The organism is Euzebyella saccharophila (assembly GCF_014855495.1).
GTDB lineage: Bacteria > Bacteroidota > Bacteroidia > Flavobacteriales > Flavobacteriaceae > Euzebyella > Euzebyella saccharophila.
Map to the genome: position 1 here is coordinate 1 of NZ_JACYFJ010000001.1, position 230,686 is coordinate 230,686.

181 protein-coding genes and 3 tRNA genes (1 of these 184 cut by a window edge) are annotated in these 230,686 nt (G+C 40.2%); 79 read left to right on the forward strand and 105 right to left on the reverse strand.

Annotation, left to right across the window (positions count from 1 at the left end; translation table 11 throughout):
• Positions 1-138 precede the first annotated feature (138 nt).
• The 3 genes from IL355_RS00005 to IL355_RS00015 all read right to left on the reverse strand — a co-directional run bounded on the left by IL355_RS00005 (position 139) and on the right by IL355_RS00015 (position 2,527).
• Complete coding sequence (locus IL355_RS00005) at positions 139-435, reverse strand: thioredoxin family protein (protein WP_187456110.1); 297 nt, start codon at positions 433-435, stop codon at positions 139-141.
• A 92-nt stretch (positions 436-527) separates the two neighbouring features.
• Entirely contained in the window at positions 528-1,757 is a 1,230-nt protein-coding gene (locus IL355_RS00010) for a metallophosphoesterase (RefSeq protein WP_192461299.1), read from the reverse strand.
• A gap of 47 nt (positions 1,758-1,804) precedes the next feature.
• Positions 1,805-2,527: a copper homeostasis protein CutC gene (locus IL355_RS00015; protein WP_192460179.1), complete on the reverse strand. Its 723-nt coding sequence runs from the start codon at positions 2,525-2,527 to the stop codon at positions 1,805-1,807.
• Positions 2,528-2,564: 37 nt separating this feature from the next.
• On the opposite strand from IL355_RS00015, the gene IL355_RS00020 reads away from it, so the two are divergent.
• The 7 genes from IL355_RS00020 (at position 2,565) to tsf (ending at position 10,315) form a co-directional block, all read left to right on the forward strand.
• A complete protein-coding gene (locus IL355_RS00020) occupies positions 2,565-3,551 on the forward strand; it encodes an isoaspartyl peptidase/L-asparaginase family protein (protein ID WP_192460180.1) in 987 nt (328 codons plus the stop codon).
• 123 nt (positions 3,552-3,674) lie between these two features.
• Positions 3,675-6,509, forward strand: a complete 2,835-nt coding sequence (polA, locus tag IL355_RS00025; protein ID WP_192460181.1) for a DNA polymerase I — start codon at positions 3,675-3,677, stop codon at positions 6,507-6,509.
• A gap of 123 nt (positions 6,510-6,632) precedes the next feature.
• Positions 6,633-6,968, forward strand: coding sequence for a T9SS type A sorting domain-containing protein (locus IL355_RS00030; protein ID WP_192460182.1), 336 nt, complete (start codon positions 6,633-6,635; stop codon positions 6,966-6,968).
• 204 nt (positions 6,969-7,172) lie between these two features.
• Positions 7,173-7,628, forward strand: a complete 456-nt coding sequence (rplM, locus tag IL355_RS00035; RefSeq protein WP_192460183.1) for a 50S ribosomal protein L13 — start codon at positions 7,173-7,175, stop codon at positions 7,626-7,628.
• Positions 7,628-8,014: a 30S ribosomal protein S9 gene (gene rpsI / locus IL355_RS00040; RefSeq protein WP_187456116.1), complete on the forward strand. Its 387-nt coding sequence runs from the start codon at positions 7,628-7,630 to the stop codon at positions 8,012-8,014. The genes rplM and rpsI overlap by 1 nt, the downstream gene beginning before the upstream one ends.
• A gap of 256 nt (positions 8,015-8,270) precedes the next feature.
• A complete protein-coding gene (rpsB, locus tag IL355_RS00045) occupies positions 8,271-9,389 on the forward strand; it encodes a 30S ribosomal protein S2 (protein ID WP_192460184.1) in 1,119 nt (372 codons plus the stop codon).
• A 101-nt stretch (positions 9,390-9,490) separates the two neighbouring features.
• Positions 9,491-10,315 carry a translation elongation factor Ts gene (gene tsf, locus IL355_RS00050; protein ID WP_192460185.1) on the forward strand — a complete coding sequence of 275 codons (825 nt, stop codon included), beginning with the start codon at positions 9,491-9,493 and terminating at the stop codon, positions 10,313-10,315.
• A gap of 87 nt (positions 10,316-10,402) precedes the next feature.
• Here the strand turns inward: tsf and IL355_RS00055 are convergent, their stop codons facing one another.
• Complete coding sequence (locus tag IL355_RS00055; protein WP_192460186.1) at positions 10,403-12,274, reverse strand: M61 family metallopeptidase; 1,872 nt, start codon at positions 12,272-12,274, stop codon at positions 10,403-10,405.
• Positions 12,275-12,446: 172 nt separating this feature from the next.
• Here IL355_RS00055 and pyrH point away from each other — a divergent pair, with 172 nt between their 5' ends.
• The 6 genes from pyrH to IL355_RS00085 all read left to right on the forward strand — a co-directional run bounded on the left by pyrH (position 12,447) and on the right by IL355_RS00085 (position 19,919).
• Positions 12,447-13,154, forward strand: coding sequence for a UMP kinase (gene pyrH / locus IL355_RS00060; protein ID WP_187456120.1), 708 nt, complete (start codon positions 12,447-12,449; stop codon positions 13,152-13,154).
• Between the two features lie 32 nt (positions 13,155-13,186).
• The gene (gene frr / locus IL355_RS00065; protein WP_192460187.1) at positions 13,187-13,741 is read left to right on the forward strand and encodes a ribosome recycling factor; all 555 of its coding nucleotides are present in this window, start codon (positions 13,187-13,189) and stop codon (positions 13,739-13,741) included.
• 160 nt (positions 13,742-13,901) lie between these two features.
• Positions 13,902-16,289, forward strand: a complete 2,388-nt coding sequence (locus IL355_RS00070; RefSeq protein ID WP_192460188.1) for an efflux RND transporter permease subunit — start codon at positions 13,902-13,904, stop codon at positions 16,287-16,289.
• Positions 16,290-16,380: 91 nt separating this feature from the next.
• A complete protein-coding gene (asnS, locus tag IL355_RS00075; RefSeq protein ID WP_192460189.1) occupies positions 16,381-17,814 on the forward strand; it encodes an asparagine--tRNA ligase in 1,434 nt (477 codons plus the stop codon).
• A 42-nt stretch (positions 17,815-17,856) separates the two neighbouring features.
• Positions 17,857-19,314: an RNA polymerase factor sigma-54 gene (rpoN, locus tag IL355_RS00080; protein ID WP_192460190.1), complete on the forward strand. Its 1,458-nt coding sequence runs from the start codon at positions 17,857-17,859 to the stop codon at positions 19,312-19,314.
• Positions 19,314-19,919 (forward strand): hypothetical protein, encoded by a 606-nt coding sequence (locus IL355_RS00085; protein WP_192460191.1) that lies wholly within the window; start codon positions 19,314-19,316, stop codon positions 19,917-19,919. The genes rpoN and IL355_RS00085 overlap by 1 nt, the downstream gene beginning before the upstream one ends.
• A 6-nt stretch (positions 19,920-19,925) precedes the next feature.
• Here IL355_RS00085 and IL355_RS00090 read toward each other — a convergent pair whose 3' ends face one another.
• From IL355_RS00090 to IL355_RS00125, 8 genes are all read right to left on the reverse strand, one after another.
• The gene (locus IL355_RS00090) at positions 19,926-20,615 is read right to left on the reverse strand and encodes a porin family protein (protein WP_192460192.1); all 690 of its coding nucleotides are present in this window, start codon (positions 20,613-20,615) and stop codon (positions 19,926-19,928) included.
• A gap of 76 nt (positions 20,616-20,691) precedes the next feature.
• Positions 20,692-21,174, reverse strand: coding sequence for an ExbD/TolR family protein (locus IL355_RS00095; RefSeq protein ID WP_187456127.1), 483 nt, complete (start codon positions 21,172-21,174; stop codon positions 20,692-20,694).
• 22 nt (positions 21,175-21,196) lie between these two features.
• Positions 21,197-21,802, reverse strand: coding sequence for an ExbD/TolR family protein (locus IL355_RS00100; protein ID WP_187456128.1), 606 nt, complete (start codon positions 21,800-21,802; stop codon positions 21,197-21,199).
• Between the two features lie 14 nt (positions 21,803-21,816).
• The gene (locus IL355_RS00105) at positions 21,817-22,257 is read right to left on the reverse strand and encodes a hypothetical protein (protein ID WP_192460193.1); all 441 of its coding nucleotides are present in this window, start codon (positions 22,255-22,257) and stop codon (positions 21,817-21,819) included.
• Between the two features lie 27 nt (positions 22,258-22,284).
• The gene (locus tag IL355_RS00110) at positions 22,285-23,031 is read right to left on the reverse strand and encodes a MotA/TolQ/ExbB proton channel family protein (protein ID WP_187456130.1); all 747 of its coding nucleotides are present in this window, start codon (positions 23,029-23,031) and stop codon (positions 22,285-22,287) included.
• A gap of 243 nt (positions 23,032-23,274) precedes the next feature.
• Positions 23,275-23,362 (reverse strand) — tRNA-Ser (locus IL355_RS00115).
• A 111-nt stretch (positions 23,363-23,473) separates the two neighbouring features.
• A complete protein-coding gene (locus IL355_RS00120) occupies positions 23,474-24,496 on the reverse strand; it encodes an asparaginase (RefSeq protein ID WP_192460194.1) in 1,023 nt (340 codons plus the stop codon).
• Positions 24,497-24,509: 13 nt separating this feature from the next.
• The gene (locus IL355_RS00125) at positions 24,510-25,277 is read right to left on the reverse strand and encodes a TatD family hydrolase (protein WP_192460195.1); all 768 of its coding nucleotides are present in this window, start codon (positions 25,275-25,277) and stop codon (positions 24,510-24,512) included.
• Between the two features lie 126 nt (positions 25,278-25,403).
• Between IL355_RS00125 and IL355_RS00130 the strand changes: the two genes are divergently transcribed.
• Positions 25,404-25,841 carry a retropepsin-like aspartic protease family protein gene (locus IL355_RS00130; RefSeq protein ID WP_192460196.1) on the forward strand — a complete coding sequence of 146 codons (438 nt, stop codon included), beginning with the start codon at positions 25,404-25,406 and terminating at the stop codon, positions 25,839-25,841.
• A gap of 58 nt (positions 25,842-25,899) precedes the next feature.
• On the opposite strand, the gene odhB is transcribed toward IL355_RS00130, so the two are convergent.
• The 5 genes from odhB to IL355_RS00155 all read right to left on the reverse strand — a co-directional run bounded on the left by odhB (position 25,900) and on the right by IL355_RS00155 (position 33,025).
• Positions 25,900-27,174 (reverse strand): 2-oxoglutarate dehydrogenase complex dihydrolipoyllysine-residue succinyltransferase, encoded by a 1,275-nt coding sequence (gene odhB, locus IL355_RS00135; protein ID WP_192460197.1) that lies wholly within the window; start codon positions 27,172-27,174, stop codon positions 25,900-25,902.
• 52 nt (positions 27,175-27,226) lie between these two features.
• Positions 27,227-30,049 carry a 2-oxoglutarate dehydrogenase E1 component gene (locus IL355_RS00140; RefSeq protein WP_192460198.1) on the reverse strand — a complete coding sequence of 941 codons (2,823 nt, stop codon included), beginning with the start codon at positions 30,047-30,049 and terminating at the stop codon, positions 27,227-27,229.
• A gap of 346 nt (positions 30,050-30,395) precedes the next feature.
• A complete protein-coding gene (locus IL355_RS00145) occupies positions 30,396-30,749 on the reverse strand; it encodes a hypothetical protein (RefSeq protein WP_192460199.1) in 354 nt (117 codons plus the stop codon).
• Positions 30,750-30,800: 51 nt separating this feature from the next.
• Complete coding sequence (galE, locus tag IL355_RS00150) at positions 30,801-31,817, reverse strand: UDP-glucose 4-epimerase GalE (RefSeq protein ID WP_192460200.1); 1,017 nt, start codon at positions 31,815-31,817, stop codon at positions 30,801-30,803.
• A 53-nt stretch (positions 31,818-31,870) separates the two neighbouring features.
• A complete protein-coding gene (locus IL355_RS00155) occupies positions 31,871-33,025 on the reverse strand; it encodes a DegT/DnrJ/EryC1/StrS family aminotransferase (protein WP_192460201.1) in 1,155 nt (384 codons plus the stop codon).
• A gap of 91 nt (positions 33,026-33,116) precedes the next feature.
• On the opposite strand from IL355_RS00155, the gene IL355_RS00160 reads away from it, so the two are divergent.
• The 8 genes from IL355_RS00160 to IL355_RS00190 all read left to right on the forward strand — a co-directional run bounded on the left by IL355_RS00160 (position 33,117) and on the right by IL355_RS00190 (position 41,999).
• The gene (locus IL355_RS00160; RefSeq protein ID WP_192460202.1) at positions 33,117-34,358 is read left to right on the forward strand and encodes a 3-deoxy-D-manno-octulosonic acid transferase; all 1,242 of its coding nucleotides are present in this window, start codon (positions 33,117-33,119) and stop codon (positions 34,356-34,358) included.
• Positions 34,359-34,450: 92 nt separating this feature from the next.
• Positions 34,451-35,791 (forward strand): sugar porter family MFS transporter, encoded by a 1,341-nt coding sequence (locus IL355_RS00165; RefSeq protein ID WP_192460203.1) that lies wholly within the window; start codon positions 34,451-34,453, stop codon positions 35,789-35,791.
• A 114-nt stretch (positions 35,792-35,905) separates the two neighbouring features.
• A complete protein-coding gene (locus tag IL355_RS19295; protein WP_262892174.1) occupies positions 35,906-36,037 on the forward strand; it encodes a hypothetical protein in 132 nt (43 codons plus the stop codon).
• Positions 36,038-36,259: 222 nt separating this feature from the next.
• A complete protein-coding gene (locus IL355_RS00170) occupies positions 36,260-37,324 on the forward strand; it encodes a peptidoglycan bridge formation glycyltransferase FemA/FemB family protein (RefSeq protein WP_192460204.1) in 1,065 nt (354 codons plus the stop codon).
• The gene (locus IL355_RS00175; protein ID WP_192460205.1) at positions 37,317-38,561 is read left to right on the forward strand and encodes a GNAT family N-acetyltransferase; all 1,245 of its coding nucleotides are present in this window, start codon (positions 37,317-37,319) and stop codon (positions 38,559-38,561) included. The genes IL355_RS00170 and IL355_RS00175 overlap by 8 nt, the downstream gene beginning before the upstream one ends.
• An 82-nt stretch (positions 38,562-38,643) precedes the next feature.
• A complete protein-coding gene (locus IL355_RS00180; protein WP_317175462.1) occupies positions 38,644-40,035 on the forward strand; it encodes an MBOAT family O-acyltransferase in 1,392 nt (463 codons plus the stop codon).
• Positions 40,036-40,038: 3 nt separating this feature from the next.
• A complete protein-coding gene (locus IL355_RS00185; RefSeq protein ID WP_192460207.1) occupies positions 40,039-40,998 on the forward strand; it encodes a hypothetical protein in 960 nt (319 codons plus the stop codon).
• Between the two features lie 98 nt (positions 40,999-41,096).
• Entirely contained in the window at positions 41,097-41,999 is a 903-nt protein-coding gene (locus IL355_RS00190; RefSeq protein WP_192460208.1) for a GNAT family N-acetyltransferase, read from the forward strand.
• Positions 42,000-42,042: 43 nt separating this feature from the next.
• On the opposite strand, the gene IL355_RS00195 is transcribed toward IL355_RS00190, so the two are convergent.
• The 5 genes from IL355_RS00195 to IL355_RS00215 form a co-directional block, all read right to left on the reverse strand.
• Entirely contained in the window at positions 42,043-43,386 is a 1,344-nt protein-coding gene (locus tag IL355_RS00195) for a Gfo/Idh/MocA family protein (RefSeq protein WP_192460209.1), read from the reverse strand.
• A 55-nt stretch (positions 43,387-43,441) separates the two neighbouring features.
• On the reverse strand, positions 43,442-44,830 hold the full coding sequence (locus tag IL355_RS00200) for a 3-keto-disaccharide hydrolase (protein WP_192460210.1): 1,389 nt from the start codon (positions 44,828-44,830) through the stop codon (positions 43,442-43,444).
• Positions 44,831-44,986: 156 nt separating this feature from the next.
• Positions 44,987-46,651 carry a RagB/SusD family nutrient uptake outer membrane protein gene (locus IL355_RS00205; RefSeq protein ID WP_192460211.1) on the reverse strand — a complete coding sequence of 555 codons (1,665 nt, stop codon included), beginning with the start codon at positions 46,649-46,651 and terminating at the stop codon, positions 44,987-44,989.
• 35 nt (positions 46,652-46,686) lie between these two features.
• Complete coding sequence (locus IL355_RS00210; RefSeq protein WP_192460212.1) at positions 46,687-49,851, reverse strand: SusC/RagA family TonB-linked outer membrane protein; 3,165 nt, start codon at positions 49,849-49,851, stop codon at positions 46,687-46,689.
• Between the two features lie 596 nt (positions 49,852-50,447).
• Positions 50,448-51,035, reverse strand: coding sequence for a precorrin-2 dehydrogenase/sirohydrochlorin ferrochelatase family protein (locus IL355_RS00215; protein WP_192460213.1), 588 nt, complete (start codon positions 51,033-51,035; stop codon positions 50,448-50,450).
• A gap of 159 nt (positions 51,036-51,194) precedes the next feature.
• Here IL355_RS00215 and IL355_RS00220 point away from each other — a divergent pair, with 159 nt between their 5' ends.
• Positions 51,195-52,814: a carboxylesterase/lipase family protein gene (locus IL355_RS00220; RefSeq protein WP_192460214.1), complete on the forward strand. Its 1,620-nt coding sequence runs from the start codon at positions 51,195-51,197 to the stop codon at positions 52,812-52,814.
• A 5-nt stretch (positions 52,815-52,819) separates the two neighbouring features.
• Here the strand turns inward: IL355_RS00220 and IL355_RS00225 are convergent, their stop codons facing one another.
• Complete coding sequence (locus IL355_RS00225) at positions 52,820-53,185, reverse strand: hypothetical protein (protein ID WP_192460215.1); 366 nt, start codon at positions 53,183-53,185, stop codon at positions 52,820-52,822.
• A gap of 380 nt (positions 53,186-53,565) precedes the next feature.
• Positions 53,566-53,647, reverse strand: a tRNA-Leu gene (locus tag IL355_RS00230).
• Positions 53,648-53,990: 343 nt separating this feature from the next.
• On the opposite strand from IL355_RS00230, the gene IL355_RS00235 reads away from it, so the two are divergent.
• Positions 53,991-55,382, forward strand: coding sequence for a dipeptidase (locus tag IL355_RS00235; RefSeq protein ID WP_192460216.1), 1,392 nt, complete (start codon positions 53,991-53,993; stop codon positions 55,380-55,382).
• 149 nt (positions 55,383-55,531) lie between these two features.
• Here the strand turns inward: IL355_RS00235 and IL355_RS00240 are convergent, their stop codons facing one another.
• Positions 55,532-56,110, reverse strand: coding sequence for a PhnA domain-containing protein (locus tag IL355_RS00240; protein WP_192460217.1), 579 nt, complete (start codon positions 56,108-56,110; stop codon positions 55,532-55,534).
• Positions 56,111-56,202: 92 nt separating this feature from the next.
• On the opposite strand from IL355_RS00240, the gene IL355_RS00245 reads away from it, so the two are divergent.
• The 4 genes from IL355_RS00245 (at position 56,203) to IL355_RS00260 (ending at position 60,328) form a co-directional block, all read left to right on the forward strand.
• A complete protein-coding gene (locus IL355_RS00245) occupies positions 56,203-56,499 on the forward strand; it encodes a hypothetical protein (RefSeq protein ID WP_192460218.1) in 297 nt (98 codons plus the stop codon).
• Between the two features lie 65 nt (positions 56,500-56,564).
• A complete protein-coding gene (locus IL355_RS00250; protein ID WP_192461300.1) occupies positions 56,565-56,930 on the forward strand; it encodes a BlaI/MecI/CopY family transcriptional regulator in 366 nt (121 codons plus the stop codon).
• Positions 56,931-56,932: 2 nt separating this feature from the next.
• Positions 56,933-59,077 (forward strand): M56 family metallopeptidase, encoded by a 2,145-nt coding sequence (locus tag IL355_RS00255; RefSeq protein ID WP_192460219.1) that lies wholly within the window; start codon positions 56,933-56,935, stop codon positions 59,075-59,077.
• A 150-nt stretch (positions 59,078-59,227) separates the two neighbouring features.
• On the forward strand, positions 59,228-60,328 hold the full coding sequence (locus tag IL355_RS00260) for a DUF4407 domain-containing protein (protein ID WP_192460220.1): 1,101 nt from the start codon (positions 59,228-59,230) through the stop codon (positions 60,326-60,328).
• A gap of 3 nt (positions 60,329-60,331) precedes the next feature.
• Here the strand turns inward: IL355_RS00260 and IL355_RS00265 are convergent, their stop codons facing one another.
• The 11 genes from IL355_RS00265 to hemW all read right to left on the reverse strand — a co-directional run bounded on the left by IL355_RS00265 (position 60,332) and on the right by hemW (position 68,451).
• Positions 60,332-60,676, reverse strand: coding sequence for an Hpt domain-containing protein (locus IL355_RS00265; RefSeq protein ID WP_192460221.1), 345 nt, complete (start codon positions 60,674-60,676; stop codon positions 60,332-60,334).
• A 237-nt stretch (positions 60,677-60,913) separates the two neighbouring features.
• Positions 60,914-61,915 carry a metal-dependent hydrolase gene (locus IL355_RS00270; RefSeq protein ID WP_192460222.1) on the reverse strand — a complete coding sequence of 334 codons (1,002 nt, stop codon included), beginning with the start codon at positions 61,913-61,915 and terminating at the stop codon, positions 60,914-60,916.
• A complete protein-coding gene (locus IL355_RS00275) occupies positions 61,916-63,691 on the reverse strand; it encodes a MutS-related protein (protein ID WP_192460223.1) in 1,776 nt (591 codons plus the stop codon).
• 54 nt (positions 63,692-63,745) lie between these two features.
• Positions 63,746-64,228 carry a DinB family protein gene (locus tag IL355_RS00280; RefSeq protein WP_192460224.1) on the reverse strand — a complete coding sequence of 161 codons (483 nt, stop codon included), beginning with the start codon at positions 64,226-64,228 and terminating at the stop codon, positions 63,746-63,748.
• Positions 64,229-64,236: 8 nt separating this feature from the next.
• Positions 64,237-64,593: an MmcQ/YjbR family DNA-binding protein gene (locus IL355_RS00285; RefSeq protein WP_192460225.1), complete on the reverse strand. Its 357-nt coding sequence runs from the start codon at positions 64,591-64,593 to the stop codon at positions 64,237-64,239.
• A gap of 2 nt (positions 64,594-64,595) precedes the next feature.
• Positions 64,596-65,141 (reverse strand): GNAT family N-acetyltransferase, encoded by a 546-nt coding sequence (locus IL355_RS00290; protein WP_192460226.1) that lies wholly within the window; start codon positions 65,139-65,141, stop codon positions 64,596-64,598.
• A 3-nt stretch (positions 65,142-65,144) separates the two neighbouring features.
• A complete protein-coding gene (locus IL355_RS00295; RefSeq protein WP_187456169.1) occupies positions 65,145-65,543 on the reverse strand; it encodes a Dabb family protein in 399 nt (132 codons plus the stop codon).
• A gap of 10 nt (positions 65,544-65,553) precedes the next feature.
• Positions 65,554-66,177: a DUF4230 domain-containing protein gene (locus IL355_RS00300; RefSeq protein WP_192460227.1), complete on the reverse strand. Its 624-nt coding sequence runs from the start codon at positions 66,175-66,177 to the stop codon at positions 65,554-65,556.
• Entirely contained in the window at positions 66,177-66,527 is a 351-nt protein-coding gene (locus IL355_RS00305; RefSeq protein ID WP_192460228.1) for a DUF4260 domain-containing protein, read from the reverse strand. The genes IL355_RS00300 and IL355_RS00305 overlap by 1 nt, the downstream gene beginning before the upstream one ends.
• Positions 66,528-66,529: 2 nt before the next feature.
• Positions 66,530-67,279 (reverse strand): cyclase family protein, encoded by a 750-nt coding sequence (locus IL355_RS00310; protein ID WP_192460229.1) that lies wholly within the window; start codon positions 67,277-67,279, stop codon positions 66,530-66,532.
• A gap of 32 nt (positions 67,280-67,311) precedes the next feature.
• Positions 67,312-68,451: a radical SAM family heme chaperone HemW gene (hemW, locus tag IL355_RS00315; protein WP_192460230.1), complete on the reverse strand. Its 1,140-nt coding sequence runs from the start codon at positions 68,449-68,451 to the stop codon at positions 67,312-67,314.
• Between hemW and IL355_RS00320 the strand changes: the two genes are divergently transcribed.
• A complete protein-coding gene (locus tag IL355_RS00320) occupies positions 68,404-68,631 on the forward strand; it encodes a hypothetical protein (protein ID WP_192461360.1) in 228 nt (75 codons plus the stop codon). The genes hemW and IL355_RS00320 overlap by 48 nt on opposite strands.
• Positions 68,632-68,826: 195 nt before the next feature.
• Here the strand turns inward: IL355_RS00320 and ruvC are convergent, their stop codons facing one another.
• The 5 genes from ruvC to IL355_RS00345 form a co-directional block, all read right to left on the reverse strand.
• The gene (ruvC, locus tag IL355_RS00325; protein WP_192460231.1) at positions 68,827-69,384 is read right to left on the reverse strand and encodes a crossover junction endodeoxyribonuclease RuvC; all 558 of its coding nucleotides are present in this window, start codon (positions 69,382-69,384) and stop codon (positions 68,827-68,829) included.
• 199 nt (positions 69,385-69,583) lie between these two features.
• On the reverse strand, positions 69,584-70,060 hold the full coding sequence (locus IL355_RS00330) for a hypothetical protein (RefSeq protein ID WP_192460232.1): 477 nt from the start codon (positions 70,058-70,060) through the stop codon (positions 69,584-69,586).
• 43 nt (positions 70,061-70,103) lie between these two features.
• Positions 70,104-71,243, reverse strand: a complete 1,140-nt coding sequence (locus IL355_RS00335) for a tetratricopeptide repeat protein (protein WP_192460233.1) — start codon at positions 71,241-71,243, stop codon at positions 70,104-70,106.
• 2 nt (positions 71,244-71,245) lie between these two features.
• Positions 71,246-73,183 carry a M56 family metallopeptidase gene (locus IL355_RS00340; RefSeq protein ID WP_192460234.1) on the reverse strand — a complete coding sequence of 646 codons (1,938 nt, stop codon included), beginning with the start codon at positions 73,181-73,183 and terminating at the stop codon, positions 71,246-71,248.
• Between the two features lie 21 nt (positions 73,184-73,204).
• Positions 73,205-73,585, reverse strand: a complete 381-nt coding sequence (locus IL355_RS00345) for a BlaI/MecI/CopY family transcriptional regulator (protein ID WP_192460235.1) — start codon at positions 73,583-73,585, stop codon at positions 73,205-73,207.
• Between the two features lie 142 nt (positions 73,586-73,727).
• Between IL355_RS00345 and IL355_RS00350 the strand changes: the two genes are divergently transcribed.
• Complete coding sequence (locus IL355_RS00350) at positions 73,728-74,243, forward strand: DUF456 domain-containing protein (protein ID WP_192460236.1); 516 nt, start codon at positions 73,728-73,730, stop codon at positions 74,241-74,243.
• A 16-nt stretch (positions 74,244-74,259) separates the two neighbouring features.
• Complete coding sequence (locus tag IL355_RS00355; RefSeq protein WP_192460237.1) at positions 74,260-75,579, forward strand: serine hydrolase domain-containing protein; 1,320 nt, start codon at positions 74,260-74,262, stop codon at positions 75,577-75,579.
• Between the two features lies 1 nt (position 75,580).
• Here the strand turns inward: IL355_RS00355 and IL355_RS00360 are convergent, their stop codons facing one another.
• Together IL355_RS00360 and IL355_RS00365 are read right to left on the reverse strand one after the other, a co-directional pair.
• A complete protein-coding gene (locus IL355_RS00360) occupies positions 75,581-76,135 on the reverse strand; it encodes a nitroreductase family protein (protein ID WP_192460238.1) in 555 nt (184 codons plus the stop codon).
• An 81-nt stretch (positions 76,136-76,216) separates the two neighbouring features.
• Positions 76,217-77,374 (reverse strand): homogentisate 1,2-dioxygenase, encoded by a 1,158-nt coding sequence (locus IL355_RS00365; RefSeq protein ID WP_192460239.1) that lies wholly within the window; start codon positions 77,372-77,374, stop codon positions 76,217-76,219.
• A gap of 165 nt (positions 77,375-77,539) precedes the next feature.
• On the opposite strand from IL355_RS00365, the gene IL355_RS00370 reads away from it, so the two are divergent.
• Entirely contained in the window at positions 77,540-77,824 is a 285-nt protein-coding gene (locus tag IL355_RS00370; RefSeq protein WP_192460240.1) for a hypothetical protein, read from the forward strand.
• 54 nt (positions 77,825-77,878) lie between these two features.
• Complete coding sequence (locus tag IL355_RS00375) at positions 77,879-78,073, forward strand: hypothetical protein (protein WP_192460241.1); 195 nt, start codon at positions 77,879-77,881, stop codon at positions 78,071-78,073.
• A gap of 136 nt (positions 78,074-78,209) precedes the next feature.
• Here the strand turns inward: IL355_RS00375 and IL355_RS00380 are convergent, their stop codons facing one another.
• Entirely contained in the window at positions 78,210-79,493 is a 1,284-nt protein-coding gene (locus tag IL355_RS00380) for an NAD(P)/FAD-dependent oxidoreductase (protein ID WP_192460242.1), read from the reverse strand.
• A gap of 179 nt (positions 79,494-79,672) precedes the next feature.
• Between IL355_RS00380 and IL355_RS00385 the strand changes: the two genes are divergently transcribed.
• The 6 genes from IL355_RS00385 (at position 79,673) to IL355_RS00410 (ending at position 87,064) form a co-directional block, all read left to right on the forward strand.
• Positions 79,673-81,130, forward strand: coding sequence for a vanadium-dependent haloperoxidase (locus IL355_RS00385; protein ID WP_192460243.1), 1,458 nt, complete (start codon positions 79,673-79,675; stop codon positions 81,128-81,130).
• Between the two features lie 101 nt (positions 81,131-81,231).
• Entirely contained in the window at positions 81,232-82,500 is a 1,269-nt protein-coding gene (locus IL355_RS00390) for an acetyl-CoA hydrolase/transferase family protein (protein ID WP_192460244.1), read from the forward strand.
• A 10-nt stretch (positions 82,501-82,510) separates the two neighbouring features.
• Positions 82,511-82,900 carry a group III truncated hemoglobin gene (locus tag IL355_RS00395; protein WP_192460245.1) on the forward strand — a complete coding sequence of 130 codons (390 nt, stop codon included), beginning with the start codon at positions 82,511-82,513 and terminating at the stop codon, positions 82,898-82,900.
• A 101-nt stretch (positions 82,901-83,001) separates the two neighbouring features.
• A complete protein-coding gene (locus IL355_RS00400; protein WP_192460246.1) occupies positions 83,002-84,594 on the forward strand; it encodes an FMN-binding glutamate synthase family protein in 1,593 nt (530 codons plus the stop codon).
• A gap of 101 nt (positions 84,595-84,695) precedes the next feature.
• Positions 84,696-86,087 (forward strand): Gfo/Idh/MocA family protein, encoded by a 1,392-nt coding sequence (locus IL355_RS00405; protein ID WP_192460247.1) that lies wholly within the window; start codon positions 84,696-84,698, stop codon positions 86,085-86,087.
• A gap of 44 nt (positions 86,088-86,131) precedes the next feature.
• Complete coding sequence (locus IL355_RS00410; RefSeq protein WP_192460248.1) at positions 86,132-87,064, forward strand: SMP-30/gluconolactonase/LRE family protein; 933 nt, start codon at positions 86,132-86,134, stop codon at positions 87,062-87,064.
• A gap of 56 nt (positions 87,065-87,120) precedes the next feature.
• On the opposite strand, the gene IL355_RS00415 is transcribed toward IL355_RS00410, so the two are convergent.
• The 5 genes from IL355_RS00415 to IL355_RS00435 all read right to left on the reverse strand — a co-directional run bounded on the left by IL355_RS00415 (position 87,121) and on the right by IL355_RS00435 (position 90,889).
• Positions 87,121-87,954: a universal stress protein gene (locus IL355_RS00415; RefSeq protein WP_192460249.1), complete on the reverse strand. Its 834-nt coding sequence runs from the start codon at positions 87,952-87,954 to the stop codon at positions 87,121-87,123.
• A gap of 107 nt (positions 87,955-88,061) precedes the next feature.
• Positions 88,062-88,439 (reverse strand): iron chaperone, encoded by a 378-nt coding sequence (locus tag IL355_RS00420; RefSeq protein WP_192460250.1) that lies wholly within the window; start codon positions 88,437-88,439, stop codon positions 88,062-88,064.
• Between the two features lie 15 nt (positions 88,440-88,454).
• Positions 88,455-88,868, reverse strand: coding sequence for an SRPBCC family protein (locus tag IL355_RS00425; protein ID WP_192460251.1), 414 nt, complete (start codon positions 88,866-88,868; stop codon positions 88,455-88,457).
• A 12-nt stretch (positions 88,869-88,880) separates the two neighbouring features.
• On the reverse strand, positions 88,881-89,261 hold the full coding sequence (locus tag IL355_RS00430; RefSeq protein WP_192460252.1) for a nuclear transport factor 2 family protein: 381 nt from the start codon (positions 89,259-89,261) through the stop codon (positions 88,881-88,883).
• 23 nt (positions 89,262-89,284) lie between these two features.
• Entirely contained in the window at positions 89,285-90,889 is a 1,605-nt protein-coding gene (locus IL355_RS00435; protein WP_192460253.1) for a sulfatase family protein, read from the reverse strand.
• Positions 90,890-91,037: 148 nt separating this feature from the next.
• Between IL355_RS00435 and IL355_RS00440 the strand changes: the two genes are divergently transcribed.
• The 6 genes from IL355_RS00440 (at position 91,038) to IL355_RS00465 (ending at position 96,013) form a co-directional block, all read left to right on the forward strand.
• On the forward strand, positions 91,038-91,928 hold the full coding sequence (locus tag IL355_RS00440) for a nucleotidyltransferase family protein (RefSeq protein ID WP_192460254.1): 891 nt from the start codon (positions 91,038-91,040) through the stop codon (positions 91,926-91,928).
• Positions 91,925-93,004, forward strand: a complete 1,080-nt coding sequence (locus tag IL355_RS00445) for a phosphotransferase enzyme family protein (RefSeq protein ID WP_192460255.1) — start codon at positions 91,925-91,927, stop codon at positions 93,002-93,004. The genes IL355_RS00440 and IL355_RS00445 overlap by 4 nt, the downstream gene beginning before the upstream one ends.
• A gap of 142 nt (positions 93,005-93,146) precedes the next feature.
• Positions 93,147-93,518 (forward strand): hypothetical protein, encoded by a 372-nt coding sequence (locus IL355_RS00450; protein WP_225621067.1) that lies wholly within the window; start codon positions 93,147-93,149, stop codon positions 93,516-93,518.
• A 38-nt stretch (positions 93,519-93,556) separates the two neighbouring features.
• Complete coding sequence (locus IL355_RS00455; RefSeq protein WP_192460256.1) at positions 93,557-94,015, forward strand: hypothetical protein; 459 nt, start codon at positions 93,557-93,559, stop codon at positions 94,013-94,015.
• A gap of 117 nt (positions 94,016-94,132) precedes the next feature.
• Complete coding sequence (locus tag IL355_RS00460; protein ID WP_192460257.1) at positions 94,133-95,161, forward strand: LLM class flavin-dependent oxidoreductase; 1,029 nt, start codon at positions 94,133-94,135, stop codon at positions 95,159-95,161.
• 120 nt (positions 95,162-95,281) lie between these two features.
• Positions 95,282-96,013 carry a sulfite exporter TauE/SafE family protein gene (locus IL355_RS00465; protein ID WP_192461302.1) on the forward strand — a complete coding sequence of 244 codons (732 nt, stop codon included), beginning with the start codon at positions 95,282-95,284 and terminating at the stop codon, positions 96,011-96,013.
• Between the two features lie 3 nt (positions 96,014-96,016).
• On the opposite strand, the gene tamL is transcribed toward IL355_RS00465, so the two are convergent.
• A complete protein-coding gene (gene tamL, locus IL355_RS00470; RefSeq protein WP_192460258.1) occupies positions 96,017-98,353 on the reverse strand; it encodes a translocation and assembly module lipoprotein TamL in 2,337 nt (778 codons plus the stop codon).
• The gene (locus IL355_RS19345; protein ID WP_192460259.1) at positions 98,350-103,260 is read right to left on the reverse strand and encodes a translocation/assembly module TamB domain-containing protein; all 4,911 of its coding nucleotides are present in this window, start codon (positions 103,258-103,260) and stop codon (positions 98,350-98,352) included. The genes tamL and IL355_RS19345 overlap by 4 nt, the downstream gene beginning before the upstream one ends.
• Positions 103,261-103,594: 334 nt before the next feature.
• Between IL355_RS19345 and IL355_RS00480 the strand changes: the two genes are divergently transcribed.
• The 7 genes from IL355_RS00480 (at position 103,595) to IL355_RS00510 (ending at position 117,524) form a co-directional block, all read left to right on the forward strand.
• Positions 103,595-106,348: a helix-turn-helix and ligand-binding sensor domain-containing protein gene (locus IL355_RS00480; protein WP_192460260.1), complete on the forward strand. Its 2,754-nt coding sequence runs from the start codon at positions 103,595-103,597 to the stop codon at positions 106,346-106,348.
• A 260-nt stretch (positions 106,349-106,608) separates the two neighbouring features.
• Positions 106,609-109,647, forward strand: coding sequence for a SusC/RagA family TonB-linked outer membrane protein (locus tag IL355_RS00485; RefSeq protein WP_192460261.1), 3,039 nt, complete (start codon positions 106,609-106,611; stop codon positions 109,645-109,647).
• A gap of 12 nt (positions 109,648-109,659) precedes the next feature.
• Positions 109,660-111,198, forward strand: a complete 1,539-nt coding sequence (locus IL355_RS00490; RefSeq protein WP_192460262.1) for a RagB/SusD family nutrient uptake outer membrane protein — start codon at positions 109,660-109,662, stop codon at positions 111,196-111,198.
• A 23-nt stretch (positions 111,199-111,221) separates the two neighbouring features.
• Complete coding sequence (locus tag IL355_RS00495; RefSeq protein WP_192460263.1) at positions 111,222-113,015, forward strand: LamG-like jellyroll fold domain-containing protein; 1,794 nt, start codon at positions 111,222-111,224, stop codon at positions 113,013-113,015.
• Between the two features lie 52 nt (positions 113,016-113,067).
• Positions 113,068-114,426 carry a glucoamylase family protein gene (locus IL355_RS00500; protein WP_192460264.1) on the forward strand — a complete coding sequence of 453 codons (1,359 nt, stop codon included), beginning with the start codon at positions 113,068-113,070 and terminating at the stop codon, positions 114,424-114,426.
• A complete protein-coding gene (locus tag IL355_RS00505) occupies positions 114,423-115,850 on the forward strand; it encodes a glucoamylase family protein (RefSeq protein ID WP_192460265.1) in 1,428 nt (475 codons plus the stop codon). Before IL355_RS00500 ends, IL355_RS00505 begins: the two co-directional genes overlap by 4 nt.
• 12 nt (positions 115,851-115,862) lie before the next feature.
• On the forward strand, positions 115,863-117,524 hold the full coding sequence (locus IL355_RS00510) for a sulfatase family protein (protein ID WP_380081197.1): 1,662 nt from the start codon (positions 115,863-115,865) through the stop codon (positions 117,522-117,524).
• A gap of 15 nt (positions 117,525-117,539) precedes the next feature.
• Here IL355_RS00510 and IL355_RS00515 read toward each other — a convergent pair whose 3' ends face one another.
• The 6 genes from IL355_RS00515 to IL355_RS00540 all read right to left on the reverse strand — a co-directional run bounded on the left by IL355_RS00515 (position 117,540) and on the right by IL355_RS00540 (position 125,760).
• A complete protein-coding gene (locus tag IL355_RS00515) occupies positions 117,540-119,636 on the reverse strand; it encodes an alpha-L-fucosidase (protein WP_192460266.1) in 2,097 nt (698 codons plus the stop codon).
• Between the two features lie 10 nt (positions 119,637-119,646).
• A complete protein-coding gene (locus IL355_RS00520) occupies positions 119,647-120,978 on the reverse strand; it encodes an alpha-L-fucosidase (RefSeq protein ID WP_192460267.1) in 1,332 nt (443 codons plus the stop codon).
• A 77-nt stretch (positions 120,979-121,055) separates the two neighbouring features.
• On the reverse strand, positions 121,056-122,522 hold the full coding sequence (locus IL355_RS00525) for an alpha-L-fucosidase (protein ID WP_187456211.1): 1,467 nt from the start codon (positions 122,520-122,522) through the stop codon (positions 121,056-121,058).
• Positions 122,523-122,535: 13 nt separating this feature from the next.
• Positions 122,536-123,393, reverse strand: a complete 858-nt coding sequence (locus IL355_RS00530; RefSeq protein WP_192460268.1) for a fumarylacetoacetate hydrolase family protein — start codon at positions 123,391-123,393, stop codon at positions 122,536-122,538.
• Positions 123,394-123,458: 65 nt separating this feature from the next.
• A complete protein-coding gene (locus IL355_RS00535; RefSeq protein ID WP_192460269.1) occupies positions 123,459-124,787 on the reverse strand; it encodes an L-fuconate dehydratase in 1,329 nt (442 codons plus the stop codon).
• 112 nt (positions 124,788-124,899) lie between these two features.
• Entirely contained in the window at positions 124,900-125,760 is an 861-nt protein-coding gene (locus IL355_RS00540) for an AraC family transcriptional regulator (protein ID WP_192460270.1), read from the reverse strand.
• 299 nt (positions 125,761-126,059) lie between these two features.
• Here IL355_RS00540 and IL355_RS00545 point away from each other — a divergent pair, with 299 nt between their 5' ends.
• From IL355_RS00545 to IL355_RS00555, 3 genes are all read left to right on the forward strand, one after another.
• Positions 126,060-129,479 carry a SusC/RagA family TonB-linked outer membrane protein gene (locus tag IL355_RS00545; RefSeq protein ID WP_192460271.1) on the forward strand — a complete coding sequence of 1,140 codons (3,420 nt, stop codon included), beginning with the start codon at positions 126,060-126,062 and terminating at the stop codon, positions 129,477-129,479.
• A 29-nt stretch (positions 129,480-129,508) separates the two neighbouring features.
• On the forward strand, positions 129,509-131,107 hold the full coding sequence (locus tag IL355_RS00550; RefSeq protein ID WP_192460272.1) for a SusD/RagB family nutrient-binding outer membrane lipoprotein: 1,599 nt from the start codon (positions 129,509-129,511) through the stop codon (positions 131,105-131,107).
• Between the two features lie 225 nt (positions 131,108-131,332).
• The gene (locus tag IL355_RS00555; protein WP_192460273.1) at positions 131,333-134,605 is read left to right on the forward strand and encodes a ThuA domain-containing protein; all 3,273 of its coding nucleotides are present in this window, start codon (positions 131,333-131,335) and stop codon (positions 134,603-134,605) included.
• Between the two features lie 30 nt (positions 134,606-134,635).
• Here IL355_RS00555 and IL355_RS00560 read toward each other — a convergent pair whose 3' ends face one another.
• The 3 genes from IL355_RS00560 to IL355_RS00570 form a co-directional block, all read right to left on the reverse strand.
• Positions 134,636-135,292: a class I SAM-dependent methyltransferase gene (locus tag IL355_RS00560; protein WP_192460274.1), complete on the reverse strand. Its 657-nt coding sequence runs from the start codon at positions 135,290-135,292 to the stop codon at positions 134,636-134,638.
• Positions 135,293-135,378: 86 nt separating this feature from the next.
• Entirely contained in the window at positions 135,379-136,713 is a 1,335-nt protein-coding gene (locus IL355_RS00565; RefSeq protein WP_192460275.1) for a RagB/SusD family nutrient uptake outer membrane protein, read from the reverse strand.
• Between the two features lie 12 nt (positions 136,714-136,725).
• Positions 136,726-139,698 (reverse strand): SusC/RagA family TonB-linked outer membrane protein, encoded by a 2,973-nt coding sequence (locus IL355_RS00570; protein ID WP_192460276.1) that lies wholly within the window; start codon positions 139,696-139,698, stop codon positions 136,726-136,728.
• Positions 139,699-139,927: 229 nt separating this feature from the next.
• Between IL355_RS00570 and IL355_RS00575 the strand changes: the two genes are divergently transcribed.
• From IL355_RS00575 to IL355_RS00590, 4 genes are all read left to right on the forward strand, one after another.
• A complete protein-coding gene (locus tag IL355_RS00575; RefSeq protein ID WP_192460277.1) occupies positions 139,928-140,677 on the forward strand; it encodes a DeoR/GlpR family DNA-binding transcription regulator in 750 nt (249 codons plus the stop codon).
• A 56-nt stretch (positions 140,678-140,733) separates the two neighbouring features.
• Complete coding sequence (locus IL355_RS00580; protein WP_192460278.1) at positions 140,734-141,306, forward strand: pentapeptide repeat-containing protein; 573 nt, start codon at positions 140,734-140,736, stop codon at positions 141,304-141,306.
• A 61-nt stretch (positions 141,307-141,367) separates the two neighbouring features.
• Positions 141,368-141,859, forward strand: coding sequence for a DUF6265 family protein (locus IL355_RS00585; RefSeq protein WP_192460279.1), 492 nt, complete (start codon positions 141,368-141,370; stop codon positions 141,857-141,859).
• Between the two features lies 1 nt (position 141,860).
• Positions 141,861-142,211, forward strand: coding sequence for a hypothetical protein (locus IL355_RS00590; protein WP_192460280.1), 351 nt, complete (start codon positions 141,861-141,863; stop codon positions 142,209-142,211).
• A gap of 41 nt (positions 142,212-142,252) precedes the next feature.
• Here IL355_RS00590 and IL355_RS00595 read toward each other — a convergent pair whose 3' ends face one another.
• On the reverse strand, positions 142,253-142,723 hold the full coding sequence (locus IL355_RS00595) for a CBS domain-containing protein (RefSeq protein ID WP_187456226.1): 471 nt from the start codon (positions 142,721-142,723) through the stop codon (positions 142,253-142,255).
• 206 nt (positions 142,724-142,929) lie between these two features.
• On the opposite strand from IL355_RS00595, the gene IL355_RS00600 reads away from it, so the two are divergent.
• From IL355_RS00600 to IL355_RS00615, 4 genes are all read left to right on the forward strand, one after another.
• Complete coding sequence (locus IL355_RS00600) at positions 142,930-145,212, forward strand: M28 family peptidase (RefSeq protein ID WP_192460281.1); 2,283 nt, start codon at positions 142,930-142,932, stop codon at positions 145,210-145,212.
• Positions 145,205-146,005, forward strand: a complete 801-nt coding sequence (locus tag IL355_RS00605; RefSeq protein WP_192460282.1) for an NAD(P)H-binding protein — start codon at positions 145,205-145,207, stop codon at positions 146,003-146,005. The genes IL355_RS00600 and IL355_RS00605 overlap by 8 nt, the downstream gene beginning before the upstream one ends.
• Before the next feature lie 117 nt (positions 146,006-146,122).
• Positions 146,123-146,494 carry a hypothetical protein gene (locus IL355_RS00610; RefSeq protein WP_192460283.1) on the forward strand — a complete coding sequence of 124 codons (372 nt, stop codon included), beginning with the start codon at positions 146,123-146,125 and terminating at the stop codon, positions 146,492-146,494.
• A 161-nt stretch (positions 146,495-146,655) separates the two neighbouring features.
• Complete coding sequence (locus IL355_RS00615; RefSeq protein ID WP_192460284.1) at positions 146,656-147,363, forward strand: tetratricopeptide repeat protein; 708 nt, start codon at positions 146,656-146,658, stop codon at positions 147,361-147,363.
• A 45-nt stretch (positions 147,364-147,408) separates the two neighbouring features.
• Here IL355_RS00615 and IL355_RS00620 read toward each other — a convergent pair whose 3' ends face one another.
• A complete protein-coding gene (locus tag IL355_RS00620) occupies positions 147,409-147,900 on the reverse strand; it encodes a hypothetical protein (RefSeq protein ID WP_192460285.1) in 492 nt (163 codons plus the stop codon).
• A 65-nt stretch (positions 147,901-147,965) separates the two neighbouring features.
• Here IL355_RS00620 and IL355_RS00625 point away from each other — a divergent pair, with 65 nt between their 5' ends.
• Positions 147,966-148,910, forward strand: a complete 945-nt coding sequence (locus IL355_RS00625) for an NAD-dependent epimerase/dehydratase family protein (protein WP_192460286.1) — start codon at positions 147,966-147,968, stop codon at positions 148,908-148,910.
• Here IL355_RS00625 and rimK read toward each other — a convergent pair.
• The 6 genes from rimK to IL355_RS00655 all read right to left on the reverse strand — a co-directional run bounded on the left by rimK (position 148,907) and on the right by IL355_RS00655 (position 155,599).
• Positions 148,907-150,277: a 30S ribosomal protein S6--L-glutamate ligase gene (gene rimK, locus IL355_RS00630; RefSeq protein ID WP_192460287.1), complete on the reverse strand. Its 1,371-nt coding sequence runs from the start codon at positions 150,275-150,277 to the stop codon at positions 148,907-148,909. The two genes, IL355_RS00625 and rimK, sit on opposite strands and share 4 nt — an antisense overlap.
• Positions 150,274-151,806 carry a bifunctional GNAT family N-acetyltransferase/carbon-nitrogen hydrolase family protein gene (locus IL355_RS00635; RefSeq protein WP_192460288.1) on the reverse strand — a complete coding sequence of 511 codons (1,533 nt, stop codon included), beginning with the start codon at positions 151,804-151,806 and terminating at the stop codon, positions 150,274-150,276. Before IL355_RS00635 ends, rimK begins: the two co-directional genes overlap by 4 nt.
• A gap of 61 nt (positions 151,807-151,867) precedes the next feature.
• The gene (locus IL355_RS00640) at positions 151,868-152,200 is read right to left on the reverse strand and encodes a hypothetical protein (protein ID WP_192460289.1); all 333 of its coding nucleotides are present in this window, start codon (positions 152,198-152,200) and stop codon (positions 151,868-151,870) included.
• A complete protein-coding gene (locus IL355_RS00645; RefSeq protein ID WP_192460290.1) occupies positions 152,197-153,174 on the reverse strand; it encodes a deoxyhypusine synthase family protein in 978 nt (325 codons plus the stop codon). The genes IL355_RS00640 and IL355_RS00645 overlap by 4 nt, the downstream gene beginning before the upstream one ends.
• Positions 153,161-154,102, reverse strand: a complete 942-nt coding sequence (gene speB / locus IL355_RS00650) for an agmatinase (RefSeq protein ID WP_192460291.1) — start codon at positions 154,100-154,102, stop codon at positions 153,161-153,163. The genes IL355_RS00645 and speB overlap by 14 nt, the downstream gene beginning before the upstream one ends.
• A gap of 54 nt (positions 154,103-154,156) precedes the next feature.
• Positions 154,157-155,599, reverse strand: coding sequence for a type III PLP-dependent enzyme domain-containing protein (locus IL355_RS00655; RefSeq protein ID WP_192460292.1), 1,443 nt, complete (start codon positions 155,597-155,599; stop codon positions 154,157-154,159).
• A 297-nt stretch (positions 155,600-155,896) separates the two neighbouring features.
• On the opposite strand from IL355_RS00655, the gene IL355_RS00660 reads away from it, so the two are divergent.
• Entirely contained in the window at positions 155,897-156,607 is a 711-nt protein-coding gene (locus IL355_RS00660; protein ID WP_192460293.1) for a hypothetical protein, read from the forward strand.
• A 167-nt stretch (positions 156,608-156,774) separates the two neighbouring features.
• Here IL355_RS00660 and IL355_RS00665 read toward each other — a convergent pair.
• The 4 genes from IL355_RS00665 to IL355_RS00680 all read right to left on the reverse strand — a co-directional run bounded on the left by IL355_RS00665 (position 156,775) and on the right by IL355_RS00680 (position 159,163).
• Positions 156,775-156,846, reverse strand: a tRNA-Arg gene (locus IL355_RS00665).
• Positions 156,847-156,866: 20 nt separating this feature from the next.
• The gene (locus IL355_RS19410) at positions 156,867-157,151 is read right to left on the reverse strand and encodes a GIY-YIG nuclease family protein (protein WP_192460294.1); all 285 of its coding nucleotides are present in this window, start codon (positions 157,149-157,151) and stop codon (positions 156,867-156,869) included.
• An 80-nt stretch (positions 157,152-157,231) separates the two neighbouring features.
• Complete coding sequence (locus tag IL355_RS19415; RefSeq protein ID WP_394354496.1) at positions 157,232-157,549, reverse strand: GIY-YIG nuclease family protein; 318 nt, start codon at positions 157,547-157,549, stop codon at positions 157,232-157,234.
• Between the two features lie 273 nt (positions 157,550-157,822).
• Positions 157,823-159,163, reverse strand: a complete 1,341-nt coding sequence (locus IL355_RS00680; RefSeq protein ID WP_192460296.1) for a Gfo/Idh/MocA family protein — start codon at positions 159,161-159,163, stop codon at positions 157,823-157,825.
• Between the two features lie 672 nt (positions 159,164-159,835).
• On the opposite strand from IL355_RS00680, the gene IL355_RS00685 reads away from it, so the two are divergent.
• The gene (locus IL355_RS00685) at positions 159,836-160,021 is read left to right on the forward strand and encodes a CsbD family protein (RefSeq protein WP_187456242.1); all 186 of its coding nucleotides are present in this window, start codon (positions 159,836-159,838) and stop codon (positions 160,019-160,021) included.
• Between the two features lie 56 nt (positions 160,022-160,077).
• On the opposite strand, the gene IL355_RS00690 is transcribed toward IL355_RS00685, so the two are convergent.
• The 4 genes from IL355_RS00690 to IL355_RS00705 form a co-directional block, all read right to left on the reverse strand.
• On the reverse strand, positions 160,078-160,683 hold the full coding sequence (locus tag IL355_RS00690; protein ID WP_225621069.1) for a RidA family protein: 606 nt from the start codon (positions 160,681-160,683) through the stop codon (positions 160,078-160,080).
• Between the two features lie 173 nt (positions 160,684-160,856).
• Positions 160,857-161,585, reverse strand: coding sequence for a carbohydrate-binding family 9-like protein (locus IL355_RS00695; RefSeq protein WP_192460297.1), 729 nt, complete (start codon positions 161,583-161,585; stop codon positions 160,857-160,859).
• Positions 161,586-161,709: 124 nt separating this feature from the next.
• The gene (locus IL355_RS00700) at positions 161,710-163,512 is read right to left on the reverse strand and encodes a feruloyl-CoA synthase (protein ID WP_225621070.1); all 1,803 of its coding nucleotides are present in this window, start codon (positions 163,510-163,512) and stop codon (positions 161,710-161,712) included.
• A 10-nt stretch (positions 163,513-163,522) separates the two neighbouring features.
• Positions 163,523-164,290, reverse strand: coding sequence for a 3-hydroxyacyl-CoA dehydrogenase (locus tag IL355_RS00705; RefSeq protein ID WP_192460298.1), 768 nt, complete (start codon positions 164,288-164,290; stop codon positions 163,523-163,525).
• A 183-nt stretch (positions 164,291-164,473) separates the two neighbouring features.
• On the opposite strand from IL355_RS00705, the gene IL355_RS00710 reads away from it, so the two are divergent.
• The 3 genes from IL355_RS00710 to IL355_RS00720 all read left to right on the forward strand — a co-directional run bounded on the left by IL355_RS00710 (position 164,474) and on the right by IL355_RS00720 (position 168,716).
• Complete coding sequence (locus tag IL355_RS00710) at positions 164,474-165,838, forward strand: D-arabinono-1,4-lactone oxidase (RefSeq protein WP_192460299.1); 1,365 nt, start codon at positions 164,474-164,476, stop codon at positions 165,836-165,838.
• Positions 165,839-165,994: 156 nt separating this feature from the next.
• Complete coding sequence (locus IL355_RS00715; RefSeq protein WP_192460300.1) at positions 165,995-166,456, forward strand: (2Fe-2S)-binding protein; 462 nt, start codon at positions 165,995-165,997, stop codon at positions 166,454-166,456.
• A gap of 34 nt (positions 166,457-166,490) precedes the next feature.
• Positions 166,491-168,716, forward strand: a complete 2,226-nt coding sequence (locus IL355_RS00720) for a xanthine dehydrogenase family protein molybdopterin-binding subunit (protein WP_192460301.1) — start codon at positions 166,491-166,493, stop codon at positions 168,714-168,716.
• A 135-nt stretch (positions 168,717-168,851) separates the two neighbouring features.
• Here IL355_RS00720 and IL355_RS00725 read toward each other — a convergent pair whose 3' ends face one another.
• Complete coding sequence (locus IL355_RS00725; RefSeq protein ID WP_192460302.1) at positions 168,852-172,433, reverse strand: BamA/TamA family outer membrane protein; 3,582 nt, start codon at positions 172,431-172,433, stop codon at positions 168,852-168,854.
• A gap of 166 nt (positions 172,434-172,599) precedes the next feature.
• Complete coding sequence (locus tag IL355_RS00730; RefSeq protein ID WP_192460303.1) at positions 172,600-173,160, reverse strand: hypothetical protein; 561 nt, start codon at positions 173,158-173,160, stop codon at positions 172,600-172,602.
• Positions 173,161-173,594: 434 nt separating this feature from the next.
• Here IL355_RS00730 and IL355_RS00735 point away from each other — a divergent pair, with 434 nt between their 5' ends.
• From IL355_RS00735 to IL355_RS00745, 3 genes are all read left to right on the forward strand, one after another.
• The gene (locus IL355_RS00735; protein ID WP_192460304.1) at positions 173,595-176,600 is read left to right on the forward strand and encodes a SusC/RagA family TonB-linked outer membrane protein; all 3,006 of its coding nucleotides are present in this window, start codon (positions 173,595-173,597) and stop codon (positions 176,598-176,600) included.
• A gap of 11 nt (positions 176,601-176,611) precedes the next feature.
• Entirely contained in the window at positions 176,612-178,099 is a 1,488-nt protein-coding gene (locus IL355_RS00740) for a RagB/SusD family nutrient uptake outer membrane protein (protein WP_192460305.1), read from the forward strand.
• Between the two features lie 128 nt (positions 178,100-178,227).
• Positions 178,228-181,530, forward strand: coding sequence for a VCBS repeat-containing protein (locus IL355_RS00745; RefSeq protein ID WP_192460306.1), 3,303 nt, complete (start codon positions 178,228-178,230; stop codon positions 181,528-181,530).
• Here the strand turns inward: IL355_RS00745 and IL355_RS00750 are convergent.
• From IL355_RS00750 to IL355_RS00765, 4 genes are all read right to left on the reverse strand, one after another.
• Positions 181,527-182,564, reverse strand: coding sequence for a glycoside hydrolase family 43 protein (locus IL355_RS00750; RefSeq protein WP_192460307.1), 1,038 nt, complete (start codon positions 182,562-182,564; stop codon positions 181,527-181,529). The genes IL355_RS00745 and IL355_RS00750 overlap by 4 nt on opposite strands.
• A gap of 19 nt (positions 182,565-182,583) precedes the next feature.
• Complete coding sequence (locus IL355_RS00755) at positions 182,584-184,026, reverse strand: MFS transporter (RefSeq protein WP_192460308.1); 1,443 nt, start codon at positions 184,024-184,026, stop codon at positions 182,584-182,586.
• A gap of 24 nt (positions 184,027-184,050) precedes the next feature.
• Positions 184,051-185,193 carry an endo-1,4-beta-xylanase gene (locus tag IL355_RS00760; RefSeq protein ID WP_192460309.1) on the reverse strand — a complete coding sequence of 381 codons (1,143 nt, stop codon included), beginning with the start codon at positions 185,191-185,193 and terminating at the stop codon, positions 184,051-184,053.
• Between the two features lie 181 nt (positions 185,194-185,374).
• Positions 185,375-189,499 (reverse strand): hybrid sensor histidine kinase/response regulator transcription factor, encoded by a 4,125-nt coding sequence (locus IL355_RS00765; RefSeq protein ID WP_192460310.1) that lies wholly within the window; start codon positions 189,497-189,499, stop codon positions 185,375-185,377.
• 331 nt (positions 189,500-189,830) lie between these two features.
• On the opposite strand from IL355_RS00765, the gene IL355_RS00770 reads away from it, so the two are divergent.
• Together IL355_RS00770 and IL355_RS00775 are read left to right on the forward strand one after the other, a co-directional pair.
• Positions 189,831-191,999 carry an alpha-glucuronidase family glycosyl hydrolase gene (locus tag IL355_RS00770; RefSeq protein ID WP_380081196.1) on the forward strand — a complete coding sequence of 723 codons (2,169 nt, stop codon included), beginning with the start codon at positions 189,831-189,833 and terminating at the stop codon, positions 191,997-191,999.
• A 21-nt stretch (positions 192,000-192,020) separates the two neighbouring features.
• The gene (locus tag IL355_RS00775; protein ID WP_192460311.1) at positions 192,021-193,949 is read left to right on the forward strand and encodes a sialate O-acetylesterase; all 1,929 of its coding nucleotides are present in this window, start codon (positions 192,021-192,023) and stop codon (positions 193,947-193,949) included.
• On the opposite strand, the gene IL355_RS00780 is transcribed toward IL355_RS00775, so the two are convergent.
• On the reverse strand, positions 193,946-194,716 hold the full coding sequence (locus tag IL355_RS00780; protein WP_192460312.1) for a cupin domain-containing protein: 771 nt from the start codon (positions 194,714-194,716) through the stop codon (positions 193,946-193,948). The genes IL355_RS00775 and IL355_RS00780 overlap by 4 nt on opposite strands.
• 176 nt (positions 194,717-194,892) lie before the next feature.
• Here IL355_RS00780 and IL355_RS00785 point away from each other — a divergent pair, with 176 nt between their 5' ends.
• Positions 194,893-196,332, forward strand: coding sequence for a glycoside hydrolase family 28 protein (locus IL355_RS00785; RefSeq protein WP_192460313.1), 1,440 nt, complete (start codon positions 194,893-194,895; stop codon positions 196,330-196,332).
• Positions 196,333-196,335: 3 nt separating this feature from the next.
• Positions 196,336-197,661 carry a nucleoside hydrolase-like domain-containing protein gene (locus tag IL355_RS00790; protein WP_225621071.1) on the forward strand — a complete coding sequence of 442 codons (1,326 nt, stop codon included), beginning with the start codon at positions 196,336-196,338 and terminating at the stop codon, positions 197,659-197,661.
• A 14-nt stretch (positions 197,662-197,675) separates the two neighbouring features.
• Here the strand turns inward: IL355_RS00790 and IL355_RS00795 are convergent, their stop codons facing one another.
• The 11 genes from IL355_RS00795 to IL355_RS00845 all read right to left on the reverse strand — a co-directional run bounded on the left by IL355_RS00795 (position 197,676) and on the right by IL355_RS00845 (position 212,887).
• On the reverse strand, positions 197,676-198,659 hold the full coding sequence (locus IL355_RS00795; RefSeq protein WP_192460314.1) for an alpha/beta hydrolase: 984 nt from the start codon (positions 198,657-198,659) through the stop codon (positions 197,676-197,678).
• Between the two features lie 7 nt (positions 198,660-198,666).
• On the reverse strand, positions 198,667-200,028 hold the full coding sequence (locus IL355_RS00800; protein WP_192460315.1) for a glycoside hydrolase family 28 protein: 1,362 nt from the start codon (positions 200,026-200,028) through the stop codon (positions 198,667-198,669).
• A complete protein-coding gene (locus IL355_RS00805; RefSeq protein ID WP_192460316.1) occupies positions 200,025-200,780 on the reverse strand; it encodes a rhamnogalacturonan acetylesterase in 756 nt (251 codons plus the stop codon). Before IL355_RS00805 ends, IL355_RS00800 begins: the two co-directional genes overlap by 4 nt.
• On the reverse strand, positions 200,767-201,771 hold the full coding sequence (locus IL355_RS00810) for a pectinesterase family protein (RefSeq protein ID WP_192460317.1): 1,005 nt from the start codon (positions 201,769-201,771) through the stop codon (positions 200,767-200,769). Before IL355_RS00810 ends, IL355_RS00805 begins: the two co-directional genes overlap by 14 nt.
• Positions 201,768-202,685 (reverse strand): 5-dehydro-4-deoxyglucarate dehydratase, encoded by a 918-nt coding sequence (kdgD, locus tag IL355_RS00815; protein ID WP_192460318.1) that lies wholly within the window; start codon positions 202,683-202,685, stop codon positions 201,768-201,770. The genes IL355_RS00810 and kdgD overlap by 4 nt, the downstream gene beginning before the upstream one ends.
• 17 nt (positions 202,686-202,702) lie before the next feature.
• On the reverse strand, positions 202,703-204,232 hold the full coding sequence (gene garD / locus IL355_RS00820; RefSeq protein WP_192460319.1) for a galactarate dehydratase: 1,530 nt from the start codon (positions 204,230-204,232) through the stop codon (positions 202,703-202,705).
• The gene (locus tag IL355_RS00825; protein ID WP_192460320.1) at positions 204,232-205,665 is read right to left on the reverse strand and encodes a GntP family permease; all 1,434 of its coding nucleotides are present in this window, start codon (positions 205,663-205,665) and stop codon (positions 204,232-204,234) included. The genes garD and IL355_RS00825 overlap by 1 nt, the downstream gene beginning before the upstream one ends.
• Before the next feature lie 7 nt (positions 205,666-205,672).
• The gene (locus IL355_RS00830; RefSeq protein WP_225621072.1) at positions 205,673-206,911 is read right to left on the reverse strand and encodes a glycoside hydrolase family 88/105 protein; all 1,239 of its coding nucleotides are present in this window, start codon (positions 206,909-206,911) and stop codon (positions 205,673-205,675) included.
• Between the two features lie 35 nt (positions 206,912-206,946).
• Complete coding sequence (locus IL355_RS00835; protein WP_192460321.1) at positions 206,947-207,951, reverse strand: DUF4861 family protein; 1,005 nt, start codon at positions 207,949-207,951, stop codon at positions 206,947-206,949.
• Between the two features lie 156 nt (positions 207,952-208,107).
• A complete protein-coding gene (locus IL355_RS00840; protein WP_192460322.1) occupies positions 208,108-209,763 on the reverse strand; it encodes a RagB/SusD family nutrient uptake outer membrane protein in 1,656 nt (551 codons plus the stop codon).
• A 4-nt stretch (positions 209,764-209,767) separates the two neighbouring features.
• Positions 209,768-212,887 carry a SusC/RagA family TonB-linked outer membrane protein gene (locus IL355_RS00845; protein ID WP_192460323.1) on the reverse strand — a complete coding sequence of 1,040 codons (3,120 nt, stop codon included), beginning with the start codon at positions 212,885-212,887 and terminating at the stop codon, positions 209,768-209,770.
• Positions 212,888-213,259: 372 nt separating this feature from the next.
• Between IL355_RS00845 and IL355_RS00850 the strand changes: the two genes are divergently transcribed.
• Positions 213,260-214,276 carry a LacI family DNA-binding transcriptional regulator gene (locus IL355_RS00850; RefSeq protein ID WP_192460324.1) on the forward strand — a complete coding sequence of 339 codons (1,017 nt, stop codon included), beginning with the start codon at positions 213,260-213,262 and terminating at the stop codon, positions 214,274-214,276.
• A gap of 17 nt (positions 214,277-214,293) precedes the next feature.
• Here IL355_RS00850 and IL355_RS00855 read toward each other — a convergent pair whose 3' ends face one another.
• The 9 genes from IL355_RS00855 to IL355_RS00895 all read right to left on the reverse strand — a co-directional run bounded on the left by IL355_RS00855 (position 214,294) and on the right by IL355_RS00895 (position 227,008).
• Positions 214,294-215,913 (reverse strand): UxaA family hydrolase, encoded by a 1,620-nt coding sequence (locus IL355_RS00855; RefSeq protein WP_192460325.1) that lies wholly within the window; start codon positions 215,911-215,913, stop codon positions 214,294-214,296.
• A 3-nt stretch (positions 215,914-215,916) separates the two neighbouring features.
• On the reverse strand, positions 215,917-217,368 hold the full coding sequence (locus IL355_RS00860; RefSeq protein WP_192460326.1) for a tagaturonate reductase: 1,452 nt from the start codon (positions 217,366-217,368) through the stop codon (positions 215,917-215,919).
• A 128-nt stretch (positions 217,369-217,496) separates the two neighbouring features.
• On the reverse strand, positions 217,497-218,537 hold the full coding sequence (locus IL355_RS00865; protein ID WP_192460327.1) for a sugar kinase: 1,041 nt from the start codon (positions 218,535-218,537) through the stop codon (positions 217,497-217,499).
• A 36-nt stretch (positions 218,538-218,573) separates the two neighbouring features.
• On the reverse strand, positions 218,574-219,404 hold the full coding sequence (gene kduI, locus IL355_RS00870) for a 5-dehydro-4-deoxy-D-glucuronate isomerase (RefSeq protein ID WP_192460328.1): 831 nt from the start codon (positions 219,402-219,404) through the stop codon (positions 218,574-218,576).
• A 221-nt stretch (positions 219,405-219,625) separates the two neighbouring features.
• Positions 219,626-221,050, reverse strand: a complete 1,425-nt coding sequence (locus IL355_RS00875) for a purine-cytosine permease family protein (protein ID WP_192460329.1) — start codon at positions 221,048-221,050, stop codon at positions 219,626-219,628.
• 6 nt (positions 221,051-221,056) lie between these two features.
• A complete protein-coding gene (locus IL355_RS00880; protein ID WP_192460330.1) occupies positions 221,057-222,214 on the reverse strand; it encodes an alpha-hydroxy acid oxidase in 1,158 nt (385 codons plus the stop codon).
• On the reverse strand, positions 222,215-223,588 hold the full coding sequence (locus IL355_RS00885) for an FGGY-family carbohydrate kinase (protein WP_192460331.1): 1,374 nt from the start codon (positions 223,586-223,588) through the stop codon (positions 222,215-222,217). It abuts the gene before it with no gap.
• 17 nt (positions 223,589-223,605) lie between these two features.
• On the reverse strand, positions 223,606-224,886 hold the full coding sequence (locus IL355_RS00890; protein WP_192460332.1) for a sugar isomerase: 1,281 nt from the start codon (positions 224,884-224,886) through the stop codon (positions 223,606-223,608).
• A gap of 25 nt (positions 224,887-224,911) precedes the next feature.
• Positions 224,912-227,008, reverse strand: a complete 2,097-nt coding sequence (locus tag IL355_RS00895; protein WP_192460333.1) for a bifunctional aldolase/short-chain dehydrogenase — start codon at positions 227,006-227,008, stop codon at positions 224,912-224,914.
• A gap of 234 nt (positions 227,009-227,242) precedes the next feature.
• On the opposite strand from IL355_RS00895, the gene IL355_RS00900 reads away from it, so the two are divergent.
• Positions 227,243-228,292 carry a GntR family transcriptional regulator gene (locus IL355_RS00900; protein WP_192460334.1) on the forward strand — a complete coding sequence of 350 codons (1,050 nt, stop codon included), beginning with the start codon at positions 227,243-227,245 and terminating at the stop codon, positions 228,290-228,292.
• A 66-nt stretch (positions 228,293-228,358) separates the two neighbouring features.
• Entirely contained in the window at positions 228,359-229,867 is a 1,509-nt protein-coding gene (locus IL355_RS00905) for a rhamnogalacturonan acetylesterase (protein ID WP_192460335.1), read from the forward strand.
• Position 229,868: 1 nt separating this feature from the next.
• Here the strand turns inward: IL355_RS00905 and rhaM are convergent, their stop codons facing one another.
• Complete coding sequence (gene rhaM / locus IL355_RS00910; protein WP_192460336.1) at positions 229,869-230,183, reverse strand: L-rhamnose mutarotase; 315 nt, start codon at positions 230,181-230,183, stop codon at positions 229,869-229,871.
• A gap of 9 nt (positions 230,184-230,192) precedes the next feature.
• Positions 230,193-230,686, reverse strand: the 3' portion of a protein-coding gene (locus IL355_RS00915) for a sulfatase-like hydrolase/transferase (protein ID WP_192460337.1). The gene runs 889 nt beyond the window's last position; only the last 494 of its 1,383 coding nucleotides appear in the window; its start codon lies off the right edge, out of view; it ends in the stop codon at positions 230,193-230,195.

Consider the following 230,686-nt stretch of genomic DNA (forward strand, 5'->3'; position numbering starts at 1 on the left):
AAAGACCGCACTTGAGCCTCAATATGAAAACACCTAACTTTATACACAACAAAAAACCAGAGAAGCTAGCTTCTCTGGTTTGATATTGATTATTTAAAAACTGTCAACCTATTTTAGGACGACTCAACTATTAAATCTTTATATATACTCGTTTAAAATACCGATTAAGGTATTGGCATCTTGTTCACCACTTTGTCTCCAAACCATTTCTCCCTTTTTATAAATCATGAGGGTTGGTAATCCCTTCACCCTTAGGGCCTGAGACAATTCCTTATTTTTATCTATATCGATTTTTATTACCTTACCCCTATCCCCCAAGGCGGCAGCTACATCACGTAGGACCGAATGCATGGCAGTACTCTGCTCATTCCATTCGGCATAAAAATCCAACAATACGGGGATTTTCAAATCTATAAGTTCACCAAACTTTGACATAGGTAATTCATTGGGTTAAAAATCAAATGTAGTAAAAAATGTTAAATCCGCTTACCAGACCCGGTTATTAAAGACAACGTCCGGCGTTAAAATCATGTTAAGGGTTTTCGCTTAAGGGTAATCACACTGATCTCTGGCCATATACCCACTCTTCCTGGATATCCCAAGAAGCCAAAACCCCTGTTAACATTAATAAACTGCCCCATCTCTTTATAGATGCCGGCCCAATATTTATAACGCCATTTGACGGGACTCCATTTGATCCAGCCCGGTATTTCAATCCCAAACTGCATCCCGTGGGTATGTCCACTTAAGGTCAGGTGGTAGTGATATTTATCATGAAGTACCACATCTTCCCAATGTGATGGATCGTGGCTCATTAGTATTTTAAAGTCTTCCGGCTCTATTTGCGCGGAAGCCTTTGTTAGGTCGCCAGCCTTCTTAAAACCGCCCCTTCCCCAGTTCTCAACTCCTACCAGTGCAATTTTATCACTTCCTTTTTCAAGATATCTGTGCTCATTCATTAACAGATCAAAGCCCATTTGCCGTTGAAGGTTTTTCAGGTCGTCCAAATTTTTACTTTTTAACTCCGGAGTATTCCAAGCTACGTAATCGCCATAGTCATGATTTCCCAACACAGAAAACTTACCGTCCTTGGCCTGTAAAGTGGAGAACAAATCGGCCCAAGGAAGCATTTCTTCACACTTATTGTTGACCATATCTCCCGTAAACAAAATCACATCACTTTGCTGTTCATTGATCAAGTCAATAGCATATTCAATTTTCTTTCGGTCATCAAAACTTCCACTATGCACATCGGAAATTTGGGTGATCTGGTAACCATCAAATTCCTCTGGCAGATCTTCAAATTCCAAGTTGTACTTCAGCACTTGAAAATTATACTTCCCCCTATACATACCATAAAGTAAAGCTCCAAAGGGAATGGCTGCCAAGCCTAGGCCAATAAGACTCAAAAACTTACGTCTTTGCGGCAAGGTAAATGTCTTTTCGTTTCCATAAAACTTCGCATAGAATCCCGTTAGCAACCTAAAAATATCCTCCGAAAAAAGAAAAAGAATCGTAATTAGTTGAAAGGCCATAACTGTCAACAACAGGCCAAAAGCATAGCTTTTAGGCTTACTTAATACGCGCCCCTCTTCTTCTCCCAAGGTAAATTGATAGATAAAATTCCCCAATACCAAAAGTGCAATGGCAATAAATAGATAATAGACCCAAGGGTACCGAGTCACCGTTTTAAGTGCCTGAAGGGTATAGAGCCCCAGTGCGAGGTAAAGAACTATAAAAATTATCCAACGTAACATGGCGCAAAGATATCCCATCCAAGACACCGGATTGCCCCATTTAGATCTTATTTAACCGCTTTTACCACATCCTCAATATTTTCCAACTTGGTAACTGCCAATTTAGTGTCACTTAGGAAAGAAGGGGTATTCATAGAAACTTTAGGGGCTACTTTTAAACTAGGGATAAAGTGGGTTCCGGACAGATGAATTGCCATAAAGCCGGCCTCCTTAAAAAGGTGGGCATTGTTTGGTTTGACCCCGCCACCGGGCATAATGGTTATTTTTTCGCTCTTGCGCTGAAGGGATTTTAACAACTCCAATCCTTCAACAGATGAAGTAGCCTGCCCTGAAGATAAAATAGTTTGTACGCCCATTTCTTGTAATTGTAGTAGCGAATCTTCTGGATTAGACAGCCAATCAAAAGCACGGTGAAAGGTAAAATGTAAATTTCCTGTTAACGTCACCAACTCCGCTGTTCGCTCTACATCCAAATTATTACGATCACCCAACACACCGGAAACAATTCCTGCAAAACCAAAATCTTTGCACAACTGGATGTTTTCTTTCATAATTTCAAACTCCACCTGAGAATAGGTAAAATCACCGCTTCTAGGCCTAATCAAAACATGTACGGGAATAGAAATAAGTTCCCTAATTTTTTTTAATAATCCGTAGGATGAGGTAATACCGCCAACGGCAAGTTCTGAACATAATTCAATTCGGTCAGCTCCCGCTTTCTGTGCATTTAGGGCCGATTGAACCGAATTTGCACAAACTTCTACAAGCATAATCGTATATTTAGCCGACTAAATTAAACAACCGAAAATGAAAAGGAGAAAATTCTTAAAAAATTCAAGCCTTACCGCGGCGGGAGCCCTATCAGCTCCTTTAATGGCCAACTACCAAAAGAATGGCATTAGCAATCCAGAAAATGAAATAGACCTACCTGTTAAACCTATTGCTGTGTGCACTTGGAACTTTAAAAATGCCACGGCCAAAGCATGGGAAGTGCTCGAAAAAGGAGGCAACTCCTTAGACGCCGTAGAGCAAGGTGTAATGGTAGAGGAAGCAGATGTTAAAAATGAAACCGTAGGAAAAGGCGGTAGGCCAGATCGAGATGGAAACGTAACCCTTGATGCCTGCATAATGGATAAGGACGGTAATTGTGGTTCTGTGGTCTACCTTCAAAATATTGTACACCCGGTTTCCGTGGCCCGAAAGGTTATGGAAGAAACCCCCCACATCATTCTTGCCGGAAGAGGTGCCGAACAATTTGCCTACGAACAAGGGTTTAAAAAAGAGGACTTGTTTACGGAAAGCACCCGAAAACAGTACGAAGAGTGGAAGAAAACCTCTAAATACGAAACTATCATCAACATTGAAAACCATGACACCATTGGTATGTTGGCCATGGATGAAAATGGGGATATTTCAGGAGCCTGCACTACTAGTGGCATGGCCTACAAAGTAGGTGGCCGCGTTGGCGATAGCCCCATTATTGGCGCCGGACTATTTGTTGATAACGAGGTAGGGGCCGCCACTGCCACCGGAGTTGGTGAAGAGGTAATCCGCACCGTAGGTAGCTTTCTGATTGTAGAACTAATGAGGCAAGGCAAGAGTCCGCAAGAAGCGTGTGAAGAAGGTGTAAAAAGAATAATGGCAAAGAACAAAGACCGAAAGGATTTTCAAATAGGATTTCTTGCCCTTAACAAAAAAGGGGAAACCGGTGGATATTGCGTACACCCAGGTTTTACCTACAGCCAGTATACGGAGAAAGGACAAGAGAATGTGAATGTTGAAAGTTTTTATTAAAAAAACCATCATTTCAGATAGATAAAAGCGGGCTATGCCCGCTTTTTTTATTCACAATTTCGGGGTAATTAAATGCAAATTCATAATTTGAACCGCTAACTTCGTATTTTAAATACCGTTTTCATGTCCGAACAAAAAAGACTCTTCCTATTAGATGCCTACGCCCTTATTTTTCGTGGTTATTATGCCCTTATAAAAAACCCAAGAATTAACTCCAAGGGTATGGATACCAGTGCCATTATGGGGTTTATGAATTCCCTTTTTGACGTCATCAAAAGGGAAAAGCCGGACCATTTGGCGGTTTGCTTTGATAAAGGGGGTAGTGCAGAACGTACGGAGCTTTTTCCGGAATACAAGGCCAATAGGGACGAAACGCCCGATGCGATTAAAATTGCCATACCTTTTATTCAAGATATTTTAAAGGCGATGCACATTCCATCCGTCGTGTTGGAAGGTTGGGAAGCCGATGATATTATCGGAACCTTGTCCAAACAGGCCGAAAAAGAAGGTTATAAAGTGTACATGGTCACTCCTGACAAGGATTTTGGACAATTGGTTACCGAGAATGTATTTATGTACCGCCCTGCGAGAATGGGCAACGGCATTGAAATTTGGGGAATACCCGAAGTACAAAAACGCTTTGGCGTTGAAAGACCGGAACAGGTAATAGACTACCTAGGTATGATGGGCGATGCTAGTGATAATATTCCCGGGCTTCCCGGGGTAGGCGATAAGACCGCCAAGAAATTCATTGCCCAGTTCGGATCTATGGAAGGTCTTTTTGAGAACATCGACCAGCTTAAGGGAAAAATGAAAGAGAAGGTTGAGGAGAACCAAGAGTTGGGACTACTTTCCAAAAAATTGGCGACCATCTGTACCGACTGTGATGTTACTTTCAATGCCGAAGACTATGAATTATCCGTTCCTGACAGCGAAAAAGTTCAAGAGATTTTCGAGGAACTCGAATTTAGAAGGCTTAAAGACCAGTTTATCAAAATTTTTTCCGGGGAAACCGAGGAAACCCAAACTCAGGTTACCAGTACCGAAACAGCCAAAAAGCAAGCGCAAACGGCCGGCAGCGGTCAATTTACTTTATTTGGTGGCGATGGCACAGCCCCAGCGACCATCAAGGATAGTTCTAGCAGAATGACCATTAAAGATGTGGCACACTCATATCAAAGTGTAGCACCCGGTATGGCCATGAAACTGTTTTTACAGAATTTAATGAAACAGACTTCTGTTTGTTTTGATACGGAAACAACCTCTATCAATCCGTTGGAAGCCCAATTGGTGGGTATTGCCTTTTCATGGGAAGCCACCAAAGGCTTTTACATTCCCTTTCCAGAGGACAAAGAAAAGGCACAGGAACTGATAGAAGAACTGCGTCCGTTTTTTGAATCGGAAGAAATTGAAAAAATTGGCCAGAACCTTAAGTATGACATCAAAGTGTTGGATAAATACGGGGTTGATGTGAAAGGCAAGTTGTTCGATACCATGTTGGCACATTACCTGATCAATCCGGATATGAGGCATAATATGGATGTGCTTTCGGAAACCTATCTAAATTACACCCCTATTTCTATTACGGAACTTATTGGCAAGAAAGGAAAGAACCAATTGAGCATGCGCCAGGTTCCTTTAGAAAAACAGACCGAATATGCCGTTGAGGATGCGGATGTCACTTTTCAATTGGCCCAACATTTTAGACCGGAACTGGCAGAAGCGAAAACCGCGGACTTATTTAACGATATTGAAATTCCCCTTTTGCGGGTATTGGCAGATATGGAATTGGAAGGAATAAATCTGGACAAGGACTTTTTAAATTCTCTTTCCGATGACCTTACCAATGACATAAAAGCCTTGGAAGAAAAAATTTACGAAGCGGCCGGGGAAGAGTTCAATATAGGCTCACCTAAACAATTGGGAGAAATTCTATTTAGCAAGATGAAGTTGGTGGACAAGCCCAAGAAAACCAAAACGGGCCAGTTTTCCACTTCTGAAGATGTACTTTCATATTTGGCAAAAGACCATGAAATTATTCAGCATGTGCTGGATTACCGCGGACTTACCAAATTAAAAAGCACCTATGTAGATGCCCTACCGGAACAGGTAGAGGCCACTACAGGTCGGGTTCATACTGATTATATGCAAACCGTAGCCGCTACCGGGCGTTTAAGTAGTAACAATCCCAACCTTCAAAATATTCCCATACGAACCGAACGCGGAAGACAGGTAAGAAAGGCATTTGTTCCCAAAAACGATGAATACACCCTGCTGGCAGCGGATTATTCCCAGATAGAACTACGGATCATTGCCGCTTTGAGCGAAGAGGCTACCATGATCGAGGCTTTTAAAAACGGAGAGGACATCCATGCCTCCACCGCCTCCAAGGTGTTCAATGTTCCCATTGATGAAGTTACCAGGGAACAGCGTAGCAACGCCAAAACGGTCAATTTTGGAATTATTTACGGCGTGTCCGCCTTCGGGTTAAGCAACCAAACAGACTTGTCCCGTTCCGAAGCCAAGGAATTGATAGACACCTATTACAAGACCTACCCCAAACTCCGTAACTACATTAGTGAACAAGTTGATTTTGCAAGGGACAACGGTTATGTGCAGACCGTTTTGGGCAGAAGGCGTTATTTAAAGGATATTAATGGCAGCAATGCCGTAGTACGGGGGGCAGCTGAACGAAACGCGGTAAACGCCCCGATTCAAGGTAGTGCTGCCGACATTATCAAAATTGCCATGATAAACATCCACAAGAAGCTGGAAGCAGGCAACTATGAAAGTAAAATGTTACTTCAAGTACATGATGAATTGGTCTTTGACGTGTATAAGCCGGAGCTGGAAGAATTAAAACCCTTGATTCAATCCGAGATGGAGAATGCCTACAAATTATCGGTCCCCCTGGATGTAGAGATTGGCTTGGGTGATAATTGGCTAGTGGCGCATTAGACCACACGTCGCTGTCTCCAATTTAGTGCAAGAAAAAATCACTAAATGCCTAAATTATTGTTAACGCAATACCAATTACCTTCTATACAACGTTGTATAGAAGGTAATTGATTTTTACAAACAATGAAACTTAAATGGTTTTTAGGGGTGATTTTGCTTATTATGTCTTTGGCAGTAGTTGCACAAGAGGAACCTTATTCTCAACAAACCCCAAAACCACAAAAAGTAAAGGTATTCCCCAATCCGGCCACCAATGTGGTGAACATAATAGGATTGACCAATAGTGATAAAGCAAATATTACCATATATGATATTTATGGCAACCCAATCTTTTCAAGACAATGGGAAATTAGAAAACATGCCCTAAGCATACCAGTGTCTTCCTTAGAAGCCGGTGCATACATTATTACTATCAACTCCAATCAACAAAACGTACGTACCAAGTTCTACAAGAAATAAATTAAAATTCCACTTTGTGGTAGGCACTATTTAAATAATCTTACCTTAGCAAATACTTTGGGAGCCCATTACAAAATGACCCCTCTTTTTCCTTTTAATTTTTTTAAAAAATATTCTGAAATAACCATTTGTTATTCAGAAGAATTAGTGTACATTTGCAGCCCGTTTATCGGGATTGAAGTGTTTAATTAAAAAGTAACCGTAGTGGATACATTAAGTTATAAGACCGTTTCTGCCAATAAGTCAACTGTAGACAAGCAGTGGGTGTTGGTTGATGCCGAAGGGGAAGCTCTAGGGCGTTTAGCTTCTAAAGTTGCTAAAGTACTTAGAGGGAAACATAAGCCTAGTTACACTCCCCATGTAGATTGTGGTGATAATGTTATTATCATCAATGCCGAGAAGATTGAAATGAGCGGCAACAAGTGGAACGAGAAAGTTTATTTGAGATACACAGGGTATCCAGGTGGGCAACGTTCTACTTCCGCTAAGGAGCTTTTAGCTAAAAATCCAGCTCAAATTGTTGAGAAAGCGGTAAAAGGAATGCTTCCAAAAAACAGATTGGGTGCCGACCTTTTTAGAAACCTAAAAGTTTATGTTGGTGCAGAGCATGATCACGAAGCTCAAAAACCAACGGTAATCAACTTAAAAGAATTCAAGTAATGGAGACCATTCACAAAATCGGAAGAAGAAAAACAGCTGTGGCCCGTGTTTACGTTTCTACTGGAAGCGGAAAAATCACTGTAAACCAGAGAGAATTGAACGATTATTTTCCTACTGCTACACTTCAATACAAAGTGAAGCAACCTTTTTCCCTAACGAATACTGAAGACGCGTATGACGTTAAGGTAAATGTTTATGGAGGTGGTATCACCGGTCAAGCGGAAGCTGTTCGTCTTGCTTTGTCAAGAGCTATGTGTGAAGTTGACGGTGAAAATCGTTCTGTTTTGAAACCGGAAGGTCTTTTAACTCGTGACCCAAGAATGGTGGAGCGTAAGAAATACGGTCAGAAAAAGGCCCGTAAGAAATTCCAGTTCTCTAAACGTTAAGACAGAATTTTATATTTGGCATCTTCTTTTTGGAAGATGCCAATTTTTATATTTTTAACCTAAGTTCATTGAAAGTTCGCCTCTTGGCGAATAAATTAAGGCTGTATTCTTTACCAAAGGAAACAGTATCCGGGAGACCCAAAAGAACCCTAAATTCAATTGGGCACCGTTAGTTTAGCATCTAAATGATAGAGGCTCCTCATAAAGAGGTACCACTTTGTCATTGCCTATTCAAAAGAACGTAAACTAAATTAAAATGGCGAAAGTCGAAGTAAAACAATTATTGGAAGCAGGTGTGCATTTTGGCCACCTTACACGAAAGTGGAACCCTAACATGGCTCCTTACATCTACATGGAGCGTAACGGTATCCACGTTATCAACCTTTACAAAACCGTTGCAAAATTAGAAGAATCTAAAGAAGCATTAAAGAAAATAGCTGCTTCGGGACGTAAAATTCTTTTTGTAGCAACAAAGAAACAGGCTAAGGACATTGTAGCAGAAAAAGTTGCCAATGTAAACATGCCCTACATCACAGAGAGATGGCCTGGTGGTATGTTAACCAACTTTGTAACCATCCGTAAGGCGGTTAAGAAAATGGCTTCTATCGACCGTATGAAAAAAGACGGTACGTTCAACACCCTTTCAAAAAAGGAAAGATTACAAGTAGACCGTTTACGTGCCAAATTGGAAAAGAACCTTGGTTCTATTTCTGATATGACACGCCTACCTGGTGCAATTTTTATCGTTGACACCATGCGTGAGCACATTGCGGTTAAGGAAGCTCAAAAATTGAACATTCCAATTTTCGCAATGGTCGATACCAATTCTGACCCTAGGGATGTTGATTATTTAATTCCATCCAATGATGATGCTTCTAAGTCTATTAACATCATTATGCAAGAGGTAACCGATGCGATAGCAGAAGGACTTTCTGAAAGAAAATCTGAGAAGCAAGCTGATAAAGAAGGTGCCGATGACGCAAAAAAGGCTAAAAAAGAGTCAAAAAAATTGGAACCGACACCAGAAACGGTTGAAACCAAAGCTCCTCCTGTTGTAGCAAAAACTCCTAAACCTGAAGTAAATGTGGAGGCTACCAAAGAAGCTGTAGCCAAAGAAACTGCTGCAGACGACCTAACAAAAGTGGAAGGTATTGGTCCCAAAGCTGCCGAGGCTTTAGTGAACGCGGGAATAGCTACCTATGCAGACCTAGCCAAGGCTGATCCTGAAAAAATAAAGGAGATTTTGACCGAGGCCAGCTCTAGAATGTCTCATTTAGACCCAACTTCTTGGCCTAAGCAAGCCCAAATGGCTGCAGATGGAAAATGGGAAGAGCTAAAAGAGTGGCAAGACAGCGTTAGCGGTGGTGTTGAATAACCACTTTTCTCAGAAGTAAATTAAATTAAACATAACGTTTGCTTTATGAAGATTGCTTTCAACAGGACTATCTTCCAGCAAATTGAAAAATAGCATAGAAAATGGCAAAAATTACAGCCGCAGAAGTAAATAAATTAAGAAAGACCACGGGCGCAGGTATGATGGACTGCAAAAAAGCCTTGGTTGAAGCAGAAGGAGATTTTGACAAAGCAATCGAAATCCTTCGTAAAAAAGGTCAGAAAGTAGCAGCTAAAAGAGCCGATAGAGATTCCTCAGAAGGTGCAGCTATCGCTAAAGTTAATGCTGAAAACACCCAAGGTGTTATCATTTCACTGAACTGTGAAACTGACTTTGTTGCTAAAAATGACAGCTTTGTGACATTGGCCAATGAATTGGCGGATTTAGCTCTTGGTTTTGACAGTAAAGAAGCTTTCTTATCTGCTGATTTTAAAGGAATGACCGTTCAGGACAAATTAACGGAGCAAACCGGTGTTATTGGTGAGAAGATTGAAATTGGCGGGTTCGAGAAATTGAGTGCTCCTTTCGTAGGAAGCTATATTCACGCAGGTAATAAAATTGCCGTTCTTACAGGACTTTCTGCTGCCGTTGACGGTGCAGAAGAAGCTGCAAAGGATGTTGCAATGCAAGCTGCCGCTATGAATCCTGTAGCTTTGAACGAAGATGGTGTTGACCAATCTGTAATCGACAAAGAAATCGAGATTGCGAAAGATCAATTGCGTCAAGAAGGTAAGCCAGAGGAAATGTTGGATAAAATCGCTAAAGGTAAAATTAAGCGTTTCTTTAAAGACAACACCTTGGTAAACCAAGATTTCATTAAAGACAGCAAGCAAAGTGTTGCCCAATATGTAAAATCTGTTGATTCTAGCTTGGAAGTTACCGATTTTAAAAGGGTGGCTTTAGGATAATAACGAACTCTTTTGGTTCACAAAAAAACCCGCTAGACTTCTAGCGGGTTTTTTATTGGACCATCTTAAGTTAGAGCTAATAAGCAGCTAGCCTTTCAACCAACGTTGCCTTAACTCTGATTCTTTAGCACTTACAGACTTTAAGGGAACAATAGTTTCTACTTCCAACATAGGGGTACCAGCCACGCCTTTTAAAGTAACATCTTCTCCTCCCCTTCTAACTACCATTACAATTTCCATATCCGGGGACCACGTAAAGCTTTGCCCTATTATGTTTCTAATAGAGTTCAAATCTATCGTAGTACCATTGATACTTTTTATGACATCCCCACCGCTGGCACCTAATGTCTTAAAGAAACTATTTAATTCCAATCCCTTTCTTAGATAGATTTGGTTTTCATTTTCTTGATCCACATCAATGAAAGGATTTTCACCATCCAAAAAGAAACCCGTTTGTTTTTCCACTATTTCCGTAGAAAGACCCATCTTTCCTAAATACGTATTATAATCAATTGGAGTGTTCCCTATTACATAGGTATCAAAGAAACCTCTAATCTCCGGATAGGTCATTGCAACAATCTCATCGATCAAATCATCATCCTTAAAAGGTGTATTTTTTCCATATTTTTTAGAAAGTTCCTTCATCAACCAGCGAACTCCTTTCTCACCATTACTCAATCTTCTTAGTTCAATATCCAAAACCATATTGATCAAAGCACCTTTCTCATATACGTTGGCATAATTTTCCTCATACGGTTCCTCCAAAATATTTTCACTCATTACCGTAAAGGACATTTCATCATCATATGCTTTGGCATTATTTACCTTATCCATAATACGCTCATAAAACTCCGCCTCGTTTATCAAACCTTGTTGTATTTGAAATAAATTAGCAAAATACTCCGTGGTTCCCTCGTACATCCAAAGGTGTTTGGACATTTTGGGATCATTAAAATCAAAGTATTGTACCTCTTCAGAATGCACATTTAGCGGGGTAACAATATGGAAAAACTCATGTGAAACCACATCTACCATCGCTTGTTCCAAACGATCCTGGGGCATGGCTTCAGGTAAAACCACCACTGTAGAAGTATGGTGCTCCAAAGCCCCAAACCCAGACGCATCATCCTCTTCCATTGTAGACAAATACAGAAGTATATTATATTCTTTGGTACCATCTATTTCACCCAAAAAGGCTTTTTGTGCACTCATCATCTTCTCCATGCGTTCCTTTAAAGTAGCTGCAGTATATACGCCGTTTGGAGAGTAAACACTCAGGGTGACAGTTATATCATTTATCTGAAAAGTCTCGGTATTTGGTTTCGTATATTGGATGGGACTGTCTATTACATCAAAATAGCGACTTGCCAAAAATACATCTCTACCAACTTCTACTTCTTCCGCAATTTTACTTTTTAACGATGTAGTTGCTTTAAGGCCCGCAGGGTAATTAATTGATATCTCATACGGCACTTCCTTTAAACCTTTAAAATATCCTACAAAACCATGAAGATTTAGCACAAAATTTTCATTCTTAAGAATATTGGTTCCCGAGGGAGAAAATACCTTTTCGCTGGTTTCGCTTTCCGTATCATAAGTATCATTGACCCTATAAGTGACCTTACCCAAGTTTTTACCTGATTGAATTTTCCATGTATTTTCATCCAATTTTTCAAAGGTTAATTCATTGCCCTCGTAGTCCAAAGCTTTGAAATCCTCGATATATTTTCCGTAATTATCCTCACTGTAAGTTCCTGGGACGGTTTTTGGGATATAGAAAAACACTTGGTCAGTAGAAAACGCCCCAGGATTGATGGATACTGGTACTTGGTCATTTTCTACATTTACCAAATCCAAAGTGGTAAGCATTGGGGTTTTATCTGCTGTTAATACACTTTTACTGGCACCACACCCCAATAACAACATGCTAAAAAAGCAGCATAAAAAAATCCTTTTCATAAAACTATAATTATATTTAAAATTTTTCAATTCAGTAAAACTGTACAAGGTTATAAAAATTAACACAACTCCGCAGTATTATTAGGAAATAATTAAGGGTGACCTTTCCTACAAAACGCATCTAGATTCCAAACATTTTTTGATTATTTTTGCTCCAACGAAATCGTAGCGCATGCAATACAAAAGAATTCTCCTAAAGCTAAGTGGCGAAGCTTTAATGGGAAACAAGCAGTACGGAATTGACTCTGAAAGGCTTTCTGAATACGCCCAAGAAATTAAAAATGTTGCGGACAAAGGCGTAGAAATTGCCATCGTTATTGGCGGAGGCAATATCTTTAGAGGACTTACAGGGGCCGCCATGGGCATGGATCGTGTGCAAGGAGACCACATGGGTATGCTGGCAACGGTTATTAATGGCCTTGCCTTGCAAAGCGCTCTGGAGACACAAGGAATACAAACTAGATTGCAGTCTGCCATTCATATTAATGAAGTAGCGGAACCCTTTATCAGACGTCGCGCGATGCGACACTTGGAGAAAGGGAGAGTGGTCATCTTTGGAGGCGGTACCGGAAACCCTTATTTCACAACAGATTCTGCAGCTGTATTGAGGGCCATTGAAATAGAAGCCGATGTTATTCTAAAGGGTACACGTGTAGATGGCATATACACTTCGGACCCAGAAAAAGACAAGAATGCCACTAAATTCGATTCCATATCCTTTGCTGATGTATTACTCAAAGGTCTAAAGGTAATGGACACCACCGCCTTTACTTTGAGCCAAGAAAACGAATTGCCAATAGTGGTTTTTGATATGAATAAAAAAGGGAATCTTACCAAATTGGTAGAGGGAGAAAATATAGGTACCGTGGTCAACCTTTAACAGACACTTATTACGCATAATTTTTTTTAACTATGAACGAAGAGGTACAGTTTATACTTGATTCCGCGAAGGAAAGCATGGATGCGGCATTAAAGCATTTAGAAAAGGAATTTGTTAAGATACGTGCGGGTAAGGCCAGCCCGGCAATGCTCTCATCCGTAAAAGTAGAGTATTACGGTTCGCTAACCCCATTGGCACAGGTGGCCAACGTAAGCACACCAGACGGCCGTACCATTTCAGTTCAGCCATGGGAGAAAAATATGTTACAGGAAATTGAAAAGGCTATTATAAATTCCAACTTGGGCTTCAACCCCATGAACAATGGCGATTTTGTAATCATCAACGTTCCACCTTTAACAGAAGAGCGCAGAATTCAGTTGACCAAACAGGCTAAGGCTGAAGCTGAAGATGCCAAAGTTGGCATTAGAAGTGCCCGTCAAGAGGCCAATAAGGAGATTAAAAATCTGGATGCATCCGAAGATTTGCAAAAAAACGCGGAGGTAGACGTGCAAGAACTTACTGATGAATACATCAAAAAAACCGATGCATTCTTGGCAAAAAAAGAAAAGGAAATTATGACGGTGTAATTACCAATTATACAAAATTTCCAAAAAGCGATCCTAGGATCGCTTTTTTTATACACTTAATACAAGAACAGTTAATTTTAAAAGCGCTAGACCATTTAAATCCTTTGTGCTAGGAACACAACTTGGCAATAACTACCTTTGCGCTCGGTAAAAATCTACCATGACAAGTAAATTCACGAAAGGTTTTTGGGAAAAGACGGCGCGCATCATCCTACGGAATAGGATTTTGATTCTATTCCTTATTGCAGGTATTACTGTGTTTCTTGGTATGCAATGGGAAAACATGCGATTTAGTAATTCCCAAGCCAACTTACTTCCAGACAATCACCCTGTTAACATAGAATATCGGTCTTTCTTAAAACAGTTTGGCGAAGAAGGCAACGCCATTGTATTTGCTATTAAAGATCAAGCTTTATTCACTCCAGAAAACATTAACCGTTGGAATCGCTTTAGCAAGCAACTCGTCGCTTTCCCTGAAGTGGATTTTGTATTAAGCTTGGACAATCTTCAGGAACTGGTCAAGGATAATGAAAAGCAGGAGTTTCAATTAAGACCTTTAATTGATGGACAATTAAAATCGCAGCAGGAACTGGACAGTATTAAAGAACACCTGTTTAATGAACTTCCGTTTTATGACAAGCTATTGTTCAATAAGGAAAGTGCTACCATAAGAACAGTAGTGAATATGGACAAGGACATTGTGAACACTACGGTTCGTAAAGACTTTGTCCTGAAAGACCTCACTAATTTGGTTGAAAATTTTGAAGAAGAAACCGGTTTGGACGTGCATGTTTCGGGTATGCCTTATATCCGCACCATGAATTCCCAAAATATCATCGATGAAATTGGCAAGTTCATTATAGCGGCCCTTGGGGTTACCTCGCTAATATTTTTCTTCTTTTTTAGAAGTTTTAGAGCCACCCTAATATCCATGTGCATTGTAATCATTGGCGTTATGTGGGCCTTTGGTGTTCTTGGATTGCTGCAGTATGAGATTACGGTATTAACGGCATTGATTCCCCCTTTAATCATCGTAATAGGTATTCCCAACTGTATTTTTCTAATCAACAAGTACCAGCAAGAGGTCAAAAAACATGGCAACCAAGCCCTCTCCTTGCAAAGGGTAATTTCCAAAATTGGAAATGCAACGCTCATGACCAACATGACCACAGCTTCCGGCTTTGCCACTTTTATTATTACGGACAGCAAACTACTGAAAGAATTTGGAATTGTAGCCTCGATCAATATCATCGGTATTTTCGTTTTGTCACTTTTGATAATTCCAATTATCTACAGTTTTTTATCCCTTCCCAAAACAAGACATTTAAAACATTTGAACAAAAAATGGGTAGATGGCTTTGTAAATTGGATGGAGAATATCGTTAGGGAAAGGCGAATTTCAGTCTACATAGTATCCTTAATTTTATTGGTTACCAGTATTATTGGCATCTACCAAATTGAAATTTCTGGCAGCCCCATAGAAGACATGCCCAAAAAAGCCCAGTTCTTCAAGGACATTCGCTTTTTCGAGAAAGAGTTTGATGGTATAATGCCTGTAGAAATTGTGGTAGACACTAAAAGACCCAAAGGGGTGATGCGCTCTACCAATCTGAAACGAATTGACCAACTAAGTGAAGTCATTAGCGAAATTCCCGAATTGTCCAAGCCTATATCAGTAGTTAATTTGGTAAAGTATTCTAAACAGGCATTTTATAATGGCCTACCAAAATACTACCAATTACCCACCAATCAAGAGAGTAATTTTATATTGTCCGTGGCTCAAAAGTCTTCTGGAAATGAAAACCTTTTAAAGAATTTTGTGGATAGCACAGGACAGACTGCCAGGATAACCACTTTCATGAAAGACGTTAAAACGGATCGCATGGAAGAAATTGAAGCTAGACTACAAGAAAATATTGAAAAGTTCTTCCCTGCGGAAAGATACAATGTTTACATGACGGGGAGCGCCTTAATTTTCTTAAAAGGAACTAAGTACTTGGTCAAAAACTTAATTATGTCCTTGGCGTTCGCCATATTTCTGATAGCGCTGTTCATGGCTTACCTATTTAGGTCCTTTAGAATGATTGTTATTTCCCTAATTCCTAACTTGCTCCCGTTGGTAATCACAGCTGGCGTAATGGGTTATGCCGGAGTGCCAATAAAGCCATCCACCATACTTGTTTTCAGCATCGCGTTCGGTATTTCCGTAGACGACACCATTCACTTTTTGGCAAAATACCGTCAAGAATTGATTGCCAACAAATGGCACATTAAGAAATCCGTTTATGCCGCTTTAAGGGAAACCGGAGTAAGCATGTTCTACACCTCTATCGTATTATTTTTTGGATTTTCGGTTTTTATCATATCCAATTTTGGAGGAACAGTGGCATTAGGAGCATTGGTTTCGGCCACTCTAATGTTCGCTATGCTGGCGAATCTTATACTATTACCTTCCTTACTACTTTCATTGGAAAGAAATATTGCGAGCAAAAAAATCCTCAAAAAACCGCAAATAGACATCCTACCCAAAAAAGATGAGGACAATTAAGCTAAAATCTTCAGTGATTTAACCAACTCCTAGCTCCCATCTTTTTATTCAAAAAGTTATCTTTGCCCTTCAATTTTCAAGTGAGCAAGACATGAACACGAAGAGCGTAAAGGATTTATTAAAAGGAGAACTTTTATTGCAAGAAGTTACCGTAAACGGTTGGGTTAAAACTTTTAGAAGCAACAGGTTTATTGCTTTGAATGACGGTTCTACCCTTTCCAATATTCAATGCGTAGTAGACTTTGAAAATTTTGACCAGGATATATTGAAGCAAATCAACACCGGAGCAGCCATAAAGGTTACCGGAACCTTGGCCGAAAGCCAAGGTAGGGGTCAAAGTGTAGAAATTCAAGTAAAGGAAATTTTGGTACATGGAGGGGCTGATCCAGAGGTTTACCCAATTCAACCTAAAAAACATTCCTTGGAGTTTTTGCGAGAGAAAGCGCACCTGCGTGTTAGAACCAATACTTTTTCCGCCGTAATGCGTGTGCGCTCTGCCTTGTCATTTGCCATTCACCAGTATTTTAGAGAAAATGGTTTCTATTATTTCCACGCTCCTATTATTACCGGTTCCGATGCAGAAGGAGCCGGCGAAATGTTTAGGGTGACCACCTTGGATGATAAAAACCCAAAACTTACCGAAGAAGGAACCGTAGATTACAAGGAAGATTTCTTTGGGAAGGAAACCAATCTTACTGTTTCCGGACAATTGGAAGCAGAGGCCTATGCCATGGCGTTGGGAAAGGTATACACCTTTGGACCTACATTTAGAGCGGAAAACTCCAATACCTCTAGGCATTTAGCGGAGTTTTGGATGATCGAACCGGAGATGGCCTTCTATGATTTGGACGCCAATATGGACCTGGCAGAAGATTTCATCAAGAGTGTTCTAAAGTATGTTTTGGAGCATTGTGCCGAAGATCTAGAGTTCTTGGAAAAGAGGTTATTGGACGAAGAAAAAACCAAGCCGCAAGCTGAAAGAAGTGAAATGGCACTTTTGGAAAAGCTAAAATTCGTAACTGAAAATGGCTTTAAAAGAGTGAGCTACACCGAAGCAATAGACATTTTAAGAAACTCAAAGCCCAATAAAAAGAAAAAATTTCAGTATATCATTGATGAGTGGGGTGCCGATCTGCAAAGTGAGCATGAAAGATACTTGGTAGAAAAGCATTTTAAATGTCCCGTAATTCTTTTTGACTATCCTGCTAAGATAAAGGCATTTTACATGCGCCTCAACGAGGACGGTAAAACCGTGAGGGCCATGGACATTCTCTTTCCGGGAATTGGAGAAATCGTGGGCGGCTCTCAGCGTGAAGAAAGATTGGATGTACTTAAGGAAAAAATGGCAGCACTGGACATCCCTGAAGAAGAACTTTGGTGGTATTTAGACCTACGTAAGTTTGGAACCGCCACCCATAGTGGTTTTGGACTAGGTTTTGAAAGATTGGTACTTTTCGCCACTGGAATGGGCAACATAAGAGACGTTATTCCGTTTCCTAGGACACCGCAGAATGCCGAATTTTAACGGGAATTGGTTAACTTTATATAGGTTCAATTTAATTTTTCGATGCTAAAGCAACATCTACAATTCAAATTATCGCAAAAACTATCGCCTCAGCAGATACAACTGATGAAGCTGATTCAATTGCCTACACAGGCTTTTGAACAACGGTTGAAGCAGGAATTGGAAGAAAACCCTGCTTTGGAAGGCGGAAAAGAAGAATTGGACACCTTTGATGACGAATTTTCAGACCCCTACGAAACTGAAAATGACAATGAAACTATCAATACAGAGGATATCAACATTGATGATTATCTGAGTGATGATGAAATTCCTGACTACAGAACCAAAGCCAATAATTACAGTTCTGATGACGAGGAAAAGAGCGTGCCTTATGCGGCAGGTGTTTCCTTTAACCAGTATTTGATCAATCAATTGAATACCGTTTACTTAAGCGATGACGAATGGAGCATTGCGGAGTTTTTAGTGGGAAGTGTGGATGAAAGCGGTTATATAAGAAGACCTTTATCCGATATTTTGGACGATTTAGCCTTTACCCAAAATATATACACAGACGAAGAGACCATTGAAAAGGTACTAAGGATAGTTCAGAAACTTGATCCTCCGGGTGTAGCTGCCCGTTCTCTAGAAGAATGTCTTACGATACAACTAAAACGAAAAGAGGCTACACCACCTGTAGAATTGGCCATAGCCATTTTGGAAAAATCCTTTGATCAGTTTACGAAGAAGCATTACAAAAAACTTATTCAGAAGCACAATATTACTGAAGAACAGCTTCGTGATGCTATTTCAGAAATAGAAAAGCTAAATCCGAAACCTGGGGGTTCCTATTCAGGCAATAACCGCATGGTAGAACATGTTGTTCCGGATTTCTCCATAAGAATTGTGGAAGGAGAACTAGAACTTTCCTTAAATGGTAGAAACGCTCCGGAATTGCACGTTTCCAAGGAGTATAGTAATATGCTCAAGGGATATAAGGAAACCAAGGAGAAATCAAAATCACAAAAAGACACCATCCTGTTCATCAAACAAAAGTTAGATGCCGCCAAATGGTTTATAGATGCCATAAGACAAAGACAGCAGACACTTTTCGTAACCATGAACGCCATCATGCAATATCAACGCGAATATTTCCTTACAGGAGACGAGCGTAACTTGAGACCGATGATCCTAAAGGATATTGCAGATGAAATAGATATGGATGTTTCTACGGTATCTCGTGTGGCCAATAGTAAATATGTAGATACACCTTATGGCACCAAATTGATTAAGGAGTTCTTTTCAGAGTCCATGAAAAATGATCAAGGCGAGGATGTTTCTACTAGGGAGATAAAAAAAATATTGGAAACGGTCATAGGGGAAGAATCCAAGAAAAAACCACTTACCGACGATAAGTTAGCCGCTATATTAAAAGAAAAAGGATATCCTATTGCCAGGCGCACCGTTGCCAAATATAGAGAGCAACTGGATATTCCTGTAGCGAGGTTGCGCAAACAGATTTAATGAGAATATTTCTCTTAGTTATATCCTATATCTTCCACCCCCTATTCACTCCAATTGGGGGCACGGTTGCCTACTTTATCCTAACCCCTAAATTCACACCCCCAGAACTAAAGTACGGTAACCTACTGCCCATTTTTATCCTAACGGTTATTATTCCAATCATAGCGTATTTTATTTTAAGGAATTTAGGCGTGGTATCTACCGTATTTGTACCTAATTTAAAGGAAAGGAAATACCCCCTATACATCAACCTTTTAATTCTATTTCTAGTGGTTTATAAGGTCATTGGAAGTTACTTTATCGTAGAGTTACATTTCTTCTTTATTGGCTTAATAGCGGCAACAATGACCACCCTGCTTCTACTATTTTTTAAATTAAAAGCGAGCATTCACCTTATGGGAATGGGAAGCATTTACATGTTCTTGGTTTGCCTAAGTATACATTTTGAAATAAATATTACACTTGGCCTAAGTCTATTGACCATCGCTGTAGGCCTTGTAGCAACATCACGTATTTACCTAAAAGCACATTCAAAACCGGAGCTTGTTGTAGGATTAATTATAGGCATCCTATCCCAACTACTAACGATTCAGTATTGGTTATAACACTACTTAAAGAATATAGAAAATAAGCCCTATACGAAGAGAATGAACCTTTAGGTCATTACCGTTCAACACCACACTATCATTAAAAAGATTACTAAGGGCATAATAAGCATGTAGATTGAAAGTGTTGTAGCCAAAATTGAGGGTAGGACCGTATTGGAATCTTTTAATATCTTCATTATAAAAAGAGATTTTTGCCCCCTCAGATGGCACGTATTTTGACCTACCACCAACCACATAACCAAATTTCATTCCTGCATATACCCTCCAAAACTTGTGTGACAATGCATTGGAATTACGCCAGCGAAACTCAACCGGAAGCTCCAACATATGGGTTTCAACTTTACTTCGCTTAAAATCATCTTTATCCTCTATGATATCATAAACGAAGGAACCATTATTTTCCAAAGCCCTTAAGTTGGAGTAATAGGTATAATAGCCATAACCCACTCCCAGCCCCATAGCTATATTTCTTTCTTCGTTAAGTGGAATGTCTTTTATAAGACCACCTTGGAGACCATAAGAAAGATTACTTTGGCTTACAGCATCTGGCTTTTCCAGTAAAAAGTTATAGGTAAGACCTAAATAAAATTGATCTTCTAAATACCTATTATCAACTAATAAAGTATCAGTTTGGATTTGGGCATACCCAAAAAAGCAAACCAATAAAAGAAACGAGAGTACACATTTTTGCATAGAAACAAAAATAAAACAAAAACGCCCTGAACTTTTAAGCTCAGGGCGTTTCTTGTATTAAATATGCTGTTAAACGCTACTGCAAGTTATTAAAAGCATCTCCATCATAAGTGGTATAATTCACTTTGAGGGCATTTACTTTTCTTAATTCTTGCTTAATATCGGAGATAAGTCCCATATTGGCATTTTTATCAACTTTTAAGGCTGTAGTTAACACATTCTGTAATTCCTGAGCTTTTTTAGCTCTTTCCTGCAAAATGTAATCTCCAACCGCAGATGGATCTGCAAACTTATCATTTAACTGAATCTTTGGCTCTGAACCAAATTGAGAAGAATATTGACTAGTAGGAGCCCCTACGTAAATGTAGATTACCCTATCTTTCTTTTCTAACTTCTTAATTTCACTGGCATTTGGCAAAGTATTCTCCACCTTAAGCGAACTATCCTTCATAACGGTCACCGTCATAAAGAAAAATAACAGCATGAAAACAATGTCCGGTAACGCAGCAGTATTCACTGCTGGTAAACCTTCATCTTTTTTCTTTGCAAACTTTGACATAGTATTCTGGTTTAACTGTTATTTAATTAGTACTCGTCTCTGCTTCAGACAACTTCTGAGGGAATAAATCCTGAATTCTCTTCACTTTATCCTTCAATTCATCCTTGACGCTTGACTCTGTCTCAGGGTTCAAATATTCAGCTTCCATATCGGTAAAATTCCGATTAAAAAGTCGCTGCGCTTCCCTATTTCTAAGGTCATTATAGGCACCTACCAACTCATTTTGAACAGTGATGTAAGTACTATACTTCGTTTCCCTGTCGTTTTTAAGAGAAATAATCGCTTTAGTTGGGTTATCTGATGACTCTGTATTTTTGGCACCCTTACAATAAGTACAAGTACCATCACCACCATTATCCAAAAAGGCAATAGCCCTTTCCCTAAGGTTCTTTATTTCGGTAAGCTGATCCTCTACTAACAGCTGACCATTTTTATTGATATTGACCTCAAAGATATTTTTCTGCTTAATAACAACATCATTCTCGGGTGGTTCTATCGGCGGTAACATACGGTCCAAACCGGCATCTGTCTCAATCGTTGTTGTCACCAAGAAGAAAATAAGTAACAAGAACGCGATGTCTGCCATAGATCCCGCATTTACCTCTGCTGGTGCTCCTCTTTTTGGCATAGTTTAAATTTTAATTATTTAGTCATCTTTCTAATACCACCCCAGATCATAGAGCCAACAGCGATGATAGTCAATATAAAGAATACATTGATACCAGCACCAATTTGCTTCACTTCACTTTCTGTGGTAGCTACGCCTCTATCGGCCATTTCTTGAAGGCTAACATCAGTACCATCGGCCATTACATAACCAATTCCTACTACTAACAGAAAACCAACGATTACAAACAAACTTTTCTTTAAGCTTGCCGGATTAGCAAATAAGTTCTTAATAGAAAATATAAGGCTAAAGAATACCGCTACAGCTAATAAGATGTAGGTAATGATGAACATGGTATTTAGTGCGCCACTACTAGCAGCTTCGGCTGCAGGCATTTCAGACTCTGGCAACAAGAACCAAAGCACGGCACCTATCAAACCAACTGCAATGAGCGCAATTTTTATAATCTTATGCATAATTTTTAGGTTTTAAAGGTGTGCGAATTACTTCTTGTGGTCTACCAACAAATCTATCAATACGATAGATGAATCTTCCATATCGTTAACAATGCTATCAATCTTAGCAATGATATAGTTATAGAAAATCTGAAGGATAATAGCGGTAATAAGACCAAATACCGTTGTTAATAACGCCACCTGAATATCACCTGCAATAAGCGATGCACTCAAGTTACCAACAGCACTAATTTTCTGGAAGGCCTGAATCATACCGATTACCGTACCCATGAACCCAAGCATTGGAGCAATAGCGATGAACAGGGACAACCAAGAAACATTTTTTTCCAATTGACCCATCTGAACTCCACCGTAGGCAACAACAGCCTTTTCAGCAGACTCAATGCTCTCTCCAGCTCTATCCAATCCTTGGTAATAGATGGAAGCAACAGGTCCTTTTGTGTTTCTACAAACTTCTTTTGCAGCTTCAACACCACCGGAAGCCAAAGCATCTTCTACTTGTTGCTTCAATTTAGTAGTGTTAGTAGTAGCCATATTCAAATAGATGATTCTTTCGATAGCTACGGCCAAGCCCAAAATCAAACATAGAAGTACAATACCCATGAAACCGGCACCACCCTGGATAAACATTTCTTTTAATACCTGGGTAAAACCTTTTTCAGCTTCAGCGGGAGCATCTTGCAACATAGTTGCGGCAGTAGCCATTGCATTTACAGTATTTGTGCTCAATACAAACAACCCGCCCATGGCTAGGATAGAGGATAATTTTTTCATTTTTTCAAACTTAGATTAGTTATTTAATAGGGTTAAAGATAAAAAAAAATCGTAACAAAAAAAGTAAAACTTCCACGTGTGCAAGAAGCTAAAAATGTAGACTTTACAAGGGATGAACATTAATTGAACTTACAAACCCCCTACAATTTAACCACATAAAATAGCTTCTATTTTTCACATAGAAACCAAACTTACACTTATTTTCCTTACTTACTTCTTTACGGAAAATGTTTTTTGTACTTGCAGAGAGGAAGGGATTCGAACCCTCGATACACTTTTGGTGTATACACACTTTCCAGGCGTGCGCCTTCGACCACTCGGCCACCTCTCTAAATCATATCTGCCCCTTTCTTCATCATTAAATCAGGACTAGATAGGCTTACCTTATTAGGGCTGCCAAATAACAAAAAAAATATTAGTTGATGAAATTATAAACTGTTTTTTATTGCATTTCTCCCCTCAAAGAAGTTTCAAATACTGTTTTGAAGAGTTTAGGGGATATATTATCACCTAAAAGGTACATTAATTTAGTAATTGCCGCTTCCGTGGTGATGTCTTTTCCGTTAATGACTCCCACTTCTTCCAAATGCTTACTGGTCTCATACCTCCCCATCACAACAGACCCTCCTGAGCATTGGGTCACGTTTACAATGTGAATACCATCTTCAGAAGCTCGTTGCAAACAGCTTACCAACCATTTTTCTGTAGGGGCATTTCCAGACCCATACGTTTCCAGCACCAAGCCCTTTAACCCGCATATTTTTAATACACTCTCCAACACAGTTGGAGACATATTTGGAAACAACTTAAGAATGGCCACATTGGCATCCATCCTTTTATGTACTTTCAACTTTTTTCTTTCATCCTTAACCAAATGGTTATCAAACACCTTGAGATGCACACCAGACTCAATCAATGGCGGATAGTTTAGTGAGGCAAAGGCCTGAAAATGTTCGGCATTTATTTTGGTAGTTCGGTTCGCTCGGTACAATTTATATTCAAAGTACAGCCCCACTTCTTGAATTACAGGCTTTCCTTTTTCCTGTAAAGCTGCTATTTGTACAGCAGTTATTAAATTTTCCTTGGCATCGGTTCTTAAATCACCTATGGGCAATTGAGATCCGGTAAAAATCACAGGCTTTGCCAGATTCTCCAACATAAAACTCAAAGCAGATGAAGTGTAGCTCATGGTGTCACTTCCATGTAAGATAACAAAACCATCATGAGTTTGATAATTTCCCTCTATGAGTGAAGCTATCTTTTCCCAATGGCCAGCGTTCATATTGGAGGAATCAATTGGGGTTTCAAATGAAATTGCATCAATTTTACAATCCAACTGCTTAAGCTCAGGTATCCTCTTTAGTAGTTCACTAAAGTCAAACGCTTTTAAAGCTCCGGATTTATAGTCCTTAACCATACCAATGGTACCACCGGTGTATATAATAAGTATGTTCACCTTATCCACTTACCTCTTACTTTTAAATTCCGAAAATAGCTTTTGAGTTTTCAGTGGTTATTCTTGCCACTTCTTCCTTTGATTTTTGATAGATTTCCGAAAGTTTTTCCCCAATATTCACCAAGTATACGCTTTCGTTTCTTTTACCCCTAAAAGGAGTGGGTGCCAAATAGGGAGCATCAGTCTCCAGAACAACTTCTGAAAGTGGTATTTCATTAAGGAACTTATCTATTTTACCATTCTTAAATGTAACCACTCCACCAATTCCTAATTTCATATTGTAGGAAATGGCGCTTTGCGCTTGCTTTAAGTCACCGGTAAAGCAATGGAAAATTCCGAAAAGTCCGTCCCCCTTTTCATTCTCCAACACCTCAAAAACCTCATCGAACGCATCCCTACAATGTATCACAATGGGTAATTGATACTTTTTAGCCAATCTAATTTGATAAGCAAAGGCCTCCTGTTGTTCCGTAAGCAGAGATTTATCCCAATATAAATCCACTCCTATTTCACCTACCGCGTAAAACTTTCTTTTACCCAACAGCTCTTCCACATGGGCCAACTCCTCTCTGTAATTCTCCTTCACATGTGTGGGATGCAAACCGGTCATCAAAAACATATGTTCCGGAAACTCTGCCTCCAATTGTAGCATGCTTTCCGTATACGTAGAATCAATTGCCGGGATAAAAAACCGTTGAACCCCTGCATTAATAGCGCGTTGTACCACTTGACTCCTATCCTCATCAAATGCCTCGCTATATAAATGTGTGTGTGTATCCGTTAAAATCATGCGGCAAAAGTAAGTCTATCTTTTAGCATTTTGAAATCATTACCTTTTAACAGTTATTTGAAATGAAGAACTTTAGCTTACCGTACCTTTACTGCCTTTAAAAATGTTTGACTTAAGACCTTACGAATGTCATTAAAGAAATTCCTCCAAAAGAAAGGCTACTGCAAAATAGATTTAAAGGTAACGGCTACGGACCATTTTGAGATAAAAGCTAAAATTAATGGAATTACCGGAAGGTTTATTTTAGACACCGGAGCTTCTAACACCTGTATTGGTTTTGATAAGGTTGAACAATTCAAACTAACCTCCGAAGCATCTGAAATTAAGGCCGCCGGTGCAGGAGGCACCAACCTTGAAACCCTTATTTCAGTAAAAAACAAAATTGAAATAGGCGAATGGAAAAAGAAAAAAGTCAAAATAGTCCTTTTTGACCTTGTCCATGTAAACGAGGCACTAGTGGCACATAACGTACATCCCGTAGATGGGATTATTGGCGCTGATGTTCTAAAAAAAGTAAAGGCTATCATAGACTACGACAAATCATGCGTTTACCTTAAAATGTAACCCAATAAAAAACCCCGGAGTATCTACTCCAGGGCTTTCTTATAATTAAATTTGAGTATTACAACTCCAATGCTCTTTGTTCATTTCCGTCCATGAGCAATTCCACAGGATTTTCCAAAGCTTCTTTGATAGCCACTAAAAAGCCAACAGACTCCTTTCCATCAATAATTCGATGGTCATAGGATAGTGCTACGTACATGATTGGAGCAATAGCAATGGCCCCATCACGAACAATAGGTCTTTCTACAATGTTGTGCATTCCTAAAATAGCACTTTGGGGAGGATTGATAATTGGAGTGGACAACATGGAACCAAAAACACCTCCATTAGTTATGGTAAATGTACCTCCAGTCATTTCATCAACCGTAATTTCACCTTCCCTAGCACGGATTGCCAACCGTTTAACCTCAGACTCTACACCTCTAAAGCTTAAATTTTCTGCATTTCTGATAACAGGAACCATCAATCCCTTTGGCCCGGATACAGCAATACTAATATCACAAAAATCATAGGATATCATCTCCTTACCATCTATCATGGAGTTAACCGCTGGATATTGTTTCAACGCCCTAACTACGGCCAAGGTAAAAAAGGACATAAAACCTAAACCTACGCCATGCTTTGATTTAAAATCCTCTTTGTATTTAGACCGAAGGTCAAAAATTGGGGACATATCCACTTCGTTAAAAGTGGTAAGCATGGCCGTTTCATTTTTAACCGAAACCAACCTTTCTGCCACTTTACGTCTTAACATGGACAGTTTGGACCTAGTCTCGCCCCTACTTGCCCCAGAAGGAGAACCCATGGAAGGAACCGCCTTTACGGCATCATCCTTGGTAATTCTACCATCCTTACCGGTCCCTTTTACAGAAGCAGCATCAATTCCTTTCTCGTTCAATATTTTCTTGGCGGCAGGAGACGCCACACCTGAAGCGTAGGTCTCTTTGGCCTGAGCAGGCTGAGAAGCTTTTGCATCATTATTGGATGGAGCCTTTTCCTGATCTTTGGCCAAATCCTTTTCTGCTTTGGTACCAGCTCCCTCATCCCCACTTCCAGCGGTTGAATCCGCACCAGCACTAGCGCCTTCCGGTTTGGCGGCATCCGTATCAATTAAACAAACTACTTCGCCTACAGCAACGGCATCACCAACTTCGGCCTTTAAAGTAATAATCCCACTTTGTTCTGCGGGTAGTTCAAGGGTTGCCTTATCGGAATCCACTTCGGCAATGGCTTGGTCTTTCTCCACGTAATCTCCATCTTCAACCAACCATTCCGCAATCTCCACTTCGGTAATCGATTCGCCCGGAGATGGAACTTTCATTTCTAATATCATGCTATTGTATCTTTTCTAGGTTATGATAGTTAAATTCAAAATTCTATAAAAACTAAGCTTTTGCATTTTCTTTAGGTTTAGGAATTGGCTTTGTCATATTATCCTTTTCCTTATCAAAAACATAGTCAATTACTTGCTGATGCCTCATTTTGGAGCGAACTGCACTACCAGCGGCAGGCGAGGCATAAAATCTTCTTGAGGCCACCCTAAATTGTTGCGACTCTGGAAAATGCATCATCATATGACTCCATGCCCCCATATTCCTAGGTTCTTCTTGAGCCCATACGATATCATCCGCGTTTTTGTACTTAGAGATAATCTCTTTCATTTGCTCTGCCGGGACAGGGAACAATTGCTCTACACGTACCAAGGCCACATCTTCCCTGGAATGCTCTTCCTTAGCAGCCAGTAGATCATAGTAAAATTTACCCGTACAGAAGACTAGGCTTTTCACCTTCTTCACATCTGCTAAGGAATCATCCAACACTTCCTTAAAGCCTCCTTTAGCAAGCTCAGAAACAGATGAGACCGCCTTTGGATGCCTCAACAAACTTTTAGGAGTAAAGATGATCAATGGTTTTCTAAAATTCACCTTCATCTGCCTTCTTAAAATATGGAACATTTGTGCCGGAGTGGTCACATCTGCTATATACATATTGTCCCTTGCACATAATTGCAAGTACCTTTCCATACGAGCCGAAGAATGCTCTGCACCCTGACCTTCATAGCCATGTGGCAAAAGCATTACCAAACCGTTCTGCAATTTCCATTTATCCTCTGCGGCAGAGATATATTGGTCAATCATAATTTGAGCTCCATTACTGAAGTCTCCAAACTGAGCCTCCCAAATGGTCAACGTATTTGGACTGGCCATGGCATAACCATAATCAAAACCAACAACACCATATTCAGAAAGAAGGGAATTATAGATTTGAAAAGTGCCTTGATCTTCAGAGAGGTGATTTAACAACAAAACTTCTTCCTCACTCTCCTCCACCTTCATTACGGCATGCCTATGCGAAAATGTACCGCGCTCCACATCTTGACCGGACATGCGCACACCATATCCCTCTGAGAGCAGCGTACCGTAAGCCAAAAGCTCACCCATGGCCCAATCAAGGGAATCTTTCTCAAAATACATTTTCTTTCGGTCCCTGATAAGTTTTTCCACTTTTCTCAAGAACTTTTTATCTTTTGGCAGTTCTGTAATCACCTTCGCGATTTCAGTTAGCTTGTTTTCTTCAAAGCTTGTATCTACCTTATCCATCATCTCCCACTCACGAACATTGGAAAAACCTTTCCATTCGTCCGCCATAAAAGGAGTGATTTTTGTTTTATCTTCTTTACGGGAATCTTCCAATTCTTCTTCCAAAGAAGCTTTGTACTCATCCTCTAGATGCTTCACATAATCCTGATCAATGATTCCTTCCTGAATCAATTTTTCGGCATAGATATCCCTAGGATTTTTTTGCTTGGCAATGGCCTTGTATAACTTAGGCTGCGTAAAACGGGGTTCATCACCCTCATTGTGACCATATTTTCTATATCCTAAAAGATCAAGGAATACATCCCTATTAAAACGCATTCTATATTCCAGTGCGAACAAAGATGCGTGGACTACCGCCTCAGCATCATCTGCATTTACATGCAATACCGGGCTTAAGGTAACTTTACCAACATCCGTGCAGTAGGTAGAACTACGCGCATCCAAATAATTGGTAGTAAAACCAATTTGGTTATTTACCACAATATGAATGGTTCCATTGGTCTTATAACCATCTAGAGTAGCCATCTGCACTACTTCATATACCAACCCTTGTCCGGCTATGGCAGCATCTCCATGTACCACTATGGGCAACACTTTTGAAAAATCTTCCGGAAAATGCGTATCCTGTTTAGCTCTGGCGATACCTTCTACAACAGCCCCTACAGTTTCTAAGTGCGACGGATTGGGCGCAATGTTCATTTTAATTCGCTTACCATTATCGGTTTTGCGATCGGATGTCCAACCTAAATGGTATTTTACATCGCCATCAAAAATCTCTTGCTCATAGTCCTTGCCATCAAACTCACTAAAAATATCCTTGGCTGCCTTGCCAAAAATATTGGTAAGCACATTTAGCCTACCTCTATGGGCCATACCCATTACAAATTGCTCAACACCTAGTTCCGCAGCACGCTCAACAACAGCATCCAAGGCAGGTATAAGCGATTCGTTCCCTTCTAAGGAAAATCTTTTTTGGCCAACGTATTTGGTATGTAAGAAACCTTCAAAAGAAACCGCTTGGTTCAACTTTCTAAGTATCCTTTTTTTGTGGTCTACATCAAATTTTGGGTGGTTATCATTTACATTAAGCCATTGCTGAATCCACTCAATTCGCTCCGGATTACGTATATACATATACTCTACCCCAATGGCATCACAATAAATTCGTTGTAAATGATCGATAATTTGAGCCAGAGAACTTGCCCCTATACCTATAATTTCACCCGCATTGAATACGGTTGACATATCACCTTGGGAAAGACCAAAGTTCTTAATCTCCAAAGTTGGCTCGTATTTTCTTCTTTCCCTTACGGGATTGGTTTTGGTAAAAAGGTGTCCGCGACTTCTATAGCCATCAATCAATCTTATGACCTGAAATTCTTTTTGTAGCGAACTTGGCACTTCTACATCTTGTCCGTTTTGAGAAAGGGAACCAGAACCTATTGTTTCCAGATCCAATTCATCCAAGGCCATTTCCGAGCCAAAATCAAATCCCTGAAAAAAGGCCCTCCAACTGGGCTCTAAACTATCAGGGGCTTTAAGGTACTTGTCATATAAATCCGCAAAAAAAGCAGTATGTGCGGCGTTTAGAAAGGAATACTTATCCATATAAGGTTATCTGTCGTGCAAATAAAATTAGAACTTGCCCTCGAATATAGATAGGTGCTTTTTGCTATGCTTGTGCCGGTACATTCTTGAAGAACCCATTTTACCAAATTGAAATGAATCTAAAGACCTTATATCAGCACTGTACATTTAAAAAACCATCTATACAAAAACGAAGATAAGTTCCTACAAAAATACAATAATTCCCATATTTCTGGGACATCTAATGTCTTGATAATAAAAATTCAAAGATAACGATCAAAAATTGTCCGGATTGTTTAAAACCTAAAAAAATTAGCTGCAATAACTTCGTTTAGTCCTTGTAGAGCCAAACACTTATCAAGCCAATTCAGCCATATTTCTTTTTGAGAAATACTTTTTGAAATTCTCTTTTAAGTATTAAACCGGATACCTGATCCGCAACCTCTACCACATCCGTCACCTGTATTTGCTTAAAAAGACGTTCTGGAACATCAACTACATATAAAAGGTTAAGATATTCCCCAAATTTTTCCATAATGAGGTAATAGACTTTTTCCTTTAATTTTTGAAAAAGTTTGTTGGGCACAATTCCATCGGATATCTCAAAATCGATATTGGCCAAAACAAAATCCTTCTTTAATTGAAGAACAAGATTAGGGTACAAGGTATTCTTTACCGCATCTTCAAGCACATCCAAACCGTTAGCATAATCGGAATTCATACCTTATTTACGATTGAATAGTAGAATTGGTTGCATTTATAAATAGAAACCTCAACCCCTGATCTTACGTTCCCAGTCCCAAGCAGATTTCATTGCTTCATCCAATGTGTATTGTGCTTTCCAACCCAGAACTTGATTTGCTTTAGTGGTATCTGCATAAGCTTCGGTAATATCTCCGGCCCTACGGTCTACAATCTTATAGTTCAACTTTTCACCAGAAACCCGTTCAAAACTATTGATTACTTCCAAAACGGAACTCCCTTTACCCGTTCCCAGATTGAACACTTCATAACTATCGGCGTTTTTACCTTCCAACAATCTCTTCAGAGCTTGAACGTGGGCCTTTGCCAAATCTACCACGTAGATATAATCCCTGACACAAGTACCATCCTCCGTAGGGTAATCATCGCCAAAAACTGATAATTCTTCCCTCATACCAACACCTGTTTGTGTTATAAATGGCACCAAATTTTGAGGAACCCCAATAGGCAGCTCTCCAATTTCTGTGCTAGGATGCGCCCCCATTGGATTAAAATAGCGTAATGCTATAGCCTTGAGTGACGGCGTTACACGGCAAGTTTCACTTATAATCTCTTCGCCAATTTGTTTGGTGTTACCATATGGGGATTCTGCCGGCTTTACAGGAGCGTTCTCTGTTATGGGCATAACATCTGCCTGACCATAAACCGTACATGAGGAACTGAAAATAAAGTTGGCAGTATCCTTTTCAGCAAGTTCCTTTAAAAGGTAGACCAACGTTCCAATATTGTTCTCATAATACAACAGAGGTTTTTCCACACTTTCACCTACCGCCTTGGAAGCCGCAAAATGAATTACCCCTTGAACATCATCGTGCCTTTTAAAAAAGTCCTCGACCTTATTTTTCTCTTTTAAATCTATTTTTTCAAAGAGAGGTAATTTACCTGTAATGGCCTTAATTCCGTCTAAAACCTTTTCCGATGAATTGGAACAGTCATCTATGATAACAACTTCGAACCCTTCATTTTGTAATTCCACCACCGTATGTGACCCAATAAAACCCAGGCCTCCGGTAACTAATATTTTCATATGGACTTTTTTATTGATTGGTATTTGGAATAGTTTCCTAGATTGTTGTCAAGTTACGCCTCTACATATTCAATAACCGACTTTGCAATAAACGCTATCTGCTCATCGTCCAGCTCCGTATGCATGGGCAAAGAAATCACCTCTTTCACCAGCTTATTGGTTACTTTAAAATCCTCCTCCTTATATCTATCGTCCAGATATGCTTTTTGCTGATGTAGTGGAATAGGATAATAAATTCCGAAAGGAATGCCCTTTTCTGTTAAGTGTTGCACCAAACCATCCCGTTTACCGTTTGTTATTTTCAAGGTATATTGATGGAAAACATGACATTTACATAATTGTAAATCGCAATTGCAGCTTGAAGTAATGGCAGGAACGATTATATGCTCGCTATTTTCAAAGGCCAAGTTATATTTGGCCGCAGTAGCTCTTCTTCTATCGCAGTACTCATTTAAAAGAGGAAGCTTCGCTCTTAATACAGCTGCTTGAATAGAGTCTAGCCTAGAGTTTACACCCACAACATCATGATGATATCTTTCATACATACCATGATTAACTATACCTCTTAGCGTATGTGCAAGTTTGTCGTCATTTGTAAAAATAGCGCCGCCATCACCGTAAGCTCCTAGGTTTTTGGAAGGAAAAAAAGACGTAGCTCCTACGTGCCCAATGGTACCGGCCTTTTGACTACTTCCATCTTCAAAAATATAATCTGCCCCAATAGCCTGGGCATTATCTTCTATCACAAACAGATTATGTTTGTTGGCCAACCTCATAATAGCCCCCATATTTGCACATTGTCCAAATAAATGAACAGGAACAATAGCCTTGGTTTTAGGAGTAATAGCTTTCTCCAATGCTTCCAAATCAATATTAAAACTATCCGGATATACGTCTACCAAAACAGGTGTAAGCTGTAATAACGCTATAACCTCCACGGTTGCCGCAAATGTGAAATCTGCCGTAATCACCTCATCTCCGGGCTTTAAGCCAAGCCCCATCATTGCTATTTGCAATGCATCCGTGCCATTGGCACAAGGTATAACATGCTTTACACCCAAATAGGATTCCAGTTCACGAGAAAAAGAATGTACCTGCGGACCATTGATAAAGGCAGAGGTTTCCAAAATTTCACTTATAGCATCATTGACCTGTTCCTTGATACCTTCATATTGGCCGCCCAAATCGACCATTTGAATCTTTTTCATCTACAATTTATTACTTTGCAAGCACAAAAATACGAAACGGAAAACTAACTATTTCTCCCAAGTACCGTAATTTAGCCCAAAATAAAGAAGCGTGCATTTTATCTATAATGTTACTGCCCAAGTGTCTTGGTTCATACTAAGACTAGTGGCCCTTTTTAATACTAAAATCAACCTCTTTGTTGAGGGCAGAAAACAAACTCTTTCTATATTAAAAGACAAGCTTTCTCCAAACGAAGGTGCCATCTGGGTGCACGTTGCCTCATTAGGCGAATTTGAACAGGGGCTTCCCATCATCGAACAACTAAAAATCAAATACCCCCAACACAAAATTTTAGTTACGTTTTTTTCTCCCTCAGGATATGAGGTAAAAAAGAACACCAAAATAGCCGATGCCGTTTGCTATTTACCTATTGACACCAAAAAAAATGCCCAAGACTTTATAGATAAGGTCAATCCTGTACTGGCCCTTTTTGTAAAATATGAGGTTTGGCCCAATTACTTATCCGAATTATCAAAAAGAAAGATTCCAATACTACTTGTCTCAGCTATTTTTAATGAGAATAAAATTTACTTTAAGCCGTACGGAAAATTTATGCGGTTGGCCCTTAAAAAATTTGACCACATATTTGTTCAGGACAATACTTCCCAGCTATTGTTAAATGGCATAGGAATAAATAATACAACGGTTAGTGGTGATACCCGACTTGATAGGGTTTCAAAAATTTTGGAAAGAGACAACCAATTGGATTTCATGGAGGCCTTTAAAAAAGAAAGGCTTTGCTTCGTTGCCGGAAGCACTTGGCCGGAAGACGAAAATATCCTAGTAGATTACATTAACAATTCTACAAAAAACATCAAGTTTGTACTTGCCCCACATACCATAAAGAGCGATAAAATTCACGGACTCGCAGGTGCCATATCTAAAAAGACCATGCTATATTCCAAGATGAACAGTAACACCATTGGGGAGCATGATGTACTTATCATTGACCATATTGGTTTGTTGACCAAAATTTACAGTTATGCCGAAATCGCCTACGTGGGAGGTGGCTTTGCGACCGGACTTCACAATACGTTGGAGCCAGCAGTTTTTGGGATTCCTGTAATTATAGGCCCCAAATTTAAAGGTTTCAATGAAGCGGAAGACTTGGTCGCCTCCAAAGGAATACTGAGCATAACCGACCAATGGACATTTGGGGAGACCATGAAAAAACTTACGGAAAACACCGAATTCAGAGAGCGAACAGGAAAGATTAACGCAAATTACATTAGTAAAAACAAAGGTGCCAGTTCACAAATCATTCAAAAAATAGATACTATTCTAACTAAGTAGACTTATTCTGTTCTTTTATCCCCACCAAAGTTGAATTATATTTTTACCAATTAAATTTTTGTTAGTTTTATCTCAATCAACAGAACTACTCCATGAATTCCAAGCTTTTTAAAATATCCCTCACTGCGGCTTTGTCCGGTTTTCTATTTGGCTTCGACACCGTAGTTATAAGTGGTGCCAACCTACCTATTAAAGAATTATGGAACACCTCTCCCTGGTTCCATGGAACCTTTATCATGTCCATGGCACTTTGGGGTACCGTTATTGGGTCATTGTTTGGAGGCATACCATGCGATAGATTTGGACGTAAAAAAACCCTCTTTTGGATTGGTATTTTGTATGCAGTTTCCGCTCTAGGTTCGGCCATGGCTCCTGACCCGTACACTTTTTCCTTTTTTAGGTTTATAGGTGGTTTAGGCGTAGGAGCATCATCCGTTGCGGCACCTATTTACATTTCAGAAATTTCCTCTCCCAACAATAGAGGCCAACTAGGTGCGCTTTACCAATTTAATCTGGTATTGGGTATTTTAATCGCCTTTATATCCAATTTTCTATTGAAAGGATTTGATGGCGCCAATGACTGGAGGTGGATGTTGGGCGTGGAAGCGATTCCCGCAATCATATACACTTTAATGGTTTTTAGCATACCAAATAGCCCTAGATGGTTGATTTTAAAAAGAAATGATTTTGAAGGAGCCCTTAAAACGTTGAGACTTCTTGTTACGGAGGAGGAAGCGACATCCAAAATAGAGGAAATAAAATCGTTTTCGCCCACATCCCAAAAAACCGAAGGATTATTTTCAGGGAGGTATAAAACACCGTTGATTCTTGCTTTTTTGATTGCATTTTTCAATCAACTATCCGGTATCAACTTTGTACTTTACTATGCACCGGAAATATTGGAAAGGGCAGGGTTGGCAGCCCAGGAGTCCTTATTTAGTTCCATATCCATAGGCGTTGTAAATCTCATTTTCACATTTGTAGGTGTATGGTTAATTGACAAATTGGGCAGAAGACAATTGATGAAAATTGGCTCTGTGGGCTACATCATAAGCTTGGGTATGGTTGCCTGGTGTTTTTTCAGTGGCGCCAGTTCAACCCTACTACTTACATTCATCCTTATTTTTATCGCATCTCACGCAGTTGGCCAAGGTGCCGTAATTTGGGTATTTATATCCGAAATTTTCCCCAATAAGGTACGAGCATTCGGACAATCTTGGGGCACAGGAACACATTGGGTTTTTGCTGCCCTAATCACATTAATAACCCCTATTTTTCTGGATAGCGAAAGCGGCATATTTAAAGATAATCCTTGGCCCATATTCCTATTTTTTGCCGGAATGATGTTTTTGCAGTTGCTTTTTGTCCTATTCATGATGCCTGAGACAAAAGGAGTCTCTTTAGAGGAATTAAGCAAAAAACTTAGCAAATAACTCAAGATTAAATTCAAGAATATAGCATATACCAAGAAAGGCCTTACCAAAATAACTTATTAAATAACAGAATGGTAGCATTATTTTTCTTAACTTTAAGTAAACGTTAAGAAAATGGAACAAGAACTACCCGTAGGCGTTAAAATGCTCAATCTATTTTTACGGATAATGGTAGGCTGCCTCGTCCTCGTTTTGGCAGCAGTCCCCGTAATGCTTATTTTAGATAAGATTGGACTTTTCGAGTAACTCCTTTTTAAATCAAAAGGATTAAAAACTTTAACTTAGTAAATAAAATTAAATAGCCCCATAAATGGGGCTATTTTGTTAATGACCATTCAGTCACCGAACAATTTAAAATTTTGTCCAAAATTTTAACTAAAACGTGTTTTATATCGTTGTAACATTTAAGATTTCTTTTATGTACAAGGCTTAACTTTGATATTCCTTTTTAGGAAAATTAATAACGTAATGATTCAGACTATAACTAATAAACAAGAGTGGAAAAAATGCATAAACACTTTTCCCCATCATGATTTTTACCACACGTATAGCTATCATGAATTATCTAAAAAACAGGAGGAACAGCCTATTCTGTTTTCTTATGAAGACGCTAATGGTCTTGTAGCCTTACCCCTTTTAATAAGAAATATAAAAGGAACCAATTACAGAGATGCCACCTCAGTTTATGGATATGCCGGACCGTTAGTTTACAAATTCAAAACGGAATATGATAATTCAAAATTTAAAATTGAATTTCAAAAATTTCTTATTAGTGAAAATATCGTATCCATATTCTCTAGACTACATCCATTTATAGATTACCAAGATCAAGTTTTAAAGGGGTTGGGCGAAATAACCAATCCGGGGCTTGTGGTCAATATTGACCTCACCCAACCCATCGATATTCAAAGGCAAAATTATGGTAGTCGGTTAAAAACGTATTTGAACAAGGCTCGAAAGACCTGTTCTGTATATAAGGGCACTACCGAGGATGACATTCAAGAATTTATTAAGATTTATCATGAAAACATGGACCGCGTGAACGCCAATGAGAGTTACTTTTTCGATGAGCGGTATTTTTACAAACTTTTGCTAAGTTCTGAGTACGAAACCGAGTTGTTACTTTGTAAAATCGATGAGACCGATGAAATAATTGCCGGGGCCATTTTTATTCTAACCGATGATATCGTGCAATATCATTTGTCTGGAGCGAAAACGGAATATTTAGACCTAGGAGGTATCAAACTAATAATAGACGAAATGCGACTAAGAGCTAATGAGATGGGCTTCAAATATTTTAATCTAGGAGGAGGAAGAGCCAACAGAGAAGACTCACTTTTGTCCTTTAAATCAAGCTTCAGTAAAGACCTAGTTCCCTTTAAACTATGGAAATATATTGTTAACCAAGAAATATATGACTACCTAATTGAAAAAGAGCTTAAAAGAGTGAGTAGTTCCATGACGGATGAAGAACTGGAGTTTTTCCCTGCATACAGAATTATCCCTAAAAAAAATTCTTTGACCAATGGTTGAAAATAATCCATTTTTATCCAAGGAGTTCTCAGGCGTTTGGATGAAGCATTTTGGCGAATCCCAAGAAATTGAAGCACCAAACTTTATAAATCCGGTTAAATTTATAAAGCATGCGAAACTACCGGTTAAGCAAAACATAGGTAGCACACTTACAAAAGGGATTGGCTATCAAAAGAGCAAGCCCGAAAAGATGGAAATTAACGGTACATATCTCCTTTATGATATACCTTCCTATTTTAACAATGAAACAGCAGAATCTAAAAAAATTGGATTTCTAAGCACTAAACAATACCCCGGTTATTTAATTGAGCTTACCGCATTTGCCAACTACCAGGAGTACTTACAAAAGACTTTTAGCAAAAGTAGCCGCTACAAGCTTAATAAATACAAAAAGAGATTGGAGGAATGCTTTGATATAAGATATCAAATGATATGGGGGACTGTGGAAATCGAAGCTTATGAGAAAATTTTTGATACGTTCAAAAATCTTTTGGAAAAGCGTTTTGATGATAAGGAGGTGTATAATAATAATTTGGACCCAAAAGAATGGAACTTTTACAAAGAGGTAGTCTACCCTTTACTCCTAGAGAAAAAAGCAGGCCTTTTTGTTATCTATGATGAGGAAAACCCTATTGGGATTACTCTTAATTATTTTTCTGACACTATTATTTTCGATGCCATAACAGTTTTTGATATTGATTATGCCAAGTTTCATTTAGGGTCAGTGACCATAATGAAAATTCTAGAATGGGGATGGGAACACCATTTTAAGATTTTTGATTTCTCAAAAGGTCATTATGAATATAAAACGCGTTGGGCCACTCAAAAATATGACTTTGAATATCATATCTATTATGACAGAGATTCTATCAAATCTAAAATGACTGCCAATTGTATAAAGCAATTTTATGAGCTGAAACAGCAATTAAGAGACAGAAAACTAAATGAAAGATTGCATAAACTCACTTACCTTTTAAAAAAGAATAAGAAGGAAAAAGAGAAAACATTGGATTATTCATTTTCAAACCTGGAATCAGAAATTATACCGGACCATTTAGAAGAGTTAAACCCTAAGAAATTAGTGAACAAACACCTTAAAACAATTGCTTTTGACTTTCTATATCTAAATAATGAGTGTATGAAAAATCTTAGAATCTATAAGAGCGACCAGAAGGAAATTGACTATTTGCTCATAGGAAACCAAAGGCAAATTGGGGTAAAAATCAATATTCACTAGAAATCAATTAAAACCACGATACTTGTTATTTAACTCCTTAGAATTTTTACTATTTCTACCCTTGATCTTCATTTTGTACTGGATGGTTTTTCACAAAAACCTAAAAGCCCAGAACATTCTGATCATCATTGCCAGTTATATTTTTTACGGCTGGTGGGATTGGCGTTTTCTTCTACTCATTTTAATGAGCACATTAGTAGACTTCTTTGTAGGCCAACAAATATATAAGCAGCAAGATTCAGGGAAAGCAAAATATTGGCTCTGGGTTAGCATGGCCTTCAATCTAGGGCTATTAGGTTTTTTCAAATACTTCAACTTTTTTGTCGACTCTTTCATCGATATGTGGTCGATTTTTGGGTACGAAATGAAAAGTACATGGACGCTAAGGGTCATTTTACCTGTAGGTATTTCGTTTTATACCTTCCAAACAATGTCGTATTCATTTGACATCTATTTTAAAAAGTTGAAACCCACTAATGACCTTGTAGCTTTTACAGCCTTTGTTGCATTTTTTCCACAGCTAGTTGCCGGGCCCATAGAAAGAGCTTCCAATTTGTTACACCAGATTTCGAATAAAAGAGTTTTCAATTTTGACCAGGCCTCTAGCGGGATTAAACTTATGCTTTGGGGTTTCTTCAAAAAACTGGTGATTGCCGATGCTTTGGCTCCCATTGTCGATGATATTTTTCAAAACTATAGTGATTATCCTGCATCTACACTTATACTAGGTGTTTGCCTTTTTAGCTTTCAGGTGTATGGCGATTTTAGCGGTTATACGGACATTGCCCTAGGAACAGCAAAGTTATTGGGGGTTGAATTAATGTCTAACTTTAAATTTCCCAATTTCTCACGTAACGTAGCCGAGTATTGGCAACGTTGGCATATCTCGCTATCGACATGGTTCAGGCACTATCTTTATATTCCCTTGGGTGGTAATAGGGTCGGTAAACTTTTATCCATAAGAAATATTACCATAATTTTCGTGGTTAGTGGTTTTTGGCATGGTGCGAATTGGACCTTTATTTTCTGGGGAGCGTTGCATGCGCTTTTTTATATTCCCGTATTCTTGATGGGCAGAAACCGAATCTATGCCGACAATGTAATTGCAGAAAATAGTTGGTTACCATCCCTAAAGGAAATTGGTCAGGTATTATTGACCTTTGCTTTGGTCACTTTCTCCAGAATCTTTTTTAGGTCTCCCACCCTAACCGATTCTTTTGCCTACATCAATAAAATTATCGAAGATTTCAGTTACGCGCCCTACGTTCATCCGATGGGTTACCGAATGATTGATTTTTATGTTTTGATAGCCCTATTTACCTTTTATGAATATCTAATTAGAAAAGACGAGCGAAACCCGTTCAAATTTAAATCTAGATATGTGAGGTTTTTTGTATACTCTGTTCTCATATTACTTATGTTGTTATTCTATGATGATGGTGTCAATAGATCGTTTATTTATTTCCAATTCTAAGGGATGAAGAAGTTTATATTAAAATGCTTGGTATACGTATTTCTGATTTTACTGACCTTAGAAGGATTTGTAAGGCTTTTACACCTATACACCGAAGACCCACCGAGATACATTGATGAGGATGGTGTAGAGAAGCGTGTGCCCGGTAGTTCAGGATACGCTGTGACCGGAAATAGAAATCAGAATTTTTCAGAGTTCAGGATCAATGAAGAAGGCTTTAACTCCAAAAATGAATTCAACCCCACCGCTCAAGATTATGAAGTGGCTTTAATAGGAGATTCATTCATAGAAGGCTTTCATCAAGATTACTACATTTCTACCGGCGAGAAAGTCGAAGAACAAACCAAAGATATTAGCGTATATGAATATGGTTATGCGGGCTATGACTTGGCAAATCAAGTGCATTTGATACACGCTTATAAAGAACAATTTGAATTGATTGATAAGATAGTCATCTACCTTAATTATGAAAGCGACCTTTCTAGGGGCGAGTACAGCCCTAATTATGCAAGGATCAAAATGCTGAATTCCACACTTTTCAAGATTCGTGATAACATCAAACTTTTGGCCTACGGTTCAAAAATTGGCATTCTAGAACCTTTCAAAAGACTTGCTCAAGGCAAAGCTTTTAGGGAGCCCCAAAATGGCTATCAAGAAAACGAGGTAAAGCTGTCGCAAGAAGAGATAGACGCACAAGAATTAAAACGACTTAACAATTTCAAAAGCCTGGTCACTCTTTACGGTTTTGACAAAGAAAAAACAGTTATTCTACTTGACTCAAGAAAGACAGCCGATAGCTTTTTAAGATACTGTAAAGCCGAAAATATTGAGGTATTAGATTTTGCACCCAATTTTAAGGCATCAAAAAAATCGACCACCTTAATTTACGACCATCATTGGAATGAACATGGCAGGGAGCTGATTGCGAAAACTATAGCAAATTACATTAAGGAAAATCCATGATAACTTTTCCTTTTTAACTGAATTAAAATGAAGAAAAATTCAATTTATATACAAAATTGGCAATTGAAGTAAAATATCGGTTTGTTTTTGATCTTTTTATGAAGGGTACCGTACCTCCAATGTACAAAGCCCCCATAAAAAATAAATTGACCAACAAATCTTTGCCCATCACAATCAATCAAGCAGATTTTAAGAATATAAAACTCGTCACAGTTTGGGATATTCCCGAGTATATAGATGTGCCTGAAGCCCCCCTTAGCAAGAATATTTCCCGAAGAAAAATACGCCAATATAAAGGTTTCTTAATAAATCTTACAGGTTCTAAAAGTGTTGACGATTATCTTTTGAAACAGTTAAGTGCACGCAATAGAAAAAAGCTTCGGTCAAAAAAGAAAAGACTGGAAGCTGATCACAACATCGAGTACTGTTTCTTTTATGGCAAAATGGAAAGAGCCGCCTACGATAAGCTCTTTTCTCAATTCGCAGCTCTTCTTGAAAAGAGGTTCGACGAAAAAAGAGTACACAACAACAACTTACATAATTGGCATTATTATCAAGAATTAGTATACCCCCTTTTACTTAAAAAAAGAGCCTCTCTTTTTGTGATTTATGATAAGGAACAACCCATAAACATTGCCCTTCACTTTCATTTAGAGGATACCGTTTTCAGTTATGTTCAAACCTATGATATTGCATATTCTGACTACAACATGGGCGATATAAGCATGTTAAAAAGGCTGGAACTATTTTTTAGGCTGGGTATTAAGACCATCGATTTATCAATGGGAACTACGGATTATAAAATCAAATGGTGCAACTACCCTTATCATCTATACTTTCATCTGTTTTATAAAAAAAATAATCTGATTTCATGGAGTAAAATGATAACAACTGCCTATAAACTTAGATTAAAACAATACCTAAGAGATAAAGATATCTTAGGTAAGCGCTTTCGACTTGATAAACTGAGGTACCGCTTGAAAGGTGCTTCTTCAGCATAAAAAAGCCCCTGAAAAATCAGAGGCTTCGATTACAATCAATTGCTTATAGTTTTGGCTCCCAACCTGGGGCGTACTCCCTTTTCCACCAGTCTTTCATCACTTTATCATTATTCAAGACTTTACCAGTGGTTGTATCAATCTTTATGGTTTCCCCGGCATCTTGAGCCATATTGCCCAAATGGCAAAGCATGGTGGTAATGCTGGCATCTTTAATGTCCGAGTTCAATGATTTATCCTCACGAATTCCCGCAAAGAAATTGCTTACGTGGTTGACATCTAAAACACCTTCTCCCCTAGTATTGGTTCCGGTACTTTGGTCCCCATCTTCCTTTACATCTTTAATTTGGTTTCCTCCCAAATCATATAGTTGGTAACCTCCCCTACTAAGGGTGATAATACCTTTGCTACCATAAATGGTAATGCCTCTACCCGGTTGATTAGGCATAATAAGACCCCTACTATGACCCGTCCAGGTGATAAATTTATCATCCCCGAACTTATAAGTAACCTGCTGGTTATCTACAAATTCCCAATCGTCATCATATGCGTATTTTCCGCCATAGGAAGTTACACTATCGGGTAAATCAACCCCTAATGCCCATCTACAAATATCAATTTCATGGGTACCATTGTTATGAACTTCCCCGGTTCCCCAATTTTTGAACCAGTGCCAATTATACGGATGAATATTATCCCTAAAATCTTCCCTTACGGCAGGTCCTTGCCACATTTCCCAATCTAAGGTTGAGGGAACAGGAACATTTTTACCCGTTCCTATAGAATCTCTGTTGTTGGAATAATAGGCTTCACCCTTAAAGACTTCTCCGATAATACCCTCTTTGATCTCTTTTACTGCCAGCGCCGAAGATTTGGACGATCGTTGCTGGTTACCCATTTGCACCTTCTTACCATATTTCTTTTGTGCCTCTACCAGTAAAGTATTCTCATAAGGGTTATGGCTACATGGCTTTTCAACGTACACGTGTTTACCTGCCTGAAGGGCCAAAATGGCCATTGGTGCATGCCAATGTTCAGGTGTCGCAATAAAAACGGCATCTACCTTTTTGTCTTCCAAAACTTTTCTAAAGTCTTTTTCGACCTTTGGGACATATCCTATATTCTTTTTACACCATTCATTATGCTCTTCAATAATCTTATCATCTACATCGCAACTATAGATAATTTTGGCATTCGAATCGGTATGAATAGCTTTGATATGTGCTTTTGCCCTGCTACGCACCCCAATGATAGCGCAATTTATTTTATCGTTTGCCCCTAAAATTCTGGAATACCCCAAGGGTGACATCGCATTCATACTGCCGCCAAACGCCAAACCTGCGGCACCCACGGAGGCTTTTTTGATAAAGTTTCTTCTATCCGAACTCATATTCTTTAGTTTAAGTTTAGTTTGATATATACGTAATACGAACCTAAATAGCGGATTACTTACTTAGATCCTTAATTTTAATATTTTTGAAAAAGACCAAATCTCCATGATCTTGAAGTAAGATATGCCCTTTATCCGCCTCCCCAAAATTGGGCCATTTTTCATACTTGCTTTCTGCAACAAGTTTTCGGTAAGCTTCGCTCTTACGTTCGTATTCCAACACCTTTTCACCATTTAACCAATGTTCTACATGATTATCTTTTGAAATGATATGGGCTGTATTCCATTCTCCAATGGGGTTAATAGGTTTATCCTCAGCTGCAGTTATTAAGTCATACAGAGAAGAAACTGTTCTGTTGCCATCTTTCCCCATTTTTGCATCGGGATGTTTATCATCATCCAATATTTGGTATTCCAGACCAATGGATGAACCCGGGCCCTTATTGATATCTGTATTGACATAATATTTAATACCACTATTACCTCCTTCTGTCAATTTAAAATCTACCTTTAATTCAAAGTCGCCATACAATTCTTTGGTAACAATGTCACCTCCGGCAGCAGATTCTTCTCCTCCTGAAGACAAAACACTTAACACACCATCTTTAATTTCCCACCCATGATCCGGAAACTCATCCAATCTTGCACCTCTCCATCCGTCCGTGGTTTTACCGTCCCATAACATTGCCCAACCGTTATCCTTTTCAGATTTTGTAAGATTATTTTTAGTTACCACTGGGGCTACAGGATGCGGCCTATTATACTTTGAAAGACTATCCGTTAGGATTTTTATATTTCTCCACATAATTTCCGTACCCTCCTTATTTTCTTTTGGAATACTATGCACCTGAAGACCAATAAATCCGCTAGCCGTTTTCTCATCGATTAGATTGGCTGCCGGCACACCGTTGATCCATGTTTGTAGGGTATCTCCAATAGCTTCGATACGATAATGATTCCAATCGTTCTGTTTAAAGGCCTTTTGTGCTTCAGGGTTATCGGTCATTGGGTTGAGCCAACCTCTTCTGGCCTCATCATAGATTCCGGCACTCCAAGCCCTTTCTGAAGGGTCGATTTCAATCTGGTACCCATGAACTCTACCGTTCATGTACTTCGGATAGCTATTACTTCTTATTTGGATACCCGAATTCATCGTAGAATCTACTTTGTAGTCAAGTTCCAAAATAAAATCCCCATACATTTTGTCTGAAGTCATGAAAGAATTAGGGGTATCATGAACCGTACTACCTACAATGATTCCGTCACGAACTTCATAGTTTGCTTTTCCTCCTTTCTGGCTCCAACCATTGAAGGTTTTCCCATCAAAAATCTCGATCCATGGGGTGTCATCTTTAGCCGTTTCACCACATGAACCTAAAAGAATCAATGCTGTAAGTGCCAAGCCATTCACAATTTTTGCTCTGCTTGATTTAATTATATTCATTTTTTTAATATGTATTTTGGATTTTGCTTCAAGATATGAATTTTTATATAGCTTTTTGCCGCTATACCTTTTTTAAGAAAAATGTGTGAAATACAACGTTAGCAACTAAAAAGCCAGCGTAAAAACGCTGGCTTTTGACTAACTCAAACAACATAATTATTGGGGATACCCAGGATTCTGAGGATATCCTCCCAAAGTTCTATCAATCTGGTCTTGAGGAATTGGCCTAACCGTATGATAATCTTGAATATTGGCCGCCCCTTGAGGGTTATACGCTTTAACTCTATCGACCAATGTACCGGTTCTTGTAAGATCCCACCATCTATAACCTTCACCAGCTAGTTCACGTGCCCTTTCATCTAAAAGAAAATCAAGGTCAACATCGCCAGCGGCAACTTGAAGCGCTGCTTCTTGGCCCGGCCAAGCAGCCCTTGTGCGAATAACGTTGATATCGGCTGCGGCTCCAGAGGCGTTGTTTTGTTGCAACCTAGCTTCCGCGCGCAGTAAATAGGCGTCACCTAATCTCATAAGGATAAAGTCTCTTTGACCCTGTTCTTTTTGACGATCTGGACGTGTTGGATCGATCCATTTATTCATTGGAGGAAACAACCTTTCAGAATACTCTTCATCAGTTATTACCATGTAAGGCACTTGATCCTGTCTAGATTGCGGCCAAAGATCATTTCGCTGCGGCCCTGGAATAAAAATGGCCGTATCACCTACCGACAAGGCAGCTCTAGCTGGTTCGGAATCAGTAGCTTCCGTGGGCGGCTCATCTTTGTTGGCAAAGAACACGTGTTTAAAGGATTTATCATATCTAGAATCAATATCCCTATCCCACAAAGACAACATAAACTCAGTAGGTCGGTGTCTCTTCCAAGGTCTACCATTGGCAATATCCCTAGTCATACCTCTACGCACATCATATTCCATCAAGAAATAAAGGTGCCATCTATGACCATTTCCGTCAATACCACTATCAACCTGAGCCTTTGAATTCGGTATTGCATAAACAACCTCACTATTTTCTTGATTGGCTATATCCCACAAAGAGGCATAATCATCAAGAAGTGCGAAACCATAATCATTGATGACGGTGCTAAACAAGGTTTCTGCCCTTGACGCATCATTACCTTCTGCAAAATCGGTATAACTTCTGGTGAGCAACACTTTTGCCAACAAAAACTCTGCGGCTGGCTTAGTGGCTCTACCGTAGTCTCCATTATAAGGCTCTTCACCTAAATTGGCTATAGCAAACTCTAAATCTGGAATAATTGCCTGGGCATAGATTTCAGACTGCGATGTTTTATTTGCCTCTATCTCTATCTCTATCGTTTCTTCCAAGCTTATATGGGCATCACCATAAGTCGTAACTATGTTAAAATAATACAGCGCTCTCAAAAAACGAACTTCAGCCAAAAGTGTTGTCTTTATAGCCTCGTCCATTTCAACTTCTGCAGAACGGTTGATTACACCATTTGCTTGGTTCACTCCCCTGTACCAATTGTTCCATGCATCTCTTATATAGGAAGAGGCCGGGTTCAAACTGGTATCATAAAAATTAAAGTATTTATGGCCCCCATCTGCCCCATTGGTCCAAATATCTGTTCCAAAAGTGGTCATGGCAGCACCCATTTCTTGACCGTAGAAGCCCTTTAAAATTCCGTAATTAGCCGTAACTGCATCTTGTAGACCATCTTCTGTGGTATAATAAGAGGCAGCAGATACATCTGTAACCAACTCTTCTTCCAGATAATCGTCACAACCGTTGATTACCAACCCAATGGCGAGCAACCAAACTGTATATATTGTTCTTTTCATAATATCGATATTATTTTTTCTTAAGATGTCCATTATTAAAATGTAGCACTTAGGGTTAAGGAATACATTTTATTACTAGGAACAATACCAGACCCTAATTCACTGGCCCCATTTTGCTCCTCGGGAAGGTCTATTCTGAACGGTCCTGCATTATCATCAGTCTCTCCCACTTCGGGGTCAAACGTTTCATAATCGGTAATGAACCAAAGATTCTGCCCAGATAATGTGAATTTCAAACTTTCCATGCCCAACTTTTCCGTAATAGAGTTAGGCAAAGCATACGAAAGTGATATGTTTCTTAACTTGATGAAACTTCCATCAAAGTAAGTCAGGGTCGAACCGTTTCTTGGGCTTTCCTGATTTTCATTAGGTCTTGGGTTCGCATTAGATGGATTATCAATCGTCCAATAATCAACATCTAAGTTGTTATACCTTGCAAACAGGGAGTTGTTACCGGCATGGAAGCCAGATCGGATAGTTTGACCTTGACGGAAGTAAAAGAACAAGCCCAACTCCAGCCCTTTATACGAAAACCTATTCGTTAGACCCCCATAGTAATCCGGAGTGTCAGTACCTAAAATTTGTCTATCACCGGGATCAATCACACCGTTATTATTAGTATCCTGAAGTTTGATTTCTCCAGGTACCTTTTGTTCCATAGTGTTAGCCAGGTCTACTTCGTTAGACTGGTAAATACCGATTTTCTTATAATCATAGAAAACTTGTATAGGCTCACCAATAAACCAAGAATTACCGACATCGTCAATGGGGTTACCATTTTCATCCTTTAAGGCCAACTCAGTGATTTGTTCACGATAACCGGCTATATTAAAGTCCAATTTCCATGAAAAAGCATCTGGGTTATCAAATATCTTGGTACTTACGGCGAATTCAAGTCCTTGAGTACGGGTCGACCCTATGTTTTGAAGAATACTTCCATACCCTGAAGTAGCAGGAAGACTTCTATTCAAGAGAATATCTTCCGTATTGGTGCGAAACCAATCTAAAGTACCGCTTACACGGCCATTGAAAAGTCCAAAGTCCAATCCAACATCAACTGTTTTGGAAACTTCCCATCCCAGACCAGCATTAGGTATTTCAGATAAAGCAAAACCTAGCACACCCTCTTCGCCGTATGCATAAGGAATTGCCCCTAACCTACCAGCTGTTTGATAAGGATTGACCGATGTATTACCTACCTCCCCATAAGAAGCCCTTAACATCAATTGTGATACGGAGGTGTCGGCCAAGAACTGCTCTTCTGACATACGCCATCCAATAGATGCTCCTGGGAAGTAATTCCATTTATTACCGGCTGCCAATCGAGAAGATCCATCTGCCCTTAACGAAGCTTGAAATAAATACTTTCCATCAATATCATAGTTCAATCTACCCATGAACGAAGCTAACGTCCACTCTGTCAATCTAGAAGCTACATTTCTGTTCGCGGCCGAACCTAGGTTGTAAAACTTTTGAGACTCATAGGGTATTCCCGATGTAGAAGCATCGGTAATCTCGGTTCGCGAACTTTGAATACTCTGCAACAACGTAACCTTAAGGTTTTGGTCGCTAAACAGTTCTTTATCAAAAGTCAACAAGTTCTCAATTGTATAGGCAAAGTTGTCGGAATGAGTAACGGATGCATCACCTGGCCCCCCGCGATTATCATTGGTCAAACTTCCTCTAAACTGACCTCGCCTACCCAAACGGATATCCGGACCGAAAAGGGTTTTCCATTGAAGCCCCTCGGTAATATTAATATCCAATGAAATCGGTGCAAAAATGCGGGTCCATTTTCTTTCATCAATAAACGCACCATCAACTAATTCATTTAAAGGATTGGTACGTATACCATCATTAGTAGGCAAAAATCGCAACTCACCTTCTTCATCATAAGGTACACCTAAAGGGTTGTTAGCCAAAGCTTCCCCCATCGTAGCATTAGAGCCCCAGTTCTGAATAGAGTGCGCAATAAGAAACGACGCCCCAATCTTGAAGGTGTCATTGATACGATGATCAACATTCAACCTTCCCGAGAAACGCTCATAGTCCATATTACTAATAATTCCCTGCTCCTTGAAATACCCTATAGAAGAGTTGAAAGTTGTATTCTCTGAACCTCCACTAACTCCTAATTGGTGATTGGTCTGATAACCTGAGCCAAGTACCAAATCTAAATAATCGGTGGAGCGCCCTTGGTCTATCGACTCCAGTTCAACTGGATCCAAGAAGACATCAGTTTCAACTGGAATATCACCATCCCAAGCCGCAACCCTCTCTCCATCTACAATCTTCTCTCTACGCGCTTCTCTTTTCATCGCAGCATACTCCGAACCATTCATCATATCTACAAGACGTGATGCGGAAGTAATACCGTATTGGCTACTATACCTCACCTGGGTTTTACCCACCTTTCCACGGTTGGTAGTCACCAATATAACACCGTTAGCACCTCTCGAACCATAAACGGCCGTGGCAGCAGCATCTTTCAAAACTTGCATAGAAGCAATGTCTTGCGGGTTAATATCTGACATTGATTCAGAGCCATCGATCAATGGAATTCCATCAACTACATATAAAGGATCGTTAGAAGCCGTTACCGATCTTCTTCCCCTAATACGTACAGTAGACGTTTGACCTGGGCGACCGCCCCCGGCCTGAATATCAACCCCTGAAATCTGTCCCTTAACAGCATCTATTGTACTTGAAGTTTGTACAATACCAATTTGTTCGGCATCTACGGATGCTATTGCAGCGGTTACTTCACCCTTCTTTTGGGTACCATAACCAACCACAACCACCTCATCGAGTAGGGCTGAATCTTCTTCCAGAGTTACATTGATAGTTGATTGATTATTTACCGAAATCTCGGCTGTTTTATAGCCAATATAGCTAACTCCTAAAACAGCATTACCTGCTGCCTGAATGGAGAAATTACCGTCAAAATCGGTTGTAGTACCGCGAGTAGTTCCTTTTACTACTACACTTGCTCCTGCAAGTGGCACACCGTTCGTATCCTTTACCGTTCCCGTAATTGTTGATTGGTCCGGTAATTCTAAATTAAAAATTGGGTCCGCTTTTTTGTTTGTAAGCGCATGACCAAAAATAGGCACAACAAGTAAAATCATGAGTAGTGTCCTAAAAAACTGAGTATAGAACACGCCAAAACTTGTACCCACTAAACGTGTAGTGTTTTTCATGTTGTAGTTAGTTAAAAATTGTTAGTTACTTAATTGTTCAGATTGTGAAGAGTTGATTTCATAAATTGGAAATCGTCAGTGACTTTTTTCATTTCATAGCTTGTGTTTTAGTAGTTAATTAATTGAGTTTTTAATTGGGTTGCCTAAGAAGTGTATCGATTGCACAACTGTTAAAATTTGTGTTAAAATTACACTGCTCACGAACGAAAATAGGTTGAGGAATTCACTTAACCAAATTAAATTTCAAAAAATAAATGTCAATAATTATCTATTTAAAGCTATTCATTAAATAATTTTATGGAGTTCGTAATTATTATTAAAAATAAACCGATCCACTTGTTTTTTAAAGAAACTCAAATTTCCTACAAAAATCAGATTTGTTAAAAATATGTTAGACCCCAAATAATAGGGCCTTAACACATACAGTAAAGACTTTGTAGGAAAATTAAGGTTCAAAATTTTGGTTAAAAAAATGTAATCGATTACCGCAATCGGTTACGTAAATACATGAAATCTAACAAAAGAAGAAATTTTTGTAGAAGGAATAAAAACTAAGAAAGATATTAGGAAAAGTACTACAATAATTCAAATAGGTCCTAGCTATTACCTTTTTTATTTACCAATCCTTTGGTAAACTCATTCAAGGTTTCGACCTTCTGTTCAAAATCACCTTTGATGGTTTTTCTGTATTCATTGAGGTTCTTTACCAAATCATCAATATTGTCCGGTAATACATCCTCAAAAAACTGCCTAAGTCGCTTTGCGGTAGTAGGCGACTTTCCGTTGGTTGATATAGCCACTTTCACATTTCCTTTCGTTACAATACCTCCCATGTAAAAATCACATAAGGGTGGATTATCGGCTACATTTACCAAAATACTTCTCTCCCTACAATCCAGAAACACTTGTTGATTAACCATAGGCACATCAGTTGTGGCAATCACGATATGCTTTTTCTTAAGGAAAGAAGGGTCATAAGAAGCCTTATGCATGGTTACGTTAAAATTACGTGCATGTTCAACGGTTTCCTCCCTAAACATAGGGGAAACCATTTCAACCTTTGCAGCGGGGCTTGACTTAAGAAGAAAAGTCAATTTTTCCAATGCCACATTGCCACCGCCAACAATCAAAACGTTCAACTCAGAAACCTTTAAAAATATGGGATATAAGGGATTGCGCTCCATTTATAGAATTTAATAACCAATGCTAATTTACAATTATCCTCTGAGGACTTAAAATATAAAAAAACCGTTATTGTCTCATTGTGAAACAATAAACTTTGGAAATTGGATTTTTTTGTCCTTTATTTGATACTCAACTCCTTAACTATTAAACATCAAACGATGAGAATCACCTCTTTTTTATTCGGTCTATACATTCTTCTTCACATAAACTTTTTGGGAGCACAAGTACTACGGACAGGTAAAGATGTTGCTGTAACCACAACTGAATCCGGGAAAGTTCGCGGCTACGTTCATAACGGAATTTTTACCTACAAAGGCATTCCCTATGCCAAAGCCAAACGTTTTGAAGCCCCAACCAAACCGGATTCTTGGGAGGGTATTAGAAGTTCTACCACCTACGGACCGGTAGCGCCTCTTCTTACTCCTACAACAGAAGTATCCGATGAGTCAGAATTTGTTTTTGACCATGATTGGGGATACACGAGCGAAGATTGTTTAAGAATCAATATTTGGACACCCAGTATTTCCGATGGCAAAAAAAGGCCTGTACTTTTCTGGATACATGGCGGTGGATTCACCGCAGGTTCTAGCCAAGAACTTCCATCCTATGACGGTGAAAACCTAAGCAAGCGAGGAGATGTGGTGGTTGTATCCATCAACCATCGATTAAACGTATTGGGCTTCTTGGACCTTTCCGCATATGGAGAAAAATACAAGTATTCAGCAAACAACAGTATTCTGGATATGGCCGAGGCACTTAAATGGGTACAGACCAACATCACAAACTTTGGAGGCGACCCTAACAATGTCACCATTTTTGGCCAATCTGGAGGAGGTGCTAAGGTTAATACCCTAATGGCCATGCCACAAGCAAAAGGGTTGTTCCATAAGGCGATAAACCAAAGCGGTTCATTTAGAACGCAAATACTGGAAAAAGAAGACACACAAGCCATTGGAGCGGAAGTACTTTCATTGTTAAATTTAAAGAAAAGTGAGGTTGACAGCCTACAAAATATTCCTTTTGAAAAACTGAGTAACGTAAGCTCACAAGCGCTAAAGAATGTGGCCGCCAAGATGCGAGAACAAGGGAAACCTGTTATTGGTTTTGGCCTCAATTGGGGTCCTAGCGAAGACGGAGAGATCCTACCCTACCAACTCTTTTCCCAGGAGGCCTTTGAACTTTCCAAAGACATTCCGTTAATGTTAGGAACTACTAAAAATGAATTTGCCCCCTTTGCCAATATGAGATTTGTTGGCGCTTCCGATGAAGAAATATATGCCCATATTAAACAAGAATGGGGAGCAAAATCCGATGAGTATATCAAAGCTGTAAAAAAAGCCTATCCCAATGATACTGAAGTCAAGGATTTAATTGATGTGGACACAATGTTTAGGCCCGGCGCAGTACATCAGGCCAATGAAAAGTCAAAACTTGATAGTGGAGCAGCGGTTTTCATGTACCTGTTTACATGGCAATCGCCCGTCTTTGACGGAAAATACAAATCATTACACTGTATGGAATTGCCCTTTATGTTCGACAATATTAAAAAAGCCGAAAAAATGACAGGTGGAGGCGGAAAAGCCCAAGAGCTGGCAGGCAAAATGAGCGAAGCCTGGATTGCCTTTGCTAAAAATGGAGACCCCAACCACGCCGGTTTACCTCAATGGCCCCAATACAATAGCGATAACACCGCTACCATGCATTTGGATACTCGCTGTGTTGTTCAACCGCAATTGGACAAGGAGTTATTCGAATTAGTGGCAAAAAAACAACTCTGATAACACTAATTGATTCTCCGCTTTTGAAACCAGACGTCTTTTAAGCCAAGGTTCAAAGTTACCAGATGAAAGTTCTCCCTAATCATAATATTTTGAATTTGCCCTTGGGAACCGTAACTGTAAGATAAATTTAATCTGGATTTCCAACCTTGGCCCACAGGCAAGCCAATTCCCGCCGTAAAGGAGTAACCATCTATTTTAGTTCCGTTCATTGAAAGGTACCCAGTATCATAATTATAACCTAACCGATACTGTATTCTATCTACGTATTTAAAACTGTCACTATTTTTCTCATACTCCAATCCCACAGCATAAATACTTTGATTTTTCGCCCTGTCTATCTGTTTGTTCGCCATGGTCCGTTCTGACAAAAAAAGACCTTTGGCATTTTACAGATAGATCAAATCCTAAAGTGGTTCACTTTCGTCCGGCGCAGGTGTTTCAGTTTGCACAGCACGGGTGGTTCATTTTCATCCGGCGAGGGTGGTATACTATGTCCGGCGATTCCAATCATAGACGGCAAAGAGGTAACAGAACTGGCTATTGAATATAATTTAAGCGTTCAAGTCGATAAAACTATTGAGATAAAGAAAATGGATTTAGACTACTTTGAAGAGTAATGCTCTTTTAGTAAGTGATGAACTATCTAATTTAAAAGCCTAAAAATGTAATAACTGCACAAAAACTGTACAAACACAAAAATAAAAAAACCTCAACTATCTAATTGCTAGAATGTTGAGGTTTTTACTTGTACAGGCGGAGAGACTCGAACTCTCACACCTTGCGGCACTAGATCCTAAGTCTAGCGTGTCTACCAATTCCACCACGCCTGCATCAATATTTTAAATAAGAACGATCGTATTCGAATCTAATCAAACCAACCTGAGTTCTTCTAAACTTTAGCGTGTCTACCTCCCGATGGATATCGGGACCACCACGCCTGCATCAATATTTTAAATAAAACCCTGTGTTCGAATCTCATCAAACCAACCTGAGTTCTTATAAACTCTAGCATGTATACCTCCTACCGATAACTATCGGGACATCGGGACCACCACGCCTGCAACTCCAAAATCAAATTGGGATGCAAATATAAAGCAAAATTTGATATCTCTAAATTTTAAAGCATCAAAACTTACTTTTTTGTAATTTTAAAAACTAGTCTAATTTCGCAACATGCAAAATGTACAGGAATACCTTTCCAAAAACAAGGATAGATTTATCGAAGAACTTATTGAACTGCTTAAAATTCCATCTATTAGTGCCGATTCAGCATTTTCGCAAGATGTTATTGACACGGCGGAAGCCATAAAATCTGCTTTGGAAAGAGCGGGGTGCGATACCGTTGAAATCTGTGAAACCAATGGATACCCCATTGTTTATGGCGAAAAGATCATCAATTCTAACCTGCCCACCGTCCTGGTTTATGGGCATTATGATGTACAACCGCCGGACCCGATGGATTTATGGAACTCTCCTCCTTTTGAACCGGAAATAAGAAAAACCGAAACCCATCCAGAAGGTGCTATTTATGCCCGAGGCGCTTGTGATGATAAGGGTCAAATGTACATGCACGTTAAGGCATTTGAGTTTATGGTCAAGACCCAGCAACTTCCTTGTAACGTAAAATTCATGATTGAAGGGGAAGAGGAAGTCGGCAGTAAGAATTTGGGTGAATTTGTAGCCCTGAACAAGGAAAAACTTGCTAATGACGTTATACTGATCTCTGATACTGGCATGATTGCCAATGACATTCCGTCTATCACTACTGGTCTAAGAGGGCTGAGTTATGTAGAAGTGGAAGTAACCGGACCCAACCGTGATTTACATTCGGGATTGTACGGTGGGGCTGTGGCCAACCCCAACAATATATTGGCTAAAATGATTGCTTCCCTCCACGATGAAAATAACCATATTACCATTCCAGGGTTTTATGACAAAGTAGAAGAACTTTCCAAAGAAGAACGAAATCAAATGGCCGAAGCCCCTTTTAGTCTCGAACGCTATAAAAAGGCTTTGGATATTAATGATGTACATGGAGAGGAAGGATACCTTACCAACGAACGAAATGCCATTAGACCTACCTTGGATGTTAACGGAATGTGGGGCGGTTATACAGGAGAAGGTGCAAAAACAGTGATTCCCAGTAAGGCCTTTGCCAAAATTAGTATGCGTTTGGTTCCTAATCAAGATTGGCAAGAGATTACGGAGCTATTTCAAAAACACTTTGAGTCCATAGCTCCAAAAAGCGTGACGGTAAAGGTGAAACCCCATCATGGCGGACAAGGGTACGTAACCCCTATTGATACCGTGGCGTACCAGGCAGCTTCAAAAGCGTACGAGACTACATTTGGCAAAACGCCCATTCCACAAAGAAGTGGCGGAAGCATTCCTATTGTCTCCCTTTTTGAACGGGAATTGGAAAGCAAGACAATTTTAATGGGTTTTGGTCTTGACAGTGATGCTATTCACTCCCCTAATGAACATTTTGGAGTATGGAATTACCTCAAAGGCATTGAAACTATACCGTATTTCTATCAATATTTTACGGAAATGAGTTCGAGTTAGGAGTTAGGAGTTAGGAGTTAGGAGTTAGGAGTTAGGAGTTAGGAGTTAGGAGTTAGGAGTTAGGAGTTAGGAAAATTATGAATTATGACGTAGGACGTAGGACGTAAAACAAATTACATTTCAATAAGCCTTCAACCAATCACCAACAATTAAGTCTTCTTCACATACTTTGTGATGATCACAATTTGTTGGCCGTCAACCTTACCCTCAATATATTCTGCGTTCTCACGGTCTAATGTAATACGGCGTACGGCCGTGCCCTGTTTAGCGACCATGCTAGAGCCCTTTACTTTTAAATCCTTTATTAGCACCACATTATCACCATTTTCTAAAATAGCGCCGTTGGCATCACGATGAATAATTTTTTCAGCTTCTGAGAGGCCTTCTCCGGTGGCCTTCGCCCAAGCCAAAGTTTCATCTTCCAAATACATCATATCCAACAAATCCTTAGGCCAGCCTTCCTCTTTTAATCTTGCAAGCATACGCCATGCGACCACCTTTACGGCCTCGTGCTCGCTCCACATACTATCGTTCAAGCAACGCCAGTGGTTGGGTTCCATGGCAACATCCCCTTCAATTTGTGCTAGACAATGAGAACAGACCAACATACTACCATCTAACCCACCGGTGGAGATGGGTGGCACTTCGTAAACAGACAATTCACTTTCAGCACCACACAACTCACATTTTGAACCACTTCTGGTTTTTAAGGCCTCTAATACACTCATAAAATATTAATTGAGGTTGCAAACTTAATTTTTTTTCGATCTTTCAAAATGTAGGAAGGTTATTTTCTCAATCTTTTTTTTATATTAGGTATATGAGCGGACATATAATCGACATGGTAAATAGGATTAAGCAAAACTCCCTTCCTACGAGAAAGAAGTTTCAGGGAGATAATAGGAGCATGCTTTTTCATGAAGGTTCCTCGGTAACCTATGACTTTCCTAATCCTACTTCCGAAAAACTAGAAGCCATAAAGTCCAACATAAGAGAAAAAGCTTCACAAGAGCAAAGAAAATCATTCCTCATACTTGCCATTTGCATCGCTGTAATGGCCGTTTTGATTACCCTTTTTCTGATCAACTACAATTATCGTTTTTCGACACTGGTGTAATTTAAATTCTACATTTGTAGAATTAAATATTTTGTTCTATGTTTGTAGAACAAAAGGAAATCGCCATGCAATTATCAAAATCAGAGGAAGAATTGATGAATGTTTTATGGAAGCTAAAAAAAGCTTTTATGAAAGATTTGTTGAAAGCCTATTCAGAACCTAAACCTGCCACCACCACGATTGCAACCCTTCTCAAAAGAATGACCGAAAAGGGCTTTGTAGACTATCAGCTTCAAGGTAGGTCGCGAGAATACTTCCCCTTGGTTAAAAAGAAAGACTACTTTTCAAAACACGTTAACGGACTTATTCGCAACTTTTTTAATAATAGTCCGGGGCAATTCGCTTCCTTCTTCACTGAAACCACCGATTTAAGCAAAGAAGAATTGGAAGATTTACGCAAGTTGATAGACAACGAAATTAAAAAGCGTTGATTATGGTACTTTACCTTTTAAAATCGGCAGCGTGTTTGGCCGCCTTTATGGCACTCTATAAAATGCTTTTGGAGCGGGAACCCATGCACCACTTAAAAAGGTTTTATTTATTGGCCGCCGTAATGCTTTCATTTATCATTCCGCAAATTGTTTTCGTAGAATATGTGGAGTTGCCGCCAACCACTTTTAATTATGAAAATTCATTTAACACTTCCGAAACAACCACTATTATCGCCCCTGAAAAAGAAAACCCATGGGAATGGTGGCAATTAGTACTACCTATTTATTTGGCAGGATGTCTCTTTTTTACCATTCGGTTTATCATCCACCTTAGGACTCTCATTAAAAACATCAGGAACAACCCAAAAATAAGAACCAAATCTTGGGTCAATGTTTTATTGGAAGATTTCACGGCTCCACACACCTTTCTTCATTACATTTTTTTAAGCCGAGAGGGGTTTGAAAATAAGGCAATCCCTAATGAAGTATTACTTCACGAAGCGGCCCATGTTAAGCAAAAACACAGTTTGGATGTATTACTAATGGAGCTACTACAGATTGCTTTTTGGTTCAATCCATTAATCTTCATCCTAAAAAACTGGATCAAACTTAATCACGAATTTTTAGCGGATCATGCCGTTATAAAACAAGGTACGCCAGCAAAAGATTACCAACATACCCTTTTAAAGTTTGCTTCATCAGCAACTAATCATCATCAGTTAAACAGAGTTTATTCATCAATCGGTGCGGAGGGAATCCAAAGCATCAAAAAACGATTCATCATCATGAAAAAAAGAAAATCGACTACTTCGGTGGTACTTAGAAGTTTCGCAGCCGTACCGCTACTGGCAGCCCTTGTAATAGGATTTAGCGAACAAGTGACAGTGGTTCAACCACAAACGCCGCCTCTAGAAATACAGGTGGGAGCTAGCGCACTAGAAATTGAAACCTACAATAACCTGGCAACCAAATACAACGCCATACCACTTCAAGAACGCAAAATACCATTGAACGACTTGCGAACGCTAGAAGTCATTTTCAAAAAAATGTCCCCCAGACAAAAAGAGGAAGCTCAACCTTTTCCAGAATGTTTTAAAGGTAACAATCAACAACAGACCGTTGACCTCATTGAAATTGCCGTAAACAAAAACGGAAAGTTGTTGGTCGGCAATCAGCTTGTAGAATTGGAAGACTTGAAAAGCCATTTAAAACAATTGAACACCGCCAACACCTTTGAAGAAAGAGAGAAAAGCCTTCGAGTAGTCATTACAGCGGATAAAAACGCGCCAAAGGTAGTATTGGAACAAATCGATGCCATTATTTCCGATTTTGGAGCTGCCACCGTGAATATAATGGAACACCGCGCCTATGCCCAAGAAACGAGTATTACGAAAAAAGAGTTGAAAGAATACAATTCTCTGGCAAGGAGGTACAATAAGATGTTGGACAAAGAGGAGGGTATCCAAATTCTAAAAAAAGATGTAGACCGAATGGAATATCTCTTCAACAACATGTCCGAAAAACAACGGGCAACTGCAGAGCCATTTCCTGCATTACCTGAACCTCCGAAACCTCCTTTACCTCCCAACGCCCCGGCACCACCGCAACAACCAAAGGCGCCATTACCTCCCAATGAAGCATCGGAAGTGGAGGAAGAAATAGTATTGGCCGTGGAAGTCAATGAAAATGTGATAGAAGAGATACTTATAAAAAAGAATGCTTCCGATACCGAGTATGCCAACTATCAAATTGAAAAAATAGTGGAAAGTCAAGAAATCTATGATGAGCTAAACCCAATCGTTTATTCAATCAAAGATGGAACGAAAGAGGAAATTCGTGTTCAAACCTCACACAACTATTATAGTCCAAAAGATGAGCAAAATCCTTTAAAGGATTTGGAAACCGGCAAACCTACTTTAAAACTCACACTTTTTGATGCACCTTATTTTGGACCTGAAACAACACCTGATAGACCATCAGACCTTTTTAAAAAAATGGTTCAAAACTGCTCAAAAATATGGTACAAAGGCAAAATTATCAGTAAAGAAGAAGGCTTAGATTTATTAAAGAAACATAAGTACATACAGTTAGTAAAACACGAAACACCGCACGATGTACCATCCATGACCTTAGATGAATTGGAGTAATCGAAAAAAAGCCCTTAAACAAAGGGCTTTTTTTTGTAACAATTTGTTGAAAACCGCGTTCTAACAGTATCATCAATCATCAAATGTCTTCTTTAGAAACTCTTCTTTTTATCAGGAAAGTTCTTTAGGAGACACTAAAAACGAACACTTATGTTACAACGTTTCTTCATTCTCTGTTCCGGAGCCGATACTGATATTCTTAACACTTGTTCCAAAGGGGAACAAAATAAATATGCCGGCATTGGCGCTACCGTATTCTTTACGGCGTTAATGGCCACTATTGCCTGCAGCTATGCCCTATATACCATTTTTGAAACTATTTACAGTGCTGTATTTTTCGGAATTATATGGGGCCTTCTCATTTTCAATCTCGACCGATATATTGTGTCTACCATCAAAAAACGGAACAGCTTTGGCCAGGAGTTTTTACAAGCGATACCAAGACTTATCCTAGCCATTATCATAGCAGTAGTTATTTCCAAACCCTTGGAAATGAAAATTTTCGAAAAGGAAATTAACCAAGTACTTCTTGAAGAAAAAAATGAAATGACGCTGGCCAATCAGCAGCAATTGGCTCAACAGTTTACTCCGAATATTGATCAGCTACGAGAAGAAATAAGTGCCTTAAAACAGGAAATCACGGACAAGCAAGCAGAAACCGATGCCCTGTACGAAATTTATATCAACGAAGCAGAAGGTACCGCGGGCACGGGACTATTGGGAAAAGGGCCCGTTTATGAAGAAAAACGTGAAAAACACGATGCTTCCCTTTCAGAGCTCAATTCCTTAAAAGCAGGCAATCATCAAAAAATTCAGGAAAAAGAAAATCAAATTGCCCTACTCAACGCCAATTATGAAAAAAGCGTTACCAAAACGCAGCCCATTATTGATGGTTTTGACGGACTAATGGCTCGCATCAACGCTTTAGAAAAGTTACCTTGGCTACCTTCATTTTTTATTTTTCTTCTTTTCTTGGCCATAGAAACCTCACCAATCATCGCAAAGTTATTGGCTCCCAATGGAGAATATGACTTAAAGCTTCAGGACCAAGAAACGAGCTTAGAAACTTGGGTTCATCAAAAAGTGATGCAGCGGTCCCACATTTTACAAACGGATACGGAGCTCAGTCAGAAAATCTATGATGAAATCAAGGAAGAAGAAGCTGTTTATGCTTATAAGAAACAAAAGGCGGAAGAGCTAATGAAACTTCAGGCGGATGCTTTTCAAAAAGCTGAAATTAGGAGTCTGTAAAAATTAGGCCTGGTCAAGAAAATTGGACACTTTTTTAAGTATTACCTTAAAAACATCATCAAGAGAGGTGTCTCCTAATTCCAATTTTTCCTTATGGGTTTCAGCGAACTCGAATGTTTTCTCCATTCCCAACACACTAAACTTGTATTTAAGTTTATGCACCAGTTCTGCAGCACTTCTGGGCTCTCCTATCTTAATATGATAAAGATATTTTCCCAAATCAGAAGTGTATTCGGTCTTCATAATGGCCACAAACTTAGCTTGGAACTCAAAGTCTTGTGTTCCTACCAGTTCTACCACGTAATCTAAGTTGGGTATTTCCCTTAAAAAATCTTGTGTCGCCTCCATTGTTAAAGCTCGTTCTTCTATTCTTTATGTGGGGGATAAAGAAACGAACAAATCAAATGTACGAATTATACTACTTTAATTTGAGAAAATGTTGCAAAAAATATAAAAACCATATCCTAGAGCCAGCATTTATGTGGTCATAAGTAAAGTTGGTCTAAAATAACGGATTAAAAAATGAGATATTGCTCTGTTAAACGTAAAGGCTATTTCAAAAACACGGTTTCTTTACAGAACATTTTAATTTCCCCAAATCCGTTTCCATAGAGCAGACAATAACTTTTTGGCATCGCCCCTATCCCTAGGTATTTCCTTCACTTTTACATCCCCATTCTTAGGAGAAAGTAAATAGCTGAAAGCAAAACGTTCCTCATCCGGGTTCAAACTCATCAAACCAAATCGCAAATCATTGAAATAAAGTCTATCGTCCTTTTTCTGAATGGTGTACCATCCTTCTGAGATTTCAGTAAGTCTTTTAAGCTTATCATTTTTCTGAAGGTTTCCTAACAAATCTCTATTCTTGGGATATCTTTTAAATTGAATACCCTGCGTATCAAAAAAGGAATAATCGGCTATCAAATAGGCATCTCCCACATCAATATTCGCAGACCACAGTAAGGTATTGAACGGACTGGGCCTCGTATTCATTTCCCGGTAATCAATTCCCTGTTCTTTTAAATTTCTATCAAATTGATAAAAGGACGCCGCCTTTAAAACCAAGGTCAGTAACAAATAAATCGAGCTGATTTTCAATCCCAAGTCATTCAGTTTTCTGCGCTTCGCGGATGTTCTTTTATGAAACATCGCCAAGACCAAACAAACTAAAAAGGGCAAGGTGTATAAAGGGTCGATGACAAAAATGCTCTGAAATGCCAACCGTATATCAAATGGCCAGAACAACTGCGTTCCCCAAGTTGTAAACGCATCCAGTAATGGATGGGTAATCAAACCCCAAAACATTAGCCAAGACCAGTCTTTGGCCGTTGCCCTACTCCTCCTTTCTACTTTGGAAATCATCCACCCAAAAACGGGAGCGAACAGTACCGAAAAGAAAATGGAATGACTGAAACCTCTATGCATTTCGGTAGCGGTTACGGTATCTACAAAGTGTTTTGAAAGTACATCCAAATCAGGAATTGTTCCGGCAATGGCACCGTAAAGCATTGCTTTATTGCCCACTCGTCTTCCTAGTACCGCTTCACCAACCGCGGCACCTAAAACTATTTGTGTGAGGGAATCCATCTACTCTACAATTTCCATTTTTTTCAACAAAAAGGAAGCATTCATATTTTGGCAAATACCCTTTTTGAACCGGTAGTCAAAATGAAGTTCATTATCGACTATTTCGGCATCAAAATAATGATTTTCCACTTCGGGCATTTCCTCTGCCACTTCACACAGGCTTAAATCGTGAGTAGCGATAATACCCGTAGCTTTAGAGTTCACCAACCGCTCCACAAACTTTCTACTACCCTCGGCCTTATCGGTACTATTGGTTCCTTTCAAGATTTCATCCAGCACAATAAAATATTGGTCCTTTTGAATTTCATTGACGATAAATTTGAGTCGCTTTAACTCAGAAAAGAAATAGGATTCATCATCTGTAAGGGAATCTGTAGTTCGCATGCTCGTAATGAGCTTTATGGGCGAATAGGTAACCTCATCGGCACAAAGGGGAAGACCAGCATTGGCCATTACAATCTGTAAAGAAACCGTTCTTAAGAAAGTACTTTTTCCCGCCATATTGGCCCCGGTGATGATAAAAAAATGCTCCTTTGCTATTTGAAAATCGTTTAGAACCATCTTTTCAGGATTCAATAAAGGATGACCTGCATTCTTGGAGGCTAAAACAACCTTTTGGCTTTCGTTTATATTTGGGTAACTGTACTTTGGGTGGTTAAAAGCAAAATTGCCCAAGCTATTGTAGGCATCAAACTTTGCCACTGTTTCGAACCATTTCTCGACCGAATCGCCATGTTGGCGCATCCATTTTTCTAAATGAAAGCAATGGTGCAACGTCCTAAGGAAAAAGCCGTTCGCAAGGATCAAATAAATAAGATTATTGTTTCGGTCGAGACTATTTAGGGAAGCGGAAAATTTGGAAATTAACTTGGAAACCACTTCACCATTGGATTTCATTTCCTTCTTAAACTCATTGAGATACGTGGAAGAAAATTCTTTTTCTTCCAATAGCGACAATAATTTTTGATACTGTTGAAACGTACTTTGCAATTTGGAAGCATCGGTAACCAAACCAGTGATATTCTTGGTATAAGCTCCCGTAATAGCAAAACCAACAACAAACCAGAATAACAAAAGGGATTCCGGAATCACATCTAGAAAATATAAGGTAAATAGAATGACCGAACCGATTGAAAAAACCAATGGTAAAAACTTCATGTAAGAAGGCACGAAGAATTTATAACTCTTAAGCCAACTAGCAATAAATTTAGTACTAGTTTCCGTTTTTGTTAACGACGCCGTTGCCGAAAAATGTTGACGCCATTCCGGAATTTGGGCCAATTCTTTAATGGCTTCCTGCTTCTCTTCAATGCGGTCTATATGATTATTTGTAAGGAGAGAAGCAAATGATTGCGAACCCGAGGTCAAGGTCGTTCTATTGGCATATTGATAAAAGGAACCTTTCCCGAACAAATCAATATCCTGACTATAATAGTGCTCCCCATTTTTAAATTCATCGCCCGCAGGCAAATCATGAAAATCACGTTTTAAAACCTTTAATTCGACTTCATTGATTTCGATTAGGGCAACCAATAAATTTTTAGCGTATTGAAGGTTACTATGCCGATTTACCAAAACCAAGAAAAGAATAATGGCCACTAAAACTACGCCTAAAACCAGTCTCGTATTACCATAGACAAAGTATACACCAAAAATAGCAGCGCAAAAAATAGCCAGGCGAACCATGCTAGAAACAAACAATTGCTTTTTTACGTTGCTTAACTTCGTCTGATGCTTTGAAATCTGGTTTTTATAGAAGTGCTCCAATTCTTGCATAGGTCAATTTATCAACAGCTAGCAAAGATACGTCTAAAGAATGGGCAAATAGTTTCAAGAATCTTTTAAAATGGAGTGTAACAGGGATATTTGACCCAAATGATAGGTGTCGTGTTCTATTAATCCCCGGAGCATATACCTGTAATTATAGTTCTCTCCGGAAACGTTTGACTGCAATGAATCATCAGATAAGTGGGCTAAAAGCTCTAATATTTTTCTTTGGGAAGCTTCTAACTCGGAGAGTAAATTTTTCCAGTCACTGTCGGATTTGATTTCTACTGCGGGCCAGTCGCTTTCAGTGTTCATTTCAATTTTAAAAAGCGCCTCTCCCTCCAGTTTTTTGATGACAAATTCACGCCAAGCCAGTAAATGCTTTACGAATCTTGCAATAGTCTTGGGGTAATCAGGAATAGAAGCCACTGCTTCATCTACTGTAATTTGATTCAGTTTTTCCATCAGGGATATACCATACCAAGGCTCCCCATTGAAAGCGGCATTTAACTCCACTACGATTTCTGGAATCTGAGTGTTATTCAAGACGGATATTATAAATTTTCCAATTCGGATTTTAATTTTTTTGTCAATTTAGAAACCACCAATTCATAAGAATGGTCTATCAACTCAGTAATCAATTGGGGCGGCACCTCATTTAGCATCACCGTATTCCAATGAACTTTGTTCATGTGATATCCAGGAATAATGGCCCCATCATGCTCTTCCCGTAGCAAAATGGCCCTATCTGGGTCGCACTTTAGATTTACCTGTGATGGTAGCCGATCCAATGCGGAAAGAGCGAACATTTTACCCAATACCTTAAACACCAAGGCATCAGGACCAAAGGGAAGCTCTTCCGTAACGCCCTTTTTGGCCAAACAGTAATCTCTAAATGCCTCAATATTCATTTTTAGTTCTTTTTTGCCAAAACGCTATTTACTAAGTCTTGAGCTTTTTTCCAATGGTACCGCACCTTCCTAATTTCAAGGTCGCCAATATCGTTTCCATTTATAGTTTCGATAACTTTTCCTCCCAAAGCTTTGTAAAAAGGATGCGCACCTACATTCTTTTCAAGCACCCATAGGTAAATGCCGGTGTCGGGGTATTTCTGCTCCACCTCTTCGGCAGCTACACGTAATAATTGAGAACCTACCCCTTTGCCTTTTATCTTCGGCGAGACATGCAGATTATCAACCAACGAGCCGTAGGTTTCGTCATCTTGAAAAAAGGTACAAATAAAACCCGCAAATTTTCCATTTAATCTGGCAACCCAAACACTTTGGTTCGGTTGCGGATTACCTAAACGCTCCCGCCAAACTTTTTGTCGTTCTTCACCCACCTCATTATCCAAAAATTGGTCGCTAAAAGAACCGCGGTAATTCTGCTGCCAACTTAAGGCGTGTAGAACGGCAATTTCTTCGGCATTGGCAATGCTTGCCTTTTTGATATCAAGCATTCGTTACTTTTGGGTGGTCATGGAATCGTAAACGATTACCTTGCTCCACAAATCAGAAGATTCTTCAATAAAAAGTTTATGAGGCGGCTCATCTTGGTACTTCTGTTGCGCCTCGGCAGACTCAAAAGTCACGATTAGGGAATAGGTAAAAGACCCATCTACAACATCTCTGCTTGCCTTTGGCGGCTTACCAATAAAGCAAGTTTTGGCGTAAGCGGAATTGTCCAAAAACTTCTGTAAAGAGGTCTCGAAAGCCTTTCGGTCTTCTTGACTATCCGGATTCTTAAACCAGAAATAAACGGTATGGGCAAAATTAGGATCAAATTCTCTCATTTTATCATTTGTTTGGCCATAAACATTCATGGCGGTGGTTATAAATAGTATTGCTAATAACTTTTTCATTTTCTAATATTTATTCTTGCAGTAATTTTTTTTGGTTCTCAGAAATTTCCAAAGCGGAGTAATCCAACTTCCAACCTATAGTCTCCACAATTTTTTCAATAAGCAATACGGCTTGTATCGCCTCTTTTCTAGCTGTGTCCATTAATCCGCTCTCGGGAATTTTATCCCTAATGTGCTCTTTGGCTTCTTTATTCAAAAGGGTTAGGTCATTGGGCGAGAAAAAATTGAACATACCACTTTGAATATCATAAAATTGAATATCAGGCTCAATAGATAATATTTCAGGTTCCGGAAAATTGGTGAGAATAATCTTTTTATTGGCCTTATCGGCCTTTATTTCCACCTTTTTAAGGTCGTAACCAATTTGAGCTTTTGCGTTGATGACCATCAGCGCTTTTTTCTTACTGGTGACCAAGCTCATGAAACGTTCCTTGATATTTTCGTAGCGGTAGATTTCAGCAAAATCACCTTCCACAGATACCAATTTACATACACTTCTGATTTTTTCGAGCAACACTTCAGATTGGTGTTCCGTCTCCTCTTTGCGCTCCTTTTTTTTCATAAAGGTATATACCCAATACGTAAGGATGGCACCCAGAATTAAACCTAAAAAAGAATCAAAAATAGTATCCATTAGTTTCCAATTTCACCCAAATGGGTAAACTTAAAGCCCTTTTCGTATTTGAGTCCGTACCCGAACAAGCGGTCCATTGCTGAATGCGAAAACCAAATAACACCCACCAGTTGTATTAAGGGCACCGAAAGATAACTTCCTAAAAGATAAATTGCAACGGCTATTCCCTTATGATGAAAAAAATTGTACATCCATGCCCCTACTCTTTCATTTAGCAAATAGCCCAACATTCCTACATCGGGCACTAGAATCAAGGCTAAGAACCACCACCAACTATAGGGCAATAAAGAGAAGAGATAGATTCCCAACAGTAACTGCCCCAGTTCTTCTAATTTTAAAATTGTCTTCATTTTTATCCATCAATTTTATAAAGTACCGGACGGCTTGGGCTGGCATCGTTTTCAAAGGGGGCCATCTGTAGATTGAGTATATACCGCCCATCTTCAATAGCATCGGGCACATAAATAAATTCTGTAATGGTAGCCTGCTTTCGAAGCGTGCCGTGGTAATTCCAAAAAGCTTTATGCCCGCTTAACGCTCCCTCATCTTTCTCTTTATCTACGGATGGAAGGTCCACCAGTAAATGCTCCACTCCTTTTTCCAAAAGGAAAATAATAGCCTCTTCTAACAGATATGGTGGGTTGCTATGGGAATACTGCTTGGTCAATTTGGTTCGCTCATTGGGGGAAGTTCTAATCACCAGCGCCTTAACTATCTCGCTTTTTAGGGCGACTTCCAAAATATGTTTTGAAATCACCCAATCATCATCTTGCAATTCTGGAACCACGGTAATCAAAGCAGCTAAAAAAAAGTATTGGTTAAGGTGTTGATTAACCGAATAAAACTCTTCCGTTATATGGCCCACACATTCGGTGTGCGTACCATGGGCGTGCGGATTGAACCAAATATCATTAAAATTGACCGAAGCTCCCTTAGCAACCTTTCCCACGAAATCTCCGTCTCTATGGGGTTCTATTTTTGGATGGGACACATACCAGGCATTTACATTTTGTGCATTGCCCCTAAGCGGAATGGATATATCCAAAGGTTGGGCTAAATCGATGTTGAATTTCTGGTTTTCATACTCAATTTCAGCTTTCATAAAGGCTCTTTTAATGCATTGATACCAATGTGCTAATCATCGGATAAATTAAGCATAAATAAGTCGGCCGCCAGTCCATCGGCCAGAAATTTTCCTTTTTGGGTAGTCAGCAGAACGTCGCCATCTAGGTATAACAAATGCTCCACTATGTGTTTTTCGGCTTGCCGAAGGGCATACTTTTTAAAGTTTTCCCCAAAGTCCTTTACAATTGTATCCAAAGAAACGCCCCAAATAGTCCGAAGTCCCGTCATGACATACTCATTATACCGGTCCGTTACCGAGAGTACTTCCTTTTCCAAGGGCAGTTCCCCCTTTTCAATTGCTTTAATATATTTGGGATTGTTGTTAATGTTCCAAGCGCGACTTGTTCCATCAAAAGAATGGGCAGACGGACCAATACCCAAATATTTCTTTTGTTGCCAGTAGGCGGTATTGTTACGGGAAAAATAATTCGGTTTTCCGAAATTGGAAATCTCGTAGTTTACAAAACCCTCTTTCTCCAACCTATCCACCAAAATATGGAAGTGTTCCTGTGCTACCGCATCGTCCACATTTTTTACCAATCCCTTTTTAATAAAACTCGCCAAGGCCGTTTGAGGTTCCACGGTAAGCGCGTAACTGGAAATATGTGGAACACCGAGAGAAAGTGCCGTTTCTATATTTTCCAACCAACGCGCGTTGCTCATATCTGGAATGCCGTAAATTAAATCGAGCGAAATGTTATCGAAGTTGTCGGTCGCAAGTTTCAGGGATTCCAAGGCTTCTTCTGCCGAATGCGCACGGTTCATCAACCTTAAATCCTCCTCAAAAAAGGACTGCACTCCAATACTCAAGCGGTTGATAGGACTCCGAGCCAGTTCCTTTATTTTTTCTTTGGAAAGGTCATCAGGATTCGCCTCTAAAGTCACTTCAGGATTTTGAGCTACTTCATATTCATCAAAAACGGTTTTAATTAGGGAATTGATTTCATCACTGGAAAGTACGCTAGGGGTGCCTCCGCCAAAATAAATGGTTTCCACGGTCTCGTTTTCCAATTCTCCGCTTCTCATCTTCAATTCGTTCTGCAATGCGTTGACCATCGCCTCTTTCTTCCCCATTGAAGTAGAAAAATGAAAATCGCAATAATGGCAGGCCTGTTTGCAAAACGGTATGTGGATGTAGATGCCGCTCATGTTTTATTCGGTTGCTCGTTGCTCCTTGCTCGTTGCTCGTTGTTGGTTGTTGGTTGTTGGTTGTTGGTTGTTGGTTGTTGGTTGTTGGTTGTTGGTTGTTGGTTGTTGGTTGTTGGTAAGGAAAATAATCAATATTTAATTTCCCAATATGAATCACAACTTTTAACTATTATCTTCTAACTTTCGACTCTTAATTCCAACGTCTTACGTCATTAGTCTCTCGTCCTACGTCCTACGTCCTAGGTCTTACGTCCTATGTCCTATGTCCTATGTCCTATGTCCTATGTCCTATGTCAATTTTTAAAGTTCGTTACTCGTTGCAAGAAGAAAAAACTAACTAACAACCCATAACTCCAAACTTTTAACTCAATAGCATCACCCCTTCTTTACTCGCTTTTCATTTTGCTTTACGAAGGCTTCCCAACCGGTATAACTTTTACCGAGCTCTACCCTTCCCTCATTATAGAAATGGCAAACGGCAGCGGCAAGACCATCGGTACTGTCCAGGTTCTTGGGCAAGGATTTCAATTTGAGCATACCTTGAAGCATTTTCGCCACTTGTTCTTTACTGGCATTTCCGTTACCGGTGATGGCCATTTTTATCTTTTTGGGCAGGTATTCGGTGATTGGTATTTGACGTGAGAGTCCAGCAGCCATGGCCACCCCCTGCGCCCTACCTAATTTGAGCATGGACTGTACATTCTTACCATAAAATGGGGCCTCAATGGCTATTTCATCGGGATGATAGGTATCGATCAATTCAAGGGTACGTTCAAAAATGAGCTTTAATTTTATGTACGGGTCATCGTATTTTTGAAGCAACAGCTCATTCATCTGAACGAACTCCATTTTTTTGTTCACCACTTTGATCAGTCCAAAACCCATAATGGTAGTTCCGGGGTCAATGCCTAATATGATTTTTTCTGATTTCAAACTCTTTTGGTTGATGGTTGTTGGTTGTTGGTTGTTGGTTGTTGGTTGTTGGTTGTTGGTTGATGGTTGTTGGTTGTTGGTTGTTGGTTGTTGGTTGTTGGTTGTTGGTTATTGGTAAGAAAAAACTCAATTCTCACGACTAAAAACTCATAACTAAACACTCACTACTCATATCTAATTACTCAAAACTAGGACAACGTTACTGCGGACTCAACACTATCGGGATTCTGAATTTGGCTTTTACGGGAATACCCCTTTTCAATGCTGGTTTCAACTCTGGCAAACTATCTAAACTGGTCTTGATTTGAGAGGTGAAATTTGGCAAATCATCATATAGAATTTCTCCATTTACAATTTCCATCACCTGTAATTCACCTGTTTCTTTCATCAGCAAATCAATATAAATGGTGTCTTGTGAAGTAAGCTCGGTAGCATAAAACGTATCATCCAAATAATTTGAAAAATGGGTCAAAAGCACCTGTGCGAAGCAATTTTTCTGTTCCTCTTTGGAAACCGTTTCATCACAGGAATCAAAAAGAGGGTATTTATCTACCTCTTCCCAATCAATATTCCCGATTTCCTCATTGAGATATTCCCGAGTTTTCTTTTCCCGAAAGGCGGTCCAGTTGCAACTGGTTCCGACCAATAAAAGAATAAATAATGTGAGATATCGCATTGCCCTTTAATCTAGGTGGAAATTACGATTTTTTAAGAAGAACCTACTTTTTGCTAAAATGAATCTCTTGCTTTAACTGTGAGACCCTTTTCTTGACCACCTCAATGGCATATCCCTTTTCGTTTCCATACCTGTCGATATACTCTTCGTAAAAAGGAAGGACCTTTTCCGGGTTGTCATACACCTGATCGGCTAGGGTGCACACATTGTGAAACAACATGGAAACCTCGGGAGCTTCTTGATGGGCCATTTGATAGTATTCCAAGGCTTTTCTAGGGTTTTCTCTTATTCTTTCAATTCTGGCCAAGGCTTCATACTCCGTGGCCAAAACCGGTGTTTGTACCTCTATGGACTTTTGGATATACATATGGGCACTGTCCGCTTGTTGTTCCTTTAAATGCATAATGCCCAAATGGTAATAGGCATCGGCATTTTCATCATTAAGAGAAAGTACTCGGTCATAGATAGTTCTGGCCTTTTCAAACTCCCAGCTTTTAAAATAGCAATAGGCCAGTTTGGAAAGAATATATTCTTTGTCCTCGCCCAACTCCACCAATCGCTCAAAAAACGGCAGGGCCACATGGTGTTCATCATTATTAAAATACGCCAAGGCTTTTAGGTTGATGAGCGAGACATCATCAGGATATACATCTAAACCTTGATTCAAATACCTCAGTGCCGTTTCTTTCTCTCGCTTTAACACAAAATACTTTCCTAATCGGAATAAACTCTTTAAATGCTGACTGTCCTTTTCAATAGCCTTTTTATAGGAATTAAGACTACTGGCCGGCTGATTCAATTCTGTAAAAATTTCACCGAGATAATAGTGGTATTCAGGATTTGAATCATTGGAAGCAATCAATTTTGAAAATAGTTTGCGCCCTTCTTCAAAAGACTTCGTTTTCAAATACAATTTCCCCAATTCAAAACCGGCAATTTCCGCTTCGGGCCGCTTTGCAACCACATCTTCATATTGAGCGATCGCCTTATCGTATCTGCCCAAGGCATTGTAAGAACGTGCGATTTGAAGGCTCGAGTTTGAGACATTTGATTGAGCATAATGATTGATGGCCCAGGTATAATCGCCAATGGCATAAAGACTATCTGCAACGGCCAAAGCCGAAGACTGCGCTTCGGCTTTTATAAAAACCATAAGAATTGCTACCTTAAATACGGTTCTCAATTCTATTCTAATTTAAATGTTATTGGTATCGAATAAGCTACCGCCACACTTTTACCCTTGTTTTGAGCCGGTTGCATCTGCGGTAATTTCTTGATGATTCTTAGGGCTTCCTGCTCTAAAGACGCATCTGGACCCCTATATCGGATACCTTGAATGCTTCCGTCCTCTGCTATTGTAAACATTATGGCCACCCTGCCCTGAATACCCCTTGCCTGTGCATCTTCAGGATATCTAAAGTGTTTACCAACATGTTTGTATAAGCTTTGCTTAAAGCATTCTTTAGAATCTGAAGCGTTCTCACAACCCGGAAAAACAGGTGCTTTTTCTACCGTTGCGAAGGGCACCGCATTTAAATTGGCCATCACATCGTCCATAGACATACGCTGCGGGTTATTGGTTGACATCTCTACCTTAGCTCCTATAGCATTGGTTTGAGCTAACTTAAATTCTATAGGTATCGAGAAGGGTACTTTTACCGCCTTTCCTTGGTGAATCCCAGGAGTCATTTTAGGCAGACGGGCAATGATTCTTTCGGTTTCCTCTTCTAAAAGTGGATGAGGACCACGTTTTCTGATATCGGTGATACTTCCATCCTCGGCAATGGTAAACAATACCGACACCCTGCCCTCTGCACCAAGTTTTTGTGCTTCTTCGGGATATCTAAAATTCTTGCTAATGTGCTTCTGTATACTCTTTTGAAAACAGGCCCTTGGGTCGGCTGCATTTTCACACCCGGGAAAAACAGGTACCTCATCCACAGTAGAAAAGGGCACTCCTTCTGAATAACCTACGGCCACCATACTATTGGTACTGTGTTCAAAAATGTCAAAATCACTTGCCAATACCTTAGAGGTTATTTGCATCGCCGCCTTAATAGGCACGCCATTGGGTCCGGAAATATAGGAGTATTCATTAACGGGATGGGTAAAGGTGATAGTAGAGTTATCGTCTTTGAGCGTCAACTTCCATTCTCCTCCCTGTTTTGACAGATCTAACAAGCGAACATAAAAATCCTGTTCTTCTTTCGGTGTCAGGCTTTCCACATTGTCCACTTCAAAGGTGTTTGAAAGGGTGTTTTCGTTTGAATCCCTTTCGCAAGAAGTGTAGACCAACATCCCCAAAAGTACGGGGAGCAAGGCTAGATATTTTAACTTCCAGATAGTTCCTGATTTTGCTTTTTGTAACATGACTATTCGTTTTTTGATTAATGATGATTTAAAAAATTGATTGATGAATGAAATATTTTGTGATTGAAAAGCTTGGGAGAGCAAAAGCTCACAATGCTTTATTCTTTCGTTTTTGGCCACCTCTGCATCGGCGATGAACTCATGCAGTTCAGACAATCGGTTTTGGTAGACATAAACCAGGGGGTTGAACCATGATATGATGCGCATCAACTCAAAGAACAGCAAATCGTAGGTGTGGTTTTGCCGAATATGCACCAGTTCATGATCGATGATATTCTGATGTTCCCTTGCAAGTACCCTATCCCCTAAGAAAATGGACTTAAAAAAGGAAAAAGCGGCGTCGCTATTTTTTAAAACCACCTTTGTAAATTGGTTATAATGCTCCAACTCACCCTTCTTTCTAAGGGAGTAAAGTTTTCCCAATTTATACGTGAACAGTGCAAAGGACAATAAAACTCCCATCAGGAAAACTATGGCAGGCCAACTAAAATTCAAGGAAGAATCCTGGGCCACAACGGCTACCTCAGCAGCATTGTTCATGTTCCACCATTCCTCCGGGTATACGTACAAACGTTCAGGCACCTGTGTTTTTAACGCTTCGATTTTTACCCATGGCAATAGCAAAGAAATGAGGTAAGTACCAATAAGATACAATCGGTTCCATTGAAAAAAGGTCTCCCTTTTCAAAAACAAGTCGTACACCAACAAAAAAACCAATTGAAAGGCGATGCATTCTAAAATGTACTGTATCATTGGAACTCCATTTATAGTTTTCTATTTATTTTTTGGGGATGTACCCTCTCCTTTTTTTATTTCCTGAAGGATGGACTCCAGCTCTTTCAGGCTCATGTCGTTCTTCTTCATAAAAAAGGAGACCATACTTTTAAAAGAGCCTTGAAAATAGCCATCCACCAACTTATTAATGCTTTGGTTGCTGTAATCCGCCTTTTTCACCACCGGAAAATAGAGATAGCCCTTCCCCTGTTTTTCGTGGTCCACAAAACCTTTTCCCTCTAAAATCCGCACAATGGTAGAAACCGTATTGTATGCTGGCTTAGGCTCCGGCAACTCTTCAATGATGGAGGCTACATTGCATTTTTGCAATTGCCACAATACGTGCATTACTTCCTCTTCGGCCTTGGTCAATTGCTTCATTTAACTAATTTTTTAGTTTAACAATATTCAAATATAACTAAATTTTTAGTTTAAACTATTTTTTTAGTTGAAAATTTTAATTTACCCGTACTCAATTGTAACTTTTTACGGCTACCTTAGTCCAATTACCAAACAGTTCTCTATGGACATTGCCCTTTTAATTGTTGGATTCGTTTTTACCATAATTGGTATTCTAGGAAGCTTTTTACCCGTATTGCCGGGTCCACCCTTAAGCTGGGTAGGCTTACTGCTGTTACACCTCACGGTTGCCGTTCCTCAAGATTGGTGGTTCTTGGGCATTACGGCTGCAGTGGCCCTTATCGTTTTTGCCTTGGATTATGTTATTCCTGCCATGGGAACCAAAAAATTCGGGGGTACCAAAGCGGGTATGATAGGCACCACCTTAGGACTCATCGTAGCCCTTGTGTTCCCTATTTTTGGAGCCTTCGGAATTATTATTTGGCCATTCATCGGGGCTTTGGTGGGAGAATTATTGAACAAGGCCGATAAAAAAACGGCGACCAAGGCTGCTTTCGGTTCCTTTTTAGGCTTTTTGACCGGCACTTTTTTAAAGTTTTTAGTCGCCATTGTCTATATGGGGCTATTCATTTCAAAGGCCTGGCAATTTCGGGAGGGTTTGTTTCCCTTTTTTAATTAACAAAAATGAAAGTATCATGAGAAAAATAGCGCTACTTTGTTTCCTACTAGTATTCTTGCAAAATTCGATTCGTGCTCAGGTAGTTTCATTCTCCAAATTGGACAGTCTATTTCTCATTTTAGAAAAAAATGACCGGTGGATGGGCAGCTTTGCCATGAGCCACGACGGAAAGGAAATCTATAAAAAATCAATTGGCTACGCTGATATCGCTCACGACATACCGAACCAAAAGAGCACCAAGTTTAGGGTAGGTTCCATTTCCAAAATGTTTACTTCCGTTTTGGTGTTTATGGCGGTAGAAGACGGCTTACTTTCTTTGAACGACACCATAGAAAAATATTTTCCGGATGTGCCCAATGCCGAAAAAATAACCATCAGCAATTTACTCAACCACCGCAGTGGTATTTTCAATTTCACCAGCAATCCTCTTTATCTTTCGTGGAGCACTCAATCAAAAACCCGCGAGGAACTAATCGAGATAATCAACGAAACAAAATCCGTTTTTGAACCTAATAGCAAGTCGGAATACAGCAATTCCAATTACGTACTACTTACTTTTATTCTGGAAGATGCTTTTAAAAAATCCTATGCCGATTTGGTCTCGGAGCGAATTGTCAATCCCCTAAAATTACAAAACACCTACTTAGGAGGTAAAACGGACATTGGTATAAATGAATCTTACTCCTATAAATTTACCGATACATGGAAAAAGGAAAGCGAAACGGACATGTCCATTCCTCTAGGCGCCGGTGCCATGGTTTCTACCCCTAGCGACCTCAATATATTTATTACCAGCTTGTTTGCCGAAAAATTAATTACTCAAAAAAGCCTGGACCAAATGAAAACCATCACTGATGGTTATGGGATGGGAATTTTTCAAATGCCTTTTTATGATAAAAAAGGTTTTGGCCATAACGGCGGTATCGATGGCTTTACCTCCATGCTCGGTTATCTACCCGAAGACCAATTGGCGTTTAGCGTCACCTCTAACGGCTCACGAATCAACAACAATGATATCGTCATTGCAGCACTTAGTGCTTATTTCAATAAACCGTTTGAACTGCCTTCTTTTCAAACTATAACAGTGACGCCAGAGATACTCAAACAGTATGTAGGCACGTATGCCAGTAAGGATATCCCTTTAAAAATCACCATAAGCCATAATGAGAATGGGCTTATGGCCCAAGCGACCGGCCAACCGTCCTTTCCTTTGGAAGCCTCTGCCACAGATACTTTCGAGTTTCAACAAGCAGGTGTTCGCTTAGAATTTGACGCAGAAAACAACACCATGGTACTTAAGCAGGCTGGCCAGGTTTATAATTACACCAAGGAATAAATCAGTCTGCCCAGACCACCTTATCTTCGATAGGTTCACGAGTGCCTTCTGGCAGTTCCCCATCAAAATGACCCATATAGAAAAAGCCAAGACATTTTTCTCCAGGTTCCATTTCAAAAAACTCGTCCATGAACTTCACCAAAGGAGGAGAGCTCCAGTACGAACCGATTCCCATCTCAGTACAGCAAAGCCACATATTTTGTACAGCCATGGAAGTGGCCGCAATCTCTTCCCATTCGGGAAGACTTTCCTTGGGGTCGCGTTGCATACAAATCGCAATGATGGCACCGGCCATTTTAGGGTTTTCAATAAGTTTTTTCGCCTTCATTTGTTTCGGGTCCGCTACATTTTCCATGTATTTGAGTGAAAGGAACAAACCCAACTTTTCTTTGGTTTCGCCGGTCATGACCTTAAACCGCCAAGGTTCTGTTTTTTTGTGGTTCGGGGCCCAATTGGCGGCTTCCAACACCTTTTCTATATCGGCCTTAGCTATAGGCTTGTCATTATATTGAGCAGGAAAGACAGAACGTCTTTTTCTTATTAAATCTAATATCACGTGTAAATTTTTAGTAAATCAAAAATACCCAATATCTAATGAGAACTCCTCTCATTTAGTAAAAAGATAACACCCCAAGTATTACTCCAACCAACTCTGGAAATACCTTCCGTCATCAATATCGAGTGCGGCTTGGGTCAACTGCAACGGTTTGAAAGTATCGACCATAACAGCCAATTCTTCGGTTCCTTTTTTTCCAATACTTGCCTCATAAGTTCCGGGATGTGGACCATGGGGTATACCGGCCGGATGCAGGGAAATATATCCTTTATCGATTCCATTTCGACTCATAAAATCCCCATCCACATAGTACAACACCTCATCCGAGTCAATATTGGAATGATTGTAGGGTGCCGGAATAGCTTCCGGATGGTAATCGTACAATCGGGGGCAAAAAGAACAGACCACAAAAGCACTGGTCTCAAAAGTTTGATGCACCGGAGGCGGTTGGTGCACCCTGCCCGTAATAGGTTCAAAATTGTGGATTGAAAATCCGTAAGGGAAATTATAGCCATCCCAACCTACTACATCAAACGGATGGGTTGCATACACCATATGGTGCAACTGGCCTTGCTTTTTGACTTTAATAACAAAATCTCCCTTTTCATCATGTGCCTTTAATTTTTTTGGAAGTTTAAAATCCCGCTCACAAAAGGGCGAATGTTCCAAATGTTGCCCAAACCAATTTCGATACCGCTTGGGCGTATAAATAGGATGATAACTTTCGGTGATAAACAATCGATTATTGCGCGTATCAAAATGAATTTGATATATCATCCCTCGCGGAATAAGCAAATAATCACCGTATTCAAAATCAATATCGCCCATCAGGGTTTTTAGGGTTCCCCTACCCTCATGAACGAACAAAAGTTCATCGGCATCGGCATTTTTATAAAAATAATCCGTCATGGATTTTTGGGGTGCCGCAAGCACAATATGTACATCAGAATTAAAAAGTACAGTTTTTCTACTTTGTAGATAATCATCTTCTGGCCTTACTTGCAACCCTTTTAACAATCGTGATTTTATATTGTACTCCACCGCCGCCCTTGGAGCTACATCTAGGGTTTTACCTACTTCCTTGACCTGGGTTGGCCTATGCAAGTGGTATAATAAGGAAGACATACCATCGAAACCAATGGTACCGAACAACTGTTCATAATGTAGGGAACCGTCTTTCTTTCGAAATTGCGTATGTCTTTTCTGAGGAACGTCTCCCAATTTATGATACAGGGGCATGAGTATAGTATTAAGTGAGTTCTTTAAAATTACGACAATTTTTCATCTCTAGGAAGTAATGAATTGAAGACCTACATATAGGACATGCGTTAAAAAATTCAGTTATCAAGAACACTTTTTGATGACTTCATTAATAGATTGTAGGAAACGAAAAAGAATAACAAAATGAAGAAAGAAGAGAAGAAAAAATACAACCCTAATTTAACCGAAGAAGACCTTAAAATACTGAAAGACAAAAATCTTAGTATGGATAACGGTGACGATCGGCTATTGCAGAACAGAAAGAATCCCATTGATTTCTCAGGAGAACAGCTTGATGTACCTGGTAGGAAAAAAAATCAACAAGACCTCTTGACCGATGAAGAAAATTCCCTTTATGCCCAAGGCGGGGAACGAAATGAAAATTTAGAACAGCCGGAACGAGCCAACTCAACAAAGTCTGAAAGCTAATTATACCAAATCCAAACCTGTGATTGATTTGGCAAAAGATGAATTATCATACACATGAAGTTGAAAGAAGAAAGAAAGCAAAATAGTATGGGCGCGACAGGTAGTTCTTCGGCAAGTAATGTAGATTTTACGGAAGAAGCTGGAAATCTTGACACGAAAAAATCCGTAAAAATCCCATGGAACACCATAGTCATAGTTCTCATACTACTACTGATTATCGCTGCCGTAGTAATTCTTGCACGCGCATAGTTAGAACCATAAGACATAAAAAAAGCCTTCCGATTTGGAAAGCCTTTCATTGGCCCTTACCTTATTGAAGGTTTTGGGTCACAACACAACGGTACAAATATACTAAAGCCATTTTATTTTAAGGCGTCAAAACAAATTATTCTATTTTTTTAGAATGAAAAGGTCTTACGATCAGCCTCGCTGCTTTGTCATAATTGATATAATTGTAGGCCCAATTAAAGAATACTACCACCCTATTTCTAAATCCGACCAAGGCCATAAGGTGAACAAACATCCAAACGAACCAAGCCAAAAACCCGGAGAATTTCATTCTATTCAAATCCACAACAGCCTTGTTTCTTCCCACCGTAGCCATAGTTCCCTTATCGTTGTAACTAAAAGGTTTCAAATCTTGCCCCTTTAATATCCTAAAAAGATTGTCCGCCAAATGTTCCCCTTGTTGAATAGCAGGTTGCGCTACTTGCGGGTGACCTCTTTGGTAATCTTCGGTCTCCATATAGGCGATATCCCCGATGGCAAAAATATTGGGGTAACCTTCCACTCTGTTATACCTATCTACCCTAAAACGATTCAGTTTATCTACGAGGGTTTTTCCGTCCAATCCGGGCACAGAGGCTCCGGTAACTCCTGCTGCCCATACCAAATTTTTACACTTCATAGTAGTACCATCATTAAGGGTGACCGTCTCACCGTCATACTGACTTACAAGGGTTTCCAAGTGAATTTCCACTCCAAGTTCCTTTAAAAATTGGGTCGCTTTTTTAGAAGCATGATCGCTCATTGGCGGCAACACACGACCAGCACCCTCGAACAGATGAATTTCCATCTCATCGATATTCAAATGCTTGTAATCTTTAGGGAAAACGTTGTTTTTTAGCTCAGCTAAAGCTCCGGATAATTCCACGCCTGTAGGCCCACCGCCTACAATACAAAAATTGAGTAGGGCCTTCCTTTCCTCCAAACTTTCGGAATCATCTGCTTTTTCAAAGTTTTGCAACATCAAACTTCTTATGTTCAGAGCTTGAGGAACATTTTTCATGGGCATTGAATTAGATTCAAGCTCTTTATTACCAAAAAAATTAGTCTTGGTCCCCGTTGCAATGACCAAATAATCATAATTCAGTTCGCCGATATTGGTTATTACTTTTTGTTGAGTAGGCTCTATTTTACTGACTTTGGCCAGCCTAAAGTGAAAGTTATTCAGTCTTTTTAGGACTTTTCGTATGGGATACGCTATCGAATCGGGCTCTAATCCGCTTGTAGAAACTTGGTATAAAAGAGGCTGAAACGTATGATAATTGTGCTTGTCTATGAGCACGATTTGCATGTCTAGGTCTTTCAATTTTTTTGCTAGGGATACTCCAGCAAAACCACCACCAATGATAACCAAGCGCTTTTGGTCCGTTTTGGGTAAGTTCATTCGGTTTTTTTGTAAAATTACGACTTAGAACCTCTTTTACTGTTGTTTTTAACTTGAATTAATAACGTAATCCGCCATAAACTATACATGGCTAAATATTATTTTTTAACAGATATATTCAGCACCTATTCATCGTCTTTTATATATTTAATGCCTTAAATTTCGCAATCAACCAACTAATGAAGACTTTCTATTACACGCTAGCACTGTTATTGTTATGTAGCTTACGGCCGCTACATGCACAAATGATGGAACAAGATGAACCTAAGGGCACCGAGAACATCGCTTACAAATGGGGTAAGTTGGCCTTGGATGCCACTGCACTTGATACAGAACGTTTCAAGCCCAGACCTACGATTACCTCTAGGTATCTTGGTCTCATCTTTACGTCTATTTTCGATGCGTGGTCACGCTACGATGCCAACGCGCTGCCGGTGTACCTGGAAAAAGTAAAAAGAAGGCCAGCCAAAGAGCGTAGTCTGAAGAATAAAGAGATTGCCATCAGTTATGCCGCCTTTGGGGCCATGAAGGAATATTACTATTCCGACACCGCTCTTTTTGAAGACTTTATGAGAGAATTGGGGTTAGACCCAAATAATAAATCTTTAGATCCAAAAACCCCTGAAGGGATTGGTAATTTAGCAGCCAAAGCCGTCATCGAGGCAAGAAAAAAAGATGGAAGCAACCAATATGGTGATACAAAAGGATCCAATGGTGAGCCTTACTTCGACTACACCAACTACTCACCAGTGAATACAGCTGATGAAAATACCGATATCAACCGATGGCAACCTAAATACTTCTCCGATGGAAAAGGTGGGCAGTTCGCCCCTGGTTGTTTAACCCCTTACTGGCAGCATGTAAAACCTATGACGATGAGTTCTGCCGATCAGTTTCGGCCAGGCCCTCCTCCAATGGTAGGTTCCAAACAGCTGGAAGAAGAGGTGAAAGAAGTTATAGATTTGCAGGCTAACCTAACCGATGAAGACAAGGCCCTGGTCGAATTTATGAGAGACGGACCGCAGTCAGTACAACAGGCCGGTCACTGGTTAAAATTTGCTCAGGATGTTTCAAGAAGAGACAACCATACCCTTGATGAAGATGTAAAAATGTACTTTCTAACAGAGATTACGGCGATGGATGCGTTCATAGCTTCTTGGGATTCAAAAATGTTCTATGATTATGCGAGACCTTACGCTCTGGTACATGACTACTATCAAGATAAAATAATCAAAGCCTGGGGCGGTCCGGGAAAAGGGATTATCGAAATGAAGGGACAAGAATGGAGACCGTATTCACCAGACGTTTTTCTATGCCCTCCTTTTCCTAGTTATACTTCTGGCCACAGTACCATCAGTGGCGCCTGTGCCGAAGCACTTCGATTATTTACGGGAAGTGATCATTTTGGTGAAGAAGTAACTCTTATTCCGGGGTCGATGACAGAATTGGACGAGGCACATTTTGGCAAACCTGTGACTTTAAAGTTCCCGACTTTTACAGAAACGGCGAACATGGCCGGTATTTCACGTGTGATGGGCGGCTATCATATACAAGCCGATAATATTGCCGGTCTTGAATTAGGGAGGGATGTTGCAGGACAAGCCTGGAAATTCTACAACACCCATCTGGGCAATTAAGATTTTCCTAGAATTCTGGTTGCAAATTTTAGCAAAGCATGATATTGCTCATGTTTTAATGTCTTTTAAGCATTGATCTTTGCAACTCAAAATTCTTAACCATGAAAATAGTCTCAAAAGCAGAAGCTGTATCTTGTATCAAATCTGGTAATCGAGTATTTATTCAAGGGGCCGCTATGACCCCAAATGCATTGGTTGATGCTATGTGCGACCGATACCAAGAACTTTCCGATGTAGAAATAGTTTCCATTCATACCGAGGGCAATGCCAAATATGCCCACGAGCCCTATCATGAAAGCTTTAAGATGAACAGTTGCTTTGTGGGGCAGAACGTTCGCAGGGTGGTTAACAGCACTCAAGGTGACTATATTCCAATCTTTCTTAGTGAAATTCATTTATTGTTTCGGCAAGGAATTTTGCCCATAGATGTGGCTATCGTTCAGGTTTCCCCGCCTGACAAACACGGGTACTGCTCCTTGGGGGTATCTGTTGATGTAGTCCTTCCGGCCATTGAAACAGCTAAAAAAGTAATCGCCCAAATAAATCCGTCCGTACCTCGAACCCATGGTGATGGTATTATACATATTAAAAATATAGACTATGCCATCGAAATTGATACTCCCATTCATATACACGGGGTGGCACTGGTTTCTCCCGTAGAAGCTAAAATTGGCAAACACGTGGCAGGCTTGATTGAAGACGGAGCCACATTGCAAATGGGTATCGGCAGTATTCCAAATGCGGTTCTTGACAATCTTGGCAATCATAAACATTTAGGCATTCACACCGAAATGTTTACTGATGGCATTCTTCCCCTAATCGAGAAAGGGGTGGTCACTGGCGAAAAGAAAAAAGTAAAAACAGGAAAAGTGGTCACCTGTTTTTCGGTAGGGTCACAAAAACTCTATGATTTTTTAGATGATAATCCCTTAGTGCATTTTAAAGAAGCTGCCTACACCAACGATACGTCCATTATACGGAGAAATCCAAAAGTAACGGCTATTAACAGCGCCATAGAAATTGACCTTACCGGACAAGTCTGTGCAGATACCATAGGTAACAGGCAATATTCGGGCGTAGGCGGACAGATGGATTTCATTCGAGGGGCTTCCCTTTCAAAAGGAGGAAAGCCTATTTTTGCCATGCCCTCGGTCACAGCAAAGGGTATTTCAAAAATCACTCCCTATCTAAAACAAGGTGCAGGCGTTACTACAACAAGAGCCCATGTTCATTACGTAGTCACAGAATATGGTGTGGCCCATCTTTTTGGGAAAAACCTCAAGGAAAGGGCCAAAGCACTTATTCAAATTGCGCATCCTGACCACAGGGAAGCACTTGAAAAAGCTACTTTTGAACGTTTTAATAATTAAGCGGTGCCCGGTGAAAAAAAGAGAAATTAAAAATCGTGAAGATGTTCATCTTTTGGTCACCCAATTTTACGGTAAAATAAGGGAACATGCCACCCTAAGCCCTATTTTTAATAAAATTATAGAAGACTGGGATGCTCATTTTGAGGTACTCACCAATTTCTGGGAATCCCAACTCTTTTTGAAAAGAAACTATCACAATAATCCAATTCAAGTTCACAATGAAGTGGATAGAAAAATGGAACATCAAATAAAGTCGGAACATTTTGGAATGTGGCTCAACCTCTGGTTCGAGACCTTGGACGAGCTATTTGAAGGCGAGGTCGCCTATATTGCGAAAAATCGGGCTCAAAAGATGAGCAGTATGCTTTTCATAGAAATGTTCAAAGCGAGACCAAAATAGCGAAACACGGTCAATTTAGCCCTGTTTTGGTTTTGCGGGTTTAGCATTTTCTTCACTTTTATTTTTGCTAAATTGCTAACCTCAACCAAGAAGCATCACATATGAAGGTCCGCGAAAAGTTTCTGCTCATTTCGTTCATCAGCATTGCCTTAATTGTTGGCATTTCATTTTTCTGGAAACCAATACTTTGGACGTTTCTTATCGTGGCACCACTGGTTATCATGGGGGTTTTCGACATAGTTCAGACCAAACACACAATCAGAAGAAACTTTCCTGTCATTGGTAGGTTTAGGTATATGCTAGAGTCCATTAGACCTGAAATCATGCAATATTTTGTGGAAACCGATACAGAGGGCCGACCTTTAAACCGAATTCTACGATCACTTATTTACAGACGTGCAAAAGGGGCCAACGATACCGAACCCTTCGGCACCCAAATGGATTTGTACCGAGCTGGTTATGAATGGATGGAGCACTCCATGTACGCCAAGAAAAATCCCCAAGAGATTGGCAAATTTCCAAGGTTGACCATTGGTGGAAAAGACTGCAAACAGCCATATTCTTCAAGTCTTTTGAATATTTCCGCCATGAGTTTCGGCTCCTTGAGCAAAAACGCCGTTTTGGCTATGAACAAAGGGGCCAAAATGGGAAACTTTGCACATAATACGGGCGAAGGGGGCATTAGCGATTATCATATAGAAGGTGGTGGTGACCTCATCTGGCAAATAGGAACCGGCTATTTTGGTTGCCGAAATGATGACGGCACCTTCAATGAAAAGACATTCAGGGAAAATGCTTTGAGACCTACCGTGAAGATGATTGAAATAAAATTATCGCAAGGGGCCAAACCCGGTCACGGTGGCATACTTCCCGCTGTAAAGAATACTCCTGAAATTGCCAAGATACGACATATACAACCGGGTATTGCCGTACATTCCCCACCATCACATTCCGCATTTTCCAACCCTATCGAGTTCATGTACTTTATCAAAAAACTGCGTGATCTCTCAGATGGCAAACCCATCGGTTTCAAACTTTGCATTGGTAGAAAGCAAGAATTTATGGACTTCTGCGAAGCTATGATTCATACGGGTATTACTCCGGATTTTATTACGGTAGATGGAGGAGAAGGAGGAACCGGCGCCGCTCCGGTAGAATTTTCAAATACCATGGGTATGCCCTCACGGGAGGGACTGGTTTTTGTTCACGACACCTTAGTTGGATTTGGATTGAGAAGGGATATCAAGGTCATTATCGCCGGAAAAATAATTTCCGGTTTTCATATGGCAAGAGCCATTGCCCTGGGCGCCGATGGATGCAATAGCGCCCGAGCCATGATGCTGGCCGTTGGGTGTATTCAAGCATTGCAATGCAATACCAACACCTGCCCAGTTGGGGTAGCAACCCAAAATAAATCCCTCATGAAAGGTTTGGTGGTCAATGATAAGGCCCCAAGAATCAAAAACTATCAAGAGGCAACTATCCACAGCTTTTTAGAGCTGGTGGCCGCTGCCGGTCTCAATCACCCATCAGAACTTAGAAGAGAACATATCAGCAAACGCATTGGGATGTACAAGGTAGCCACCTACGATGAAATTTACCCATATATGGAAGAAGGCTGCCTTTTGAATTTGGCGAACATTCCAAAAGACTATCAAAAGTTCTTTAAACTGACCAGGATCATGTCCAACTAATTTTTATGAAAAATAGCAGTGGGATTAACTTTTGACATTCCATCTGAAAAAATGTAAATTCCTCGACCGGATTACAAACCAACCTTACCAAAAAATGACCCATGAAAAAAAATGCATCTAGAAGATTATTTCTAAAAAAAGCCACCCTTGGTTCAGCCGCCCTTTCTTCTGCCCCCATGGTATTTGCTTCCTCCAAGGACGAGATGTTACCCCTTTACAGACCCTATGCAGAATTTAGTTATTCGGCGAACGACCATATCAATATTGGTGTTATTGGCGTAGGCATCCAAGGTATTTTTGATGCTAGGGATGCGCTCACCGTAAACGGAACCAAAGTAACGGCAGCTTGTGACCTGTACACAGGAAGATTAGACAGGGCAAAGGAACTATGGGGTGAAGCAATATTTACGACTCGAGATTACAGAGAACTTTTAGAAAGAAAAGATGTGGATGTTGTTATCGTAGCCACACCCGATCATTGGCACAAAAAAATTACGGTAGATGCCTTAAATAAAGGCAAACATGTGTATTGTGAAAAACCCATGGTCCAAAAATGGGAAGAAGGCCAAGCAATTATTGACGCCCAGCAAAAGACCGGAAAACTATGCCAAATAGGAAGCCAAGCCATGGCATCTTTGGGTAATGAGAAGGCAAAACAGCTATATGAAGAAGGTGCCATAGGCGATATTGTAATGCTGGATTTTTACAATGACCGTTATTCTGCAGAGGGTGCATGGCAATATCCCATTCCGCCGGATGCCAGTAAAAAAACGGTCGATTTCGATACTTTTTTAGGAAATGCCCGAAAGGTTCCTTTTGAACCCAAACGCTTTTTTAGATGGAGAAATTACCGGGATTACGGTACCGGAGTAGCGGGCGACCTATTTGTTCATGCGTTCTCAACACTTAACCATGTCATTAGCTCCCATGGCCCCAATAGAGCCTTGGCTACTGGAGGACTCCGCTATTGGAAAGATGGTAGGGATGTACCCGATGTAAGCATCACACTCTACGACTATCCTGAAACAGACACCCATGCCGCCTTTAATGCCGCCTTTCGCATTAATTTTATTGCCGGAAGTGGAGGTGGCGGCGGATTCAAACTAGTGGGTACCGAAGGCGAAATGGAAGTAGGCCAAAATTCCGTGACCCTAAAAAGGTCTAAATTAGGCTTGGTTCCCGGTGGATATTCCCTCACCGCATTTACCGAAGAAATGCAGGAAAAAATAAAACAAAGCTACGCCGATCAGAATTTGGAAAAACGTTCTTCTGCTTTGAGTACGGGTACCACCACCTGGAAAGCACCCAGTGACTATAAAGGTGCCAGACACGACCATTTCTTTAATTTATTCCAAGCTATTCGCGGTCGGGGCAAGGTAGTACAAGACCCAACTTTTGGTCTAAGGGCTGCGGGGGCTGCCTTACTTGCCAACGAAAGTTATTATTCAAAGGAGCCTGTTAATTGGGACCCAACAAAAATGAAAATTATATAATTCAAATATTCAACAAATGCTTATTACTAAAACACGTCTGAAAAATGAAAAAACTAGCACCTTGCGACAGAAATCGCGTTTTCCGGTCAATAAAAGGTATGGCCTTTACTCTAATTATGTTTTGGGCCTGCCAAATCAACGGCCAAGTTCAATTTCCCGTAGACGTAGGGGTAAAGCCGGAGAGCATAACCAAAGGGTTCAACGGCAATTACTACGTAACCTTGATGAACGGCAAAGATAAGGGTGATGGCGAGGTAGCTGAAATATCCGAAAGTGGTGTAAAGGTCTTTGCAAAAGGTTTTGATGAACCCAAGGGCATCGTATTTTTAGAGGGGCATCTTTACTTTTCTGATTTGAACAGAATTTGGAAAGTTGACTCAAACGGAAAAGCAAGCGTATTCGTTCAAAAAGAGGACTTCCCTAAAGAGGCGCTGTACCTTAATGATGTGGCGGTTGATGCCGATGGAAAAGGTATTTATGTGGCCGATATGGGCGACACAAAATACATGAGAGACGGGAATAATGACCTCTGGCCCCTTGATAGCGACGAAGCTAAAAAGATACCCCAGGTAGGAAGAATTTACCATATTGACCTCAAGGGCCGAGTGACCATAGCCCAAGATGGCTCCCCCTTAATGACCAATCCCAATGGGGTAGGTGTCGACAACAATGGCGAAATAATGGTAGGCGCCTTCTTTCAAGGAAATTTTCTAATCAAAAAAGAAGGGAAGCTTACTCCATTAAAAGGCACTTTTAGAGGCGCCGATGCGGTTGAGCAAGACAGCCAAGGCAATTACTACATAAGTAGTTGGGTGCAAGGTACCGTTTGGAAAATCGATGGAAAAACCGAAGAGACCACAGTGCTCGTTTCCGGCCTGCAATCTGCAGCAGATTTTCTTTTGGAAGAGGAAAAAGGCAGATTACTTTTACCAGATATGATGGCAGGAAAAATTTTATCCGTGTCCATTCATCCATAAATTCAAAAAAGGGACAGATGATCAAAACTGTCCCTTTTTTTCTACCCTATTTTAATCTATTGCTCATCGCCAATTTTAAACGTAATGACCGGCACTTTGGAGTGATTGGCAATATCTTCGCCTATACTTCCCATAAAGAAATGTGCCAATCCCCTTCTGCCGTGCGTGGGTATACCAATGGCATCCGCGCCATTATTTTCACTGTAGTTAATGACGCCACTCTCTACCGTATAGTCATTGTGTATGCTCACCTCATCAGTACTTTTAGCCTCGTGCAAAAATTTATTGATACGTTTGTAGGCATCCGCACTACTCAAAAAACTATCCCCAGGTGTATTCACATATACCAGGTTTAATTCGGCATTAAAAAGTTTTGCAAATTGCTTTGCCCGTGCAAAGGCGGATAGGTTTTCCAGTTCAAAATCGCAGGCAAAAACGAATCGGTCAATTTTAAAATCGGTCATCTCCTCTTTCACCACAATAACGGGAATATCAGAGGTTCTAACCACCTTTTCGGCATTGCTTCCGATGAAGATTTCCGAGAGACCATCAGCTCCATGAGACCCCATTACAACCAAGTCCGCTTCATGCTTTTTGGCAATTTCGTTCACCTCGCTAAACACCTTATAATGTTTGATAATCGGGGTGACCTTTACATCCTTTAAAAACGGTTTTTGTAAAAAGTCATCAAAGCGTTTTTCTGCCAATTTTATTAGAAATACCATCTGCTCAGGGTGGTAACCTTCAGAGGAAGTAATCATAGCTTGGTTCAACTCCAACATATGCAAGGCGAATATTTCCGCTCCGTACTTTTTGGACAGTGATACCGCCACCTTCATGGCATATTCCGATTGTTCGGAAAAATCTACGGGGACAATTATTTTTTTCATGATGTTGCTATTTTTAATTGCTAATACCTTTCGTATACCATCAAAGCTACCAAACCCTTTGTTGAAAAAATATGACAAACGTCATGTATTTTAGCACGAGCGCTCCCCTATTTGGAGGTTCTTTTACCCCTTTCCAAATTCTCCTGAACCCGAAAAGCAATTATCTTTCCAATTAGTTCTAGGGGCAAAGGTTCGTTTAAAGGGAATTGAACCGAACCCTTGCCTTGTTGATACCCTGATAATTCTTTTTTAAAAGCTTCATGCCCAGAAGGTGTTGCGTAAAAACCAATATGATTTTTATAGGCAGCAAAACAAACAAGGGGCCTCCCCTGTGTTTTATAAGCTGGCATACCGTAACTAATAGATTCTTGGGCATCCGAAGCTACTTTTAATATTGTATTTCGCATTTTGCGAAGTAAGGCCTGTACTTCAGGAGGAAATTCCTCGATATAAGCATCTACAGTTGTCACCTTTTTGATCTTCATTCAAGCGGATTTTGTTTACGATTTCCCCTCTGCATATTTCTTGAAATTTTGCAGTATGGCATTCCAACCCTGTTCTTGCATTTCGAGTGGATTCATGCTTTCTGGTTCAAAAGTTTCAGTAATTTGTGTTCCATCACCAACGTCATCAAAAGTAACCAGAACCTTCCTATCGTCCTCAAGAACGTATTCCAATTTGGCAGGAGATTCCACCAAGGTGAAGTGTCCGCCAAAATCGAAACCCATGCTTCCGTCTTTTGCTTCCATTCGGGATGAAAATTTACCTCCAGGCCTTAAATCATTTTCCGCACGAGGACAGCACCAGTCATCGGAGGCAAAATTCCAATGAACGATATGTTTGGGTTGGTTCCAGTATTCCCAAACTTTAGATCTCTTCCTGTTTACAATAGTTTCGATGGTTATTGTTTTCATAACGAGATAGGTTTATTCGAGTTTTATAACATGAGAAACGAGTCTGGAAATCTCCGTACCCTTGGCATTTGTAAATGTGTAGATATCGGCAAAAGAATACCGGCTACCGTCATTTAGCAAAAGTTGGCCTTGAACGGCTGCCTCACGGCCGTGAGTAATGATATTCATTAGAATCATCTCTTTTGAAGGGTAGGCTTTCATGGTTTCCAAAGCAGCCTTAAAATTTTCCTTTCCCTGTATTGACTTATCTCCTACCAAGACCCATTCAAAATTGTCGGAAACACTATTGATCATAAAATCGATGACCACTTCAGCAAAGGCTTTATTGAACTCCAATAAGAATCTCTTTTTTGGGGCGTTCCCACAGGTTGTTTTGCAGGCAAACTTTACCATAATAAAAATGCTTTATTACTTAACTAATATTGCCCATCCAGCAGTTTTACGGGCTTTAACTCATTACCATCCCCATCTAACAAATAAGGTTCAAAATCATCATCGTTTACCCAACCGGCCTTAGGTTTTTCACCACGCATAAATTTACCATAGAAATCTCTTCCCCTTACAAAGGGGGCCTGCTCGTATAGGTGTCCGTAACCTTGCATTCTTAAATCACCCTGTTGTAAAAGTTTAGCCTCCATTTCTTCTTTCATAGCTGATTTTATGCTCGCATAGGCTGGATCAGAAGCCAAATTGTTCATACAAAAAGGGTCTTTCGCCACATCATAAAGTTCTTCCTGCACTCTTTTTCCAAAAGAAAGTTTCCAATAACTTGCATCGCCATTTCTACGAAGTTTTAAAATTTCCGTCTTGGTAGGGCTTCCATCGGTATTTAAATAACCTGTTTCCGGATTACCTTTGGGCCAGCGGTCAATTTCATAGTTTTTTACGTAAAGCATATTGTTTTTGTGAATGCCTCTGATTGGGTAGCCCACATCATTGGGGCGGCCGGTATCATGCCTTTCCTTTCCCACCAAAACAAAGTCGCGAGACGGCTCAACTTGTCCATTTTTATTGGATGTCAGAAGGAATTTTAAGCTATTGCCTGCCGCTGGGTGCATACCGGAAGTTTTCCAATCAATTCCTGCAACGTCTAAAAAAGTAGGCGCCAAATCAATAAAACTAATATAGTCATCCACTACCCTATTTTTAGTTTTCATTTGCGCAGGCCAAACTGCGGCCATAGGCACATGATTGGCATTTTCATATTGATCGCCCTTTACCCGCGGAAAAGGCATACCATGATCGGAAGTCACTATAATCAACGTATTCTCATAGGCTCCATTCTCTTTTAAAGTTTGAACAATTTTCTGGATATGGGCATCAAAATCTTCAATTTCCAGCGCATAGTCCAACAAATCATTTCGGGTCACTTCATTGTCTGGCCAGTAGGGAGGGAAGTCTTTGATCATATCTTCTGTTTTACCGCCCAAGCGTTTTCCCGAACCATATTCATACCCTCGGTGCGGTTCCAGACTACCAACCCAAAAACTCCATGGCTGTCCTTTTGGAGCTCTTTCAAGAAAATCTGCAAAATTAGAACTGTAGTCGTTATCGGAAATACTAGGGGTCAAGGGTTCCAAGCTCTTTTCGTTGAAAGCCGGACCTAGTACTTCCCGCTGTTTTCCATCTGCGGTTAGGGTGATTGCCGGTCCATAACCCTTTGCAGTATGCCCTACGGTGTAACCATTTTCCTTTAATACCTCTTGATAGGATTTGAATTTCGAAGGGAAGTAAATGACGTGGTTCGCAGCGGCATCCAGTTGCCAAGAATTTCTACCTGTGATAATAGAAGCACGGGAAGGGGCACATTTGGCATTGGGCGTGTAAGCCCTGGTAAAAAGTACACCTTCATTAGCAATGGCATCAAAGCCCGGGGTGTTAACATAGGTACTACCGTAGGCACCCATATCTAAACCGGCGTCATCGAAAATTAATACAAGAATATTAGGCTTTTCCTTATTTTGAGCAGGGATGATGTTGGTAGAAAAGAAACAAAACAAGAAACAATAAATTATTTTCATAGTTGGTTGGGTTGATCGTAGAAAATTAAAGAATAAACCAAGGCAATGTGCAACCGATCATCAAAAAAATGTTATGTATATATCTCATCATTCAACATTTTAGGCATAAAACCCTATTTTTGCCCGAACTCAATAAATTCAGCAGAAAATGACATTACTTCTTATGGCAGCCGGTAGCGGAAGCCGATACGGTAAATTGAAACAATTTGATGACCTTGGCCCCAATGGCGAATTTCTAATGGAATTTGGAATAAGCGATGCGCTCAAAAACGGCTTTGACCATATTGTACTGATAACCAAAAAGGACAATGTCAATTTTTTGGAAGACCATCTAAGAAACCGTTTACCGGCCAACATTAAATTAGATGTTCTTGCTCAAGAGTTAACTGATTTACCTCAAGGTTGCACTTTTGAAGGGGAAAGAACAAAACCATGGGGTACCGCACATGCCGTTTGGACGGCCAGAAATGTAATTTCCGGTCCGTTTGCAGTATTGAACGCCGATGATTTCTACGGACAGCCCGCTTACGAAAACGCCGCTAATTTTATGCGCGCCCATAAAGATGACAATACCTATGCCTTGGTAGGCTACACCCTAAAAAACACCCTATCTGAGCACGGTTCGGTTTCTAGAGGTGTTTGTAAGGTAGACGGGGATAATTTGCTTTCAGTGGATGAGCGCTTAAAACTAGAGGCCAAGGATGGTAAAGTAATTGATGAAGATTCAGGAAACGAGTATACCGGGGAAGAGCATGTAAGCATGAACTTTTGGGTATGTAAACCTTCCATCTTCGATAAAATAGAAAGTGATTTTAGAGCTTTTCTTGACAGTGCGGACCTTGGCGCTAAAAGTGAGCTTTACATTCCAAAAATAATTCAAGACATGCTTCAGGCAGGAGAAATTTCTGTAAAGGTAGTTCCATCTGGAGGTGATTGGTTTGGCGTTACCTATGCCAGTGACCGAGAGACTGCGGTAAACTATCTAAATGAAAAGACCGCTGCCGGCAAATATAGTTCGCCACTTTGGCCTAACGAATGAATAACCATACCAACCACCAACTAAACCAATTATTGACCCATTTTTCCGTTGCGAAAAAAACGTATAGTTTTAGTCCGCTTACCGACGGATTTATCAATGATACTTTTTTGGTCCTTGACGGAAACGATCCGCTGTACATTTTACAGCGGATCAACCATAAAGTATTTACCAATATAAATGGGTTAATGAACAATATTCATGATGCCTTTGAACATCTGAATGACACGGACTATCAAAAAATAACATTGGTTCCTTCTTTGGAAGGCCAGAGCTATTACACGAACAAAGGGGCCGAACCGTCTTACTGGCGAGTGATGACCTACATCAAAGATAGTACCGCCCACAACACCACCAAGAATACTGATGTCGCTTTTGAAGCAGGTAAAATAATTGCCAAGTTCAACATATTGTTGGAAAAGGCAGAAGCGAACAACTATGTGGATACTATTCCACAATTTCATGATTTACAGCTACGCGAAAACCAATTTAATGTGGCTTTGGCCCAAGCCTCCAAAGAAAAGCTAAAAATTGCCGAAGAGGCCATTACTTTTTCAAATGAAGTATTGAACCTATTGCATGAGGTAAATTTAAACCATCTACCCATTAGGGTGTGTCACAACGATACCAAGTTAAACAACATTCTTTTCTCAAAAAGCACCAACAAAGCTCTATGCCTTATTGATTTGGACACTTTGATGAGGGGCAAATTCTTGTTTGATTTTGGAGATGCTGTACGCACAATCGTAAACACTGCCCCGGAAGACGAACAAAATCACGAAAAAATCACTTTTGAAAAAGAGTTGTTCGAGGCTTTTATTTCGGGTTTGGCGGCTAACGGTCCTTTTTTGTCCAAAGAAGAAATTGAAACGCTACATTGGGGTGCTATTTTAATGCCATTTCTTCATGGAATAAGGGCGCTTACAGATTACCTAAATGGCAATATTTACTACAAAGTCGCTTACGAGAACCAAAATTATGATCGTAGCCTAAGTCTCTTCAATTTTACAAAAAAAGCCCTTGCCCAAACTTCCTTTATGCAGAAAATAATAGCAAAAAATTTAGCTTCCAAAAGCTAAATGTGTAGGTTACTTGGTACTTTCGGCTATATCAAACCATTAATTAGCTCAATAGGGTTTTTCTGTCTTAAAGCTTCCTTAATTACTATTTCAAAAGGTTTATACATCTCTATGTTTGCAGGTACAACACCTAAATTAATAGATGATGAAAACAATATCAAATTACATAGGCATCGTTCTTTTGATTACCACCGTTACCATTTCTTGCAGCAAGGATAATGACCCTACCGACGACAATCTTTTTGTAGGGACTTATGATGGCACCATAAGTTATTCCGAACTGGAAAGCGAAACCAATATTACCACAGAAGATGGCCGGGTAACGGTCGTTAAAGTTGGTGATAATTATCGTTTTGACTTCTCCAACGGTATCCCCAGCATCAATGGCATTACCATGGAAAAAAATCAAAATATCTTGATTAATAGTTCCGGTAGCATCAAAATTGACGAAGGAGAACTACTAATAACTTATACTGAAGAAGGAGAAACTTGGGGCGCTGATTGCACCCGATAATTCTTTTCTTAAACCAGTGTTCAATTAAAAAGAAAAACATGACACAACATATCATATTTGACCGTTTAGAATCCATATATTCTGAATTAATTTCGGCCGAAAGCATTTACGCAACCTTGATTCAAGCAGATAGATTTCCACATAAAAGACCGTATTTTAAACACCGTTATTTTCAATATGGAACATTTGCAAAAAATCTACATGAGGAGGTAGTTGCTGTAACAGGTCATAAACCCCTGCGCAACGCCGTAAACGAGGATACTTCAATTTATAAAAGTATTGAAAGCTCCATTCTGGAAGAATCCCTTACAGTACAAGAAGTGGACGCCCTGGTAGTAAAAACTGAAAAGAAATTAATTTCCAGATACCAACAAGTACTAAAGTATTCTGAGTTATCCAACACTACTCAAGCTATATTGGAATCGCAGGTGGAAGAACTTAACAACGAATGGCAAAAACTACGTTCTAATTTGCAAATTGAATTGCATAAAGATTAGAACAAGATACGTCATAGAAGGTACTTGTCATGTTAAAATGCTTTAGGAACTCCTTAACGTGAGTTTGGCAATGTTCGTTGGAATATTGAGTAATTTTGTTCTCTTATTCCAACGGATATGGCTACTAAAAAAATACCTTTTTCTATTCTTGAACTGGCGACTATTGGCGCGGGTTTTACTACTACCGAAGTTTTTCAGAACAGTTTAAAACTGGCCCAAAAGGCCGAAGAATTCGGATACAAACGATTTTGGTTGGCCGAACATCACAATATGGTAAGTATTGCCAGTACGGCCACGTCCGTTTTGATGGGGCATATTGCCGGTGGTACTAAGAAAATAAGGGTAGGATCAGGCGGTATTATGCTACCCAATCACTCTTCTATGCTCATTGCTGAGCAATTTGCCACCCTGAGCGCTTTATACCCAAATAGAATTGACATGGGCCTGGGTAGGGCTCCCGGCACTGACCAAACTACGGCTCAAGCCATTAGGCCCGATAGAATGCAGGCGGTATATCGTTTTCCGGAAGAGTTAAAGAATATTCAGCAATATTTTTCAACAGAAAACAAGCACGCCAAAGTACGGGTGCCCATTGCCGAGGGAGTTCATATGCCCATTTATATCCTAGGTTCCAGTACGGACAGTGCGCATTTAGCCGCAAAAGAAGGTTTGCCATATGTGTTTGCCAGCCACTTTGCCCCTACCCATCTTTTTGAGGCATTTCATATATACCATAACAACTTTAAGCCGTCTAAGTATTTGGACAAGCCATTTACCATGGCCTGCGTAAATGTTTTGGCTGCTGATACGGATGAGGAAGCCGAGCGAATGTCTACCTCTAGCATTCGAATGATTCTTGGGGTGCTTTCGGGTAAAATTGATTATTTACAGCCTCCAATGGAGATGACGCTGCAACTGCAACAAATTTCAATGAATCCTGCCGTACAGAGAATGATGAAGTATTCCTTTATTGGCAGTAAGGATACGGTGAAGGTTCAGATTGCTAAATTCTTGGAAGAAACAGGCGTGGATGAAATTATGGTGGCCTCCCACATTTACGACCCAGAAGCGAGAATACATTCGTATCGCCTATTTTCTGAGATTATGGAGGAATTGGAAAATGAAAAGTGGGAAGTCTTGAACTAACAAGAGCTTAAATGTAAATTATTTAGCAAACAAGCAAAATACCCCTATTTTAATTTTAAGTGTTACATTTAGAGTGATTTAGAAATGTCCATTCCATTTCCAATCTCTATCTCTAAAGAAATGAGAGACCTCAACTACCTCTTCTTATTTTTAGCACTTATCGCCGAAATTTTGGGAACCATTGGAGGTTTTGGTTCCTCTGTCTTTTTTGTGCCTGTTGCGAATTTGTATTTTGATTTTGAATCCGTATTAGGTTTAACCGCTATTTACCATTTATCGAGCAACATCAGCAAGATTGTACTCTTTAAAAAGGGACTTAACAAAAAACTTTTGTTACATATAGGAATACCCTCCGTGATATTTGTAATCGTTGGAGGACTGCTTACAAAGCTTTTTAAAAGCACCTACTTGGAACTTTTTCTTGCGGTTTTTCTAATTGTATTGGCCTTGGTCTTTCTTATAAAAAAGGAATTGATTATCCTACCAAATAAAAAGAATGCCATTATTGGTGGTAGTCTTAGCGGGTTTTCGGCAGGTCTTCTCGGAACAGGTGGCGCCATTAGAGGCTTAACAATGGCCGCGTTCAATCTTGAGAAGAATATGTTTATTGCCACATCTGCATTCATAGATTTTCTCATAGATTTTTCACGAACCTTTGTGTACTACTTCAATGGTTTTATTCACAAGGATGATTTGATTTACGTCCCATTTTTACTGGTTATTGGCTTTGTTGGAACGGTTATAGGAAAGAAAATTCTAGAGTTTATTCCTCAAGATAAGTTTAAAAGAATATCACTTGGCCTTATTCTGGTTATTGGAATGGTAACGCTTACCAATGTTTTGTTGAGCTAATTTTTAGAAAGGATAGCCTATCGCAAAATTGAAGACTAGATTGTTGCTTCCCCCTTCAAAAAAGGGCGTTCTGGTTCTTTCTCCTTTTTCCCAATAAGGTACGCGCACGGGCGAGGCCAAATCCAAACGGATTACAAAGCTTTGGATGTCTACCCGTAAACCAAAACCTACCCCAACCCCAAGTTCACTCATCCAATCTTTTTCAAATTTACCTTCGGTCTGTAATTTTTCATTAAAGGCGATGGCCTCTTCGGTTTCACCTTCGGTCAATTCGGATTCTGTAGTCAACCAAACATTTCCCGCGTCTGCAAAAAGAGCTCCCTTTAAATAGGAAAAAATAGGAAAACGATATTCCAAATTGGCCTCTAGACTAAGGTTTCCGGATTGGTCAAAGAAACTGGTGGTACTATCATCTGTAGCGGTAAAGGTACCAGGACCCAAAGACCTGATAGGAAATGCCCTAACGCTGTAGGGTCCTCCAGAAAAGAATTGTTTCACAAAGGGCAAGGTATTGGAGTTGCCATAAGGAATTCCCCAACCTGCATACACCCTGGCTACCAAAGATTGCTCTTTCGCCCATCTGTAATAGTACCTCAAGTCCACATCAGCTTTGGCATATTGGGCGAATTCAAGTCCAAAAATGGTTTCGTCTCCACTTACCAGACCCAACATGTTTCCGGCCAAATCTATGTTTGTAGAAAAGAAAAAAGGAAAAGTCTTGTCCTGATCCACCAGCTCATTGTAGGTGAAGGTATAGGTAAGACCTGCTATAAATTGCTGTTCAAAACTTCTTCGGAGAAAGGGGTTTTTATCCAAAATAGCTTCAAATTCCTCCGTAGTATTGGTAAGGTTTACATAATTAACGCTGATAGGATTAAGCTCATGAAATACGTATTTATTGGCATTCCAGGTATATCCGAAGGAAGAATTAAAAGAGGTAAGACTGTACAGTTTACTTCGGTTTAAAAAATCACCCCCTAGACTTATTTTGGTTTTAGGCACGGCGTACTTAAATCTTTTAGGGGAAAAAGGAACCAACCGCGGAATGGTCAAATCGGCTTTTATTCCGCCACCGATACTACTCAGGTTTTCATTTTCCCCTCCGGAAATCTGTGCTCCGTACTGAAAATTACCTGAGAGACTTAACGTTTCCCCGCCTTTAAAAAGATTTCTATTACTGTAGGAAACCGAAATTCCCGGACCGGCCAAACCATTGCTTTTGGTCACCGCTTGCAGTTCTGCCCTAACAGACCTCTTGGTTAAGGGCGAAAGAAAAAGTTCTGCATGAAGTGAACCCGCTCCGTCTTTGTTTGCAATGGTATCTAGTTCCGTGAACTGGATGTTTACAAATTTATAACTACCAATGGCGGACAGTCTGTTGCTTGTTAATTGGGCAGTACGGGCGTTGTAATCTTGTCCTTTTTCAAAAAGGATATAGGGTTCCAGCTGTTCCGGTTTAAAGTACTCTTCGTTTTGGACAAAGGCCAATCCATTTACATTCTTGGGTGTTGCCACCTCTGTAGTATCACCCAGCGTGTAATTGGGGTACACGGTAATAGAGTCAATTTGATAAGGAATTACCGAGCGTTCCGGTACTTGCGATTTTAACCGCAAAAACAAATCAAATTTTCTGTTATTATACCTATTGGTATCAGCTTCGAAGATTAAAAAATCAGGATTGAAATTATAGTAACCCTTGGTCTTTAAATCATTATCTATTCTTTCACGCTCAAATTTCATAAGGCTCAAATCAAAACGTTCCCCTTTTTTAAAGGCGCGTTCATCAATGGTAGCCGCAATATCTCCATAAATCTGCAAAGAATCCTTCTGAAGTTGAAAAGTCTCCATGGTATAAGGCTTAGGCAACTCTGCGGTGTATTTTACCTTTGCAAAACTTTTACTACTATCAATTTGGGAAGCCGCTTTACTATAGAAAAACCCGCGATTATCAAGTCGGTTCAAAATCAAATTTTCAATTCTTTCCGGATTTACCTGTGAGAGGTACACAGGTTCCTCTCCAAACTTTTTGTTGAGCCATTTATTCAGAAACCCCGGCTTTTCTTTTTGTGTCTTGTAGTGATAATACAATCCTAAACGCATTCCCAACAACGAAGAATTAGGTTCCGGCTGCAAGAGCGAATTAAGTTCCGTTTTTACTTTTTTAAGGTCCTTTACCTTCTCTTCAGCCACTACGGATGTCCGCAGTTCAGCTCCTGTATACAGTACTTCCCCTTCGGGTATATATTTTTCCACACCACAACCCAAAAGCAAGCAAAGGATGACCATAGAAGACACTTGCTTCCAGTGATATTTTTCATGTATCAATTTAAGGCTATTCATTCCTTCTCTTTTTCTTTGGGCTTTTCTCCTTTCTCATCGTCCAAGGGGCTAAAAAGCTGACTGAAATTATTGAATTCCCTATTGAAAATAAGGGCCAACCCTGTTACGATCAACTGACCGTCAATCACATTTTCATATTCATTCTTGCGATAGCCCCGTAATCTATAAATACCGTCTTGAGTGAGTAAATATTCCAAACTCACATTACCTATAATTGGTGTCTGTTCTTGCCCGGCCTGGGCACTTCCCTCAACGTCAACGGCACTGCCTGCAGTAACCACCAAGCGGTCATCAAACAATTTCTTTTTCGCATTGATGTTCAGCTGGGTTCTATCTTGTGGTCCGTCTCCTTGATAATCCGTGAAACTATCCAAATCAAAATCCACTTCAAAGCCAGTTTTCCCAAAGACCTTATCCGAAAAGGCATTTAGCTGACCGGAAAGTACCTTGTTTACATTGTTTCTGGCCAAGGCAGCAGTACCTCCTGCACTACCATCACTACCTGAATCAGGAAAAAACCTGTTAAGTGCCAATAGCGAAAATACCTGTTTGTTCAAAGCGGCCTCCTGTTCGTTCAATTGCTGCACCCTACCGTAAACGGCACCGCCTAAGGAACCTTGTTCATCTTCCGGCATATCTAAATCAAAAGACAGTTCGGGTTTCAACAACTCACCATCAACATTCAGATATACTAGAAAGGGCAATACCTGTTGGTATTTTCCCGTAACGCTCACATCTTGACCCGAAGTAACCGCAGCCATCAAAGGTGCTGCAGATGTTTCCACCTCATAAATGGCCGTAACATCCAAAGCGGCATCGGTAGGATCGCCACGCCATGTAATACTTCCGCCCGGCTTTATGGTAAACCTTCTATTTACTAAATTATACAAACTGGTTTCATAATGTCCATCTTTAAGCTCATAACGCCCCGTTAGATTTATACGACCATTGGGTGACATGTTCAAGTTAAGCTCGGCATCCCCTGAAACCTGAAGATTATCTCCCGTACGCTCATCTATAATGATATGGAAAACTGCATCATTAGCAATTTCAAGGACCGAACTTAAATCGAAACCTTGAAAAATGGGTGCGGTCTCTTCTTGGTCATTTCGGGTTAAAATGGCATCGGGGTTTTCCTTATTTACAAAAATTACTACTCCATCGCGTTCCTCTACATCCAATTGTGCTTCGGGCACTACATAAGTGACATCAGTAACCTTTCGTATTTTTAACCTGCCATCTATTTCGGGCAGGTCCAAATCTCCGGAAATATCTACATCGGCATCAATACTGGCAGTACCGTAGTACAGTTCATTATCCTCTTTAGTGGAATTTAGCACCCTGAATTCATTCGCCTTTACATTTAGGTCAAAAGCAGGATTCGTAATATTCTCCGTATGTATTTTACCATCCAATTCAAAGGTACCTTTGTAATCATCTTTTACGCTAAAAGTGTCAAAAGCTATCCCTTCATTATTTATCGTCAAGGATTCACCGTTCACTTTGAAAAGGGAATTGAAAGTAGCAATATTGAATTGTGTATCATTAAATTGAAGTTCCCCTTCATAAATAGGCTCCACCGTTGTGCCATTGAGTGCAACTTTACCAGAAATATACCCTTGAGTATCTTTAATTTGCCCTTCGGATAGGCCTTCAAGCACTTTTAGCTCCAACGTATTTAAATCCAAATCCAAATTGAGCTTGGCACCCGTTTCAGCTGCGGCATAATCCCCCGTTAAATCCAAATCTACTCCTCCGTCTTTAAGTGATAGATCAAAATCATAATTTGCCTGCCCTTTGGATTGAGCGTCCAGAGCTAAATTTCCTAAAGGATTATCCATCACTCCAAGGTTGGCAATATTAAAATTGGCCACAATACCCGGGGCGGTAAAGGGATTTTCAACCACTAACCTACCTTTCACCTCTCCGGAAGCCAAAGCTTCATCAGGATTGAGAAGACTTACAAAAGTTTGCAACTTAAAATTGCTAAAAACAATACCTAAGTGTTCTTTCTCTATTTCAGGCAGGGAAGTACTCAAGGACAATTCTTGATTATTTCTACTAAACACTACATATGAAAGGTCTAAGTGATTTTCCGCAATACTAATCTTGTTTTCACCAGGAATTTGCCACTCCTTTTTGTTGAACAATAATTTATCCGGGTTGATATGCAGACTGATACTATCCCTTTCCAAAACCATTTCCGAGGCCACATGCATCAGTTGCTCTTGGTCATCAAAAGAATTAAAGTCAAGAAGCAACTCCTTATTCTGCAACTTTCCTTCGAGAAAGGTTTTCTTTACATTTACAGGACCCGCCATTAAAGCCCCAAAACCTGCTGATAAGTTCAAATCCGTTGGTGTACCCATAACGGACACCTCCAAACTATCTAAGGAATTCCCCTGATAAACTATAGAAGGTAGATGCACCCTACCCTGTAAACTTTTCGCTTTGGAGTCAAAATTGGCCCTAACATGTACAGAATCCAATCGCTCTACCCCATTTAGAAAAACTTGGGTGAGAATGGGCACAGGAGAAAGTGAAAAATTTACATCTAAATTCACCGGATTCGTTACACTATCTTGTGATTTATTCTCCGTGAAATAACTTTGAAATTGCTTAGTCAAAGCATCGGTAACCATAGCCGGGGATGCATTCGATTTCAATTGTCCATTAAGAAAATCGCTTTCTACGGAAACATTGGTATCCTCCTCTCCAATAATAGCATTAAGCCTTAGGTCGCCCATTTGGTATTGTTCATTCTCATAAACGGCAATACCCTCTTTGAACAGGGCATCAACCTCAAAATCTTCGGCATTCCCAGTATAAGTGGCATTCAGGTCTACGGCCGCTTTGATATTTTCCTTGGTAATGCCCAAGGCATACAGGTCTGCACCAATTACTTTTAAATCTACATTTAATTGGGTATTTGCGGAATCTAACACTATACCAGTCGTGGAGGTGAAATTTAAGTTCTCATCCTTGAAATTCATTTCTACCTCTCCATCACCATTTTTTATTTGCCCATTGAAAATTAGGTTTGAAAAATCATACTTCCTTAACTGCAACTGGGTGAAGTTGGAAGTAAGACTGGCATCTAAGGAATTTAAATCCTTCCCTTGACCATCAGCATTCATGGTCCCAGAAACTGGACCTAACTGTTCATTTTTTAAAATCTTCTGAAGTTGTAGGCTATCAATATCTATTTTGGCCCTAAAAGCAATTCGAGAAATAGTGCTGTAGCTTCCCTTTAAGCTCAGATTTCCGTCCGTTGTAGTTAATTTTAAGTCGGCTCTGGAATCTTGTACAGATCCGACAGCCTTGGCCTTCAGGTATATCTTTTTTGGAATGGAAATACCCAATGAATCTTCGTTGACCAATCTATTGATATCTTTTTGAGTAGTGGCAAACTTGATATCGTTGAATTCAAACCCCAAGGAATCCGGTGTCATAAGATTTGAAAGTCGGGCCTCCGTCTCAAGGTTGGTCTCCTTTCCCCAGTGAAGTTGAAAATGGGGAACATTCAAATTCCCCAATGTACCGTTAGCGATTAGCTCAGCAGAAATGGGGAGTTCCGAAGCATCATTTAAATACTGATTGGTTTTTACATTTGGTTGGAATACGTATACATCGGCCAATCCCAACTGTGCGTCATCAATGGAGACATCAACACTTGTCAATTCAGGATTTTTTAAGAAGTCATCAAAACTTGAAAAGTTTAAATTGATGTCTCCCACCAAGGCGCTATGAAGTGTCTGTAGTTTTAAATCCGTTAATGAGGCCATTTCATTATTCAGCCTAGCCTGAAATTGTGCCTCTTTGATTCCAAACCCACTTTGCTCACTAAAGGTCAAATTCTCAAGTGCTAACTGAACGTCTTTTGGACGGTAACTCACATTACTTGCTTGAAGACCTAGATTAGATAGCTGAATATCTTCCGGGTTAAAACCGTTTGGTATACTATCTCTGTTACCTGTTTGAAAGACCAGGTCATTCTCTGCTAAGTCAATTTCCTTGATATCAATCAGAAACTCTGGCCAAGAAAAAGGTTGAACCATCTCAACAGTCAGTGAATCGGACTTCTTAACTGAAATATCTTGCGAAGCTTGTTGTATGTCAATTCTGGAGTTCTGGAGCCGTAGTAAATCCACTTCAAACTGATTGGCCGCCAAATCTGCTTTTGGCAACTCCAGTCCAAAATCATGAATTTTGAAATTCATATCTAGACCATCGGGCTTGGATTTATAATTGGCCTCGATATTAGCTAACGTAAAATCATCCACCCTTAAAAAAGGTAGTTGGGTTGTAGTCGTATCTTCCGTTTTAGGAAAGGGTTTGGACTGTTCATAGCTTAGGGATACATCTTGCAAATGAAATTCGTCCACCTCAAAACGCATTGTTTCCAAATCGAAATTATCTACGTTTGCCTCTAACTTCCCGAGTTTTAATCGAGTATCGAGCCCCATATAACCATCGGTATAAATCACATCAAAATCCTGAAAATCCAACGTACCAATTGAAAAAGTCATGGGTTCGGTATTAGTGGTATCTATCGTTGTAGTATCGGCTGCAGCAAAGGCATCAATCAAAAATGTAAAGTTGAAGTCTTCGGTATCCGCGCCTCTAAATATGCGTGCCTTTAGACCAGTCCAAGTTGCAGATTTGAGCGAAAGTGTATTGCGAAATGCTTTTGGAGATAAAGGAACATTGGCCTCCAGAGCCTGTGAATAAACTAATGTATCTCCTTTTTGGTCTTCCAAATAAAGTCCTTCCACCATTAAATTACCGGAAAAAGTTAGGTACAATCGATCAATTTCTACTCTGGTTCCCGTTTTGTTTTCAATAAAATCGGTTGCCTTACCAACAATTAAATTTTGGCCCCACTCACTTCTTATAAAAAGAACCACAAGAAGAAATAAAAGGAGCAACACTAAGAAAATTCGACCTATAATTCGAAGTACACGATATTTTTTAGGGTTTGCCAAGGATTGTTGATTGTTAATACTGGTTGCAAAGCTACACTTATGATAAGTAGGAATTTTAAAATTAACCTAACCTTAAGTTGTAACGTTAAAAGCGCAATTAAAGAAGGAATCTTCATAACGTAGGATGCTATAGGATAAATTTTTAAGCGGAAGCGTATTGCAAATAGGATAGTTTTCCTTAAAATAACATCTTTGCTTTTTTGTAAATTAGGTAACAATCCAAAATATTCAATTAAAATTGCTTCAAGCTCGGGTCATGATTACGCGCCTACTCTCCTTTTTCTTTTTGGTCTTACCCATTTTACTAGTGGGCCAAAACCTTCTACCCCCTATTTACAATTACAAAGCATTTGAATACAATGCAGCGGGACAAAATTGGGGATTGTCTACCAACGCAAAGGGCGAGCTTTTTTCTGCAAATGATAAAGGTCTACTTTATTTTAATGGAGAAGAATGGACACTTTACAAGCTACCCAATGCTACTATTGTAAGATCCGTACAATGTATTGGAGATAGAATTTATACAGGTTCCTATGAAGAATTCGGATTTTGGAAAAAAGAACCGAATGGTATTTTTAGATATACCTCCCTAACCCATTTAATTAAAAATCACACCTTTACAAATGAGGAGTTCTGGCAAATTTTGCCCATTGGTGACCAAATTATTTTTAGGTCTTTTTCAGCCATATATATCTATGCCAACAATCAAGTAAGTGTTGTACAACCTGGCTTTACCGTTACCAATATTGCACTTCATAAGAACAAAATTCATGTTGCCTCAAAATCCAACGGATTATTTTTACTGGAGGATGAGCAATTGAAACCCTTTGTAACCCCAAGTGTTTTTAACAATGCTACGATTATAAGTATGACCAGTTTTCAAGATAAGCTGCTCATTGGCACCCAATTAAAAGGTGCTTATTTTTACATTGACGGGGAAGTAACCGCATTGGAAACGGAAATAAACGAGCTACTTCAGCAACATCAATTGAATAAAGTAGAGGTTCTATCCGACCAAGAAATGGTATTCGGAACTATAAAAAACGGAATATATCTTTACGATTTAAATGATAGGACCATTAAAAACCTCAACAGGGCAACTGGGTTACAAAACAATACGGTCCTGTCCCTAACCAAATTTGAGGACCAGATATGGGCCGGGTTGGAAAATGGACTTGACCGGATTGGAAACAACTCCGCCATCACTTATTTTACCGATTACTCCGGTATTTTAGGCACCACCCACGATATCGTCATACAAGGCAACAATTTTTATTTAGGAAGCAATACGGGCATTTTTCAACTCTTGGGAAGTGATTTAGAGTTTATTCCCGGATCACAAGGTCATGTCTGGGATATGGAGCTAATAGAGGAAGATGTCTTGGCCGGGCATAACGCAGGAACATTTAGGGTTCAAATGAAGTCTTTGGACCAAGTATCCCATATTGCTGGAGGATATCAATTTGTTAAAGTCCCTGAAAGCAACAACCTTTATTTACAGGGTACATATACCGGGGTAGCCCTCTTTGATAAGCGTGATGAGGATTGGTCTGCCAGGGCAGTCTTTGGTATCGACTTTCCCGTTAACCAATTATATTTTGAGGACCGGCGCACTCTCTGGGCCGCTCACCCCTACAAAGGTTTATTTAGATTTGGCCTAGATGACAATTTGGAGAAGGTCACGGATAAAAAGGAATTTGGTCCAGATGTACTTCCCAACAATTATCAGGTAAAACTGTATCGGATTAAAAATCAGATTATCATACAGAGCGATGGAAAATGGTTCAAGTACGACCCTATAATTGAAGAAATCAATCCTTTTAAGGAGTTTGAGGCGTATAACGACAAATCCTTAATTTACTCGGATGGAGATAATTTCTGGTTTATAGATAATAAGCCAAACAAGGAACTGATTTATACCAATCTTAAAGATCAATATATTTCTATTGGTAAATCCCAATTAAACGAAAGACTTGTTCCCGATATGGAACACATTTCCAAAAGAAACGACTCTATTTATCTGCTTACATTGAGTGATGGTTTTGCACAATTGAACTTGAGGAAACTACAGAGAAATTTATCTAACCTAAATTCCAATGCCCCTGAATTATCTTATTTCAAAGATATCCATCAGAGATACGGAACAACTGAATCTATTTTTGCGGTACCGTATAAATATGCGAGCGACATTCAACTTCAAGTTGCTTCTCCAAACCTAATAAAGCCCAGATACTATTACGAATTAAAGGGTCCGCTATCGCAAAACAAGTATAAAAGTAACGGTAACATCACTTTTCAAAACTTACCCTACGGAAATTATACCTTGAAGCTTCATACGGTGAGTATGGACAATAAGATTTCCGAGCCAAAAATAGTGCGGCTTAGTATTGCACCTCCCTGGTTCCTTAGTACATATAGCATACTCGCTTATTTGCTTGTACTGTTAGCGATAATTCTCCTGATTCGATGGTACAATCAGAGAAAACTGAAGAGAAAGCAGTTAGCCTTACAACTTAAACTTGAACAACAACAAGATGAGCGTTTGGCCCAATTAGAAAAAGATAGATTGGAAAAAGAAATTAAGGATAAACAAAACGAACTTGCCAGAACCACCATGAGCGTTGCAAAAAAGAACGAACTCATTTTAGAATTAAAAGATCTCATGATATTGAACAAGGATGCCTTTAAAAATAAACAACGGTACCGTTCCCTAACCAAGAAATTAGACAGTTCCATAAATGAAGATGAAGATTGGCAGCAATTTGAAGTCAACTTTAAGGAACTTCACAATGACTTTTTTGAAAATCTATTGAAAGAGTATCCAAGGCTCACCCCTAAGGATCTTAAACTTTGTGCTTATCTTAAAATGAATTTATCTACCAAAGAGATTGCCCCATTGATGGCAATTACGGTAAGAGGTGTTGAAATTCATAGATACCGGCTTCGGAAAAAATTGGGAATAGACAGCTCTCAAAACCTCTCCAATTACCTTATCAAATATAAACAATAAGGTAATCAAATGCGATAGAGCACATAATTCTGATTTTCACCTATTTATCATACTACATCAACACTACATCACAGTGTTAAAATTGAAGGTAAATTAACCTAAGAAACTACTGCAATAACCTTGAAAAAAAGGCATTTCAAGCCCATATTTCAATGATGTAGTTTTTATGTATGCTCTTAAAATTTTCTCAACACTCCCTTTTTATACCTTGCAACGAACTTAACGACTCAATAAAATATCAATTCAATTTTTAAACTATCATGAAAATAAGGAGCTATTTTTTACCTATCTGTATATTCCTACTCCATTTGGGTATGAACGCACAGTCTGGTATTTCGGTTTCTGGAACTGTAAGTGATGCAGACGGGGCTCCCTTACCAGGAGCTAGTGTTGTAGTCAAAGGAACCACAACAGGTACCCAAACGGATTTCGATGGAATCTACACACTTACCAATATTGCACCAGAGGCCACACTATCCGTAAGTTACATTGGCTTTACCTCCAAAGACGTATCGGTTAACAATCAAACTACTATAAACGTATCATTGGAGGAAGACACCCAAGCATTGGACGAAGTTGTGGTCATTGGCTATGGAGAAATGAAATCCAAAGACCTTACATCTTCCATTACAACGGTAAAGGCGGAAGAAATATCGGCAACGCCCACAGCATCCCCTATGCAGGCATTACAAGGCAAAGTTGCAGGTTTGCAGGTAGTGAACAATGGTAGCCCAGGTCAAGGGCCAACCATCAGGGTCCGCGGTATTGGTTCCTATGATACAGGAGCATCCGGACCTTTATATGTGGTCGATGGAATGTTCTTTGACAACATAGATTTCCTAAACACCGCCGACATTACCTCCATTTCCATTTTAAAAGATGCCTCTGCAGCGGCAATCTATGGTGTTAGGGCAGCCAACGGGGTGGTGTTGATAGAAACAAAATCGGGGGCGTATAACAAAAAATCAGAGATTACCTATGATGGCTATTCCGGCTTTCAGGTAGCACAAAATGTACTCAAGCTGGCCAATTCTGAGCAATTCGCCACTTTGGCAAGGGAGTCCGGCTCCGCACCGGATATTCAATTTATCGATAATGCCATGCAACGCTATGGTAGAAGCCGTATCAATCCGAATGTACCCAATGTTAATACCGATTGGTATGATGAAATTTTGAGGCCGGCCCTTATTCAAAATCACAGTTTAGGTGTCACCGGAGGTAGTGAAAATGCTACCTATGCCATTGGCGCTAATTATTTCGAGCAGCAAGGTATTCTTAAAATGAAAAATGAATACGAGCGTTTTAACCTTAGAAGTAAAATCGATTTTAAGGTGAATGACCGGGTTACTATTGGAGGGAATGCCGTCATCAGCAACGCCACTCGCTTTGATCCTGAAAATTCAGCCTTTCGTTTGGCCTATTATGCAGTACCTATTCTGCCCGTTTTAGACAACAACTTGGCAAATAATGAAGCGGTATTCCCAACCAACTATGCCAATGCACAGGATTTAGGCTACAGAGGAGGACAAAATCCTTTTCCTACCATGGACAATAGTGAACTCCGTTCTAAAATCAGGAATGTACTCGCCAATTTTTATGCTCAAGTAGAAATAGTTCCTGAAAAACTAACATTTAAGACGGCCTACAATCATAATTTCCAAACGATTGAAAGAAGAGAAGTACGTTTACCTTATTTCATAGGAAACGGATTTCAGCGTGAAAATGCAGAACTCGTAAAACGTAATGAAACCTACTCCAACCAAATCTGGGACAACACTCTAACTTTTACCGATTCTTATGGAGACCATAACTTCACCGTTTTGGCGGGGTCTTCTTTTCGTGATGAATCATACGAGCAATTAGAAGCAAAAGGCCTCAATTTTCCATTATCAGGAGAGGAAGCGTACTATTTAGACCAAGCCCAGACCATTGTTCAAGATGATGTGGGAGATGACGGTAGGCGCGAATACGGTTTGTCGTTCTTTGGAAGGATTTCCTATAACTACGCTAACAAATATTTGTTATATGGTACCTATCGTGCGGATGGAACCAATAAATACCAAGAAAAATGGGGATATTTCCCCACCATTGGTGCCGGTTGGGTTATTTCCGAAGAAAATTTTATGCAGAACAACGGCATCTTTGACTTCCTGAAATTACGAGGTAGCTGGGGTAAACTAGGGAATGATAAAGTACCTGGAAGTGAGGGCGCCATAACGTCTACCGTAGTTACAACGGCGTTTGGTGACACCATGGTGAACGGTGTAAACACCACAAGTAATTTCACCTCACTAAAGTGGGAAGTCACGGAAGAAATCAATGCCGGTATTTCCGCTAGAACCTTCAATAACAAATTATCATTGGAAGCGGATTATTATGTTCGCGATACCAAAAACGCAGTTATTCCTATTGAAGTTCCTTTAATTCCCGATGCCACACGTCAAAATGTAGGTGAAATTAGAAACCAAGGTTTTGAATTGGCTCTTAATTGGAGCGATCAGGTTTCAGAAGATTTCAGCTATTCCGTAGGAGCCAATTTCGCTACTTTAAACAATGAAGTCTTGGACACGGACAGGGAACCTTATATTGATACCGGTTCGGCAGAGTTTAGACAACGAACCAGGGTTGGAGACCCCGTGTTTTCATTTTTTGGTCTTGAGGTAGATGGAGTTTATCAAACCCAAGCTCAAATTGATGCTGACCCTTCAGCGCAGTTTGAAATAGCCAATGGTAGGACGATTTTTCCAGGGGACCTAAAGTTTAAGGATCAAGATGGTGTGGAAGGTATTACAGCTGACGACCGGGTGATGTTAGGAAATTATTTACCTACTTATTCTTTCGGTTTTAACCTTGGTTTCAATTATAAGGCGTGGGATTTTTCCGCTGCAGCGATGGGACAAGGAGGAAACAGCATCCTCAACCGTAAACGGGGCGAGGTCATTTTCACCAATGACACCAATTGGGACCGTGATTTTGCCGTCAACCGCTGGCATGGTGAAGGTACCTCTAACAGCTACCCTTCTTCTGCAGGTATCAGAAAAGGTTGGAACCAGCAATTAAGCGACTTTTTTATCGAAAAAGGCGATTTTTTCAGAATCCAAAATTTAACGCTCGGCTACACCATCAATAAAGGCGGTACTCTTAAAGGCATTCCCCAAACACGTGTTTACGTAACCGCGGAAAAGCCTTTGACCATATTTGACTACAACGGTTTTAATCCAGAGGTATCCAATGGAGTGGATAATGAAACGTATCCTATCCCAGCTATTTATACCCTTGGCGTTAATATTAAAATCTAAAAAATTGCAACTATGAAACTATTGATAAATCATACGAAATGGATCCTAGCAATTTTAGTGGTTGTAGGGATAGGCGCTTGTACGGACAAACTGGATGAGCCAGAACTAAACAATAACTTTGCAGGAGGTACGGATTTTACGGATGCTTCTGGAATGATTCAATCTACCGTGGGAGCCTATGAGGCATTTTATTCCAGAGGTTGGGAACAGCCATTGATTATAGCCGTTCGTGGAGATGATGTAAATGCAGGAGGTCTGGGTGACCAACCCGAATTTTCCGAGATGGACAAATTCAACTACAGTAAAGACCATTGGATGGTCAATTCCCTTTGGGAAAATATTTATGCGGATGTGATCTCTGCACATACGGCCATGGAGCAAATTGAACGTTATCAAGAATTTGGAAACGAGTCGGAAATTGCTTTAGGAAACCAATACATAGCTGAAATTCAAGTGTTGCGAGCAATGATGTTGTTTCAGATATCCCAAGTATACGGAGATGTATTTATTCCTGAATCTTCGGATACAGAACTGCTATTGGAACTTGAGAGTGTACCTTCCAAGACAGAGGTGATGCAGCACATCTCTGACCAGATGGATTTGGCCATTCCCCTACTTCCTAATATACGCCCTAATGAGCGTACCGATTTACCCGGCGCTGTTACTAGGTTTACAGCTCTTGCCGTGAAGGCGTTGGCCAACCAAGAATTGGAAAATTACCAAATTGTTGCAGATGCAACAGGTCAGATCATTTCCTCTGGTAAATTCAACCTATATCCAGATTATTATGAGCTTTTTAAAACTCCGGGGAAATTAAGTGATGAAAGTATTTTAGACCTTCAATACTCAGATTTCAATCAGGGTGAGGGCGATAGATTCGCCCATTTGTACGCCCCCTACGGGCCTCAAAACTGGACTCCGGCGGTAGAAGGCAGTAATAGCGGATGGGGGTTTTTTGAGCCCAGCTTTAAATTTATAAAGTTCATGCTGGACCGAGGTGAGACCGTTCGATTAGAAACCAGCGTGCTTTTTACCGATGAAGGCATTTCGCAATTACAATCGGACCCCGATTATAGCACCTTACCTTCATTTGTTAGCAATACGACCAGAGATGGCGATGTCATCAATGACTTTGCTCGTGCCTTATTCTCTAGCGGAAAACACTATTTGCCTTCCAACCAGTTAATAGAGGGAAGAACCGCCTATGGCAGTAATAAGAACTATCCGGTAATTCGATATGCCGAAATCGTGTTGATGTATGCCGAAGCACTTACCCAAGGCGCCTCGGGAACTGCTTTGTCTGCTGACCAAGCTGTGAATTTAGTCAGGGAAAGGGCAGGAATGGCCCCAATAAGCGGTGTGACCTTAGACGACGTCATAGATGAAAAATTTGCAGAATTATCTATGGAATGGGGTAAAAGGTACTATGACCTCATCCGCCTAAATAGATATGATGAGCTCAACTATGATGGCCGCACTTTTACGGAGGCAAAAACCTATTTACCTTATCCTCAGGCACAGATAGACCAGTTTCCTATCCTAGGAAATTAAAAACATAACTCAACTCAAATGATATGAAAACATTTAATAATATAATACTGGGCCTAATAGGCTTGCTGGCCTTGAATTCTTGTGAGCAAGGTATTGACTCCTTGACAGAAGTAGACCCGGGCCCTGACACCACGGCACCCTCAGTACAAATAAGTTCCCCCTCTGAGGGATCGGCCGTTAAAGTCAATGAAGAATTAGCCACTATTACCATTCAATTTGAAGCACAGGATGATATAGAGCTCGGCTCCGTAGAGGTATGGCTGAACGGTGTACAACTAAGCACTTATAACAGTTTTGTAGATTATCGTAAGCTTATAGTTGACGACTTGGTTTACGACCAACTGGCAGATGGTTCACACGAACTTTCGGTGGTCGCTACGGACCTTGACGGTAAGAGCACTACGGAAACCGTAAATTTTACAAAGGAACCAGCTTACATCTCCAAATACGACGGAGAACTTTTGTATATGCCTTTTGACGGAGGTTTTGTAGACCTTTTAAGTTTTGAAGAAGCCACCCAAAACGGCACTCCTCTTACCAGTGAAGAGACTTTAGCGGGCAGCGGTTCTTACTTAGGTACAGAAGGCGCCTATTTGACCTTAGATTCAGAGCGATTTAAGAATGCTGAATTCAGTGCTATTTTTTGGCTTAAGTTAAATGCCGTACCGGATAGGGCAGGTATTTTGGCTATGAGTCCGCCATTAAACGAAACCGGAGGAAATGTACTTACTAGCGGATTCCGGTTCTTTAGGGAGAACGCCGGAGGAAAACAGCGTTTTAAATTAAATGTAGGAACAGGTACAGGCAACTCGTGGTTTGATGGAGGTGAAGCCGCTGACATAGAGGCTACCACAGAAGAGTGGGTTAATTTGGCCTTTACCATTTCAGGAAGCGAAGCTGTGGTTTACATCGATGGGCAAGTCGTATCACAAGGAGCCCTTACCGGAATTGACTGGACGGATGTTAATATACTTTCCATCATGTCAGGAGCACCTAATTTTTCCGGATGGAATCATTTATCAGACCAAAGTATGATGGATGAACTCCGGATTTTTGACAGAGCCATCAGCCAAGAAGAAGTCCAACAAATTATAATGGATGATTCTGGAATAGTTGTATCTAATTACCCGCCGACTTTCAATGGTGAAAAGTTCTATATGCCCTTTGATGGAGATTATAGAAACCTATTTACCGATACCGAGGCGGACATTGTTGGTGACCCCAAATTTGCAGCAGAAGGTGCAGCCGGTAATGACGCCTATGCTGGAGCCGAAGGTTCCTACCTCACCTATCCAACCGATGGTTTAACATCCGATACCTTTAGTGCTACTTTCTGGTACAAGGTAAATCCTGAACCGGGCCGAGCAGGTATTTTGGTTGCCGGGCCGGAAGACACTGAAAAAGAGGGTTATCCTGATGTACAAAATTTACGCACCAGTGGTTTCCGATTTTTTAGGGAAGGAGATGCTACACGGCAAATTTTCAAGCTGAATGTAGGAACAGGAGAAGCTGATATCTGGGTAGACGGCGGGGATGCTGCTGCTTTCGACCCTACAGGATCCGGATGGGTTCACATGGCCATTACCATATCAGAAAATACGGCCACCATTTATTTTGACGGCGCGGAAGTGGCTTCCAATGCGCTAAGCGCACCATTGGATTGGACCGGATGCGACCTGTTCTCCATAGGCTCGGGAGCTCCAAGATTTACAGAATGGGGACACCTATCAGACCAAAGTTTTATCGATGAGCTACGCTTTTATGACAAAGCTTTGACACCTGAAGAAATACAAGAAATAAGAAATCACGATTTATAAGAAAGTTGATTAGTTAGCCTTAGTTAGTTAATTCACTTAAGTAACATCTTTTATGAAGTTATTTAATTTTGCAATGGCCATCGCCTCGTTGTTAGTTGGTTGCGGTGGCCATTCTTCCAAAAAAGGAAAAGAGGTAGAAACATCGGCCACGAATGCCGACATTACCAATGAACAATTGTTAGACTCCGTTCAGCGACAGACCTTCGATTATTTTTGGGGCGGCGCAGAACCGGTGTCCGGCCTTGCCCGAGAACGGATTCATATGGATAATATTTATCCGGCGCATGATAAGGACATCATCACTATTGGTGGCTCAGGATTTGGCCTTATGGCTATTCTCGTGGGTATAGAAAGAGGTTTTATCACTCGCGAACAAGCTCTGGAACGATATGAAAAAGCCATCGATTTTCTCGCAAAAGCGGATAGATTCCACGGTGCCTGGCCCCACTGGCTTACCCCTGATGGAAAAATGACCCCTTTCAGCCAAAAAGACAATGGCGGAGACCTCGTGGAAACGGCCTTTCTGGTTCAAGGGATGCTTACCGTCAAAGAGTATTTCAAAAATGGAAGCGAGCGCGAAAAGAAGCTCGCCCAAAAGATCCAAAAGCTTTGGGAAGAAGTTGAGTGGGATTGGTACACCAAAGGAGGCGAAAACGTTCTATACTGGCACTGGTCTCCCGAATACGAGTGGGAAATGAATTTTCCCGTTGGTGGTTATAATGAAGCGCTGATTATGTATATCTTGGCAGCCGCCTCCCAAACCCATTCTATCAGCAAAGAAGTTTATGAAGAGGGTTGGGCCCTTGGTGGCGAAATTGCCAAGGATACGGTATATTACGGACTGGAAACAGAATTGAATCACTATGAGCATGACAAGGCTCCGGTAGGCCCTATGTTCTGGGCACATTATTCCTACTTGGGCCTAGACCCCAATGGACTTACGGACCAATATGCTGATTACTGGAAACTGAACGTCAATCACACGCTCATTCAATATAGGCATGCGGTAGAAAACCCCGGTAATTTTGAAGGCTATGGTGAAAACCTTTGGGGATTGACCTCTAGCTATTCTATAAAGGGATATGCAGGGCACCGACCTGATCAAGACCTCGGGGTGATTTCGCCTACCGCAGCACTTTCTTCCATGCCTTATGCGCCTGAAGAAAGTCAACAATTTTTAAGACACATTTATACCGAACAAGATTCGTTAATAGGAAAATATGGACCTTACGACGCGTTTAGCCTAGAGCACGATTGGTATTTACCAAGATATCTGGCCATTGACCAAGGTCCTATTCCCGTTATGATAGAAAATTACAGAAGCGGACTTTTCTGGAAGCTTTTTATGCAAAATGAAGACCTCAAAAAAGGATTGGAAAAACTTGGTTTTTCCTATAAGATGAGGAAATGAAACAGTTTCACTTTTCCATCTTAATTATCGTATTCCTATTCTCCTGCTCTGGGGATGATGGTTCGGCTCCTATTGGTGAATCTGAACTGCCAGAAAGCCCTATTGAAACTCCTGCCGAAGAGGAAGAAGATGATAACTTAGAGGAAGTTGAAGACGCAAACCCTGTAACCATTTCCGATGAAGAACTTTTAGATTTTACCCAGCAGGAAACCTTTAAATTTTTTTGGGATTACGCCCAAACCGAATCTGGTTGCGCTCGAGAACGCTTTCACCCTAACGAGCCTCTTAATGACCCCAACACCGTTACTATTGGCGGTACAGGTTTTGGTCTTATGGCCATTATTGTGGGTATAGAGCGAGGTTTTATCTCACGATCAGATGCCACAGGAAGATTAGCTAGCATGCTCGCCTTTCTCGAAAATGCCGACCGTTTTCATGGAGCATGGCCCCATTGGCTTGACGGCACCACAGGCAAGGTAAAACCTTTTAGCGAGAAGGACAATGGAGCCGATTTGGTAGAAACAGCTTTTCTAGCTCAAGGTTTGATATGTATTCAAGAGTATTTCAAAAACGGTAACGAAGAAGAACAACTTATTTCCCAAAAAGCGAAAGCCCTTTGGACAGGTGTTGAATGGAATTGGTTCACCCAAAACCAAAATACCTTATACTGGCATTGGAGTCCTGATTTTGGTTTTGAAATAAGTCTAGAACTTAAAGGTTATAATGAAGTGCTGATTACTTACATAATGGCAACGGCCTCAGAAAACTTCGGTATCGAAAAAGAGGTCTACAATAATGGGTGGGCATCCAATGGAAGTATCGTCAGCGGTGCTACAGCCTATGGCCTTCCCTTTTTGGTTGACCATGCAGGCAACGCCCCAAAAGGCGGACCTTTATTTTGGGCACATTATTCCTATTTGGGCCTAAACCCTAACGGACTTTCAGACACCTATACCAACTATTGGGACGTAAACGTCAACCATTCCAAAATCAATTACAATTACTGTGTAGAAAATCCAAAGAAATTTACTGATTACGGGGAAGATTGCTGGGGACTTACTGCAAGTTATTCTAGAAATACCGATGGCAGTCTGGGCTACAATGCCCATAGTCCGTCCAATGACACAGGAATCATTTCCCCAACGGCAGCTATAAGTTCCATTCCATACACACCGACAGAATCCCTAAATGCCTTACGTTATTTTTATTCTCATAAGGACAAATTAGTAGGGCCAGCAGGATTCTACGATGCTTTTAGCCCTGAACATGATTTTTGGGTGGCAGAGGCCTACTTGGCAATCGACCAAGGCCCCATCATCATCATGATAGAGAACTACCGAAGTGGACTCTTATGGAATCTATTCATGCAAAATCCATCCATTCAAAAAGGGCTGGATGCCTTAGGTTTCACCTATTCAAATTAAAAAATCTACATTGTGCTTTTTCCTAAAATACAACTGAATCTCCCTGTCAGGTATTTTCTTCTATTTCTGTTGCTTATCACAGGTTGCAATGAGCGAGAAAAATCCGTTCCTGAAAAAAAAGAGGAAAGACCGAATATTATTTTTATAATGGCAGATGACCATGCCCTACAGGCCATTAGCGCTTACGGTCACCCGATCAGTCAATTGGCGCCTACTCCAAATATCGACAGGCTGGCAAAAAACGGAGCCCTTTTTACCCACAGTTATGTGACCAACTCTATCTGCGGCCCCAGCAGGGCCGTCATCCTTACCGGGAAACACAGTCACCTTAACGGATTCAGACAAAATGGAGATCAATTTGATGGGAACCAGCCTACCCTACCAAAAATGCTCCAATCCGTAGGCTACCAAACCGCCATTTTTGGAAAATGGCATTTGCATGGGCACCCAAAAGGTTTTGACCATTGGAAAATAATTGTGGATCAAGGCAATTACTACAATCCCGATTTTATTGAAAATGGTGATACCACCAGAATTAAAGGTTATGCTACGGATATAATTACGAACGATGCATTGTACTGGCTCCAAAACGAACGAAAAGATTCGGTTCCCTTTTTTATGATGGTCCACCACAAGGCACCCCATCGTAATTGGATGCCTGCCCTGCGGCATTTAAACAAATACGACTCCGTAACCTTTCCATTACCGGAAACCTATTTTCCCAAATTGGAAAATCAAGAAGCTGCCGAGGCCCAACTTCAAACTATTTATGAGGATATGTACGAGGGGCACGATTTAAAATTAAGCAGGGAATTTGGGAGTACGGAACTGGCCCACAATCCTTGGACGACCGATTTTGAAAGAATGTCTCCTGAACAACGAAAAATTTGGGATGCTGCTTACCTCCCAAAAAACAATTCCTTTTGGGAAGCAGACCTGCACGGTGAGGAATTGGCAAAATGGAAAGGACAACGTTACCTACAGGATTATATGGCAACTATTGCCTCAGTAGACGAAGGCGTAGGGAAACTGTTGGATTATCTGGAAGCAAACGGACTAACAGAAAACACCTTGGTCATCTACACTTCCGATCAAGGGTTTTATTTGGGTGAAAAAGGAATGTTCGATAAGCGATTTATGTACGAAACCTCATTTGGCACTCCCCTACTCATGCAACTACGCGGCAAAATCAATGCTGGCAGCAAGGTCACTGCCCTTGTGCAAAACCTGGATTTTGCGCAAACCATGCTAGATTTTGTGGGAGCCCCGGAATTAGGAAAAGAGATGCAGGGGAAATCATTAAAACCGTTATTGAACGGTAGTATTTCCGATGATGATTTTAGGGAGGTGGTCTATTACCATTACTATGACTACCCCGCCTTTCACATGGTTAAAAAGCATTATGGCATCCGGACCAAGTGCTATAAACTAATCCACTTTTATGACGATATAGACCAGTGGGAATTTTACGATTTAGAAAATGATTCCTTGGAGCTTCACAACAAAATAGAAGACCCTTCATATTCCAAGGTAATTACCCAATTACATGCAAAATTGGATAGCGTACAAAAAGCGTATGGAGTTACCGAAAAAGAATTTGAGAAAGCCCCAAAAGAGCAGATACAGCGGGCTAAAAAGCAATTTAGAAGATTAAGGGGCCAAGCTATACGCTAAACCCCTCTTCTAAATCTATTTTTGGGCGGTGATTACCCCAACCTCGCTAAAAGAGGCTTGATAATCATCGCCGTCTACCATTACTCCTTTTAATTTAATATATCGGGCGTTGGCGGGATTAAAGTTTATCGTCTGAAGAATTCGGTTATTGACCACATTACCAAACTCTCCTTTACTCACCGTTTTAAAATTACGACCATCCGTACTTACGGAAAATTCATAATCCGTAACAATCCCGAAAGGATATCTATCTTGAATAGGTAAATAAGTAAAACCAGTAAGGGAATAGGTTTTTCCTAAATCAATTACAATTTCTTGAGGGGACTTTGCTCCCGCCGCAGTAGCCCAAGAAGAATGCGGGTTTTCGTCAATTAACTTATGGGCATCTTCCAGCTTACCGGAAGAAACTTTCACCACTTTCCAATCAGCCTTAGGAATATCTAAATAAGTCAACCGAGTTTCAGACTGGTCACCTGTTTCTGCATCGTATCCTACGGACTTTAGGGTGGTTGCCTCGGTTACCATAAAAGGTTCTATGTACTTATTGCTCTTGTTAGTAGGTTCGCTACCATCCAACGTATAAAAGATTTCTACTTTATTATCGGCAACGGATAGGGTAACATTACCCTCACGGTCCCTAGAAATATCCGGGGCGGTCAAGAAATTAGGCGCTCTGTAGAGTTCGATATTATTGATAACCAATGGACCTTTGGATTCTAAAAAGTTCACTCTAAGCTTGGAAGCTTTTACGGTATTAAAACGTAAAATACGCTTGTTCCCAATCGTAGTCTGTTCGTCAATTTTTTGCCAAACACCATCTACTTCGGCTTCTACCGAAAATTTGATAACACGCTGCCCTAAAAGAATATATTCCTGTAAAAGAATTCGGTTTACTTCGGTAGGCTCCTTAAATTCAAAAGTGAGGGAGGCATTGGTCACACCTTCATTGGTGGCCCAATACGAGTTTTCATCGCCGTCGTTTACATTTTCGGCCATGTAGGAATCACTATTACCCCTTACATCGGTAGCTGTAACGGTAACTCCCTTGGCCAACTCCGTAGCAAAATCCTTATCAATCTGCTTCTTTAAGGCTAAGAGTTGCTTTTCGTCCGTTTCATGCACTAAGCCCCTAGTATCAACAGGAAGGTTCAAAAGAAAACTCCCGTTTCGACCAATGGACTCATAATACGTCTGTACCAAACGGGCCAAGCTCTTTACTTGATGATCTTCCCGTGGATGGTAATACCAACCCGGACGTATAGAGGTATTTACTTCTGCGGGCAACCAATGGGTTCCATCTTGGTGACCGGAACGTAGCTCTTTGTATCTTGGCCACCCGGGATAAATTTCATCCCTTCTCATGATGCTCCAGTTAGTTTCATTGGCAAAACCTTCCTCTGTTCCAACCCAACGTATATCTGGGCCACCATCACTAAAAATCACGGCATTGGGCTGCAGTTCCCGCACAATTTCAGTTACCTTGTCCCGTTCGTAATACGTTTTATTATCAATTTTTCGCTCCTCATTGGCACCTCCGTAATAACCGGTTCCACCGTTGGCACCATCGAACCAAACTTCAAAAACATCGCCATAATTAGTTAAAAGTTCCCGTAATTGTTCATGGTACCGAGCTACATATTCCGGTTTGCCATAATCCGCGTCATTACGGTCCCAAGGAGAAAGATACACTCCGAATTTTAAACCGAATTCTTCACAGGCCTCGGATAGGTCTTTTACTAAATCTCCTTTTCCGTCTTTCCAAGGGGAATTTTTAACGGAGTGCTCCGTAGTCTTGGTAGGCCAAAGGCAAAATCCATCGTGGTGTTTGGCGGTGATGATAATACCCTTCATACCTGCTTCTTTAGCAATTCTGGCCCATTGTCTAACATCCAATTCGGTTGGATTGAAAGTTTCAGGAGATTCGCCTCCCAGACCCCATTCCATATCGGTAAAGGTGTTCATGTTAAAATGAACGAAGGCGTAATATTCCAAATCATGCCACGCCAGTTGTCTTTCTGAAGGTAGGGGACCTACTGGTTTTGGAGGCTCCACTGTCTTACAAGAAAACAGAAGGCCAAAAATTGCAATTGCGATTAATTTGGTTTTGATCATGGTAATTGGATTAGTTACTTTCTATTACAGAACCTTTTTCCCTATAAAGGTCTACTTCACCGTCTAGCATTACTGCCAATACAGTCATATTTTCATCTAATACGTGTTTTGGCAATTTTATGTACTTAATGCCCGGATAATGGCTCCAATACACCTTGCCTACTTCTTGATGGTTGAGTTTGGATCCTTGACCCACCACATAAATTCGATTGATGTTATTCTTCAATCCTCTGAGAACTACCTCCCCGTTAGAATCACCTTTAACGAATAAATAAAGGGTCTTTTTATCTTTTGATAGGGTGGTTGGCCCATAAAAATGTTCTTTGGGTATACCGGCGATGGTTCCATAGATGGCTTCATTGTGTTTTTGTGTCCACCTACCTAAACCTTTTAAAATCGCCACTTGTTCCTGTGGTATACTCCCGTCTCCTTTGGGACCTATATCCAAAAGTAGATTCCCTCCATTTGTAAGGACATCTGCAAATATTCCAATCACCTGGTCGGTTGTTTTATAATCCGAATCATTCTTTTGATAGCCCCATGAGTTGTTCATGGTCATACAAAGTTCCCAATAAGGATTGGAAGGCCTAGTAATGGGCATTCCTTGTTCAGGAGTATCGTAATCACCTTCATTTTTTAATCGGGAGTTAAGAATTACGTCAAGATTTTTTTCTTGTAACATATTACGAACTTTGGGCGCTTCCCATTCCTCAGAACTATGTTCCCAATCCCCATCAAACCAATATAAATCAGGATTGTATTTTTCCGAAAGTTCTTTTAACTGACCTTGATAAAGTTTCAAGAATTTATTCCATCTGCTAGGTTCATCCTGTACCTTGTACCTAATTGAATCACGGGTAAAATGGGTATAATCTGAATGCGACCAATCTGGCAAACTGTAATAGATTCCCAATTTTAGATTTTCCTTCCTAACAGCCTCTACAAAAGGGGTTAAAACATCTTGTTTGGCCGAGGCACTTTTAACTGAATTAAAATCACCAAATTTCGAATCCCAAAGGGCAAATCCTTCATGATGCTTGGAGGTAATTACGGTATATTTTGCCCCTGCTTCCTTAATTAACTTTGCCCATTCTTTTGGTTGATAGTTTTTAGCCGAAAAACCTGAAGTCTGTTTTAAGTAGTCTTCATGAGAAATATAACCGTTAAAGAATGACCAAGACTCATCAATTCCATCCACGGAGTAAAGTCCCCAATGAATAAAAACACCCAGCTTGGCATCTTTAAACCATTGCATTTTCTCCTTCTTTTTTGTGGAATCAGTAATCTGAGCCTGCAGGGCGAAGGATGCTAAAATTGATAAACCAAAAATCCACTTCCGCATTTATTCTTATTTATAATTACAAACTCTCTGAAATTCAATCTATCTATTTCACTTAAAAAAGCGAAAGCCAATTTTCTTTAAAATTTAAGCGTGAATGCTTCTGTTTTTAGAAGCTGCGGTTTTAAAGTCTCAGGAATTTCAATGACTATTCCCTTGCCACTCTTCTTCCATTTAAGTCGTTTATTGAAACCTACGAGTTGCGCTCGTCCTCCTTTTGGTACCCAACCTTCAAAATAAATTTCGGAAGGTATGTTATCCTGTCCTTCCTTCACCAAATAAATAAGGTAGGTTTCCCCGGTTGGTTTAGAGGTTACGCATATATTTTCGTATTTGTAAGGGGCCATGGCCTCTGTACCATAAATGGCTTCGTCATTTGCATTCATCCAAGTACCAATTTCCTCCAGTAATTTATACGCACCGGCATCCCATTCTCCTTCCGGGCTGGGAGCGATATTCAAAAGTAAGTTGCCTCCCTTTGCTACAATATCTACCAAGGTATGTACAGCTTCCCTACCGCTCATATAGGTAGCATTTGGGGAATAGGACCATCCACCACCTGCAATTATACAAGATTCCCAAGGATAAGGAAGTGGTTTTTCCGGAACCCTGTTCTCAGGCGTTAGGTAGTTCTGGTTTTTACCGTGAACGGCCCTATCCACCACAATTAATCCGGGTTGTTCCTTTCTAGCCTTTTCAACCAATTCATCCATTTTGATGTCTTGGTTGACAATTCGGTTTTTCAGGTAGCCACTTTCGTTATCTTTCAATTGTGCATCATACCAGCTGGTAATTTCGGACTTGGGCGTTTTGGCAACCCAACCTCCGTCTAGCCATAAAATATCCACCTTACCATAGCCCGTAAGCAACTCTAATATTTGATTATGGGTGAAATCTGTAAACTCCTGCCATTTTTCCGGGTTTTCAGACGGACTATAGTTCACGTTTCTATCCCTTGGCGGGTAATAGGGATCCCAGTAGGAATCAACGTTCCAATCCGGTTTTGAGAAATAAGCTCCTGCCCATAGACCTTCATTTCTAAACGCTTCAAAAACCTCCTTTGTAATGTTTGCCTTAGGATTGGAGCTAAATGGAGTCTTGGGGTCCGTTATTTTGTAATCCGTATACTTGCTGTCAAACATAGAAAAGCCATCATGATGCTTGGTAGTGAAAACTACATACTTCATACCAGCATCTTTAGCAGCCTTCGCCCATTTTTGAGGGTTGAATTTCGTTGGGTTAAAAGTGGTCTGTAAGCCCTCATATTCTTTTTTATAAGCAAAGTAATTCTCAGGACTGGAACCCTTTTTACGTTCGCACCACCCATATTCTTCAGGGCAAATGGACCAGGATTCCACAACGCCCCACTGGCTATATGGCCCCCAATGCATTAGTAGTCCAAATTTAATATCTTGCCATTTGTCCAGTTTTTCCAGGACCAAGGGGTCCGTTTCCGGAACATACCTTTCATCTTCATAAATGGCTTGGCCATTTATCAATTGAACAAAAAATAAAAACAAAAAACTGGTGGGGGCTAAAAATTTCATGCGCAACTTTTTATTATTCTGAATATGCTTTTGCTATTTGTTTGGAGCTTCCTAAACCTTCTATTCCCAATTCTACTACATCTCCGGGTTTCAAATATTTTGGAGGATTAAAACCTAAACCAACTCCCGAAGGAGTTCCTGTAGAGATGATATCCCCAGGCAATAAAGTCATATACTGGCTGATGTAACTTACCACATGTTGCACATTGAAAATAAAATCTGAAGTGGAACTATCTTGAATCTTTTCCCCATTGAGTTTCAACCAAAGGTTAAGATTGTTAGGATCTTTAATTTCGTCTTTGGTAGCTATGAAGGGACCTATGGGGGCAAAGGTATCACAACCCTTTCCTTTACACCATTGCCCTTCTTTTTCAATCTGGAAGGCTCTTTCACTATAATCGTTATGCAGAACGTAACCTGCAATGTGATCGAAAGCATTTTCCTCAGAAACGTACGATGCTTTTTTACCGATAACAATAGCCAATTCCACCTCCCAGTCTGTTTTTTCACTATTCTTTGGAATGACAACATCATCGTTAGGGCCCACGATTGCCGATGTAGACTTAAAGAATAGTACAGGCTCCTTGGGTACCGCCATTCCGCCTTCTTCAGCATGTTTGGCATAATTCAATCCTACACACACTATTTTTGACGGTCTGGTCATTGGAGGCGCCAAACGTGCATCCTCATCAATTTTTGGGCAGGAGCCCTCATTTTCCAAGAGCCACTTTCCCAAACGCTCAATCCCGTCTCCTCCAAAAAAATTCTCATTAAAGTCTTCACCAAAGGCAGAAACATCAATACGGGTACCATTTTCCAATTGAACCCCTGGTTTTTCCGCACCTTTTTTTCCGTAACGTACTAATTTCATATTGCTAATAGTGTTTTAAGTTGTTCTCACTTTTTTGAGCTTGAAAATTAAGGTAATTCTTTCGTTTATAACACCACTTCCTTTTCTCCTAATATCTCTTGCCAAACAGGTCCATGTGGAAACGAATACTCCTCTAAGGATTCTCCTTTCATAGTGATACTAAAACCAGGCATTATGGGTGGCATATAAGCCCCGTTCTTAATGACCACCGGATCATGAAAATGTTCATGTAAATGATCAACATATTCTATAATTCTATTTTCCATAGAACCGCTCACTGAAATATAATCAATCATAGAAAGATGTTGCACGTACTCGCACAAACCAACACCTCCTGCGTGCGGACAAACAGGAATATCAAATTTGGCCGCCATTAAGAGTATGGCCAATATCTCATTAACACCCCCTACCCTACAACTATCTATTTGACATATACCAATGGCATTGGCCTGCATCAATTGCTTGAACATGACCCTGTTTTGGCAGTGTTCTCCAGTCGCTACCTTAATTGGAGCTACTGAGGCAGCAATCTTCGCGTGGCCCAAAACATCATCTGGGCTGGTTGGTTCCTCTATCCAATACGGATTGAATTTTGCCAAACTGGCCATGTTTTCTATCGCTTCGTCCACATCCCATTTTTGATTGGCATCCATCATTAACCTCAAATCAGGACCAATTTCTTCACGTATAATTTGGGCACGGCGCATGTCATCCTTTAGATCCGACCCTACCTTTATTTTAATGTGATCAAAACCAAGTTCCTTCGCCTCACGGCACAGACGGCGCATTTTATCATCGGAATATCCTAACCAACCCGCTGAAGTAGTATAGGCCCGGTAACCATCCTTCTCCAACCTGTTAATTCGTTCGCTTTTGGTAGCCTCTTGTTTCTTTAATAGTTCCAGAGCTTCTTCAGGAGTAATAGCATCGGTGATATAGGTAAAATCTACACAGGAGATAAACTCCTCCGGACTCATATCCGCAATTAACCTCCACAGCGGCTTGCCTTCCACTTTAGCATAAAGATCCCAAACGGCGTTTACCATAGCGCCCGTTGCCAAATGAATAACCCCTTTCTCAGGACCTAACCACCTCAACTGGCTATCTCCAGTAATCATTCTATAAAAGGAAGCCATATTATCCGTAAAACTTTCCAAGGTTTTACCTATTACTAGAGGCGCAAGGGACTCCAGTGCCGCAGCACAAAGTTCATTACCGCGGCCAATGGTAAATGTTAGCCCATGGCCCTCAAGACCTTGGGGGTGATCGGTTTTTAAGATAACATATGCCGCAGAATAATCAGGATCGGGATTCATAGCATCCGATCCGTCTAGCGATTTACTTGTAGGAAAGCGTACATCCTTAACTTCTACTCCTGTTATTAATATGCTCATGGTCTGTGATTAGATTTACGAAAACAAAACTAATTGCCACGAACTTTAATCACTACACCAAAACCAACGTATATTGATACTTTTTTTGCTTAAATTTTATTAATGACAAATTTTAGGTATGCAACTTCACATAATCACTAGGAGACATTCCTGTAATTGTCTTAAATTGTCTATTAAAGTTGGAAATGTTATTGAATCCAGACTCGTAACATACTTCTGAAACCGATTTATTATGCTCCATGAGCAATTTACACGAAAAACCTACCCTGATTTCATTTAGATACCTAGTAAAAGTCTTTCTATGTACTCTTTTAAAAAATCTACTAAAAGCCGATGGATTCATATGGGCAATCTCTGCTACATCCTTGGAATGAATGGGAGTATTAAAATTCTTGAAAATAAAGGAATAAATCCGATCAAGGTTTTCGTCATCGGATTTCCGAAATGATGAAACAAACCCTGCACTGGACAATAAAGTATAGCTGGGATGCTTCGCCAATTTATTCAATATTTTTACAAAGCTTACAGCTTTATCAAATCCTTGTAGTTGGAGTAAACCTTCTATTTCATCAATGGTCTTAGGAGACAATCCCTCAAATTTTACACCCTGCTGTGCAAGTTCAAAAAGGCGAGCTATAGGCTGAACCTCAGGAGTAGATAGCCATCCTTCACCAAAAAAGTCCTGTATAAAATGGACTGCAATAGCCTCAGCTGTCAATTCAGAATTATCGGAAAAATAGACATCATCGTTCAACCACATATGAGGAAGGTTCTTACCAATTAGCACCACCTCTCCTTCTACAAACTTTTCAATACTATCGCCTATAAACCTGGTTCCGGTACTTTTCTTAATTGCCACCAACTCCAATTCCGGATGATGGTGCCAAATTTTAAGAAAGTGGGGGTAACTGTTCATACTTACCGTAAAGGAACTATTCTTGGCACTTGCCCTGTCTAATAAATGCAGTTTCATTTTATGGTTTTCTAAACATTAATTTAACAAAGAGTCATACTAAAAATATCAAATCAATCAAATATAGGTAGTTGTGGCAAAAAAAATATCAATGAGTGTATAATTTTTAGTAGGGCATCCCAATTATGACTTCTAATTTTGGACCCGTGGTTTAGCAAATTGTTAATTCTTCAATAAAAATTGGATATCCGTTGAAACTTTTTAGCAAGTGATTTTCAGTTATTAAAAATGGAGACAAACAATTAAAAAACCATAAAAAAATCAGCACAAACTAAGTCTAACTAACGCTTTCATCGATTATGAAAAAACGACCAAAGTTCAGAAGTTCCCAACGGGCACTTCCAAAACTTGATTACAAAACAGCGGTACTACTGCTGTTGACGTTAATCATTCAAAATGGTGTTACTGCATCTGATAATGTGTACGTACCCACAAACAAAACTAACGTTCAAACAACAATCTCCGGAACCGTCACGGACGAAAGTGGATATCCCCTACCGGGTGCCACGGTGGTTGAAGTTGGTACTTCCAATGGAGTTTCTACGGATTTTGATGGTAATTACTCCATAACCCCAACGGGAGATAACCCCGTATTAGAAGTTTCTTATATAGGTTTTGCCACAAAAACCGTAAACGTAAATGGCCAGACTTCCATTAATATTGTACTTGCCGAAGATGCAAGTGAACTGGAAGAAGTGGTTGTAACAGGTTTGGGAATCACAAGAGCAAAAAAAGCCCTTGGATACGCAGTTGCTACGGTTGAAGCGGACGCGCTTGTGGAAGCAGCACCTACCAACTTTGCTACCGCACTTTATGGTAAAGCTCCCGGGGTACAAATTGCTGCGACCTCAGGTGGTAATACAAGTGCGGTAAATATAAATATTAGAGGTCTTAATTCCATCAACGGGAGTAATCAGCCATTAATAATTAAAGATGGTGTTCCCATTAGAAATCAAGATGTTTCCAATGACAATTATTGGAATAACCAACGAGTTGAAGGAAATGGCCTTTTAGATATCAACCCAGAAGATATTGAGAATATTTCGATTTTGAAAGGTGCCTCGGCAGCTGCCTTATACGGTTCAGAAGCAGTAAACGGTGTTTTGCTGATTACAACAAAAAAAGGTAAAGGCAAAGGGTGGAGCGGAGAATTCAATTCTGTTTACAGCTTTGACAATGTTGCCTACATGCCTAAATGGCAGAATGAAAGAGGCCCAGGTTATCCTTGGTTTGTTGCCACGTGGGGTGACGATGTTGATGCTGACGGCTTTCAATATTATGATACAAATGGTGATGGCACGCCGGATACAAAAGGTGTCATTGGAACCAACCTGAACTATGGGCCGAGGTTTGACGGTCAACCTATTTTAGCTTGGGATGGCAATGTTCGCCCATATACTGCACAAGATAGTTATGAGGGTTTATTTAAAACAGCTCACAACACCAGAATGAATTTTGGATTATCTCACGTAGGTGAAAAAGCCAATACAAGATTTTCGTACACTCGCCTTGATAATCAATCTGTAACCCCAAATTCTGACAACTCGAACAACACCTTTAGTTTGAATTCAAACGTCGATTGGACAGACAATTTTAGAACTCAAGTGGTTGTTGATTACTACAATAAAAAAATTGTCAATAGACCCTATAAGATTGATAGGATTGTCAACAATTTTGGAGGTATGATGAACAGATTTGATAATGCAGATTGGTACAAGGATCAATACAAAACAAGTTTGGGCTACAGGTTTGTAACAGGTTCAGGGCAAAGTTTCACTCCAAATGAGAACATTACTTTACCTGGCTACAGGGGCGATATCCTAGATTACTTTTGGCGAATTAATGAATATGATTACGAAGAAAGGTCTGATCGTGTAATAGCGGCTCTTACCATGGAATATGACTTTCTGAAGGATTTCAACATTAGAGCGAGAGTTTCACATGATTTCACTTCGGAATATACCGAAGACAAAAGACCCACTGAAATACCCTTGGTTTACAACAACACTACAGGTATGTTTAGGATGCTACAAAAAAAGGACAATGTTAAATATGGTGAGTTGTTATTAACCTACAACAAACAACTTAATGATGATTTCTCCTTGCTAGCAAGAGTAGGTTACAATGCAGAGGAAAGAACTAACAGGTTGACCCAACTTCAAACCGTGGGCGGTCTAACTGTAGAAAATTGGTTTGATATTTCCGCTTCAAGACTACAACCTACCATAGGAGACTTAAAAGGGTGGAACAATAGGGACAACTATCTTCGTGATGGTATTTTTGGAACTTTAAATATTGATTATAAAGGTCTTCTATATTTAGAGGGAACAGTAAGAAAAGATAGAATATCTACCGTTCCAGCTCAGTACAACGGCTTCACCTACCCATCTGTTAACGGTAGTTTTGTGGTATCCGAAGCTTTTGAACTTCCCCAATCTATTGATTTATTCAAGGTAAGAGGTTCTTGGGGTGTAGTTGGTAATGCACCTGGCCTTTATCAAGCAAATATTGCCTATACTCAATTAGGTTTAAGTGGCTCTGAAACAATTTACACCACTCTCCCAACCAATTACGGTAATGACCAAATTAAGCCCGAGGAGAAACATGAAATCGAATTTGGTATGGAACTTAGAATGTTCAAAAATCGATTAGGTTTGGATGTTTCCTACTACGATGCAGAAATTAGAGATCAAATTTTGCAGTACACTTTACCAAGAAGTACGGGCGCAGAATCTGTTCTGGCGAATGTAGGGATTTTAGGAAACAAAGGTTTAGAAGTTGGCTTTAATGGCTCCCCTATAAGGACTGCTAATGTTGATTGGAATTTAGGGATTAATTTTTCAAGAAACAGGAATACCGTTAAGAAACTTACGGATGATTCAAATCAACTTGTTCACCAAGACCAAGATGGTAGTGCAGTTCAGCTAGTTTCCCAGGTAGGAGAAGCCATGGGAGATATAATGGTACATCCATTACTGACTGATGCTAACGGCAACAATGTAGTTTCCGATAATGGTCTTTATTTAGTTGATGCTGATCAATGGGTAAAGGCAGGAAATGTAAATCCAGATTTTATTGGTGGTATTTGGTCAAACCTTTCAGTGAAAAATTTCACCTTTGACTTTAGTATTGATTATAGCTGGGGCGGAGATATTATGCCCAAAGGATATTATTGGATGGTAGGAAGAGGCTTGACCGAAGAAAGTTTAGCATTTAGTGATGCCGCAAGAGGCGGTATTAGTTACTACCCCTCACAAGATGGTGATAATGTTCAATTAATTCAATCCAACGCTAATCAAGGCCCTAGCGGCGAAAGAATTTATAATGATGGTATCATTTTAGATGGGGTCAAAGCAGATGGGAGTCAAAATGATATCATAGTTTCCAATCCAGAATATTTTTGGACCGTTTATAATTGGGGAGGGCCTGCCTATAGTCCAAATACAAGGTACGATTTATTTGTTAGGGAAAACAATTACCTTAAAATGAGGGAGATGTCAATTGGGTACAGCATTCCAAAAGAGGTTGTAGAAAAGACAGGACTTTCATCCATAAACCTTTCTGTTTTTGGCAGAAACCTGTTTTACCTGTACAGAAGCATTAAAGAAGTTGATGGTGAAGGAGTTACCGTTGGTACGGATTGGAAACAAAACTGGTATAATGGCGCCAATGGATGGACCAGTAAAACAATTGGATTACAACTTAGGGCAAGATTTTAAACAACATATTTAACGATATAATTTCTCTTATGAAAAAATCAAAAATTTTTATTGTAAACCTTCTTTTGGCGGCTATGTTCTTAACCTCTTGCCAAGAAGATGATTTCGCGGAGTATTATACGGACCCGGCCACTATTGCAGAAACTACGGTAGAAAAACAATATGCAGGGTTTCTTCAAAGCAATAAGGATGACATAATGCCGTCATACTCCAAATACTTTGTAACCGGCCGTCCAACTCTTATGATTTATACGCAGAGCAGGGGTTTTGAAAACAGTATAGGCAGGTTCGTTCCAGGAGATGCCCCCGTTGACCCAATTTATAATAGGTTCTATGCTACTTTATTTCAGTTTAGGGAAATGGAGAGAATCTTTGATAACCTATCACCTGAGGAGCAAAACGAATATCGAATTTTTATGATTACTGGTAAAATCTATCTGTATGATTACACTCAGAAGATGGTTGATCTTTTCGGCGATATTCCATTTACCGAAGCAGGTAAAATTAGCCAGAACGAAGGGGACTATCAATCTTCATATGCCTCTTTTGATACTGCGGAAGACCTGTACAACCTAATGATTTCTGAATTGAAGTCTATAGCACAAGAGTTGAATAGTATATCTCTTACTACAGCTGTTAAAGATTATTTTACCGTACAAGACTTTATAAATGGAGGTGATATAGAAGTTTGGAAAAGATACTGTAACTCTTTACGTATCCGTCTATTAACGAGAGCATCTTCCAACTCGGCATTTGCTTCTGTTGCCCAGTCTGAAATTCAAGAGATCTTGGAAAACCCTTCGGCATATCCTATCGTTGAAAGTAATGAAGACAACATACAAATTGAATCATTAGGAGAAGGTATGGGTATAGAAGCGAATTTCCAGAGCACATTTGTAGAAGGAGATGGCTGGAACTCAAACGTTGCCAGCAAAGCTATGATTGATCATATGGTAGAGAATACGGACCCTAGATTAAGATGTATTTTCCAACCCGGTAGCGAAGCTGGGGAAGATGAATATTTAGGGTTAGATCCGACAATGGCACAAAGTGCACAAAGCGCATTGATTAATTCTGGTACGGTAAGTATATTTAACAATTGGACTTTTAAAAACAATCGAAATTTTCCCGGAGTTTTAATTTCGTCTGCCAATGTGAACTTTTATTTAGCTGAATTTTATTTGGCTACCAACGATGTACTTGCAAGGGAGCATTATGAAAAAGGTATAAGAGAGTCTATCAACTTTTATTATAGCGCGCGAGAATTAGCTATAAACTTTGATGACTCACCAGAAATAGCTTCTCTTGAGGCAAGCGAAATAGATAACTACATAGCTGGTGAAAATATAGCTTGGTCTTCAGGTTTGAACAATGATGGAAAGATACAACTCTTAGCCAGGCAAAAATGGCTTCATAACAATATGGTAGAGATGTTCGAGAATTGGTCTGAGGTCCGCAGATTGAATTCGCCAGAATTTGAGTTCGTTAACGATAATTCATCTGGCCAGTCCATCCCACCAACCAGATTTTTATATCCCTCTGCAGAGAGAACATTTAATGCCGAAAATTATAGCACCGTAAGTAGCGAAGATAATTTGGATAGTAAAATCTTTTGGGATATAGATTAAAAATAATTATGTTAGTTTCATGATTAGTTGAGTTCAGCAATGGCCGGCCCTAAAGCCGGCCATATCTGTTTTAATACAAACCATTTATACCAGATTATTTAGATGAAACCCCTCCATCACAACCTAAAAATTGTACGCCGTTCTTTTTTTTCGCGTACCTTAATTTACCTTTTTTTCGTCTGCTTTTTATTTAATGCTTCATGCACGGAACAAGAAAAAAAACTCTTGGTATTTAGTAAAACTGCCGGTTTTAGACATGGAAGTATAGAAAGTGGTGTTACAGCCCTGAAAAAATTGGGTAAAGAGAACGGTTTTAAGGTAATAGCTACAGAGGACTCCAATTTTATGGTTGAAGATTCTCTAAAAACCTATTCCGCCGTAGTTTTTTTAAATACCACAAGAGATATACTTAATGATGTTCAACAGGCAGATTTTGAAAGATACATACAATCGGGTGGTGGCTTTGTAGGAATCCATGCGGCAACGGATACGGAATATGATTGGCCTTGGTACAATAAACTGGTAGGAGCCGTGTTTGAAGGACATCCGAAAATTCAAGAAGCAAAACTTTTAATTAAAGACAAAAACCATTTATCAACCAAAATCTTTAAAGATTCCGTTTGGACTAAAAGTGATGAGTGGTACAATTTCAAAAACATCAATCCGGACATCAATGTGGTCCTAAGTATTGATGAAAACAGTTATGAAGGTGGTTCCAATGGGGACAATCACCCAATATCTTGGTATCATGCATACGATGGAGGTCGTTCCTTTTACACGGAATTAGGACATACGGACGAGACTTTTGAGAATCCCATTTTTCTCTCCCACCTTTTAGGGGGAATTAATTATGCCGTTGGAAATAATACAAGGGATTATACAAAAGCCAAGACTCAAAGAATTCCTCCAGAGGACAGATTTGCCAAAAAAATACTCGATTTTAACCTGAACGAACCTATGGAACTAGATGAACTTCCAGGTCAGGGAATTATTTTTGTAGAACGTAGGGGTGCTGTTAAACTTTTTGATTTTGCATCGGAGAGTACCAAAATTATGGCACAACTGGATGTTTGGTACGGTAACGAAGATGGATTGTTAGGAGTGGCCGTTGACCCCGGTTATCTCAAAAATCATTGGGTGTACTTCTTTTACACACAGCCAAGCGAAGAATCTGTTCAAAGGGTCTCGAGATTTACCATTAGAGATAATAAAGTAGATATCTCATCAGAAAAAATCCTACTTGAAATTCCAACGGACCGTCAATGCTGCCATAGTGGGGGAGCTTTGGAATTTGGTCCCAATGGAAATCTTTTCATAACCGTTGGCGATAACACCAATCCGTTTGAATCTTCGGGTTTTGCCCCAATAGACGAAAGAGAAGGTAGACGGGCTTGGGACGCTCAAAAATCAGCCGCCAATACCAATGACCTACGAGGTAAGATTCTTAGAATAAAGCCAGAGGATAACGGCACCTATACCATTCCCGAAGGCAACCTATTTCCAAAGGGCACACCTAAAACCAGGCCTGAAATATACATCATGGGGAATAGAAATCCTTTTCGTCACTCCATAGATAGTAAAACCGGATATTTATATTGGGGAGATATTGGCCCCGATGCTGGAAAGGCAGATCCGGATAGAGGACCCAGCGGAATGGGCGAATATGACCAGGCCAGAGAAGCAGGGTTTTGGGGCTGGCCCTACACAAGGGGCTATAATGAACCTTACAATGATTATGACTTTGAATCGAAAACCTCTGGACCAAAATTTGATCCTAATAATTTAATTAACGATTCACGCCATAATACCGGACTTCAAAAACTTCCTCCCGCCCAAAAATCAATGATACCCATGACGTATTACCGATCTGAAGAATTTCCTTGGATGGGTGCAGGAGGAATTAACCCTATGGCAGGCCCAGTTTTTCATGCCAGTGATTATCCAGAGGCAACCAATCCGTTTCCCAGTTACTTTGAAGACAAATTGTTCCTTTACGAATGGATGCGCGATTGGATTTATGTTGTCACCCTTGATGAGAAGCAGAATTATGTGAAGGCAGATGCCTTTATGCCCAACACAGAATTCTCCCATCCTATGGATATGGTTTTTGGTTCTGATGGAAAACTATATGTGTTGGAATATGGCCAAAAATGGAATTCCCAAAATTTGGATGCCCGTTTAAGCAGCATTACATATTTAGCCGGTAACCGGGAGCCAATTGCCCAAATTACCCAAGACAAAGTAGTTGGTGCCGCCCCGCTCACAGTTCAATTTAAAGGGGAAAACTCTCTGGATTATGACAAGGATACCATTGGTTATGAATGGTTTTTTGAAGGAACTGAAGTTCAGTCCACAGAGGTGAACCCAAGTTTTACCTTTGAAAAAGACGGTATATACAATGTTCGTTTAAAGGTTACGGACACCGAGGGAAATACTTCCTCCGCACAATCAAAAATAATGGTAGGAAACGATGCCCCCGAATTAAAAATTACCATTAGGGATAACGACTCTATTTACTGGTACGGAAAAAAGATTTCCTACGAGGTAAGTGTAACGGACAAGCAAGATGGTTCCACAGAAGACAACAGCATTCCTGCTGAAAATGTAAAAGTAACCTTTGATTATATTCCCGAAGGCAAGGACATAGTAAAAGCCGCCATAGGCCACCAAAGAAACATTATCCCAGAAGGCAAAAAAGCTATTGATGGTTCCGATTGTAAAGCCTGTCATGCACCAATAGAAAAAGTGAATGGACCCAGCTATATGGACATTGCCAAAAAATATAATGAAGCAGATACCGGCTACCTGGTTTCAAAGGTGATCAAAGGAGGTGGTGGTGTTTGGGGCGAAAATGCCATGTCTGCCCACCCTCAATTAAATGTGGAGGAGGTAACCCAAATGATCGAGTATATCCTTAGCCTTAAACCGAAGGAAAATGATAATGAAAAATCCCTACCTCTTAGTGGAACCTTAACTTTTGACAAGCATACTACCAGTGGCGGGGAAGGAACCTATATTCTTATGGCTTCCTACAGAGATAATGGGAACCCAAATCAGCCTGAATCCGAACTAACCGCAAATGACCAAGTAGTATTCAAAAGTCAAAAGATTCAAGCAGAGGACGCCAATGAAATAAGTGAGGGCATCAACACTTGGAGAACCAATTACTCCAAAGTGGTAGGCGGTATGGTCCACAATGCTTATTTAAGATTTGATAATGTGAATTTGAAAGACCTAAAGCAATTGAAGTACGCTACTTTTTATAATTCTGATTATGATTTTAACGGCGTTTTGGAAATAAGGGAAAACACTTTAGACGGCCCCCTATTAGGAAAACAAGGGTTAAACTATATGGGGCCAGAGAAAACAGCCTATTATCAAATTCCTTTGCAGGGCACAGAAGAAAAAGCCACTATTTACTTAGTCTACAAGAACCCAAAACATCCTAAAAGAAATATGGGCCACGCAGATTATATATCATTTGACTACAAAAAATAATTGCAATAAAATAGCCGGTTGACAATTGGGTTAACCGGCTTGAAAAATAATGGATACCGGTTGATTGTTATCATTGATTACTTCTTTGAAACACCTTAGTTTTAAACCACTTTCAGAAATTATTTGAAACCAATCCTCCAATGTACGTGCATACCAAGAATGGCCATCTGTAAAATTACCGGGTAGTCCTTTCCATGAATCCGTTATAAATTGGCTTTTATATTCATAGCCGTTTTGAAGTAGAAAAAAAGGATGCAAGGTCTGAACCACAATACTTCCATCTGCCAAAAGGTTTGTTTTTACGGCTTTAAATAATTGGTGTAATTGATCTCTCTGATAAATACTGAAATTAAATACCGCCAAATCAAATGGGGCTTCGGGAATTATTTGGCCTTCAATAACATCTTCGTAAGACATATGATAATAAGATTCCAGTCCTTTTAAACGGGCATTGATCAATAATGCTTCCGTAGCATCAAGACCCACCACTATTTTCCCAGACTTAGAAAGCTCTCTTGTAAGCCATCCTTCTCCACACCCCATATCCAATACTCGAGTACCTTTCATATTGGAAACGAAAGAAACTATGGAGGCATTGGTAAATTTACGGGAACCTATAGAATTGGAATCCAATACCTTTATCCATTCCACAGCGTTTTTTTCCCATGACGATTTGATTTCACCCATACCAAAACAATATATATAAAAATTACAAAAGGCCTAGCATTGATTAAATGTAGGCCCTTTGCTCTTAAAATGAACTCAACAAACAATTATAAACTCGGGTTATCCGGTGTATTGGGGTTACTATTTCTTTCCGTTTCAGGATATGGGTAATAATTTCTGTTTCGTTCCTCATCATACTGCATGGCCGTGCCACTAGGTTCAGGCCTGTTAAACCTTCTACTATCCTCAAGACTCAACCCAGTAAGAAAAAGTTCTGCACGCCTGTTTTTGTAAATAGCCTCCAAAAGCGCATCTGAAGTCATATCTCCATCATATGGAGCAGCATTCGCATTAATATCCAAAGGGTCATCTGTATCTGTTAAAACAGCATTTAAAGCGGTTTCGGCAGTTGCCAAGTCAGGACTACTTTTGCGAATACTTGCTTCTGCAATAATCAGATTCATTTCATCGGGAATATATAATGGAATGGGAGCCACATTTACATTAAAAAAACCTGCTAAATCTTCAATGGGCAATCCATTTTGATTGGTTTCATCAAAGGCAACGAGATAAAAAGTCAAGCGACCGTCCGTTTCCTCAAAAACAAATTCTGAAGGCAACCCGAAGTTATCCCTAGGCTTAAAGTTGGGGGAATCATTTAAAAACACCCTACTCCAAATTGGATTCAGGTTTTGTAAATCATAAACAAAATTGGAAACCTCCGTTTGACTCACGGATTGCGCATTGGTAATGGCCTCCTCATAATTACCTGCAAAAAGGTTATACCTAGCCGAAAGTGCATCAATGCTATTGCTCAAATCAATATTACCAAGGGTAACCGCCTCCGTAAATTCAGATGAAACCGCAGTGCTTGAAATGGCACTTTTGGCCTCACCCAGTAAACCCACGGCAATATTGTAAGCCTCCAACCTAGGAACAAAGGTAGCGCTGTTTTCTGGGTTGGTTTGAACTACAACCTGCTCATAGTGCTGCGCCAAGGCACCAATTGCCATAGCTTTAAACAGTTTTGCATGAGCCAAAAGCCCACTTTTAGTGCCTGCGGCCAACTCAATGTTCTCCGCATTGGTTTCAATGTCTTCAGCAATCTTAACGACTCTGAGCATGGTAGACCAAAGTCCTTGAACATTGGAATTGAAATCAGGGAGCGGGGTTCCCCCATCTTCCAACTCGATCATATTTTGAAAGGTAGTTGTAATACCACCTTCCCTTGTCGTCACCGCCGGTGTTTCCACCAAATATCTTACTCCTGTTGTAGAGTATAATTGTTGCAACCCAACCGCAGCGGCCAAAATTCCCTCTCGAGACGCGTAAGCCTGTTCCGTGGTGGCTGAATTAGGGTTGTCAAAATCAGTTTCACAAGAGGCAAGTGTCAAAACAGTTATCAACAAAAGCCCTTTTAGTTTTATTTGTATAAATTTCATCTTAATTCTTATTTAGAAGTTGACACTTAAACCTAGCTGATAGGTTCTTGGAATGGGAACCCCGGCAAAATCGAATCCTCTTACTCCATTACTTTGACCCGCGGTATTAATTTCAGGATCCCATCCGCTGTAATCGTCCCAAGAAATCAAGTTCCTACCAATAAGACTTATCTTAATATTATCTACGGATTCAAAAGGTTCCGGAAGATTATAGCTTAATGCCAATTCACGAAGCTTAACAAAGGACCCATCCTCAACAAACTCCTCAAAAATTCCTGCTTGGGCACCACCGTAACCTTTAGGCAAGTTTCCTTGCAATTCTTGGCCAACATTATATCCGCCTCCAAAAATTACGTTATCCATCAGCCTTCTGTTCCAGTTAAAAACATCAAAACCTTGAACAGCATCAAACTGAACACGCAAGTCTACATTCTTATATGAAAACTCATTGATCAGCGAACCAAACCATTCTGGATTGGGATCCCCTATTACCTTAGAAGAAGAACCATCTTCCGTAGTACCGGTAAAAGGATACCCATTTTCGTCAAGAGCAATATTCCCATCTGCATCCCTAGCATAAAATTGCCTGTAGAATACACCCAATGGCTCCCCTTCAATTACATAGTTGGTAGCGAAACTTCCGGCCAACGCAAATTGACCTCCGCCTGCTACACTGGTAACTTCATTCTCATTTTTAGAATATGTAGCGGTGATGTCCCAAGTGAAATTCTCTGACTTAACAGGTGCTCCTTTTAACAATACTTCCAAACCGGTATTTTCCAAATTACCTACGTTCTCAATCCTAGAAGAATAGCCGGTAGATGGGGACAACTCCCTTGGAAGCAATAAATCTGTAACCTCTTGCTTGTAATAAGTTAGCTCCACACCCAACCTATTATTGAAGAAACCGGCATCAAAACCAAATTCTATTTCTTCCTGTCTCTCAGGAGCAATATCCAAATCTCCCTGCTGCGTATTTGGGATAAGCCCGGGAGAACCATTAATGGAAATAGGGCTAAGTAGGGTAAATCTTTGAAATGCGGAGAGAGCCGTAAGGTTTCCTGCTTGTCCCCAAGAACCACGTAATTTAAAGGTACTAAAGGCATCACCAAATGTATTTTCCCAAAAATCCTCCTCAGATATAATGTAAGACAAACTAGCTTTGGCGTACAACTGAGATCTTTCATCCTTACCAAAAGTAGAAGCTCCATCACTTCTTAAAGCTCCATTTATATATAATTTATCCTTATAACTAAAGGATTGTTGAACAAAGGCGCCCCAGTAGGATATTTGAGACCTACTTTCTCCCTGTTCCACTATACTACCGCTGGTTGCCGTTTCTACAATTGGAGGAAGCCCAGTGGCATTGATACCTATTCTTTCAAACTCTTCATATTGCCAAGAACCTCCTAAGGTAGTTGTTGAGGAAATATCGTCATTAATTGCTGCCTTATAAGATAGATTTAAATCACTGTTGTATTGAAAGTTATTGATATCAGACCTACGTGCAAAACCGTCACCATTAGGTGAAGTATTATTGATAGGGATAAAAGCTGTGGCCGATTGGTTGAAAAAATCCAGACCCAATGTATAATTGGCGGTAAGATTATCTGTAATCTGCGCATCCAAACCAACACTTGTTATTACACGATTTATTTTCTGTCCAAAATCAAATCTATCAACGGCTTCAGCAGGATTGGTCCTGGGAACCAACAAAGAAGTTTGTGGATAAACCCCTGAAGCATTTGGTGCAGGATCAATAGAGTTATCACTGAACACAAAACCGGTAATAGCTCCATAAGCGGCATTTATACCTCCATTAGGTACTTCCTCACTCTTGCTTCGCACATAATTTAAACTTGCGTTTATCCCTAACCAATCAAATGCCTTTTGTGTTACATTGGCCTTAAAACCTATTCGCTGAAAGTTGGTATTTTTTATAATTCCTTCATTGTCCAAGTGTGATCCAGAAATAAAATAGGTTGTCTTATCATTACCGCCACTAACGGATAAGTAATTTTCTACTCCAAAACCTGATTCAAAAATTTCATCTTGCAAATCATACCGTTCTACAGGCACCGTTGCCAAATTGGCCCTATCAAAAGGGTCTTCCCAAGCCAATGGCACATCATTATAATCTATGGTCTTTCTTAGCTCATTGATTTTTGCGTTTGTAGAAAAACTAAATCTAGGCTCACCAGATTTTCCCTTTTTGGTAAAAATCTGTACCACACCATTACTGGCGCGAGAACCATAAATTGCAGCGGCAGCCGCACCTTTGATTATTTCAATTCTCTCAACATCGTTGGGATTTAAATCTGCCAAACGATTTTGTGTGTTTCCTCCGGTATCAATCAATTCCGCACTGGAGTTGCTTACAATAATCCCATCTACTATATAAAGCGGATCGGAGCTACCTAAAACCGTACTAGGACCGCGCAACCTAATACTGATTCCTCCTGCGGGATCACCAGAATTTTGTTGTACCAATGCTCCCGTTATCTTTCCTGAAATTGCTTGGTCTACCGCAGTGGCCCCGTTATTGACCAAATCTTCGGATTTTACAGAAGATATAGCATTACCCAAGGTTCTTTTGTTTACACCTACAGTGCTACCGGTCACCACAACTTCATCCAAGCTCAATAAATCTTCGGATAACTGGGCGTTTGCTTCAATTTCATTAGAAGCCTGTGCCGAGACCTTAATTCTTTTTGTAGAATACCCTAGGTAACTGGCCAATAAGGTATATTCTCCAGGCTCAAGAGTAGCCTTGAATTCATAATTACCGTCAAAATCGGTTACACCTCCATAAGATGTATTCTCCAAAAATACCGAAACTCCTGGTATAGGAAGCTCATCATTGGCATCCGTAATGGTACCCTTAAAAGTGTACTGCTCTTGCCCAAAGCCAAAAGCCACACAAAGTAGCATCATCAATGCTACCCAGAAGGGTGATTTTCTTTTAAATAAACTTGTTTTTTTCATACGTGTACTTGAGTTAGATTCTAAAAGAGTGAGCGAAACAGCAAATTGAACTTTTGATAATTTACCGCCTACAGGGTAAAAATAGATAAAAAATATCTTTTGCTGTATTTTGCAATCTTTTTTTGCAAAAACTCGAAAATTGTATAATTTTCGTATCCACATACGGAAAAGCCTGCAGTAAAAGTTATATATTTCGCATTGCAGGGAGAAAGTCAACCAAACCTAAACCATGCTCAAACAAGAACGACAACAAGTCATACTTAATGAAGTAGCACTTCATAATAGAGTTTTATTAACCGATATAGCCGATGTACTTAATGTTTCTGTAGATACTATAAGAAGGGATGTTATTCAATTGGATTCTGAAAGAAAATTGAAAAAAGTTCACGGTGGAGCCATCTCCTTAGGTTACACCAACGAAGGTATACCACAACAAAGGGTATACGCCTTGGAAAAAAAATCCAAAATTGCAGATAAAGCGGTGCAACTATTAAAAAGTGGAAACGTCATAATTGTGCATGGAGGAACTACTTGTTTAGAATTTGCAAAAAAAATACCTAGCAATTTAAGCCTTACCTGCTTTACCATGAGTTTACCAATTGCTCTGGAATTGGCAAAAAAACCAAAGGTAGAAGTGATAATAATAGGTGGGACGCTATCTAAAGAATCTCTAATTGCCTCCGGCGCCAACGCCATACACAACCTCTCCAAAATAAGGGTAGACTATAGCTTTCTTGGTACAGGATATGCAGATGCAAATTATGGACTTACGGAATTTGACTGGGAAAGTGTTCAAGTAAAGAAAGCTATTGTACAATCTTCCAAAAAGGCAGTACTACTTACCATCTCTGAGAAGTTAAACTCGCAAAACAGATATAAAACTTGTGACTTGCAGGAAATCTCCATAATGATTACCGAACTTTCTCCAAGTGATAGTAAACTGGAGGACTTTAGAGAAAAGAACATTACATTGCTATAAATTTTAATTAGCATTACCAGATATTTTTGGAATTGTTTAAACACTAAAATCATCGTATGCATGCACCCTTTATCACAGACAAAACCTTTAAAGGAAAAGACTTCACAAAAGAAAAATTGGTAAAAGGGGAGTACGAAAACTGTGTTTTTGAAAGTTGCAATTTTGAAAAGGGATTTTTGGACAACCAAAATTTTATGGAATGTACCTTTAATGAATGCAACCTAAGCAATGCCAATATTACCAATACTACCTTTAAAGAGGCTAATTTCGTTAATTGCAAAATGATTGGTTTGCATTTTGAAACTTGTAATACCTTTCTAATGGACTTTGCCTTTGAAGACTGCAACCTACATCTCTCATCCTTTTATAACCTCGAGTTACGAAAACAAGTATTTAATTCATGCCTTCTAACCCAAGTTGATTTCAGCCAAGCCAATTTAAAAGGAAGTGATTTTAATGAATGTGATTTGAAAGGGGCCATTTTTGATCAAACCAATTTAGAAGGGTCCTTTTTTACCACAGCATTTAACTTCCAAATTGACCCAGAAAAAAACTCAATTATGAATGCTACTTTTTCCAAAGAGGGGCTTTTAGGCCTTCTTGGTAAATACAAAATCAAAATACCTTAGCATTACTTTTCATTGGCTACATGTGCATCATAATTTGTATCTTGTGCGTAAAGATGCCTTTATGCGGTCTATTATAGTTCCTATTCTTTTCCTTACGCTGCAAGTTTTTTCACAAAACATTATATCACGCCCAGTAAGTAGCACCCCTCCAAAAGCCACTATTGAAGCCGTTTCCTTTATGGAAGGGCACTGGAGAGGTGAGGCCTTTGGTGGAATAACGGAGGAAATATGGGCTCCGCCCCTTGGTGGCTCCATGATGTTCTCATTTAAACTTGTGGTTAATGGCGAAGTAAGTTTTTATGAGTTGGGTCACATTAGAGAATTGAACGGCTCCTTAATTTATGAGCTGAAGCACTTTAATGCTGATATGACCGCATGGGAAGAAAAAGAGGAGGTTAGGCAGTTCAAGCTCATAAAGGTGGAGAAGGACAAAGTCTTTTTTGATGGTTTCACTTTTGAGCGTGTGGGTGCAAATGAGGTTGTAATTTATGCACTTATTGATGGTGAGAAGGATAAGCCGGAGGAGATAACTTTTAATTTTAAACGTTTGTAGGTTGAAGAAAAAGTGCGAAGAATGCGGAAGGGAGCTCATGGGAAGAACAGACAAGAAGTTTTGTTCAGATTATTGTCGCAATGCCTATCACAACAAACTGAACAAGGACAGTAACAATCTCATTAGAAACGTTAATAACCGGCTTCGCAAGAATTATCGGATTTTAGATAGTTTCCCCCTTAAAGAGGGAAAAACCACTACACCCAAATCAAAACTAATTGATAAAGGTTTTGACTTTGAACACTTTACCAACCTCTACACAACTAAAAAAGGGACTGTTTACTATTTTGTCTACGACCTAGGCTATCTTCCTCTTGACAATGATTTTTATATGATTGTAAAAAGGGAATAAAAAAAGGCGCTCATGGCGCCTTCATTATTTGTTAAATAGATTTATTTCCAATTCTGCCCATTTAATTTCAAGGCAGCAACTACAATATCCTTCCTGCTTATTTGACCAACGAGAAGTCCATCTCTCATTACCGGGAGCCTACGTCTATTATGCCTATCAAAAATGCCGGCAGCATCAAAAATGGATATATCATGGGGAATAGTCTCCACCTCTTTGGTCATAAACTTTTCAACGCTCTTGTCCAAAATAGGCTGATTAAAATACCTACTTTCGGAAATTTGTTTCATACAATCTGCCTCTGATATAATTCCCACTAAAAACCCATTATCATCTAGTACGGGCCCTCCGGAAATATTATGTTTGGTAAATTGTTCCATTACCTCCAAAATGGATTGATCGGTGGTGAAGGTAACCAGATTTTGGGTCATGTAATCAGATACCAATATGGGGGCATCGTACTCTTTCTTTGAAACTGTCTTGGCCCTTGGGCCCATGAAACTCTTTATTCCCATAACGATTTGGTTTTATTTCTGCGCAAATGGCAGGTGGTTAATTACTAAATATAAGCAAAATTTAAATACATTCACCTATATTTCAGCTAATTAATTACCAAATACGCAATAAATTGAAAACAATCATAACATTCTTCAAATTTACAACCCCTGTTAAAACCATCTGCTATTTCACATTTTAGTACCTTTAAATAAGCTTATGACTTATGCATAGATTTCCATCATATTTAGTTCTAATTTTCCTGACCGCCGCTATTTTCATTGGATTCTATGTCTCCACTCCATCAATCGAGCTGGAAGACAAAACGCCAGAAAACGTGTTCTCGTTAAAAAATGCCTTGGAGAACGTAAAGCAGATGTCTAAAAAACCTCACGCCACAGGTTTTCCAGCTCATAAAGATGTTCAAAAATACCTAGTGGAAGAATTAAGAAGCTTAGGACTTTCTCCTGAAGTTCAAAGTGGTTATTCCTTGGGAAAAGGTCGTAACCTTACCAAGGCAACGAACATAATGGCCAAAATTAAAGGCAGGGAAAAAGGCAAAGCGCTCCTGTTACTTTCCCATTATGATAGCAACCCACACTCCTCTTTAGGGGCCAGTGATGCAGCAAGTGGAGTAGCCACTATATTAGAAGGAATTAGAGCTTTTCTGTCAAAGAACACAACACCTAGGAATGATATCATCGTTCTTTTTACGGATGCCGAAGAATTAGGATTAAACGGAGCCTCTCTATTTGTGGATGAACATCCTTGGGCAAAACAAATTGGTCTGGCACTAAATTTTGAAGCCCGTGGCAGTGGTGGGCCAAGTTATGCCTTTATTGAAACGAACCGAGGAAATAAAAACCTACTACAGGAATTCATCAAAGCAAACCCCAAGTATCCTGTAGCCAATTCTTTATACTATAGCATTTATAAAATGCTCCCGAATGATACGGATTTAACCGTATTTAGGGAAAATAGGGATATTGACGGATTTAACTTCGCCTTCATAGATGACCATTTTGATTATCATACGGCACAGGACTCTTATGAAAGGCTAGACCATAAAAGTTTGGCCCATCAAGGGAGCTATTTGATGCCTTTGCTAGAACATTTTAGCGAAGCGGATATCACCCAACTCAAAAGTCTAACGGATTATGTCTATTTTAATATTCCCTTCTTTGAAGTGGTCTCTTATCCCTTCGATTGGATTTGGCCCATACTTGTTATTGCGTTGGTTTTTTTCGTTCTAATATTAGCCAGAGGCATCAAAAAAGGGACAATCGCTCTTAAAGGTATCCTTCAAGGTTTTTTACCATTGTTCATTGTACTCATACTAAATGGGATCGTTGCGTACGCCGTCTGGCCTTTTTTGAAGACCATTTATCCTAGTTACGAAAATATACTGCACGGCTTTACCTATAACGGACATGCCTACATTTGGAGTGTGGTTTTTTTTGCCATAGCTACATGCATTTTCACTTATAATCGTTTTAAAAAAATATCCATAGCCAATTTAATTGTTGCCCCTCTATTTTTGTGGATACTTATCTGCGTAGCTATCGCAAACTACCTGCCTGGGGCCAGCTTTTTTGTAATTCCTGTTTACGCGCTTTTGGCTATGTGGTTCGTTTGCGTAAATCAAAAAGAGCCAAGTATTTGGCCCTTACTCTTTTTATCTTTGCCTGCAATTTGGCTGTATTCTCCTTTTATAAGTGGATTCGCTATAGGTTTAGGCCTAAAAATGTTAGTGGCTTCCGCTCTATTACTATCCCTCACGTTTGTACTTATTCTACCCATATTTTCCAGAATTGGATTTCCTAAATCATGGGCTCAGGTGTTTTTCGTTTTTTCTATTGCCGGTATGGTATACGCCCACATTCAAACCGAATATACAACTGAAAACAGATTTCCGAACAGTTTGGTTTTTATTCAGGATGATAATGCCAATAAATCGTACTGGGCCAGTTATGATGCAGTTTTAAGTGATTGGAACGAAAGTTATTTTAAAGGAAAGGAACTGGAAACATCTCCCATTACGAATATCATAAGTAGTAAATACAACACTCTTTTGAGGCATTACTCCAATGCTCCTACTATTTCGGTGAAGTCACCTTTTGTTGAGACCTCCTTGGATTCTATAATCAATGGAAATAGACATCTTACCCTTTGCATTGCTCCCAATCGCCCTATAAACAGAATTGAGGTGTATACCAATATCATCCCTTTAACGAAGGCGAAAATTAATGGGCTACCTATTTCACCTTATGACTTGTTAGATAGGGCTTCCGGTAAATTGCTTACCCATTTTTATTCACCAGGTGATTATACTGAAATAGAACTGGTTTATCCCGAAAATGAAAAACTCCAGCTTACCATACTAGAGGCAAGCAATGACCTGTTGGAAAACCCGAAATTGAATATCAAAAAAAGACCCGAAAATAACATGCCCATGCCTTTTGTATTAAATGATGCTGTACTAACCTTAAATACATTTCTATATGACTAAAATCGCTGTAATGGGTTGTGGCTGGTTGGGTCTTCCTCTAGCAAAAGCCTTACTTTCAAAACAATTTTCAGTAAAGGGTAGTACTACCTCTGAAGAAAAGGTTTTGCAGATGAAAAAACTGGGAATTGAACCCGCTTTATTAGTTTTGAGCGAAACGGATATTAAAGGTAACATCCATGAATTTTTGGCCAATGTAAATATTTTAATCATTAATATACCTCCAAGGTTGCGAAGTGGTAACGGCGAAAATTATGTAAAAAAGATGCAGCTCGTTTACAGAGCTTTACTCATCTCATCAGTAGAGAAAATAGTGTTTGTTAGTAGTACATCTGTTTACGGAGATATTCATGGTGAAGTGGACGAAGATACCCCGCCCAACCCCTCAACTGAATCTGGAAAACAATTAACAGAAGCAGAAAAGATTTTTAAAGATGTCAAGAATTTTGAAACCACAATAATAAGATTTGGCGGACTTATTGGACCTGACAGACATCCTGTTACCATGCTCTCGGGAAGAAAGAACTTGAAAAACGGTCACTACCCAATCAACCTTATACATCTAAACGATTGTATTAAAATTATTGAGGAAGTAATTCTCAATGATTGGTGGAACGAAACCCTCAATGGTGTTTTTCCATATCATCCTTCAAAAAGTGAGTATTATAATACCGAAGCAAAGAAAAGGTCCATTCAACCAATTGATTATGAACAAAGTAACGCTAAAAAAGGAAAAACGGTTCGTTCTAAGAACCTTATTTCTGTTAAAGGCTTCAGGTTTACTACAACGTTATAGTTGAGTTTCACAACACATTTGTGACACTTCACAACAAAATGATTGAAAACTTGTTAAATCAAGATTCCATTCATCATTTAAGGGTTACTTTTGAAATAGAAATAAAAACTATTTGCCATGGAAAATTCAATTTTACATGGGCGAATTTTAGAAGAAATGAATCACCTTCTCGCCCAAGAAGTACCAAAGCAAAAAGTTCCCCAAAAATTAGAAAGTTTACATAAGGATTTACTTAGAAAGCATTACAATGCTGCCGATGTATCCATAGATTACCACAGAAGAAGAGTCAAATTGGCTATTGTAATGGACGATGCAGATTATGACCCTAAAAAAGTAAATCTTCATTTACCAACGTTGCATACCAATCTATGGTTCAGAAATCTTTATGATTTTTTAAAATCTTGTTTGGATAAAGATGCCAAAAGCATGGCGTTTTATTCCTCTCTGCTTCAAAACTATACGAGCAATAAAAAAGAGTTGGCTTATTAGAAGCTACATTTAAAGTTCAAATTAGACGGGATATCTTAGAGGTATCCCTTTTTTTGTTCGTACCACCTTTCTATCGGCTTACAATTAACAGCTCAATAGACAGATTATTAGTACTTTTGCCCACCAACAAATTAGATTTTACAATCACTAAACACATTTACATGAAAAAAATACTCTTTTTGATGTTTTTGGGCCTAACATTTATAGCTGAAGCCCAAACCAAGAGCGAACTGCAAAAGCACTATGAAGATTTCTACAAAGAAATGAGGTTGCAGGGAGATATCACAGGAGTTATCAACGCACTCACCCATTTGAATGTACTTTCCCCTTCCAAGGAACGTAGAGATACCTTGGCCTATGTATATGCCAATAATGGCCAGCATATGCAAGCTCTTAACACGATTGGTGTTGAAAAAAACACCACCGACTCAGACATGGCGGTACAAGTAAAGGCCATCTCCTTAAAGGCCCTCAACCAACCTAAAAGGGCATTGGAACAATTTGAAGAACTATTCAAAAGAAATGAAAACCCCTATTTAGCCTATGAGATAGCGGATTTAAAAATTCAGACGGGAGATAATACGGGTGCCATAACCAATATCGATTATGGTATTGCCAACGCCAAGGAAGACATGAAATATGCTTTTTATGAAAGACAACAACCCTATGAAGTACCTCTAAAAGCGGCCTTTTTGCACCTCAAAGCTTTAACCGAGTACAATAAGGATAAGGAAAACATAGACGGTGCCATTGGGTTAATTGACCAAGCTTTGGCCTTGGACCCCAACTTTAATTTGGCAAGCTTGAGCAAGCAAGCGTTGGAAGCAAGAAAAAATCCTCCAGCCGCAGCCGCTGAAAAGAAAGAATAGTCAAAGTAACTTCAAAAAATAGAAAGCCCCAATTTGGGGCTTTTTTTATTCTAAAATGAGGTTGGTATCCAAAGTATTGTTCATGGTAACATTGAACTGATTTCTAAACGCATTGTAGGCCTCGAACATTTGTAAAATTGACTCATCAGGATTTAACCTATAATGCAAATCTCCCTTTATTTTATGCAAATAGGTTAGAAAAACCTTTTGCCTACTTTTTATTTGAGGAATATCAAATACTTCAGGATAAGTAGATGCCGTCAACACTTTTTGCTTTTCAATAAGATCATCAATGGTCAAACCCAAATCATCCTTATTCTCCACCCGATATAAAGCATCAAAATTGGTCTCAAAAGATTGAAACTCATCCCAATCCTTTAGAACATCCATAGCCAAACTATTTACAACCTGCTTTTTTGGCCATTTTTCAGCATTTAATTCATACGTCTCCTCCCCTGTATTTTCAACAATTTCTGTTTTGTTTTTACAGGCAAATACAAATAAGATGACCAATGGAATGAAAAACAATCTTCTCATGCAGCGAATGTACAAATTTTGCAAACAGTTATATTTGCTTGAATATACGTTTTAACGTCCTTTTAATGCAGAAATATATACTTATTATTGGTGCCTGCGGGCAAATAGGAACGGAATTGACCCTCACCCTACGCGAGCAATACGGAAATGATAAAGTTATTGCCAGCGATATTAGAGAAGGTAGCGAAAGCCTAATGCAATCTGGCCCGTTTGAAATTTTGGATGCCACGGATTACGATGCCCTTGAGGAGGTTATTGCCTATTATGAAATAAGTGAAGTTTATCTAATGGCCGCCATGCTCAGTGCCACTGCGGAAAAGTTTCCCATGCGGGCATGGAACTTAAACATGAATTCTTTGTTCAACGTCCTCAACCTGGCCAAAGAAAAAAAGATAGACAAGATATTTTGGCCGTCCAGTATTGCTGTCTTTGGCCCTAACACCCCAGAAAACCAAACACCTCAAAGTACGATTATGGAACCTACAACGGTCTATGGCATCAGTAAGCAATCCGGAGAGCGTTGGTGCAGTTACTATCATCATAAGTTTGGTGTGGATGTTAGAAGTTTGAGGTATCCTGGCCTTATAAGTTGGAAAACGATGCCCGGCGGAGGTACTACGGACTATGCCGTTGAAATCTACCATAAGGCACTGGCCGAAAGCGCATATACCTGTTTTTTAAAAGAGGATACTTCCCTCCCCATGATGTTTATGGACGATGCCATAAGGGCCACCTTGGAGCTAATGCAGGCCGATGGGAGAAAAATAAAGATCCGTTCCTCGTACAATCTTGCGGCAATGAGTTTTACACCTAGTGAAATTGCCAAAAGCATTCAAGAATACATCCCCAATTTTGAAATGAGTTATAATCCTGATTTTAGGCAGGCTATAGCAGATACTTGGCCCAGTAGTATAGATGATTCCCAAGCCCGAAAAGACTGGGGCTGGGAACCAGCTTTTGATTTAAAAAAGACCACTCGGGAAATGTTGGACAATCTTGATAAATCTTAGTTATGGAATCGTAATTTTTTTTCAATTGCCACAATCATGGCATTTGCCAAATCTTTGCCTGTAGCATTTTCTATACCCTCTAAACCAGGGGAGGAATTTACCTCTAATAATAATGGCCCCTTATTGGAACGGATAATGTCTACACCGGCCACGGCCAAATTCAACACTTTGGCGGCTTTTTGGGCCAGTTTACGTTCCTCTGGCGTAATCTTTATAATGGAGGCCTTCCCTCCTTGGTGTATGTTGGCCCTGAATTCTCCTTTTTCCGCCTGTCTTTGCATGGAGGCTACTACCTTACCATTTATCACAAAGCAACGAATATCTTGTCCGTTGGCTTCTTTTATAAATTCCTGAACCAAAATATTGGTGTTTACACTTTTAAAAGCATTGATTACGCTTTCTGCGGCCTTATTGGTCTCCGCAAGTACCACACCTTTCCCTTGAGTACTTTCCAATAATTTTATAATCAAAGGCGCACCGTTCACCATTTTAATCAAATCCTTGGTATCCATTGGAGATTTGGCAAATCCGGTAATGGGAATATGAATATCGTTCTTAGCGAACAACTGAGACGAAAACAATTTATCCCGTGATTGCGATATGGCTTCGGCAGAATTCTGGCAATACACGCCTAAAGTATTGAATTGCCTGATCAAGGCACAACCGTAAAAGGTTACAGCAGGTTTGATCCTAGGAATAACCGCATCATATTCCTTTAAAATATTACCGCCCCTATACCGTATTTCTGGGGAATGGGCATCTAATTTCATATAGGCAAGCTCCGCATTTAAAAAGACAATTTCGTGTCCTCTTGCTTCGGCTGCTTCCATAATTCGCTTATTACTGTACAAGTTGGGGTTACTGGCCAAAAGACCGATTTTCAAACCTGTTTTTTCCTTGTAAAACGGCGCATATTTTTTGTTGACCTCATCATCCGTAAACGACTGAACCTGAAAACTCTCTGCGGGGTTCACTATAAAACGATCCATGAGCGCTTCCCTACCAAGTAACATGCGGAACTCCATGGTATCCCTATTGGCCAAAGTAAGCTCCAAATCAAATTTATGCTCACCCATTTTAACCAAGGTGCGTACCACCAATCGTTCTTCTGAAATACCAGAGGAGCTTTTTACCATTCTCCTATCTACCAGTTTGGCTTCACAGGGGATGGTGATACTTCTATTTTCTTGAAGCGGGTTGACTTCAAACTTAACCCATTCTTGCGCCCCTCTGTTTACAACCTTAATATTGGTTGCTTGAATTGATGAAGTCTTTGCTCCGGAATCTACCCTGGCCTTGATGGCCGGAATTCCCAAGTTTTCAAAAATACACCACTCTTCGCTTCCTATAATCTGTAAATCTGTCAATTTCCTTTTTTTGTAAGTTTAAAAATATCAGTTCTTCTGTCCTTCAAATTTCTCACCGCACCAAACTGGTTCAATTCGCGGAGCAAATCTATATCCACATCGGCAATTAAGATCATTTCCGCATTAGGAGTGGCTTCGGCCTTTATTCCATTAGTAGGAAAAGAAAAATCACAAGGAGTAAATACCATACTTTGGGCAAATTGTATATCCATATTGTTCACCTTTGGAAGGTTGCCCACGCTACCGGCAATGGCTACATAACATTCATTCTCTATGGCACGGGCCTGGGCACAGTGCCTTACCCTACTAAATCCGTTTTGGGTATCTGTTAAAAACGGTACAAACAAAATGTCCATTCCTTCCTCGGCAAGGAGTCGGCTTAACTCTGGAAATTCCACATCATAGCAAATAAGAATCCCTATTTTACCGCAATCCGTATCAAAGGTTTTTAATTGCGTTCCGCCCTGCATTCCCCATACCTTGGATTCGTCCGGGGTTACGTGAATTTTCTCAAATCGTTCTACGGAACCATCCCTCTTACATAGATAACCTACATTAAATAAGCGGTTATCCTTCATTTCGGGCATGCTTCCCGTAATAATATTGATGTTATAGGATATAGAAAACTCAGAAAATTTTTGAACAATGGTCTCTGTATGTTTTGCCAATTCCCTTATGGCCTCCGATTCTGACAAATGATTATTTTCCGCCATCAAAGGAGCATTAAAAAACTCTGGGAACAAGGCAAAATCCGACCGATAACCAGAAACAGAATCTATAAAAAACTCTGCTTGCTCCAATAATTCTTCCATTCTTTTATACGGACGCATCTGCCATTGAATAAGCCCTAGCCTAACTACCTTCTTTTTGGTAGCGGCTTTTTTCGTGGGTTTTTGATAATAGATATTATCCCACTCCATTAAAACGGCAAACTCTTTGGAAGCCTTATCGCCCTCTAAATATCCTTTTAGAATTTTAGCCGGATGAAAATCATTGTTTATCTGAAAACTTAAGACCGGATCATGAATTTCCTTTCTCCTAACTTTATCTATGTACTGCTTAGGGGTTAATGTATTGGCGTATTGATGATAATTGGGAATTCTTCCTCCAAAGGCAATTCCCTTTAGATTCAGTTTTTCGCAAAGTTCCTTTCTGTAATCGTACAACCTCCTACCCAGGCGCAAGCCCCTAAACTCAGGCTTGATGAATACATCTATACCGTAGAGGATATCTCCATCCTCCGTATGGGTACTAAATGTTTCTTGTCCCGTTATTTCTTGAAATGTATGGTTGTCCTCAAAATTGTCATAATCGACAATTATGGACAAAGAACAACCGGCCAACTGCCCATTGACCTTAATTACCACTTGGCCTTCTGGAAAAAGCTTGATAAGAGATTTTATCTGTTTTGCTGCCCAGAAGGAGTCTGGCATATTCTTATATACCTCCTTCATGGTAGTTTTTAGCTCCTGATAGTCCTTTAGGTCTAAATACTTGAGCTCAACGTTTTCTATGTCTTTAGATATCATAGGTAGATGATGTTGCGGAATTCTCCCCAATCATAAATTGGGTAGAATTCCACTAAGTTTTCTAATCATCGTCTTCCATGTCGCCCATTGCTTCTGGGTCTGGCTCTACAACGGCATCTGGATCATCATCGTCAAAATCCTCATAATCTTCCTCGTCATAGTTTTCCATGGTGTATTCAAGCTTCGCACTGATTTTCACCAAATACTTGGTATCTTCAGTTAAAACCTCAACTGCCTCAATACGTTCACCTTGCGCATTACGGAAAGAGATAATATTACGGTCATCGTAACCGTCTGGGTACCTTTCCACCAAAAGCTTTAAAACTTCAGGGGTAAGTTTTTTAAAATCGACGATTACTCGTTTTAGATTTGAATGGTCTTTTTTATTGCTCATAGGTCTAAAAGATAGGCAAAAATTAAAGGTGCAACAATGGTGGCATCACTTTCTACGATAAACTTGGGCGTATCGATATCTAGTTTGCCCCACGTAATTTTTTCATTGGGTACAGCTCCTGAATACGAGCCATAACTTGTGGTGGAATCACTAATTTGGCAGAAATAGCTCCAAAACGGAGTGTCTGTACGCTCCATATCCTGATACAGCATGGGAACCACACAAATAGGAAAATCTCCAGCAATACCACCCCCTATTTGAAAGAATCCAATACCATTTTCGGAATTATCGGTATACCAGTCAGCCAAAAAAGTCATGTACTCAATTCCCGACTTCATGGTGCTGGCCTTTAACTCCCCTTTTAAAACGTAAGAAGCAAAAATGTTACCCATGGTACTATCTTCCCAACCTGGGCAGACAATTGGTAGATTTTTTTCTGCGGCAGCGTACATCCAAGAATCCTTAAGGTCTATTTCATAGTACTCTTCCAAAACCCCGGAAAGTAACATTTTGTACATAAACTCATGCGGCAAGTAGCGTTCACCCTTTTCCTCGGCATCTTTCCAAATTTTAAAGATATGCTCTTGCAAACGGCGAAAAGCCTCTTCCTCGGGAATACAGGTATCCGTAACCCTATTAAGGCCTTTTTCCAAAAGGTCCCATTCCTGTTGAGGGGTAAGATCCCTATAATTAGGCACCCTTTTATAATGGCTATGGGCTACCAAGTTCATTATATCTTCCTCCAAATTAGCACCGGTACAGGAAACAATATGCACCTTATCTTGGCGTATCATCTCTGCGAAGATTTTACCCAGCTCTGCAGTACTCATTGCTCCTGCCAAGGAAACCAACATTTTAGCGCCCTTGTTCAACTGGTCTTCATAGCCCTTTGCCGCATCTACCAAAGCAGCTGCATTAAAGTGTAAGTAGTACTTTTCTATGAATTTGGATATTTCTCCTTTAGTCTTCGTCATCTTCAAATTTTAGATTGGTGTTGCCCCCTTTGTAATCAAGATTATAGGTATTGTCATAATCGTCATCTACTGCCTGTCCCATAAATTTATAGCTTAACATCTTGTAGTACAATTTTGCAGCTAAGAAATCTGAGCTTTTATCGTTGGTGTTGGGGCATAGTTCCACGATATCAAACCCAACTACGTTTTTCTCCTCAAAAACCTGTTTAAGAAACTCCAAAGTTTCATACCAAAAAAGGCCTCCTGGCTCCGGTGTACCTGTAGACGGTAAAATAGATGGGTCAAAGGCATCTAGATCCAACGTAATGAAAACATTGTCCGTCAACAGATCAATAACCTTATCCGTCCAATATTCATCATTTACCATGTCATGTGCAAAGAATGTTTTTTCCTCGTCCATGAAGGTCTTCTCAATGGCATCCATGGAGCGTATCCCTACCTGCACCAAGTTAGTGTTCTGGCTGGCTTCATGTACCGCGCAGGCGTGATTGCAACTAGTGCCCTCATAGGTCTTCCTTAAATCTGCATGCGCATCAATATGTAACACGCTTAAATTATCAAAACACTCATTGAATGCTCTAATAGAACCTATAGAAATGGAATGCTCCCCTCCAAAAAGGGTAACAAACTTGTTTCTTTTAATGTAATCCTTGGTCACTTTATGAACGGCGTTTACCATAGCCTCCGGCGAACTTTTTTCAGATATAGGTTCACTTAGGTAGACACCTTGTTCATAGACCTCTGTGTCTGTTTCAATATCATAAAGCTCCATGTTTTCGGAAGCTTCCAAAAATGCTTGGGGACCTTTATCGGCTCCTTTACCCCAAGTACTGGTTCCATCATACGGCACGGGTATCAAAATTACTTTGGCCGTTTCTAGTTGGGCGAATTCGTCGGGAATACCGGCGTAATTCTTTTTTGCACTCATTTTAGTAAAATTAAAGAGTTTGTTTTGAAAAATTATACTTGATAATACATGACCCTATTGGTCAATTTCTTCTTTTTGCTTTTTTGCATCTATCTTTTTCATTCCATTATAACCTAAAATGGACAAAAGATCTTCTGCCGTTTGTTGTTCACTAAACAACTCATAGGTTAGCTCACCTTGAGCATCCCTATCAATTAAAATATGTTTAGGCTGAGGAATCAAACAATGTTGTAAACCGCCAAAACCTCCAATAGTTTCTTGGTAGGCCCCAGTATTGAAAAACCCAATATATAGGGGCTTGTCCCTCCTAAATTTAGGTAAGTAAATGGCGTTCATATTCTGTTCACTATTGTAATAATCATCGCTATCACAAGTGAGCCCTCCTAATAATACCCGTTCATATTCGTCCTTCCACCTATTGATAGGTAGAAGAATAAAGCGTTTATTTATTGCCCAAGTATCCGGCAAAGTAGTAATGAAAGAAGAATCTATCATGTTCCACTTTTCGCGATCGTTCTGCTGTTTTTGGTATAATATTTCATAGATGGCGCCTCCACTTTCACCTACGGTAAAACTTCCGAATTCGGTAAAAATATTGGGAACTGGAACATCTGCCTCCATACAGGCAATGTTTATCTGATTGATAATTTCATCCACCATATATTGATAGTCATACTCAAAGGCCAAAGAATTCTTTATAGGAAAACCACCTCCGATGTTTAAGCTATCCAAACTTGGACAAATCTTTCTTAATCTAATATAAACCTTAAGACACTTAAGTAATTCGTTCCAATAATAGGAATTGTCCCTAATACCTGTATTGATGAAAAAGTGAAGCATCTTGAGCTCAACCTTATCATTATCTTTTATTTGGTTTTCATAAAATGGGACAATGTTCTTATAACCAATACCCAAACGGGAAGTATAGAACTCAAATTTTGGTTCTTCTTCAGAAGCTATACGAATACCTACTTGGTAATCTCCATTTATTTCATCTGAAAGCAAATCAATTTCTTCGTAATTATCAATGATAGGAATGCAGTTCTGATGCCCTTCATTAATTAAACTTCCTATATTGGTAATGTACTGTTCCCTTTTGAAACCGTTGCAAATAACATAGGTGTCATTTTTAATCTTACCGGCCTTCTTTAATTGCTCTACGATATTAATATCAAAAGCCGAAGATGTCTCAATATGGACCTGGTTATTTAAAACTTCGCCCAAAACATGGCTAAAATGAGAGCTTTTGGTACAATAACAATAATGATATTTGCCCTTGTATTGATGTTTCTCAATGGCCGTTGCAAACCACTTTTTAGCGAGGTTTATATTTTGTGAAATTTTTGGCAGGTAAGTAAACTTTAAAGGGCTACCATATTTCTCTACCAGTTCATTTAAGGGAATATCATGAAACTTTAGAAATTCACCTTCCAAATTAAATTCCTCTTGAGGAAAATAATAAGTCTGATCAATAAGATCAATGTACTTAGTGTTCATTTAAATGTTGATTGCATTTCTGAGTGGAAAATATAGGAATGGCCATTAAATAAATAACACAATAAAAAAGATAAATGGCTCAATCCCTTTACTAAAAATTATATCTGTAATGTCTTAATTTGGTCTAACAAATGAAAACAAAAAATATTAGAAAATAAGCGTTAGCCGAGAAATTACGACAAATTGTTCCTTATGGATTTTATTAATAATATTTATATATAAATTTCTCCACAATTAACTCATTACAAGTCGCTTAAATTTTATATTTTCAGTTCGCATCCTAAAATACTTAGCTGTATGAAAACTAGATTTCATATTAATTTACTGTTAACTTTCTTAATTAGCCTCTTTGTTGTTCCAAATACTTATTCTCAAATTACAAATGGGGTTTATTTTGCAAATTCTAAAGAAGAAAAACACGAGGTAAAAATTGATGGGGACTACCTTACATGGACTGTTTATGAAGAAGACCCCGCAAATTTTATTAAAACCGTAGGGGGATTTTACACCGTAGAGACAGGAAAATTATTGGTGAATTTAGAATTCAACTCAGGGTACAATGACGATAATAAAAAACAACTGGCCTACCCTATAGATATTTCTATTGGACAAATATCTATAAGTGTTCCTGAAAAATTGATTTTCAATAAAAGCGAAAAAAATACGCAAGAACTTGACGGCAAATGGCTTTTTGCTACCCGAGGCCCGGATACCGGACAAGAAAGACGCGGTGACGACAACCCGAGGAAGACTTTGAAATTTTTAATGGACGGAAGATTTCAATGGATTGCTTACAATACAGAGACCTTTAAATTTCATGGTACGGGCGGAGGTTCGTTTACCTCCAACAGCGGAGAATATAAGGAGGAGATAGAATATTTCTCAAGGGATAATACCAGAGTGGGCGCCACACTAAAATTTAATTATGAGTTAAAAGGAAACGATTGGCACCATACCGGAAAAAATTCAAAGGGCGAGCCTATGTATGAGATCTGGTCCAAACGTTGAATAATATCAAAAAAAACTATTTGGAAAAAGTAGCCCCGGCAGCTTGCCGCCAAAGTCCGAAAATCATTCTTTTGTCAATCCATCAAATCAGACCCTGAATGCATATTTGAATTGATCAGCAGATGGATATTTTTTGAGTTTCAACCAAAAAAATAAATTAGAAAAAGTAGCCCCGGCAAGAATCGAACTTGCATCTAAAGTTTAGGAAACTTCTATTCTATCCATTGAACTACGGGGCCAAGTGTAGAGGGAGGCAAAATTAAGAATACTTTTTTAAGAGCCTCTTACTTATTTCCGGATATTTTGATAAATTTTCTAGATAGACCTTACTTTTCATCCTTTTGAGGTGCTTTTCGATTCGTAATGCAATCGTCCTATTAGGAACAGCCAACGTAAAATGATATCGCCAAGGAATAGATTTTCTAGTCACACCTATGTTCAGTTCAACATTATTATGCCAGTTCAAACGGGTTTCTAAATTCGCAGTCTCACCGATATAGTATCCTTGGGTTTTTTCTGATTGGATTTCATATACATAATGCATACATAAATTTAGGAAACTTCTCCCGATAGCTATCGGGACTATCCATTGAACTACGGGGCCAAGTGTAGAGGGAGGCAAAATTAAGAATACTTTTTTAAGAGTCTCTTACTTATTTCCGGATATTTTGATAAATTTTCTAGATAGACCTTACTTTTCATCTTTTTGATATGTTTTTCAATTCGTAGTGCAATTGTCCTAATAGGAACCTGCAACGTAAAATGATATCTCCAAGGAATAGATTTTCTAGTCACACCTATGTTTAGCTCAACATTATTATGCCAGTTCAAACGGGTTTCTAAATTCGCAGTCTCACCGATATAGTATCCTTGGGTTTTTTCTGATTGGATTACATATACATAATGCATACATAAATTTAGGAAACTTCTCCCGATAGCCATCGGGACTATCCATTGAACTACGGGGCCAAGTGTAGAGGGAGGCAACAAGTGTAGAGGGAGGCAAAATTAAGAATACTTTTTTAAGAGCCTCTTACTTATTTTCGGATATTTTGATAAATTTTCTATATAGACCTTACTTTTCATCTTTTTACCTGAATCCTTCATAAATAAGTCGAATTTGTGTCAACTTATTTCAGGACGGGACAACCAATTAAAAAAGGCACATACCATATGTGTACATGCCTTTTAATTATTTATTTATTCACGAACTTTTTAGACGTTCTCAGGAACCTCAAAACCTTCGCGATAATCTCTAGTTAAATAAGTATCTGCCTCGGCGTCATTTATAAATTTCTCCGTTTTTGGGTCAAAATTAAGAACTCGTCCCGTTCTATAGGCGATATTGCCTAAATGAGCCAAGCCCGAGGATAAATGGGCTGTTTCTACTGGACCATTAAGTATGGATTTGTCATGTTTACGAACCGCTTCTATAAAATTGGCAAAGTGCCCATCGGTACCACCGTTACCACGATCCATACCGGTACCGGACTCCCCTCCATCTTCTCCAGATTTTCCAGGGGTTCTATCTTTACCTAGATAGGTTTTGTATTTGTCATAACCGTCAACTACCAGTACACCTTTATCTCCATAAAAAATGTTACCAACCGTGGCGCCTCCCTCGGTATTGGTACACCAAGGACGTACTTCAAATTGAATAATCTTGTTCTCTTCCGGATATTTATATACCGAGGTCAATACTTCTGGGGTTTCTTTACTATCATTCCAAAGAAATTTACCTCCCATGGCGGTAATTTCTGAGGGTAGACCAACATCAAGCCCCCACATACAAAGGTCCGTTTCATGGATGCCTTGGTTACCTACATCTCCATTACCATAATCCCAATGCCAATGCCAGTTATAGTGAACGAGGTTTTCCGTAAAAGGTTCCTTTTGGGCAGGTCCTGTCCAAAGATCATAGTCCAATCCTTCGGGTACTTGAGATAGCCCTTTATCCCCAATATCGGGCCTCCATCTAAATACCAATCCACGAGACATATATACCCTACCAATATAACCATCGCGCATTAACTGTATTGCCTCATTTATAGCCGGGGAACTTCTTAACTGAACACCATGTTGAACAATACGATCGTATTTATTGGCCGCCTCAACCATTTTCCTTCCTTCCCAAATATTATGGGACCCAGGTTTTTCTACGTATACGTCTTTTCCAGCTTGACAAGCCCATATAACGGAAAGGGCATGCCAGTGATTGGGACTCGCAATACTCACTACATCAATATCCTTATCATCAAAAACCTTACGTAAATCTTGCTCTAAAGAAACTTTTTTATCATATGTTTCTTTAAATTCTTTCTGTCTGTCTTTCAAAACGTTCATATCTGGATCGCACAAGGTAGCCACCCTAACATTGTCTTGGTTCATTAAGCTTTTAATGTGTGATTTTCCCCTTCCATTTACCCCAAGAACGGCCGCATTTATTCTGTCATTTGCCCCGAAAACGTTTGCGGACACAATAGTTGGTGCAGCAACAATACCTGTTCCCGCAACGGCAGTTTTTTTGATAAATGATCTTCTGCTAGATGATTTCATTTTCTCGTTAATTAGTTTTAGTTAAGTTTTAAAGAATAAATCTTCAGGGTTGAATTGTGCAATCGAATACGCAATAAAACCTAAAAGAACTAGGTGAAGATAAGAATTCTGAACATAAATTCTCCTAAAAAACTAGCAATTTGCTAATTAAATACCTCTGAAACTGATTATCCAGCCACCAAACAACCAAAATCATAGAGACCAAAGTAGACCCTATCAATTTGCGAGCTATGAAACAGGAAGGTTTTTTTATTGTTCTCCCGTTGAAAAGACGATGAACAAACAGGCTATTACAAAACAAATAGCGAAAAAACAGAAAAGGACAATGTAGTTATCCATAAGTAGGTGTTTTCCTCAAAAGTACTCAAAATCACCTTATACAAATTGAATGAATATTAATTTTCGATGAAATCCACCGTATTAACAATTGCTAATGATTTTAATCGATTATAATGTTTTGTTAATCGGAAAGAAGGTCATTCATCGATAAACCACCTGTAGGCTAAGGCCTAACCCCACAATCACATTAAACACCTCTTTAACAGTTCTTTAAAACTGTCTTGAATAGAGCATTTTTCCTCTTTATAAAGTCACCCGCAAAAATTCTTGTGTTGTAATTTCAATTTGGATCCATCTTAGAGTGGATAATTAATAATCTAAAAGACAATCATTATGAATAAAGATCAGTTAGAAGGAAAATGGAAACAGATTAAAGGTGAATTTAAACAGAAATACGGTAAAGTGACCGGAGACGACCTCACCTTTACAGAAGGAAAGTTTGACGAAATGTTAGGAAATCTTCAAGAGCAGACAGGTAAAACCAAAGAAGAGCTTAAAGAAGAGATAAGAACTTGGTAATATGAACAGAGCCCCGTACATCGGGGCTCTTAAAATTTTTGTAGGCCTATTTCGTGCTAATCATAAACCTCAACCACCATATCTACTTCAATAGCAATATCACTTGGAAGAGAACCCATACCAACTGCCGCCCTCGCATGTTTGCCCCTTTCTCCAAAAACAGCCACCATCAAATCCGAATACCCATTTACTACTTTTGGATGGTCTGTAAAATCTGCAGTACAATTGACCATTCCCTTAACTTTTACAATCCGCTTTACCCTATTTAGATTGTCCAATTCTGCTTTTAAAACTGACAGCTGATTGATTCCTGTAAGCCGAGCAGCCTCATATCCCTCGTCAATGCTCAAATCCTTCCCAACTTTCCCAGTAATATTCTTCCCATCCGGCTTTAGCGGTCCTTTACCTGACAGAAATATAAGATTGCCCGTTCTAACAGCATTTACGTAATTAGCCATGGGGGAAGAAGGGGTACTTAGCGCAATACCCATTTCTTTTAGCTTAAGCTCGGGGTTGTAATCCGGGTCTATATCTGCGTCTCTTGAAGAAACGGCATCAGGTTGAATGTACTCCTCTTCGCTAGTCTTATTTTCCCTAAAACAGGACATCACCAAGAAGATACATAGAAAATATAGGGATATAAATGTGAATCTAGATTTCATTAAAAGTGGAAAGTTTGGTTTGGTAAAATTCAATAGTCAAAACATGAAATTAATGCATTAACTCCAATTAAAATAGTCAAAACCATAAAAAAAGTGCTCGAACACACAATTTTTATTAATCTAATAATCAGGCACTACAAAATTACGATAACCGCATCTAATGTACACACTATTTAATCGAACTTAAGGGTTCCAAAAAATTCTGGACGGTGAAAATCCGGTCTTTCCGTACCAACGGCATTCCAAGTGACATAATGTGGTTTGGATGTATCATCGGCACATTTATAGAAGTTAGCTCTAGAGGTTAATCCCTGTAAATTAATATTCTTTGTGAAGGTCCATACCTCTATCGGAATCAACACTGTCATTTCCCATGTGTGATTTCCACTTTTTTCTTCAAAAGGCTCATCACCTAAACTTGAACTTGTTTTGATGTAGTTTTCAATTACTTCCTTATCCACAAATTGACGTTCTCCCCTTCCCGGGCCATAGGCCAGATGGGTGGTTCCTATACAGTTAAACTCAAAATTATAATAGTTGCCATTTTGCAAAGGGTCTATAAAGAATTCCACACAACTATCTTTATGGGTTGCAGAATTAGCTTCTGAAAATTGCGCTAGAATATGGGCTTCCTCTACATAAAATTTAAGCCAAATCTCGTTTTGGTGACGTGCTATTCTAAATTGTACCGTTGGTAGATATAAAAAGGAGTCCCAATTAATTGTAGCAATTTTCTGAAGGTCCGTATGCTTCTCCAACAAATCTGAAACCTGTTTCAAATCTCCGTTGGCATTGCTGGTGATTTCTTTTACCATCAAGGTTTTTCCCTTATTCATTTCTGTTTGTGACATGGTTTTCATTTGTATTAAAAGGGCCGAAAGGACGAAAATTCTAACAATCATAAATGCACTTACTTAATATCCGAAGGTACTTAAATAATAAGTCAATTTTATCTTAGGATTTACACCAAGGACGAAGATACCGCCTCACTGATGTACACGGTCATGTGATAAAAGATATTCTGACTTAAATCTCTAGAATTTCTGGGACGCTTGGTTCTTGATAGATTTTCGCTACCCAATCTTTACGTTGCGTCAATACGGCCCGTTGATTGATAGAACCCTTTTCAGTGACTTCCCCCCTTTTGGCACTAGGCTCAAAATTGGCAATCAAGGCTCTTTTGATAAAGGTGGAAGCGCCGGTATTTCGTTTGAAAATGGCCGTCATCACCTCAATCAATCGTAAAGGTAGTTCTTCTAAAGTCATTTGCTGGCGCATGTTCGCATCCAGAAATAGTAAGGCCCCTACAAAACTTTGGTCGTAACCGGTAAGCACCACGTCTTTTATAAGTCCGTTTGACTCATTCATCAACTGGGTACGAAGTAAACCCACATTTACCCAAGTGCCGGTATTCAATTTAAAATTTTCGGTGATGCGCCCATCAAAGACCAACCCTTGGTTCGCATCTTCAACATCCTGGAGTTTTAAGGCATCACCGCTTTTAAAATACCCTTCTTCATCAAAGGCATTTTCTGTCTGTAGATCATCTCGCCAGTAACCTGGTGTCAAATTCGGACCTTTAAAGCGTACTTCAAAAGCATCATCACAAGGCATTAATTTGGCACTGATTCCCGGTACGGGAACCCCTAAATTTCCTGATAATTGATCATACCGGGTATTGAACATGGTCGACGGACAAGCTTCGGTCATACCATATCCGGAAGAAATCAAAATTCGCTTCCCTACCGTCCGCATGGCAAGCGCGTCCAATCGATCACGCACGTGCTGCGATAAACTGGCGCCTCCGAAGAACAACATTTTCAGCTTGCTGAAAAATAAGGAACATAAAGCCTCGTCTCGGTCTAATTGTACCACCAGCTCTTCAAAACCCTTGGGTACGTTAAAATATACGGTGGGTGCAATTTCCCTTAAATTTTTAACGGTGATTTCAGTGCCCGCTGGAGTAGGGTTTCCCTCATCGATATATAAAGTACCACCATTGTAAAAAACGAGTCCGAAATTATGATTGCCCCCAAAGGTGTGGCTCCAAGGCAGCCAATCGATTAGGTGCAGTCCCCCATTGGACATAAAGGGATATGTTTGTGTTATCTGCTGCAAATTACAGCTGAGATTCCCCTGCGTATTGATGACCCCTTTGGGCATACCTGTAGACCCAGAGGTAAACAATATTTTTGCTATGGTATGTTCAGTAAGCGCTGCATGGGCTTGCTGCACGGACTTTGTAGGAGGTACGCCGAGCAATTCATCAAATAAAACGGCCCCGGTCACCGCGTTTTCCGCTACGACCAAGGGGGTATCGCCCAAAATTGCGTTCAGTGCATTTTGATAGCGCTGTCCATCTTGAGCAAAGACCAAGCCCGGGGTCAATAACTCAATGCAATGCTTCAGTTTTTTATAATCTTTAGATTTTAAGGAGTAGGCCGAACTTATAGCCGAAAACGGAATACCCACGTGTTGGGCCGCCAAGGCCAAAAGGGCATGCTGCCAGCTATTGCCTGAAAGTACCACCACGGGGTGGTCTTTATCGGCACCACTATCGAGCAAATATTGTGCTACCGACAGCATTCTTTTCCAGACCTCAGCGTAGGTCAGGCGATACCAATTTCCATCGGCATCACGTTGGGCCAATAAGGTTTTCTCAGGATTTTTATCCGTCCAATAACATAGTCGCTCGGTTATTTTTTCAGGATAGGACTCCAAAGGCAGCCTCGAGCGCAATAAAATACTGCCGTCGCTTCTAGTGGTTTTCTCGATGTCTATGGCGGCAGTCGGAACTTCTAAGTAGGCGATATCTTGTTTGGTTTCCAAAAATGGGATGTTATTTAGCGGCCATGCGAATGGCACCGTCCAAACGGATGGTCTCCCCGTTCAGCATTTGATTTTCGATAATTTGTTGGGCCAATTGGGCGTATTCTTCGGGTTTTCCTAAGCGGGAAGGAAAAGGCACCTGTTGCCCTAACGATTCTTTGACTTCCTCCGAAAAGCCCATCAACAAAGGGGTTTCAAAAGTACCGGGCGCAATGGTCATCACCCGAATCCCAAAGCGGGCCAATTCGCGTGCTATCGGTAGCATCATGGCTATAATGCCGCCTTTGGAAGCCGAATAAGCCGCCTGCCCAATTTGTCCTTCATAGGCAGCCACCGAGGCGGTATTGATGATGATGCCACGCTCTCCACTTGCTTCAGGCTCGTTGTTCTGAATGGCCTCCGCTGCCAATCGCAAAACATTAAAGGTTCCGATCAAATTGATTTGGATCACCTTTGAAAAAGTTTCAAGCCGGTGTACGCCGTTTCTACCCAAAACCCGTTCTCCTGGACCAATGCCCGCACAATTAATGGCACCGTGCAAAGCTCCAAAATGAGCTAAGGCCTTGGCTATGGTTTGTTTTACATTTTTTTCGTCGGTAACATCGGTTTTAAGAAATAGGGTGGCCGCCCCCAATTCTTCTTGGGCTTGTTTACCAGCAGCTTCGTTTACATCGGCAAGCACGGCATTGCCGCCTTTGCTTACAATCATTTGGGCCGTGGCCAAACCCAAACCCGAGGCCCCGCCAGTAATTAAAAAAGTCTTGTTCTCTATTTGCATAGGTCATGTACGGCTAACTGAAAATCTGGGTGCTTGCAGTAGCCCGTGTTTTAATTTCTAACACGAATATAAGGATATCCGTTGGGACAGCTACCGGAAAAATACATGCTGCATTTAATTAAAAACATTTATTTCATTGAAGTTTAGTAACTTGTAAGAGACTCAGCAACACTTTAACATCATATGAAACGGAAACAGTTCATTAAGACTACCTCAGCGGCCGTTGTAGGTAGTATGCTTACCCCCATGGTTTCTTGCAAAACTGAAAAAAAACCTACCCCAAAAACAAAAGGATCCATGCAAAGAACCAACTGGGCGGGTAATTATACGTATAAAGCAAAGCACATTCACGAACCTAAATCGGTAACGGAAATACAGGACCTGGTTAAAAATTTGGATGTTCAAAAGGCGTTGGGCTCCACACATTGCTTTAATGATATTGCGGATAGTCCCAAAAACCAAATTTCCACCAAACACCTAAACAAGGTAATTGAAATCAATAAAGAAAATAAAACAGTACGGGTAGAAGCCGGTGCCCGATATGGGGATTTTGCCGAAATGTTACACGAAAAAGGGTTCGCCCTTCATAATTTAGCCTCCCTACCCCATATTTCCGTTGCAGGTGCCTGTGCCACTGCCACTCACGGTTCCGGTGTGAACAATAAAAATCTTGCCGGTCAAGTAGTATCCATAGAATTGGTAAAACCAGATGGCAGCCTAGTTGAGCTTAGTAGGGAACATCCAGATTTTGGAGCTGTAGTAGTTGGCTTAGGTGCCTTTGGCATTATCACTACGCTAACCCTCATGCTACAGGATGCTTTTGATGTTCAACAGAATGTTTTTCTTGACCTTCCCTTGGAATCTTTAAAAAGCAATTTTGAAAAAATCATGCAAAGTGGCTATAGCGTGAGTCTTTTTACCGATTGGATGGACAACAAAGTAAGCGAGGTTTGGATCAAACGTACTTTTACTCCGGATATGACCGATTTGGGAACGAATTTTTTTGGAGCGGTGCCGGCCACAAAAAATATTCACCCCATAGTAGCCCTAGATGCCGTAAACTGCACGGAACAAATGGGAGTTCCCGGACCTTGGTATGATAGGCTGCCCCATTTTAAAATGGGCTTTACCCCTAGCGCCGGCGAAGAACTGCAATCTGAATATTTTATTCCTAGGGAGCATGCGGTTGATGCGATATTGGCCATAGAGAAAATGAAGGATGAAATTTATCCGCATATACTTATCTCTGAAATTAGGGCCATTGCGGCAGATGGTTTTTGGATGAGCCCCTGTTATCAACAAGACTGTATTACCATTCATACCACTTGGCAGCAAAAACCTCAGGAAGTAATGGCTTTGTTACCTAAGGTTGAAGAAGCCCTTGCTCCATTTAACGCCAAGCCGCACTGGGGCAAATTGTTTTCCCTAGATGCTAAAACCTTGCAGGCAAGATACCCCAAGTACAAAGATTTTATAGCGCTGGCCAAAAAATACGACCCGCAGGGCAAATTTAAAAACAGTTATTTAACCGAACATATCTATGCATAAATAGCACGTCAGAAATTGAATTTAAAAGAATATTATAGAGCGGTTATGCTTATTCAGTGAAACAGCAGCACTATTTTAACCAACATCAATACTTTAAGACCAGTCTTACCCTATTTGTTATGGGAAATTCATAATTTCAATCAAAACTTTTCAATCATGGCTTCATTCAACTTAAAAATCAATGGTACCACCCTAGAAGTGGAAGCAGATCCAAGTACGCCCATGCTTTGGGTATTGCGGGATCACCTAAAATTAGTAGGAACCAAATTTGGTTGCGGCATTGCCCAGTGCGGTGCCTGCACCGTACATTTGGAAGACAATGCAGTACGTAGCTGCCAATTGCCCGTATCGGCCGTTGGGGACCAGAAAATAACAACCATAGAAGGACTTTCGGAGAATGGTGACCACCCAGTTCAAAAGGCATGGCTGGAAGTAGATGTTCCCCAATGTGGTTACTGCCAAGCAGGGCAGATCATGACGGCCTCGGCTTTTTTAAAGAACAACCCAAACCCTACGGATGAGGAAATCTCTACGGCCATGAACGGTAATATTTGCCGCTGTGGAACGTATACCAGAATCAAGAAAGCGGTAAAATTGGCGGCCGCAGACTCCAAATAAGCCTGTACCTCAACTACTCTAAAACCTAGAAAAAATGACACTCGTAAAAACTAAAATAGGCAGACGCTCCTTTATAAGAACTTCGGCCCTTGCCGGAGGAGGAATGATGGTGGGCTTTAGCTGGCTGGCATCGTGTAAAATGACCCCAGAGCAAGTAAATAACCTGCCCAAAGAATGGTTCGACATCAATGGCTTTTTAAAAATTGCGGATAATGGTCTGGTTACCATAATGAGCCCCAATCCAGAAATTGGCCAAAACGTAAAAACGGCCATGCCCATGATCGTGGCAGATGAATTGGATGTGGACTGGAAGGATGTGATCGTAGAACAGGCACCTTTAAATCTAGATGTCTTTCAGCGTCAATTGGCCGGTGGCAGCCAATCTATCAGGCATGGTTGGGAAGGTCTCCGCATGGCAGGAGCCACAGCACGAAAAATGCTGAAACAGGCCGCAGCTAAAGCATGGGAAGTACCAGAAGCGGAAATTAGCACGGCAATGGGAAGGTTGGAGCACAAGGCCAGTGGTAAATCGGCTGGTTATGGCGAAATGGCATCCGCTGCGGTGCAGGAAGAAAAACCGGATGAAGCCCCGGAATCCATTGAGGCACCAGAAGAGGTAGAACTTAAAAGTATCGATCAATTTACCATTATTGGAACGGACCGCAAGAATGTGGACGGACCCAACATCATAACCGGAAAGCCTCTTTTTGGAATAGACATCTATGAAGAAGGCATGTTAACGGCGATGATCGTACACCCACCAGCATTTGGGCTTACCTATAAATCCATGAATGCCGATGAAGCCAAAGGCATGCCAGGAATTAAAGATATTTTTCATGTAACCGTATATCCGGAAGATGCGGAAAAGCAATGGAGTGACGGTGGTGGAATCCCAGAGCTGGTCGCCATTGTTGGGGAAAGTACCTGGCAGTGTATGCAGGCGAAGAAAGCATTACAAGTAGAATGGGACACCCCCGAAGCACTGGAAAGCACCAAAAGCTACGGAGATGATCTTAGCAAATTATTGGAAGCACCGGTTGAAAAACCGGCGCGTGCAGATGGAGATTTCAAAAAAGCCTTTGCAGGTGCCTCCAAAACTATAGAACGCACCTACACCGCGCCGTTTTTAGCACATAACACTATGGAGCCCATGAACTTTTATGCCAATGTAACGGCAGACAAAGCGGTTTTAAAGGGCCCCATTCAAACACCTGAATTCTTAGAGAAGACCCTCGCGAGCGTCTTAAAAATGCCACTAGAAAAAATTGATATAGACATGACCCGTATGGGTGGCGGTTTTGGCCGTAGACTATATGGCCACTTTGGTGTTGAAGCTGCCGTAATTTCCCAAAAGGTGGGCGCTCCTATCAAATTAGTCTATAGCCGTGAAGATGATATGACCCAAGGAACCTATCGCCCTGCCTATAAAGTGAATTTTAAGGCCGGACTTGATGCCAATAATCAATTGATCGCTTGGTACGTTAAAGGGGTGGGTACCAATGACGACCTTATTTTTGAAAACCGATTTCCTGCTGGTGCGGTAGACAATTATTTAGCGGAAAAGAACAGTCTAAATACCAAGATTACAACCGGAGCTTGGCGCGCTCCGCGTTCCAATTTTATCGCTGGCGCGGAACAATCTTTTATGGATGAAGTAGCGGAACTGGCCGGAAAGGACCCTATAGAGTTTCGTTTGGAACTGTTTGAACGGGCTACTTCCAACCCAGTGGGCGACCCGGAAAAGAATGATTATGACCCACAACGATATGCCGGAGTATTAAAACTGGTCAAGGAGAAAAGTAATTGGGGCAATGGGGATAAAGCTAGGGGCGTAAGTGCCTATTATTGCCACAACTCCTATGTGGCTCAAGTTCTTGATTTAAATATGAACGGCAACCAGCCCCAGGTAGATGAGGTTTGGTGTGCGGTGGACTGCGGAATTGTAATCAATCCCATAAGTGCGAAGAATCAAATTGAAGGCGGAATTATAGATGGTATAGGGCACGCCACTTTTTCTCAAATGACCTTTGAAAACGGCGCACCCCAACAGCAAAATTTTAATGATTACCGTCTTATCAGACATTCTGAAGCACCAAAAGCCATACACTCCTATTTTATAGATAACGGCATAGACCCAACCGGTTTGGGAGAACCTTCACTACCACCCATAGTTGCCGCTTTGGCAAATGCCATGTACAAGGCTACGGGTAAGAGAGTATATAACCAACCATACATTCTGGAAAAGGAAGTGGTAGGATAATTGTATTCGGATGGCAAGATGAAAAAATGGGCAAAGGAAAATTCCTTTGCCCATTTGTTTTGAACTTTATTTTATAATCTTCCAAAAAAAGCGGAAAGTTAGCCTTTGTCATTTATTGCCTTATGCCATCTCCCCTTAAAAATTAAAACCAAAACTGAACAAGAGCCTGTTACCTTCATCTCCATGGTAGAACCCTAAATTTCCGGTGAAGGCACTAAATCCTGTTACCCAAACAGAACCTCCAAAATTGTTTTTCCAAGGGGATGAATTGTCTTCCTCTAACCAAACCCTACCGTAGTCAAATCCTGCACTTACCCCCACCTGTAGTGGAACGAAATTAGTCCGAAATCTGGAAATGCCTACGCGTAAATCGGTACTTTGATAAAAAGCGGATTTACCATTAAAACGTTCATTTCTATAAGCTCTCAAGCTTTGATTTCCTCCTGCTAAGGCACCATGATAAAATTCATAGTTATCACCTAAAATGGTCTCTCCTGCCAGCTTGGTAGCAATAACGGCAATACCGCTGGGGTGCAAAGGATAAATTAGGGCTATACTTGGTTTTATATATCCAAACTTATTGTCTTGGCCGCTTACACTTCTCTTATAACCCGCAACCAAATCAAAGTCCATAGCCCTATTGGGAAAAGAAGGGTCGTTCTTGTTTTCATAGGAATAACCAACTTCCGCAGAAGCATATACCTGCCTCTCAAAAACGTCGTTATTGGCAGCAAAGGCTTGTCCCACAAAACGGTCGTTATCATCTGAAACATCAAAAGACTCCAACGCCGGACTCATATGAAATTTGCTTCCACCGGTTCCATGAACCAAATATGGGGCAACCTTCCATTGGCGAATACGCACCCGATTGAAATCACGATCTAGACTTGTGTCATATCGGGTGTCATTGCCTTCTCCAAAATAATTCATTGTAAAATTGGGGCTAGTATACCGGAGGTCCAGCCCTAGGTTCCAATTCTGGAAGACATGAGCAAACTCCCCATTGTAATCCACCGAAAATCCGTTGGTGGCGAAATAATATTCCGCACCAAAAGTATGCTGTGTTCGAAATGGGTTATTGGCCAACCCATAGGTAGTAAAACGGTCTTCTAATCCCAACCTGAAACCAGTATCACCATCATAACCGGCACTTGGATAAACGATGTTTTGATGATATTTTCTCTTTTGATAGTCATATGTATTCACATCGTATGAATCGGTCAGCCATTTTTTAGACTTTGGGTTCACCACCGTATTATCCTTACTCTTGTAATCATAAAGCTTTACTTTCTTTACCGATTTAAAGTCGTAGGTATCGTTTTTCTTTCCCCCAATTATTTTTAAGTCGATGAGCTTAGTATCATCCCCAGTCACCGTAAACGTATCATTACCATCCAAACCATAAATCCAAATCTCTTTGGTCTGGTCTGCGAAGTATGAATTTTCGAAAACTAAGGAATCTTGGGTGATAGAAATATGGGTCTCTCCATTAGGTTTTCTGGTAATCAAAAACTCGTCATCTTCCTCAGTTCCAATTAAGGTTTCGAATTCTTTAAAATATTCGTAGTATGATTTTGCAATGGAGTCGAGTCCGTCCCTTCGGGCCTTCAGGTATTTTTTAATAGTTACGATACTGTTATCCTGTGCTTCTTCAGGAAGGGTTACAAACGCAGTCTCAATTCCTTCATCGGTCAAATTTTCCTGTATAAAGGAGACCTGTGTTTTCCAGTCGTCCCAAGTTGCTTTTTTTATAAAGGCCTTATCCAACGGATAGCCAGAAAGATTGAACCACTTGGCATTCTTTACATCCGTATCATAACTTTCCATTTTTCTAAGAATGGGAAACGAAAACTTTAAAAGTGCAATTAACGGGCCATCGTATTTAGGAAATGCCTGATCCCAATCACGAGGAATGGCCTCGTAACGTTTTCTACCGTCTTCGGTTTTAAATTCTGCCCATCGCCATTGGTCTTGGTGCCTATCCCAATTGCCCACCAGCATATCGAACAATCGAGCACGAATAAAACTGGCCTCGTCTACAAAAGCCTCTTTGGATTCCCGTAACTCGAAACGCAAATCGTGGGTGCTTATAATATCATCGGGTTTTCCAAAAGTTTCAAAATCCTTATTTTCATCCCCGGCATGTTCTTCCAACATAAAAAGGGCATTGCCGTAATCTTCATTGTAAATACCCAACCCTTTTTGTTTGGGAACGTAGTAAATTTTGGGGTTGGCATGAAGCACCCCAAGGTTTTCGGAAAGGTCGTTCATCGCAAAAGGGGCGTAAGGGTGGGCGGTAGTATAGAAATCAAGTAAAATACGTTCCGCTACCGTATTATCTAAATAATCAATGACGTAATGGTCATCAATAGCATTGGTCTGTAAAAACCGCAGAGCACTTTTTCTTATTGCACGAAGGGTATATTCGTTTTCATTATCGTCAATTAGTCTGAGAGACCTTGACTGGGTACCACCGCCTTCAGAAATAGGCCGAACATTATAGGGCATCTCATCTATCTGTAAAACAGGTGCTTCAATATTTCTACTATAAATATCTCTGTAATGGTCTCCCCAAAGCCATTTATAGAATCCGCTCTTATTGGTTTCTTCATCGGTATAAATGGAAGCTTTAACCGTTGGCCCATAGTTCTTTTCTGGATAAGAAATCTCATCTTCGTACAAACGGTCCCTCTTAATTTCTTTGGTAAATACAGGAACGGAACTACCTTTTTCGAGTTCAAAAAAATCTACTTTAGAACTGCCGTCCTTAAAAACGGTTAGTTTGGCATATCCATTATTGTGACTTTCAAAATGCTCATCTTTGCGTGCCCTAGCTTTTTCCGTTTTCCCAATGGCCCCACTTATAATTTGAGGAATGCCGTCATCTTCCAAATATTGTAGATTTCTGTCCTTTCCGGAAACAAAAATTACGTCCTCGAACTGACTCGCGATAGTTTCCATTCGCCCTCTTAAGTACCTGTTTTGGGCATTCTGATAAGATTCGGGAGTAAAACCTCCCATCTTATCCAATATTGAAATTTTAGAATTGCTCATAACCGGTTGGTACACGGCAACAATTACGGTTTTCCCCTGACTGTCCTTTAAATCATCCTTGAACTCCGCCCAAAATTGTGCTCGGGTCTTGTATTCACATTTTTCGTTAATGTATACGTGTTCATCCCAATCTTCCAAAAACCATTGGGAATCTACCATTTCCAGAACCACCTCATCATTGATGGTTTCCTTTTCCAAAGGACATCCATCATTGGGCCAAAATTTGGCCTTGCTATTATCTTGCAAAAAAGATTCCAGGTCATCTATACTCTGGGGAGCACCGGTGAGCCATTCATTTTCTCCAGGGGTTATTATGACCTTCCCATTGAACTTATCCCAAACCTCCATTAAAGGTTTTAAATAGGTTTTTGCATTTTTCTGTTTTTTGTCTTTGGAAGGAAAACCTTCAGAATCCAGGGTATTGCCCAATAGTAACAGCGTGGCATTCTTGTCACCCTTTGAAGCCAAATTAATGGTCTCCAACATTTCCTTTGCTGCCGTAAATGGAACATTCCCCACATTGGAAGTGATATAAAAAGAATGAGAGACTTCTTTCTCCGAAATGGATTTTGACCTTTCCAGCGACTGTGAAAAAACAGAGGTAGAACCAAATAAAAAAGTACTTATTAAAAATAGGATACGCATGCAGATGGCTTTTGTCATATAGTTTTGCTAACAGGGCGCAACTTAGCAAATGCGGACGGGCCGGCTTATCCAAAAAGAATTTTAACTTACCTCAAACGAATTCCGGTCAAGAATCATTTATAGTAGAAATAGCAACGCCCAATGAAATTACCATCGGGCGTACTTTAGGTAAAAATAACCAGTGTTAATGTCCAAAACTCCCTGCCAATCTGCCAGACAGTTTTTTGGGACTTCTTAATACGTTCGCTAATCTGGGCACGAACGTATTGGATTTAAAAGGAACAAAATCAAACCGCAGCACCGCTATGGGCGATACTGCTCCTGTGATGGTTAACCCGTTGTTTATTTCAAAATCCAAATAACCAAAGCCAGCAGGTGTTTCTTTGCTAGCATCGCTATAGGTGAAAAAACTATCTGCATCCTTGATATAGAATCTTAGCTTACTATATACACCACACCTCAAGGAGACCAAACTTCTGCTGCGAAGAGATTGCCCTTGACTTAAACTATGCAAAGTTACATGCGTTCCATGCAGAAAATTGGTAATGGTATGCTCCTTACCCACTTCATCAAATGCAGACAACTTAAGAATGGAAAGGTCCATTTGCGAAACTTGCATATCCGTTGCAAATTCATTGCTGAGAACAAGGTCCACAACTTTTCTACCTTCGCCATCAATTTGAAATGAGCTGGTCGTAAAAGGTTGTGAAACTATATAATTAGCGTAGAAAGGGGAATTTTTCATCTAGTACTTATTTATGGACAAAATTAGATGCCCAAAAGGAGCTGCAATACTACCTTATTTTCCTATTTCTATGCTATTTTAACCATATGAATGGATTTAAACTTCATTTAACGCTATTTTAGCAAACCTAACCCTGCATCAAAGTCAATTCAAGACTCTAATTATTCATTCAGGGAAAGTGGTTTAACGAATTTTAAGTAAGGAAAATCCACCCTCTTGCAGCGAATATGAATCTACCAGTCAAACAGCGGTTCAGTTGATAATTTCCTAAAATTAAAAGCCCTAAAGCCCTGTATTTACAAATATTGCAACAAAATTACCAGTATACGCTTCAGGAGTTTTATCCAATAGAATAGCACAAAAATATATTTGTCTTACATGTTTTGCCGTACAAGCTGATCGCGGCACATTCAACTTAACTTAAACTCAACATTATGATCAAACTCAAATTGGCGTGTATTGCTTTATTTGTAATGGTAGGTCATTACGCAATGGCGCAAACAACCGTGAGTGGTATAGTGTCCGACGAGGCTGGAGTTCCCCTTCCGGGAGCCTCCGTTGTTGTTTCGGGAACCACTAACGGTACACAAACTGATTTTGACGGGAATTTTTCCCTGTCAGACGTTCCATCAAATGGAACATTATCTGTTAGTTACATAGGTTATGTAACCCAACAGATACCTGTAAATAGTAGAACAACCATTAACGTAACGCTGACCGAGGACCTTCAGGCTTTAGATGAAGTTGTAGTAGTAGGTTATGGTACACAATCTAGGGCCGAGGTCACAGGAGCTATAACCACCGTAGGATCGGAAGAAATAGCAGCTCTGCCCGTAGCAAGTGCCGATCAGGCACTGCAGGGCAGAGCTGCGGGGGTTACCGTTTTGAACACCGGATCACCGGGTGCAGCCCCTGTAGTACGTATTCGTGGTTTGGGAACTATGAACAATAACGATCCTCTTTATGTTATTGATGGGGTTATTGCCGGTGGATTGGGAGACCTCAATCCAAACGATATTGAATCCATTAATGTATTAAAAGACGCTTCAACGACTGCTATCTATGGTTCATTGGGTTCTAATGGGGTAGTTATGGTTACAACCAAAAAAGGAAAAAGAACAGGAAAAACCGTTGTTAACCTTGATTCCTATACAGGAATTCAATTTTCTAATAACCGATTTGACATTCTGGATGCTCAAGAATATCTTCAATTTGCAGAAGAAGCCTTTAATATAGTTCCTACTTCACCACTTTCCAACTCTAACAATAACACAGATTTTCAAGATGCTCTCTTTAGGACGGGAATTCTTCAAAAAGTAGATTTTGGAATCTCTGGTGGGACTGAGAACGGTGATTTCAGGTTTTCGGCTGGATATCTAGATCAGGAAGGCGCTATAATAGAGACCGGATTTGAGCGATTTTCCTTTCGTGCAAACAGTAATTTCAGCATAGGAAGATTTAGATTCGGCGAAACTATGGCCGTCTCTTTTAATACTCAAAATCCAGAGCGAAATCTTGGTGATCGCTCCTTACTAGAACATGCCATAAAAATCCCTCCTTATCTTCCAGTTTATAATTCAAATAACCTTGGTGGTTTTCAAGGCCCAAGCTCAGGATTGGATGGGCAAGACGCTGAAAACCCGGTAAGGGTTCAAACTCTAGGAGAACATATTAACAAATCATCCGCTATTATCGGTAGTCTTTTTGGGGAATTCGATATTTTTGATGGTCTGACCTTTAAAAGCCAAGTTGGTTTGGAGTACAGAAACTCCAATACCGACATTTTTAGACCATCATACAATGATGATAGTGAAGGTGCTACCCATGCTTCAAATTTTGCTGCTATCACCAAAAATTCAAGTTTAAGGAAGTCTATTATTCTTACCAACAGTTTAACATATAATAAAACCTTTAACGACCTTCACAATTTTGAAGTTTTACTATTGGCTGAAAAACAAGATAGAACGGACGACCTTTTGAACTCGAATAGCCAGAATCCAATAACGGATGATCTGAACCAAGTTTCTAACGAACAATCATTTTTGCAATCACAATCATTTGAGTACAACCGTATTGGTTATTTGGCTCGTTTAAACTATAACTTTGACCAGAAGTATATTCTTGCTGCATCTATTAGACGTGATGCTTCCTCACGATTCGGTTCCAATAACCGATGGGGTAATTTCCCTTCTGTGGCCTTAGGGTGGAATATTGCAAGAGAGGAATTTCTTTCCAACACTTCAATTAGCACTTTAAAACTTAGAGGCTCTTGGGGTATAACGGGTAATGATAGAATAGGTGATTATCAATATAGCGCCACTCTATTGGCTAATTTCTTTTATCCAATTGGAGGTGGACTTGCGACAGGAACTACAGCCGGCGGATTGGCAAATCCTGATTTAAAGTGGGAGGAAACTACCATGCAGAACATAGGTTTAGATTTTGGTCTTTTCGATGGAAAGTTCACCGGTGCAGTTGAGTATTATAATAATACAAGTGATGATCTTTTAATGAGCAGACCTTTACCTGGTTCTTTGGGAATTCACTCCGGTTCTGTAACTGAGAATGTAGGCAGTGTTGAAACCAAAGGTTTTGAAGTAAGTCTAGGTTATAACGATTATGAGGGAGACTTTACTTGGTCTGCCAATCTTAATTTAGGAACTACTACCAATGAAGTAAAATCCTTAGGAGCTAACGAATCGCTCTCAGGAGGAACCTTTGAAGCACAACAGATTTCTAGGGTAGAAGTAGGAGAACCCCTTTTCTATTTCTTTGGACTTGAAACAGACGGATTATACCAATCAGAAGCTGAAGTTCAGGCTCATTTAGGCCCCGACTCCGACAAACTGCCAGGGGACATTCGTTTTGTTGACCAGAATGGTGATCAGACCATAAATGCAGATGATCGTGTAAAAATTGGAAACCCTTATCCGGACCTTACCTATGGATTAAACTTGAATGCCAATTACAAGCAATTGGATTTTAATATGTTCATTTCCGGTGTTGCAGGTGTGGACGTTTATAATACCAATATCTATGATTTGGAAGGAATGCCAAGATTATTCAATGCGGGAACCAATGTTTTAAATAGATGGACAGGGCCAGGCACTTCAAATTCTGTTCCTAGAGCAGATGGTAGTCCTCAAAACTTTAATTCAATTTCAGATCGTTTTGTAGAAGATGGTTCTTACACACGCTTAAAAAATGTTACCCTAGGGTACACTTTGAATAATTCATCTTTGAATGAGTATGTTTCTAAATGCAGAATTTACATAAGTGGACAGAACTTGATTACCCTTACAGACTATTCTGGACTTGACCCAGAAATAGGTAACCCGTTGACCAACGATGGTGGTGACCGAAGATATGAATTGGGTATTGACCGAGGTAACTATCCTCAACCTAAATCAATCTTACTAGGAGTTCAATTATCATTCTAAAAAAAATCACTATGAGAAATAATAAATTTATCCTAACGATTCTTGCCAGCTTGGGCTTAGTTCTTAGCTGCAACGAGGAATCATTGGAGCTCACCAATCCTAACGAACTTTCGCCGGATACGTTTTTTCAAAATCCAGTTCAGGTTCAATCTGCCGTAAATGCTGTATATTCCAATTTGCAGACACGTGGTCTTTACAGTAGGCATATGTTCTTTATGATGGACAATATGGCCCATGAAAATGGTGGTAACAACCAATTAGAGGCTGATAAAAGGCAGTATTTGGATTTTACATTTGATTCAAGTCATGGGGCAATTGGCGCCTATTGGGAAAGTTGTTACCGCGGTATCAACAAAGCCAACTTTGTAATTGAGAACGAATCAATCATCAATGAAATCCTTCCCTCTGTAATGAGTAATGCCGATAAACAAAAGGCCATTGCAGAAGCCAAGTTTTTGAGAGCCCTTTTTTATTTTCTGATTGTTACCAGATATGGTGACGCCCCTTTAATTACTTCCCTTCCTCCTGATGATGGCGTTGGTTTGCCAAAAAATAGCAAGGACGAAATTTATGAACAAATCATTAAGGATTTACAAGAAGCCATTCCCGCTTTAAAAACTAAAGGGGAAGAAGAAAACGGGCGCGCTACAAAAGGAGCCGCACAAGGACTTCTCGGTAAGGTTTATCTCTTTCTTGAGAGGTATGATGATGCCTTGGCCCAATTTAATTCTCTACAGGGTTATGACTTAGAGGAAGATTATTTCAACAATTTTAAAGAAGAAACGGAATTTGGAATTGAATCTATATTTGAAATTCAATATGATGACGACCTAGGATTTAGCGCACAATGGAACTCTGACAGAAGCGGGGAAGGTCCTAATGAAGCTACCTTTAGAGGTCAGGAGTATGGTTTTAATGATTGGTTCAACGTATTTCCGTCAGATGATCTTTTAAACGAATACGAGGATGGAGACATTAGATTTGAACAATCTTTTTATGTAAATGGAGATACTTTTGGGCCGGACAGTACTTTGGTTGTAGACCATTTTCCAAGTAATGGTGGTGGCAATGCCGGTTGGTCCAAATATAATAACTATTACAAGGACGCCAATGAAGACCAAACCTCAGGTATAAACTTCAAGTACATGAGATATGCGGATGTGCTCCTAATGATGGCGGAATGCGAAAGTATGCGCCCTGGAGGAGATCAAGATACTGCAATTGGATTAATAAATAGGGTTCGTGAAAGAGCCGGTCTAGCCCCTCTTGCTACAGGTTTATCACAATCTCAGGTATTTGATGCACTGGTTCATGAGAGAAAAGTAGAGTTGGCTGGGGAACAATGTAGATTTAATGATATTATCCGTTGGGGGATTGCAGATACAGAACTGGCCGGAACTAATTTTCAGGTAGGAAAACACGAATTGTTACCTATTCCACAGGCTGAAATAGATGCAAACATTAATATTACCTCGGCGGACCAAAACCCTGGTTACTAAAATTTTTATTTAAAATAGTTTCTTTAAGTTAGTTTAGTTTTTTCATTAAAACAGCGTGTTTGGTTGCACGCTGTTTTTTTCCATTTACGAGACAATTATAGATTTCTTTTATTAAGTTGAAATATATTATGAAGCAACTCGCTATTATCATTGGGTTACTTTTAAGTTTACTTTTTGGGTGTAAAAGTGACGAAGAATTGGATAAGGGTAAAAGTAAAAAGATATTCTCAACTCTAAGAGCAGAGGACTCTGGTATCGATTTTAAAAACCTCCTAACTGAAAATGACTCTTTAAATTATTTCACATATTCCTATCTCTATATGGGTGGTGGTATTGCAACTGGGGATATTAATGGGGACGGGCTTTTAGATATTTACTTTACCGGGAACCAAGTATCCAACAAATTATATCTGAACAAGGGAAATTTGCAATTTGAAGATGTTACCGAAAAAGCTGGAGTATCAGGAGATAATAGGTGGTATACAGGTGTAACAATGGGAGATGTAAACGGAGATGGACTATTGGATATCTATTGCTCTGTAGGAGGTAAATTTGGACCAAAGGACAATCAACTCTTTATAAATAATGGAGATGGAACTTTTTCCGAAAAAGCGAGTGAATATGGTCTTAACGATATAGGAAATAGTGTTCAGTCCACATTTTTTGATTATGATAAAGATGGAGATTTAGACCTATATGTTGCAAATTACCCTCCAACGAAATTTGATTCCCCTACTTTTGTTTACACATATAAAATGCAAAATACAAAGGAGGTTGAAAGCAATCATTTATTCAGAAATGATGGCGGGGTCTTTACCGATGTAACTAAAGAAGCAGGTCTATTTGCCTTTGGCCTTTCCTTAAGTGCAACCGTGGGTGACCTCAACAATGACAGTTGGCCAGATGTATACGTGTCCAGTGATTTTAACTCTCCTGACCTTCTCTACTTAAACAATCAAGATGGCACCTTTAAAGAGGTTGTAAAGCAAGCCACATCCCATACCGCATTTTACGGAATGGGTGCGGACATCTCGGACTTTAACAACGATGGTTTCTTGGATATCTTTCAAGTAGACATGGATGCCAAAACCAATAGAAGAAAAAAAGCCAACATGGCAAGCATGAACCCCCAACTCTTTTGGGACGTAGTAAATGCAGGCTTTCACTATCAGTATATGCATAATTGCATGCAATTGAATTCCGGGATTTTTAATGAGGACGGTATTCCGCATTTTTCCAATGTATCTAGAATTACGGGAACGTCCTCCACAGATTGGAGCTGGGGTCCCCTATTTGCAGATTTTGATAACGACGGCCATAAAGATTTGTTCGTTAGCAATGGTACCCGTAGAGAGATTAATAACAATGATTATTTTAATAGGCTTAAAAAGGTGGAACTAGAACCTGATACCTTATTGCAGCTAAGTATGCAAATACCCTCTGAAAAAATTGACAATTTCATGTTCAAAAATCAAGGTAATCTTCAATTTACAAGGACCAACCAAGAATGGGGTATCGAATTTGAGGGATTCTCGAATGGGGTTGTCTATGCAGATTTGGATAACGATGGGGATTTGGAAGTGATCACCAACAATATAGATGACAAAGCATCCATTTTTGAAAACCACAGTGCAGACCAAAACAATTATCTTAAGGTTGCCTTTAAAGGCCCCGAGGGTAATCAATTTGGAATTGGGTCAAGAGTTTATGCCTCTACCAAGGAATCCACACAACTCCAAGAACTTACATTGACCAGGGGATTTCAATCCTCCGTTGCTCCAGAACTACATTTTGGATTTGGCAAACTAAAAAGTATTGATACCCTTAGGATTGTGTGGCCCAATAACAAGGTAGAAATAAGAACTAATGTTTCTGTAAATCAGAAAATAACGTTCAACCATTTGGAAGCCGGAAATATTGAACCAATAGAGTCAAATACAACCCAACTGTTTACATCAACTAATCTTGACAATTTCCCTAAATACAAGCATGAAGAGAACAATTTTGACGATTTTAAGAAACAAGTCCTACTTCCTCATAAAATGTCCTCTTTTGGTCCGGCAATAGCAGTTGCAGATATAAATAATGATGGTCTTGATGATTATTATATTGGTGCCTCTTCAGGCAAAATGGGAAAATTGTATACCCAAAGGGAAAAAGGATTTATTGAGGTCGATAACAGCTTTTTACTCTCAGATGTTAAAAAAGAAGATGTTGGAGCCCTGTTTGTGGATATAGACCAAGATGGAGACAAGGATTTATATGTGGTTAGTGGTGGTTACGAATTCACTCATGATTCACCTCACCTACAAGACCGAATCTATATAAATGATGGAGAGGGAAATTTTGAAAAATCTCCCAACGCCCTACCAGCAATGCAGGTAAGCGGATCCAAAGTATATCAATTGGATTATGATAAAGATGGAGATGAAGACCTTTTAGTTCTCGGAAGACAGGTGCCAGGAAAATATCCATCGCCGGCAAAAAGCTACTTACTAAAAAATATAAGTGAAGGAGAAGAAATAAAGTATATTGTTGATTCAGTTTGGCAACCCAAGGAATTTGATAATTTGGGTATGGCAACTGCGGCCGTTGTAACCGATTTTAACGGCGATAAACAAACAGACCTTTTAATTGTAGGAGAATGGATGCCTATTAGAGCATTTAAAAACACGGGTACTACTTTTGAAGAAGTATCTGCAGAAATGGGACTTGATGAAAACTTGACGGGTTGGTGGTGGAGTATTGCCCAAGGGGATTTTGACAAGGATGGAGACATAGATTATGTAGTTGGTAATAATGGCCTCAACTATAAATACAAAGCATCTGAAAATGAAACTTTTGATATTTATGTAAATGACTTTGACAAGAACAACAAGCAGGATATAGTGCTAAGTTATTATAACGAAGGAAAACAATATCCTTTAAGGGGTCGTGAGTGTTCTTCACAGCAAATACCGGGTATTAAACAAAAATTTGAGAATTACGCCAGTTTTGCCCAAGCTACCTTAGAGGATGTTTACACGGAAGAATCTCTTAGTTCCTCCTTACATTATCAAGTTAAATCTTTTAGTAGTATTTATTTGGAAAATGAAAATGGAAAATTGGCAGCAAAAAAATTACCTATAGAAACACAACTTAGTAGTATCAACCAATTTTTGGTAAATGATTATGATAAAGATGGGAACCTAGATTTACTTATTGCTGGTAATTTATTTGCCTCCGAAATTGAAACCCCCCGTAATGATGCAGGGCACGGATACTTTCTTAAAGGAGATGGACTAGGAAATTTTAAGGCCCAACCGGCTTCAAAAAGTGGATTTTTTGTTCCTGGAGATGTAAAAGATTTACAACCCATCACCTATAAAGAACAGGATTTCATTCTAGCGGTAAAAAACAATGATTACCTTCAACCTATTAAAGTTCACTAATTACCATACGGATCAATGGTTTCTATGCTTCCATCTGCATTATGGGTCAATTTAGCTACTTTGACCGAACGCAAATGAGTAACCCCCTTAGAAAGACTTGAATCGTGATAAAAAAGGTACCATTGGTCCTCTACCTGACAAATGGAATGATGGGAAGTCCACCCCACCACAGGATTTAAGATTCTACCTCCGTAGGTAAAGGGTCCGTAAGGCGAATCGCCCACCGCATAACAGATAAAATGAGTGTCTCCAGTAGAATAAGAAAAGTAATACTTTCCATGGTATTTGTGCAACCAAGCAGCTTCAAAAAACCTACGGTCATTATCACCCGCCAATAAGGGGTCTCCGTTCTCATCTACAATCTGAATCTCTTTGGGCTTTTCGGCAAATTCAAGCATGTCATCGCTCATTTTTGCAACGTAAGGCAACAGTGCAGGTTCGTCATCTTTGGGTAAGAACGCTACGGGACTTTCAGGCTGATCAGGGTTAAATGTACCTTCTCGCCAGCGCTGCAACTGTCCGCCCCATAGTCCGCCAAAATACATGTAATAATCCCCGTCCTCATCTTCAAAAACGGCCGGGTCTATACTAAAACTATTTTTTATTGCTTCCGGTTGGGGAATAAATGGACCATCCGGAGTATCACTTACCCCTACCCCAATCCTAAAAATACCATCATAATCCTTTGCCGGAAAATACAAGAAATACTTGCCGTTCTTATGTGCGGCATCGGGTGCCCACATCTGCTTTTCTGCCCAAGGAACATCATTTACGTGTAGGGCCTCGCCACAATCTATTCCTTCAGAATCCACACTATCCATGGCAATTACATGATAATCTTCCATGGCAAAATGACTCCCCAAATCATCAAATGCCTCTCCGGCATCAATATCATGCGATGGATAGATATAAATTTTACCGTCAAACACATGAGCCGAAGGATCTGCGGTATACATATGCTTGACCAAAGGCTGGGAAATAGCCTTTTTATTAAGTTCTTCAAAATCTATGTGTGCTATAGAATCTTCTGGCATACTTCTTTATTTAATTAAGTTAAGTGGCGCTGGTTCTTCTTTTACTTAGTTCTGTCTCAATCTCCACCTCCATTTTTTTATTGATTTCGTAGAAAAACAAGAGTCCCGCTCCTACAAAAAATGGTATGGCCGGAAAAATACTTACCAGCAACTTTATTCCTTCTATGGCCGCGTCCGCTTGTTCCGGAGCTTTTGCTACATAGTTGAAAACTCCCAATACCCAAGTGGTAATGGCTCCCCCTATACTCAGACCTGCTTTTAAACCTACCATCATGGCCGAAAAAATAATGGCAGTTGCGCGGCGGTTATTTTTCCAATCGGAATAATCTGCAACATCTGCAATCATTGCCCACAGAATGGGAATGGTGATACCATAGAAAAACCCATGACAAATTTGTGACAAGAACATGAGCCCCACGGAATCTGGTTTAAAGACATAAAAAAGGGCTACAAACACTGCAGAAACGAACAAAAAGGTACCAAAAACGTCCCGCTTTCCATATTTATCCGCCAAACCTTTTGAGAGCGTGATACCTACAATCATAAAAATAATACCCCCCGCATTAAAAAGTCCGAACCCTGCCGAAATAGGGTCCTCTCCAAACTGATTGAGTCCTATACTCGAAAGAGAATCCAATATGGGAGCTATGAAGGTGGCCAGGCTTTCCTTATCCACAAAATTTTCAAAATAATACACATAAGCTCCTCCCTTCATTGCCAAGGTGATGAAAACCAAGGTGGTCAAAGTAAGCATTATCACCCAAGGTCTGTTCTTGACCAAATCACCTAAATCTTCCATCACACTGGACTTCTGTTCCGGTGCAGGAACAATCCGCTCCTTCGTGGTCAAGAATGTGATTATTAGCATAAGGGTACCAACAATGGCCAATACCGTCATCACTTTTTCGATGCCCAAGGCCATGTCTCCTCCTCCAGCGCTTTTGATGATTCCCAACATAAAAACCTGTACAAAGAATTGTGCGAACATAACCGCAACAAATCTATAGGAAGATAGACTATTGCGTTCACCCATATCCCCAGTTATCACCCCGCTCAAGGCAGAATAGGGTAAGTTGTTGGCAGCGTAGAGCAACAATAACAAGGTATAGGTCACAATGGCATAAATTACTTTTCCCTTATATGAAAAATCTGGCGTAGTGAAGGCAAATAAAGCAACGGCACCCAAGGGTATAGCTGTAAACAACACCCAAGGTCTAAATTTCCCCCATTTGGAATAGGTTCTATCTGCCAAGGCACCAATTAAAGGATTAAATACAAAAGCTGCAATAAGGCCAACCGTAAGCATTATAGCAGATGAATCCTTGGGAGAAAGGCCATAAATATCCGTGTAGAAAAAGGCCAAATAAGTAATCAAGGTCTGAAAGACCAAATTGGCGGCCAAATCACCAAGGCTATAGCCAATTTTTTCCCTAACGGATAGTTTCTGAGATTGAGATGTCATAGTAAGTTGAGTTGGGTTTCAATACTAGTTCTTGAGTGCCAATACACTTTTGTAGGCGTCCTTTGGCCTGTAGGACCTATCAAACAACAACGGATAATTGGTCCGGTTCTTTATAGGCCAGCCATTTAGCCAAGAACTACCATCATTAATTCCCCAAAAGGTGACACGGTCAATTTTATCCTTGTGTTTAAGAAATAGTTTAAAAATACTTTGGTAACGATCGGCCAATTCACGCTGTACGGAATCTGGTAAGCTCTCGGGATAGGGATTCATAAATTCGCTTCCTTCAAAATTCTGACTCACTTCTGCGCCTTCCAAATCCCAAGGATAGGGCAAAACGGTAATGTCCAGTTCCGTTATGGCCACTTTTACCCCCGCCTTATGATAGGCTAAAATACTTTCCTCAATTTCCTCTAAGGAGGGTCCTTTTAAATTCCAATGCCCCTGCATACCTACAACATCAATTTTAAGTCCCTTATCCTTTAATTGTTTGACAATTGATATGGCCCCGGCCCTTTTTTCGGGATTGGTCAAATTGTAATCATTGTAGGTCAATTGGGCTTCTGGATCAGCCTCGGCAGCCAATTCAAATGCCCACTCGAGATATTTTTCTCCCGCGAGCTCGTAAAATACCGACTCTCGTAAGCTTCCGTCTTCTTTTAAAGCTTCGTTCACCACATCCCAAGAATCAATTTTACCTTTATACCTTCCCACGATGGTATTGATATGGTCTTCCATAACTTCCTTCAGCTCTGTGCTATCCTTTACTTCCGTGACCCACTCTGCTAATTGACTGTGCCAAACTAAGGTGTGCCCTACGGTAAAAAGCTGATACCTTTCCCCCAAGTCAACATACGCATCCGGAAGGCTAAAATCATAAACCCCCTTACCTGGATGTATATGCATCCACTTCATAATATTTTCTGGGGTGATACTATTAAACTCTGTCTTTAATAGCTCTAGCCCCAAACTATCTCTTTTTTCAATTAAAGCATCATTAACGGCGGCCCCTATAAAAAAATCATCTTTATAATTCTGCTTTAGTCCGATGGGTTTCGAAGGTAGTTCCTTCTCTGAAGTCAGCTTCTTGTCATGTTCCTTACAGCCGAACAAGGTGAAAAGAATAAGAACGAATAATGCATACAAAAGACGATAAATATGAACCATAGTTTAATATTGATACCGGGCACGCATTTGGAAAATCGGCATATTCCATATCCAATTAAGCGCAAAATCCTGTTTAAGGACGGTATGGTGACAACTATGTAAAAATCGGAGAATTAAGTTGCCTAGCTTAATAGATTTGAAGCAAGAACTGTCAATTTTGTGGCATAGCGCGTTGAATATACTAATCCTGCTTTAACTCCGTGGGAAGAATACCAAAATGCGCCTTAAAACACTTGGTAAAATAGGAAGGGGAAGAAAACCCAACTTGAAAGCAAACTTCACTGATCGAGGCATCTCCCTTTTCAATTATTTCTTTGGCCTTCTCCAATCTTAACTTTCTTAAAAACTCGTTGGCAGTACAACCGGTAAGTGCCTTTATTTTTCGGTAAAGCTGACTTCTACTAAGGTTAAGCTCTTCCGCCAATAACTCCACATTAAGGTTTTCATCAGCTATATTCTTTACAATAAAGTCTATTACTTTTTCTATAAAGTTCTTATCCAATTGAGTGGTATGCTCCGGTATCTTAACGCTGGTGCCATCACTACCAAACTTATCCAATAAAATTTGCCTACTGGTGAGCAACCTTCTCAACTGTGTTCTTAACACCGTCATGTCAAACGGCTTGCTCAAATAAATATCCGCCCCGCACTCAATGCCTTTAACCCAATCTTCATTCATGGTTTTTGCCGTAAGCATCACGATTGGGATATGACTGGTTTTTATATCCTTTTTTATCTCTTCGGAAAATTCAAAACCATCCATTTCCGGCATAACAACATCTGTTATAATTAAGTGTGGTGTTTTTTTGGCAGCCATTTCCAGTCCTAATATCCCATTGGCAGCTTCCAGTACCTTATACTCATGCTGCAGTTCATCCCTTAGATAGGATCGTAACTCCGTATTGTCCTCTACCAACAGAACCGTTTTTTTGGACGAGGCATTGTTGTACGCCTCTATAGGTTTTGGAACTGTACTATTACTACCGGACTCCTCTAGCGGTATTTGGGGTTCTTTGTAAAGGAACTCTCCTCGCTCAAAATGTGCCTTACCTAAAGGTAGAAAAATCCGAAATTTGGTTCCGACGGTTTCCTCACTTTCTACCTCAACTGTACCTTTCAACAGATTTACAAAACTTTTTACCACTTCAAGACCAATACCGGTGCCACCGTAATATTGGCTGTTCATGTTTTTAACTTGATAGAAACGTTCAAAAACATTCTTTACTTCCTCCTGGCTAATACCACTACCGGTATCTTCTATGAATATTTCAATGCCCTCCATTGGCTTTTTATCATCTACCAACGGAAACCTTTTTCCTTTTTCACATTTAGATAAACCAACAGTTATGGTTCCATTATCAGGTGTAATCTTAAATGCATTACTTAGAATATTAAATAGAACTTTTTCCAACATGCCTTGATCGCTCCATACGGTAATGTCTTCCTCAGGAGTTTCCAACATAAGGGCAATGTTTTTCAAAGTTGCTTCCTCTTTAAAATGTTCAACCACCTCCTTTGTAAAATCAACGGCATTGATTTCCGAAACCTTTAATGAAAATTTATTGAGCTGTAGTTTTCTAAAGTCCATAAGCTCATCAATCAATCTTTTAAGTCTTCCCGTGTTTTTTCTTACCGTTAACAACTTGTCCTTTAGCGCAAGGGGCAATTTCGTATCCTGCTCAGAAATAATGGCTTCCAGAGGATTTAAAATCAATGTTAGGGGAGTTCTAAACTCGTGGGAAATATTAGTGAAGAATTGAATTTTTCTGTTATTTAATTCTTCCTCCTGTATCCGTTTTTCACGTTCAAATTGCGCTATTCTCTTCTCACGTAACCGATCCCTAACCAAACGAGTTGCAAAGAGGGTTACGGAGCCAAGCATTATAAAATAGCAGGCAAAAGCCACATGGGTCTTCCACCAGGGAGGAAGGACTGTGATGGAAAGACTTTTCACTTCCTCATTCCAGACGCCATCATTATTGGAAGCCTTTACCCTAAAAATATAATCCCCTGGGGAAAGATTCGTATAATGTGCGGTAGTTGTATTACCTACAAAATTCCAAGTTTCTTCTAATCCTTCCAAAAAATAGGCATACTGGTTCTTTTCCGGTCGGGTGTAATTAACCGCTGCATATTCAATTGTGAAAACAGATTGTTGATGGCCGAGCTCAATATGGTCTGTCTTGCCAAAAGCTCTGGTCAACGGGGTGTTTTTATCACCAACCCTTGTGCTTTTATTGTGAATCTTTAAGTCCGTAAAATAAATAGGCGGCCTATTTTCATTGGTAACAATACGTTTGGGGTCCACAATATTAATACCTTCATAATTACCAAAGTACATAATGCCGTTCTCGTCCTTATAAGAAGCATTGTAATTAAAATCATTGGACAATAAGCCGTCATTGGTATTGAAGTTAACGAACTTATCATTCTCCGAATTTAAATAAGAAAGCCCGTTATTACCCCCTACCCAAAGTACGCCTTCATCACTTTCAAGAATGGTAACAACGTTTTCTTGTTCTAGATTACTGGAGCTGCGGTTATACCATGTAATTTCCTTACTTCTAAAATCATGTTTCCATAACCCGGCACCATCTGTACCGATCCAAATATTGCCGTAACGGTCTTCACATAATGAAACTACCATGTTCAACATGCTTTTCTCTGCGGCAATAGCCTCCTTATCCTTAATCAAATCCACTTTTTCAAAAGGTAGCGTTGACATGTAGGAACGCTTGAACAGCCCTTTATTTGTGGCGACCCAAATGGTATTCTCCCGATCTACCAACACTTTTCTTATTTCGGCTTCATTATTAAAATCATCATCCGAGACTGCACCAAACTCCTCCTTCTTAGTGTCGTAAAAATAGAGTCCGCTTGCGCTGGTTCCAATCCAGACCACCCCTTCAATATCCTCAGCAAAATTCATGACCCTATAAAAATGCATCCGATCATTCACATTCTCAATCTCAAAATGCTTGAATTTTCGAGAACCCTTTTTTAGATAGTATACACCGGAATTCCACGTGGCTACCCATAAATTTTCTCCACTATCATAAAAAAGGTTCTGGACATCTACAGCATCCAAGCCAGTAGCTATGGGATTATTGGGGTCTATAAGATGGGTGAAATTTTTGTTCTTAAGATCATAAACATCTATACCCCCGCCATCCATGCCTATCCAAAGCCTATTTTGCCTATCTTTTACAATGCTCGTGACCGAAGAGGATTGTAAAGAATTCTGCACGTTTTGAACGCTTTGTAAATCCTTGAACTTATCATAGGAACGATCATAGACACTCACACCAGCGTTGTAATACCCCATCCAGATACGTTCTTCCCCATCCACAAAAACAGACCAAATAGAATTGGATTTAATTCCATTTACCTCAAACTTATCATACTTGTAGTTTTTTATGAGGGTACCATCTTTCTTTAGAACAATCAATCCATCATTCTCAGTAGCGCACAAAATATTCCCATGGGGAGCCTGCGCCATGGCAAAAACACGTTCGTTCGTAAGGGTTAAATGGGTAGTTTGGTAGGTATTCATCTTATCTGCTTCTACCTTGAGCAAGCCACTATTGAAGGTTCCCAACCAAAGCGAACCGGTATCATCAATTAGCATGGACTCAATACCAAACGGTAAGCCTTTTTCAGTTGAAACCCCTTGCAGAGCAATGGGAGTTGCATTTTTTCCATTAAATTCAAACAGTCCATTATTGGTGCCAATAAGAATCTTTCCATCATCCCTTTTCCTAAAGCATTTTATGATGAGATTTTTCTCCGGCCTAGGCACCAATGGTATAGGGCTTGCGGTCAAACTTTTGGCATCTACTGTAAAGAGGCCATCCACATTGGTTCCTGCTAGTAAATGACCATCATCGGTTTCTATAACATCCCAAACAACGGTACTTTCCAAAACTTCATTCCCCAACTTAAATTTTACTCGATTAAATTGATCTAAATCTTCATTGTAAACATTTAGACCAACTTCCGTTCCTACCCAAATCCTATTATGGGAATCCACATAGGCATTTTGAATCAAAGAACTATTTAAGGAATGAGGATTGTTGAATTCTTGACGATACGTTTTTAACTCGGCACCATAGTTTTTATAGAGCCCGCCCCCATAGGAACCAATCCATATCACGCCATTTTGATCTTGAACAATGGTGGAAATGGCCTTTTGTGAAATTCCTTTATCTATATCAATAAATGCGTATTCCTCATCTGTTATTTGGCAGGACACGGAAACACAGACCATTAAAAGAATAGCTAAAAATAGCTGCTTAGAGAATTTCATAGAGTTGAGTTAAGTCGTAAACTGCTCTTTGACCAAGAGGTAGTGGAATTTACGAGCTTAAAAATAGGAAATTGATTTTAATGTGTAACCATTACACCTAGCAACTACCCTGATTTCTGGACAACTAGGGAAGGGTGTATGATAAGCGTACACTTTATTATGCTTCAAATGTAGTAGTAAGGGACTCGATTTTTCTATTATATCATCAAACATTCTAACATATTTGTCTTTCATCTATTTACTGTAAGGTTCACACTTATTTTGTACCTTTTATATCTTGTAAATAAAAACCGAAAAGGGGCTTTTCACGAGCAACTCTAAACACATTATATTGAAAACAAAACTCTTCTTACTGCTATTTTTCGTTCTAACTTATTTAGGAATATCACAGACTCCTGGTTATGACCTCTGGATGAATTATAAACAAATAGACAACGAAAAACTGAACAAATCTTACCAAAAAGCAACTACGTCTTTGGCTGTTTTGGGAAAAAGTGAAACCATTCAAGCTATTAAGAATGAATTACAATTGGCCCTGCCCCAATTACTGGAAAAACAACCTGAAATCAAAAGTGTGGTTGAAGAGCGTTCAAGCTTGATTATTGCAACTTTGGATGCACTACCATCCAACATTAAAAAACAGTTTTCCGCTGCTGTTGACAATTTGGGAGATGAAGGTTTTATAATCAAATCTATCAAAATTGAAAAAAACACAAAGTTGGTCGTGACGGCCCATACTGAAATCGGCCTGCTTTACGGTACTTTTAGGGTTTTGGCACTAATGCAGCAGCTTGAGGAGCTCACCAACCTAAACTTAGTGGATTCTCCAAAAATTGATATTCGTATGCTCAATCATTGGGATAATCTAGACCGTACCGTAGAACGAGGCTATGCCGGATTTTCCCTTTGGAATTGGCAAAAACTACCGGAATATATAGACCAGCGATACGTAGATTATGCCCGTGCCAATGCATCTATTGGCATTAATGCCGTTTCACTCACCAACGTGAATGCGAATGCACTGATTTTAACTCCCATGTATTTGGAAAAGGTAAAGGCCTTAGCCAAGACCTTTCGCCCTTACGGAATAAAAGTATATCTAACAGCACGGTTTTCCGCTCCCATTGAAATTGGCGGATTGGAAACTGCCGATCCGCTTGACCAGAAGGTAATTGATTGGTGGCAAGCCAAAGCGGATGAAATTTATAGTTTGATACCTAATTTTGGCGGCTTTTTGGTAAAGGCGAATTCCGAGGGGCAACCAGGACCGCAAAATTATGACCGTAACCATGTAGACGGCGCCAATATGATGGCAAAAGCGCTCGCACCACACAATGGAAACGTTATCTGGAGGGCCTTTGTATACTCCGAACACGATGCCGATGACCGAGCGAAACAAGCGTATTCGGAATTCGTACCCTATGACGGTAAATTTCTGCCCAATGTATTAGTACAAGTAAAAAACGGGGCCATTGATTTTCAGCCTCGGGAGCCTTTTCACCCCATGTTCGGAGCCATGCCCAAAACGCACATTATGATGGAGTTTCAGATTACCAAAGAGTATCTGGGCTTTAGTACACATCTGGTATACCTTCCCAAATTGTATGAAGAAGTATTGGAAGCCGACACCTATCAGGAGGGTAAAGGGTCTACCGTAGCCAAGGTTTTGGACGGTTCACTTCAGGGCCAACAAATTACAGGAATGGCAGGGGTGGCCAATATTGGGAACGACCTTAATTGGACAGGGCATCCTTTTGGGCAAGCAGATTGGTATGGCTTTGGTAGGCTGGCATGGGACCCTTATTTAGACTCCGAAAAGATTGCGGACGAGTGGTTGCGAATGACTTTTAGCAACGATGAAAAATTTATAGCACCTATCAAAGAAATGATGGTTACTTCCCGCGAAGCGGTAGTCAATTATATGAACCCCTTGGGTCTACATCACATTTTTGATACGGGCCACCACTATGGCCCTGGACCTTGGGTAAGTGAACTCAGCAGACCGGAATGGAATCCCGTTTATTACCATCAAGCAGATGAAAACGGAATTGGTTTTGACCGTACTCCTTCAGGGAGTAATGCAACCGCTCAATATGCACAGCCTGTGGCAGAAATGTTCAACGACCCCAAAACCTGCCCTGAGGAGTATTTACTTTGGTTCCATCACCTGCCTTGGGATTATCAACTAAAGAACGGGGAGACACTCTGGAACGGATTGGCAAAAAAATACCAAAAGGGCGTGAACCAAGTGGCTAAAATGCAAGAAACTTGGAACCAAATGAAACCTTATGTGAGTGCAGAGCAACACAAAGAAGTTAACATGCTACTCACTATTCAGTATAAGGAAGCTAAATGGTGGCGCGATGCCTGTTTGCTTTATTTCCAGACCTTTTCCAAACAAGAATTGCCCGTAGGTGTAGAAAAACCGGAGCACGACTTAGAATACTACAAATCTTTAAAATTTCCTTTTGCACCTGGTATTAGGCCGCGTTGGAATTAATTTTTTTATAAAATTGAATTCATGAAAAAATTTATTTTTTCTATAGTGTTTCTATTAATAGTAAACACATTAGGTCTCGCTCAGATAAAACTACCCAAGTTAATAAGTGATGGTGCCATCTTTCAGCGGGATACTGAACTTAAAATTTGGGGATGGGCCTCTCCGCTAGAAAAAATAGAATTAACATTTAAAGACGATATTTTTACTGCCACCACCAACAGTCAAGGGGAATGGGAGCTTATACTACCAGCACAAAAAGCAGGTGGACCTCATCAATTTATATTTAAGGGAAATAATGAAATTACCCTAAGCAACATCTTGTTCGGGGAGGTTTGGGTATGTTCAGGACAATCGAACATGGAACTGACCATGAACCGGTTACGCGACACTTATCCGGAAGTTATAGCCAACTCTAAAAATTCGCAGATCAGGCAGTTTTTGGTGGCCGACAAATATGATTTTAAAGAGGCGCATTCGGATTTTGATGCAGGCGAATGGAAGGAAGCCAACCCTGAAAATCTCATGGATTTTTCCGGAGTCGCTTACTTCTTTGCCAAAGATATTTACGAAAAATACGATGTTCCGGTAGGCTTGATCAATGCCGCTTTGGGCGGCTCACCCGTAGAAGCATGGATGAGCGAAGATGCCTTAAGAAAATTCCCTAAAGCCTTTGAAGAAATGCAACGGTATAAAAATGACGACCTAATTTCCTCTACAGAAGAAAAAGACCAAGCTCGACAAAGGGCATGGTATCAGAAATTAAACACAGAGGACCAAGGCTTTAAAACCGGAAAAGAATGGTTTCAAAAAAATCTGGATGACTCCTCATGGAAAACCATGAAAATGCCCAATTTCTGGGAAGAGCAAGGATTAAAAAATACCAACGGCGTAGTGTGGTTTAGGAAGCATATCAATCTACCAAATAATTGGTCTGGCGGAAACAATAAACTGTGGCTGGGCAGAATGGTGGATCAGGACCATGTCTATGTTAATGGACATTTTGTTGGCACTACGGGTTACCAATATCCGCCCAGAAAATATCAGGTCCCTGACTCCCTACTAAGCGAAGGTGACAATGTAATTACCGTTAGACTCATCAACGAAAGCGGAAAAGGAGGTTTTATCAAAGACAAGCCCTATTTTCTAACTAACGGGAAGGACACCCTCGATTTGAAAGGAGATTGGAAGTATCGATTGGGTACTAAAATGGCCCCTTTACAAGGACCTACTTTTATCCGTTGGAAACCTGGCGGACTCTACAACAAGATGATTGCGCCCTTGTTAAACTATAAAATCAAGGGTACCATCTGGTATCAAGGGGAGTCTAACACAAATGACCCTAATAGTTATTTTGAAACCTTTACAGCACTTATTAAAAACTGGAGGGCTAAATGGAGTATGGACGATTTCCCTTTTCTATTTGTTCAGTTGGCCAATTTTATGGAGGAAACCCACAAACCGGTAGAAAGTGACTGGGCACAATTAAGGCAGGCCCAGCTACAAACTTTAGACCTTCCGAATACCGGAATGGCAGTCATTACAGATATTGGCGAGTGGAATGACATCCACCCTTTGAATAAAAGAGATGTAGGTAAACGTTTGGCCCAACTTTCTTATCGATTAGCGTACGAAGATGAAAATGCATTGACCAGCCCGGTACCCAAGAACGCTGATTTTCTTACCGATCGTGTTGAAATAGAATTCAATTATTTGAAAGAAGGGTTAATGTCGAAGGACGGAAAGCCCTTGCAAACTTTTGAGCTTTCCGATGATGGCAAAACATTTCAAATGGCACAAGCAAAGCTTGAAGGTGATAAGGTGTTTGTACACCTAAAAGGAATCAAAAACCCTGTTGCAGTGCGCTATGCATGGTCTAACAACCCCGAAAGAGCCAATCTGTTTTCAAAAGAAGGGTTGCCTGTTTCTCCATTCGAGTTAAAAAAAGATTAGTTCCATTTAAAGGCGAAGTAACGACAAGAACCTTCGCCAAGATTTTTGATGCCGTGCAATGAGCCTGATTTCGCCAGGTAAAAATCACCGGGGCCCGCCTGATACGTTTTACCCGAAATGGTCATCTCAGTATTACCGGCCATCATTAAAATAATTTCTGTTTCCACGTGTGTATGCGGTTCATGACTGGGGCCTAATTTATCCAATTGGGTTACATGCATTTCGTAACGCTCGCACATGGCCGTTTCCCTATCGAAATAGGGTACACCACCCCCTCTTGAACTTGGTTTAAAGGTAAGGGAATCTGCATTGAGCATTAAAGAACCTCCAGCTTTTGAAGCCCGCTCGATGTTCATCGGCTTTTTAGATCGATACCTAATTACATAATACGTCAAATCCGAATCGCCCACGTTTTCCATTTGGTGCATCTGTTGGGGCATTAACAAAATAACACCCTCAGGACCTAAAATTTTACTTTCACCCTCAATGGTAATTTTCATGGTGCCCTCCCGTACGATAATACATTCCTCAATATCTTCATTTGCATGTGCAGGGCCAGGGGTTGCTCCCGGTTTCTGGGTAGTTGCGTGCATTTCAATGTACTCTAAATCTGGAGAAGTACCCTCTAATATCGCGCGCCCTTCTTTTAAGTCCGATTTTTTCACCGGAAATTCATCCCACGCGTAAAGTCCTTCTTTTATAGGTTCCATTTGAGCATTTATCATAAAGGAAGTGAACAATACCATTCCTGTTAGCATATTTTTCATCTTAATAGTGTTTAGTTGAAGTTGAGATTTGATTACGGAGACATCAAACCAAGATAATGAAAAAGAAGATGTTAAGTACTATCAAACCCAAGAATACTGGTAAAATCCATCTTTTTTAAGAATAATAAATGAATTACTTTTGTGTTTTTATGTAATCGATTACTTAAAACAATCTAATGAAACTCAACTACTACAACTTACGACCCTTATTTTTACTTTTAATTATTCTTTTGGCTGCCTGTAAAGAAAAAAATAAAAAACAAGTAGAGGAGGTTGTTAGCTTAGACAATTTTGCGCAAGCAGATTCCATTATTGCTTCTATTTCCCTACCCACTTTCCCTGATAAAACTTTTGATATTACTGAATTTGGCGCTGTTAATGACGGAGCCACCAATAGTTCAGATGCTTTTAAAAAGGCCATTGAAGCCTGTAACCAAGCAGGTGGGGGAAAAGTGTTTGTGCCCTCTGGTAAATTTCTTACCGGCCCCATTCATCTATTGGATAATGTAAACCTTCATTTAGCTGAGGGTGCGGAAGTACTCTTTTCCACAGACAAAAGCCTTTACCTCCCTGTTGTACATACATCCTATGAAGGGGTAGAGCTTATGAACTATTCACCTTTGGTTTATGCCTACAAGAAAAAAAATATAGCGGTTACGGGAAAAGGAAAATTTAATGGTCAAGCCAATGAGAAGAATTGGTGGCCATGGTGCGGAGCAGAACGCTACGGATATAAAAAAGGAGAACCTCAACAAAGAGACGACCATAACCTACCGCGTTTGCGAAAAATGAACGAAGAAGCCGTACCCTACCAAGAGCGTATTTTTGGAGAGGGACATCAATTACGCCCTGCGTTCTTTCAACCTTTTGGATGCGAAAACGTATTGGTAGAAGGTGTAACCTTCACCAATGCCCCGTTCTGGGTAATGCATCCTATCAAATCAACAAATGTTACGGTAGATGGTGTCACCGTTCGTAGCCATGGGCCTAATAACGACGGCTGTGACCCCGAATATTCTAAAAACATACATATTAAAAATTGTGTTTTTGATACGGGTGATGATTGTATTGCTATTAAATCTGGACGTAACGATGAGGGGCGCCGTGTTAACATTCCAAGTGAAAATATCGTGGTTGAGGATTGCATAATGAAAGATGGCCATGGTGGCGTGGTGATGGGTAGTGAGATTTCCGCTGGGGTAAGCAATGTTTTTGTACGTAACTGTAGAATGGACAGCCCCGAACTTGAACGTGCCATACGTATAAAGACCAATACCCTAAGAGGTGGGTTTGTAGAGAATGTATATGTCAAAAACATTCAAGTGGGGCAGGTGAAAGAAGCAGTTCTAAAGATAAACACCTACTACGGTATTTATGATAAGCAGGAAGGGGAACATATACCCTCCATTAAAAACATCTACCTAGAGGATGTCGAGGTTGAAAATGGGGGTGAATATGGCATTTTAATCCAAGGAAGGGAAGAGAATCCGGTGAAAAATGTAAGCCTAAAAAATGTTCATATCAAAGGGGCGAAAACACCTATGTTGGTAGAAAATTCAGAACCCATACAGTTTAAAAACGTAACCATAAACGGGGAGCAAATAAATGCACAATAGACCATGTCTCTACCAATCAAATACAGCCCCTCCTCTGAATATTACAGCATATCAAAAAACACCATGTTTTTATTATTTTTAGTGTGTCTGACGTTTGCTGGCGTTTATAAGATGGAAGCTCAAGAAATTCGCCCTAGAATATTGATCAGCAGTGATATTGGCGGTACGGACCCGGACGATTTTCAATCGATGATTCATTTACTGATGTATGCCAATGAGGTTTCCATAGAGGGACTGGTTTCTTCCCCTTATGGACCAGGAAGAAAAAAGGATTTTTTGGACATGATAGACCTTTATGAAAAAGACCTTCCGAAACTAAAGGAACATTCCGGTGGTTTTCCCCATCCAGATTCCTTGCGGGCTATTACCAAACAAGGGGAAACCGAACTTGCTCCTTTTAGGGGATTTAGGAGGGCCACGGAAGGCTCCGATTGGATCGTTAAATGCGCCAAGGAGAAAAGTGACCAACCCCTATGGGTTTTGGTATGGGGCGGCTTGGAAGATATAGCGCAAGCCTTACATGATGCCCCAGAGATCAAAGAAAACATTAAAGTGTACTGGATCGGTGGACCCAACAAAAAATGGGGCGTTAACGCTTATTCCTACATTGCAGAAAATCATCCGGACCTTTGGATGATCGAGGCCAATGCCACCTACCGTGGGTGGATCATAGATGACGAATCACCGGAAAACATCAATGCCAAAAACTTCTACCCCAACTTTATAAAGGGCAAAGGCCATCTGGGCAAAGATTTTGTAAACCACTATAACGGAGACATAAAAATGGGGGACACCCCCTCTTTAGTATATGTTCTTAACGGCGATCCCAACGACCCCACTGGCGAGAGCTGGGGAGGAAGTTTTACCAAAATACAGCGCAGCACAAGGTCCATTTTCCAAAATGGCAGCACCCAAACAGATACGGTAGCCGCCTACGATGTAATTGAATGGCAATTTAAGGGCCCTGTTCTAGACATACCCAAAGATTCCGTGTGCTTTACCAATGAAATTTGGGGGCAAGTTTGGAACGGCTACTATTTGGGCGATGGTATCTACGGTACTAAATATTCTTCCAAAAAGCCGGAAATAGGTTCTTACAGGACAAGCAGCGATATTCCGGAACTAGATGGACTTACAGGGCAATATACCAGTATTGTACCTTGGCCGGGAGAAACATCGGAACATGACTACATTCTAGGCACTAACTGGTACGGGGACCGCTTGGAACCCCAATTGTTCATGGGAGTACAGCAAGGAGCCAAAACAGTGGCCAAGCACCGCGAAGCTTTTTTAATGGATTGGGCCGAGCGTTGGAAATGGCTGGAATGAGCTTTAGCCGATGTTTACTCGAACACTTTTGACAAAAAGCCGTCCATTGCCTTAATGGTAGGCTCAAACCACGGATGGTACAATACAAAGGAGTGCGGGGCATCATCAAATGATACGACTTCACTATAAACATCATTTAAAAATAAAACCTTTCGAAAATCATCCCTCCCGGCATGCATTCGGTCTACTGAACTGTTTATAAATAAGGTTGGTGGCGTATTTGAACTGGCATATCCTAATGGGGATGCAACTTCCCAAAGCATCGGGTTCTCTTTCTTGGCATAACCAAACCAATAAGTTGCTGCAGAAGTACCCTTGCTATCGTCACCCTCACCACTTTCCGGATGTACAAATGACAAAGTACCATCCATATCTATGATGGCATTGACAGAGGTGCTCACCTTTGCTAAATTTGCACTACCTTCAAACAAGGGCATATTTTGGGTAACTCCTAAAAATGCGGATAGTTCTCCTCCGGCAGAAAAACCTGCCACTGCAATTTTATTAGAATCAAATCCCAATTCTCGTGCCTTGGAGCGAACCCACCTTATAGCTTCCTTTAAATCATATATGGCTGCAGGAAATAAGGCTTCGGTTGACAATCTATATTCTGGTGTAAAACAAATATAGCCCAACCCGGCCAGCTTTTGGGCCATAGGATAATGTTGCGAACGGTCACCGGACCTCCATCCGCCCCCATGGATAATAATGACGGCGATTCCGTTTTTACTCTTCGAGACGGTGGGTTGAAAAACATCCAACAAAAGCTTTCTATCGCCCGTTTTCAGGTAGACAACATCTCTCTTTTCTTTAATGTCTACGTTCTTAACCTCCTTAACAACTTCAATATCCGGATAATACTTCACATCGTTCTGATAAGCAGAAGCGGTAGTATACGAAGTGTCTTTAATGCCCGTAACGCCCTTCATCGATTGACACCATCCGTTGCAAGTAACAAGCAAAAAAAGAACAACCGGTACTAGTTTTTTTAGAATCATTTTTCAGTTATTTGACCGAACTAGGGGTTCCTGCTTTTTCACCAATAACCACCTCGTTCATACTAACATTAGTTGTATTGGTAAGGGTCAATCCATTGGTCGCCTTTTCAACCGTTATCTGGTCAAGAACCACATTTTCTACTTTCTTGGTCGGAAAGCCCTCGATTACAATACCCGTATTACTTGCGCTCTTACAGTAGACATCTTTGATGGTCACATCAGATATTTTGGAAGGATGTTCACCGCTTCCCTCCCCATGATAATTGGCCGTCATAAAAATAGCATCCTCCGTTTCACCCAAAATAAGGTTAGAAATATGAATATTCTTGATATACCCTCCCCTGTCGGAATTCGTCTTAAAATAAATTCCACGTTTTAAATAGCCACTGGCCTTATTGTTTTCTATAAAAACGTTTTTTACGCCGGCAGACATTTCACTTCCAATCACCACCGCATGCAAACCTTTAAAAAAGTTATTTCGGGCGATAATATTTTCTGAAGGTATATGGCTGTTAGACCTTCCTTCTACGTCTCTACCTGCTTTGATGACAATATTATCATCGGCATTATTGAACTGTACATTTTCAATGAGAACATCACTGGCATATTCCAAATCTATACCATCATTGTTCTTATTGTGGGCGTCATAGGAAATACCCCTCACGGTAATATTTTTAGATTTAAGAAAGTGAACGCACCAGAAGGGAGCATCCTCAAACTTGACGCCTTCTACCAATATATTTTCACAATTAAGAAATTGAATCAACTGAGGCCTTAAGAAGTGCCCACTACCGAACGCTCGCTCTTTTACAGGAATTTGTTCATGGTTCATCTGCCTGCTAAGCTGTTTGTCCACATTTTCTTTGGCTTTCCAGGTTGCCCACTCGCCATGACCTTCGCCATCAATAATACCTTCTCCCGTTATTGAAATATTGGTCTTACCGTTGGCGTATACAAGCGGACTGTAATTGTACAACATGGTACCTTCCCAGCTAGTTTCTACCACTGGCAAAAAACTATCAGGCCGGTCATTGAACCTTATTATCGCTCCTTTTTCTAAATGTAAATTGATGTTGCTTTCTAAATGTAAGGGACCATTTAAAAGGTAAATACCCGATGGAACAACCAACTGCCCTCCTTTTTTTCGGCTTAAATGCCTAATAGCTTTCTCAAACGCCTTTCTGCAATCAAAAACGCCATCACCTTTCGCCCCGAATTTGACCACAGAAACCGAATAATCAGGAATTTTAGGTAATCGAATTCTTTTTTCAATGGCAGTAATGGCCGAATCTTTATCGATTTTAATTTGTGCCAACCCTATATTGGTGGTCAAAAAGAGTAAATAGAATATGAATAGACCGTTTCTCATTTTTGTAAAAAATTGGTAAGCGGAAGTTGTAACGATTGCATTTCTTTGACTGCCAAGCCGGCCACCAACAATGCCCCTTTTTCAGAGAGGTGGGTATTATCTGCAATACCTTTAGGATAATAAGGCTCTTCACCAGGTTTGAAATGCAGATGTAATTTTTTGGAATTCTCCGGACCGAAGCTCGTTTCTAGAACTTCCGTCAGATATTGCAAATCAATTAGCGGAACACTCATTTCATTAGAAACCATTCTAGTTACAACCGGGTATTCACCGTGGGTATCAATCAGAGAACCGAACTCGTTAAAATTTCTTCTCACAATACTGGTAAAAAGTATGGGTGTAGCTCCTTTTGCTCTGGTTTCTTTCACAAAGCGTATTAAATTATGCCTATACGTAGTATGCGGATTGGTAAACCTGCTGGAGTCTTTAAATTTTTGGTCGTTGTGCCCAAATTGAATAAATACGTAATCGCCACTTTTTAAGGTGGTCAAAACAGAGTCCCACCTGTTCTCTGAAATAAAACTTTTAGAACTTCTACCGTTAACCGCTCTATTATCGACCTTAACCTCATCTGTAAAAAAAGTTTGCAGCACCTGCGCCCAACCATGTTCAGGATTTTTCTCCGGTTCTTTCTTATCGGCCATCGTCGAGTCACCAATGCAATACACGGTGACCTCCTGCGCATTGGCCATTAGGCCTACCATAAAAATTATACCTGCCCAAACCGATTTTGACACTCTAAAATTTTTCATACCATGAAGGGTGATTCTCATTTCCTAAAATATTTTCGATTGTATATTCAGACGCCTCGGCAGCGGTTAATTGCTTGGCCCAAGCCACTCGCTCCTTTGGATTAAATCCGGGGCCGCTACACTCATATTCGGCATAAAGAGCTTCCTTTTCAGCTTCTTTATTAGACCAATTATCCCAACCTTTTGGCAATATATGGTCATCCATCGAACATTGTATAAAAACGGTCGTGGCGTAGGTACGCCACGGTCTACCAAGATATACTTCATTCGCTTCTTCGGCAGCGGTCAAATTACAGTTCTTAAATACATAACCGAAAGGTTCTCCTTTTGGGGTAGAAGCCGCCGTGATAAAAGAATTTGATTTACTGTGGATGGTACAATCTTGAAACAACACCGTTGCCTGACCAAAAATAAAATCCGTAGTACCTTCTATGTAGCAATTTTTGAAGTACTGCTGAAAACCTTCACCTGTAACATACAGCGTATCTTGATTTCCAGTAATGGTACAGTTTTCAATCAGTACTCGATCAGCATTCACTGCCAGCGCCACCGCTTGGCCCACTTCACCCGCCGTATTTTCTATGGTAAGGTTCACTGCATAAAAATCATTGCCCTGAACCAAAACCGTTGGGGTATGAAAGGTACTATTTCTACCCAAATTTAGTTTATCGAAATAATCGTCATAGGTAATTATGGTCTTTTCGCGGTCTTCACCAATAAGGCTCATACGATTGTTCCATTCAAAAACTTCAATCTTCTCTCGATAAATCCCGTTTTTTATTTTGATGATCACCCTTTTATCAGGGAAGCCTTTGGCACTATTGATTGCCTCTTGAATGGATGTAAAGTCTCCCGACCCATCTTGGGCCACGGTCATATTATAGATATCTACTTTTTTCTCGGTATTATTTTGTGCGGTGACCTCCAAGCCGAGAATAAGAAACTGGAAGCAAAATAGGCTACATACAATAGATTTCACGAAACTGTTCATAACATCAAAGTTTTCGCCTTATCGATTAAGGTTTGAAGCTCATTCTTTTCTTCTTCCGAAGGCATTACCAACGGCGCCCTAACGGACCCGGCCGGTTTTCCAATGATATCGGCACCTGCCTTAATGAGACTGACGGCATAACCCGCCTTTTTACTCCTTAGGCGCACAAAAGGGATAAAGAACTCCTTTAAAATAGACTTTACTTTATCTGAATCGCCCTTTCTTAAAGCTTTGTAATAGGCTAGTGCCAACTCGGGTACAAAATTGAACACCGCCGAAGAGTAGGTATTGACCCCTATAGAAAGGTAAGCCTCTGAAATAATTTCTGCTGTGGGCACACCTCCAATATAGGTCAATCTATCACCTACCGTTTTAATGGTGTCGTTCAAATCTTGCATATTGCCCGTTCCATCTTTTAATCCTACTAGATTAGGACACTCATTTGCTAGTTGAAGTATGGCATTGGCAGATAAAATTCCGTTGGAACGATTGTAATACACTACCGGAAGCTTGGTACCATTGATAATGGTCTTTGCGTACTCTATAAGTCCATCTTGCGGACAACCTGTTAGATAGGGCGGCATTAAAAGCAACCCATCTACACCTGCCTCCTCAGCCATTTTGGCAAATTCCAATGCTTCGGGAATGCTTCTTCCTACACTGGAAATGACAGGTACCCTTCCCTTATTTTCCTTTACGGCAATTTGTATGATCTGTTGATATTCTTCCTTTGAAAGGGAAAAGAATTCACCCGTACCACCCGCTACAAAAATGGATGAAATATCATGCTCTAAAAACCAGTTGATTCGCAGGGCATAGCTATTGGCATTAAAACGCCCATCGGCATCCATATCGGTAATGGGAAATGACAAAAGGCCGTCTCCCAAGGCTTTTTTTACTCTTTCAAATTGCATAGTGTCGTGTTTTAAAATTATGTCAATGGCCCCGGATTGAACAGTACCAAATCATTATGAATACCTAATTGGTCACAGGCCACTTTGGTTTTACCACTGGCCACTTCTAAAATAAGATGGAACAGTTCCCAACCCAATTCTTCCACCGTTGCATTTCCCGTCGCCACCCTGCCAGCGTCAAAATCAATTAAATCATGCCAGCGGTTGCTTAACTCAGTATTGCTAGACACCTTTATAACCGGCACCATGGACAAGCCGTAGGGCGTACCCCGACCCGTCATAAAAACATGCATGTTCATACCGGCTGCCAATTGCAATGTTCCGCATACAAAATCGCCAGCAGGAGTAGCGGCAAAATTTAGTCCCTTTTTCTTGATCCGTTCTCCCGGGGGAATAACGCCTACAATAGGACTGGTTCCCGATTTGGCTATGGAACCCAACGATTTTTCCACAATGGTACTCAAGCCACCTTTTTTATTGCCAGGGGAGGTATTTTCGCTACGGTCTACTTTTCCGGTTTCCAAATACGCATCATACCATTGCATTTCATTCAGCAAATCTTTGCCCACTTGGGGCGAAACCGTACGGGGCACGAGCAAATGAACGGCATCGCGCACTTCGGTAACTTCCGAGAAAAAGACGCTTCCACCTGCCCTAACAATTAAGTCGGAGGCATAACCTGCCACAGGGTTGGCGGTAATACCGGAAAAGGAATCGCTTCCACCACATTGCATCCCCACCACCAATTCCGATGCCGGACAAACGCTGCGCTTTCTGGTATTTAACTTTTTCAAGTGTTTTTCTGCCAGCTCAAGGGCGCCATCCACCATTTGGGAAAAGCCCTTGAATTTTGGATCTTGCATGTAGAGGATATCGTCTTCTTCTCCGCTTTCGGGAACAAGAACTTCTGGGCGTAATTTTTCACATCCAAGACCAATCACCATTACTTCTCCCCCAAAATTGGGGTTTTTGGCAATATTCTGAATGGTTCTTATAGGTACAATAGCTGCCGGAGCATTAATGGCCACTCCACATCCGTAGGTATGGTTAAGTCCAACCACATCATCTACATTGGGAAAATTAGGTAGAAGCTCAGTCTTTATTCGTTTTACCACAAAATCTACCATTCCTGCCACACATTGTACGCTAGTGGTGATGGCCAAAACATTTTTGGTACCCACACTACCATCAGGGTTTACATAGCCCTCAAAAGTGTAGCCTTCCAGTTTTTCCGGTTTTGGAAGATGATTTTCCTTTATAGTTATTAAATCTAGTTGTGGAGGTTCCGGCAAGGTAATATTGGTCTCTTTTACCCAAGAACCCATGGAAATACCCCTGGAAGCATAGGCTATGGTCTGTCCGTACCTGATAACCGCATCTCCTTCTTTTAAATCCGTCAACGCCACCTTGTGGCCCATAGGGACAAACTCCTTCAACTCAATGTTGGTTTGGGTTAGGCTTCCCGCTTTTATTCCGGAGGGATTGATAACAATACCTACATTGTCTTTTTCCGAAGTTTTTATGAGAATTTCTTTTTCCGTTTTCATCAAACAAAGGGTGCCAATTTAGATAAGACCATCACTGCCAAAAGGCCCGAAAAGCCCATAACCAACAACAAGAGACTAAAATGCCTTATGGTCTCCTTTTCTTCCATCCCGCTCATTTTTGTAATGATCCAAAAGGCGCTATCGTTCATCCATGCAAAGACCTTGGAACCGCAACCAATGGCCAGTGCAATGTATACGGGGTGAAACGCCAAATCTGCCTGTGCCATACCCCCTATTACCCCAATGGCGGTAACCATGGCCACCGTAGCAGAACCTTGGGCCGTTCGTACCCCTGCGGAAATAAAAAATGCCAAGGGAAGAATGGCCATTTGATAGTTAGCAGCCATTTCACCTACGCGAATGCCTATGCCAGTTTGCTGCAACATCTGACCAAAAGCGCCCCCGCAGGAAGTGATCAGAATGATCATTCCCGCACTGCTCAAAGCTTCAAAAATGAACTTTTTAAAGGTTTCCACATCTTTTAGCCGCACCCACAAGAGGTACATGACAATGAGGGTCGATATCATTAGTGCAATGTTGGCATCGCCCACCGCGGAAAAGAACCGGGCCAATTGCACCTGAAAATCCGAAGCGGTCTCACCTGCCGACTCCAAGGCCATTTGTGAAAAGGTATTCCCGGTTATTAATATAATGGGAAGGACAACAGGCAGTAACGACCACCACATAGATGGAAGCTCTCCTACCTCTTTCTCAGAAAACTGCTTTAAATCGTTAATGGAAATATCAGGAGTATCGCGCATGGGTAGATCCCATTTTTTGTTGGCCCATAGCGCATAAAAATAACCGCTTATGATGGTGACCAGCCCCACAACCAATCCGCCAATGATCATGGCCCCTAAATCAATTCCCATTTCTTCGGCTACGAAAAGAGGTCCCGGTGTAGGCGGGATCAAGGAATGCGCCATAACCCCTCCGGCGATAATGGTCATTAGATATAACGAAAACTGTTTGGGATTACGCACCCCAATGGATTTTACAAGGGGGATCATCAAATAGAAAACAGTATCAAAAAAAACGGGAATGGCCAGAGTAAAGCTGCCTGTTAATAAGGCTATGGAGGTTCTTTTTTTTCCAAAAAGCGACAATAACCCCCTTATAATCCGTTCCGCGCCCCCGCTTCTCATCAAGGCCGTACCAATAATGGATGCTAGGGCAATAAGAATACCTATTTTACCACTCGTATTACCAAAAGCCGAAGCCAAGCGTTTTCCCAAACTCATATTTACCAAGGAATGTGCTTGGTTTTCTCCCATTCCTTGACTTTCCGCGAAAAGGGCAATCTGCTCCGGAGAGGTAAGAAGAGCCGTTATCAAGGCAGCTAACAATAAGGAAATGGCCGCATGCAGCTTGAGCCTAATAATGCAAAAGAGTACAGTGGCAGTTCCTATTAAAATTATGAGCAGGGGATCCATGGTACAGCTATTTTCCCATTTCCAAGGAAGCCATCATAAAAGGACCTGTACCTTTTGGGTCGTTGGAGCGTATAATTTCGTTGACATAATAGTCAAATGAACCGTCGCGGTAGGGGTCGCCGCCCAAACCGGCCACGCCACAGCACTTGTTAAGGTTGACTACACCGTTATCCTCCACGCTTATAAATTCGGTTAAAATACCTTCGTAGCCTTTTTTGGCGTTCTCCATAAATGTTTCGGGAAGATACCCTTTGTTTACCCCTTTGGCCAAGGTATAGGTGAACATGCAAGTACCTGTGGCTTCTAAATAATTGCCTTCCCTTTCCGGTAAATCCAGCACCTGGTACCAAGTTCCGGTAGCATCTTGATATTTAACAATAGCCTCGGCATACCTGTTTAAATAGCCTTTAATCTTTTCCCTTCCGGGATGGTCTTCCGGCAAAAGCTCTATGATATCTACCAAGGCCATACCGTACCAACCCATTCCGCGGGACCAAAAGTGTTGGGACAGTCCGGTTTCATTATTGGCCCAACGCTGCTCCTTACTCTCGTCCCAACCATGGTAATAGAGTCCGGTTTCCGGGTCGCGATTGTACTTTTCTATCAGATCAAATTGTAATACGATTTTATCCAGTGTTTTTTTGGCGTCTTCCCCTTCCATAAATTGCGTGGCATATTTTGCATGAAAAGGTTCTGCCATATAAACTCCATCCAACCACATTTGGTAGGGATATCTTTTTTTGTGCCAGTAGCCACCTTCGGAAACAGTAGGTTGGTCCACCAATTGTTGGTGCAGGGTATCCATGGCCATTTTAAACCTAGGTTCTTCTTTTTTTTGGTTGAGGTAAAACAATACATCCCCGGATTTGATCATATCCAGATTATAGTTGCTTATTTTATAGGTTTCTATGCTACCATCCTGGTTCACCATTCTATCGGCATATTCATAAATATAATTGGCCAATTTTTCATGTGGGGTCTTTTCTTGGATCCTGCCCATGGCCTGCAGTACCAGACCATTGGTATAGCTCCACCCTGGTTTGGTCCTAAAGTCCAAGAGTGTAGGGTCTGGAAACCGATGGATTTCCGAAAGCGCCATACGTTCGGACCATTTGAGGTCTTCGGGCACCACTTTTTCCACCTCAGTTTCTGCGGTGGCCTCTTGTTTCTTTTTGTCTGATTTGCAATTGTAAAAAGTAATCATTAGCAATAGGAAGCCAACAATAGTTTTGATATTCATTTTCATTTTGGGTAGAAGTTATCAGTTGAGTTATAATAATTTTACAGTTGATTTAGCGTCTCATCTATATAGGCCAAAAACCCATCCTTGGTGGAAATACCCTCCTTTTCCTTTTCCCAGGCCGCGGCAAAATGGTAGGTAATGGTATTGGCGGTTGGTTTAAATACAATAATATGGTCATGATCCGCCTCCGTAACTTTTTCTACATCATCCTTTTTGTAAAAGATGACCATACCCAATTGATCGGGAACCAAGGTCTGTTCCCCATAGGTAGCTATATAGGCCCATTCCCCATTATCACTGTCTTTTTGAAGTAATTCTACATCCTCAAATTTTACGATACCGGTACAGAGCCCGTTTACGGCCTTGGAGGGGTTTAAGGTAACTTTGGTAATCCTAGAATCCGGTTCAATGAAAATATCAGTCTTTAAATCGATGGTTTCTTCATTGGCTGTCCACCCATTATAGTTTAAGGTGACCCCCGAACCTTTTTCCGAATTGGAAACCGCAACGTCACGCGATTTTACATCCTTAAAATGAGCTACCGATGATACACCGTCAAACCGACCATAAGACCCGATACCGAGAGAGCTTCCGGCTTTTAAAATATCCATGCCCCAAGGAGAATCCTCATGATAGGAATCGTAATTGTCCCTTCCCACTTTGGAAAGCACCATGGTATCTACTTTTTTTCCAAAAATATCTATGGCATTCCTCCAATCGAAATAAAGGCGGTATCCTACCTTGTTACTTTCCCATCCGGGACCCTCATATCTCACATAATACGAGTGATCGGTTAAACTGTCCGGGGCTTTTAAATATTCTAAATTCTTAAAAGTAAGATTCTCCCCAACATATTTGGTTCCTTCCCATTCTCCACCTTCTTTTACTGAAATTTCTGCATACGTCTTTCTCTCACTTTTGGTACTTACCAGTTCATTTGACTCCTTTGCTGAGTCTGCCGATTTTTTGGATGGCGACTCTTTACAGGATAACAAAAATATAACGGCCAAAAGACCGCCTAAAATGGGTTGATTAACTTTCATATAGTAGAATGTTTATTTGAATTTGTAAGATACCATTAATTTGAATTACAATTGTTTACTCTTAAAAAAAGGAGTTTGGCAAAATTGCTTTTGCCAAACCCCACCAAACTAAACTAACTCAAGAATAAACATTGAATTTTATATACGGTCTCCTTTTTAATTGTATGCCGGATTTTGAGGAAAATCGTTGTTTTGATTAAGGTCTAATGCTTGCTGCGGAATAGGCCTTAGTATCTTTTGCGCTCCTACACCGTTGAAATCCGATTCAGTTATTTGAGCATTGTATAGAGAAGCCCTTTCTACCAGTTTACCGGTTCGTTTTAAGTCAAACCATCTATGATACTCACCGAAAAGCTCCCTACCTCTTTCATCTAGAATGTAATCGATATCGAACTCACTTAACTCCGCATCTACAACACCGGCGCGCTGTCTTACCACATTAAGTCTTTGTAGACCGGTAGCGGGGTCCCCTGCCTGCAAATAAGCCTCTGCCGCCATTAAGTAGGTTTCTCCGAGTCTACCTAAAATAATATCCCTTGTACTAGACCTGCCACCAAATGCCACACCCTCTGCTGGGTCATCAAATTTCTTAACACAAATAACCTCATAATCCAAGGATACTTGGTCTGTCCACTCAGAAGAGTATTCTCCCCACCTATGATATTTAAATGCGGGAGCCAAAGCGGTAGTGTTCACATAGTCTAAGCTGTCTGTCTCCGTAAACCATTGCGGTTCATAAAATTCGATTACCGAAAGTCCATCATGCTCCGCTTTTGGTACGCGATAAAAAGTAAAATAGGAAGGACCCGTGTAATCATCCGTATCAATATAGAACACCTCTGTCATAAAGGTTGCATCCCAACGGGCATCATCTTCAGTAAAGAGACCAAGTGCAAAATTGGTAGGGCATGCAGAGTAATCTCTTGAGGGCGCCTGGCCCAAAACCTCCGACCCGCCAAGATATGATCCAAAATAAGCATATTGACGGCTTCCTAGTCCGTCTGGGTCAGCATTGATAGAGCTAGCATCGAACTGCACAGAAAAAATGACCTCTTCATTCATATCATTGCCCGGCGTAAACACATCTTCAAAAGGTAAATTTAGACCCTGACCTGCCAACACTTCATCTGCTAAAGTAGCGGCCATGTTAAAATCCTCATTGGAACCAAAATCCTCATAAGCCCTGGTTAAATATACCTTTGCCAGTAAATTTCTTGCGGCGCGCTTATTAACTTTGCCATTGAATGATCCACTTGAGGCACCTGCAATGGCATCTTCCAAATCTGAAATAATCTGCTGATAAACTTCCTCAGCAGAATTACGGTCAAATTCCAACACAGGAGTATCATAATAATCAGTTATGGCAACACCCCCATAGGTTTGCACCAATAAGAAATATGATAATGCCCTCATGAATTTTACCTCTGCCAAAAGCACTGGAAGGTTGGCAGTCTGTTCCGTAATTTCAGAATAATATAATGCCCTGTTAGCTAATTGAATGGCCTCATAGCATTCATTGTATAAATGGTCAACATCACTAGAGGTTGAATTTAAATCTGTATATTCCGTTAAACCTAACGGACCCCTTCCCCTTCCTTTGGAGTATAAGTCTGTACCACCAATAAAAGGCCAAGGAGTATCTCCATAAATATTCCTTAGCTGTGAATAGTTGGCATTTACTAGAGAATTAAAACCTTCTGGTGTCACGTAAAAAGTTTCCGCAGATTCACTTGATAAGTTTTCTTCTTCGATATAGTCGCTACAGGAGGTTAAAGCAGCGAATAGAAATCCTATGAAATATTTTCTTTTCATTTTTTTAAAGTTTTAAGCTTAAACCTAATTGATAAGTTATGGAACTTGGCCTAGCCAAATTCTGGTCGGCATCTGCCCATTCTGGGTCCCATCCTTCGAATTCACTCGCAGCAAATACAAAAGGATTGAGTACGTTGGCATAGATTCTAAAACCTTTGATGTTCAACTGATCCAACACCGATGGACTAAAGGAATATCCCAGTGCTATATTTTTCACCTTCACAAAGGAAGCATCCCTGTAGAATCCAAAATCTGTACCCCAAAACTGCCCTTGACCTCTAGGTCTTGGAATTTCATTGGAAACTTGAACCGGAAGACCGGCTCCGTTTTCAGGAACATAATAGCTATCCCAATCCAAATGGTTTCTTCCACGATCGTTGGGATCGCCAAAACTATCGTTCAAAAAGTCACTTCTCACCAATACGCCTTGCAAGGCAATGGCGGAAACCGTCAAATCAAAATTACCAACTCTTAGATTGGAAGTAATTCCACCGATCCAATCCGGTTGATTACTCCCCAGTACAATTCTATCATCATCTGGATCAAACATCCCATCTCCATTTATGTCTTTGGGCCTAGCCTCCCCTTCTTTCATACCATAAGAAGCGGCCTCTGCAGCCTCGCTAGCCTGCCAAACGCCATCAAATACATAATTGTAATGGGCATTTAGGGCTTCACCAATGAAAAATCCATTACCTGGGTCATCCTGTTCACTTTGACCGTAGACAGATTCAAGGGAGTTGACATTTTTACTGAACGTAAAATTGGTTTCCCAGGAGACAGTTTCTGTCTGTATGTTCCTTGTCACCAAGGATACTTCTACCCCCTTATTGCTCAAAGAACCTACATTGTTGTTTACGCTAGGGATACCAGCTTCTATGGGCAAATCTTGCCTAACGATCAAATCTTCGGACAGTCTATCGTACACATCTACTGACCCAAAAATTCTATTTCTTAAAAAACCAAAATCCAAACCAAAATTCAATTCACGTGTTCTTTCCCAAGACAATAACTTATTCGCCAGTTCATTGGAGATAAATCCGTTGACCGCATCGCCATTAAAATCGTAATACCTTTGAGTGTTAACTCCGTTTAAAGTGGAATAAGGGTCTACATTGTCATTACCAGTATAACCAATACTAGCTCGTAATTTTAGGTTATTTATGATTTCACTATCCTTTAAAAAACCTTCTTCGGAAAGTTTCCAGGCCAAGGCCAGTGATGGGAAGTTTTGCCATTTATTTCCTTCGGATAAAACTGAAGAACCATCCCATCTAATGGATGCCGTTAATAAATACTTATTCTTGAAACCGTAATTTAGCCTTCCCGCATATGACATCAAGGTGTTTTTTCTGTAACCTGATGATAAGTTAAAACTACTCTGCGCACCTGAACCCAAATTGTACCATAATGTTTCAAAAGGTTGGCCATTAGAAAAGGCATAAGATTCTTCCGTTCTATTGGAATAGAAACTTTGTAATCCTAAAAAACTCAATGTATGATCATCTTTAAAAGTATGGTTGATATTAAATTGATTGTCCCAAGTATAATTGAAGTTTTCCAACTTATCCAAACTTGCCGTATTGGTCCCGCCATTTGATTGGCCTACGTAGGACTCAGCAGCATAGGCTTGACCATGTCTTCTACTAAGTTGCCCTGCGGAAAAGGTTGTTTTAAATGATAACCAATCAAGCGCATTGTATTCTACGAACATATTGGCAAGTGTTCTCCACCTTCTTATTTCTTGATTGGAATTAGCAATCTCCACTAATGGATTTAAAGTACTTGTCTTATTAAAGGCCCAATCACCATTAGGGTACACCAGTTTTCCAGGCTGAAAAAACAATTCACCTTCCAACTGGTTGCCATTTTCATCTATTGCCCAAGGAGATGTAAGTGGACTTAACCTAACAGCATCTCTTGCCGCTTGTTCACTACCCAAATCGTTAATTTCATGGGAAAGGGTCAAATTAACCCCAGCAGAGAACTTATCATTAAATTTATGACTGATACCTCCCTTAAACGTGTACTTGTCCAGTTGTTCCTTAGGAAGCAATCCCTTGTCCTTTTGTAAACCTAGAGCTAGGTTGTACGCCATTCCATTTTCTGACCTACCGTTCACCGAAATGTAGTTGTTCTGCAACTCTCCATCTCTATAGACGGCATCTGCCCAATCAAAATTGTAACCGGCATTAGCCCTTTTAACAAGCTCTGGACTGTTATTACTAGCTAATGAAAAGTTATTCTCTGGGGTATCACCCAAGGGGTCATCTTGATTTAAATAAGCGGTTTGGTGATAGGCCCACCATTCTTGACCGTCCATAAAATCCGGAAACCGCGCCCTACGGACTATCCCATAAGAACTTTCAATGTTCACGGAAATCCCCCTTTTGGCAGTAGTTCCACTTTTAGTAGTAACAATTACCACACCGTTGGCCCCTCGAGAACCGTAAATTGCTGCCGAAGACGCATCCTTTAAGACATCTATCCTTTCAATATCCTGTGGATTTAGAAAATCAATGCTCCCGGTAGGAACACCATCTACAACAAATAGAGGCTGTGTATCACCACTAAAGGAGTTGTTACCCCTAATATTTACATCAAAACCGTCACCAACCCTACCTGTATTGGTCGTAATTACCACACCGGGCAAATTACCCTGTATACCTTCTAGTGGGTTGTTGACACTTCTTTGGGTTATATCTTCCGTTGAAATGCTGGTTACGGAGCCGGTAAGGTCCTCTTTTTTAACCGAACCATACCCTACTATAACTACTTCATCAAGGGATTCCGCATCCTCCTGAAGAGTAACAGTAATAGATGTCCTGCCATTTACCGGCACCTCTTGAGTTGCAAAACCCACATAACTAATAACCAAAACAGCATCGTTAACCGGTAACATTAAAGTAAAATTACCGTCAAAATCTGTTTGCGAGCCTGTAGTGGTTCCCTTAACCACTACACTGGCCCCGGGAAGCGGTTCATTTAAGGTTGCATCATACACCGTTCCTTTTACGGAGGTTCCCTGTTGCGCTCGGGCAACACCCATAGAAAAGATAAAACAAGCCATTAAAGCTAGCTTACCTCCAATGGAATACCCATTTTGTTTGATAAAAATTTTCATTGTAACTGTAATTGTGTTTAGTTAGTTTACATAGCTAATTGACCAAAATATCTTTCGCATTAAGTAAAGTTTACCTTATCTTATTTTGAAAGAAGAAATCTCAATAATTTTATGCAATCGATTACCCAATATTACTAAAAATTTTATTTCTAGTATCGTTTTTTTAAACTAATTTGATTTTTTAACAATTTAACCCTTAATATTTTATTTATTTACCAAATAAAGTCATCGAAATAACATATAACACAAATAATTTGATGGTGAGGCTTAAATATTTTGTAATTACTCCTTATATTGTAATCGATAACACCTAGAACTTTACCCTATATTTGGCCCAGTCACAATTAATCCTAGTCTAACTGAAGAACACGGATGAAGAAAAAAACCACTATTTACGATATCGCCAAGGAATTGAACATTACTGCGGCGACCGTATCTCGCGCACTAAATGACAACCCCAGGATAAGTGCCGAAACCAAAAAGTTAGTACTGGAAGCCGCCACAAGACTTAATTACAAGCAAAATAGGGTTGCCCAAGCATTAAAGAGCGGAAAAAGTAAAAATGTTGGAGTGGTTCTTCCCTATATCAATAGAAATTTTTTTTCCTCTGTTATTAGGGGAATTGAAGAAGAACTAAACCCCAAAGGCTACTATGTCATAATTAGCCAGACACATGAAAAGGAAAACAAGGAAATAGACATTGTACAGAACCTTTTGGATGCCCAGGTGGACGGGATCATTATCTCCGTTTCAAGACAGACCAATAGTAATAAGCATTTTAATCAGGTATTGGCCAAAAATGTACCCCTCATATTTTTTGACCGAAAAAAAGAAATTCCCGGTACCAGCTCTGTTACCTTGGACGACTTTAATGGGGCCTATAGAGCTACCAAACACTTATTGGAACAAGGTTGTAGGAAAGTTGCGCACATGACTATTGACCTTAGCCTTTTAATTTATCAAAATAGGTTAGGAGGTTATAAGAAAGCACTAGCCGAGTATGGCATCGAATTTAATCCAGAGTATGTTATTGCCTTACAAAGTGAAATTACCGCTGGTAAGGATGCAGCCAAAAAACTAATGGAGTTGCCAGAACCACCGGATGCCATTTTTTCCGCAACCGATTTGGGTGCATTGGGTGCGATTCAGCATCTGAAAGAGGTAGGAATGAACATTCCAGAGGATTTTTGTGTAGTGGGTTTTAGTAACGAACCTTTCACCCAGTTCATGGAGTTACCCATTAGTTCCGTTGATCAAAATCCAGTTTTAATGGGAAAAACCGCAGCGAAGGTCTTTTTGGAACAAATAGATTCCGAGGGTGTAAAAATTGAAAAAAATGTGGTTTTAGACCCAACTTTGGAAATCAGGACTTCTTCCCAAAAAAAATAAAATTAATAAGGGTTTCACTAAAGTGAAACCCCTCTTTTCCATGGAATAAAATCATTTTGATTGAGCACATCAGCCTTTGCCGAAATTTCTCCACTCGCCACCTTAATGACGTGTTCCAATATTTCTTCGCCCATTTCTTCAATAGACTTTTCTCCTCTTATGACCCCACCAGTATCAATGTCTATAATATCTGGCATACGCTCGGCCAAAATAGTATTGGAAGCAACTTTTAAAACCGGTGCAATCGGGTTACCTGTAGGTGTACCTAATCCTGTAGTAAAGACTACGATATTGGCTCCAGAGCCCACCATTCCCGTGGTACTCTCCACATCGTTTCCTGGGGTACACAACAAGTTTAAACCAGGTTTGGTTACATATTCACCATAGTCTAGAATGGCTTCAATGGGAGAGGTGCCCCCTTTTTTTGCAGCCCCCGCAGATTTCATGGCATCCGTAATGAGGCCGTCCTTAATGTTTCCAGGGGAAGGATTCATATCAAAACCGGATCCAGCCGCCACCGCAGCATGCTCGTACGCCTTCATTAATTTCATAAATCTTTGGGCGTCTTCGTCGTGCACGCATCGGTTTACCAATTCTTGCTCCACTCCGCACAGCTCTGGAAACTCGGATAATATGGGCGAACCTCCAACAGCGGCCAAAATATCCGAAGCATAACCTAAGCTAGGATTTGCTGAAATACCTGAAAAACCATCGGACCCCCCACATTCCAAGCCCATTTTCAATTTTGAGATTGGAGCAGGTTTCCTTTCTATTTTATTGGCCTCTTTAATGCCCTCAAAAGACTCCGTAATAATGGTGTTTAGCATTTGATCAACCGTACCCATTTGTTGCTGCTCGTAAATCAAAACAGGTTTCTCCAAATTAGGGTCTATAGTATTTAAGGCATCTTTTAGAATTTGAATTTGAAGATTTTGGCAACCCAAACTTAATACCGTTGCTCCGGCCACATTTGGGTTTTTAACATATCCCGCCAAAAGCTTGGCAAGTGTTTCTGAATCTTGCCTTATACCTCCACAGCCACCTTGGTGGGTAATGAAACGTACTTCAATATTTTCAAAAGTTTGCTCTCCTTCTGTCTCATTATCATTGATACTAGCAGAAGGATTTCCGCCAATCAAGTTTCTTAAAAGCTGTCTTTGTTTGTTTACCTTCCCAATGGAAAGTTCCTTTTCAAACACATCTTTCAATATTTCAATGTTTCGGTTTTCACAAAAAACCAAGGGAAAAAATAACCATACATTGGCGGTGCCTACCTGACCATCCGGTCTGTGATAGCCCAGAAAGGTCCTATTTTCCCACTTTGAGACATCTGGAGGACTCCAATTCACCGACTCAACGGTCTTTTTCTCCACCGGACTACTTTCATGCCTAACATTGGTAACCGTTAAAGCTTCACCCCTTTTCACTTGGCTAACGGCCTTACCAACCAAAACACCGTACATGATTATTTCATCATTGGCTTCCAAATCTATTAAGGTGATCTTGTGTTTCGCCTTTACATCTGAAAGAATGATAACCTCTTCCCCTTCAAAAGTAACCCTATCTCCCTGAACTAAATCTACCAAGGCTATGGCTACGTTATCTTCTGGCTGTACTTTAATTAGTTTAGTTTGCATATTTTATGCTTTTAATTCATCTTGAAATTGCTCAAACCCCTTTTGAACACCCAAAGTATTCAAATTTTTCAAAGCCAGGGCCACACCTTCTTTTAAGCCTTTTACCTTAGTAAGGTCTTGGTCCCAATAATTGGTATTCTCCAATACTCTTTGTGCCACTTCTTCAAAGGTAGACGTTTCCCAAATAGATTTTAAATCATCCATGATGGCTTGGTCATCATTTACAGGCATTGACCTATTCTCAAACTCCCCCTTGTAAAATTGTAGCAAGCATGCAAAAGCAAAAACCAAATGTACAGGCAACTTTTCTTTACGTTCTACATACTGCAACAAACTAGGCAATACCCTCACCTTAAATTTAGACATGCTGTTAAGGGCGATACTGGATAACATGTGTTTCACAAAGGGGTTTCTAAACCTATCAAAAACAGCATTGGCAAAAGCTTCAAGTTCTGCTTTTTCCATATCCAATGTTGGGATAATTTCCTCAAAAACCGCCGATTGAATAAAAGGCCCCGTAAATGCTTCGTCTACACTCTCTTTTACTGTTTCATTGCCATACAAAAGGGAAAACGGAACCATAGCCGTATGAGCCCCGTTTAAAATTCGGACTTTCCTAGTTCTAAAAGGCTGCATATCATTTACAATTTTGACATCCAAATCGGTTTTATGAAAAGGCAACTTGGCTTTTAAATCTTCACCTCCCTCAATGACCCAAAGAAAGAAGGTTTCTGCACTTACGATTAGATTATCCTTATAATCCAACTGACTGTTATATTCCTCTATTTGATCTTTAGGGTAACCCGGCACAATCCTATCCACTAAAGTGTTATGAAAAGTACAGGCATTATTCACCCAAGATTTAAAGCCTTCTGACCACCCCCAAAGTTCTATATAGTCCAATACAATTTTCTTTAAAGTATCGGAATTGTAATTGATAAGTTCACAGGGGATAATTGTTAGGCCTTTTTTTACATCCCCACTAAAATGGTTGAACCTATGCTGTAGCAATACAGTAAGTTTTGCCGGAAATGAGGATGGTGGAGCCATATCTGGGGTATCGCTTTCTACATAGGCAATTCCAGCTTCGGTAGTATTGGAAATAATAAATTGCAATTCCTCCTTTTTCGCAAGTTCTAAATATGCGTTAAAGTCTTGGTAAGGATCTATTCCCTTTACAATATTCGTAATGAGTTCTTTCTCCTCAATCTCCTTACCTTCCTTAATTCCTTTAGTAAACAAGGTGTATAATCCGTTTTGATCATTGAGCATGGAGACCAATCCTTTTGAGATAGGCTGAACTACGGCAATACCCGCATTGAAATCCACTTCTTTGTTGAGTTTTTGAAAGGCGTATTCCACAAAAGCTCTTAAAAAATTTCCTTCACCAAACTGAACTACCTTTATAGGTAGTGTATTTTCGGTATTGGTTAGTTGTCTGTTTAAATTGTTCATTTTGGTTGTTTCTTTGAGTTAGTGTGACGATACATGTGATTCAAATGCACCGTAAAATAGCAAAGGCGAACGACCTTTGGTAGGCCATTCGCTCTTAGTCTTAGCAATCGTTTCTTTTCTAATAGATCTTATCTAGCTACCCTACCGGAAGCATCGCCTCCCATGAGCTTTTCCACCTCGTCCACGGTCGCCAGGTTGGCATCGCCCTTGATGGTGTGCTTAAGGCAGGATGCCGCCACCGCAAAGTTCAGGGCGTTCTGGTCGTCCTCAGGGTATTTGAGAAGACCATAGATCAAACCTCCCATAAAGGAGTCTCCCCCGCCTACCCTGTCCACGATATCCGTGATCTGGTACTGCGGGCTCTCGTACATCTTTTCCCCGTCGTAAAGTACGCCCGCCCAGGTGTTGTGCGATGCGCTGATCGAACCCCTTAGGGTGGTGATCACCTTTTTAGCCTTCGGGAACTTCTTCATCATCTGCTTGCAGACCGATAGAAAGGCCTCCGCCTTCACGTCATGGCCGTGTTTGTGGACGTCCAGCCCTTCCGGGTGTATGCCGAAGTGCTTCTCCGCGTCCTCCTCGTTGCCCAGCACGATGTCGCAGTACGAGGTAAGCTCGGTCATGATCGCCTCGCGGTCCCCGCCGTACTTCCATAGCTTGGCACGGTAGTTAAGGTCCGTGGAGATCGTAATGCCCCTGTCGCTGGCCGCCTTTACCGCTTCCAAGCAGGCGTCCGCCGCACCCTGGGAGATGGCCGGGGTGATGCCCGTCCAATGGAACCATTCCACCCCTTCGAAAACGGCGTCCCAATCTATCAAGCCCTTTTCGATTTCCGCCATGGCGGAATGGGCCCGGTCATAGACCACCTTGCTCCCGCGGGAAACCGCGCCCGTTTCCAGGAAATAGATGCCCAGGCGGTCGCCCCCGTAAATTATCTTATCGGTGCCAACGCCCCTTTTGCGCATTTCCATCATGGCACATTCCCCTATATCGTTCTTGGGAAGGCGGGTCACAAAGTCCACCGGAACCCCATAATTGGCCAGGGAGACCGCTACGTTGCTCTCCCCGCCCCCATAGACAACGTCAAAACTGTTCGCCTGAGAGAACCTTAAAAATCCCGAGGGGGCCAAGCGAAGCATGATCTCACCGAAGGTCACTACTTTTTTCATGTAGAAATTATATTGATTTAGTTAGTATACTATATTTTACTTCAATTGATTTGGAGGACATACATCCATGTCGCCATAATCCAAATTCTCACCAGCCATTCCCCAAATGAAAGCGTAATTGCTAGTTCCTGAACCGGAATGAATAGACCACTCCGGAGAAAGTACCGCTTGGTTACCCTCCATAAAAATATGTCTTGTATGCTGTGGCTGACCCATAAAATGACAAACCGTTTGCCCTTCTTCCAAATCAAAATAGAAATAGGCTTCCATTCTACGCTCGTGGGTATGGGCCGGCATGGTGTTCCAAACATTTCCTTGTACCAATTCCGTAATTCCCATTTGTAATTGACAGGTCTCAACGATGCTATTCACAATGAGCTTGTTCAGAATTCTTTTATTAGCGTATTTTTCATCACCCAATTCAATTACCTCAGCATTTTCCTTCCCTACTTTTTTGGTTTCAAAACTGTGATGTGCCGGTGCGGAATTCAAATAGAACAAAGGAGAACCTTCGCCCTTAAAAATAACCTCCTTAGCACCTTTTGCCACATATAGAGCCTCCTTTTTATCGAGTTCATATATGGTACCGTCTACGGAAACTTTTCCTTTTCCACCTACATTTACAATACCCAGTTCCCTCCTATCCAGAAAATTTTCTGATTTCAAATAAGGTATGGTTTCCAAATGCAAATCTTTTCCTGCTGGTTTGGCACCTCCAACTATATATCTATCATACATTGAATAGGTTAGATTGATAGTACCATCCTCAAAAAGGGTATCTATAAGGAAATGTTTTCTAAGTTCTTCGGTTCCGTACTTTTTAGCATCTTCTGGGTGCGATGCATATCTAAACTCATGTTTTGTCATAATCAAAAATTATATATGTAATCGATTACGCGAATATAATCATTTAAATGAATCCGCAGAATTATTCTTTGAATTTTAAACTTATCTTAATAAAACATTGCATAATACAAGTTTTTATCAACTCCACCAAAAACCTATGTTCGTAAGGTGCCATTATGACCAACCGTTGCACGATTTAAATCATTTGTTCCCCAAGAAAAGAGATTCAAGGATATATTCTATCAACTTTTAATGGAAACTTGCTTTTGGGTATACTTACTAAAAACAAGGAACAGTATACCACACATTAACCAAGCTGGAAGGGTTACAAAAGATAGAAATACATCAAACTGTAACGATATAAAATAAAAGAGTCCAAAACTAATAGCCCATGCAAAGAGAACCGCCTTATTATACTGAATGTTACTTTTTTCTGCGTAGTTGGATACAATACCCGCCTTTTCAGAAAAGAAATGTTCAAACACAATAATAGCACCAACAGGAGCCAGAATAAATCCATACAGCGCTACAAAATCTAACAATTTCATGGCAAAGGCCGGAAACAATCCTGCTATGGTGGCCACCGAACCTGCAATGATAGTTACCCAAAAAGTGGATGTCTTGGGTAAGATCGCTTGAAATGCCAATCCTGCCCTGTAAATGGTTGGGTTAGCAGTTGTCCATCCGGCCAATACTACTGCTATAATACCAAAAACACCCAGTGCTTTATGGGCCAATGGCCCTGGAGCCACCGGTGGGGCCTCTCCATTGCCCAACATTATCTGTGCTTCGGGAGACTTCAAATAAACCGCATACAATAATGCTGCTGCGATCCAAGCCATGTAATGACCTACGTACATACCGGCGGCGGTTGTCCAACCGGAACTCGCCTTTTTAGCAAACCTAAATACAGATAGGTCGCTCATACCAACATGCATTGCGGCATTGGCAAACCAAGACCACAATACAATGTGCCAGAACGTGTATTTTATCTGACCTGGAAAGGGTTCTGAGCCCTCCCCCCAAATGTTCCAAAAATCAGAAAAACTGCTAACATTCAATTCCTGTAACGAAACTATACCACAGGCCAAGAATGCCAAAACAATTACGGGAGACATATAGTTAGCCGCTTTGGAAACCGTATTGAAGCCACGGGCCGCAATTACGGAAATAACCGCCCCAATGGCCAATACTATGACAATCCAGGTGAGTCCATTGGGCATGGTATCCGTTAATTTGGGCATTTCCATATCAAAGGGAATACCCACTGCTGTTGCCGAAATAGTTATCATGGAGCCCGCTAAAAAACAAAACAGCACACCATTGGCCAGATTGTAGGCTACGACTAATTTCTTACCGCAAATCTTTTCTAATTGATAGTAGAGTGTTAAACGGTACTTTACCGCAATCTCCGCGGTTAAAAAACGCCAACTCAAAACTGCCAAAAGGTTTCCTATCAATAAACCAACAATTAAATCAAAAGCACTAACACCTGTAGTCAAGAACAAGGGACCAATAACAAACTCGGTACCGGCGGCATGCTCCCCGGCATACATTCCTAAGAAACTTTTCCAGCTTTTTAACCTGGATTGGGGTACCGGTTGGCGCTCAAATTCTTCGCCTACCAAATCTTCTACCATCTCTTCTTCTTGACTGTGTAGTGTCATATTATTCTAGGGTTGGTTATTTACAAGATGTAATGGCAAATCTTCCACTCGCTCACAACAAAGTTGATCCATTACTTGCTTAAATTGCATTTTAAGCATGGCAATGGTGTGGTTTCCTCCTTTGTTACCCAGTGCTCCTGCCCCATACATAAAAGATCTACCCATAAAGGTGAATTTTGCACCACTGGCCATGGCTCTGGCAATATCAGGACCTGACCGAAGTCCGCTATCGATCATCACCTCAATTTTATCGCCGTATTTTGGAGCTATTTCTTGCAGGGATGCAATAGTGGATTGTGCGGCATCTAACTGCCTGCCCCCATGATTGGAGACAATAATGCCGTCAAAACCCATTTTAATAGCGTCTTCAGTATCTTGCTCACTAGCAACGCCTTTTAAGACCAATTTTCCTTTCCATTTATCACGAATGGGTTTGATTCTATCGGCATTTAACTTACCGGAAAAGGTTTTATCCATAAACTTGCCCAACTGTTTTAGGTTTAACCCCTCAGGCGTGTATGGTTTTAGGGTCTCAAAAGTGGGCTGTCCATATTTCAAGGTATTATAGGCCCAAGTAGGTTTTCCTAAAATTTGCATAATATTTCTGGCAGACATTTTAGGTGGCAATGCCAAGCCATTTCTGATGTCCTTTGGACGATACCCGAAAGTGGGTACATCACAAAGCAACACCAAAACAGGGCAACCTGCGTGGTGCGCACGGTCCAGAATATCATTTCGTACTTCATCCTCCACTGGATTGTACAATTGAAACCAGGCCTTACCTTCGGTAAGTTCACTGGCCCTTTCGATATTCATGGTAGTGACCGTACTAAGAATGAACGGAACATTGTGTTTGTGAGCCGCTTTGGCTAAAATTTCGGGGGAATTAGGCCACATTAGACCTTGCAAGCCCACTGGGGAAATGCCGAAAGGGGCATCGAACTCCATTCCCAGCACTTTGGTCTTAGTAGCGCTTTCTTTATAATTTCTTAGGTACCTTGGCTGAAGCTGAACATCCCTGAGCTCAGCGGTATTCCTAATAATATTTACATCCTCATTACAGCCACCATCCAAATATTCAAAAGCGAAATTCGGAACCCGTTTTTTGGCTTTTTCACGTAGGGCTTCTACAGAAGGGTATTCTGAATTAATTTCACTTTTCATTTAGACGGTCTTTAGGGGATTTTGGTCCTTTAACCCATAGTTTTGGGCCAAAAATTCTGGATTTAGTTTGGTCTGTGAGATAACGATGGCCGCTCCTAGAGCGGAACCCAACGAAGCATCGGTAGTTCGTAATTTCATGCTCCGAAGGTAATAACTTAATAGTTTTATGTAAACATCGTTGTCGCTAAAACCGCCGTCTATGTATAAATCTTCAATTTTTTGATCCCCGATTGCAGAATTGATACTTTCTACCTGCAATAACACCAATTCCAACATCAATTGATGATAGGCGTGCTCAAATTTATCATAGGGAATTTGGGTTGCTTCCGGTTCGTTATTCCCTTGAATACTTTTCCATTTGAACATAGGTTCAAAATCCTTGTTGATTTCAAAAAAGGTGTCCTCATCAAACTTTACCGTTCTATGATAATCCTTATGGACATTAAAATGATCCGTAAGTTCCTTGACCTGCAGCTTGTATTCATTGCCTAGAAACAGCCGGGCCACTTTTACAGGGCTTCCGTCAATACGCATATTATAAAGACTCTCCCGCTTAATGTCTTCCAAAGAAAGAGCTCCCTCTGTAAATGGGTTGATGGAAATGCTCCAAGTACCTGTAGAAACCAAAAGAAAAGGCTCCGAAATGCTACTTACATAGGGCAACAATGCCGAAGAGCTATCATGAATTCCGGGACCAAAGGCTATTTTCTTACCCTTGTAATCTATATCTATCAAATGGTTACTTGGAACTATGGGAGGAAGCACCTTATCAACTCCCTCTTCAATTACCCACTGATGGTAACCGTTTCTTTCAAAATCCCAAAGATTGGTATGGCACCCAATACTGGTATATTCGCTTACGGGATTACCAGTGAACAAATAACTAAGGTATTGGGGCAAATGAAGTGAATACTTTATTTTGGAAAAAATAGCCGGTCTTTGGGTTTTTAGCCAATACAAATGCATCCCTGTATTGAGCATACCCATATTTAAAGAACCGCTTACCCTAGAAAATTCATCTATAGGGCCATACTTATCATAAAATGAATCAATAACCTCCTGATTCAAGGGTTTCATGTAATTATAGAGTGGGGTAAGAACTTTTCCTTCTTCATCAAAATGAACCAGACTTGCACCGTAACATGAAAAATTAACCGCCTGAACATCATACTCGGGCATTGCCATAATTCTATCAAAAGTAGCTTTCGCCCAATTTTCCAATTTGGCCAAGTCTTCCGTTGGGTAGCCATCTTCATCTTCAATTTCATCAAAACGGTCGTACTCCCTATATACCTCCTTAAAGTCCTTATCAAAAAGAAAAAACTTTTTATTGGTTCGGCCAATATCGAAAATTGCAGTTACTTTTTCACCCATCTAAAAATTCTCTATAGTTACAAACCAGAAGCTACCGCATATTTACCTCTTTCCTCTATCAAACTCTCCCTAACTTGTAGGGATCGATAGGCAGTAATCGGATGTAAGGCTCCTCCGCTTTTTAGTCTTGCTTCCCGCAATAAAGGTCGCACATCAGTTCGGTATGCCTCTTGAAGCAATTCTTGACAAACTACCACATCATTGGCCAGCTGCGCCTCTTTTAATGCTTTTTGATCTACTAAAAGAGCTTTTGCATACGCCTCTTGAATGGCCTCTAACGACTGGATCAAATCTTCTAGCGGATCTTTAATGTTATGACTGGCATCTATCATCCAAGCGGGATACGGATTTTGCGGATTGTTTTTCATTCCGTAAACCAATTCATTGAATATCAAGAAAAGGGAATACGGTTTCACACTACCCACGGTACTATCATCATCCCCGTACTTACTATCGTTAAAATGGAAGCCGCCTAATTTGCCTTTCATCATTAGGGTTGCAACAATCTGCTCTATATTTGTATTGGGCAAGTGATGTCCCAAATCCACCAAGGTATACGCTTTATCCCCACATGCATTTGCCAACATAAACGAAGTACCCCAATCTTGAATAACGGTACTGTAAAAATTGGGTTCGTAGGGTTTGTATTCAATAAACATTTTCCAATCCTCCGGTAGACTTGTATAAATTTCCTTTAGACTGTCTTCTGTATACTGAAATGCCGTTTGAAAATTGTTCTGTCCCGGAAAATTGGAACCATCGGCCAACCAGACGGTCAAACTTTTGGAACCGAGTTTTTCACCAATTTCCACTACATCAATGTTATGCTGAACGGCTTGATCGCGCACTCCTTTGTTCACATTACTCAAGGAGCCATACTTATAGCTCTCCTTTGCATCCTTTTGATCTTGAAAAGTATTCGAATTAACGGCATCAAACACCAAGTGGTTAGCAGCCGCCAACTCTTTGATGGCGTTGTAGTCTTCCGGAACATCCCAAGGTATGTGCAGGGAAATGGCCCCGGCCGTTTGTGTTAAGGAGTGAATGATGCCCACATCGTTTATTTTCTGCTCTAAATTGGAGGGCTCCCCAAAATAGGAAAACCTACCAAAGCGAGTACCGCCCGCACCTAAAGCCCAACTGGGAATGGCCACTTGAAAATCTGCTAACTTTTTTACAACGGCATTGACATCAACTCCTTTTGAATCTAATGTTTGGGCAAGAAAGTTGAATTGGGACTCGTGCCCCGCTTCAACTTTCTTGTTGACCAATTGTATCTGTTCTTTGCTAATTTGCATAAGTTCAATTAAAATCCAACATCAATTATCTTACAAAGGCATTGGCCATACCACCGTCTACGTTGATGATATTTCCGGTGCTTTTATTCAAAAGCCCTACAAAGGCAAATACCCCATCTGCAATATCTGCAGGATAGATAATTTCATTCATCAAGTTTCTTTTGGCGTAATGGGCCGGTAGTTCTTCAACAGAAATTCCGTATGCTTTCGCACGACCTTCTGCCCAGTCTCCTTCCCAAATTTTGCTTCCCACGATAACGCCATCTGGGTTAACGGTATTCACCCTAATTTTTTCACCGCCCAGTTCAGCCGCCAATAATCTTGACATATGTTGTTGTGCTGCTTTGGCCGTACCATAACCAACATTGTTGGGGCCGGATACCAATCCGTTCTTACTGGCGATACTAATAAAGTCTCCGCCCAAACCTTGGGTTCTCATAATTTTTACGGCTTCTTTTGCCAATTCAAACTGCCCTTTCACCAAAACATCTTGAAGAATGTCCCAATCTTTTTCAGTGGTTTCCGTTAATGGTTTGGAAATGGCCAAGCCGGCACTATGCACCACAATATCCACCCCTCCAAATTCTAAACATGCTTTCTTGTAGGCATCAACAATGGATTCTGACTTGGTCACATCACAAACTGCATAAGCAGCCGTATCGGGTTTATAGGTCGCGACGCCTTCCTTTAAGCGATCCTCAGCAATATCGGTCAGCACTACATTAGCTCCTTCGGCTGCTAATTTATCGGCAATCGCTTTACCAATCCCACCACCACCACCGGTCACCAAAGCTACTTTTCTAGACAAAGGCTGTTCTTTTGGCATACGTTGAAGTTTGGCCTCTTCCAACAACCAATATTCAATATCAAATGCTTCCTGTCTCGGTAGCGAAGTATATTCCGTAATAGCTTCGGCACCTCTCATTACATTAATGGCGTTGATGTAGAATTCACTGGCCACCCTGGTCGTCTGCTTGTTTTTGGCAAAGCTGAACATACCTACACCCGGGTAGATAATAATCACCGGATTAGGATCCCTCATTGCAGGGCTATTATCCCTCTTGCAATTCTCATAATATTCAGCATACTCCTTTCTGTATTGTTCAAAAGCGGGTTCCAGTTTCTTTAAAACGGCTTCGGAATCGCTTAGATCCTCGGAGGCGTCCAAGGTTAGTACCAAGGGTTGTATTTTGGTACGCAAGAAATGATCGGGGCAAGAGGTACCCATGGGGGCCAAGCGCTCTAGGTCATTGCTATTAATATATTCCATTACGACATCGGTATCACTGAAATGACCGATCATCCTATTTTCGGAAGAACACAATCCACGCAATAAGGGCATTAATTGGGCTGCTTTATCCTTACGTTCATCCGCAGGTAAACTTTCTACTTTTTGACCACCAAATACGCTTCCCTTTTCCTTAATCTTTTTCTCAATGTATTCAGAAGCCTTTTCTATTACCTCCAAGCTATTGATATAGCAATCGTACGATGTATCTCCCCAAGTAAACAGACCATGACTACCTAAGACAATACCACGAATACCTGGGTTATCATTCAAACACTTCTCCAATTGAAGTCCCAAATCAAAACCAGGGCGTTGCCATGGCACCCAACCCATGGTATCACCCCAAATCTCTTTGGTCACCTTCTCGCTATCTTTCGCCGCAGCCACCGCAATTAGGGCATCCGGATGAAGGTGATCGATATGTTTAAAAGGTAAGAGTCCATGCAAAGGTGTATCAATAGAAGGAGCCCTGCTATCCAGGTCATAAATACAATGATTGAAAAGACCCACCATACGGTCTTCATCATGCAGACCTTCATATACATTCTTTAGGTTTCTTAATCTCTCGGTGTACAGTCCGGCAATACCGGCACGGTTCAAAGTTCCAATATCACCTCCGGAACCTTTGATCCACATAACCTCTACCTCTTCGTTGGTCAAAGGGTCCTTTTCTATGGTCTTACAACTAGTATTACCGCCTCCATAGTTGGTAATGCGCAGGTCTGCGCCCAAAATGTTGGAGCGGTAAAGAAAAAGGGCTACTTGGTCATCTCCCAATTCAATGGCCTTTTTCTCGTCCCATAGATAGTTTACGTGTTGGAATGTCTTTTGCATATCTTGTGTCTTGTTGTTACTGATTGATTTAACACTTTGACCAAAAATACATATTACATTTCCCCTGACTATCCTGTGCTGTACTGTACGCGAGTAAAAATCCAAAAGAACTACCGTATATATGGTCTTACCCTATATTTTGATTATTTTAGGAGCCGATTCTTTTAACGGAAAAACAACATCTTTGACACAGTAAAGATGGAATGTATACAAACCTAAATCAGAAATCCCCACATGTCCGGTAACATTCTTAATATTCAAATTAATGAAGCCTCCCGTGTTCCTAAGTACATGCAGGTGGTAGATTCTATCATGGATAGCATCGCAATGGGAGAACTACCTATTGGTAGTAAAATTCCTTCCATAAATGAGTTAAGCGAAGATTTGCTTCTTTCTCGTGACACTATTGAAAAGGCCTACAGACAATTAAAGGTTCAAAAAACGATAACCGCCGTTAAGGGCAAAGGTTACTACATTGCCAAAACAGACCTTATATCAAAAATCAATGTCTTCTTTTTGGTCAATAAGCCCAGCTCCTATAAAATGCGTATTTACAATTCCTTTGTTAACGGATTGGGCGTAAACGGACATGTCAACCTCTTCATCTACCATTGTGAAGAATCTTTGTTCACCCATTATATTGAACGCAATTTGGGAGCCTATGATTATTATGTCATCATGCCCCATTTCAAGGATGAAAACCTCAACCACACATCGGCAACGGAGAAAGTAGTAAAGGTGTTGGACAAAATTCCCAAGAACAAGTTGATTGTCTTGGATAATTCCCAATTAGAAATAAGAGGAGATTTTGCATCCCTCTACCAAGATTTTGAAAATGATATTTATGAAGCTTTACTAGAGGGAAAGGAAAGGCTTCTTAAATATGACAAACTCATTTTGGTGTATCCAGAAAAGAAAGTCTACCCCTATCCGCGCAGGATATTGAGAGGCTTTCAAAAATTCTGTGGGGAACAAGGTTTTGAATTTGAGATCTTAGGTGAAATCTATGAGGATATGGAACTGCAAAGTAAAGATGCCTATGTCATCATTGAAGAATCTGATTTGGTAAATCTCGTAAGACAGGTGCGCAAAAAAAAGCTTACACTTGGTAAGGACATTGGGATAATTTCCTATAACGAAACTCCATTGAAAGAACTTTTGGGCATTACCGTCATTAGCACAGACTTTAATGCCATGGGAGAAACCGCCGCCTACATGGTTCTCAAAAACAAGAAGGAAAAGGTAAAAAACGTTTTTCGTTATATAGAGCGAAATTCTGTGTAAAAAATTGATTCTCAAACTTGTCCGTTAAGGATAACATTGTATTTTTGGCGTTCCTAACCCCACACAATGAGAATACGCATACCGCTGATAATTGCGATTATCGGGCTTACCACTATTTCCTGTACTACCAATTCCAGTAGAAAACCAGTTCTTTATACCGTTGGAGATTCCACCGTAAAAAATGGCCAAGGCGATGGCGCTGGCGGACTATGGGGCTGGGGAGATTTCATTCATCAATTTGTAGATACCACAAAAATTACCGTAAAAAATCATGCCTTGGGAGGTACCAGCAGCCGAACCTTTCAAAAATTAGGTCTTTGGGACAGTGTATACCAAAATCTGAATAAAGGCGATTTTGTGCTGATACAATTCGGACATAATGATGATGGCCCGATCAACGATAATTTTAGGGCAAGAGGCACTATAAAAGGAATAGGTGATGAATCTGAAGTTATAGACAATATGCTCACCGGAGAGCGGGAAACCGTTCATACATACGGGTGGTACATTAGAAAAATAATTAAGAACGCACATAAGAAAGGGGCCATACCGTTGGTCATTTCCCCCATTCCTAGAAACAAATGGACCAATAAACAAGTAGATAGAAACAATGAATCTTATGGTCTATGGGCAGAACAAGTGGCTTTGGAAGAAAGGGCTACTTTCATAGACCTTAATGAAGTTATGGCCTCCAAAATGGAGGATATTGGACAAATAGGGGTTACGGGCAACTATTTCTACGAAAGGGACCCTACCCATACCTCGGCCAGGGGAGCGGTTCTTGCTGCTTCTTTAATTGTAAACGAAGTAAGAAATCATGAAAATGATTTATCTGATTTTTTAATAGACTACCCCCAAATCAAATTACCCAAGAAGAAAAATCTATTTCTTGTAGGGGATTCTACCATGGCGGACAACAACAATGAAAATGCCGTTGGATGGGGCGTACCTTTTGCAAAATATATTGATACCACCAGACTCAATATTTTTAATAGGGCCCTAGGCGGCCGAAGCAGTAGAACTTTTATAAACGAAGGTCATTGGGACAAGGTGTTGGATGAGCTACAGCCAAAAGATTATGTACTTATCCAATTTGGCCATAATGATGCAGGTGCTGTTGATAAGGAAAAATATAGAGGCTCTTTGGACGGTACCGGTTTTGAGACTTTGCAGATCATAAAAGGAGATACCGTTCAAGAGACCGTGCATACATTTGGACAAAACATTAGGCAAATGGTACTGCAGGCTAAGGAAAAAAGGGCGCAACCTATTTTGTTAAGCTTGACTCCAAGAAATGAATGGCCCAATGGTGAAGTAGAACAACGCAAAGACACTTATATCAAATGGACCCAAGAAGTTGCGGAAAGTGAAAAAGTTCCATTTATAAACCTGAGCAATAAAATAGCGGCCTTTTATGAGGAAGTTGGCAGGGACAGTGTAGCTGCATTTTTTCCAAAAGACCATACCCATACCAATATTCATGGAGCTTCCCTGAACGCCAAAATAGCGGCTGAGAGCTTAAAGGCCCAAAAACAATCGGCTATTAGAGATTATATTACCGTTACCGAATTCTAGATCATGACATGAAAAAAACCTCATTCAAAGGTTTTTCCACAGGGGAATTATCAGGATTTGTTTCCATGATATCTGCCATATAGGCCCACCACTTCTTAACAATGGGGTGGTTGGGAATTTTAGCCGCATCAAAACCTTCTTCCAATTTCTGAAAGGCAAAAAGGATCAAGGTTTCTTCATCTAAAAAGATGGAATATTCATGAATACCTGAACCTGATAACAGTTCTGACAATTCTGGCCAAATTTCGTCATGACGCTTTTTATATTCCGATTCAAAACCGGGTTTTAGTTTCATGGTAAACGCATTTCTCTTCATAAAATATAGCTAAGGTTCATTGGAGTCCTTTAGAATATGTTGATTTAAAATCTGAATATACTCCCTAGTTATTTCAGAATTTTGGGAAGATACCTCCTGTTTCTCTTCCGGATCCTTTACGATATGGTATAGTTCGTAATTGCCTTCTTGGTCACCAAAAGGAGTATGTACTAACTTCCAATCCCCTTTTATTAGGCTTTGTTGTTTATGCCCTCTTATATAGATTTCGTTTTCGAAAGCCTTTCCCTTTGCAATAAAATCAAAAACGGGTTGCCCTTCTACAGAGGTTGGAATTTCTACCTTGGCCAATTGTAAAATGGAAGGCATTACATCCGTAACCGAAATAAGATCATTGGAAACTTTGGCCTGCCATTTTCCCTTCCAATACAAAATGGCCGGCACCCTAATCCCGCCTTCATAATTACTCGCTTTATAGTCACGTAAAGGAGTATTATCACCTAAAACATCATTAGGCCCGTGCTTACCGTTGTACTGGGTGTTGG

Coding starts and splice junctions, on each gene's coding strand:
- IL355_RS19295 (WP_262892174.1), top strand. CDS start 35,906: ATGGAACAAGAACTACCCGTAGGCGTTAAAATGCTCAATCTATTTTTA.
- IL355_RS00420 (WP_192460250.1), bottom strand. CDS start 88,439: ATGAAGATCAAAAAGGTGACAACTGTAGATGCTTATATCGAGGAATTT.
- IL355_RS00220 (WP_192460214.1), top strand. CDS start 51,195: ATGAGAATCACCTCTTTTTTATTCGGTCTATACATTCTTCTTCACATA.
- IL355_RS00090 (WP_192460192.1), bottom strand. CDS start 20,615: ATGCAAAAATGTGTACTCTCGTTTCTTTTATTGGTTTGCTTTTTTGGG.
- IL355_RS00685 (WP_187456242.1), top strand. CDS start 159,836: ATGAATAAAGATCAGTTAGAAGGAAAATGGAAACAGATTAAAGGTGAA.
- IL355_RS00850 (WP_192460324.1), top strand. CDS start 213,260: ATGAAGAAAAAAACCACTATTTACGATATCGCCAAGGAATTGAACATT.
- IL355_RS00275 (WP_192460223.1), bottom strand. CDS start 63,691: ATGCAAGAATTGGAGCACTTCTATAAAAACCAGATTTCAAAGCATCAG.
- IL355_RS00260 (WP_192460220.1), top strand. CDS start 59,228: ATGTTACAACGTTTCTTCATTCTCTGTTCCGGAGCCGATACTGATATT.
- IL355_RS00070 (WP_192460188.1), top strand. CDS start 13,902: ATGACAAGTAAATTCACGAAAGGTTTTTGGGAAAAGACGGCGCGCATC.
- IL355_RS00375 (WP_192460241.1), top strand. CDS start 77,879: ATGAAGTTGAAAGAAGAAAGAAAGCAAAATAGTATGGGCGCGACAGGT.
- IL355_RS00505 (WP_192460265.1), top strand. CDS start 114,423: ATGAAACAGTTTCACTTTTCCATCTTAATTATCGTATTCCTATTCTCC.
- IL355_RS00660 (WP_192460293.1), top strand. CDS start 155,897: ATGAAAACTAGATTTCATATTAATTTACTGTTAACTTTCTTAATTAGC.
- odhB (WP_192460197.1), bottom strand. CDS start 27,174: ATGATATTAGAAATGAAAGTTCCATCTCCGGGCGAATCGATTACCGAA.
- IL355_RS00350 (WP_192460236.1), top strand. CDS start 73,728: ATGGACATTGCCCTTTTAATTGTTGGATTCGTTTTTACCATAATTGGT.
- IL355_RS00410 (WP_192460248.1), top strand. CDS start 86,132: ATGAAAAAACTAGCACCTTGCGACAGAAATCGCGTTTTCCGGTCAATA.
- IL355_RS00125 (WP_192460195.1), bottom strand. CDS start 25,277: ATGATTTTAACGGATACACACACACATTTATATAGCGAGGCATTTGAT.
- IL355_RS00235 (WP_192460216.1), top strand. CDS start 53,991: ATGCAAAATGTACAGGAATACCTTTCCAAAAACAAGGATAGATTTATC.
- tsf (WP_192460185.1), top strand. CDS start 9,491: ATGGCAAAAATTACAGCCGCAGAAGTAAATAAATTAAGAAAGACCACG.
- frr (WP_192460187.1), top strand. CDS start 13,187: ATGAACGAAGAGGTACAGTTTATACTTGATTCCGCGAAGGAAAGCATG.
- rpoN (WP_192460190.1), top strand. CDS start 17,857: ATGCTAAAGCAACATCTACAATTCAAATTATCGCAAAAACTATCGCCT.
- IL355_RS00515 (WP_192460266.1), bottom strand. CDS start 119,636: ATGATCAAAACCAAATTAATCGCAATTGCAATTTTTGGCCTTCTGTTT.
- IL355_RS00055 (WP_192460186.1), bottom strand. CDS start 12,274: ATGAAAAGGATTTTTTTATGCTGCTTTTTTAGCATGTTGTTATTGGGG.
- IL355_RS19415 (WP_394354496.1), bottom strand. CDS start 157,549: ATGGCTATCGGGAGAAGTTTCCTAAATTTATGTATGCATTATGTATAT.
- rpsI (WP_187456116.1), top strand. CDS start 7,628: ATGGAGACCATTCACAAAATCGGAAGAAGAAAAACAGCTGTGGCCCGT.
- hemW (WP_192460230.1), bottom strand. CDS start 68,451: ATGAGCGGCATCTACATCCACATACCGTTTTGCAAACAGGCCTGCCAT.
- IL355_RS00695 (WP_192460297.1), bottom strand. CDS start 161,585: ATGATTGTTAGAATTTTCGTCCTTTCGGCCCTTTTAATACAAATGAAA.
- IL355_RS00690 (WP_225621069.1), bottom strand. CDS start 160,683: ATGAAATCTAGATTCACATTTATATCCCTATATTTTCTATGTATCTTC.
- IL355_RS00735 (WP_192460304.1), top strand. CDS start 173,595: ATGATCAAACTCAAATTGGCGTGTATTGCTTTATTTGTAATGGTAGGT.
- IL355_RS00240 (WP_192460217.1), bottom strand. CDS start 56,110: ATGAGTGTATTAGAGGCCTTAAAAACCAGAAGTGGTTCAAAATGTGAG.
- IL355_RS00215 (WP_192460213.1), bottom strand. CDS start 51,035: ATGGAGCGCAATCCCTTATATCCCATATTTTTAAAGGTTTCTGAGTTG.
- IL355_RS00370 (WP_192460240.1), top strand. CDS start 77,540: ATGAAGAAAGAAGAGAAGAAAAAATACAACCCTAATTTAACCGAAGAA.
- IL355_RS00740 (WP_192460305.1), top strand. CDS start 176,612: ATGAGAAATAATAAATTTATCCTAACGATTCTTGCCAGCTTGGGCTTA.
- IL355_RS00155 (WP_192460201.1), bottom strand. CDS start 33,025: ATGAAAAAGATTCAAATGGTCGATTTGGGCGGCCAATATGAAGGTATC.
- IL355_RS00190 (WP_192460208.1), top strand. CDS start 41,097: ATGAAGGGTACCGTACCTCCAATGTACAAAGCCCCCATAAAAAATAAA.
- IL355_RS00030 (WP_192460182.1), top strand. CDS start 6,633: ATGAAACTTAAATGGTTTTTAGGGGTGATTTTGCTTATTATGTCTTTG.
- IL355_RS00800 (WP_192460315.1), bottom strand. CDS start 200,028: ATGAGAAACGGTCTATTCATATTCTATTTACTCTTTTTGACCACCAAT.
- IL355_RS00865 (WP_192460327.1), bottom strand. CDS start 218,537: ATGAAAAAAGTAGTGACCTTCGGTGAGATCATGCTTCGCTTGGCCCCC.
- IL355_RS00165 (WP_192460203.1), top strand. CDS start 34,451: ATGAATTCCAAGCTTTTTAAAATATCCCTCACTGCGGCTTTGTCCGGT.
- IL355_RS00705 (WP_192460298.1), bottom strand. CDS start 164,290: ATGCAAATAGAGAACAAGACTTTTTTAATTACTGGCGGGGCCTCGGGT.
- IL355_RS00760 (WP_192460309.1), bottom strand. CDS start 185,193: ATGGTTCATATTTATCGTCTTTTGTATGCATTATTCGTTCTTATTCTT.
- IL355_RS00400 (WP_192460246.1), top strand. CDS start 83,002: ATGAAGGTCCGCGAAAAGTTTCTGCTCATTTCGTTCATCAGCATTGCC.
- IL355_RS00295 (WP_187456169.1), bottom strand. CDS start 65,543: ATGAAAAAGTTATTAGCAATACTATTTATAACCACCGCCATGAATGTT.
- pyrH (WP_187456120.1), top strand. CDS start 12,447: ATGCAATACAAAAGAATTCTCCTAAAGCTAAGTGGCGAAGCTTTAATG.
- IL355_RS00840 (WP_192460322.1), bottom strand. CDS start 209,763: ATGAAAAGAAAATATTTCATAGGATTTCTATTCGCTGCTTTAACCTCC.
- IL355_RS00545 (WP_192460271.1), top strand. CDS start 126,060: ATGAAAAAACGACCAAAGTTCAGAAGTTCCCAACGGGCACTTCCAAAA.
- IL355_RS00255 (WP_192460219.1), top strand. CDS start 56,933: ATGGTACTTTACCTTTTAAAATCGGCAGCGTGTTTGGCCGCCTTTATG.
- IL355_RS00530 (WP_192460268.1), bottom strand. CDS start 123,393: ATGAAATTAGTACGTTACGGAAAAAAAGGTGCGGAAAAACCAGGGGTT.
- IL355_RS00100 (WP_187456128.1), bottom strand. CDS start 21,802: ATGCCAAAAAGAGGAGCACCAGCAGAGGTAAATGCGGGATCTATGGCA.
- IL355_RS00490 (WP_192460262.1), top strand. CDS start 109,660: ATGAAACTATTGATAAATCATACGAAATGGATCCTAGCAATTTTAGTG.
- IL355_RS00285 (WP_192460225.1), bottom strand. CDS start 64,593: ATGAATATTGAGGCATTTAGAGATTACTGTTTGGCCAAAAAGGGCGTT.
- IL355_RS00575 (WP_192460277.1), top strand. CDS start 139,928: ATGCTCAAACAAGAACGACAACAAGTCATACTTAATGAAGTAGCACTT.
- IL355_RS00560 (WP_192460274.1), bottom strand. CDS start 135,292: ATGGGTGAAATCAAATCGTCATGGGAAAAAAACGCTGTGGAATGGATA.
- IL355_RS00745 (WP_192460306.1), top strand. CDS start 178,228: ATGAAGCAACTCGCTATTATCATTGGGTTACTTTTAAGTTTACTTTTT.
- IL355_RS00600 (WP_192460281.1), top strand. CDS start 142,930: ATGCATAGATTTCCATCATATTTAGTTCTAATTTTCCTGACCGCCGCT.
- IL355_RS00130 (WP_192460196.1), top strand. CDS start 25,404: ATGTCATTAAAGAAATTCCTCCAAAAGAAAGGCTACTGCAAAATAGAT.
- kdgD (WP_192460318.1), bottom strand. CDS start 202,685: ATGCAATTTGAAAGAGTAAAAAAAGCCTTGGGAGACGGCCTTTTGTCA.
- IL355_RS00860 (WP_192460326.1), bottom strand. CDS start 217,368: ATGAACAATTTAAACAGACAACTAACCAATACCGAAAATACACTACCT.
- IL355_RS00900 (WP_192460334.1), top strand. CDS start 227,243: ATGTCCGGTAACATTCTTAATATTCAAATTAATGAAGCCTCCCGTGTT.
- IL355_RS00005 (WP_187456110.1), bottom strand. CDS start 435: ATGTCAAAGTTTGGTGAACTTATAGATTTGAAAATCCCCGTATTGTTG.
- IL355_RS00185 (WP_192460207.1), top strand. CDS start 40,039: ATGAAGAAGTTTATATTAAAATGCTTGGTATACGTATTTCTGATTTTA.
- IL355_RS00830 (WP_225621072.1), bottom strand. CDS start 206,911: ATGAAAATGAATATCAAAACTATTGTTGGCTTCCTATTGCTAATGATT.
- IL355_RS00010 (WP_192461299.1), bottom strand. CDS start 1,757: ATGTTACGTTGGATAATTTTTATAGTTCTTTACCTCGCACTGGGGCTC.
- IL355_RS00445 (WP_192460255.1), top strand. CDS start 91,925: ATGAATAACCATACCAACCACCAACTAAACCAATTATTGACCCATTTT.
- IL355_RS00885 (WP_192460331.1), bottom strand. CDS start 223,588: ATGGGTGAAAAAGTAACTGCAATTTTCGATATTGGCCGAACCAATAAA.
- IL355_RS00365 (WP_192460239.1), bottom strand. CDS start 77,374: ATGCCCCTGTATCATAAATTGGGAGACGTTCCTCAGAAAAGACATACG.
- IL355_RS00180 (WP_317175462.1), top strand. CDS start 38,644: ATGGTTTTTCACAAAAACCTAAAAGCCCAGAACATTCTGATCATCATT.
- IL355_RS00895 (WP_192460333.1), bottom strand. CDS start 227,008: ATGCAAAAGACATTCCAACACGTAAACTATCTATGGGACGAGAAAAAG.
- IL355_RS00300 (WP_192460227.1), bottom strand. CDS start 66,177: ATGGATACTATTTTTGATTCTTTTTTAGGTTTAATTCTGGGTGCCATC.
- IL355_RS00620 (WP_192460285.1), bottom strand. CDS start 147,900: ATGAGAAGATTGTTTTTCATTCCATTGGTCATCTTATTTGTATTTGCC.
- IL355_RS00250 (WP_192461300.1), top strand. CDS start 56,565: ATGCAATTATCAAAATCAGAGGAAGAATTGATGAATGTTTTATGGAAG.
- IL355_RS00020 (WP_192460180.1), top strand. CDS start 2,565: ATGAAAAGGAGAAAATTCTTAAAAAATTCAAGCCTTACCGCGGCGGGA.
- IL355_RS00140 (WP_192460198.1), bottom strand. CDS start 30,049: ATGGATAAGTATTCCTTTCTAAACGCCGCACATACTGCTTTTTTTGCG.
- IL355_RS00810 (WP_192460317.1), bottom strand. CDS start 201,771: ATGAACAGTTTCGTGAAATCTATTGTATGTAGCCTATTTTGCTTCCAG.
- IL355_RS00855 (WP_192460325.1), bottom strand. CDS start 215,913: ATGCAAACTAAACTAATTAAAGTACAGCCAGAAGATAACGTAGCCATA.
- IL355_RS00015 (WP_192460179.1), bottom strand. CDS start 2,527: ATGCTTGTAGAAGTTTGTGCAAATTCGGTTCAATCGGCCCTAAATGCA.
- IL355_RS00210 (WP_192460212.1), bottom strand. CDS start 49,851: ATGAAAAACACTACACGTTTAGTGGGTACAAGTTTTGGCGTGTTCTAT.
- IL355_RS00805 (WP_192460316.1), bottom strand. CDS start 200,780: ATGAAAAATTTTAGAGTGTCAAAATCGGTTTGGGCAGGTATAATTTTT.
- IL355_RS00405 (WP_192460247.1), top strand. CDS start 84,696: ATGAAAAAAAATGCATCTAGAAGATTATTTCTAAAAAAAGCCACCCTT.
- IL355_RS00775 (WP_192460311.1), top strand. CDS start 192,021: ATGAAAAAATTTATTTTTTCTATAGTGTTTCTATTAATAGTAAACACA.
- IL355_RS00625 (WP_192460286.1), top strand. CDS start 147,966: ATGCAGAAATATATACTTATTATTGGTGCCTGCGGGCAAATAGGAACG.
- IL355_RS00265 (WP_192460221.1), bottom strand. CDS start 60,676: ATGGAGGCGACACAAGATTTTTTAAGGGAAATACCCAACTTAGATTAC.
- IL355_RS00435 (WP_192460253.1), bottom strand. CDS start 90,889: ATGAAAATAATTTATTGTTTCTTGTTTTGTTTCTTTTCTACCAACATC.
- IL355_RS00780 (WP_192460312.1), bottom strand. CDS start 194,716: ATGAAAAATATGCTAACAGGAATGGTATTGTTCACTTCCTTTATGATA.
- IL355_RS00105 (WP_192460193.1), bottom strand. CDS start 22,257: ATGCATAAGATTATAAAAATTGCGCTCATTGCAGTTGGTTTGATAGGT.
- IL355_RS00110 (WP_187456130.1), bottom strand. CDS start 23,031: ATGAAAAAATTATCCTCTATCCTAGCCATGGGCGGGTTGTTTGTATTG.
- IL355_RS00875 (WP_192460329.1), bottom strand. CDS start 221,050: ATGACACTACACAGTCAAGAAGAAGAGATGGTAGAAGATTTGGTAGGC.
- IL355_RS00710 (WP_192460299.1), top strand. CDS start 164,474: ATGAAACGGAAACAGTTCATTAAGACTACCTCAGCGGCCGTTGTAGGT.
- IL355_RS00550 (WP_192460272.1), top strand. CDS start 129,509: ATGAAAAAATCAAAAATTTTTATTGTAAACCTTCTTTTGGCGGCTATG.
- IL355_RS00610 (WP_192460283.1), top strand. CDS start 146,123: ATGGAAAATTCAATTTTACATGGGCGAATTTTAGAAGAAATGAATCAC.
- galE (WP_192460200.1), bottom strand. CDS start 31,817: ATGAAAATATTAGTTACCGGAGGCCTGGGTTTTATTGGGTCACATACG.
- IL355_RS00440 (WP_192460254.1), top strand. CDS start 91,038: ATGACATTACTTCTTATGGCAGCCGGTAGCGGAAGCCGATACGGTAAA.
- IL355_RS00795 (WP_192460314.1), bottom strand. CDS start 198,659: ATGATTCTAAAAAAACTAGTACCGGTTGTTCTTTTTTTGCTTGTTACT.
- IL355_RS00825 (WP_192460320.1), bottom strand. CDS start 205,665: ATGGATCCCCTGCTCATAATTTTAATAGGAACTGCCACTGTACTCTTT.
- IL355_RS00890 (WP_192460332.1), bottom strand. CDS start 224,886: ATGCAAATTAGCAAAGAACAGATACAATTGGTCAACAAGAAAGTTGAA.
- IL355_RS00480 (WP_192460260.1), top strand. CDS start 103,595: ATGATTACGCGCCTACTCTCCTTTTTCTTTTTGGTCTTACCCATTTTA.
- IL355_RS00145 (WP_192460199.1), bottom strand. CDS start 30,749: ATGAATTCCGATTATGCTAACGGTTTGGATGTGCTTGAAGATGCGGTA.
- IL355_RS19410 (WP_192460294.1), bottom strand. CDS start 157,151: ATGCATTATGTATATGAAATCCAATCAGAAAAAACCCAAGGATACTAT.
- IL355_RS00500 (WP_192460264.1), top strand. CDS start 113,068: ATGAAGTTATTTAATTTTGCAATGGCCATCGCCTCGTTGTTAGTTGGT.
- IL355_RS00195 (WP_192460209.1), bottom strand. CDS start 43,386: ATGAGTTCGGATAGAAGAAACTTTATCAAAAAAGCCTCCGTGGGTGCC.
- IL355_RS00755 (WP_192460308.1), bottom strand. CDS start 184,026: ATGACATCTCAATCTCAGAAACTATCCGTTAGGGAAAAAATTGGCTAT.
- IL355_RS00640 (WP_192460289.1), bottom strand. CDS start 152,200: ATGAGCAATAAAAAAGACCATTCAAATCTAAAACGAGTAATCGTCGAT.
- IL355_RS00205 (WP_192460211.1), bottom strand. CDS start 46,651: ATGAAAAGAACAATATATACAGTTTGGTTGCTCGCCATTGGGTTGGTA.
- IL355_RS00565 (WP_192460275.1), bottom strand. CDS start 136,713: ATGAAATTTATACAAATAAAACTAAAAGGGCTTTTGTTGATAACTGTT.
- IL355_RS00540 (WP_192460270.1), bottom strand. CDS start 125,760: ATGAAACTGCATTTATTAGACAGGGCAAGTGCCAAGAATAGTTCCTTT.
- IL355_RS00765 (WP_192460310.1), bottom strand. CDS start 189,499: ATGAAATTCTCTAAGCAGCTATTTTTAGCTATTCTTTTAATGGTCTGT.
- IL355_RS00355 (WP_192460237.1), top strand. CDS start 74,260: ATGAGAAAAATAGCGCTACTTTGTTTCCTACTAGTATTCTTGCAAAAT.
- IL355_RS00450 (WP_225621067.1), top strand. CDS start 93,147: ATGATGAAAACAATATCAAATTACATAGGCATCGTTCTTTTGATTACC.
- IL355_RS00905 (WP_192460335.1), top strand. CDS start 228,359: ATGAGAATACGCATACCGCTGATAATTGCGATTATCGGGCTTACCACT.
- tamL (WP_192460258.1), bottom strand. CDS start 98,353: ATGAATAGCCTTAAATTGATACATGAAAAATATCACTGGAAGCAAGTG.
- IL355_RS00730 (WP_192460303.1), bottom strand. CDS start 173,160: ATGAAAAATTCCCCTTTCTACGCTAATTATATAGTTTCACAACCTTTT.
- IL355_RS00095 (WP_187456127.1), bottom strand. CDS start 21,174: ATGTCAAAGTTTGCAAAGAAAAAAGATGAAGGTTTACCAGCAGTGAAT.
- IL355_RS00635 (WP_192460288.1), bottom strand. CDS start 151,806: ATGATATCTAAAGACATAGAAAACGTTGAGCTCAAGTATTTAGACCTA.
- asnS (WP_192460189.1), top strand. CDS start 16,381: ATGAACACGAAGAGCGTAAAGGATTTATTAAAAGGAGAACTTTTATTG.
- IL355_RS00305 (WP_192460228.1), bottom strand. CDS start 66,527: ATGAAGACAATTTTAAAATTAGAAGAACTGGGGCAGTTACTGTTGGGA.
- IL355_RS00085 (WP_192460191.1), top strand. CDS start 19,314: ATGAGAATATTTCTCTTAGTTATATCCTATATCTTCCACCCCCTATTC.
- IL355_RS00245 (WP_192460218.1), top strand. CDS start 56,203: ATGAGCGGACATATAATCGACATGGTAAATAGGATTAAGCAAAACTCC.
- IL355_RS00200 (WP_192460210.1), bottom strand. CDS start 44,830: ATGAATATAATTAAATCAAGCAGAGCAAAAATTGTGAATGGCTTGGCA.
- IL355_RS00720 (WP_192460301.1), top strand. CDS start 166,491: ATGACACTCGTAAAAACTAAAATAGGCAGACGCTCCTTTATAAGAACT.
- IL355_RS00835 (WP_192460321.1), bottom strand. CDS start 207,951: ATGAAAGTTAATCAACCCATTTTAGGCGGTCTTTTGGCCGTTATATTT.
- IL355_RS00585 (WP_192460279.1), top strand. CDS start 141,368: ATGCGGTCTATTATAGTTCCTATTCTTTTCCTTACGCTGCAAGTTTTT.
- IL355_RS00310 (WP_192460229.1), bottom strand. CDS start 67,279: ATGAAAGCTGAAATTGAGTATGAAAACCAGAAATTCAACATCGATTTA.
- IL355_RS00605 (WP_192460282.1), top strand. CDS start 145,205: ATGACTAAAATCGCTGTAATGGGTTGTGGCTGGTTGGGTCTTCCTCTA.
- IL355_RS00495 (WP_192460263.1), top strand. CDS start 111,222: ATGAAAACATTTAATAATATAATACTGGGCCTAATAGGCTTGCTGGCC.
- IL355_RS00715 (WP_192460300.1), top strand. CDS start 165,995: ATGGCTTCATTCAACTTAAAAATCAATGGTACCACCCTAGAAGTGGAA.
- IL355_RS00655 (WP_192460292.1), bottom strand. CDS start 155,599: ATGAACACTAAGTACATTGATCTTATTGATCAGACTTATTATTTTCCT.
- IL355_RS00425 (WP_192460251.1), bottom strand. CDS start 88,868: ATGAAAACAATAACCATCGAAACTATTGTAAACAGGAAGAGATCTAAA.
- IL355_RS00320 (WP_192461360.1), top strand. CDS start 68,404: ATGGCAGGCCTGTTTGCAAAACGGTATGTGGATGTAGATGCCGCTCAT.
- IL355_RS00725 (WP_192460302.1), bottom strand. CDS start 172,433: ATGACAAAAGCCATCTGCATGCGTATCCTATTTTTAATAAGTACTTTT.
- IL355_RS00170 (WP_192460204.1), top strand. CDS start 36,260: ATGATTCAGACTATAACTAATAAACAAGAGTGGAAAAAATGCATAAAC.
- IL355_RS00645 (WP_192460290.1), bottom strand. CDS start 153,174: ATGACGAAGACTAAAGGAGAAATATCCAAATTCATAGAAAAGTACTAC.
- IL355_RS00380 (WP_192460242.1), bottom strand. CDS start 79,493: ATGAACTTACCCAAAACGGACCAAAAGCGCTTGGTTATCATTGGTGGT.
- IL355_RS00595 (WP_187456226.1), bottom strand. CDS start 142,723: ATGGGAATAAAGAGTTTCATGGGCCCAAGGGCCAAGACAGTTTCAAAG.
- IL355_RS00390 (WP_192460244.1), top strand. CDS start 81,232: ATGAAAATAGTCTCAAAAGCAGAAGCTGTATCTTGTATCAAATCTGGT.
- IL355_RS00790 (WP_225621071.1), top strand. CDS start 196,336: ATGTCTCTACCAATCAAATACAGCCCCTCCTCTGAATATTACAGCATA.
- IL355_RS00175 (WP_192460205.1), top strand. CDS start 37,317: ATGGTTGAAAATAATCCATTTTTATCCAAGGAGTTCTCAGGCGTTTGG.
- IL355_RS00520 (WP_192460267.1), bottom strand. CDS start 120,978: ATGCGGAAGTGGATTTTTGGTTTATCAATTTTAGCATCCTTCGCCCTG.
- IL355_RS00465 (WP_192461302.1), top strand. CDS start 95,282: ATGAGAGACCTCAACTACCTCTTCTTATTTTTAGCACTTATCGCCGAA.
- kduI (WP_192460328.1), bottom strand. CDS start 219,404: ATGACAAAACATGAGTTTAGATATGCATCGCACCCAGAAGATGCTAAA.
- IL355_RS00455 (WP_192460256.1), top strand. CDS start 93,557: ATGACACAACATATCATATTTGACCGTTTAGAATCCATATATTCTGAA.
- IL355_RS00415 (WP_192460249.1), bottom strand. CDS start 87,954: ATGAAAAAAATAATTGTCCCCGTAGATTTTTCCGAACAATCGGAATAT.
- garD (WP_192460319.1), bottom strand. CDS start 204,232: ATGAAAACGGAAAAAGAAATTCTCATAAAAACTTCGGAAAAAGACAAT.
- IL355_RS00880 (WP_192460330.1), bottom strand. CDS start 222,214: ATGAAAAGTGAAATTAATTCAGAATACCCTTCTGTAGAAGCCCTACGT.
- IL355_RS00345 (WP_192460235.1), bottom strand. CDS start 73,585: ATGAAGCAATTGACCAAGGCCGAAGAGGAAGTAATGCACGTATTGTGG.
- IL355_RS00525 (WP_187456211.1), bottom strand. CDS start 122,522: ATGAAATTTTTAGCCCCCACCAGTTTTTTGTTTTTATTTTTTGTTCAA.
- IL355_RS00270 (WP_192460222.1), bottom strand. CDS start 61,915: ATGGATTCCCTCACACAAATAGTTTTAGGTGCCGCGGTTGGTGAAGCG.
- IL355_RS00535 (WP_192460269.1), bottom strand. CDS start 124,787: ATGAGCATATTAATAACAGGAGTAGAAGTTAAGGATGTACGCTTTCCT.
- IL355_RS00570 (WP_192460276.1), bottom strand. CDS start 139,698: ATGAAAAAAACAAGTTTATTTAAAAGAAAATCACCCTTCTGGGTAGCA.
- rpsB (WP_192460184.1), top strand. CDS start 8,271: ATGGCGAAAGTCGAAGTAAAACAATTATTGGAAGCAGGTGTGCATTTT.
- IL355_RS00330 (WP_192460232.1), bottom strand. CDS start 70,060: ATGCGATATCTCACATTATTTATTCTTTTATTGGTCGGAACCAGTTGC.
- IL355_RS00485 (WP_192460261.1), top strand. CDS start 106,609: ATGAAAATAAGGAGCTATTTTTTACCTATCTGTATATTCCTACTCCAT.
- speB (WP_192460291.1), bottom strand. CDS start 154,102: ATGAGTGCAAAAAAGAATTACGCCGGTATTCCCGACGAATTCGCCCAA.
- IL355_RS00680 (WP_192460296.1), bottom strand. CDS start 159,163: ATGAAATCATCTAGCAGAAGATCATTTATCAAAAAAACTGCCGTTGCG.
- IL355_RS00615 (WP_192460284.1), top strand. CDS start 146,656: ATGAAAAAAATACTCTTTTTGATGTTTTTGGGCCTAACATTTATAGCT.
- IL355_RS00430 (WP_192460252.1), bottom strand. CDS start 89,261: ATGGTAAAGTTTGCCTGCAAAACAACCTGTGGGAACGCCCCAAAAAAG.
- IL355_RS00785 (WP_192460313.1), top strand. CDS start 194,893: ATGAAACTCAACTACTACAACTTACGACCCTTATTTTTACTTTTAATT.
- rhaM (WP_192460336.1), bottom strand. CDS start 230,183: ATGAAGAGAAATGCGTTTACCATGAAACTAAAACCCGGTTTTGAATCG.
- IL355_RS00580 (WP_192460278.1), top strand. CDS start 140,734: ATGCATGCACCCTTTATCACAGACAAAACCTTTAAAGGAAAAGACTTC.
- IL355_RS00845 (WP_192460323.1), bottom strand. CDS start 212,887: ATGAAAATTTTTATCAAACAAAATGGGTATTCCATTGGAGGTAAGCTA.
- IL355_RS00340 (WP_192460234.1), bottom strand. CDS start 73,183: ATGATACAGTACATTTTAGAATGCATCGCCTTTCAATTGGTTTTTTTG.
- IL355_RS00385 (WP_192460243.1), top strand. CDS start 79,673: ATGAAGACTTTCTATTACACGCTAGCACTGTTATTGTTATGTAGCTTA.
- polA (WP_192460181.1), top strand. CDS start 3,675: ATGTCCGAACAAAAAAGACTCTTCCTATTAGATGCCTACGCCCTTATT.
- IL355_RS00460 (WP_192460257.1), top strand. CDS start 94,133: ATGGCTACTAAAAAAATACCTTTTTCTATTCTTGAACTGGCGACTATT.
- IL355_RS00750 (WP_192460307.1), bottom strand. CDS start 182,564: ATGCCAGAAGATTCTATAGCACACATAGATTTTGAAGAACTTAATAAA.
- IL355_RS00290 (WP_192460226.1), bottom strand. CDS start 65,141: ATGCTTGATATCAAAAAGGCAAGCATTGCCAATGCCGAAGAAATTGCC.